The organism is Pseudoclavibacter sp. JAI123, assembly GCF_013409665.1.
Lineage (GTDB): Bacteria > Actinomycetota > Actinomycetes > Actinomycetales > Microbacteriaceae > Pseudoclavibacter.
On sequence record NZ_JACCCM010000003.1, the window covers coordinates 226,130 to 451,575 of the forward strand.

General features: G+C 68.9%; 208 protein-coding genes, 6 tRNA genes, 1 other RNA gene and 1 riboswitch (2 of these 216 running past the window's edge). Of the genes, 123 read left to right on the plus strand and 92 right to left on the minus strand.

Going from position 1 to position 225,446, the window contains the following annotated elements:
- The 3 genes from HDC34_RS16165 to HDC34_RS16175 all read right to left on the minus strand — a co-directional run.
- Positions 1 to 409: the beginning of a restriction endonuclease subunit R gene (locus HDC34_RS16165; protein WP_179557790.1), read on the minus strand. Its footprint begins 608 nt before the window's first position; 409 of the gene's 1,017 nt are visible here — the first part of the coding sequence; it begins with the start codon at positions 407 to 409; its stop codon lies beyond the left edge, outside the window.
- Complete coding sequence (locus HDC34_RS16170) at positions 406 to 876, minus strand: hypothetical protein (protein WP_257023360.1); 471 nt, start codon at positions 874 to 876, stop codon at positions 406 to 408. Before HDC34_RS16170 ends, HDC34_RS16165 begins: the two co-directional genes overlap by 4 nt.
- Before the next feature lie 92 nt (positions 877 to 968).
- Positions 969 to 2,246 (minus strand): ROK family protein, encoded by a 1,278-nt coding sequence (locus HDC34_RS16175; protein ID WP_179557791.1) that lies wholly within the window; start codon positions 2,244 to 2,246, stop codon positions 969 to 971.
- A gap of 111 nt (positions 2,247 to 2,357) precedes the next feature.
- Between HDC34_RS16175 and HDC34_RS16180 the strand changes: the two genes are divergently transcribed.
- From HDC34_RS16180 to nhaA, 6 genes are all read left to right on the plus strand, one after another.
- Positions 2,358 to 3,395, plus strand: a complete 1,038-nt coding sequence (locus HDC34_RS16180) for a Gfo/Idh/MocA family protein (protein ID WP_179557792.1) — start codon at positions 2,358 to 2,360, stop codon at positions 3,393 to 3,395.
- Positions 3,392 to 4,342, plus strand: a complete 951-nt coding sequence (locus HDC34_RS16185; RefSeq protein WP_179557793.1) for a hypothetical protein — start codon at positions 3,392 to 3,394, stop codon at positions 4,340 to 4,342. The genes HDC34_RS16180 and HDC34_RS16185 overlap by 4 nt, the downstream gene beginning before the upstream one ends.
- A 128-nt stretch (positions 4,343 to 4,470) precedes the next feature.
- Positions 4,471 to 5,976, plus strand: coding sequence for an MFS transporter (locus tag HDC34_RS16190; RefSeq protein ID WP_179557794.1), 1,506 nt, complete (start codon positions 4,471 to 4,473; stop codon positions 5,974 to 5,976).
- Positions 5,977 to 6,023: 47 nt separating this feature from the next.
- Positions 6,024 to 7,604: a GMC oxidoreductase gene (locus HDC34_RS16195; protein WP_179557795.1), complete on the plus strand. Its 1,581-nt coding sequence runs from the start codon at positions 6,024 to 6,026 to the stop codon at positions 7,602 to 7,604.
- A gap of 382 nt (positions 7,605 to 7,986) precedes the next feature.
- Complete coding sequence (locus tag HDC34_RS16200) at positions 7,987 to 11,016, plus strand: aminotransferase (RefSeq protein ID WP_179557796.1); 3,030 nt, start codon at positions 7,987 to 7,989, stop codon at positions 11,014 to 11,016.
- A 285-nt stretch (positions 11,017 to 11,301) separates the two neighbouring features.
- Positions 11,302 to 12,753 (plus strand): Na+/H+ antiporter NhaA, encoded by a 1,452-nt coding sequence (gene nhaA, locus HDC34_RS16205; RefSeq protein ID WP_179557797.1) that lies wholly within the window; start codon positions 11,302 to 11,304, stop codon positions 12,751 to 12,753.
- A gap of 560 nt (positions 12,754 to 13,313) precedes the next feature.
- On the opposite strand, the gene HDC34_RS16210 is transcribed toward nhaA, so the two are convergent.
- Genes HDC34_RS16210 through HDC34_RS16220 form a run of 3 tightly spaced genes read right to left on the minus strand, consistent with a single transcriptional unit; the run spans position 13,314 to position 17,136 of the window.
- Complete coding sequence (locus tag HDC34_RS16210) at positions 13,314 to 15,350, minus strand: fructose-specific PTS transporter subunit EIIC (RefSeq protein ID WP_179557798.1); 2,037 nt, start codon at positions 15,348 to 15,350, stop codon at positions 13,314 to 13,316.
- A complete protein-coding gene (locus HDC34_RS16215) occupies positions 15,347 to 16,354 on the minus strand; it encodes a 1-phosphofructokinase family hexose kinase (protein ID WP_179557799.1) in 1,008 nt (335 codons plus the stop codon). The genes HDC34_RS16210 and HDC34_RS16215 overlap by 4 nt, the downstream gene beginning before the upstream one ends.
- A complete protein-coding gene (locus tag HDC34_RS16220) occupies positions 16,351 to 17,136 on the minus strand; it encodes a DeoR/GlpR family DNA-binding transcription regulator (protein WP_179557800.1) in 786 nt (261 codons plus the stop codon). The genes HDC34_RS16215 and HDC34_RS16220 overlap by 4 nt, the downstream gene beginning before the upstream one ends.
- 187 nt (positions 17,137 to 17,323) lie before the next feature.
- Here HDC34_RS16220 and HDC34_RS16225 point away from each other — a divergent pair, with 187 nt between their 5' ends.
- The 4 genes from HDC34_RS16225 to HDC34_RS16240 all read left to right on the plus strand — a co-directional run bounded on the left by HDC34_RS16225 (position 17,324) and on the right by HDC34_RS16240 (position 19,892).
- Positions 17,324 to 18,133 carry an inositol monophosphatase family protein gene (locus HDC34_RS16225; RefSeq protein WP_257023392.1) on the plus strand — a complete coding sequence of 270 codons (810 nt, stop codon included), beginning with the start codon at positions 17,324 to 17,326 and terminating at the stop codon, positions 18,131 to 18,133.
- Positions 18,134 to 18,361: 228 nt separating this feature from the next.
- Complete coding sequence (locus tag HDC34_RS16230) at positions 18,362 to 19,615, plus strand: M23 family metallopeptidase (protein WP_146080845.1); 1,254 nt, start codon at positions 18,362 to 18,364, stop codon at positions 19,613 to 19,615.
- 96 nt (positions 19,616 to 19,711) lie between these two features.
- A tRNA-Thr gene (locus HDC34_RS16235) sits at positions 19,712 to 19,786 on the plus strand.
- Between the two features lie 32 nt (positions 19,787 to 19,818).
- Positions 19,819 to 19,892 (plus strand) — tRNA-Met (locus tag HDC34_RS16240).
- Positions 19,893 to 20,103: 211 nt separating this feature from the next.
- On the opposite strand, the gene HDC34_RS16245 is transcribed toward HDC34_RS16240, so the two are convergent.
- Positions 20,104 to 20,376 (minus strand): GlsB/YeaQ/YmgE family stress response membrane protein, encoded by a 273-nt coding sequence (locus tag HDC34_RS16245; protein ID WP_104312971.1) that lies wholly within the window; start codon positions 20,374 to 20,376, stop codon positions 20,104 to 20,106.
- A 283-nt stretch (positions 20,377 to 20,659) separates the two neighbouring features.
- Positions 20,660 to 21,349, minus strand: coding sequence for a fasciclin domain-containing protein (locus HDC34_RS16250; protein WP_104252061.1), 690 nt, complete (start codon positions 21,347 to 21,349; stop codon positions 20,660 to 20,662).
- A gap of 286 nt (positions 21,350 to 21,635) precedes the next feature.
- Between HDC34_RS16250 and HDC34_RS16255 the strand changes: the two genes are divergently transcribed.
- From HDC34_RS16255 to HDC34_RS16275, 5 genes are all read left to right on the plus strand, one after another.
- Positions 21,636 to 23,432, plus strand: a complete 1,797-nt coding sequence (locus tag HDC34_RS16255) for a cytochrome c biogenesis protein CcdA (protein WP_179557802.1) — start codon at positions 21,636 to 21,638, stop codon at positions 23,430 to 23,432.
- A gap of 100 nt (positions 23,433 to 23,532) precedes the next feature.
- The gene (gene sigK / locus HDC34_RS16260) at positions 23,533 to 24,090 is read left to right on the plus strand and encodes an ECF RNA polymerase sigma factor SigK (protein WP_308807384.1); all 558 of its coding nucleotides are present in this window, start codon (positions 23,533 to 23,535) and stop codon (positions 24,088 to 24,090) included.
- On the plus strand, positions 24,087 to 25,088 hold the full coding sequence (locus HDC34_RS16265; RefSeq protein WP_179557803.1) for an anti-sigma factor: 1,002 nt from the start codon (positions 24,087 to 24,089) through the stop codon (positions 25,086 to 25,088). Before sigK ends, HDC34_RS16265 begins: the two co-directional genes overlap by 4 nt.
- Before the next feature lie 135 nt (positions 25,089 to 25,223).
- Positions 25,224 to 26,903 carry an SDR family oxidoreductase gene (locus HDC34_RS16270; RefSeq protein ID WP_179557804.1) on the plus strand — a complete coding sequence of 560 codons (1,680 nt, stop codon included), beginning with the start codon at positions 25,224 to 25,226 and terminating at the stop codon, positions 26,901 to 26,903.
- A gap of 288 nt (positions 26,904 to 27,191) precedes the next feature.
- Positions 27,192 to 27,977 carry an SDR family NAD(P)-dependent oxidoreductase gene (locus HDC34_RS16275; RefSeq protein ID WP_104287516.1) on the plus strand — a complete coding sequence of 262 codons (786 nt, stop codon included), beginning with the start codon at positions 27,192 to 27,194 and terminating at the stop codon, positions 27,975 to 27,977.
- A gap of 450 nt (positions 27,978 to 28,427) precedes the next feature.
- On the opposite strand, the gene HDC34_RS16280 is transcribed toward HDC34_RS16275, so the two are convergent.
- Together HDC34_RS16280 and HDC34_RS16285 are read right to left on the minus strand one after the other, a co-directional pair.
- Complete coding sequence (locus HDC34_RS16280; protein ID WP_179557805.1) at positions 28,428 to 29,282, minus strand: hypothetical protein; 855 nt, start codon at positions 29,280 to 29,282, stop codon at positions 28,428 to 28,430.
- Positions 29,283 to 29,791: 509 nt separating this feature from the next.
- Entirely contained in the window at positions 29,792 to 30,355 is a 564-nt protein-coding gene (locus HDC34_RS16285; RefSeq protein WP_104312965.1) for a DJ-1/PfpI family protein, read from the minus strand.
- Positions 30,356 to 30,676: 321 nt separating this feature from the next.
- On the opposite strand from HDC34_RS16285, the gene HDC34_RS16290 reads away from it, so the two are divergent.
- The 3 genes from HDC34_RS16290 to HDC34_RS16300 are packed head-to-tail and all read left to right on the plus strand — an operon-like array spanning position 30,677 to position 33,801.
- Positions 30,677 to 31,288, plus strand: coding sequence for a hypothetical protein (locus tag HDC34_RS16290; RefSeq protein WP_179557806.1), 612 nt, complete (start codon positions 30,677 to 30,679; stop codon positions 31,286 to 31,288).
- Positions 31,285 to 32,886, plus strand: coding sequence for a GMC family oxidoreductase (locus HDC34_RS16295; RefSeq protein ID WP_104312964.1), 1,602 nt, complete (start codon positions 31,285 to 31,287; stop codon positions 32,884 to 32,886). Before HDC34_RS16290 ends, HDC34_RS16295 begins: the two co-directional genes overlap by 4 nt.
- Positions 32,887 to 32,895: 9 nt before the next feature.
- Positions 32,896 to 33,801: an IclR family transcriptional regulator gene (locus HDC34_RS16300; RefSeq protein ID WP_179557807.1), complete on the plus strand. Its 906-nt coding sequence runs from the start codon at positions 32,896 to 32,898 to the stop codon at positions 33,799 to 33,801.
- 17 nt (positions 33,802 to 33,818) lie between these two features.
- On the opposite strand, the gene HDC34_RS16305 is transcribed toward HDC34_RS16300, so the two are convergent.
- Positions 33,819 to 34,322: a hypothetical protein gene (locus HDC34_RS16305; RefSeq protein WP_179557808.1), complete on the minus strand. Its 504-nt coding sequence runs from the start codon at positions 34,320 to 34,322 to the stop codon at positions 33,819 to 33,821.
- 3 nt (positions 34,323 to 34,325) lie between these two features.
- On the minus strand, positions 34,326 to 34,556 hold the full coding sequence (locus tag HDC34_RS16310) for a hypothetical protein (protein ID WP_151424219.1): 231 nt from the start codon (positions 34,554 to 34,556) through the stop codon (positions 34,326 to 34,328).
- A gap of 202 nt (positions 34,557 to 34,758) precedes the next feature.
- On the opposite strand from HDC34_RS16310, the gene HDC34_RS16315 reads away from it, so the two are divergent.
- From HDC34_RS16315 to HDC34_RS16335, 5 genes are all read left to right on the plus strand, one after another.
- Complete coding sequence (locus tag HDC34_RS16315) at positions 34,759 to 35,736, plus strand: DNA topoisomerase IB (RefSeq protein ID WP_179557809.1); 978 nt, start codon at positions 34,759 to 34,761, stop codon at positions 35,734 to 35,736.
- A 136-nt stretch (positions 35,737 to 35,872) separates the two neighbouring features.
- Entirely contained in the window at positions 35,873 to 36,421 is a 549-nt protein-coding gene (locus tag HDC34_RS16320; RefSeq protein WP_179557810.1) for a type 1 glutamine amidotransferase domain-containing protein, read from the plus strand.
- Positions 36,422 to 36,620: 199 nt separating this feature from the next.
- A complete protein-coding gene (locus tag HDC34_RS16325; protein ID WP_179557811.1) occupies positions 36,621 to 37,007 on the plus strand; it encodes a hypothetical protein in 387 nt (128 codons plus the stop codon).
- 147 nt (positions 37,008 to 37,154) lie between these two features.
- Positions 37,155 to 38,432 carry a phosphotransferase family protein gene (locus tag HDC34_RS16330; protein WP_104312957.1) on the plus strand — a complete coding sequence of 426 codons (1,278 nt, stop codon included), beginning with the start codon at positions 37,155 to 37,157 and terminating at the stop codon, positions 38,430 to 38,432.
- Positions 38,429 to 38,794: a hypothetical protein gene (locus HDC34_RS16335; protein ID WP_179557812.1), complete on the plus strand. Its 366-nt coding sequence runs from the start codon at positions 38,429 to 38,431 to the stop codon at positions 38,792 to 38,794. Before HDC34_RS16330 ends, HDC34_RS16335 begins: the two co-directional genes overlap by 4 nt.
- 42 nt (positions 38,795 to 38,836) lie before the next feature.
- Here HDC34_RS16335 and HDC34_RS16340 read toward each other — a convergent pair whose 3' ends face one another.
- Positions 38,837 to 39,493, minus strand: a complete 657-nt coding sequence (locus HDC34_RS16340) for a response regulator transcription factor (protein ID WP_179557813.1) — start codon at positions 39,491 to 39,493, stop codon at positions 38,837 to 38,839.
- On the minus strand, positions 39,490 to 41,067 hold the full coding sequence (locus tag HDC34_RS16345; protein WP_179557814.1) for a cell wall metabolism sensor histidine kinase WalK: 1,578 nt from the start codon (positions 41,065 to 41,067) through the stop codon (positions 39,490 to 39,492). Before HDC34_RS16345 ends, HDC34_RS16340 begins: the two co-directional genes overlap by 4 nt.
- A gap of 159 nt (positions 41,068 to 41,226) precedes the next feature.
- Here HDC34_RS16345 and HDC34_RS16350 point away from each other — a divergent pair, with 159 nt between their 5' ends.
- Positions 41,227 to 41,559, plus strand: coding sequence for a tryptophan synthase subunit alpha (locus tag HDC34_RS16350; RefSeq protein ID WP_244296265.1), 333 nt, complete (start codon positions 41,227 to 41,229; stop codon positions 41,557 to 41,559).
- Positions 41,560 to 41,630: 71 nt separating this feature from the next.
- The gene (locus HDC34_RS16355; protein ID WP_179557815.1) at positions 41,631 to 42,311 is read left to right on the plus strand and encodes a metal-dependent transcriptional regulator; all 681 of its coding nucleotides are present in this window, start codon (positions 41,631 to 41,633) and stop codon (positions 42,309 to 42,311) included.
- 11 nt (positions 42,312 to 42,322) lie between these two features.
- Here HDC34_RS16355 and HDC34_RS16360 read toward each other — a convergent pair whose 3' ends face one another.
- From HDC34_RS16360 to HDC34_RS16370, 3 genes are all read right to left on the minus strand, one after another.
- On the minus strand, positions 42,323 to 43,186 hold the full coding sequence (locus HDC34_RS16360; protein ID WP_179557816.1) for a metal ABC transporter permease: 864 nt from the start codon (positions 43,184 to 43,186) through the stop codon (positions 42,323 to 42,325).
- A gap of 148 nt (positions 43,187 to 43,334) precedes the next feature.
- A complete protein-coding gene (locus HDC34_RS16365) occupies positions 43,335 to 44,111 on the minus strand; it encodes a metal ABC transporter ATP-binding protein (RefSeq protein WP_179557817.1) in 777 nt (258 codons plus the stop codon).
- Positions 44,108 to 45,058, minus strand: coding sequence for a metal ABC transporter substrate-binding protein (locus HDC34_RS16370; RefSeq protein ID WP_179557818.1), 951 nt, complete (start codon positions 45,056 to 45,058; stop codon positions 44,108 to 44,110). Before HDC34_RS16370 ends, HDC34_RS16365 begins: the two co-directional genes overlap by 4 nt.
- A 156-nt stretch (positions 45,059 to 45,214) precedes the next feature.
- Between HDC34_RS16370 and HDC34_RS16375 the strand changes: the two genes are divergently transcribed.
- Both HDC34_RS16375 and HDC34_RS16380 read left to right on the plus strand, forming a co-directional pair.
- A complete protein-coding gene (locus HDC34_RS16375; protein WP_257023364.1) occupies positions 45,215 to 46,186 on the plus strand; it encodes a pentapeptide repeat-containing protein in 972 nt (323 codons plus the stop codon).
- Between the two features lie 95 nt (positions 46,187 to 46,281).
- On the plus strand, positions 46,282 to 46,656 hold the full coding sequence (locus tag HDC34_RS16380) for a VOC family protein (protein ID WP_104312950.1): 375 nt from the start codon (positions 46,282 to 46,284) through the stop codon (positions 46,654 to 46,656).
- 143 nt (positions 46,657 to 46,799) lie between these two features.
- Here the strand turns inward: HDC34_RS16380 and HDC34_RS16385 are convergent, their stop codons facing one another.
- Positions 46,800 to 47,645 (minus strand): PhzF family phenazine biosynthesis protein, encoded by an 846-nt coding sequence (locus tag HDC34_RS16385; RefSeq protein ID WP_308807385.1) that lies wholly within the window; start codon positions 47,643 to 47,645, stop codon positions 46,800 to 46,802.
- 181 nt (positions 47,646 to 47,826) lie between these two features.
- Between HDC34_RS16385 and HDC34_RS16390 the strand changes: the two genes are divergently transcribed.
- Complete coding sequence (locus tag HDC34_RS16390) at positions 47,827 to 48,309, plus strand: hypothetical protein (RefSeq protein WP_179557820.1); 483 nt, start codon at positions 47,827 to 47,829, stop codon at positions 48,307 to 48,309.
- A gap of 164 nt (positions 48,310 to 48,473) precedes the next feature.
- On the opposite strand, the gene HDC34_RS16395 is transcribed toward HDC34_RS16390, so the two are convergent.
- Positions 48,474 to 50,120: an HNH endonuclease signature motif containing protein gene (locus HDC34_RS16395; protein WP_179557821.1), complete on the minus strand. Its 1,647-nt coding sequence runs from the start codon at positions 50,118 to 50,120 to the stop codon at positions 48,474 to 48,476.
- 160 nt (positions 50,121 to 50,280) lie between these two features.
- Here HDC34_RS16395 and HDC34_RS16400 point away from each other — a divergent pair, with 160 nt between their 5' ends.
- From HDC34_RS16400 to HDC34_RS16410, 3 genes are all read left to right on the plus strand, one after another.
- A complete protein-coding gene (locus HDC34_RS16400; protein WP_179557822.1) occupies positions 50,281 to 50,865 on the plus strand; it encodes a TetR/AcrR family transcriptional regulator in 585 nt (194 codons plus the stop codon).
- Positions 50,866 to 50,961: 96 nt separating this feature from the next.
- A complete protein-coding gene (locus HDC34_RS16405) occupies positions 50,962 to 51,807 on the plus strand; it encodes a sugar phosphate isomerase/epimerase (protein ID WP_179557823.1) in 846 nt (281 codons plus the stop codon).
- Positions 51,804 to 52,985 carry a Gfo/Idh/MocA family protein gene (locus tag HDC34_RS16410; RefSeq protein ID WP_179557824.1) on the plus strand — a complete coding sequence of 394 codons (1,182 nt, stop codon included), beginning with the start codon at positions 51,804 to 51,806 and terminating at the stop codon, positions 52,983 to 52,985. The genes HDC34_RS16405 and HDC34_RS16410 overlap by 4 nt, the downstream gene beginning before the upstream one ends.
- 18 nt (positions 52,986 to 53,003) lie before the next feature.
- Here the strand turns inward: HDC34_RS16410 and HDC34_RS16415 are convergent, their stop codons facing one another.
- Together HDC34_RS16415 and ppk2 are read right to left on the minus strand one after the other, a co-directional pair.
- A complete protein-coding gene (locus HDC34_RS16415; RefSeq protein WP_179557825.1) occupies positions 53,004 to 53,786 on the minus strand; it encodes a maleylpyruvate isomerase family mycothiol-dependent enzyme in 783 nt (260 codons plus the stop codon).
- Between the two features lie 28 nt (positions 53,787 to 53,814).
- Entirely contained in the window at positions 53,815 to 54,720 is a 906-nt protein-coding gene (gene ppk2, locus HDC34_RS16420) for a polyphosphate kinase 2 (RefSeq protein ID WP_151424202.1), read from the minus strand.
- A 181-nt stretch (positions 54,721 to 54,901) separates the two neighbouring features.
- Here ppk2 and HDC34_RS16425 point away from each other — a divergent pair, with 181 nt between their 5' ends.
- Both HDC34_RS16425 and HDC34_RS17975 read left to right on the plus strand, forming a co-directional pair.
- Positions 54,902 to 55,462 carry a recombinase family protein gene (locus tag HDC34_RS16425; protein ID WP_179557826.1) on the plus strand — a complete coding sequence of 187 codons (561 nt, stop codon included), beginning with the start codon at positions 54,902 to 54,904 and terminating at the stop codon, positions 55,460 to 55,462.
- Positions 55,463 to 55,571: 109 nt separating this feature from the next.
- Complete coding sequence (locus HDC34_RS17975) at positions 55,572 to 55,694, plus strand: hypothetical protein (RefSeq protein WP_257023366.1); 123 nt, start codon at positions 55,572 to 55,574, stop codon at positions 55,692 to 55,694.
- A gap of 10 nt (positions 55,695 to 55,704) precedes the next feature.
- Here the strand turns inward: HDC34_RS17975 and HDC34_RS16430 are convergent, their stop codons facing one another.
- Complete coding sequence (locus tag HDC34_RS16430) at positions 55,705 to 58,083, minus strand: glycoside hydrolase family 65 protein (protein ID WP_179557827.1); 2,379 nt, start codon at positions 58,081 to 58,083, stop codon at positions 55,705 to 55,707.
- A 131-nt stretch (positions 58,084 to 58,214) separates the two neighbouring features.
- Here HDC34_RS16430 and HDC34_RS16435 point away from each other — a divergent pair, with 131 nt between their 5' ends.
- Positions 58,215 to 58,556 (plus strand): ATP-dependent DNA ligase, encoded by a 342-nt coding sequence (locus tag HDC34_RS16435; RefSeq protein ID WP_179557828.1) that lies wholly within the window; start codon positions 58,215 to 58,217, stop codon positions 58,554 to 58,556.
- Between the two features lie 22 nt (positions 58,557 to 58,578).
- Here HDC34_RS16435 and HDC34_RS16440 read toward each other — a convergent pair whose 3' ends face one another.
- From HDC34_RS16440 to HDC34_RS16450, 3 genes are all read right to left on the minus strand, one after another.
- Positions 58,579 to 58,839 carry a hypothetical protein gene (locus HDC34_RS16440; protein ID WP_179557829.1) on the minus strand — a complete coding sequence of 87 codons (261 nt, stop codon included), beginning with the start codon at positions 58,837 to 58,839 and terminating at the stop codon, positions 58,579 to 58,581.
- A gap of 182 nt (positions 58,840 to 59,021) precedes the next feature.
- Entirely contained in the window at positions 59,022 to 59,735 is a 714-nt protein-coding gene (locus tag HDC34_RS16445; RefSeq protein ID WP_218855318.1) for a GAF and ANTAR domain-containing protein, read from the minus strand.
- The gene (locus HDC34_RS16450; protein WP_179557830.1) at positions 59,732 to 60,439 is read right to left on the minus strand and encodes a GAF and ANTAR domain-containing protein; all 708 of its coding nucleotides are present in this window, start codon (positions 60,437 to 60,439) and stop codon (positions 59,732 to 59,734) included. The genes HDC34_RS16445 and HDC34_RS16450 overlap by 4 nt, the downstream gene beginning before the upstream one ends.
- A gap of 169 nt (positions 60,440 to 60,608) precedes the next feature.
- Here HDC34_RS16450 and HDC34_RS16455 point away from each other — a divergent pair, with 169 nt between their 5' ends.
- A complete protein-coding gene (locus tag HDC34_RS16455) occupies positions 60,609 to 60,866 on the plus strand; it encodes a hypothetical protein (RefSeq protein WP_179557831.1) in 258 nt (85 codons plus the stop codon).
- On the opposite strand, the gene HDC34_RS16460 is transcribed toward HDC34_RS16455, so the two are convergent.
- The gene (locus HDC34_RS16460) at positions 60,848 to 61,240 is read right to left on the minus strand and encodes a hypothetical protein (RefSeq protein ID WP_179557832.1); all 393 of its coding nucleotides are present in this window, start codon (positions 61,238 to 61,240) and stop codon (positions 60,848 to 60,850) included. The two genes, HDC34_RS16455 and HDC34_RS16460, sit on opposite strands and share 19 nt — an antisense overlap.
- Positions 61,241 to 61,416: 176 nt before the next feature.
- Here HDC34_RS16460 and HDC34_RS16465 point away from each other — a divergent pair, with 176 nt between their 5' ends.
- From HDC34_RS16465 to HDC34_RS16490, 6 genes are all read left to right on the plus strand, one after another.
- Positions 61,417 to 62,679, plus strand: coding sequence for a glycosyltransferase (locus HDC34_RS16465; protein ID WP_179557833.1), 1,263 nt, complete (start codon positions 61,417 to 61,419; stop codon positions 62,677 to 62,679).
- The gene (locus HDC34_RS16470; RefSeq protein WP_179557834.1) at positions 62,672 to 63,451 is read left to right on the plus strand and encodes a PIG-L deacetylase family protein; all 780 of its coding nucleotides are present in this window, start codon (positions 62,672 to 62,674) and stop codon (positions 63,449 to 63,451) included. The genes HDC34_RS16465 and HDC34_RS16470 overlap by 8 nt, the downstream gene beginning before the upstream one ends.
- A gap of 87 nt (positions 63,452 to 63,538) precedes the next feature.
- Positions 63,539 to 63,663: riboswitch (FMN riboswitch) on the plus strand.
- A gap of 109 nt (positions 63,664 to 63,772) precedes the next feature.
- A complete protein-coding gene (gene ribD, locus HDC34_RS16475) occupies positions 63,773 to 64,879 on the plus strand; it encodes a bifunctional diaminohydroxyphosphoribosylaminopyrimidine deaminase/5-amino-6-(5-phosphoribosylamino)uracil reductase RibD (RefSeq protein WP_179557835.1) in 1,107 nt (368 codons plus the stop codon).
- Positions 64,876 to 65,574 carry a 3,4-dihydroxy-2-butanone-4-phosphate synthase gene (gene ribB, locus HDC34_RS16480; RefSeq protein ID WP_179557836.1) on the plus strand — a complete coding sequence of 233 codons (699 nt, stop codon included), beginning with the start codon at positions 64,876 to 64,878 and terminating at the stop codon, positions 65,572 to 65,574. The genes ribD and ribB overlap by 4 nt, the downstream gene beginning before the upstream one ends.
- Positions 65,571 to 66,065: a 6,7-dimethyl-8-ribityllumazine synthase gene (gene ribH / locus HDC34_RS16485; protein WP_179557837.1), complete on the plus strand. Its 495-nt coding sequence runs from the start codon at positions 65,571 to 65,573 to the stop codon at positions 66,063 to 66,065. The genes ribB and ribH overlap by 4 nt, the downstream gene beginning before the upstream one ends.
- A 1-nt stretch (position 66,066) precedes the next feature.
- Complete coding sequence (locus HDC34_RS16490) at positions 66,067 to 66,738, plus strand: riboflavin synthase (RefSeq protein WP_179557838.1); 672 nt, start codon at positions 66,067 to 66,069, stop codon at positions 66,736 to 66,738.
- 28 nt (positions 66,739 to 66,766) lie between these two features.
- Here the strand turns inward: HDC34_RS16490 and HDC34_RS16495 are convergent, their stop codons facing one another.
- Positions 66,767 to 67,180 (minus strand): low molecular weight phosphatase family protein, encoded by a 414-nt coding sequence (locus HDC34_RS16495; protein WP_179557839.1) that lies wholly within the window; start codon positions 67,178 to 67,180, stop codon positions 66,767 to 66,769.
- 43 nt (positions 67,181 to 67,223) lie between these two features.
- Positions 67,224 to 67,730 carry a hypothetical protein gene (locus HDC34_RS16500; RefSeq protein WP_179557840.1) on the minus strand — a complete coding sequence of 169 codons (507 nt, stop codon included), beginning with the start codon at positions 67,728 to 67,730 and terminating at the stop codon, positions 67,224 to 67,226.
- A gap of 71 nt (positions 67,731 to 67,801) precedes the next feature.
- On the opposite strand from HDC34_RS16500, the gene HDC34_RS16505 reads away from it, so the two are divergent.
- The 3 genes from HDC34_RS16505 to HDC34_RS16515 all read left to right on the plus strand — a co-directional run bounded on the left by HDC34_RS16505 (position 67,802) and on the right by HDC34_RS16515 (position 71,988).
- Positions 67,802 to 68,704, plus strand: a complete 903-nt coding sequence (locus HDC34_RS16505) for an aminotransferase class IV (RefSeq protein ID WP_179557841.1) — start codon at positions 67,802 to 67,804, stop codon at positions 68,702 to 68,704.
- Positions 68,701 to 70,863 carry a chorismate-binding protein gene (locus HDC34_RS16510; protein ID WP_179557842.1) on the plus strand — a complete coding sequence of 721 codons (2,163 nt, stop codon included), beginning with the start codon at positions 68,701 to 68,703 and terminating at the stop codon, positions 70,861 to 70,863. The genes HDC34_RS16505 and HDC34_RS16510 overlap by 4 nt, the downstream gene beginning before the upstream one ends.
- A 234-nt stretch (positions 70,864 to 71,097) precedes the next feature.
- Positions 71,098 to 71,988 (plus strand): class II glutamine amidotransferase, encoded by an 891-nt coding sequence (locus HDC34_RS16515; RefSeq protein WP_179557843.1) that lies wholly within the window; start codon positions 71,098 to 71,100, stop codon positions 71,986 to 71,988.
- A gap of 148 nt (positions 71,989 to 72,136) precedes the next feature.
- Here the strand turns inward: HDC34_RS16515 and HDC34_RS16520 are convergent, their stop codons facing one another.
- The 5 genes from HDC34_RS16520 to HDC34_RS16540 form a co-directional block, all read right to left on the minus strand.
- Positions 72,137 to 73,681 (minus strand): SLC13 family permease, encoded by a 1,545-nt coding sequence (locus tag HDC34_RS16520; protein ID WP_179557844.1) that lies wholly within the window; start codon positions 73,679 to 73,681, stop codon positions 72,137 to 72,139.
- Positions 73,678 to 74,898: a glycerate kinase gene (locus HDC34_RS16525; RefSeq protein ID WP_104312919.1), complete on the minus strand. Its 1,221-nt coding sequence runs from the start codon at positions 74,896 to 74,898 to the stop codon at positions 73,678 to 73,680. Before HDC34_RS16525 ends, HDC34_RS16520 begins: the two co-directional genes overlap by 4 nt.
- 168 nt (positions 74,899 to 75,066) lie before the next feature.
- Entirely contained in the window at positions 75,067 to 75,672 is a 606-nt protein-coding gene (locus HDC34_RS16530) for a hypothetical protein (protein WP_179557845.1), read from the minus strand.
- Positions 75,673 to 75,681: 9 nt separating this feature from the next.
- The gene (locus HDC34_RS16535; RefSeq protein ID WP_179557846.1) at positions 75,682 to 76,254 is read right to left on the minus strand and encodes an OmpA family protein; all 573 of its coding nucleotides are present in this window, start codon (positions 76,252 to 76,254) and stop codon (positions 75,682 to 75,684) included.
- Entirely contained in the window at positions 76,251 to 76,832 is a 582-nt protein-coding gene (locus tag HDC34_RS16540; RefSeq protein ID WP_179557847.1) for a hypothetical protein, read from the minus strand. The genes HDC34_RS16535 and HDC34_RS16540 overlap by 4 nt, the downstream gene beginning before the upstream one ends.
- A 218-nt stretch (positions 76,833 to 77,050) precedes the next feature.
- Here HDC34_RS16540 and HDC34_RS16545 point away from each other — a divergent pair, with 218 nt between their 5' ends.
- Genes HDC34_RS16545 through HDC34_RS16555 form a run of 3 tightly spaced genes read left to right on the plus strand, consistent with a single transcriptional unit; the run spans position 77,051 to position 79,051 of the window.
- Positions 77,051 to 77,503, plus strand: coding sequence for a MaoC family dehydratase N-terminal domain-containing protein (locus HDC34_RS16545; protein WP_374100763.1), 453 nt, complete (start codon positions 77,051 to 77,053; stop codon positions 77,501 to 77,503).
- A 4-nt stretch (positions 77,504 to 77,507) separates the two neighbouring features.
- Positions 77,508 to 77,999 carry a MaoC family dehydratase gene (locus tag HDC34_RS16550; RefSeq protein WP_104312913.1) on the plus strand — a complete coding sequence of 164 codons (492 nt, stop codon included), beginning with the start codon at positions 77,508 to 77,510 and terminating at the stop codon, positions 77,997 to 77,999.
- On the plus strand, positions 77,996 to 79,051 hold the full coding sequence (locus tag HDC34_RS16555) for a UDP-N-acetylmuramate dehydrogenase (protein WP_179557848.1): 1,056 nt from the start codon (positions 77,996 to 77,998) through the stop codon (positions 79,049 to 79,051). The genes HDC34_RS16550 and HDC34_RS16555 overlap by 4 nt, the downstream gene beginning before the upstream one ends.
- A gap of 95 nt (positions 79,052 to 79,146) precedes the next feature.
- On the opposite strand, the gene HDC34_RS16560 is transcribed toward HDC34_RS16555, so the two are convergent.
- The 6 genes from HDC34_RS16560 to HDC34_RS16585 all read right to left on the minus strand — a co-directional run bounded on the left by HDC34_RS16560 (position 79,147) and on the right by HDC34_RS16585 (position 84,073).
- The gene (locus HDC34_RS16560; RefSeq protein ID WP_179557849.1) at positions 79,147 to 79,398 is read right to left on the minus strand and encodes a hypothetical protein; all 252 of its coding nucleotides are present in this window, start codon (positions 79,396 to 79,398) and stop codon (positions 79,147 to 79,149) included.
- Positions 79,399 to 79,790: 392 nt separating this feature from the next.
- Positions 79,791 to 80,234: a hypothetical protein gene (locus HDC34_RS16565; protein ID WP_179557850.1), complete on the minus strand. Its 444-nt coding sequence runs from the start codon at positions 80,232 to 80,234 to the stop codon at positions 79,791 to 79,793.
- A 10-nt stretch (positions 80,235 to 80,244) separates the two neighbouring features.
- Complete coding sequence (locus HDC34_RS16570; RefSeq protein WP_179557851.1) at positions 80,245 to 80,958, minus strand: response regulator transcription factor; 714 nt, start codon at positions 80,956 to 80,958, stop codon at positions 80,245 to 80,247.
- On the minus strand, positions 80,955 to 82,190 hold the full coding sequence (locus tag HDC34_RS16575) for a sensor histidine kinase (protein ID WP_257023398.1): 1,236 nt from the start codon (positions 82,188 to 82,190) through the stop codon (positions 80,955 to 80,957). The genes HDC34_RS16570 and HDC34_RS16575 overlap by 4 nt, the downstream gene beginning before the upstream one ends.
- 54 nt (positions 82,191 to 82,244) lie before the next feature.
- Positions 82,245 to 83,144, minus strand: coding sequence for an ABC transporter permease (locus HDC34_RS16580; protein WP_179557853.1), 900 nt, complete (start codon positions 83,142 to 83,144; stop codon positions 82,245 to 82,247).
- Positions 83,141 to 84,073: an ABC transporter ATP-binding protein gene (locus HDC34_RS16585; RefSeq protein WP_179557854.1), complete on the minus strand. Its 933-nt coding sequence runs from the start codon at positions 84,071 to 84,073 to the stop codon at positions 83,141 to 83,143. The genes HDC34_RS16580 and HDC34_RS16585 overlap by 4 nt, the downstream gene beginning before the upstream one ends.
- A 133-nt stretch (positions 84,074 to 84,206) precedes the next feature.
- Between HDC34_RS16585 and HDC34_RS16590 the strand changes: the two genes are divergently transcribed.
- The 4 genes from HDC34_RS16590 to HDC34_RS16605 all read left to right on the plus strand — a co-directional run bounded on the left by HDC34_RS16590 (position 84,207) and on the right by HDC34_RS16605 (position 88,228).
- The gene (locus HDC34_RS16590; protein ID WP_179557855.1) at positions 84,207 to 84,701 is read left to right on the plus strand and encodes a helix-turn-helix domain-containing protein; all 495 of its coding nucleotides are present in this window, start codon (positions 84,207 to 84,209) and stop codon (positions 84,699 to 84,701) included.
- A 10-nt stretch (positions 84,702 to 84,711) separates the two neighbouring features.
- Positions 84,712 to 85,116: a VOC family protein gene (locus tag HDC34_RS16595; protein ID WP_179557856.1), complete on the plus strand. Its 405-nt coding sequence runs from the start codon at positions 84,712 to 84,714 to the stop codon at positions 85,114 to 85,116.
- A gap of 81 nt (positions 85,117 to 85,197) precedes the next feature.
- Positions 85,198 to 86,931 carry a ubiquinone-dependent pyruvate dehydrogenase gene (poxB, locus tag HDC34_RS16600; protein ID WP_104312903.1) on the plus strand — a complete coding sequence of 578 codons (1,734 nt, stop codon included), beginning with the start codon at positions 85,198 to 85,200 and terminating at the stop codon, positions 86,929 to 86,931.
- 70 nt (positions 86,932 to 87,001) lie between these two features.
- Positions 87,002 to 88,228 (plus strand): hypothetical protein, encoded by a 1,227-nt coding sequence (locus tag HDC34_RS16605; protein WP_179557857.1) that lies wholly within the window; start codon positions 87,002 to 87,004, stop codon positions 88,226 to 88,228.
- Between the two features lie 174 nt (positions 88,229 to 88,402).
- On the opposite strand, the gene HDC34_RS16610 is transcribed toward HDC34_RS16605, so the two are convergent.
- The gene (locus HDC34_RS16610; protein WP_179557858.1) at positions 88,403 to 89,614 is read right to left on the minus strand and encodes a pyridoxal phosphate-dependent aminotransferase; all 1,212 of its coding nucleotides are present in this window, start codon (positions 89,612 to 89,614) and stop codon (positions 88,403 to 88,405) included.
- Positions 89,615 to 89,806: 192 nt separating this feature from the next.
- Between HDC34_RS16610 and HDC34_RS16615 the strand changes: the two genes are divergently transcribed.
- From HDC34_RS16615 to rplA, 5 genes are all read left to right on the plus strand, one after another.
- Positions 89,807 to 89,879, plus strand: a tRNA-Trp gene (locus tag HDC34_RS16615).
- A 70-nt stretch (positions 89,880 to 89,949) separates the two neighbouring features.
- Positions 89,950 to 90,261 carry a preprotein translocase subunit SecE gene (secE, locus tag HDC34_RS17985; protein ID WP_104252138.1) on the plus strand — a complete coding sequence of 104 codons (312 nt, stop codon included), beginning with the start codon at positions 89,950 to 89,952 and terminating at the stop codon, positions 90,259 to 90,261.
- Between the two features lie 75 nt (positions 90,262 to 90,336).
- Positions 90,337 to 91,266, plus strand: a complete 930-nt coding sequence (gene nusG, locus HDC34_RS16625) for a transcription termination/antitermination protein NusG (protein WP_104312899.1) — start codon at positions 90,337 to 90,339, stop codon at positions 91,264 to 91,266.
- Between the two features lie 110 nt (positions 91,267 to 91,376).
- Positions 91,377 to 91,808 (plus strand): 50S ribosomal protein L11, encoded by a 432-nt coding sequence (gene rplK / locus HDC34_RS16630; RefSeq protein WP_104252140.1) that lies wholly within the window; start codon positions 91,377 to 91,379, stop codon positions 91,806 to 91,808.
- 103 nt (positions 91,809 to 91,911) lie between these two features.
- Positions 91,912 to 92,598 (plus strand): 50S ribosomal protein L1, encoded by a 687-nt coding sequence (rplA, locus tag HDC34_RS16635; RefSeq protein WP_068482355.1) that lies wholly within the window; start codon positions 91,912 to 91,914, stop codon positions 92,596 to 92,598.
- Between the two features lie 121 nt (positions 92,599 to 92,719).
- Here rplA and HDC34_RS16640 read toward each other — a convergent pair whose 3' ends face one another.
- On the minus strand, positions 92,720 to 94,420 hold the full coding sequence (locus tag HDC34_RS16640; protein ID WP_306455537.1) for a 2-isopropylmalate synthase: 1,701 nt from the start codon (positions 94,418 to 94,420) through the stop codon (positions 92,720 to 92,722).
- 276 nt (positions 94,421 to 94,696) lie between these two features.
- On the opposite strand from HDC34_RS16640, the gene HDC34_RS16645 reads away from it, so the two are divergent.
- Complete coding sequence (locus HDC34_RS16645; protein WP_179557860.1) at positions 94,697 to 95,365, plus strand: FadR/GntR family transcriptional regulator; 669 nt, start codon at positions 94,697 to 94,699, stop codon at positions 95,363 to 95,365.
- A 21-nt stretch (positions 95,366 to 95,386) separates the two neighbouring features.
- Here the strand turns inward: HDC34_RS16645 and HDC34_RS16650 are convergent, their stop codons facing one another.
- The 4 genes from HDC34_RS16650 to HDC34_RS16665 form a co-directional block, all read right to left on the minus strand.
- Positions 95,387 to 96,388 carry an NADP-dependent oxidoreductase gene (locus tag HDC34_RS16650; RefSeq protein WP_179557861.1) on the minus strand — a complete coding sequence of 334 codons (1,002 nt, stop codon included), beginning with the start codon at positions 96,386 to 96,388 and terminating at the stop codon, positions 95,387 to 95,389.
- A 69-nt stretch (positions 96,389 to 96,457) separates the two neighbouring features.
- A complete protein-coding gene (locus HDC34_RS16655) occupies positions 96,458 to 97,456 on the minus strand; it encodes a YqaJ viral recombinase family protein (RefSeq protein ID WP_249312263.1) in 999 nt (332 codons plus the stop codon).
- 70 nt (positions 97,457 to 97,526) lie between these two features.
- Entirely contained in the window at positions 97,527 to 98,783 is a 1,257-nt protein-coding gene (locus HDC34_RS16660; protein WP_257023367.1) for an allantoate amidohydrolase, read from the minus strand.
- Positions 98,784 to 98,797: 14 nt separating this feature from the next.
- Positions 98,798 to 99,949 carry an FAD-dependent oxidoreductase gene (locus HDC34_RS16665; protein WP_179557862.1) on the minus strand — a complete coding sequence of 384 codons (1,152 nt, stop codon included), beginning with the start codon at positions 99,947 to 99,949 and terminating at the stop codon, positions 98,798 to 98,800.
- A gap of 113 nt (positions 99,950 to 100,062) precedes the next feature.
- On the opposite strand from HDC34_RS16665, the gene HDC34_RS16670 reads away from it, so the two are divergent.
- From HDC34_RS16670 to HDC34_RS16690, 5 genes are all read left to right on the plus strand, one after another.
- Positions 100,063 to 100,935 (plus strand): LysR substrate-binding domain-containing protein, encoded by an 873-nt coding sequence (locus HDC34_RS16670; RefSeq protein WP_179557863.1) that lies wholly within the window; start codon positions 100,063 to 100,065, stop codon positions 100,933 to 100,935.
- Positions 100,936 to 101,213: 278 nt separating this feature from the next.
- The gene (gene rplJ, locus HDC34_RS16675) at positions 101,214 to 101,729 is read left to right on the plus strand and encodes a 50S ribosomal protein L10 (protein ID WP_104252145.1); all 516 of its coding nucleotides are present in this window, start codon (positions 101,214 to 101,216) and stop codon (positions 101,727 to 101,729) included.
- Positions 101,730 to 101,774: 45 nt separating this feature from the next.
- Complete coding sequence (gene rplL, locus HDC34_RS16680; protein ID WP_104252146.1) at positions 101,775 to 102,158, plus strand: 50S ribosomal protein L7/L12; 384 nt, start codon at positions 101,775 to 101,777, stop codon at positions 102,156 to 102,158.
- A gap of 249 nt (positions 102,159 to 102,407) precedes the next feature.
- Entirely contained in the window at positions 102,408 to 103,763 is a 1,356-nt protein-coding gene (locus HDC34_RS16685) for a hypothetical protein (protein ID WP_179557864.1), read from the plus strand.
- 266 nt (positions 103,764 to 104,029) lie between these two features.
- The gene (locus HDC34_RS16690; RefSeq protein ID WP_104312895.1) at positions 104,030 to 105,169 is read left to right on the plus strand and encodes a hypothetical protein; all 1,140 of its coding nucleotides are present in this window, start codon (positions 104,030 to 104,032) and stop codon (positions 105,167 to 105,169) included.
- Between the two features lie 224 nt (positions 105,170 to 105,393).
- On the opposite strand, the gene HDC34_RS16695 is transcribed toward HDC34_RS16690, so the two are convergent.
- From HDC34_RS16695 to ffs, 3 genes are all read right to left on the minus strand, one after another.
- A tRNA-Ser gene (locus HDC34_RS16695) sits at positions 105,394 to 105,481 on the minus strand.
- Between the two features lie 105 nt (positions 105,482 to 105,586).
- On the minus strand, positions 105,587 to 106,240 hold the full coding sequence (locus HDC34_RS16700) for an SDR family oxidoreductase (RefSeq protein WP_104312894.1): 654 nt from the start codon (positions 106,238 to 106,240) through the stop codon (positions 105,587 to 105,589).
- A 94-nt stretch (positions 106,241 to 106,334) separates the two neighbouring features.
- Positions 106,335 to 106,431, minus strand: an RNA gene (ffs, locus tag HDC34_RS16705) — signal recognition particle sRNA small type.
- A gap of 102 nt (positions 106,432 to 106,533) precedes the next feature.
- Between ffs and pta the strand changes: the two genes are divergently transcribed.
- From pta to HDC34_RS16740, 7 genes are all read left to right on the plus strand, one after another.
- Complete coding sequence (gene pta / locus HDC34_RS16710) at positions 106,534 to 108,648, plus strand: phosphate acetyltransferase (protein WP_179557865.1); 2,115 nt, start codon at positions 106,534 to 106,536, stop codon at positions 108,646 to 108,648.
- Positions 108,649 to 108,702: 54 nt separating this feature from the next.
- Complete coding sequence (locus HDC34_RS16715; protein ID WP_179557866.1) at positions 108,703 to 109,890, plus strand: acetate/propionate family kinase; 1,188 nt, start codon at positions 108,703 to 108,705, stop codon at positions 109,888 to 109,890.
- 231 nt (positions 109,891 to 110,121) lie between these two features.
- Positions 110,122 to 113,070: a DNA polymerase III subunit gamma and tau gene (locus HDC34_RS16720; protein WP_179557867.1), complete on the plus strand. Its 2,949-nt coding sequence runs from the start codon at positions 110,122 to 110,124 to the stop codon at positions 113,068 to 113,070.
- Between the two features lie 42 nt (positions 113,071 to 113,112).
- Complete coding sequence (recR, locus tag HDC34_RS16725; protein WP_068476612.1) at positions 113,113 to 113,709, plus strand: recombination mediator RecR; 597 nt, start codon at positions 113,113 to 113,115, stop codon at positions 113,707 to 113,709.
- Between the two features lie 183 nt (positions 113,710 to 113,892).
- Positions 113,893 to 115,164, plus strand: a complete 1,272-nt coding sequence (locus HDC34_RS16730; RefSeq protein WP_104312891.1) for an aspartate kinase — start codon at positions 113,893 to 113,895, stop codon at positions 115,162 to 115,164.
- A 25-nt stretch (positions 115,165 to 115,189) separates the two neighbouring features.
- Positions 115,190 to 116,242, plus strand: coding sequence for an aspartate-semialdehyde dehydrogenase (locus HDC34_RS16735; RefSeq protein WP_104312890.1), 1,053 nt, complete (start codon positions 115,190 to 115,192; stop codon positions 116,240 to 116,242).
- A gap of 191 nt (positions 116,243 to 116,433) precedes the next feature.
- Entirely contained in the window at positions 116,434 to 117,924 is a 1,491-nt protein-coding gene (locus HDC34_RS16740; protein ID WP_179557868.1) for a malate:quinone oxidoreductase, read from the plus strand.
- Positions 117,925 to 118,273: 349 nt separating this feature from the next.
- Here the strand turns inward: HDC34_RS16740 and HDC34_RS16745 are convergent, their stop codons facing one another.
- On the minus strand, positions 118,274 to 119,512 hold the full coding sequence (locus HDC34_RS16745; protein ID WP_179557869.1) for an APC family permease: 1,239 nt from the start codon (positions 119,510 to 119,512) through the stop codon (positions 118,274 to 118,276).
- A gap of 88 nt (positions 119,513 to 119,600) precedes the next feature.
- Here HDC34_RS16745 and HDC34_RS16750 point away from each other — a divergent pair, with 88 nt between their 5' ends.
- Together HDC34_RS16750 and HDC34_RS16755 are read left to right on the plus strand one after the other, a co-directional pair.
- Positions 119,601 to 120,110, plus strand: a complete 510-nt coding sequence (locus tag HDC34_RS16750; protein ID WP_104312887.1) for a GNAT family N-acetyltransferase — start codon at positions 119,601 to 119,603, stop codon at positions 120,108 to 120,110.
- Between the two features lie 91 nt (positions 120,111 to 120,201).
- A complete protein-coding gene (locus HDC34_RS16755) occupies positions 120,202 to 120,804 on the plus strand; it encodes a thymidine kinase (protein WP_104252157.1) in 603 nt (200 codons plus the stop codon).
- Between the two features lie 52 nt (positions 120,805 to 120,856).
- Here HDC34_RS16755 and HDC34_RS16760 read toward each other — a convergent pair whose 3' ends face one another.
- Complete coding sequence (locus tag HDC34_RS16760) at positions 120,857 to 121,891, minus strand: methionine synthase (RefSeq protein WP_179557870.1); 1,035 nt, start codon at positions 121,889 to 121,891, stop codon at positions 120,857 to 120,859.
- Between the two features lie 20 nt (positions 121,892 to 121,911).
- Complete coding sequence (locus HDC34_RS16765) at positions 121,912 to 122,904, minus strand: DUF1852 domain-containing protein (protein WP_104312886.1); 993 nt, start codon at positions 122,902 to 122,904, stop codon at positions 121,912 to 121,914.
- A gap of 121 nt (positions 122,905 to 123,025) precedes the next feature.
- Between HDC34_RS16765 and HDC34_RS16770 the strand changes: the two genes are divergently transcribed.
- From HDC34_RS16770 to HDC34_RS16785, 5 genes are all read left to right on the plus strand, one after another.
- Entirely contained in the window at positions 123,026 to 123,967 is a 942-nt protein-coding gene (locus HDC34_RS16770; RefSeq protein ID WP_179557871.1) for a LysR family transcriptional regulator, read from the plus strand.
- A gap of 56 nt (positions 123,968 to 124,023) precedes the next feature.
- Positions 124,024 to 124,443: a DUF1016 N-terminal domain-containing protein gene (locus HDC34_RS18080; RefSeq protein ID WP_306455531.1), complete on the plus strand. Its 420-nt coding sequence runs from the start codon at positions 124,024 to 124,026 to the stop codon at positions 124,441 to 124,443.
- A gap of 180 nt (positions 124,444 to 124,623) precedes the next feature.
- A complete protein-coding gene (locus tag HDC34_RS18085) occupies positions 124,624 to 125,088 on the plus strand; it encodes a PDDEXK nuclease domain-containing protein (RefSeq protein ID WP_308807389.1) in 465 nt (154 codons plus the stop codon).
- 196 nt (positions 125,089 to 125,284) lie between these two features.
- Positions 125,285 to 125,548 carry a type II toxin-antitoxin system Phd/YefM family antitoxin gene (locus HDC34_RS16780; protein ID WP_104252159.1) on the plus strand — a complete coding sequence of 88 codons (264 nt, stop codon included), beginning with the start codon at positions 125,285 to 125,287 and terminating at the stop codon, positions 125,546 to 125,548.
- Positions 125,545 to 125,802, plus strand: coding sequence for a type II toxin-antitoxin system RelE/ParE family toxin (locus tag HDC34_RS16785; RefSeq protein ID WP_104252160.1), 258 nt, complete (start codon positions 125,545 to 125,547; stop codon positions 125,800 to 125,802). The genes HDC34_RS16780 and HDC34_RS16785 overlap by 4 nt, the downstream gene beginning before the upstream one ends.
- 109 nt (positions 125,803 to 125,911) lie before the next feature.
- Here HDC34_RS16785 and HDC34_RS16790 read toward each other — a convergent pair whose 3' ends face one another.
- Together HDC34_RS16790 and HDC34_RS16795 are read right to left on the minus strand one after the other, a co-directional pair.
- Positions 125,912 to 127,549, minus strand: a complete 1,638-nt coding sequence (locus HDC34_RS16790) for an amidohydrolase (RefSeq protein ID WP_179557872.1) — start codon at positions 127,547 to 127,549, stop codon at positions 125,912 to 125,914.
- Positions 127,546 to 128,808: an MFS transporter gene (locus tag HDC34_RS16795; RefSeq protein WP_179557873.1), complete on the minus strand. Its 1,263-nt coding sequence runs from the start codon at positions 128,806 to 128,808 to the stop codon at positions 127,546 to 127,548. Before HDC34_RS16795 ends, HDC34_RS16790 begins: the two co-directional genes overlap by 4 nt.
- A 215-nt stretch (positions 128,809 to 129,023) precedes the next feature.
- Here HDC34_RS16795 and HDC34_RS16800 point away from each other — a divergent pair, with 215 nt between their 5' ends.
- The 3 genes from HDC34_RS16800 to HDC34_RS16810 all read left to right on the plus strand — a co-directional run bounded on the left by HDC34_RS16800 (position 129,024) and on the right by HDC34_RS16810 (position 132,107).
- Positions 129,024 to 129,638 (plus strand): TetR/AcrR family transcriptional regulator, encoded by a 615-nt coding sequence (locus HDC34_RS16800; RefSeq protein ID WP_179557874.1) that lies wholly within the window; start codon positions 129,024 to 129,026, stop codon positions 129,636 to 129,638.
- Between the two features lie 151 nt (positions 129,639 to 129,789).
- On the plus strand, positions 129,790 to 130,452 hold the full coding sequence (locus tag HDC34_RS16805; RefSeq protein ID WP_179557875.1) for a hypothetical protein: 663 nt from the start codon (positions 129,790 to 129,792) through the stop codon (positions 130,450 to 130,452).
- Entirely contained in the window at positions 130,449 to 132,107 is a 1,659-nt protein-coding gene (locus HDC34_RS16810; RefSeq protein ID WP_179557876.1) for a polysaccharide deacetylase family protein, read from the plus strand. The genes HDC34_RS16805 and HDC34_RS16810 overlap by 4 nt, the downstream gene beginning before the upstream one ends.
- 43 nt (positions 132,108 to 132,150) lie before the next feature.
- Here HDC34_RS16810 and HDC34_RS16815 read toward each other — a convergent pair whose 3' ends face one another.
- A complete protein-coding gene (locus HDC34_RS16815; RefSeq protein ID WP_179557877.1) occupies positions 132,151 to 132,543 on the minus strand; it encodes a DUF1801 domain-containing protein in 393 nt (130 codons plus the stop codon).
- A gap of 68 nt (positions 132,544 to 132,611) precedes the next feature.
- On the minus strand, positions 132,612 to 133,394 hold the full coding sequence (locus tag HDC34_RS16820; protein ID WP_179557878.1) for a glucose 1-dehydrogenase: 783 nt from the start codon (positions 133,392 to 133,394) through the stop codon (positions 132,612 to 132,614).
- A gap of 153 nt (positions 133,395 to 133,547) precedes the next feature.
- Between HDC34_RS16820 and HDC34_RS16825 the strand changes: the two genes are divergently transcribed.
- Together HDC34_RS16825 and HDC34_RS16830 are read left to right on the plus strand one after the other, a co-directional pair.
- Positions 133,548 to 134,651 carry a glutathione S-transferase family protein gene (locus tag HDC34_RS16825; RefSeq protein ID WP_179557879.1) on the plus strand — a complete coding sequence of 368 codons (1,104 nt, stop codon included), beginning with the start codon at positions 133,548 to 133,550 and terminating at the stop codon, positions 134,649 to 134,651.
- Positions 134,648 to 135,160 (plus strand): DinB family protein, encoded by a 513-nt coding sequence (locus HDC34_RS16830; protein WP_179557880.1) that lies wholly within the window; start codon positions 134,648 to 134,650, stop codon positions 135,158 to 135,160. The genes HDC34_RS16825 and HDC34_RS16830 overlap by 4 nt, the downstream gene beginning before the upstream one ends.
- A gap of 96 nt (positions 135,161 to 135,256) precedes the next feature.
- On the opposite strand, the gene HDC34_RS16835 is transcribed toward HDC34_RS16830, so the two are convergent.
- The 5 genes from HDC34_RS16835 to HDC34_RS16855 all read right to left on the minus strand — a co-directional run bounded on the left by HDC34_RS16835 (position 135,257) and on the right by HDC34_RS16855 (position 140,474).
- The gene (locus HDC34_RS16835; RefSeq protein ID WP_218855321.1) at positions 135,257 to 136,633 is read right to left on the minus strand and encodes a sodium/glutamate symporter; all 1,377 of its coding nucleotides are present in this window, start codon (positions 136,631 to 136,633) and stop codon (positions 135,257 to 135,259) included.
- 64 nt (positions 136,634 to 136,697) lie between these two features.
- Positions 136,698 to 137,600: a LysR family transcriptional regulator gene (locus HDC34_RS16840; RefSeq protein WP_104312874.1), complete on the minus strand. Its 903-nt coding sequence runs from the start codon at positions 137,598 to 137,600 to the stop codon at positions 136,698 to 136,700.
- On the minus strand, positions 137,597 to 138,718 hold the full coding sequence (gene solA, locus HDC34_RS16845; protein WP_179557881.1) for an N-methyl-L-tryptophan oxidase: 1,122 nt from the start codon (positions 138,716 to 138,718) through the stop codon (positions 137,597 to 137,599). The genes HDC34_RS16840 and solA overlap by 4 nt, the downstream gene beginning before the upstream one ends.
- 117 nt (positions 138,719 to 138,835) lie before the next feature.
- Positions 138,836 to 139,732 (minus strand): aminoglycoside phosphotransferase family protein, encoded by an 897-nt coding sequence (locus HDC34_RS16850; RefSeq protein ID WP_179557882.1) that lies wholly within the window; start codon positions 139,730 to 139,732, stop codon positions 138,836 to 138,838.
- Positions 139,733 to 139,817: 85 nt separating this feature from the next.
- Positions 139,818 to 140,474 (minus strand): TetR/AcrR family transcriptional regulator, encoded by a 657-nt coding sequence (locus HDC34_RS16855; protein ID WP_179557883.1) that lies wholly within the window; start codon positions 140,472 to 140,474, stop codon positions 139,818 to 139,820.
- Between the two features lie 57 nt (positions 140,475 to 140,531).
- Between HDC34_RS16855 and HDC34_RS16860 the strand changes: the two genes are divergently transcribed.
- A complete protein-coding gene (locus HDC34_RS16860) occupies positions 140,532 to 141,083 on the plus strand; it encodes a hypothetical protein (RefSeq protein WP_179557884.1) in 552 nt (183 codons plus the stop codon).
- Between the two features lie 103 nt (positions 141,084 to 141,186).
- On the opposite strand, the gene HDC34_RS16865 is transcribed toward HDC34_RS16860, so the two are convergent.
- The 4 genes from HDC34_RS16865 to HDC34_RS16880 form a co-directional block, all read right to left on the minus strand.
- A tRNA-Pro gene (locus HDC34_RS16865) sits at positions 141,187 to 141,260 on the minus strand.
- A gap of 85 nt (positions 141,261 to 141,345) precedes the next feature.
- Entirely contained in the window at positions 141,346 to 143,874 is a 2,529-nt protein-coding gene (locus tag HDC34_RS16870) for a transglycosylase domain-containing protein (protein WP_104312871.1), read from the minus strand.
- Between the two features lie 4 nt (positions 143,875 to 143,878).
- Positions 143,879 to 144,862 carry a metallophosphoesterase gene (locus HDC34_RS16875; RefSeq protein WP_146080837.1) on the minus strand — a complete coding sequence of 328 codons (984 nt, stop codon included), beginning with the start codon at positions 144,860 to 144,862 and terminating at the stop codon, positions 143,879 to 143,881.
- Positions 144,863 to 144,895: 33 nt separating this feature from the next.
- Complete coding sequence (locus HDC34_RS16880) at positions 144,896 to 147,418, minus strand: transglycosylase domain-containing protein (RefSeq protein WP_104312869.1); 2,523 nt, start codon at positions 147,416 to 147,418, stop codon at positions 144,896 to 144,898.
- Between the two features lie 97 nt (positions 147,419 to 147,515).
- Here HDC34_RS16880 and HDC34_RS16885 point away from each other — a divergent pair, with 97 nt between their 5' ends.
- Positions 147,516 to 147,680, plus strand: coding sequence for a hypothetical protein (locus HDC34_RS16885; protein ID WP_167516566.1), 165 nt, complete (start codon positions 147,516 to 147,518; stop codon positions 147,678 to 147,680).
- Positions 147,677 to 148,138, plus strand: coding sequence for a RidA family protein (locus HDC34_RS16890; RefSeq protein WP_104312868.1), 462 nt, complete (start codon positions 147,677 to 147,679; stop codon positions 148,136 to 148,138). Before HDC34_RS16885 ends, HDC34_RS16890 begins: the two co-directional genes overlap by 4 nt.
- Positions 148,139 to 148,225: 87 nt before the next feature.
- Here HDC34_RS16890 and acs read toward each other — a convergent pair whose 3' ends face one another.
- Positions 148,226 to 150,193 (minus strand): acetate--CoA ligase, encoded by a 1,968-nt coding sequence (gene acs, locus HDC34_RS16895; protein ID WP_179557885.1) that lies wholly within the window; start codon positions 150,191 to 150,193, stop codon positions 148,226 to 148,228.
- Between the two features lie 571 nt (positions 150,194 to 150,764).
- Here acs and HDC34_RS16900 point away from each other — a divergent pair.
- The 14 genes from HDC34_RS16900 (at position 150,765) to HDC34_RS16965 (ending at position 164,658) form a co-directional block, all read left to right on the plus strand.
- A complete protein-coding gene (locus tag HDC34_RS16900) occupies positions 150,765 to 151,958 on the plus strand; it encodes a TadA family conjugal transfer-associated ATPase (protein ID WP_179557886.1) in 1,194 nt (397 codons plus the stop codon).
- A complete protein-coding gene (locus HDC34_RS16905) occupies positions 151,955 to 152,995 on the plus strand; it encodes a type II secretion system F family protein (RefSeq protein WP_257023369.1) in 1,041 nt (346 codons plus the stop codon). Before HDC34_RS16900 ends, HDC34_RS16905 begins: the two co-directional genes overlap by 4 nt.
- Before the next feature lie 60 nt (positions 152,996 to 153,055).
- Positions 153,056 to 153,274, plus strand: a complete 219-nt coding sequence (locus HDC34_RS16910; protein WP_179557887.1) for a DUF4244 domain-containing protein — start codon at positions 153,056 to 153,058, stop codon at positions 153,272 to 153,274.
- A gap of 8 nt (positions 153,275 to 153,282) precedes the next feature.
- The gene (locus HDC34_RS16915; RefSeq protein WP_307852788.1) at positions 153,283 to 153,639 is read left to right on the plus strand and encodes a TadE family type IV pilus minor pilin; all 357 of its coding nucleotides are present in this window, start codon (positions 153,283 to 153,285) and stop codon (positions 153,637 to 153,639) included.
- On the plus strand, positions 153,636 to 154,004 hold the full coding sequence (locus HDC34_RS16920) for an Rv3654c family TadE-like protein (RefSeq protein ID WP_104312865.1): 369 nt from the start codon (positions 153,636 to 153,638) through the stop codon (positions 154,002 to 154,004). Before HDC34_RS16915 ends, HDC34_RS16920 begins: the two co-directional genes overlap by 4 nt.
- A 168-nt stretch (positions 154,005 to 154,172) precedes the next feature.
- Positions 154,173 to 157,070 (plus strand): type I DNA topoisomerase, encoded by a 2,898-nt coding sequence (gene topA, locus HDC34_RS16925; protein ID WP_104312864.1) that lies wholly within the window; start codon positions 154,173 to 154,175, stop codon positions 157,068 to 157,070.
- On the plus strand, positions 157,067 to 157,705 hold the full coding sequence (tmk, locus tag HDC34_RS16930) for a dTMP kinase (RefSeq protein WP_179557888.1): 639 nt from the start codon (positions 157,067 to 157,069) through the stop codon (positions 157,703 to 157,705). Before topA ends, tmk begins: the two co-directional genes overlap by 4 nt.
- A 2-nt stretch (positions 157,706 to 157,707) precedes the next feature.
- On the plus strand, positions 157,708 to 158,877 hold the full coding sequence (locus tag HDC34_RS16935) for a DNA polymerase III subunit delta' (protein ID WP_179557889.1): 1,170 nt from the start codon (positions 157,708 to 157,710) through the stop codon (positions 158,875 to 158,877).
- Positions 158,874 to 160,466, plus strand: a complete 1,593-nt coding sequence (locus HDC34_RS16940; RefSeq protein WP_179557890.1) for an alpha/beta hydrolase — start codon at positions 158,874 to 158,876, stop codon at positions 160,464 to 160,466. Before HDC34_RS16935 ends, HDC34_RS16940 begins: the two co-directional genes overlap by 4 nt.
- Before the next feature lie 87 nt (positions 160,467 to 160,553).
- Positions 160,554 to 160,629, plus strand: a tRNA-Thr gene (locus HDC34_RS16945).
- A gap of 71 nt (positions 160,630 to 160,700) precedes the next feature.
- A complete protein-coding gene (folP, locus tag HDC34_RS16950; protein ID WP_179557891.1) occupies positions 160,701 to 161,627 on the plus strand; it encodes a dihydropteroate synthase in 927 nt (308 codons plus the stop codon).
- A gap of 62 nt (positions 161,628 to 161,689) precedes the next feature.
- Positions 161,690 to 162,472 carry a dihydrofolate reductase family protein gene (locus HDC34_RS16955; protein ID WP_179557892.1) on the plus strand — a complete coding sequence of 261 codons (783 nt, stop codon included), beginning with the start codon at positions 161,690 to 161,692 and terminating at the stop codon, positions 162,470 to 162,472.
- 143 nt (positions 162,473 to 162,615) lie between these two features.
- On the plus strand, positions 162,616 to 164,028 hold the full coding sequence (gene dacB / locus HDC34_RS16960) for a D-alanyl-D-alanine carboxypeptidase/D-alanyl-D-alanine-endopeptidase (protein WP_179557893.1): 1,413 nt from the start codon (positions 162,616 to 162,618) through the stop codon (positions 164,026 to 164,028).
- Positions 164,029 to 164,091: 63 nt separating this feature from the next.
- Positions 164,092 to 164,658: an isochorismatase family protein gene (locus HDC34_RS16965; RefSeq protein WP_104312857.1), complete on the plus strand. Its 567-nt coding sequence runs from the start codon at positions 164,092 to 164,094 to the stop codon at positions 164,656 to 164,658.
- Positions 164,659 to 165,147: 489 nt separating this feature from the next.
- On the opposite strand, the gene HDC34_RS16970 is transcribed toward HDC34_RS16965, so the two are convergent.
- The 7 genes from HDC34_RS16970 to HDC34_RS17000 all read right to left on the minus strand — a co-directional run bounded on the left by HDC34_RS16970 (position 165,148) and on the right by HDC34_RS17000 (position 173,542).
- Positions 165,148 to 167,154 carry an ABC transporter ATP-binding protein gene (locus HDC34_RS16970; protein WP_179557894.1) on the minus strand — a complete coding sequence of 669 codons (2,007 nt, stop codon included), beginning with the start codon at positions 167,152 to 167,154 and terminating at the stop codon, positions 165,148 to 165,150.
- 202 nt (positions 167,155 to 167,356) lie between these two features.
- Entirely contained in the window at positions 167,357 to 168,769 is a 1,413-nt protein-coding gene (locus tag HDC34_RS16975; RefSeq protein ID WP_104312855.1) for an MFS transporter, read from the minus strand.
- A 238-nt stretch (positions 168,770 to 169,007) separates the two neighbouring features.
- Entirely contained in the window at positions 169,008 to 169,640 is a 633-nt protein-coding gene (gene ribA / locus HDC34_RS16980) for a GTP cyclohydrolase II (protein WP_179557895.1), read from the minus strand.
- 15 nt (positions 169,641 to 169,655) lie between these two features.
- Positions 169,656 to 170,393 (minus strand): polyprenol monophosphomannose synthase, encoded by a 738-nt coding sequence (locus HDC34_RS16985; RefSeq protein ID WP_104252191.1) that lies wholly within the window; start codon positions 170,391 to 170,393, stop codon positions 169,656 to 169,658.
- A gap of 92 nt (positions 170,394 to 170,485) precedes the next feature.
- Positions 170,486 to 171,493 carry a tryptophan--tRNA ligase gene (trpS, locus tag HDC34_RS16990; RefSeq protein ID WP_179557896.1) on the minus strand — a complete coding sequence of 336 codons (1,008 nt, stop codon included), beginning with the start codon at positions 171,491 to 171,493 and terminating at the stop codon, positions 170,486 to 170,488.
- A 49-nt stretch (positions 171,494 to 171,542) separates the two neighbouring features.
- Positions 171,543 to 172,391, minus strand: a complete 849-nt coding sequence (locus HDC34_RS16995) for an exodeoxyribonuclease III (RefSeq protein WP_104312851.1) — start codon at positions 172,389 to 172,391, stop codon at positions 171,543 to 171,545.
- A 62-nt stretch (positions 172,392 to 172,453) separates the two neighbouring features.
- Positions 172,454 to 173,542 carry a YihY/virulence factor BrkB family protein gene (locus tag HDC34_RS17000; RefSeq protein ID WP_104312850.1) on the minus strand — a complete coding sequence of 363 codons (1,089 nt, stop codon included), beginning with the start codon at positions 173,540 to 173,542 and terminating at the stop codon, positions 172,454 to 172,456.
- Positions 173,543 to 173,696: 154 nt separating this feature from the next.
- Here HDC34_RS17000 and ptsP point away from each other — a divergent pair, with 154 nt between their 5' ends.
- The 4 genes from ptsP (at position 173,697) to HDC34_RS17020 (ending at position 177,842) form a co-directional block, all read left to right on the plus strand.
- Positions 173,697 to 175,388, plus strand: coding sequence for a phosphoenolpyruvate--protein phosphotransferase (gene ptsP / locus HDC34_RS17005; protein ID WP_179557898.1), 1,692 nt, complete (start codon positions 173,697 to 173,699; stop codon positions 175,386 to 175,388).
- A 162-nt stretch (positions 175,389 to 175,550) separates the two neighbouring features.
- Positions 175,551 to 176,291 (plus strand): ATP-binding cassette domain-containing protein, encoded by a 741-nt coding sequence (locus HDC34_RS17010; RefSeq protein WP_179557899.1) that lies wholly within the window; start codon positions 175,551 to 175,553, stop codon positions 176,289 to 176,291.
- Between the two features lie 20 nt (positions 176,292 to 176,311).
- Positions 176,312 to 176,971, plus strand: coding sequence for a methionine ABC transporter permease (locus HDC34_RS17015; protein ID WP_258068302.1), 660 nt, complete (start codon positions 176,312 to 176,314; stop codon positions 176,969 to 176,971).
- 55 nt (positions 176,972 to 177,026) lie between these two features.
- Positions 177,027 to 177,842 carry a MetQ/NlpA family ABC transporter substrate-binding protein gene (locus HDC34_RS17020; protein WP_179557900.1) on the plus strand — a complete coding sequence of 272 codons (816 nt, stop codon included), beginning with the start codon at positions 177,027 to 177,029 and terminating at the stop codon, positions 177,840 to 177,842.
- A gap of 290 nt (positions 177,843 to 178,132) precedes the next feature.
- Here HDC34_RS17020 and HDC34_RS17025 read toward each other — a convergent pair whose 3' ends face one another.
- The 8 genes from HDC34_RS17025 to HDC34_RS17060 all read right to left on the minus strand — a co-directional run bounded on the left by HDC34_RS17025 (position 178,133) and on the right by HDC34_RS17060 (position 187,115).
- On the minus strand, positions 178,133 to 179,377 hold the full coding sequence (locus tag HDC34_RS17025) for a beta-ketoacyl synthase (RefSeq protein ID WP_179557901.1): 1,245 nt from the start codon (positions 179,375 to 179,377) through the stop codon (positions 178,133 to 178,135).
- Positions 179,374 to 180,912 (minus strand): class I adenylate-forming enzyme family protein, encoded by a 1,539-nt coding sequence (locus HDC34_RS17030; RefSeq protein WP_179557902.1) that lies wholly within the window; start codon positions 180,910 to 180,912, stop codon positions 179,374 to 179,376. Before HDC34_RS17030 ends, HDC34_RS17025 begins: the two co-directional genes overlap by 4 nt.
- Positions 180,913 to 181,046: 134 nt before the next feature.
- A complete protein-coding gene (locus tag HDC34_RS17035; RefSeq protein ID WP_104312844.1) occupies positions 181,047 to 182,114 on the minus strand; it encodes a YihY/virulence factor BrkB family protein in 1,068 nt (355 codons plus the stop codon).
- A 140-nt stretch (positions 182,115 to 182,254) separates the two neighbouring features.
- A complete protein-coding gene (locus HDC34_RS17040) occupies positions 182,255 to 183,016 on the minus strand; it encodes a succinate dehydrogenase iron-sulfur subunit (RefSeq protein WP_104243064.1) in 762 nt (253 codons plus the stop codon).
- Between the two features lie 15 nt (positions 183,017 to 183,031).
- Positions 183,032 to 184,834 carry a succinate dehydrogenase flavoprotein subunit gene (sdhA, locus tag HDC34_RS17045; protein WP_104252203.1) on the minus strand — a complete coding sequence of 601 codons (1,803 nt, stop codon included), beginning with the start codon at positions 184,832 to 184,834 and terminating at the stop codon, positions 183,032 to 183,034.
- Positions 184,835 to 184,889: 55 nt separating this feature from the next.
- Entirely contained in the window at positions 184,890 to 185,333 is a 444-nt protein-coding gene (sdhD, locus tag HDC34_RS17050) for a succinate dehydrogenase, hydrophobic membrane anchor protein (protein ID WP_179557903.1), read from the minus strand.
- 12 nt (positions 185,334 to 185,345) lie between these two features.
- On the minus strand, positions 185,346 to 185,678 hold the full coding sequence (gene sdhC, locus HDC34_RS17055) for a succinate dehydrogenase, cytochrome b556 subunit (protein WP_104252310.1): 333 nt from the start codon (positions 185,676 to 185,678) through the stop codon (positions 185,346 to 185,348).
- A 291-nt stretch (positions 185,679 to 185,969) separates the two neighbouring features.
- A complete protein-coding gene (locus tag HDC34_RS17060) occupies positions 185,970 to 187,115 on the minus strand; it encodes a glycosyltransferase family 1 protein (protein WP_179557904.1) in 1,146 nt (381 codons plus the stop codon).
- Between the two features lie 124 nt (positions 187,116 to 187,239).
- Here HDC34_RS17060 and HDC34_RS17065 point away from each other — a divergent pair, with 124 nt between their 5' ends.
- The 12 genes from HDC34_RS17065 to HDC34_RS17120 all read left to right on the plus strand — a co-directional run bounded on the left by HDC34_RS17065 (position 187,240) and on the right by HDC34_RS17120 (position 201,088).
- On the plus strand, positions 187,240 to 188,352 hold the full coding sequence (locus tag HDC34_RS17065) for a mannose-1-phosphate guanylyltransferase (RefSeq protein ID WP_104313027.1): 1,113 nt from the start codon (positions 187,240 to 187,242) through the stop codon (positions 188,350 to 188,352).
- Between the two features lie 91 nt (positions 188,353 to 188,443).
- Positions 188,444 to 189,529: a BMP family protein gene (locus tag HDC34_RS17070; RefSeq protein WP_179557905.1), complete on the plus strand. Its 1,086-nt coding sequence runs from the start codon at positions 188,444 to 188,446 to the stop codon at positions 189,527 to 189,529.
- A 238-nt stretch (positions 189,530 to 189,767) separates the two neighbouring features.
- Complete coding sequence (locus tag HDC34_RS17075) at positions 189,768 to 190,853, plus strand: BMP family ABC transporter substrate-binding protein (RefSeq protein ID WP_308807386.1); 1,086 nt, start codon at positions 189,768 to 189,770, stop codon at positions 190,851 to 190,853.
- 184 nt (positions 190,854 to 191,037) lie between these two features.
- Positions 191,038 to 192,537, plus strand: a complete 1,500-nt coding sequence (locus tag HDC34_RS17080) for an ABC transporter ATP-binding protein (RefSeq protein ID WP_104252208.1) — start codon at positions 191,038 to 191,040, stop codon at positions 192,535 to 192,537.
- A complete protein-coding gene (locus tag HDC34_RS17085) occupies positions 192,534 to 193,859 on the plus strand; it encodes an ABC transporter permease (protein WP_179557906.1) in 1,326 nt (441 codons plus the stop codon). Before HDC34_RS17080 ends, HDC34_RS17085 begins: the two co-directional genes overlap by 4 nt.
- A complete protein-coding gene (locus HDC34_RS17090; protein WP_104312839.1) occupies positions 193,856 to 195,166 on the plus strand; it encodes an ABC transporter permease in 1,311 nt (436 codons plus the stop codon). The genes HDC34_RS17085 and HDC34_RS17090 overlap by 4 nt, the downstream gene beginning before the upstream one ends.
- 8 nt (positions 195,167 to 195,174) lie before the next feature.
- Positions 195,175 to 195,594 carry a cytidine deaminase gene (locus HDC34_RS17095; RefSeq protein ID WP_179557907.1) on the plus strand — a complete coding sequence of 140 codons (420 nt, stop codon included), beginning with the start codon at positions 195,175 to 195,177 and terminating at the stop codon, positions 195,592 to 195,594.
- Entirely contained in the window at positions 195,591 to 196,913 is a 1,323-nt protein-coding gene (locus HDC34_RS17100; protein ID WP_104312837.1) for a thymidine phosphorylase, read from the plus strand. Before HDC34_RS17095 ends, HDC34_RS17100 begins: the two co-directional genes overlap by 4 nt.
- Positions 196,914 to 197,051: 138 nt before the next feature.
- Entirely contained in the window at positions 197,052 to 198,194 is a 1,143-nt protein-coding gene (locus HDC34_RS17105) for an adenosine deaminase (protein WP_307852786.1), read from the plus strand.
- Complete coding sequence (locus tag HDC34_RS17110; RefSeq protein ID WP_104312836.1) at positions 198,191 to 198,676, plus strand: PTS sugar transporter subunit IIA; 486 nt, start codon at positions 198,191 to 198,193, stop codon at positions 198,674 to 198,676. Before HDC34_RS17105 ends, HDC34_RS17110 begins: the two co-directional genes overlap by 4 nt.
- A 130-nt stretch (positions 198,677 to 198,806) precedes the next feature.
- Complete coding sequence (locus HDC34_RS17115; RefSeq protein WP_179557908.1) at positions 198,807 to 200,507, plus strand: DNA-3-methyladenine glycosylase 2 family protein; 1,701 nt, start codon at positions 198,807 to 198,809, stop codon at positions 200,505 to 200,507.
- On the plus strand, positions 200,504 to 201,088 hold the full coding sequence (locus tag HDC34_RS17120) for a methylated-DNA--[protein]-cysteine S-methyltransferase (protein ID WP_179557909.1): 585 nt from the start codon (positions 200,504 to 200,506) through the stop codon (positions 201,086 to 201,088). The genes HDC34_RS17115 and HDC34_RS17120 overlap by 4 nt, the downstream gene beginning before the upstream one ends.
- Positions 201,089 to 201,692: 604 nt before the next feature.
- Here the strand turns inward: HDC34_RS17120 and HDC34_RS17125 are convergent.
- Positions 201,693 to 203,414 (minus strand): phospho-sugar mutase, encoded by a 1,722-nt coding sequence (locus tag HDC34_RS17125; RefSeq protein ID WP_179557910.1) that lies wholly within the window; start codon positions 203,412 to 203,414, stop codon positions 201,693 to 201,695.
- Positions 203,414 to 204,244: a purine-nucleoside phosphorylase gene (locus HDC34_RS17130; protein WP_104313025.1), complete on the minus strand. Its 831-nt coding sequence runs from the start codon at positions 204,242 to 204,244 to the stop codon at positions 203,414 to 203,416. Before HDC34_RS17130 ends, HDC34_RS17125 begins: the two co-directional genes overlap by 1 nt.
- Before the next feature lie 128 nt (positions 204,245 to 204,372).
- Here HDC34_RS17130 and HDC34_RS17135 point away from each other — a divergent pair, with 128 nt between their 5' ends.
- Positions 204,373 to 205,821, plus strand: coding sequence for an NAD(P)H-quinone dehydrogenase (locus tag HDC34_RS17135; RefSeq protein WP_179557911.1), 1,449 nt, complete (start codon positions 204,373 to 204,375; stop codon positions 205,819 to 205,821).
- 178 nt (positions 205,822 to 205,999) lie between these two features.
- Entirely contained in the window at positions 206,000 to 206,548 is a 549-nt protein-coding gene (locus HDC34_RS17140) for a YceI family protein (RefSeq protein ID WP_179557912.1), read from the plus strand.
- Between the two features lie 58 nt (positions 206,549 to 206,606).
- On the opposite strand, the gene HDC34_RS17145 is transcribed toward HDC34_RS17140, so the two are convergent.
- Both HDC34_RS17145 and HDC34_RS17150 read right to left on the minus strand, forming a co-directional pair.
- Positions 206,607 to 207,371, minus strand: a complete 765-nt coding sequence (locus HDC34_RS17145) for a TSUP family transporter (RefSeq protein WP_179557998.1) — start codon at positions 207,369 to 207,371, stop codon at positions 206,607 to 206,609.
- 129 nt (positions 207,372 to 207,500) lie between these two features.
- Positions 207,501 to 209,285 carry a biotin carboxylase N-terminal domain-containing protein gene (locus HDC34_RS17150; protein ID WP_179557913.1) on the minus strand — a complete coding sequence of 595 codons (1,785 nt, stop codon included), beginning with the start codon at positions 209,283 to 209,285 and terminating at the stop codon, positions 207,501 to 207,503.
- A 363-nt stretch (positions 209,286 to 209,648) separates the two neighbouring features.
- Between HDC34_RS17150 and HDC34_RS17155 the strand changes: the two genes are divergently transcribed.
- Together HDC34_RS17155 and HDC34_RS17160 are read left to right on the plus strand one after the other, a co-directional pair.
- Positions 209,649 to 211,382, plus strand: a complete 1,734-nt coding sequence (locus HDC34_RS17155) for an ABC transporter ATP-binding protein (protein ID WP_104312830.1) — start codon at positions 209,649 to 209,651, stop codon at positions 211,380 to 211,382.
- Entirely contained in the window at positions 211,379 to 213,451 is a 2,073-nt protein-coding gene (locus tag HDC34_RS17160) for an ABC transporter ATP-binding protein (RefSeq protein WP_179557914.1), read from the plus strand. The genes HDC34_RS17155 and HDC34_RS17160 overlap by 4 nt, the downstream gene beginning before the upstream one ends.
- 277 nt (positions 213,452 to 213,728) lie before the next feature.
- On the opposite strand, the gene HDC34_RS17165 is transcribed toward HDC34_RS17160, so the two are convergent.
- On the minus strand, positions 213,729 to 214,790 hold the full coding sequence (locus HDC34_RS17165) for an SDR family NAD(P)-dependent oxidoreductase (RefSeq protein ID WP_104312828.1): 1,062 nt from the start codon (positions 214,788 to 214,790) through the stop codon (positions 213,729 to 213,731).
- A 116-nt stretch (positions 214,791 to 214,906) separates the two neighbouring features.
- On the opposite strand from HDC34_RS17165, the gene HDC34_RS17170 reads away from it, so the two are divergent.
- On the plus strand, positions 214,907 to 215,461 hold the full coding sequence (locus HDC34_RS17170; RefSeq protein WP_271984463.1) for a TetR/AcrR family transcriptional regulator: 555 nt from the start codon (positions 214,907 to 214,909) through the stop codon (positions 215,459 to 215,461).
- 6 nt (positions 215,462 to 215,467) lie between these two features.
- Here the strand turns inward: HDC34_RS17170 and HDC34_RS17175 are convergent, their stop codons facing one another.
- The gene (locus tag HDC34_RS17175; RefSeq protein ID WP_179557915.1) at positions 215,468 to 215,956 is read right to left on the minus strand and encodes a MarR family winged helix-turn-helix transcriptional regulator; all 489 of its coding nucleotides are present in this window, start codon (positions 215,954 to 215,956) and stop codon (positions 215,468 to 215,470) included.
- A 108-nt stretch (positions 215,957 to 216,064) separates the two neighbouring features.
- Here HDC34_RS17175 and HDC34_RS17180 point away from each other — a divergent pair, with 108 nt between their 5' ends.
- Positions 216,065 to 216,625, plus strand: a complete 561-nt coding sequence (locus HDC34_RS17180) for a hypothetical protein (RefSeq protein WP_179557916.1) — start codon at positions 216,065 to 216,067, stop codon at positions 216,623 to 216,625.
- A 42-nt stretch (positions 216,626 to 216,667) separates the two neighbouring features.
- Positions 216,668 to 217,666: a hypothetical protein gene (locus tag HDC34_RS17185; protein ID WP_104312823.1), complete on the plus strand. Its 999-nt coding sequence runs from the start codon at positions 216,668 to 216,670 to the stop codon at positions 217,664 to 217,666.
- 36 nt (positions 217,667 to 217,702) lie between these two features.
- On the opposite strand, the gene HDC34_RS17190 is transcribed toward HDC34_RS17185, so the two are convergent.
- The gene (locus HDC34_RS17190) at positions 217,703 to 219,763 is read right to left on the minus strand and encodes a glucose PTS transporter subunit IIA (protein ID WP_179557917.1); all 2,061 of its coding nucleotides are present in this window, start codon (positions 219,761 to 219,763) and stop codon (positions 217,703 to 217,705) included.
- A 165-nt stretch (positions 219,764 to 219,928) separates the two neighbouring features.
- Positions 219,929 to 220,579, minus strand: a complete 651-nt coding sequence (locus tag HDC34_RS17195) for a nucleoside triphosphate pyrophosphatase (RefSeq protein WP_104312821.1) — start codon at positions 220,577 to 220,579, stop codon at positions 219,929 to 219,931.
- Between the two features lie 155 nt (positions 220,580 to 220,734).
- Between HDC34_RS17195 and HDC34_RS17200 the strand changes: the two genes are divergently transcribed.
- Positions 220,735 to 221,778: a zinc-binding dehydrogenase gene (locus HDC34_RS17200; RefSeq protein WP_179557918.1), complete on the plus strand. Its 1,044-nt coding sequence runs from the start codon at positions 220,735 to 220,737 to the stop codon at positions 221,776 to 221,778.
- A gap of 52 nt (positions 221,779 to 221,830) precedes the next feature.
- Here HDC34_RS17200 and HDC34_RS17205 read toward each other — a convergent pair whose 3' ends face one another.
- Positions 221,831 to 222,559 (minus strand): IclR family transcriptional regulator, encoded by a 729-nt coding sequence (locus HDC34_RS17205; protein ID WP_179557919.1) that lies wholly within the window; start codon positions 222,557 to 222,559, stop codon positions 221,831 to 221,833.
- Positions 222,543 to 223,307 carry an IclR family transcriptional regulator gene (locus HDC34_RS17210; protein ID WP_179557920.1) on the minus strand — a complete coding sequence of 255 codons (765 nt, stop codon included), beginning with the start codon at positions 223,305 to 223,307 and terminating at the stop codon, positions 222,543 to 222,545. Before HDC34_RS17210 ends, HDC34_RS17205 begins: the two co-directional genes overlap by 17 nt.
- A gap of 154 nt (positions 223,308 to 223,461) precedes the next feature.
- Here HDC34_RS17210 and HDC34_RS17215 point away from each other — a divergent pair, with 154 nt between their 5' ends.
- A complete protein-coding gene (locus tag HDC34_RS17215) occupies positions 223,462 to 224,223 on the plus strand; it encodes an SDR family NAD(P)-dependent oxidoreductase (protein ID WP_218855323.1) in 762 nt (253 codons plus the stop codon).
- Here HDC34_RS17215 and HDC34_RS18305 read toward each other — a convergent pair.
- Positions 224,159 to 224,542, minus strand: a complete 384-nt coding sequence (locus HDC34_RS18305) for an antibiotic biosynthesis monooxygenase (RefSeq protein ID WP_374757250.1) — start codon at positions 224,540 to 224,542, stop codon at positions 224,159 to 224,161. The two genes, HDC34_RS17215 and HDC34_RS18305, sit on opposite strands and share 65 nt — an antisense overlap.
- Positions 224,506 to 225,446: the 3' portion of a mandelate racemase/muconate lactonizing enzyme family protein gene (locus tag HDC34_RS17225; protein ID WP_179557922.1), read on the minus strand. It continues 196 nt past the right edge of the window; only the last 941 of its 1,137 coding nucleotides appear in the window; its start codon lies off the right edge, out of view — the gene reads right to left on this strand; the stop codon is at positions 224,506 to 224,508. Before HDC34_RS17225 ends, HDC34_RS18305 begins: the two co-directional genes overlap by 37 nt.

The window sequence follows — 225,446 nt, forward strand, 5'->3', positions numbered from 1 at the left end:
CGGGGAGGAGCCGTTCGAGGAGCGCGGGTCCGGCCTGGCCGATCGGCAGGCGGATCCCTTCTGCGCCCAGTCGTTGTGCGCCGCGCAGCTGGGGGAGGAGGAACTCGTAGCGCTCGTCCTCCGAGCGACGTGCTGTCGCCGTCAGCCAGTCGTCGAGGCTCGCGCCGACGATGCTCACCGAGGTGCCCGTGGCGTCGAGGGTCTCGCGGATGCTCGCCGTTTCGGCGTCCATCGCGCTCGGGAACGTGCGCCAGGTCTGCGCTGCCTCCACCTCGATGACGTTTGCGACGCCAGCTGCGCCGATCGACGCCGCGATCTCTGGCGAGGTGCGGTCGGCGACCATGAGCTCGGGCGACCAGTTGAAGGCGGATGCGGCGAGCGTCCATCCCTCGGGCAGCTGCGCGCTCACGCTGGGCTCCCGACGGCCTCGAGCGGCACGTCGCGGGATGCGCGCGGGGCCTCGAGCGGTGCATCCAGTTCCAGCCGGCGGGCGGCCGCGAACGGCAGGATCAGCGGCTGGCCCGGGCCCGCACCCATGTTGGGGATGAGCAGCTTGAAGGCGACGAGCACCTCGTGCGTGCCTGCCTCGAGGCTCACGTCGGAGCTCACGACGATCCTGTCCTGCACGAACCACCACGTCGGACTGGGTGCGAGCTCGGGCAGCGGCACGTCGTCTCCGTCGATCGTCACACGGAGGTCGTGGAGGCTCGCGAGCGGCAGAGAGCGGATCCAGGGCAGTGAGACGCGGAGGGAGAAGCCTGCGCCGTCGCTGCGCAGTGCGTCGTCGAGCAGGATCGCGAGGCTCACGAGCGCGCTCCCCGGGGTGCGCGGATGCGCGTGGCGTTGCTGGGCATGACACTCCTTTGTGACGGCCATCTTCGGCTTTAGAAGTGAATCTACCTGCTTATGTCTAAAATCGGAAGAAGTAGGGTGCCCTGCAGAAGTGCCACCGAGCGCGGTCCCCGCGATCAGCGCCCGAGCGCGAGCCCCGAGATCGTGGGACGCCCATCCGCGAACCAGCGCGTGAACGTCTCCTCGAAGAGCTGCTCGCGCACCATCGCCGCACCGCCGCGCAGGGGTTCTCGCACGTCGTTGGCGGAGACGACGATGTTGAGGTCGCGCGTCGCGAGGGGGAGCGAGTGCTCGTAGACGCGCTGCCTGACCTCGGCGAGGAAGATCTCGCCGGCGGAGGCCAGGGCGCCGCCGACCACGATGACCTTCGGGTTGAACATGTTGACGAGGGCGGAGATCGATTCGCCGATGATCTTCGCGGAGCGCTGCGCGAGTTGGATGGCGAGCGCGTCGCCGTCCTCCGCGCACATCGCGATGAGCTCGGGGTTGAGTTCCTCCCCTGCACGGGCGCGCCGCGCGAGGAGTCCGTCGTCCCCCGCGTCGATTGCGAGCTGGGCGTCGCGGACAAGCGCCCAGCCGCCTGCCTCCGCTTCGAGGCAGCCGATCTTGCCGCACCGGCACTGCGAGGTCGAGCCGAACACCTTCACGTGGCCGATGTCTCCCGCCGCGCCGTTCGCGCCGCGGTGGATGCGCCCGCGCGAGACGAGGCCCGCGCCGATTCCGGAGCCGACCTTGACGTAGATGAGGTCGACCGAGGGCACCTGGCGATTCGTGCGCTCGTTGAGCGCGAGGAGGTTCGCGTCGTTGTCGACCCAGACGGGCGCATCGAAACGCTGCTCGAAACGGCGGCGGATATCGAAGCCGTTCCAGCCGGGCATGATGGGCGGGGCCACGGGGCGGCCGGAGTCGAAGTCGACGGGGCCCGGGACGCCGACGGCAATGCCCCAGACGGGCAGCTCGCTGCCGCGCGTCTTCGTGTCGGCGGCGAGGAGCTCTTCTACGAGACCGAGGGCGGCATCCAGGGTCTCAGCGGGGCCGCGCGAGATCTCCCAGTCGAGGTGCGCCTGCGCGATCACGTCGCCCTCGAGCTGCGCCAGGCCGACGTGGATGTGCAGCGCGCCCAGGGCGCAGACCACGATGAGGCCGCTCTCGCCACGGAAGCGCAACGTGCGTGGGGCGCGGCCGCCAGACGAGGGGCCGACGTCGCCCTCTTCGAGGAAGCCCATGCTGATCGCCTGCTCGACTCGCTGGGTGACGACCCCTCGGCCGAGGCCCGTGACGGTGCCGATCTGCGGGCGGGTCTGGGCTTCGCCCATCCGCACGAGGTTGACGACGCGGAGAAGGCTCGTGACCTCATCGGTCTGAGCGCCGAAGCGGAGCGTTGACTCTCTCATGGGCGAACTGTACCCAATATGTCGACCTTGCGCCGCAGGAAGCACCCAGATACGTTCGTCCAAAACGATCTTTCGCATGAAACATACAAAAGCGCACGAGGAAGTGGTCGCATGTGGTCAGTCGGTGTCATCGGGGCCGGGCCGGGCGTCTCCGCGCTCCACCTCCCCACCCTGGCTCGCTTCCCTGAGCTGTTCCGGGTTGTTCACATCGCCGACTCGGGGAGTGGCCGCGCGGCCGAACTCGCCGATCGTGTGGGTGCGAGCAGCAGCTCGGGTGTCGACGAGCTGTTCCAGGACAAGCGCGTGCAGGTCGCGCTGATCTGCTCACCGCCCGCCGAGCACGCGGCGCACGTGCAGGCCGCCCTCGACGCCGGGGTGGCTGGCATCCTCTGCGAGAAACCCCTCGCCACGACCGTCGCGGAGGCGGAAGCGCTGGTTGCCGCGTGTCGCGAGCGGGGAGTCGCGCTGCTCATCGGCACCAACCATCTCTATGACCCCGGGTGGGTGCAGGCTCGGCGCGCGATCGGGGAGTTGCGCGCGCCGGTCGACAGCGTGCGGGTCACGCTGTCGTTGCCGCCGAACGACCGCTACCACCGGCTGGTCACCGAGGTTCCTGCGGGCGAGGTCTCTTCCGTGCGGCGTCCACCGCCCGGGCTCCCCGCCCATGTGCAGGCGGGCATCGTGCGGCAGCTTGTGTCGGGCCTCGCGATCCACGACCTGCCCGCCGTGCGCGACCTGCTTCCCGGGATCGATGGCATCGACTTCGCGCGCTTCGTCGCTCCGGTCGGGTTCGTTCTCGGCTACCGCTCGGGTGGCGCCCACGTGCAGATCGCGGCCGTCATGCGGGAGGACGGGGCGGATGCGTGCTGGCGGCTGACGGTGGCGGCGGGAGAAGCACGCGTCGATGTCCACTTCCCGCCCGCGTTTGTGCACGACGGTGCCGCTCACGTCACGGTTCGACAGGCTGACGGGACGGTCAGCTCACCGCCGAGGTCGCCGCGTGACGGCTACGAGGCCGAATGGCTGGCCCTCGCGGAACTCCTCGACGGCGGTGCCCCATTGGAGTACGACGAGCAGCTGGCGGACACGTGCTACGCCCTCGAGCTCGCCGCGGCCGCCGCGGCGCACATCCAGGCGAGCGCCTCGTGAGCGCGCGCGTGCCCGTCTTCGTGCCGCCGTTCGAATGTGACGCGGTCGGCCCTCGTGACGACGTCCTGGCTGCCTATCGCGCGGCGATCGAAGCGCTGCCGTTGAGTGCGGAGGCTGCGGGAGGTGCAGAGGGGGCGGTGGTTGTCGTGGACGGCCGTGTCACGGGTGGCTGGGCTGCCGGGCTCGACGCCGCCCTGGCCGCGGGCGCGCTCGGTGTCGTCGTCGACGAGGTGGTCCTGTTGGGTGCGGATGCGGTGGCGGATGCGAGTGCGGGAGTGGGAGCGAACTCGGGCACACATGTGCGCGCGGGCGCCGGTGCAGGTGCGCCGATGAGCGCAGGCGTGGCATCGGCGGCGGGTTGCGTACCCGTGCTGGTCGCGCGGCGGTTCCTCCCGAGGGGTCTCGCTGATGGGGTGGGTGCGCTCGTGGAGCCTCTGACAGATGGGGCTCGACTGGTCACTGTCGAGGTCGGGGGCGCCGCCTCGAGCGGCGTCCTGCGCGACGCGCTCGGCTGGGCTCGGGTGCTCACCGGGTCGCAGCTGACGCTGACGGCTGTGCGAGGGGAGCCCAGGGGCGCGACCGCCCTGGCCGAGTCTGAGCCCGGCACGCCGGTAACGCTGTCCTGGCGGCGGAGCTCCGGCCCTCCGTGGCTGCGGGTCTCCGCGCTCGGTGCGTCAGAGGTCGAGGTCGTCGTCGACGCCGGGACCGGTCATGCGAGCGGTGTGGTGCGTTCCGCGCACGGCGAGCAGCTGGTCGGGTCGGGCTACGAAGATCGGGTGCGCGGAGAGCTGCGTCGCGCGATCAAGGCGGTACGTGTCTCCGAACTGCGTGGCGACATCAGTGCGGAGTTGTCCGGCGTGCTCGCCGACCTCGAGCTCCAGCGGCAGATCGAGGCTGGGCTGCCGCCTCAGCGAGGCGGAGATGAGCGACTTGCTGGCCATCTTTAGTTGTTTTTCAACATAAGTCTCGGTAGAGTAAGTCCGACGCAGGGGTTCCACGAACCCGTCACCGGCCGCGACGCAGCGGCCGAGGGCACACCATGTCGCGTAGATCGTCCGATCGTTCGGGCCCTTTTATGCCACTCTCACCGTTGAGACTCCGTCTCCTTGTCGCATCCCTCCTCACCGTCTCCTTCCTCGGCGCCCTCGACCACACGGTCGTGTCGACCTCACTCGCGACCATCGCGGGCGACCTCGGCGCGCTCGAGCAGATGGGCTGGGTCGTCGTCAGCTACACGCTCGCGAGCACCGTCCTCCTGCCCGTGCTCGGGAAGCTCGGCGACATCGTCGGGCCCCGCGCCGTGTTCCTGTCGTCGCTCGTCCTGTTCCTCATCGCCTCCCTCGCGTGCGGCTTCGCCCCGAACATGGGCCTGCTCATCGTCGCCCGCGTCTTCCAGGGCATGAGCTCAGCTGGCCTGCAGCTCATGTCGCAGACGATCATCGCCCAGGTCACGAGCCCGCGTGCCCGCCCCAAGTACATGGCCATCATCGGAGCGGCGTTCCCCGTCGCCATCCTCATCGGACCGCTGCTCGGCGGCATCATCGCCGACAACTGGGGCTGGCAGTGGGTGTTCTGGGTGAACCTCCCCGTCGGCGTGGCCGCCCTGATCTTCGCGCTCGTCGCGATCCCGAGCATCCCCCGCGCCGCGGCTCCCGGATTCGACGTCCTCGGCTCGGTCGCCTTCACTGCGGCACTCGTCGCCCTCGTGCTCGGCGTGAGCTGGGTCTCCGACCCCGAGCTGCTCACCTCCGCGCTGTCGGCCTTCGGCATCGCGCTCGCCGCGTTCGCGCTGTTCTTCTGGGCAGAGGTGCGCGCCACCAACCCGGTTGTGCCACTCCATATCTTCAAGAACCGCACCGTCGCCGCGGGCACGGCGCTCTCCGCGATCATCGGCGTCGGCCTCTTCTCCATCACCGCCTACCTCCCCACCTACGTGCAGATGGCGTACAGCACCACCGCGACCGTCTCGGGGCTCGTGCCCATCGCCACCGTCATGGGGATGCTCGTGAGCAACCTGCTCACGGGCTTCCTCGCCAGCCGCTCGGGTCGCTACCGCGTCTACCCGATCGTCGGCACGGCACTCGGCGCCGTCGGGCTCATCATCATGTCGATGCTGCCCGTCGGCCTCGCGCTCTGGGTGCCCATGGTCGTCATGTTCGCCGTCGGGCTCGGCACCGGCTCGTTCATGAGCCTCATCGTCGCGGTCGTGCAGAGCGCCGCCCCCAAGAACGCCACGGGGGCGGTCACGGCGAGCGTCAACATCGTCCGCCAGGTCGGGTCGACCGTCACGACCGCAATCATCGGTGGGGTGATCGGGGCCGGCGTCGCGGCGATGCTCCCCATCGGTTTCGACGCCGCGAGCCTCACCCCGCAGCTCGTGCGCGGCAGCGATGCGGCCTTCCAGGCGACCGTCGCACAGATCTACCGCGACGTGTTCGCGCCCATCTTCATCGGCCTCTCCGCCGCGTACACCGTCGGCTTCGTCGCGGCGCTGCTGCTCCCGCCAGGGCGCCTCTCCAACGAGACGGGGAGCATCCCCGTCGTCGTCGAACCCCAGAACGAGCCGGCGTCGCGCGCCTGAGCGCGGCAGCCGCATCCACTCACCCCTCACTTCCAAGGAGGAAGCACATGACCAAGAACCCAGTCGTCGCGATCGTCGGCAGCGGACCCATCGGGGCCGCCTACGCGCGGATCCTCCTCGAGACGAACCCCGACGTGCACGTCACGATGTTCGAGGCGGGCCCGCAGCTCACCGACGTTCCCGGTGAGAGCGTGCGCAACATCGCCGACCCGGCGGAGAAGGAGCTGGCCCGCGAGCGCTCGCAGGGGCCGCAGGCCGGCGATTTCCGCGAGTCGCTCGGCATCCCCAAGGCGGCCGTCGTCGAGGGCATGTTCACGGCCCGGCAGGGGACGCACCTCCTCGACTTCGGCGGCGAGGGGTCGGCGCACACCGAGACGTTCCCGGCCGCGGCCGCCTCCACCAACGTGGGCGGCATGGGCGCGCACTGGACCTGCGCGACCCCGGCCCCCGAGTTCAGCGAGCGCGTCGACTTCATCGAGAGCGCCGAGTGGGATGAGCTCATCGTGAGCGCCGAGCGGCTGCTGCACGTGCAGTCGGCGGCCTTCGCCGACTCCGGCGTGGGAGCCGCCATCCGCTCGCTGCTCTCAGAGGAGTTCTCCGCTGAACTGCCGGAAGGCTTCGGGCCGAGCACGCTCCCCGTCGCGGGCGACGCGCAACCGGACGGCACCGTCCGCTGGGCAGGGGCCGACGTCGTCTTCGGCCCGCTCGTCGAGGCCGGCAACCCCCTCGCGGAGCGCTTCGAACTGCGCGACCTCACCCTCGTGCGGCGCGTCGAGCGCGAGGGCCCGGGTGTCGACGCTCGGGTCACGGGCATCACCGTCGAAGACCTTCGCACGGGCGAGACGAGCTTCGTCGCCGCCGACGCCGTGGTCGTCGCCGCCGACGCCTTCCGCTCGCCGCAGCTCCTCTGGGCGTCCGGCATCCGCCCGGCCGCCCTCGGCCGCTACCTCACCGAGCACCCCGTCGTCATCTCGACCGTCGCCCTCGACCCAGAGGGCATGGCGCGCTTCGCCACCGACGCCGACCTCGAGGAGGAGCTCGCCCGCCGCGCCCTCAACCCGGCCGACCCCGTCGGCGCCGTCAACCGCATCCCCTTCTCCGAGCCCGACCATCCCTTCTCCCTGCAGGTCATGTACGCCGAGAACCCGCCGTTCCCGCTCGACCCCGCCCATCCGCACGCCGGCAACCGCTGGGGCTACGTCAACATGGGATACGGGATGCGCAAGCACCCGCGCGTCGAGGACGGCATCACGTTCCACGACGACGAGCTCGACTATCGCGGCTTCCCCAACATGACCGTCGACTACGCGCTCACGGACGTCGAGAAAGCGGAGATCGCCGACGGAGAGGCGCACCTTCGCCGCGCCGGTGAGAAGCTCGGCACCTTCATCGCCGAACCTCGCCTCCTGCCGAACGGCTCGAGCCTCCACTACCAGGGCACGATGCGCGCCGGCGCGAATGACGACGGCACCACCGTCGCCGACCCCTACTCGCGGGTCTGGGGCATCGACAACCTCTACGTCGGCGGCAACGGACTCATCCCCACCGCCACCACGATGAACCCCACGCTCATGAGCGTCGCCATCGCGGTGCGCGGCGCCCGCAAGCTCGCGGAGGAGCTCGCGTAGGGCACGCCCGCTTCCGGGCGTCGTCCAGCGTCGTCGGGCTGCCCTCGTCGAGCGTGCTTCGTCGTCGGGGTCTCGGGATGGGTTCCTCGCTTCGGGATGGGTTGCTCCCCATCCCGAAGTGCGAACCCATCCCCAGCCGCGCACGCTGGGCGTGGTTCGAGCATCGGCGTCCCCCCCACGCTGATGGCTGCAACGGCAGGACCAGCCTTCTCGGGCTGGAAGATTCGCTTCGTTCGTGGAAAGTTCCCACAACGAAGTGAGGTTTCCAACTCGAAACTCCTGGCGCTGGCGGGTGCTCGCCCTCGATCGCGATGTCGGCGGCCGCCGCTAGCATTGCCTCGGTTCGACCGCGCACCGGTCGGCGACTCGAGGGGGAGCAGTCATGGCCGCATTCGCAGAGGGCATTCCGTCGTTCGCAGAGGGTCTGCCGCGCCCGAACATCACGATCGACGAGGTGCGTCGCCTCGCGGCCGAGCTGTACGGCGTCGCTGGTGAGGTTCGCGAGCTCGGCAGCCAGCAGGACCGCAACTTCCTGTTCACCGAGCCGGGTTCACCCCCGCAGGCGCCGAGCCGCCGCGTCCTCTTCAAGGTCAGCAACCGGGCCGTGCGCCGCGACGAGATCGAGGCGCAGAACGAGGCCATGCGGCGGATGCTCGGGGCGGGCCACCCGTCGCCCGCCCCGCTGCCCAGCGTCAACGGCCATGACATCGAGACGGCCGACGTCGATGGGTCGCCGCACAGCATCCGCCTGCTGACCTTCGTCGAGGGCACGCCCCTCATCGACTTCGAGCACTTCTCCGCCGACACGATCGCGGCCATGGGCACGCTCGTCGGGCAGGTCGTCGCGACGCTCGCCGGCTTCGAGCATCCCGGTCTCGACCGCGAGCTGCAGTGGGATCTGCGAGTCGGCGAGCAGCTCGTCGAGGAGCTCATCGGCTACGTCACCGAGCCCGAACGCCAGGCCTTCGTGCTCGGCGCGCTCGAGGACGTCACGGCCGCGCTGGCTCCCCTCAAGCACGAACTGCCGCTGCAGGCCATCCACGGCGACCTCACCGACGACAACCTCGTCGCGACGGCCGGCGCGCTCGGCCGCCCCGAGCTCTCCGGCATCATCGACTTCGGCGACGTGGGAACGGGGTGGCGCATCGCCGAGCTGGCGGTCGCCTGCACGGCCGTGTTCCACCACGACCCCGCTCGCCCCCTCGCCGTGCTGCCGCTCATCCGCGCCTTCGACGCGGTCGTGCCGCTCACCGACGCCGAGATCGACGCGCTCTGGCCGCTCATCGTGCTCCGGGGCGCGACCCTCGTCGTCAGCGGCCTGCAGCAGGTCGCCATCGACGAGGGCAACGACTATGCCGAGGAGGCCCTCGAGCGCGAGTGGACCATCTTCGCCGTCCCGGCCGCCCTCGACTCGCGCGTCGCGACGGCCGCGATCCGACGAGCACTCGGACGCACGGTCGCGCCAGGGCCAGCCACGGTACCCAGCGGCGCGACGCTCCTCGACCCCGAACTCGCCCGCCGCACCCGCGTCGTCACCCTCGACCACACGAGCACCGCACTGCGCGACGGCTCCTGGCTCGGTGACGAAGGGGCCGAAGCCGAGGCACAGCTGCTGCTGCTCGCCGCCCGCACGGGCGGGGTCGCCGCGACTCGCTTCGGCGAGCCGAGACTCACCCGCTCGGTGGGCGTCTCCCGCGACGCCCCCGCCAACGTCGCCACCGGCGTCGAGCTGTACAGCACAGGCGACCTCGCACTGACGGCACCGTTCTCGGGCCTCGTGTCCTCGGCCGAGGGACACGTCACGCTGACGGACGGCACGCGCACACTCGTGATCGCCGGTGCCCGCGGGCTCGTCGAGGGCCGCTCGCTCGAAGGAGAGAGCGCAGCTGTCCCCACTCGCGTCGACGAGGGTGACCCATTCGCCGAGATCGCCGGCTGGGCGCAGGTCTCCCTGCAACTCGGCGAGGTGTCGGCGGTGGACGCCGCTGCCGCGCCGGTGCCGCGCTTCGTGACCGCCGAGGAGTTCCCGGCCTGGCTCGCCGTCATCGGCGACCCGAGCGAGCTCATCGGGCTCGCTCCGAGCGGGGGCAGAGCTGGAGCCGGAACAGGAGCCGACGAGACCCTCCGCGCGCGACTCGACACCTACGCGCCCCTGCAAGGCCACTACTACGCGCATCCGCCGCAGTTCGAGCGCGGCTGGCGCGAGATGCTCATCGACACGGCTGGCCGCCACTACCTCGACATGGTCAACAACGTCACGGCCCTCGGCCACGGGCATCCCGTGCTTGCAGATGCGGTCGCGCAGCAGTGGCGCATGCTCAACACCAACTCACGGTTCAACTACGCGTCGGTCGCAGAGCTCTCCCGGCGGCTTCTCGAGACTCTGCCTGACAGCTTCGACACCGTGCTGCTCGTCAACAGCGGCACCGAGGCCGTCGATCTCGCCCTCCGGCTCACGAAGGCGTTCACGGGGCGCGACGACGTCGCCTGCGTCGAGGAGTCGTACCACGGTTGGTCGTACGCGGCCGATGCCGTCTCGACGTCGACCTCCGACAACCCGCTCGCCGCCGAGCTGCGCGCGCCCTGGGTGCACGCGCTCGACGCGCCCAACGCCTACCGGGGCACGCATCGTTTTGACGACGCGGGTCAGCGGTACGCGGCGGATGCGCTCACCGAGCTCGAGCGCCTCGCCGCCGCGGGAGCCCCAGTCGGCACGTTCATCGCGGAGCCGCGGAACGGCAACGCGGGTGCCATCGAGGTGCCCCCGGGCTACCTCGCTGCCGTCTACGACGCGGTCCGCGCCGGCGGGGGAGTGGTCATCTCCGACGAGGTCCAGGTCGGCTACGGGCGGCAGGGTGACGTGTTCTGGGGCTTCGAACAGCACGCCGGCCCTGACGGCGAGCCCATCGTGCCGGACGTGGTGACCGTTGCGAAGGCCATGGGCAACGGGCATCCGCTCGGCGCCGTCATCACGCGCTCCGAGATCGCCGAGGCTCTCGCTGACCAGGGCACCTTCTTCTCCTCCGCTGGCGGCTCCACGCTCAGCGCGAGGCTCGGCGTCACCGTGCTCGACATCATGCGCGACGACCGGCTGCAGGAGAACGCGCGCGAAATCGGCGGCTACCTGCGCGAGCAGCTGCTGGACCTCGCCGAACGGCAGCCGCTCATCGGCGCCATCCACGGGCGCGGGCTGTACCAGGGCATCGAGCTGGTGCGCGACCGCGAGACCCTCGAGCCGGCCACGGCCGAGACGCTCGCCCTCTGCGACCGGATGCTCGCCATCGGCATCGTCGTGCAGCCCACCGGCGACCGCGGCAACGTCCTGAAGGTGAAGCCGCCGCTGTGCTTCACGAAAGCGAGCGCCGACACCTTCGTCGCAGCCCTCGACGAGGTCCTCACCCGCGGCCTCTGACCGCGCCCACACCCGGCCCACACCCGGCCCGCACTCGCGCCCGCCCGCGCGCACCGAGCTGAACGCTGAGTGCGCGCCACCCGCCGACGCGCATCCCCCGACACCATCGCTGCCAGCCAAGTGGCCGTTCCCAGCGGTTCAGAGCGGCACTCTGACTGGCGGCGGTTCGGAGATCGTGCCCGCGCGCGGGTCCCTCCGACCGAGTAGAATCGCCTCCGGTGTGCCGGGAAGTCTGGTCGGCGGCCCGGTCGGGATACGACGGGTCCGAACTCTGAGGAGACCCCTGTGAACGCACCAGAAGAACCGACCTCACCGGCCCAGCCCAGCCCGGAGCAGCACTCCAACCAAAGCGACCGCGCCGGTCAGAGCGACCAGCCCGCCCAGCACGACCGGGCTAGCCAGGCCGGTCAGCCCGCCCAGGACAACCGGTCGGGCCGGGACGACCGGACCGCTCCGGCCGAGCATCCCGCCGCCCGCAAGCCCCTCGCGGCGCCCGTCTCGGTCGGCGGTCCCCTCACGAGGCTCAGCGAGTGGGTGTCGCGCGAGACGACGGGCGGCATTCTGCTGCTGCTCGCGGCCGCCTTCGCACTCGCCTGGGCGAACTCCCCGTGGCGCGACGGCTACGCATCCCTGTCCGGGGTGGTGATCGGGCCCGCATCCCTGCACCTCGATCTGTCGCTGTCGACGTGGGCGGCCGACGGCCTCCTCGCGATCTTCTTCTTCGTGGTCGGCGTCGAGCTCAAGCAGGAGTTCGTGACCGGCAGCCTGCGTAACCCGCGCGAGGCGGCGGTCCCCGTGCTCGCCGCCGTCGGGGGCATGGCTGCGCCGGCGCTGCTGTTCGTGCTCCTGGTGACGCTGCTCGGCGACCCCGCCGCGGTCGGCGGCTGGGCTATCCCGACCGCCACCGACATCGCCTTCGCGGTCGGCGTGCTCGCCATCTTCGGCAAGGGCCTCCCGCGCGGACTGCGCACGTTCCTCTTGACGCTCGCCGTCGTCGACGACCTCCTCGCGATCATCATCATCGCCGTCTTCTACACGGCCGGGGTCAACCTGCTGGCCCTTGGCGCCTCGCTCGCCGTCATCGCGCTCTTCGCCGTGGTCGTGCGCTCGAAGCGGCCCGTCTGGTGGCTGCTGGTACCGCTCGCGATCGTCGCGTGGGCGCTCATGCACGAGTCCGGCGTGCACGCGACGATCGCTGGCGTGCTGCTCGGCTTCACGGTGCCGGCGAAGCTCGTGCACGGCGAGGCCTCGGCGCGCACGCACCGGTTCGCGGAGCGCATCGGGCCGCTGTCCGCCGGATTCGCGCTCCCGGTCTTCGCGTTCTTCGCGGCCGGCGTAAACGTCGTCGACGGTGACGGGATCGGCGAGGTTGTCGCCCAGCCGGTGTTCATCGCGATCGCGGGGGCGCTCGTCGTCGGCAAGCTGGTCGGCGTGCTCGGCATGACGGCCCTCGTCACGAAGCTCACGCCGCTGCGGCTCCCGGATGCGATCGGTCTCCGCGACCTGCTCCCCGTCGGGCTCCTCACGGGCATCGGCTTCACGGTGTCGCTGCTCATCACGGAGCTCTCGTTCCCCGACAGCGAGCACCTGGCGGCGGCCAAGCTCGCGGTGCTCGCGGGAACGCTCATCGCGGCGACGCTCGCGGCCGTCACCCTTCGACTCGACGCTCGCCGGGCGCGCAACGCCGACATGAACGAGGACGGCGTCCCCGACGTCGACACGACCCCCATCCGCTGATCGAAAGGTGCCGGCGGGCGTCCGACGTCGAGTCCGCCTAGCGTTTCGCACCCCGACCTCCGGGGTGAGGCCCCTGAGGCCTCGGAGTTCGCAGAACCTGAACGGCACGGCGAACGGATCGACTCGCACGGTCGCGCAGACACTCAAGGTGACGTCGCCCGCGGAGTCAGGCCGTGCGCGTCGGAGTCGCAGCCCACGTCACCTTGAGCGTCAGCGCGACCGCTCGAACCGGTGGTCTCGTGAGCCCCATTGCTCCGGGGTGTAGCCGCACTGCTCAGGCGGGTTGGCTCTGCGTCCGCACGCCTTGCCACTCACGGTGACGTCACGCGCAGGTTTGGGTCGCGTGCGCCGAAGACGCGGCCCACGTCACCGTGAGTATCTGCCCGAACCGGTGGGTCCGTGAGCATCTGGGCTGAGGGAAGTCGCCGGCGGCCGGCGCAGACGGACACTCCCACGTACCGTCAACGAGTCTCGGGATGGCTATCTCACTTCGGGATGGGAAATTATCCATCCGGAAGTGAGAAAGCCATCCCGAGACTTGGTTGTGAGACGCGAGCGACCTAGTGCGCGAGCTCGCCCTGCAGCGAGGCGGCGACTGGCACGTCGGCGTCGACCGGTGCCTTGCGCACCCACTTCTTGAGGGCGATGACGGTGAGGCCGGAGATGACGGTTCCGATGAGGATCGCGAGCACGAACCAGAGCAGGTTGCCGATGGCGAAGAACACGAAGATTCCGCCGTGGGGTGCCTGCGAGGTGACGCCCGTGGCCATGGTGATGGCACCGGTGGCGGCGCCGCCGAGGATGCTCGCGGGGATCACACGCAGCGGGTCGGCTGCGGCGAACGGGATGGCGCCTTCGGAGATGAAGGCTGCACCGAGGAGCCAGGCCGCGCGGCCGTTCTCCTTCTCCACGGGGGAGAAGAGGCGCGGTGCGATGGTGGTGGCGAGTGCCATGGCGAGCGGCGGGACCATGCCGGCTGCCATGACGGTGGCCATGATCATCCAGGGTGCCTGGTTGTCGAAGGATCCGGCGCCGAGGCCGGCGACTGCGAACGCGTAGGCGACCTTGTTGACGGGGCCTCCGAGGTCGAAGCACATCATGGTGCCGAGGATGATGCCGAGGAGCACGGCGCTGGCGCCGGTGAGGCCGGTGAGCCAGGTGTTGAGGCCGTTGGTGAGGGCCGCGATGGGGCCGCCGAGGAGGATGACCATGAGGCCGGAGGCGATGATGGAGCCGACGAGCGGGATGATGACGACCGGCATGAGGCCGCGCATCCAGCGGGGCACGTTCCACGAGCCGATCCAGTAGGCCGCGCCACCTGCGATGAGGCCACCGACGATGCCGCCGATGAAGCCGGCGCCCATGATGCCTGCGACGGCACCGGCGACGAAGCCGGGCGCGATGCCTGGGCGGTCGGCGATGGCGTAGGCGATGTAGCCGGCGAGGGCTGGCACGAGGAAGCCCATGGAGGCTTGCCCGATGGCGGATGCGACTGCGCCGAGGTAGACGAGGAGTCCCGAGCGGGTTGCTTCGTCTGGCGGCAGGTTGAAGAGCGAGTTCTGCAGGATGATGTCGGTGTTGCGGCCGTCGCTGACGATGTCGTAGCCGCCGAGGAGGAAGCCGAGGGCGATGAGGAGGCCGCCACCTGCGACGAACGGGATCATGTAGCTGACGCCGGTGAGCAGCCAGCGCTTGATGCGGGCGCCGACGCTCTCGTTGGCGTTGTTCTCGGAGGCTTCGCTGGAGTCGGCGGCCGGGACGCGCTTGGCGTTCGGGTCCTTGGCTGCGGCGACGGCCTCGCCCAGCAGCTCGTCCGGGTGGTCGATGCCGCGCTTCACGGGCGACTGCACGACGGGCTTGCCGGCGAAGCGGCCGCGGTCGCGCACGTCGACGTCGTTGGCGAAGATGACGGCGTCTGCACGCTTGATGATGGCGGGGTCGAGGGGCGTGACCTTCGAGGAGCCCTGCGGCTCGACGTAGAACTCGATGCCCATCTCCTTGGCCTTCGCGGTGAGCGCATCCGCTGACATGAAGGTGTGGGCGATGCCGGTGGCGCAGGACGTGACGGCGACGATGACGGGGCCGGTGGATGCTCCGCTCGCGGCGGGAGCCGCGGGTGCGGCAGCAGCTGCCGGCTTGGCTTCCTCGGGCTCGAGGGCCTTCTCGACGATCGCGACGATCTCTTCCGGGGTGGTCGCGGCGCGGAGCGAGTCGTTGAACTCGGGGACCATGAGGGAGCGGGCGAGCTTGGAGAGCATCTGGAGGTGCTCGTCGTGGGCGCCGTCGGGGGCGGCGATGAAGAAGACGAGGTCGCTGGGCCCGTCGTGGGCGCCGAAGTCGACGCCCGGGTTGAGGCGCGACATGGCGAGCGTGGCCTCGGTGACGGCGCCGGAGCGGCAGTGCGGGATGGCGATGCCGCCGGGCACGCCGGTTGCTCCCTGTTCTTCGCGGGCGAGGGCGTCGGCGGCGAGCCCTGCGGCGTCGGTCGCGCGGCCCTGCGAGACGACGCGTTCGGCGAGGTTGCGGATGACATCGGTCTTGTCCGCACCCAGGTCGACGTCGAGGGCGACGAGCCCTGGCGTGATGTAGGTGGTCATGATGCGTTCTCCTTGGTGCTGGTTGCGATGCTGTTGCTGTGTTCGCCGGTGGTGGCGAGGTGGTCGATGCGGACGAGGTCCGGCTGTGTCTGCTCGGGGGATGGGACTCCGCTGCCGGGGAGGGAAGCTGCGGCGCTTCCGTGGGCGACGGCTTGGGCGAGGGCGCGTTCGGGGGTGGCCCCGGTGACGCTCGCGAGCAGGTAGCCGGCGAGCGACGAGTCGCCTGCTCCGACGGTGCTGCGCACGCGAGTGGGTGGCGGGGTGGCGAAGAGGCTGGTGGTGGCGTCTCGGTAGATGGCGCCTGCTCCTCCGAGGGTGGCGAGCACGGCGTCGGCTCCCCGTTCGAGGGCTCTCCCCGCAGCGTCGGCGGCGAGCTGCGGGTCGGCTTCGAGGGTGTCTCCGTCGGAGATGCCGCTCAGGTCGGCGAGCTCGAAGGCGTTCGGCTTGATGAGCTGCACGCGGGTTCCGGATGCGAGGAGCGCTTCGAGCGGGGCGTCTGAGCTGTCGACGGCGACGCGCGGTGATGCGTCGCCGAGCTCGGCGCGAACGGCCTCGATGAGCGTTGCGTAGAAGGAGGAGTCCACTCCGAGCGGCAGGGAGCCCGCGAGGACAAGCCAGTCGGCGTCGTGGGATGCGGCGACGACGGCGGCGACGAGGGCGTCTGCTTCTTCGGCGCTGAGGTGCGGGCCGGGCTCGTTGAGCTTGGTGGTGGTGCCGTCGGTCTCGGTGACGGCGAAGTTGGTGCGCACCTTGCCTTCGATGCGGACGGGGAGCATCCGGAGCCCCTCGGCTTCGACGAGGTGCGTGAAGTCGTCGTCTGCGGATGCGGGGAAGATGGCGAGGTTGTCGAGCTTGGAGGCGCGGAGGGCGCGGGAGACGTTGATGCCCTTGCCGCCCGCCTGCGACTCGCTGCCGGTGAGTCGCTGGACTTCACCTCGAGCGAGCGGGTGGGGGAGGGCGAGGGTCTTGTCGATTGCTGGGTTGGCGGTGACGGTGACGATCATGCGAGCACTGCTTCCACGTCGTTCTCGGTGAGCGCGGCGGCGAGTGCCGCACGCGGGGGCTGGTCGGTGACCAGGGCATCGACGCTGGAGAGCGGCGCGATGTGGGTGAGGGCGTCTTGGTCGAACTTGGAGGCGTCGACGGCGACGACCACGCGGCGGGCGCCTCGGCACATGGCCGACTTGACTGCCGCCTCGTCGGGGTCTGGGGTGCTGAGCCCGAATTCGGCGCTGATGCCGTTGGTGCCGACGAAGGCGAGGTCGGGGCGAAGCGCGGCGAGCTGGGTGAGGGCGCTCGGGCCGACGGCGGCGCTCGTGAGGCCTCGCACTCGCCCGCCGATGGCGATCGTCGTGAGCTCGCTGTGCGCCGCGAGGAGCGCGAGGATGGGCAGGGAGTTGCTGATGACCTGCAGCTTCGCGAGCTCGTCTGAGGGTCGTCGCACGAGGGCCGCGGCGATCTCGGCGGTGGTCGTCCCGGCGTCGATGAGGATGGACCCGGTGAAGCCGCGGGGGATGAGGCGCTCGGCGGCTTCGCCGATGCTCACCTTGGCGTCGTGGTTGAGCGGCTGCCGTTCGGCGACGGCGGTCTCGGCGAGGCTGCCGAGGGAGTTGCTGACGGCTCCGCCGTGGACTCGTCTGACGAGGTTCTCGAGCTCGAGCTGGTCGAGGTCGCGGCGGATGGTCTCTGGTGTGACGTCGAGGTCGCCCGCGAGTTCCCGCACGGCGACTTTCCCGTGCTGGGTGATGCGTTCGAGGATGAGCGCGTGCCGCTCCGTTGCGTACATGGATGCTCCTGTGCGATCCGGGTGTTGGTTCTGGTGGAGAGCGTACGCCCGAAGCGGGCGTAAAACAAGAGAAACAAACACAAACACAGAATCAGCCCGCGAAGGGCGCGCTTGCTACGCTCCAGCGGTGACCCAACGCGACGCTTCCTCACCTGCACCAGACGCCGATCAGTTCGCTCCCGAGCAGCTGCGGGAGCTCCTCGACATCGCGGTGACGCTCGCGACGGAGGCCGGCGAGCTCGTGGCTGCGCGCCGGAAGGAAGGCGTGGCGGTCGCCGACACGAAGTCGTCGTCGGTGGACATCGTCACCGCATCTGACCGGGAATCAGAGGCCCATATCCGCCGCCGTCTCGAGGAGCTCCGCCCTGGCGATGGCTTCTTCGGTGAGGAATCAGACGCCACGGCAAGCGAGACGGGACTGACCTGGGTGGTCGACCCCATCGATGGCACCGTCAACTACCTCTACGGCTACCCGAACTACGCGGTGAGCGTCGCGGTCGTTCTCGGCGATCCAGGTTCTGAGCCCTCGAGCTTCACCGCGCTCGCCTCAGCCGTCGTCAACCCGGAAGGTCGCGAGTCCTTCACCGCCATGCGTGGGCAGGGGTCCTGGTGCAACGGCGAGCGGCTGCACGTGGACGCGGCCCCGCCTCTCGAGCTCGCTCTCGTCGGCACGGGCTTCAGCTACTCGGCCGAGCGTCGTGTGCAGCAGGCGGAGCAGTGGACGACGCTTGCCGGCCGCGTGCGCGACCTGCGCCGCGTGGGCGCCGCATCCCTTGATCTCTGCAACATCGCGATCAATCGGCTGGATGCGTACTACGAGTCGGGGCTGAACCCGTGGGATCACGCAGGGGCGGCGCTGGTCGCCCGCGAGGCCGGCGCGGTCGTCATGGGCGAGGCGATGGGGCGCGAAGGGCGCCGCCTGATCATCGCGGCCAAGCCGGGGCTCGAGGTCCAGCTGGCCGATCTGGTCACGATGCTTCCTGGGGTTGGCCTCTGAATCCGTGACGGTGGCACGCCCGGGGTGCGCTCGACAGCAAGAATTACGCCCGACTTGGAACGTCGTCGACTCCCGCGCCCTCCCGCGTGATTACTGGCCACGCGGCCGATGGGCCGACCCTCGCGACGGGCCACACAGAGCCTCGATTCTCCGGAGACCTTGAAGTTTCCGTGACCTGCGCGTTACTATTTACCAGTTCGTTATAAACCGCGGTAAGGATATGAATCGTTGACTTCCCTTCTCACATCGGGCCAGGAGCAGGCTCAGCCGGCGCCCATGACCCGTCGAGAACTCCGCGAAGCAGAGCGTCTCGCATCGCTCGCGGCTAGCGCGCCAGAGGCAACGCCGGAGGCATTCACCTCCCGCCGTGCCCGCCGCGAGGCGGAGCGCACCTCGACTCCAGTGCAGACGGCCCCCGTCATCACCGCGGCCCTCGCGCCGCAGGTCGTGTCGATCGCCGAGGCGGCGCCCGTCGTCTCCGCACCTGCACCGGCCCCCGCGTCCATCGTCACGCCGAGCATCGCCGAAGTCGCGCAGATCCGCTCCGACGAGACCGAGTCGACCGCTCGCATCGAGCGCGCTTCGGTCGCGGTCCTCGAAGTGCCGCTGAGCTTCGCACGCAACGAAGAGGCTCTTCGCCCCGAGGTCGACAGCAAGACCGGCCGCCGCGGCCTCGTCCGCGTCAAGAACTCGGAGTCGTCGCACAAGAAGCGCGGCGCCCTCCTCCGCGGCGCGGCAGGCGTCACGGCACTCGGCTTCGCGGCGACCATCGCCGTCGTCTCGACGATGCCCGCCAACGCGACCTCCACCCAGGAAGACCAGGTCGCAGGCGACAGTGCAGCAGCGCTCGCCGACGCCGTCTCCTCGGTTCCCGGCCAGACCCTCACGGTCTCCGGTGGCGAAGGCACGACGGTCGAGCGCGAAGACGCGTACGCCGTCACCACGATGGGGTCGGCAACCGCCGCCAACCTCATGAGCCTCGTCGACCGTGGCACCTACAAGAACGACCTCTCCTCGACGGTCCAGTGGCCGTTCCCGGTCGGCGTCGCGATCACCGACGACTTCGGTCCTCGCGTCTCGCCCGGTGGTATCGGCAGCACGAACCACATGGGCATCGACTTCGCACCCGCTCAGGGAACGCCGATCGGCTCGATCGCCGGCGGCACCGTCAAGAGCGTCACCCCGACCGACAACGGCGGCCTCGGCGTGCACGTCATCGTCGAGCACGTCATCAACGGGCAGAGCTACGAGAGCGTCTACGGCCACATGCTGACCGGCTCCATCGCGGTCAAGGTCGGCGACGTCGTCAAGGTCGGCGACGAGCTCGGCAAGGTCGGCAACACGGGCGCATCCACTGGCCCCCACCTGCACCTCGAGGTGCACACGGCGGACGGCAACAAGATCGACCCGATCGCCTTCCTCACGCAGTTCAACGTGGTTTCCACGGTCGTCACGATGCCAGGCGAAAGCGCTGGCGCGTAACACGCGGTCCACGACGAGGGTCGTGTTCTCACGGGGTTCCGTGAGGTGCTATCCTCATCTGGTGCCATTCCGAGCCACAAGCTCGATTGGCATCTCGCCCCGATAGCTCAGTGGTAGAGCACTTCCATGGTAAGGAAGGGGTCGTCGGTTCAAACCCGACTCGGGGCTCCATTCTGGAGCAGGTGTCTGTTGCAGAAACCCTTGGCTGGGTAGCTCAGTTGGTGAGAGCGCACGACTCATAATCGTGAGGTCGAGAGTTCGAATCTCTCTCCAGCTACAGATGAAGACCCGGTTGCCGTTCTGGCAGCCGGGTCTTTTGTCGTGCCGAGCGTTGCGGGTTGTGCATCGCATCGCATCGTGCCTGTGCCTGTGCCTGTGCCTGTGCCCGCGCCCGCGTGCCCGAGTGTTGAGCTCTTCGTGACAGCTCAACGCAGAACAGCGGGCCCCGGCGATTGCCGGGACCCGCTGTTCTGGTCGTGCGAGGCGTCTTACGCCTTGTTCTTGCTGCCGCGGCTTGTGATGAAGCCCCAGATGACGAGCACGATGAGCGACCCGCCGATGGCGAGCAGCCAGCTGCTCAGCGAGAAGAACGAGTCGACGTCAGCGCCAAAGAGCGCCGTGCCGATCCATCCACCCAGCAGTGCGCCGATGACGCCGAGGATGAGGGTTGCGATCCATCCGCCGCCCTGCTTGCCGGGCAGGATGAGCTTCGCGATGGCCCCGGCGATGAGTCCGAGAAGGAGGAATGCGAGGAATCCCATGAGAGCTCCAAAGTTCGATGTTGACTGTAGTCGCCGGTGTCGGACGCTGGCCGCCCCTTGTGGCGCTTGTGGCGCTCAGCGGTGCAGCCAGGCTCTTCACCGGACAGTCCATTGTGGACCCCGGATATCGGTATATGGAAATCCTGTGCGCAAACACTCGGAAAGCCGTGCTCTTCCTGTGATAGTCGCGGTCATATCCGCCAGATGCGCGAAAAGAATCAGAGAAAGGCCCCGGATGCAAGATCCGGGGCCTTATCTGTTATTTGTGTTAGTAGGTACTGCCTTACATCTTCGACGGCGGCATGAGCACCGAGTCGATCAGGTAGACAGTCGCGTTGGCCGTCTGGACTCCACCGCAGATGACCTTGGCGCCACCGGCACCGACGGTCAGGTCGTCGCCCGAGCCCTCAACGGTGACGGTCTCGCCCTGGACGGTCGTGTGCTCGCCAGCGATCTCGTCAGGCAGGATCTGTCCCTCGACGACGTGGTAGGTCAGGATGCCCGAGAGCAGGTCCGCGTCGGTCTTGAGCGTCTCGATCGTGCCGGCATCGATCTTGCCGAAGGCCTCATCCACCGGTGCGAACACCGTGAACTCGCCACCGTTCAGCGTCGAGACGAGGTCGACATCAGGGTTGAGCTGTCCGGAGACCGCTGCGGTGAGCTGCGTGAGCAGCGGGTTGTTGGAGGCCGCGACCGCAACCGGGTCCTGGGACATGCCCTGAACCGAGCCAGCGCCGTCCGGCACCTGTGCCGCGTAGTCCGCGCAGCCGGGGCCAACAAGGTTGGCGGCTGGGTCCATCGTCTCCATGGAGGTCTCCATGGGCGACTCCATGGTCGTCTCCATGGGGGACGCTTCCATCGAGGCGTCAGGCTCAGCCGTGGGGGCCGAGTTCGAGCAGGCTGCCAGGCCGAAGGTCGAGATGGCCGCCAGCGAGAGGAGGGCGAGTGAGCCCTTCCTGGTGATAGTGCGCATAACTTCACTCCTCATTTCTCGGCCGGTGGGCCGGAGCCGCATCCGTTGCGGTTCACTGAGACATTCGGAGGCCCTCCCGGGACGGATTGGAAAAGTTCGGAATAAATTCTGGGGCGTCGCAATCGCGGGTTTCGAGTCCTTACATATGGGTGCCCCTCCGAGGCCCGGGATGTGACCTCCTCCAGCAACAGAAGAGGTGGTGAGACCAAACCGAAACGGACACCGCTCCGAACTCCGTTCACAGGCATCACTGACCGCCTGACAGCCACGCTGCAGGGAGCGCAACATGATCTCGCTAGGACTCATCGGCTTCCTCGGAGGCCTCATCACGGGAATATCGCCGTGCATCCTCCCGGTGCTGCCCGTCATCTTCTTCTCGGGCGGCGTGCAGGGTGCGCGCAGCGACGAGGAGATGCAAGCCGAGGCCCAGGATCCCGGGGCCGATGGGCCCGACGAGGGCACGCTCAAGACGAGAGTCAAGAGCGAGCAGAAGACGAAGCGGCGCGCATCCGCCCGTCCGTACCTCGTCATCCTGGGCCTCGTTACAAGCTTCAGCGTCTTCACGCTGCTCGGCTCGCTGCTCCTCAGCCTCCTGGGCCTCCCCCAGGATGTGCTCCGCTGGGCAGGCATCATCGTGCTGGTGCTCATCGGAGTCGGCCTCATCGTGCCGAAGTTCGAGCACCTCCTCGAGAAGCCGTTCTCGTGGATCCCGCAGAAGCAGGTCAACACCGACCGCGGCGGCTTCCTCCTCGGCATCGCCCTCGGCGCCGTCTACGTGCCGTGCGCCGGCCCCGTGCTCGCCGCCATCACGGTTGCAGGCTCGACCGGCCAGATCGGCATCGAGACGGTCATCCTCACGGTGACCTTCGGCATCGGTGCGGCGATCCCGCTCCTCATCTTCGCCCTCGCCGGTCGCCGGGTGGGCGAGCGCGTCAAGTCGTTCCGCAAGCACCAGCGCGGCATCCGCATCACGGCCGGCGTCGTCATGATCGCCCTCGCGATCGGCCTCGTCTTCAACCTCCCACAGCTGCTCCAGCGCCTCGTCCCCGACTACACGGCGGGCCTGCAGGAGCAGTTCAACTCGAACGAGCAGGTCGAAGAGGCCCTCGCATTCGGCGGCCTCGTCAACGACCAGAACGAGCAGCTCACCAACTGCACGCCCGGCGATCCTGAGCTCGGCGACTGCGGTCCCGCGCCCGAGATCCTCGACATCCAGGAGTGGATGAACACTCCCGACGGCGAAGAGGTGCAGCTCGCTGCGCAGGCAGCCGAGGGCAAGGTCGTGCTCATTGACTTCTGGGCCTACTCCTGCATCAACTGCATCCGCTCGATCCCTCACGTCACCGCCTGGGACCAGGCCTACAAGGACGCCGGCCTGCAGGTCATCGGCATCCACTCGCCCGAGTACGCCTTCGAGAAGGAAGCATCCAACGTCTCGAACGCGATCGACGAGTTCGGCATCGAGTACCCCGTCGCACTCGACAACAACCTCGGCACGTGGACGAACTACCGCAACCGCTACTGGCCAGCCCACTACCTGATCGACGCGAGCGGCACCGTCCGCGCCATCCACTTCGGTGAAGGCGGATACGCGGAGACCGAGGCGCAGATCCGCGACCTCCTCAAGGAAGCCAACCCCGACGTGCAGCTGCCGGGTGAGACCGACACCTCGGACACGACGCCCGAGCTCGGAAGCACGACCCCCGAGACCTACCTGATGCCGACGAAGGTCGTCAACTACGCAGGTGAGGGCGAGTACGGCCAGGGCGACCGCAGCTTCACGTTCCCCGCCGAGCAGCAGCAGGACACGTTCTCCCTCGAAGGCGACTTCAACCTCGACTCGCAGGGCATCAGAAGCGACGACGAGGGCAAGATCAAGCTCTCGTACACGGCCTCGACCATCCGGATGGTGCTCGGCGGATCGGGCACGGTGACCGTCGACGACGGCACGGGCCCCCGCGAGATCCAGGTCGAAGGCAACCCAGGCTCGTACCTCCTCTTCGAAGGGGACCAGAGCAAGCAGGGAGAGCTGACCGTGACGCTGGGGGGTGGCGTGGATGCTTACTCATTCACCTTCGGTTGAGGCCAGGCCGAACGCCCCAGCCCCCACCAGAGCTCCCGCCGATTCACAGGTTGAAGTCAACCGAATTCGCGAAAGCTTCGAGAGATGGCAAGCTGAACTGGTGAGCGAAACCATCGGAGAGATAGAGGAACTTCTCGTGCGTACCGCCACAGGAAGCAAGGAAGCCTTCTCCACCCTCTACGACCTCATGGCCCCGCGAGTTCTGGGGCTGATCCGGCGAGTGCTTGTCGACCAGGCGCAATCCGAGGAGGTCGCACAGGAAGTGCTGCTGGAGATCTGGCAGACCGCCGCGTCGTACTCGCCGAGCAAGGGCAAGGCGACCACCTGGATGCTGACTGTCGCGCACCGCAGAGCCATCGACCGGGTGCGTGCATCCCAGGCGTCGAAGGACCGTGACCTGAAGATCGGGGTGCGGGACTTCGAAGGGGAACGCGACGACGTCGCCGAATCCGCGGAGATCAGCATCGAGCACAAGCGCGCACAGCAGGCGCTCGCGAAGCTCAGCGATCAACAACGTGAAGCCGTCACCCTTGCCTACTACGGGGGTCTCACGCAGAGTGAGATCGCGGAACGGCTCGAGGTGCCGCTCGGCACGGTGAAGACGAGAATCAGAGACGGAATGAATCGGCTGCGACGAGAGCTGGGGGTGGAGTCATGAGCAACGAACAGGATCGCGAACGCGAAGAGCTCGAGCAGCTGCTTGCTGCAGAGGCGCTCTCCGCCAACGACTTCGACGATGCCGCCGACCGGGCGCTGCTCAACAAGCTCCTGGAAGACGGCGAGCTCTCCGAGGAGTTCGAGAGCTACCAGGAGGCCGCAGCCCAGCTCGCGCTGGCCACGGACCCCATCCGACCGCCCCTCTCCATGAAGGACTCGCTGTTCGCGAAGCTCGACAGCTTCCCGCAGCAGAACCCGATCGGCGACGAGCGGGATGCGACGTCCTCCGCCGACGCCTCGGACGCGACTGGAGTGCCTTCGCGAGCCGACGTGGCGAACGAAGACACCGACGGCGAGGGACGGCGCAAGCTATCCCTCGTCCCGGAGCCGCAGACCGACGAGGACGACGATCGTGATCTTCACGACGATCGTCGCGTCGCCTCGGCTGGCGGGGGCGCATCCAGCACCGGCCACGGCGAGGACGACTTCGGTCCCGTCGAGACGCGTGCCCGTGGACGTTGGTTCCGCAGCAGCGCACAGGCGATGTTCGCGGCAACCGCGGCCGTCGTGCTGGCCGTCGGCCTGTTCCTCGGCGGAGGCTTCGCCTTCGGCGGGTTTGGGCAGGATGGGCAGGAGCCGCCGACCGCCGACGGTGACGTCGCGCTGATCCTCGCCGCCCCCGACGTCGACAGCGCCCGCACCGAGGTCGCCGGCGGCGGGACCGTCACCGTCTACTGGTCCGAGGAACTCGGCCAGTCGGCGGTCGTCGCCCACGGCATGGCCCAGCTGCCAGCTGAGAACGACTACGAGCTCTGGTACATCGACGGCGAGGGGCCGGCACCTGCCGGCATCCTGACGATGGCCGACGGATCCCCGGCAGTGCGCGTGCTCGACGGCACATTCGCGCCCGGCATGGCCGTCGGTGTCACCGTCGAGTCGAAGGGCGGCTCGGAGACGGGCCTCCCCACCACCGACCCGGTCGCGGTCGTGCAGAGCTAGACGCCGAGCAGAGCACAGCCGGAAAGACCCCCGAGCGGCTCGGCCGCTCGGGGGTCTTCCCCGTCCCGGACGGCCCGAACTTCGCGATGTCAACCCATCATCTTTCGGTCAGTCTGAAGTCATAGCCTCGCAAGCATGGCATCCCCAGGCACGCCCCCATCCGGCCCCGCAGGCAACGACTTCACGACCGGCGACGCCCCGGCCAACAACACCACTCCCGCGACCCCCGCACCGACCGGCACCGAGCCCGCGCTCAAGGCCAAGCCGCGCCCCGACGGGTCCGCTCCCCGCGTTCTCGTCTTCGGCTCCACCGGCTACCTCGGGGGGCGCCTCGTGCCGCGCCTCCTCACCGCCGGCTACCGCGTGCGCGTGCTCGCCCGCAACGCAGGCCGCGTCGCCGCCTACGACTGGGGCGACCAGGTCGACGTCGTCGTGGGTGACGCCGACGACCCTAAGGCCGTTGGCGAAGCGATGCAGGACATCGACGTCGTCTACTACCTCGTGCACGCCATGGGCTCAGGCTCCGACTTCGAGCGCACCGACCTGAAGCTCGCCGAGAACGTCGCCGAGCAGGCCGCGCAAGCGAACGTCTCCCGCATCGTGTACCTCGGCGGCCTGCATCCCGACGACGCGAAGCTCTCGAAGCACCTGCGCTCCCGCAAGGAGGTCGGCGAGGTCTTCCTCAACTCGCCCGTGCCGACGATCGTGCTGCAGGCCGGCATCGTCATCGGTTCAGGATCGGCGTCGTTCGAGATGGTCCGCCACCTCACCGACGTGCTTCCCTACATGCCGGCCCCGCAGTGGGTGCGCAACCACATCCAGCCCATCGCCGTGCGTGACGTGCTCCACTACCTCCTAGGTGCCGCCCGAGTGGAAGCGGATGTGAACCGTCCGCTCGACATCGGCGGGCCAGACGTGCTCAGGTACGGGCAGATGATGAACGGGTACGCGGTGAAAGCTGGCCTTCCGCAGCGTGCCATCGCCTCGCTCCCCGTCTTCACGCCCGGCCTCGCATCGAGGTGGGTGAACCTCGTCACGCCCATCCCGAAATCGATCGCCCGCCCGCTCGTCGAGTCGCTCCAGAACGAGTGCGTCGTCAAGAACCGAGACGTGGACGCGCTCATCCCGCCGCCCGAGGAAGGCCTCACGACGTACCTGCGAGCCGTCGAGCTGGCGCTCGGCCGCGAGAAGCTGCGCGCGACCGAGACCAGCTGGCGAGACGCGAACGTGCACAACTCGCCGAGCGACCCGCTGCCCGCCGACCCCGACTGGGCAGGGCAGACGGTGTTCACCGACGAGCAGTCGAAGGAGAGCACGGTGCCGCCCGAGCAGCTGTTCCGCGTCATCGAGGGCATCGGCGGCGACAACGGCTGGTACTCGTCGAAGCTGCTCTGGGGAGCCAGAGGCGTCATGGACAAGCTCGTCGGCGGTGTCGGCCTGCGGCGCGGACGCACGAACCCGGACCGTCTCGCCGAAGGTGACGCCCTCGACTTCTGGCGCGTCGAGACGATCGAACGTGGCGGTGAGCACGGGTCGCTGCTCCGCCTTCGCGCCGAGATGCGCGTCCCTGGGCTCGCCTGGCTCGAGATGCGGGCCGTGCCCGTCGGCGACGGCGAGGGCGAGACGAACGCGCAGGGCGACGGCGAGAAGGATGGGGAACGCATCCGCTCGCGCTACGAGCAGCGCGCCGTCTACTTCCCGCAGGGGCTGCTCGGCCGCCTCTACTGGGCGGCCGTCTTCCCCTTCCACGGCTTCATCTTCGCGACGATGGCCTCCCGCATCGTCGCGACGGCAGCCGCGAACGCGGACGACTGAGGACTCCCACTCACATCCCTCCGGCCGGTCCCTCCGGCTGGTCCCTCCGGGCGACCTTCTGGGGCCCCGCATCCACACGGAAAGTGCCGGTTCGTTGCTCGACGAACCGGCGCTTTCCGTGTGTCTGCGTGCGGGGTGACGGATGAAGGGTGGCGGGCGTGGATGCGGGTGCGGATGCGCGTTCTCGCTCAGCGAGAGGGATGCTTTCGTCGGGCGGTGCGTCCTCCATAGCCTCGCAGCGAGCGCCGCGCACCGGAGCGCAGGCGCCGCTCGAGTCAAGGAGGATTCATGAGCACCGAACAGCGCGTCGCCATCGTCACGGGAGCAGCACGGGGCATCGGCAAGGGAATCGCAGAGCGTCTCGGCCGGGACGGACTGCACGTCATCGTCGCCGACCTGGAGGGCGCCCAGGCCGGCGTCGAGGAGACGGTCACCGCCATCGAGCACGCGGGAGGCCGCGCGACGGGAGCTGTCGTCGACGTCACGGATGAGGCATCCGTCGACGCCCTCGTCGAGTTCACGGCCGAGAAGGCCGGGAAGCTGGATGTGTTCATCGCCAACGCCGGCATCGCGCAGGTCGAGTCGCTGCTCGACTACTCGAGCGCCGACTTCCAGCGCGTGCTCGACGTGAACGTCACCGGCGTCTTCTACCAGTACCGCTCGGCGGCCAGGCAGTTCATCAAGCAGGGCGGCGGTGGCAAGATCATCGGTGCGGCGTCGATCGTCGCGTTCCGCCCGTTCGCGCTCCTCGGCCCGTACTCGGCGTCGAAGTGGGCCGTGCGCGGCCTCACGCAGGCAGCCGCGATGGAGTGGGCGGAGCACAAGATCACGGTCAACGCGTACGGTCCCGGCATCGTGGGCACCGCCATGTGGGACCTCATCGACGAGAAGCTCGGCGCGAAGCAGGGCCTCGCGAAGGGTGAGGCGCTCGCGGAGAACGCGAAGTCCATCCTCCTCGGCCGAGTCTCCGTGCCGAACGACGTCGCTCAGCTCGTCTCCTACCTGTCGTCCGAGGACTCCGACTACGTCACCGGCCAGACGATCCTCGTCGACGGCGGCATCCAGTTCAGCTAGCCCCCCGCCCCTCTCCCGCCCCGCCGCGCGGCCGGCCGGCCCTCAGCCCCTTGCAACACCCGTCGGGGTTCCGCCCCCGCCCCGCCCCGCCGCAGACCTGGGCCTTGCGCATCCTGTCTCTGAAGCGTGGATGCGCTTGCCCAAGGTCTGCGGCGTCACCGGCGGAAACCTTGGGGTTGCGCACGGCCTGCGCGAAGGGTGGATGCGGAAGCCCCAGGTCTCCGCGCAGGATTGGCTGAGGGGTGGCGGATCCGCGCGTTGTGTACCGCCCGCCCGCCCGGGCTAGGGGCCGGTCCCGGGCAGCACTGTTGAAGCAGCCCTTCGGCAGACCTAGGTCTTGCGCATTCGCTTTCTGCGGTGTGGGTGCACCGGGCCAAGGTTTGTGGCGTCGCCCGCGGAGACCTTGGGATGCGCGCGCGCATTGCGTCAGATTTCACCGCACGCAGGGAGTCACATCTCGCCGAGGAGACGCAATCGCCGCTCACGGAGACCGTGCGCGTGCCTGATGAACTCACTGGGGTCCGGCCAGAGGTCCGAGTGCGTGAGGCGTTCACCGTGCCAGCCCAGGTTGGTGACAAGCCGCGCTCGCTTCACGTCCCGTCGCCACTGGCTTGGGCTCACCAAGTGACCGAGGCCCTCGAAGTCGTAGGCGATCTTGGCTTTGAGGTCGGCGCAGTCGGGCCGAGCCAGCTCCACGCCGCCAAGTTGCAGTGAGTGCTGCACCGCGAGCTCCGGGTACCCGGAATCGTGGAGCGCGAAGCGCATGAGGCTCTCATACGGCGACTCCACCTCTTCGCGAATCTGCGGGGTCATCTCGCGGAGCACGGAGGAGCCGTAACCGGGTGACCACTCGGCGACTGCGCTCGCGAGGGCCGCGCGAGTCGTGAGGTTGCCGTTCCAGACACGGTTCGGGTAGTTCCGTGCGACCGTCACGAGCGCGTCGCCGAGACTGAGCAGGTCCGTCCGCGCGGCGGAGGCATTCGACCGCAGCAGATCACGGCTCATCAGGCAGTACAGCAGTGTCGGGTGCGGCAGGAGGACTCCCTCGAACGCAAACGTGCGCCAGAGTCGCAGCGGCACGATTCGTGTGACCACGCCGGGTCGCCGCGGGAGGTTCCTGCCTTCCGGCACGATGAGATGCACGCGTGTGTCGTTGAGCAGCGGCCACGGCAGCGGGAGACCGAGCACGCGAGCCGCCGAGATCGCCCCGTATGCCTGCGACTCTTTCAAGAGCGGTGCGTACTGCAGGTCGTGGGCTCGCAACCTGCGGCGGATGGAAGCGGCCTTAGCCTCATGCTCAATCATCGGCTCGAGTGCGAGGGCGTCGACGCGCACTCCGTGAAAGGGGCGCTCAAGGCCGCGGTTCTGCAGTCGGCCCCTGCCCACCCCGAGCGCTTGCGCATCCGCGACCGTGAAGCTCTGCCCCCGGAGCTCAGCCGGGAGCTCTGTCCGAAATCGCGGGGGTCTCTGGCCCGAAGTCATAGGCCGAAGCTAGACGCGGGCCAGCATCCACGGTCTTGGGGAACTACTGCCTGTGGAGAGACCACGGGCTGCACTCCTGTGACAACGCAGTCAACCCCGGCGCTGGCGGCGTCACGCGTGGCGAGACGTGGGGGTTGCGCATGCTGCGGGGGTGGTGTGGATGCGTTGGCCCGAGGTGTGCGCTGGCGCGGTGGGCGGCGCAGGTGAGACCTGGGGCTTGCGCACGCCGGTGGAGTATGGCGGATGCACAAGCCCCAGGTCTACGCCGGGACGGGGACGAGGACGGGAGCGAGCGGGGCAGGGGCGGGGCGCGGGGAGCGCGCCTGCGGGCGCTACGCGGAGAGGGGGGCCTTCTCGCGAAGGAGCGCGATGAACTTGCCGAACCAGGGGCCGTTGTCGTTCCAGGCGCGGGCGCTCACGAGGTTGCCGTCGACGAGGGCCTCCGAGCTCTCGTAGGTGCCGCCGCCGGCCTCGATGTCGGCCGCGATCTCGGGGAAGCCTGACGTGGTACGACCCTCGAGCACGCCCGCCTTCGCGAGGATGATCGGCCCGTGGCAGGTGACGGCGACGGGGGAGTCCTCGCCGAAGAAGTGCCTCACGATGCGCTTCACGTCCTCGTTGTTGCGCAGGTACTCGGGGGCGCGCCCACCGGGAACGACGAGGGCGACGTAGTCGGAGGGGTTCACGTCGGCGAGGGCGATGTCGGCGTTCCAGCCGTGCCCGAGCTTCTCCGTGAACGTGTCGTAGCCCTCGAAGTCGTGCACCACGAACTGCAGGCGCTTCTTGGTCGGGGCCGCGATGACGGGCTCGTAGCCCTCCTCGCGGAGCCGCTCGTACGGGTAGAACACCTCGAGGGTCTCGGAAAAGTCACCGGCGAGGATAAGGACCTTGGACATCGTTGTCTCCTGTTCTCAGTTGCTGCAGGCGCGAAGGGTGCTGCCTGCGGGATGCGCGGGGCCGTTCTCATCCGCCCCGACACGTCACAGACTCCCGTCGCTGCGACCACCCAGGCAACGCCGTTTCTTGCATGTCGAGAATGCGAGTGGTGAGGAGAGGATCGTGCGGGGCACCGTATGAGCACCGCATCCACCGCCGCGTCGCCGATGACGCGAGGCGGATGCTGGCCCCCACCGGCACCGGACGGTTCGAGTCTGGCCTCGACGGGCCTATCGGGACCACCGCATACCAAGACCTCAATGGAGAGGAGAGCGACACCCATGGCATATCCGGCCAAGTACCCCCAGCTCAACGAGACAGAGCTCACCGAGCACGCTCGAGATCTGCTCGTGCGCGTCATCCGGGTGGCATTCCCGCACCCGTCCTTCCCCGATTCGCCGTACGAGCGGACCGCGCAGATCATCCTCGAGGAGTCGAAGTCGTCGACGTGGCTTCGGGTGACGCTCACGCAGGGGCTCCTCACGCTCGACTCCCTGTCGGCGGGCGACTTCACCGCCCTCGACGAGGACCAGGCGACGGCCGTGCTGCGCAGCATCGAGCACACCGACTTCTTCGGCTTCATCCGCCGCACGACGGTGCTGAACCTCTACGACGACCCGGAGGTGTGGAAGGCGGTCGGCTACGAGGGCTCCTCGTTCGAGCTCGGCGGGTACGTGAACCGGGGCTTCAACGACCTCGACTGGGTGCCTGAGCCACTCATCGAGGAGCCGGCGGATGTGCCGTTCTCGCCGCTGCCCGGACTGAAGCGTCCGCAGACGGGTGCCGTGCGCATCCCGGCGGCATCCGCAGCCGAGGCGGCCGGCGACGGCAACCCCATCTCCACCAACCAGCCAGGCGATCTCGCCGCGAGCCACGAAGGAGTCGAGCGATGACCGAGGACACGGGCGCACGCCCCACGCAGTTCGGGAAGCCCATCTCGCAGGACGACGAGGTCGTCGTCGTCGTCGGCTCCGGGGCGGGAGGCGGCACGATCGCGCACGAGCTGACCGCGAAGGGCATCCCGGTGGTTGTCCTCGAGGCTGGCCCGTACCTGCAGAACGAGGACTACGAGAACAACGAGTGGCAGGCCTTCAACCAGATGGCGTGGCTGGATGCGCGCACCACGAGCGGGTCGTGGCGCATCGCGAAGGACTTCCCGAACCTTCCCGCGTGGATCGTGAAGGCGGTCGGTGGCACGACGACGCACTGGTCCGGCGCGACGCCGCGCTTCTACGAGCACGAGTTCAAGGCGCGCAGCACGTACGGTCGCGTCGACGGGGCGAACCTCCTCGACTGGCCGATCACGCTCGACGAGCTCGCGCCCTGGTATGTGAAGGCCGAGGACGCGATCGGCTCGACGCACACGGGCGGGCGGGCGCCGCTGCCGGCCAACAACAACTACAAGGTGCTCGCCGAGGGTGCGAAGCGGGCCGGGTACACGCACTATTCGACGGGGCCGTATGGGACGAACGCGGAGCCGTACGACGGGCGGCCCGCATCCATTCAGGACGGCTTCAACTTCCAGGGAGACAAGAACAAGTCGAAGTGGAGCACGATGGTGCGCGAGATCCCGCGTGCCCTCGCGACGGGGCTCCTCGACCTTCGCACGGAGAGCCACGCCGTGCAGATCACGCATGACGTCGACGGGCGAGCGGATGGGGTGCTCTACCTCGACCGGGATGGCAACCTGCAGCGTCAGCGGGCGAGGGTCGTCGTCGTGGCGGGCAACTCGATCGAGACGCCACGCCTCCTGCTGCTGAGTGCGAGCTCGCTGTTCCCCGATGGCCTCGCGAACTCATCCGGCCAGGTCGGGCGCAACTACATGCGCCACACGACCGGTTCGCTGTACGCCCGCTTCGACAAGCCGGTGCGCATGTACCGCGGCGAGACGATGGCCGGCGTGATCCGCGATGAGTCCGGCCACAACCCGAGCCGCGGCTTCGTGGGCGGCTACTTCATGGAGACCCTCTCGCTCGGGCCCGCGTTCCTGGCGAGCTTCGCCGACCCCGGCGCGTGGGGCAAATCGTTCACCTCGGTGCTCGACGCCTACGAGAACACGGCCGGCATGTGGATCGTCGGTGAGGATCTGCCGCAGGAGTCGAACCGCATCACCCTGAACCGCTCGGTGACGGATGCGAACGGGCTGCCCGTCCCGAACGTGCACTACGACGACCACCCCAACGACGTGGCCATGCGCGAGCACGGCTACGACCGCGGCACGCTGCTCTACGAGGCGGTCGGTGCGGAGCACGTGCACCGCACCCCGCCGTATCCGTCGACCCACAACCTCGGGACGGCGCGCATGAGCGAGCGACCAGAGGACGGGGTCGTCGACCGGTGGGGTGCATCCCACGACGTGCCGAACCTGTTCGTGGGCGACGGATCCGTGTTCACGACGAGCGCCGCGGCCAACCCGACGCTCACGATCGTGGCGCTCGCCATGCGCCAGGCCGACTACCTGGCGACGCAGCTGCGCGCCGGCGAGCTGTAGGGAGACGTCATGAGCCACGCGACACTCACCGCGGGTCCAGTCTTCACTGCGCATACTGCTGCGGTGAGTGTCGACGTGGATGCCCCCGAAAGCAGATCCGCCCCCTCGATCGCCGCCGTGCCTCCCCTCGAGGGCGACGCGGGCCCGGGTGCGGCGTCGGCCGCGCCTTCCTCGAGCACGCTCAAGGCGCTGTCGCTGCTGGAGCTCGTCGCCCAGAACGGCGGCGCGACCGCGACTGAGATCAAGGAGACGCTCGGGTTCTCGCTGCCAACCGTCTACCGGCTCGCCCAGCTGCTGGTGGATGCGGACTACCTCGTGCACCTGCGCGAGGAGCGCCGGTTCGAGCTGGGCTACAAGGTGCACGAGCTCGGCCGGGCGCTGCACCAGCAGCTCGGGGTCTCTCCACCCATGCGGGCGGTCGTGCAGGCGCTGCACGAGGCCGGCGACGTGGCGGCGTACTTCGCGGTCTACCGGGGCACGGATGTGGTCGTGGCGCACGTCGCCGACTCGGCGCGTGCACAGCGCATCCGCCCCCTCGAGTTCGGCTTCCACGAGGCGACACACGCGACGGCGTTCGGCAAGATCATCCTCGCCGGCATGAGCGTGGAGGAGCGTGACTCATTCCTCGACGCGAACGGCATGCCCTCGTTCACGGATGCGACGATCACGTCGCGCGACGAGCTCGAGCGACACCTCGAACGGGTCCGGCTGCGGGGCGTGGCCTGGGAGCGTGAGGAGTTCGTGCCAGGTCACACGTGCGCGGCCGTCGGCGTGCGCAGCGCCTCGGGTGAGGTGATCGGAGCGGTCGCACTCTCGCTCGAGTCGCCGCGTCTCGGTCATCGCTCGGACGAGCTCGAGCGGCTCCTGCGCGGGGCGGGCGCGAGGGCCAGCCACCTCGTGCGCCGCGGACGGTAGGCTCGCGCGGCCCGGGGTCAGTCGGCGGATGCGCCCAGGAACTCGACGTCGGTACTGGCCGTGAGCGGCTGGTCCGTGACATCCGTGACGGTCACCGTGATCGTGTAGGTCCCCGGCGTGCCGAGCTCGAAGGAGATGTCGCCGCAGACGGTGTCGTAGTTGCTGGCGAGGGCCTTGGCGGTGCGCGTGATCGTGTCGACGCCCTCGGCGCTCGCGGTGTACTCGCAGGTGCCGGATCGAGTGACGCCCGAGACGCGGGCCTCGGCCGTGATCCACGAATGCCGGTCGTCGGCGGTGGCGGCGAAGATCAGGTCGCCGGCGGCCTCCGTGGCGCCGCCCGGCTGGTCAGGGGGAGCCGACGAGGCGGGGGGAGCCGGCGCGAACGTGCCGGTGGCTGATTCCGAACTCGCTCCCGATCCGGCCGCAGTGCATCCGGTCAGCGCGAAGGCCGCCGTGAGGGTGGCCACGACTCCAAGGCCCGCTGTCTTCCAGCGGGCCGGGGAGCTGCGGCGTGAGGTCATGGGTCAGGCTCGGTCTTGGAGCTCCTTGACCGCGCGCGCGAAGTCGCGGGTCTGCAGCACCTCGAGGGCGGCCCCGGCGTCGGATCCGGCCGAGACGACGCAGAGTTCGTCGATCTTGTTGATGAAACCCAGGATGCGGCCGTCCTTGACGACGCGATACGTGTGCTCGGAGAGGCGGTCGACTCGGCCCTCGGCGGGCATCGTCGCGGTGAGAGGTGGAACGGGGAATGGCATGAGGCTCCTGCCGTCATTGGCGACCGTCTCGAACGGATAGTCGCATCCTCGCGCATCGACATGTGCGCGGAGCCACTTCCACGGGATCTGTGGAGGGTTCTCACCACATCTGTGGGAAGGCGATACCTCCTAGAAATACGCTACCCAGCCGATGGCCGTTCAGCTCTTGCCTCGCGGGGCGCGCAGGTGCTAGCCAAGACAGATGGTTCGACTGCGAAGGTGGACGCCGACTCAATCCGCGTGGACGCGGCAGGCAGCCGGGAGCGGTTTCAGCTACCGGGACGAGCGCGGTGAGCGCATCGTCGACCCCGTGGTGCGCGCTCGACTCGCATCGCTCGCCATCCCGCCGGCGTGGCGAGACGTGCGCATCGCGCCGCACGACAACGCGCACGTGCTGGCGGTGGGCGTGGATGCGCTTGGCCGCACCCAGTACATCTACCATCCCGACTGGACCGCGAAGCGCCAGATCGTGACCTTCGACCGGGCCCTCGAGCTCTCGCGCGTGCTGCCGTCGGCGCGCCGCGCGGCGACCCGCGCGCTTCGCACGGTGAATGACGGACGTGAGGCATCGCTCGCGGCGAGCTTCAAGCTCCTCGACACGGCGTTCCTGCGCGTCGGGAGTGAGCGGTCCGCGAAGCAGTTCGGGCACCGCGGACTGACGACGCTCCTGAACCGGCACATCTCGCTGCAGGATGAGCAGGTGCTGCTCGAGTTCAAGGGCAAGAGCGGGGTGCCGTGGAGCGCCCTCATCGAGGATCTCGAACTCGTCACGTTCCTCGGAGAGCGCAGGGAGAGCGGGTCGCCGGGGCGGCGCATCCTCTCGTGGAAGGACGGGCGAGCGTGGCGTCGCCTCTCGGCTCGCGAAGTCAACGACGACATCAGGGCGCGCACGAGGGGCGAGTTCACGGCGAAGGACTTCCGTACGCTGCACGGCACGGTCTTCGCCGCGAGTCGACTGGCCGAGCTGGGAGTCGGGGGAACGGTGCGCGAGCGCACGTCACTTGTGGCGCAGGCGGTGCGGGACACCGCCGAGCTGCTCGGGAACACGCCCGCGGTCGCGCGGTCGAGCTACATCGATCCGAGGGTCATCGAGGCCTACGCCCAGGGTCGAGTCGTCGAGCCGGGGCGCGGGTCTGGGGAAGCGGCGCTGCGGAAGCTCCTCCTGGGCTCGTCCAGCTGACGGCCAGGTCGCGCACACGGGCCGTCCACGTTTCGGGGAGGTCCGTGCGAGACGGTGGATGCCTGCTCGTCGCGGGAGCACATCCCGGTTGCGACTGAGCAGCACACTCTTTCCCCCGACGAAAGGACGATCAGCAATGACGACTCTCGACACCAAGCGCGTGGCCTTCCTCCTCACGAACGACTTCGAGGACAGCGAGCTCACGAGCCCATGGGGCGCCGTGACCGAAGCCGGAGGCGATGCGTCACTCGTCTCACCCGAGTCCGGCAGCGTGACGGGCAAGAACGGGCATGAGCAGGCCGTCGACGTCGCCTCGGGCGACGCCAGAGCGACTGACTTCGACGCGCTTGTCCTGCCCGGCGGAGTCGGCAACGCGGACCTGCTCCGCCTCGACGAGGCGTCGGTCAGCTTCGTGCGCGACTTCTTCGAGGCGCACAAGCCGGTCGCAGTGATCTGCCACGGCGCGTGGATCCTCACCGACGCGAAAGTGCTCGACGGGCGCACGCTCACGAGCTTCCCGAGCCTCAAGACCGACCTCATCAACGCTGGCGCGACGTGGGTCGACGAAGAGGTCCACGTCGACCAGGGCCTCGTCTCGAGCCGAACGCCAGACGACCTCCCCGCCTTCAACGCGAAGCTCGTCGAGGAAGTCGCGGAGGGCAAGCACCGGGGCCAGACCGCCTGATCGGCTCCAGCTCTTGATGTGAGGGGCGGGTGGATGCACGCATCCACCCGCCCCTCACGCGTCCGCGCCTGCGCGGCGGCGCCCGCGCGAAGATGAGGCCGCTCTCATCTTCAGGCCACTGTGCGTCTCATGAACACTCACGAGACTTGGGGCTACCGGGGCGAAGTCACGCCTCGGCAGTCAACAGGAGGCAGCAGCCATGAACAAGAAGAAGAACACCTGGATCATCGTCGGTTCGGCCAGCGCCCTCGGTCTCGGCATCCTGACCGTCGGCGGGGCGGGCGTCGCCAACGCCCTCGAGGTGCGCGACGTGCCCGGCGAGCAGCTCACCCTCTCGACGCCGTCCGCGACGAGCAGCCCAGTCGCATCCACCACGCCGTCGGCCTCCCCATCGACGGGCACCAGCGCCTCACCGACCGCGACGCCCGTCTTCAGCTCCCCGAGCCCCGTCTCGGCGCAGACCCCGCAGAGCGTGCCGACAGTCCAGAGCCCCGTGTCCGCGCAGAGCCCCGTGAGCGCCCAGAGCCCCGTGTCCGCGCAGAGCCCGGTGAGCGCGCAGACGCCGCCGTCCGTCCCGAGCGCGTAGTCGGCGTTCTCCACAGCTGAGCACGTTCCCGGGCTGTCGCGCTGCGACCCGGGTAGGTTCGAGGCAGAGCCGCGGGACGCTGCGGCCGAGAACTCGGTTCGACACTCAGCACGACAGCAGCTCAGCGCAGCGCCGCAGGAGGAGCACATGTTCGCAGCAGCCAGGCAGGTGATCGAGGCCGTCGCCACGGGCACCGGCCGCGAGGTGGCGTCGGTCACGCTCGCCTGCGCTGAGCCGAGCGGCGACGGCGTGCTTGCCGGTTACGACGTCGAGCTCGCGTCGCTGCAGGGACCGGACGAGCGCATCCGTCTGTTCATCGACACGGCGACGAACCCCGCGGCCGCTTCGGTCGCCGGCGAATCGCAGCAGTGGACCACCGTGCAGAACCCCGCGACCCGCGAGCAGGTGCGCGTGTGGCGCTACCCGCACGACCCCGCCCTTCCCGCCCTACCCGCGACCGCGTTCCCCGACTCCGCGCGCGAGACCGCGGCGCGCTTCGGCGCCGTCGGCGAGGGGCAGCTCGAGATGCTCGCGTACCGGCCAGGGCGCCGGGCGGTGCTGCGTCTCGCCGGCCCCGAGGGGACCCTCTTCTTCAAGGTCGTCCGACCGGGGCACGCGGAACCGCTGCATCGCATCCACGAGGAACTCGCCGGTGCCGGCGTGGCAGTGCCGCGAAGCCGAGGCTGGAGTGAGGCGGGCCTCGTCGCCCTCGAGCGCATGCCGGGCGTTCCCGCCGACTCACACGTGCCACGAACACCGGACGCGCGGCTCGCGTTCCTGCGGGAGCTGCAGTCACTGGTCGCGTCCATCGGCGCCGCCAGGGTCTCCCGCGGGGCCCGCGCGAGCCTGACGGCGGGACTCGACTGGTACCTGCTGCGCCTCTACGACCTCCTCCCCGCGCGCAGGGCCGACATCGATGGGGTGGCCGCGTGCATCCGCGCGGAGGTCGCCCGTGCGCGCCCGGGGCCAGCGCGCACCGTGCACGGCGACCTCCACCTCGGCCAGATCTTCGTCGAGCCGCACGCCCAGACCGACGGCCGCGCCACGATCACGGGCGTCGTCGACATCGACACGGCGGGCGTCGGCGACCTCGCCGATGACCTCGGCGGACTCTATGCACACGCGATCGTGACCGCCCTCACGCACGACCTCTGCGGAAGGGCCGAGCTCCGGACCTCGACGTTCGAGCTCGCCGAACTCGTGCGCCTCGCGTGGGGCGACTTCGCGCACACCTGGAACAGCCCAGGACAGGCCGGAACGCTCACCGACGACCCCGACCTGAGCATCCGCGCCAACGCGGTCGCCCTCACCCACCTGCTCTCGCACGCCTTCGGCGCGGCGGTCCGCGGCGGGGCCGGGCTCGACGCGCTGCCGGACCGCATCCTCGACTTCGCCGTCGCACTCTCGAAGGAGCCGAGACGATGACCAGCCAGAAGCCCCGCCCGCGTTGGCTGATGCTTGCCCTCGCGAGCGCCGGCGCGCTCGCGATCGCGCTCGCCGGGGTCACGTTCGCTCAGGCCATGTCGCTGCGCTCGTCACCGGGCGAGTCCCTCGACGTCGGGCCCATCGTCGGTGCGCAGACTCCCGTGACGACCATCAGCGTGACCCCGTCGCCGACTGCCCCGGCCGGCACCGGCTCGCCGTCGCCCAGCAGCGTGCCGGACCCGGTGCAGCCCTCGCTGCCGACGGGGAGCATCCAGGCGCCCGTACCGGTCGACCCCGTCGGGCCGTCGCAGATCGACGACGACGACGATGATGACGACGACGATGGGGACGACGAGGACTGACCTGCGGCGCGGACGCATCCCGTCGGGGCGTCCGAGTTCGCCTCAGCGCAGGCGGTAGCCCATGCCGCGCACCGTCTCGATGCGGTCCGCACCGATCTTGCCGCGCAGATAGCGCACGTACACGTCGACGACGTTCGAGCCAGGATCGAAGTCGAACCCCCACACTCGGCTCAGCAGCTGCTCGCGGCTGAGCACCTGACCGGGGTTCCCGAAGAACTGCTCGGCGAGGCCGAACTCGCGCGCCGAGAGGTCGATGTCGACGCCGTTCACCCGCACGCGGCGCGTTCGGAGGTCGAGCAGCAGGTCGTCATGCGTGAGCTCGGTGGCCGCCACCTGGCCCGCGTCCCGAAGCCGCAGGCGGATGCGGGCGAGCAGCTCGTCGAACTTGAACGGCTTCGCGAGGTAGTCGTTGGCCCCACCGTCGAGGCCCCGCACTGTCGCCTCGACCGAGGTCCGGGCCGTGAGCATGATGACGGGCACGGCGTTGCCTTCGGTGCGCAGCCGGTCGAGGACCTCGAAGCCGTCGAGCCCTGGGAGTCCGACGTCGAGGAGCACCAGATCGAAGTCACCGCCGCGGGCGAGCTCGAAGCCGTCGGTGCCGTTGGCCGCGACCGTCACGGCGTAACCGCTCGACTTCAGGCCCTTCTCGACGAACGAGGCGATGCGCGCCTCGTCTTCGACGACCAGGATGCTGCTCATGCGGGGTCCTCTCGCTGGGGTTCGGAAGTCGTGTCGGTCGGCTTCGAGGCGAGTCCGGCGTCGGCACCGGGCAGCACGATGCTGAACATCGATCCGACGCCCGGTTCGCTCTCGAGTTCGACCCGCCCGCCGTGGCCGCGCGCGATGGACTGCACGATCGACAGTCCGAGCCCGGATCCGGTCTGGCTGCGCCCCGTCTCGGCCCGCCCGAAGCGGTCGAAGACGCGCTCCTGGGCTGACGCGGGGATGCCGACGCCCTCGTCGCGCACCCACAGGCGCAGCTCACCGCGCGCATCCACGAGACTCCCGAGGCCGACCCGGGAGCCCGCTGGCGAGTACTTCGCCGCGTTGTCGGCGAGCTGGAGCCAAGCCTGCGTGATGCGCCGCGCGTCGACCTCGACGACAACGGGGGCCGTCTGCTCGAGCACCCATCTGTGCGCCGAGAGGGCGCTCGCCTTCGCATGCACCTGCTCGGTCAGCTCGAGCACGTCGCACGGCGCCAGGCTCAGCAGCCCCTGCTGCTCGCTGACGGCGAGAGCCTCGATGTCGTCGATGAGCTCGCTCATCCGGTCGAGCTCATCGAGGGCCAGGGCAACCGTCTCTCGGGTCTCTGCGGGATCCGTCGGGTCGAGGATCTCGAAGTGTCCGCGCACGATCGTGATTGGGGTCTTCAGCTCGTGGCGCACGTCGTCGAGCAGCTGCCGTTGGGCGGTGAGGGAGCCGTCGAGGCGGTCGAGCATGCCGTTGATCGTCGCGGTGAGCGCCGACACGTCGTCGCGGCCGACGACAGGGATGCGCGCGGATCGGTTGCTGCCCGTGATGGAGGCCGCCGTCTCCCGCAGCTCGCGCAGGGGCCTGAGGAGGCGGCCCGCGACGAACCAGCCGACAAGCCCGACCACGATGAGGGCGGCGACGGCGACCAGAGAGTAGGTCTGGAAGGTGCTGTTGGTGTCGGCGAGCTCGGCACGCAGGTCGTAGGCCGCGAGGTAGAGGGCCGTGCTCGAGCCGTCGCCCACCGTGAACGGCACGGCCACATACCGGAGCGCGTGGGTGGCGTCGACGAAGGTGCCCATACGCACCGAGCCGTCGGCGGTCTCGCTCACGGCTCGTTCGACGAGCGCGGGCAGGTCGACGAGCGAGAACGGAGTCGCGGTGGACGGGATGAACGCGGGCGCCCCGTCGATGAGCCCGAGGGCTCCCTCGTTGCGTTCCGGGATGAGGCGCTGCATGACGAGCTCGAGCGCCTCGGTGGAGTTCGCGAACGTCCGAGCGGCGTCTGGTGCGGTCGCTGACGGGCTGGCCGTAGATGACGGGCTGGCCGAAGCAGGCGGACTGGCCGAGTCAGGTGTCGTCGGCGCCGCGAGCTCCTGCCCGCTCACGAGCCCGCGTACGCTCTCGGCCACGGTGACGAGTCGTTCGTCGACGCCCGTGAGCACGCGCTCGCGGGCGGCGACGTAGCTCGTGGCGCCCGCGACGACCATGCCGAGCATCGTGACGAGCAGGATCGACGCGAGGATGCGCACCCGCACCGAAGAGCGCGGCCGCACCTCCAGCCTCGCTTCGCCCGCCGTCATCACCCGCATCCATCGATTATCTGGGGCGCAGGAGTCCAGAGCCTGGCAGGTGAGAAGACTCTCACGCGGGGGCACCCCGGGCGGGCCGCTGTCCACAGGCACACCTGGCCCATTCCACAAGTCCCAGCGGGATGGCGAGGTGGCGCGTAGGCTCGTCGCGTGGAAACCGAGCGCTATGAACTGACCAGGCGAGCCAGCCTGGAGGTCCTGCGCGCCGAAGCGCAGGACGAGCGCGAGACGATGATCTACGCACGTGCCCGCAACGGGGAGGACCCGTGGCGCTTCATGCAGGAGCTGCCGACCGTCGACGAGCTGGTCGTGCTGCTCATGCGCGCCGAAGCGCTCGAGCGGGGTGGCGACGAGGCGCCGGAGAGCGGCGCTCACGACGCGCAGCTCATGCGCCGCATCGCGACCGAGTACCCGCCGCTCAGCACCACGGTGTGGACGATGCTCGCGGGCGAGAGCCGCTTCGGCGACCGCTGGAGCGCCTGACCCTCGGCCGTCGCGACGGTCGCGTTCCGGGCATCCGCGCGCCGCGCACCCTGCCCCGTAGGCTTGTCCGCATGTCGGTGTCAGAACTCTCGGTGAGCGCGCAGAACTACCTCAAGGTGGTCTGGAGTCTCCAGGAGTGGTCGGATGCGCCCGTCACGGCGACGATCGTCGCCGAGCGCCTGCAGCTCCGGCTCTCGACCGTGTCCGAGGGCATCCGAAAACTCGCCGACCAGGGCCTCCTCGAGCATGCCCGCTACGGCAGCATCTCGCTCACGGCTGAGGGTCGCGCGCACGCGCTCGCCATGATTCGCAGGCACCGGCTGCTCGAGACGTTCCTCGTCGAGGTGCTGCACTACGGGTGGGACGAGGTGCACGACGAGGCCGAGAACCTCGAGCACTCGGTGTCCGACCTCATGGTCGAGCGGATCGACGCTCTGCTCGGGCACCCGGAGCGCGACCCGCACGGCGACCCGATCCCGTCCGCAGCCGGAGAGGTGAGCATCCCGCAGGCTGTTCTGCTCAGCAGCCTCGACGTGGGCGCGCGCGTTGTCGTGGAGCGCATCTCCGACTCCGACCCCGAGCTGCTCAAGTACTTCGCCGCGAAGGGGGTCACCGTCGGGGCGCGACTCGAGATCGGCGAAAGCGACCCGTACTCCGAGTCGCTGGTGCTGAGCGTCGTGGATGCGGCCCCCGCGGCCCTGTTCGCGCTCGGCCCCGTCGCCGCCCGCGCGGTCTGGGTGACGTCGGCCTGACAGCGTGATCGCTACGCGGCCTTCGCGCGGCGACGCGCGACGACGCGCGACGTGACGAGCCCCTGCGTTGGCGAGAGCAGGTAGGCGAGCAGGAACGCGACGCCCTGCGCGAGCACGATCATGCCGCCCGACGCCGCGTCGAGGTAGTAGCTGGCGTAGAGGCCGATGGCCGAGCAGACGACCGACACGATCGGGGCGATGACGAGCATCCGCGCGAAGCTGCGCGTGAGCACGGTCGCGGTGGCTCCCGGGATGATGAGCATCGCGACGACGAGGATGACGCCGACGGTCTGCAGCGCGACGACGGCCGTCAGCGCGAGGAGCCCGAGGAGCGCGCCGCGCAGGAGGCGCGGGTTGAGGCCGATCGCGTGGGCGTGCGTCGCGTCGAAGGCGACGAGTGTGAAGTCGCGCCGCTTCACGAGCAGCACGACCGCGACGATCGCGGCGAGGATGCCGATCTGCACGAGGTCCGTGTTGCTCACGCCGAGGAGGTTGCCGAAGAGGATGTGGCTGAGGTCGGTCTGGCTCGGGGTGACCGAGATGAGGACGAGGCCGAACGCGAACAGGGTCGTGAAGACGATGCCGATCGCCGCGTCCTCTTTCACCCGGCTCGTGTCGCGGATGACGCCGATGAGGCCGACGGCGACGAGCCCGAACACGAGGGCCCCGAGCGCGAACGGCGCGCCCACGATGTAGGCGAGCACGACCCCGGGAAGGACCGCGTGCGAGACGGCGTCACCCATGAGGGACCATCCGATGAGCACGAGCCAGCAGCTGAGGAGGGCGCAGACGATGGCCGTGATGATCGTCGTGATGAGGGCCCGCACCATGAACTCGTAGCCGAGCGGCTCGAGGATAAGGTCGACGAGATTCATGCGCGGTCTCCATGTCGGGGTTCGCGGTGCTCGCGGCGTTCGCCGTGCGCGCCGCACGCGCCTCGCCCGTCGCGGAGAGTTGTGGATGGTTGCTGTCGCGGCGGCGGGAAGGTGCACTTCGTCACAACTCTGGCGGTGGATGCCGGGCTCATGCGGCTGCCCCCTTGCCGGTGTCGATGCCGAAGGCGAGGGCCAGGTTCTCCGGTCGGATGATCTCCTCCGGGCTCGCGTGCAGGAGGACGCGCCGGTTGAAGAGCACGGCCTCGTCGGCGAGTTCGGGCAGGGAGCCGAGGTCGTGGGTGGCGATGAGGATGCAGACGCCCTGCGCCGCGAGCTCGCGAAGGAGGCGCGTCATGGTCGCCTGGGAGCGCGTATCCACGCCGGCGAAGGGCTCGTCGAGCAGCAGCACCTGGGCCTCCTGGGCGATGCCGCGGGCGACGAAAGCGCGCTTGCGCTGCCCGCCGGAGAGCTGCCCGATCTGGCGCCCCGCGAGGTCACTCAGCTCGACGCGCTCGAGCGCCGCATCGACGGCGGCGTGGTCGCGCGCCTTCGGTCGCCTGGTGACGCCGAGGTGCCCGTAGCGGCCCGTCATGACCACATCGCGCACCGAGAGCGGGAAGTCCCAGTCGACCTGCTCGCTCTGCGGGACGTAGCTGACGCTGCCCCGCTTGCGCGCATCCGCCGATGTGCCGCCGAGGATGCGGACGGTGCCCGCATCGGGGCGGACGACGCCCATGATGGACTTGAAGAGCGTCGACTTGCCGGAGCCGTTCATGCCGATGAGGCCGCACACCCGCCCCGGCGAGATGGCGAGGGTGGCGCCGTCGAGCGCGAGCACCTCGCCGTAGTGCACGGTGAGGGCGTCGACCTCGATGGCGGGCGATGTTGTGGTGCCGGCAGGTGCGCCGTTGGATCGTGGGCTCACGAGGTGCCTCCCTGCTCGCCGGTGAGGCCGGCCACGATCGTGTCGACGTCGTGCCGGATGAGGTCGAGGTAGCTGGGCACTGGGCCGTCCTCCTCGCTCAGCGAGTCGACGTAGAGCGTGCCGCCGAACTCGGCGTCCGTGGCGTCGACGACCTGACGCATGGGGGCATCCGAGACGGTCGACTCGCAGAACACGGCGGGCACGCCGTTGTCGCGCACATGGTCGATGACGCCCGCGATCTGCTGCGGCGTGGCCTGCTGCTCGGCGTTGACGGGCCAGATGTAGACCTCCTCGAGTCCTGCATCGCGGGCGAGGTAGGAGAAGGCTCCCTCGCACGTGACGAGCGCGCGCTGCGAGGTGGGGAGCGGTTCGATCGCGGCGACGAGCTCGTCGTGCACGGCCTGCAGTTCGGCCTTGTAGGCGGCGGCGTTCTCCTCGAAGATGCTCGCGCTTGCTGGCGCGAGGTCGGCGAACGCGGTGGCCATGTTGTCGACGTAGAGCTGCACGTTGAGGGGCGACATCCAGGCATGCGGGTTGGGGAGGCCCGCGTAGGCGTCGCCCGCGATCGGCACCTCCTCGACGCCGTCGCTGACGACGACGTGCGGCACATCCATGCTCGCGACGAACTGCTCGAACCAGGCCTCGAGGTTCATGCCGTTGTCGAGGATCAGGTCGGCCTCGGAGGCCTTCGCGATGTCGAGAGGGGTCGGTTCGTACCCGTGGATCTCCGCGCCGACCTTGGTGATCGACTCGACCCGGAGCTCGTCGCCGGCGACTTGCCTGGCGATGTCGGCGAGCACCGTGAAGGTGGTGAGGACGACGGGGCGGTCGTCGTCCTCGGCAGTGGGGGCGCAGGCGGTGAGGGATGCGAGCGTGACGAGTGCGAGGCCGGCCGCGACGATGCGGGTGGCCTTCCGTCTGGCTGCATGCAGCACGGGGGTCAGCATGCCCAGAGCATAGCGCTACGGTGAGGGGAAGAACAATGTTCGGTGCGCCGAACATTGACTGCGCGGGCTAGTGCGCCATGTGCCCGCTCAGAGTGATCCACAGGGTGAAAGGCGCTCAGCCCGGGCATGCGGATGCGAACGTAGGCTGTGGCCACGATGTCACCAGGCGACCCCGGCGAGCAGCTGCGGCACCGGCCGAGCGTGCCGATGCCGCTCACCGTCGACCCTGTTTCGAGTCGAGCGGCCGAGCCTCGGTCCGGAGGATCCACCGGGGGCGTTTCCGGCGCAGGGCGCGGCCCGGATGCAGACGACACGCGCTTCCAGAGCGACTGCGCGCGCTGTGTGGCGCTCTGCTGCTCGGCCCTCGCCTTCTCTCGGGGCGACGATTTCGCCCACGAGAAGCCAGCAGGCAAACCCTGCCGCAACCTCGACGAGAACCTCGGCTGCAGCATCCACGCGGTGCTCCTCGAACGCGGGTACCGGGGCTGCACCGTCTTCGAATGCCACGGCGCCGGCCAGCGGGTCACCCGGGAGACCTTCGGCGGCGGCGACTGGCGCGACGGTGAGGGGCTGCGCGACGCGATGTTCGCCGTGTTCCCACTCGTGCGTCAACTGCACGAGGTGCTGTGGCTGCTGACCGAGGCGAGGCGGCGCACCGCCGACCGGCCGCTGCTGCGCCGAATCGACGCCCTGTTCGATCGTGTGGATGCGCAGGCCGCGTCACCCGATGTCGCGGTGCTACGAGCAGCGGTCGAGTCGAGCAGGCCCGCCGCGGGCGACCTGCTGGGAGCCGTGAGCCGTGAGGTGCGACGGATGCACGCGCCCCGACGCCGCGCATCCGGGGCCTGGTCGCGAGTCGAGCCGCGCGGCGTCTACCTCGGCACCGATTTCTCCGGAGGCGACCTGCGCGCCGTCGAGCTGCGCGGGGCGCTGCTCATCGCGGCGAAGCTGCGCGGCTCGGACCTGCGATGGGCCGACCTCCTCGGCGCCGACCTGCGGGACGCCGAGCTGCACGGTGCCGACCTGCGCCACGTGCTGCACCTCACGCAACCGCAACTGGCGGCGGCGTTCGGTGACGCAACGACCCAGCTTCCGGACTCGCTCACGCGGCCCCGCCACTGGAAGTGAGGCCGAGGCTGAGCGTGCGCGTCGTCTGGCAGATGCCGGTCAGCGTTCTTCCGTAGCGTGAGCGTGTTCTGCAGGCTGACACCCACGGAGGGGCCATGAGGATTCGCCGCACGATCGTCGTGTTCGACGCCGCTGACATCGAGGCCGAGAGTGCCTTCTGGGCGTCCCTGCTCGAGGGCACGGTCGAGAAGGAGGACGACTGGCACAGTGTCTACGCCGACGGCGAGTGGAGGCTCGGCATCCAGCTCGCTCCCGACCACGTGGCACCGAGGTGGCCTGACGGTCAACCCCCGCAGCAGATCCATCTGGACCTCTACATCGACGACCTCGACGAGGGGCACCGGAGAGTGCTCGAGCTCGGAGGCCGTCTCCTCAAGGCAAGCGACAAACCCGGCAGCCCCGACGAATTCGTGGTCTACGCCGACCCCGCGGGCCACCCGTTCTGCCTCTGCAAGGCACCCCAGGGCTGAGCCGGGGCGCTGCGCCGCGCTGACTCCCCGGGCCGGGCCGGGCCGGGCTGCCATCGGGGGCGGACTTGTGGTCGCTGAAGCGCAGGTTTGACGACCACAAGTCCGCTCTGGGCCGTGGCAGCCGCGAGGCGCAGCGGCAGCGGTTACGCGAGCGCGGTTCCCGTGAAGAGGGTGGTCGTGGCGCCGCCAACCCAGACGACGCCGGAGTCGTCGACGGTCACGGTGATGTCGCCGGCGCGGCCAAGGCGCGCGCCCTGGGATACCCGCCAGCTCGAGCCCGGCGCGGCGCCCGTGCGGTGCATCCACTGGGCCGTCGAGGCGTTCATGCTGCCGCAGACCGGATCCTCGTCGACGCCGATGCGCGGCGCGAAGCTGCGCAGCTCGAACGCGTGCGCCGCCCCGGCCGGATACGCGCCGACGGCGCCGACCATGTCGTCGGGCAGCAGCGAGAAGTCGGGGTCGAGATCGAGCACCTCGTGCGCGGATGCGAGCTGCACGACCGCCCACCCGGGCCCGTTGTCGATCCACTGGTGGGCGACGACCTGTTCCTTGGTGATGCCATACGCCTCGACGATGCGCGCGAGGAGCTCCGGCTCGAGCGGACCGCTGCGGAGGGTCGGCGGGGCCGCGAACGACACGCGCCCCGCATCGACGCGCACCTCCACGAGTCCGGCGCCGCACTCCTGGATGATGCGCCCGCCCTTCTTCGGGGTACCGCCGTTCTCGAGCCAGGCGTGCGCCGAGCCGAGCGTCGGGTGCCCGGCGAACGGCAGCTCGCCGCCCGGGGTGAAGATGCGCAGTCGGTAGTCGGCCGCGTCGTCGGTGGTGGGCAGCACGAACGTCGTCTCGGAGAGGTTCGTCCATCGTGCGATGCGCTGCATGTCGTCGCCCGTGAGCCCGTCGCCGTCGAGGATGACCGCGACGGGGTTGCCGAGGTAGGGGGTCTCGGAGAAGACGTCGATTTGGGCGAAGGGGCGCGAGGTGGTCACGGGGTGTCCTTTCGGAGGGGATGCGGCGCGAACGAAGCGCGTGCGGCAACCGTAGGGGTGTGGTGGCGGGAAGCGCTCGTGCCAATCGCTCGCAGTTGGACTTGAGGTCCAATCCGGAGGTGTGGACCTGTCCCGCGCGGGGGTCCACGGATCGCTCAGGCTCGGCCGCAACAATCGCACCATGAGCGACGAGAACACGCGAGCGCCCGGGGCCGACGACGATCAGCGGGAGCGCCGAAGCGCCGAGCATCTGCCGCCGGAAGGCGTCGACGAGGCGACCGTCGCTGCCGTGGGGAAGCTCACCGAGGCACTTGAGATGGTCGACCAGGCGCGCGGGCTGCTCTACAGCTTCCACCGGTTGACGGGGGCTGCCGACCTGGCGTTGGGTGAGGCATCCGATGCACTGCGGGACGCGGGGCACGATGAGCTCGCCGACCGGCTCGACTCGGAGCTGGTCGGCCGCAACGTGATCGAAGGGCGGTGGACGTTCCAGATCGTCGAGGATTACGACGACACCTACTGGGAGCCGTTCCGGGCGGCAGAACGCGACGTCAGGGAGCAGCTCGTCGCCGGCCGGCGTCACCTCGCCGAGGCTGCGATGAAAGAGGACCGGCGCACGCACGGCGCCCGCCATCACGAGGCTCGCCCCGTCGACGAGATCTAGAGAGCCGCTGAACCGGCACGGGCAACGGCACCGGACCCGCACCGGAAGTGCCCGCTGTGCTGCCACCCCCACCGGAAGGGTCCGTGGCATGTTGTGCGTACGTGTGCGGCGCGTGCGGCGCGTTCGGCTCAGCGGTGAGCGTGGCAAGTACCTCGTTGTGTCTCTCAGAACGGTGGTGGGTCGCCGGGAACATCGTTGGGTTCTGGGGCTCGGGTGCGCTCGGTCTCCGCAACAGAGTCTTGGGGCGGTGCCGCAGGTGTCTCGTATTCGTCGTTGCGTGTGAAGTAGACGTCGTGGTGTTCGGGTCTGTCTGTGAGGATCTTGCCGCTGGGGGTGCGCAGTTGCATGACGCCGCCGTCTAGTTGGGTGGCGGTCCAGGCGGTGGCGTGTTTCATGACGTGGTGGTGTTTACAGAAGCCGCACAGGTTCTCGAGGGTGGTTTTGCCGCCGTGCTCCCAGGCGTGGGTGTGGTCGAGGTCGCATCGGGTCGCGGGCTGTCGGCAACCGGGCCAGCGGCAGTGAATGTCGCGGGCAGCGAGGAAGGCGCGCATGGCTGCGCTGGGTCGGTAGGTGTCGACGGCCGTGACGGTGCCGGTGATGGGGTGGGTGAGGATGCGCACGAACGAGGTTGCGGTGCCGGCGAGGCGGATCGCTTCCTCGAAGGGCACCGGGATCATGCCATCGAGCAGGGCCGGAGCCGGGGTGAGACGGGCCGCGCCAGCAACACAGCTCGCCGCACCACCACCACGAACGCGTGAGCCTGGGCCTGGGCCTGGGCCTGGGCCTGGGCCTGGGCCTGGGCCTCGGCCGCTGCCTGGTCCGCTGCCTGTGCTGCTGACAGCACCGTTCCCGCCCAGCTTGGTGAGGGCGGTGAGGATCGGGATCGTGAACTGCACGTTCGCCTGGATACCTGCCGCCGCCGCGCAGGACATCGGGTCGGAGGTCAGGAGCATGTCCGTGAACAGGTCGGCCTTGACCTCGTCCATGGTGCGCTCATCCGGCGCGTCTGAAACATTCGGCCCATCTGTAAAGTCCGGCACGCCCGAAGCCTCTTGTGCGTCCGGAGCGTCTGAAGCCTCTGGCGCTCGCCGTGCCTGGGCGGGCTTCGGTCGTGCCCTGATGAGCGCCTTGCCCTGCTTCCGCAGCCGGTCCGCGATGGCTTTGCCCTCGATCAGCGGGAGCCGGGCACGCAGCATGCACATGCCGTTCTCCGTCGCCGTCACCGACACGTACCGCGTCTTCCGCGCCCGTTCGTGCCGCTCGGAGACGGACTCCTCCGTCAGCGACTCCGCGACGCGGGCCGCGGCCATCCGCAATGCCTTCGGCGGCAACACCCGAGAATCCAGCTCGGCGAGCATCACCCGCACGAACTCACCCCGTCGCGCGGACTGCTCACCCGCGTCCGCATGCGACACCGACAAGCCAGCACCCGTGAGGACCCGAAGCTGCTCCTCGCTGAGCTTGCCTTCCCCGAGCGCGTCCACGAAGCCAGGGAACTCGCGCACCGCGATCCCAGCATCCGACAAAGCCCCCTCAGCCGCCGCTTGCCCGATTTGCTCGATCAACGCGATCTCCGCCGCGAGCGACTGCACGTGCATGGCATGCTCCTCGGTGCCATCAAGCTCATCCAGAACCGACGCCATCTCCGCCAACTTCGCACGCACCCGCGCCTGATCCGCGGCCACAGCGGCCGCCATGACCGCCAGATCCGCATCCCAATCCAGCAAGAACTTCCGCCACGCCAACACCGACACCGGGTCGTGAGGATCAAGCCCCAAGACCTTCAGCGGTTCACCGTCGTACGAGTTCATACCCGAATCTTGGACCGCACCACCGACATTTCGGCTCGCCGAGCCCTCAGTGGCTGAGAAAACCCCGATCAGGCAGCAGGTCTTATCGGTCTGGACCATGGGGTCAGTGCGTCCGGCTTGTTCCCGCCAGCCCTGCCACCTCCCGGCTACGATGCTGGGCGTGGCAGCAGACGGAGTTCGGGGTCGGTACGCGAAGGGTGTCGAGCGCAAGCGCGAGATCTTGGCGGTGGCGTACGAGAGGCTTCGCGAGACGGGCGCGAGCGGGGCCTCGCTGCGCGCGATCGGCGAGTCCATCGGGGTCTCTCACGGCATGCTGACGCACTACTTCGGCTCCCGAGAGGGGCTGCTCGTCGAGGTCATCCGCGAGCACGACCGCGTCAACGACGAGCGCATGCCGGATTCCGTCTCGCTCGTGGAGCGGATGCGCCTGAGCGCCGAGTTCAACGTGCGGTTCCCCGGCATGGTCTCGCTGTTCACGGAGATGCTCGCGAAGTCGGTCGAGGCTGGGGATGGTCCTGCTCGTTCGTTCTTCACGGCTCGGTTCGCCCGGGCGAGGGTCGAGCTGGCGGCCGAGGTCGGCGGCCAGCTCGCGGCGCTGCCCGAGGAGCGCCGCGCGGACGCGGCCATGCTCGTCGACCTGATCATGGCCGCATCCGACGGGCTGCAGGTTCGCTGGCTCCTGGACCCGAGCGTCGACGTCGCGGGCACGCTGGGGTTGCTCGAGAGGCTCGGCCGAACCGGCTGAGCCGAAAATGAAAGTTGCCAACTGGCAATTTTCTAGTAGCGTCTCTCCTGAGAGCGAACCGCGACGCGGCGGGCGCCCACCGACACAGGAGTCAACGTGCCCACCACCCGACCAGCAGCACCCGGCACCCCACAGGAATCGCAGCGCCCGGCGACGTCGCTGCAGCTCTACAGCATCAACTCGCACCTCGAGGCCGACCTCGACGGCACCCTCGCGAGACTCGCCGAGATCGGGGTGCGCCACGTCGAGGCGTTCGCGTTCGTGGATCGCGCCGACGAGCTCGCCGCGGCCTTCGAGCGGCACGGCATCGCAGCTCCCACGGGACACGCGATGCTCGTCGCGAAGGAGGTCACCCGCGAGGGCGTGACGACGCCGGTGCCGAGCCACGCGACCACATTCGAGGCGGCGAAGAAGCTCGGCATGCGGTACGTCATCGATCCCGCCGTCTTCGACTGGTCGACTCGCGAGGCGGTGGAGGCGACGGCCGCGGCGCTCAACGAGGCCTCGAAGGCGGCCGCCGAGCATGGCCTCCGCGTCGGATATCACAACCATGCGTGGGAGCTCAGCAACCGCATCGACAGCGTCCCGGCCCTCGAGTACTTCGCTGGGCTCCTCGACGACGAGGTGGTGCTCGAGATCGACGTCTACTGGGCGCACATCGGCGGCGTGGAGGCTCCCGCTCTGCTCGCTCGCCTCGGCGACCGCGTCAAGGCGCTCCACATCAAGGACGGCCCCCAGGTCGAGAACCCGTTCCGGACGGATGCCCCCTTCGACCCGTCCGGTCTCGGCCAGGTTCCGGCCGGCCAGGGCGTCATCCCGCTCGGTGCGGCCCTCGACGCCGCCCCGTCGGCGGAGTTCGCCGTCATCGAGTTCGACCACTTCGACGGCGACATCTTCGCCGCGATCGCCGCCAGCTTCGACTACCTGGAGAACCGCGCATGAGCCTCCCGCAGGCAGCAGCCGCTGCAGCATTCACATCAGCGCCGGGTGCCAAGCGCGGCCCCGTGGGCATCGGCATCATCGGCACTGGCATGATCAGCGACGCGTATCTTGTCAATCTCGTGCGCTTCCCCGACGTGCGAGTCGTCGCGCTCGGTGATCTGAACGAGGCGCTCGCCGCCGAGAAGGCGCAGACCTACGGCGTTCCCTTCTCGGGCTCGCCGGCGTCGGTCCTCGCGAACGAGGAGGTCGAGATCGTCATCAACCTCACCATCCCCGCGGTGCACGTGCCTGTCGCCCTCGACGCGATCGCGGCGGGCAAGCACGTGTGGATCGAGAAGCCCATCGGCATCAACCGGGAGGAGGCGAAGGCCCTCCTCGTGGCCGCCGACGCGGCCGGTCTGCGCGTGGGAGTGGCGCCTGACACGGTGCTGAACCCTGGCATCCAGACCGCCCTGCGGCACCTGGCGGCGGGCGCCATCGGCACCCCGCTCACGGCGCGCACCATGATGCGCTACTCGGGCCCAGACCTCTTCCACCCGAACCCGGCCTTCCTGTTCGCCCAAGGAGGCGGCCCCCTGCTCGACATGGGGCCGTACTACGTGACGACGCTCGTGAGCGCCTTCGGTCCTGTCCGCAAGGTCTACGCGACGGGATCGACGGCCAAGGAGACGCGCACCGTCAAGCTCGGCCCGCTCACCGGGCAGTCGTTCCCCGTCTCGGTGCTGACGCACGTGGACGCGCTGGTGACGTTCGAGAGCGGGGCGAGCGCGCAGCTCACCTTCAGCAACGACTCCCCGCTCGCCGAGATGGGCACGGTCGAGATCATCGGGGCGGGCGGGATGCTCCTGACCCCGGACCCGAACCACGCCGACGGGGGCACGAGGGTCGCCAGGCACCCGCAGGAGTACGCGGAGGTGCTCGAACCGACCTGGGAGGACTACCCGGAGGAGGGCACGGTCACGGGCCGCGGCTACGGTGCGCTCGACATGGCGCGGGGCATCCGGGAGGGGCTCCCGCACGTCGCGACCGGGGACCTGGCGCTGCACGTGCTCGACATCATGCTCGCCATCGAGGAGTCGGCGGCCGCCGGGGAGGTCGTGGTCATCGAGAGCACGGTCGATCCGGTCCCGCTCGTCGACCACACGCGAGACCCGTTCGCGGCGACGCTCAGCGTCTAGGGGATTGCTCTCCTGCGCTCAGGGGGCCAACGGATTCCCGAGCACACGCTCGAGCACTTCGCGGGAGCCGGTGACCCGTGCATCCACCGCCGCGAGGTCGCGCCGCTTCCAGAGGAGGAGCAGCGCGGCCTCGGCCGTGAGCTCGAGCGTCGCGTCGGCCGGTCTCGCTCCACCGAGGGTGTTCGCGGTGCCCGCCGGTGTCTCGTCGACGGGGCCGAGCCGGACGCGCAGGCCGAAGCTGCCGCCGTCGCCTGGGCGTTCGAGCCGGTCCAGCATCCGCAGGTCGACGCGCTCCTCGAGCGACGGCATCCGTCCGAGCGCGACCTGCCGCGGGTACATGTCCTCGGCGACCTCCGCGACACCGGCGGCGGCGAGGTCTGGGCGGATCGGCACCGCGATGCCGAGGCTGTCGCTCGCGTCCCAGAGGTGCAGGGCAGTCTCGAGCGCCTGTCGTCTCGCCCACGTCGAGGCACGCGCAGGAGGGTAGAGGGCCCAGCATGGCGCGTCCTCCGGCAGCTCGCGCAGCGTCGCCACGAGGTCCGCGGCGCCCTCGCGGAACCACGCGACGAGCGCGTCCCGGTCGGCGAGCGGCGCATCCGGCGTCTGACGGTCGAGCTGCTGCCCACCGCCGAGCAGCTGCGCGCGCGCCCACCGGTGCACGCCGCCGAGGTGGGCCGCCAGCTCGACGAGCGACCAGCCGGGGCACGAGGAGACGGGGGTGGTGTGGTCCGCAGACTCGAGGAGGAGCGCGAACCCGTTCGCGGCGTCCTCGGTCGTGTCGATGAAGTCTGCGTGGCGCATGGTCAGAGCCTAGGGCGTGAGGCCACGCCTACTCGTCGGCGGTCTCCTGCTTGCCGCGCATCACGAGCAGCGGGTCCGGCTTCGTGACGACGTCGTGATCCTTTCCCTCGTACTCGAACTGCCCGAGCCAGAAGCGCATCGCGTTGAGGCGGGCGCGCTTCTTGTCGTTGGAGCGGATGATCGTCCACGGCGCGTGCTTCTTGTCGGTGAGGCGGAACGTCTCCTCCTTCGCCGCCGTGTAGTCCTCCCAGCGGTCGAGCGAGGCGAGGTCCATGGGGGAGAGCTTCCAGCGGCGAACCGGGTCGAGCTGGCGGATCGCGAAGCGCGTGCGCTGCTCGGTGCGCGACACCGAGAACCAGAACTTCGTGACGTGGATGCCCGAGTCGACGAGCATCTTCTCGAAGGCGGGGGCTTGCTGCATGAACTGCGTGTACTCGTCGTCGGTGCAGAAACCCATGACGCGTTCCACGCCGGAACGGTTGTACCAGGAGCGGTCGAACATGACGAGCTCCCCGTCGGTGGGGAGGTGCTGGATGTAGCGCTGGAAGAACCACTGGCCGCGCTCTCGGTCGCTCGGCTTCGCGAGCGCCACGACGCGCGCCTTGCGAGGGTTGAGGTGCTCCGTGAAGCGCTTGATGGTGCCGCCCTTGCCTGCAGCGTCTCGCCCCTCGAAGAGGATCACGGCGCGCTGGTCGTTGTCCTCCATCCAGTACTGGCACTTCAGCAGCTCCACCTGGAGGCGGTACTTCTCGCTCTCGTACTCGTCGCGGCTCAGGCGCTCCTCGTAGGGGTACCCCTCCTGCCACGTGTAGACGGGGTTGCCCTGCGGGTCGATGAGGTCCGGGTCGTTCGTGTGGCCGTCGCGCACCGAGTAGCCGAGCGTGCGCAGGTGCTCGATGTACTCGCGCAGGTCCTGGGGTTGTTCGATGGCCATGCGTTCCTCCGAGGTTCAGGTGCCGCGCATCCGCGCGTTCGCCGCGCGAGTGCGGTCGGGGGATGCGGCGCCCATCGTGGCGGAGGAAAGCGAACGGGATGTGTACGGACCGCCACTCAGAGACCGGTCGGTCCGGTTGGTAGAGTCGCGGTTTCGACATTGGATGCGCGACGGGAGAACCGTGCCCAAACTCATCGGCTACGCCAGGGTCTCGACCCGGCAGCAGGGCGCCGACCGGCAGGAAGCTGACCTTCGCGCCGCTGGTGTGTCCGCTGAGCTGCTTTTCGTCGACCGGGCAGAGGGCGCACACGCATCCCTCCCCGCCCTCGACGCGGCGCTTCAGGCGTTGGAAGGGGGAGACACGCTGGTCGTGCCTGCTCTCGACCGGCTGGGGCGCTCCACGGGTGACCTGCTTACGCTGGCCGCGGAGCTGCGCGCAGAAGGCGTCGGGCTTCGCGTGCTCGACCTCGACGGAGCCGATGTCGACACCTCGACGCCCTCTGGATCGATGGTGTTCACGGTGCTGTCCGCGCTCGCGCAGACCGAGTCAGCGCTCAAACGCGAGCGGGTGCTGGATGCGCTGGGCAAGCGGCGGGCGTCGGTAGCCGACCCGCGCGGCGGGCGCTCGCGCAAGGCCTCCGACGGCAGAGCGCGGACCAGCGGGCAGGAGCTGCCCGAGGTGGCCGGGGGTACGCATCCGCCCGCTCTGCACGGCCTCACGATGCCGATCAAACGACTCTGACCGAGCTGCGCAGCATCGGACTGCCCGTCCTGAGCCTCGGCTCGTCGCCACCCGGCCCGCTTGCCGTGCGGCAGCGTCCGGCGGATGCGCTTGACGACAGGCCACCCTCATGCAGGACGGCACGTCGTTGCGCGAGCAGATGAGCTTCCGCGACTACCTCCTGGCACGGACAGAGCACGGCATCGGCTTCCGCGAGCACCTGCGCGGACTCGGCGGCGCAATCGAGGAGTGACGGGAAGCTGTCACTCCTCCCGCATGGCCACAGCGAAGGGTCTCGGGGCCCGGTGCTTTGGTTGGCTCGGAGCCGGGCCCGGGTCCGCGAGCGGGGGAGTGGATGCCGTCAGCGCGTTCCCCGCCGTCAGCTCCAGCTCCTCATCGAAGTGGCGGATGAGGAGGGGCTCGCCCGAGCTCAGCTGGTAGACGGTCGACTCGGGCCGGATCTCGACGTGCAGCCGTCGCCCCTGCACGAGCATCCCGAAGCGGATGCGCGTCAGCTGGTCCGGGAGGCGCGGCGCGAACCGGAGGCCCCCGTCGCTTTCGCGCAGGCCGCCGAGACCAGCCGTGACGGCCGTCCAGATGCCGGCGAGCGACGCCATGTGCAGCCCCTGCGAGGTGTTGTCGCGGAGGTCGTCGAGGTCCAGCGTCGCAGCCTCGGCCAGGTAGTCGGCGGCGAGCTGCAGGTGCCCGACCTCGGCCGCGAGGACCGACTGCACGGAGGCGGACAGCGACGAGTCGCGCACCGTCAGCGCCTCCGAGTACTCGAAGGCGCGCTTCTTCTCCTCGAAGGTGAATGCCTCGTGCGCGAAGTAGAGGGCGAGCACCAGGTCGGCCTGCTTGATCACCTGCTTGCGGTACAGGTGGAAGTACGGGAAGTGCTCCTGCAGGGGGTACTGGGATGCGGAGGTGGCGGCGAAGTCCCATTGTGCGAGGTCCGTCGACCCGGCCGCGTGCGCGTGGACGCCGCGGCGCTCGTCGAACGGCACCACGATGGCGTCGGCGGCACGCATCCACCGTCTGATCTCGTCGTCATCGACGCCCAGTGCGCCCGCCTCGGCGTGGTGTCGCTCCGCGACGGACACCGCGGCGCGCAGGTTCAGGCGCGCCATGAGGTTCGTGTAGGTGTTGTCGTCGACAAGCGCCGAGTACTCGTCCGGACCGGTCACCCCGTCGAAGTGCAGTGCCCCGTCCGGGTCCCATCGACCGAGCGAGCACCAGAGCCGGGCGGTCTCGACGATCACGTCGACGGCGACCTCCCGCTCGAAGCGCTCGTCACCGGTCGTGCGGATGTGGTGAACCATGGCCGCGGCGATGTCCGCGTTGACGTGGAACGCGGCCGTGCTCGCAGGCCAGTACCCGGAGCTCTCCCGGCCGTCGATCGTGCGCCACGCGAACGCGGCCCCCTCGAGCTTGAGGAGCTTCGCGCGCTCGCGGGCGTACTCGAGGGTGGAGTGCCGCCAGCGCAGCGCCTGCTCGGCGGCAGCCGGCACCGTCGCCGAGAGGAGCGGCAGCACGTAGCTCTCGAAGTCCCAGAACGTGTGACCAAGGTAGCCGGCGCCGGTGAGGCCCTTGCCCGGCACCGAACGCGCCTCGAGCCGGGCTGCCGACTGGTAGACGTGGAAGAGCGCGAAGCGGGTCGCCTGCTGCAGTCGCGGCGATCCGTCGATCTCCACGTCCGCGCACGCCCAGAACTCGTCGAGGTCCGCGCGCTGGTCCGCGAGCACCCGCTCCCAGCCGTCCCGTCTCGCGTCGTCGACGGCGCCCTCCGCCCGGTCGCGCAACGCCTCCGGGGAGAGCGTCGACGAGAACTCGTGGCCGACGTACTTCGTGATCTCGAGGGTCTCTCCTGCCGCCAGCTGCGCGCTCACGGTCGTCCGGGCCAGGTCTCGGGACGTCTCGGTCTCGATGCTCGGAGGCGCCGCGCACGTGCCAGCGACCACGTTGTCCATGGCGACGGCGATGCTGATGCCGCTCCTCAGGGTGCGGTGCACGAGCGTGGCCGCGCTGCCCAGGGAATAGTGGCCGAGGCCCTCGAACGGCTCGTCGAGCTGGTCGTTGACCCGCTGGTCGGGATGCACTTCCGGCATGTCCTCGTTGGCGACGACCTCGGACTGCACGCTCACGTGCACGCCGTCGCCGAGCGCCTCGACCTCGTAGTGCACGGCCGCAAGCGAGCGATGGGTGAGCGAGACGAGGCGGATGCTGGTGACCCGCACCGTGCGCCCTGCGGGAGACGTCCATTCGAGATCGCGCCGCAGCGTGCCTGCGCGGAAGTCGAGGCGCTGCTCGTGGCGTACGACCGTGCCCCGGCGGAGATCCAGCGGCTCATCGCCGACGAGCAGGCGGAGCACCTGCCCGTTCTGCACGTTCACGACGCTCTGCCCCGTGTCCGGATACCCGTAGCCGTCCTCGGCGTAGGGCATCGGGTGGTCCTCGAAGACGCCGTTCAGGTAGGTGCCGAGCACCTCGTGCGGGTCGCCCTCGTCGAAGTTCGCTCTCCAGCCGATATGGCCGTTGGAGAGGGCGAACACCGACTCGAGATGCGCGAGCTGGGGTGCGTCGAGGTCGAGCCCGGTGAAGCCGAGGCTCCACGGTGCGACATCGAAGGGGATCGCGCCGGTCACGCGAGCGTCTCGCGGTCGGGAGTGTCCGGGGTGCCTCTCATCATGAGGAGAGGGTACCGACGAGCATCCTGGGCGTTCACCGTTGAGGTCCGTATCCTTGCCCCATTCCCTCAGGCTGACAGGAGCACACCATGGGCACGCTCGTCTACGACGGTACGTCGATCCACTTCGAGGACCGGCTCCTCACGCATCTGCAGATCGTGATCGTGCAGAAGCTGACCCGCAACGAATCGTTCCTGATGTCCTGGAAGGACTCGCCCTCCGTCGGCGATGGGCGCTCCGCGATCTGGCTGACCCCGAACACGACCATGCAGTTCAAGTTCCTCGGTGGGAAGGTTCCGGAGATCAACCGAGACTGGTTGAAGCGGCTCGGCGAATCCGCCGAGAGCAGCACCGGGCTCCTGGTGACGGACGAGGAGGGCAAGCTGGCTCTCGTCGGCACTGACGCGCCCTACCCTGGCACGCTGCGGTAGGCGGCCGGACCAATCGGGCGACTCAGTATTCGTCGAAGTCGACGAAGGCCACTTCGTCGCGGTCGTCGCTCTTGCCCTCGTCCGGGGCTTCGAGCGGCAGGATATCGATGCGCACGTTCGTCGACGGTGTGATGAGCATCTCGGGGCCGTCGGCGGTGTCGCCGATCACGAGCATCCGGCCACCCGAACGGGCCGCCTCCTCGATCTCCGCGCGTACCCGCGTGATCGCCTCCGGGTCGCGCAACACGAACTGCTCACGGTTGACGGTGACAAGTATGGACATAGCTGACCTCGGTTCAGCCTCCCGGCGGAGGCCTCTCATATCTCGACGCCAAGGTCCGAGTTCAGCGGATGGCGGCGACCTCGCTGCCCTGCTGCGTGCGCGGGGCTCATCGGCGAGGTCCTGGCCAACACTGAGAGCGTACGCTCCCACGGTGAGTACGGGGTCGGTCAGATGCTGAGCGTTCAGATGCTGAGCGTGCGCGCCACCAGCTGAGCGGCGACCTGCGAGAGCGACAGCCGATTCGACCTCGCGTAGCCGCGAATCACATCGAACGCCTCCTCGGGCGTGATGGAGCGGCGGTAGGCGACAACACCCTTGGCCTGCTCGATGATGACGCGGCTCTTGAGCGCATTCTGCAGCTGCTCGCGCACGGTGTCAGCATGACGGATCGTGCGCTCCTGGATGATGCCGATGGTCGCGACATCCGCGAGGGCGCGTGCGGCGACGGTCTCCCGCTCGGGGAACTCTCCGGGCGTCGCACGCAGCAGGTTGAGCGTGCCGATCGTGGTGTCGCGCAGCTTCAACGGCACGGCCTGCACGGCCAGGTAGCCATGCTCGAGCGCGCTCTCCTTGAACAGGAGCCACGAGTCCGGGGCCTCGCGGATGTCTTCGACGGCAACGATATGGCCCGTCGTGTAGCTCTCGATGCAGGGGCCGGCGTCCGCCGAGATCTGCATGGTCTCGACGACACTCGCCGCTTCGCTCGTCGACACCACCAGCTCGAGATCGCCGTGCTCGTCGGCCAGCAGGATGCCGGCTGCCGTCACCTCCAGCAGTGACTGACAGCGGTCGACGAGTGTCTGCAGCAGGTCGACGACGTCGTAGCCCGCGACGAGCGTGTCCGCGAGGATCGCGAAGGTCTCGAGGAGCTTCGTGTCCCGTCCATCCTGGATCATCGTCGCTCCTCGATCCCGGACGGCCCCGAGTGGAATGCGAGTCTGCCCGCGAGGACCTCCTCGGCGACGCTCATCATCGACTGGCCGGTCGCGAAGGCGTGTCCCTGCATGACCAGGACCGCCTCTTCGGCGGTCGTCTCAAGCTGTGCGAGCACCATGCCGGTGGCCTGGTGGACGCGGCGGCGAGAGTGCTTGCTCTCGGGCTGCGCCTCCTCGGTGGACGAGGCGAGTGCGAGTCGGAGCACGTTGCGGCCGACAAGCGTGGCGATTCGAGCCGCCTGCCTCGTCTGCAACGGCGCGAACGTCGTCGGAGCAGCAGCGTACAGGTCGATGGCGCCGATCTGGAGGGGCCCCACCAGCATGGGAAATGCGAAGAGCGCCCCCACCTGGTCGCGGGGAATCGCGGGGGCGAAGACCGGCCAGCGGGTCTCGGGCAGCTCACGCAGGTTCGGCGCGAGCACGGGGCGGCCGGTGGTGAGGCTGTCCCAGCACGGTCCCTCGCCGAGGTCGAACTGAAGCTCATCCAGCCGTGCCGCTACCTCGTTCGACGCCGACAGCGTCTGGTTGCCGAGCAACTCGCCGAGCGTCGAGACCGTGGCCCCGGAGACCGGGAAGAGGTCGATGAGGGAATCGGCCACCCCCTCCACGGAGTCGAGCGGCGCCTGCAGCGTCTGCACTGCAGCGTCGAATGCGTCCCGTGCCATGTTGATCCCGTTCTCGGTCCTCTGATCCCTTCCCGTCATCCTATGGGGCGTCGCACACCTCTCCGCGGTTGCCCGCGATAACACATGCGGTGTGGATGGTCCAGGCCCTGATTCTGGGCACATTGAGGCGTTCACTGGACGGTGAGTTCTTTTCCCGGTGGAGGTGGACATGCCATTCCTGGTAACGGTTGATGACCGTGCGCACTACGTCGACGACGAGGCGATGCCGACGTTGCAGCACATGATCGTGGATGCGGTCCGGCAGGGCGGAGACCTGGTGCGCTTCCCCATGCGTGGCCCGCTGGAGCAGTGGGAGCTCATCACCACCTCGTCGTCCGTGAGCGTGCGCGAGATGCCTGTTGCGGCCGACGATGGAGACGAGGGCGCACCATTCGCGGACGTCTCGTTCTATGACTTCGAGAGCTGACGCGGGTGCGCCCACTGGGGCGCTGACGCGTTCTGGCGCGGCGCCGACTCGTGGGGGACAGCAGTCTCGCTGGGGTGCGCGCACTCGGGCACCATGTGGAGTCCGGCGGCGGAATCGTTCGTCGCGATGATCGCTCGAACCCAGTGCTCGTTGAGGTTCGGCGCGCGACTCCCGCGGAAGCGGAAGCGCAGGTCGGTCTGCGGTGTGATCCAGATCGACTCGCGCCCGCCGCCCAGCTCCTTCGAGCGGGGGCAGGTGAAGGCGACGCTGTGCCCGGCCCGAAGCAGGCTCAGGATGGCCACGCGCAGGTGCGCGAGCTGCCGGTCCTCGATCTCGATCGCGTGGGCGTCCGCCCCGTAGTACAGGTATCCCATCGCGGTCCCCCAATCTTCGTGGCCTCCTTGAAGCGTTCCGACCGACGACAGAAAATGCGAGGGGTAGAGATCACCGTTGGTTTCTGCTAACGCTTTGGGGCTGCTGGGCTGCTGGGCCGCGTAACGCGGGGCATCCCGAATGGCGAAGCGGGCCCGCGACGCCTACGGTCGGAGGCATGCCTGATGTCCTCCCCGACGAGCGCCCCCTCCGCATCGCGTTTGTCGTGCTCCACACCTCCCCCCTCGACGAGCCGGGCACCAAGGACGCGGGCGGCATGAACGTCGTGGTGCTGGCGCAGGCGGAGGCGCTCGCGGACCGCGGCCACCAGGTAGAGCTCATCACGAGGCGCAGCGACCCCGGCTCCGCTCCCACCGTGCAGCTCGGCGACAACCTCCGGCTCCACAACCTGGAGGCCGGCCCCGCTCGACTCATCTCGAAAGGCGAGCACGAGCACGTCATCGACGAGTTCCGGGATGCGCTCGCCGTGCTCCTCGACGAGCTGTCCGTCGACGTGCTCCACGCCCAGCACTGGTTCTCCGGCGTCGCCGCCCTCCCCGTCGCGCGCGACCTGGGCATCCCGATCGTGCAGAGCTTCCACTCCATCGCCGCCGGCAGCTCGACGCCGCTCGCCGACGGGGAGCGCGCGGAGTCGCCAGGCCGTCTCGCCGGCGAGGCGATGCTCGCGAAGTCGGTCGACGCAATCGTCGTCGTGAGCAGGGCGGAGAGGGACACCGTCCTCTCGAGGCTCGGCGGCGCCTCGGCGATCACCCACATCGTGCCGCCCGGCGTCGACGCTGACCTCTTCTTCCCGGCCTGGGATGCGCGGGCCGAGCCAGCCGCCCGGGAATCGCGACCCAATCGCGCCCTGTCAGCTGGGCGCCTGCATCCGCTCAAGGGCTTCGACCTGGCGCTCGACGCGATCGCCGAGATCGACGACGACGTGCGCCCCGACTACGTGCTCGTGGGGGCCGCCCCTCCGGACGAGGATGGGCGCGCCTACGAAGCGAAGCTGCACGAGGCGGTGGCGCGGCACGGGCTCGCCGAGCACGTGCAGTACATCGGTTCGCTCAGCAGGCAGGCGCTCGCCGCCCAGCTGCGGCTCGTCGACGTCGTGCTGATCCCGTCGCACTCCGAGACGTACGGTCTGGTCGCCCTCGAAGCCGCAGCCTCGGGAGTGCCGGTTGTGGCCTCCGCCGCGGGCGGGTTGCGCGAGGCAGTTGTCGACGGCGTCACCGGCACGCTGCTCGAGACCCGCGACCCCGCGGACTGGGCAGCCGCCATCGCGAGCATCCTGCGTGACCCGGCACTTGCCGAGCGCCTGAGCGTCGCAGCTCGCGAGCACGCGCTCGCCCACTCCTGGGATCTCAGTGCCGAGGGCCTCCTGGCCGTGTTCCGTCAGCTGGTCGTTCAGTCGGGGCAGGGGTCGTCGCGTGCCTGAGGGCAGCGAGAGCCTGCTCGACTCCGTGCGCCACGCATTGGTCGTGCACGCGCATCCCGACGACGAAGCTCTCGCGGGCGGAGCGCTGCTGCGCGAACTGCATGAGCGCGGCGCCAAGGTGACGCTGGTGACCTGCACGCGGGGTGAACTCGGTGAGATCGTCGCGGGCGTCCTTCCCGCCGACACGTCGGTCGCGGACCTCGCGGACGTGCGCGAGCGTGAGCTGCGCGGGTCCCTCTATGCGCTCGGCATCGACGAGCACCGGTGGCTCGGGACACCGCCCGCACGCGCAGCGGGCCTCGAGGCGCGCGAGTACCACGACTCCGGGATGCGCTGGCTGCGGCCAGGTCTCGCGGGTCCCGCCGATGACACCGACCTGCGGGCGTTCAGCGTGGCCCCGATCGAGGAGGTGACGGCCGACCTCGCCGCCGTCATCGCGCACGACGAACCGGATCTCGTCGTCAGCTACGACGCGACGGGCGGCTACGGGCACCCCGACCACGTTCGAGCTCGGGAAGCGAGCCTCGCCGCCGCGCAGGGTGCCGGCGTCCGGTTCGCCGAGCTCGTCGAGCAGAGCGAACGTGATCTCGCGGCCGAGATCGGCGACCTCGAATGGTTCGACCTCGAGCAGCACCGCGACGCCGTCGTCGCGGCCCTGCGCAGCCACCGCACGCAGCTCACCGTCGACGATGACGGCTCCGCGCTCGTGCACTCCGGCGGTCAGCGCCAGGACGTGCACCTCGCGATCGGCCTGCGCGAAGTGGTCGCGTAGGCCGCGTTCCTGGAATCTGGCAACGAAGTCGGTTTCGGGGCGTCACACGCTGTCTTCCGATGGTTGGCTCGTCTAGGCTCGCCGTGCAACATGCTCCGGGGTCGGTGAAAGTCCGAACCGGCGGTGAGAGTCCGCGACCCGCTCGTCCGCGAGCGGTTGACTCAGTGAAATTCTGGGACCGACGGTTAAAGTCCGGATGGTAGGTGCATGGGAGGCGCTCGTTTCGGCGAGGGCCTTCGTTGGCGTCGGCTGCCGGAATCTCCGGCTGCGCCGGCACCGGGATATGGCCCCGTGGCACGCGAAATGCGGAGGTCACCGGCGATGCCGATCCAAGAATCCAACCGCGTCGAGTCTGTCGACGCCGCCATGCAACTGGCGCTCTCCCTCGCGGCCCGCGGGCCGATCAGAGACCCGAACCCCAGGGTCGGTTGCGTGCTCCTCGCACCGCCGTCTCCGGGCGGCGGCCCGCGCCGCATCCTGGGACGCGGCTTCCACCGAGGGGCGGGCACCCCGCACGCGGAGGCCGCCGCGCTCGACGACGCCCGGTCTGCCGGGGCGGAAGTGCGGGGTGCGACCGCCGTCGTGACGCTCGAACCGTGCTCCCACACCGGACGGACGGCATCGTGCGCGGACGCCCTGCTCGAGGCTGGCGTCGCGGAGGTCGTGTTCGCGGTCGCCGACCCGAACCCGGTTGCCTCCGGGGGAGCTGCGCGGCTGCGGTCGAACGGGGTGCGCGTGCTCGAGCGGCTCCGGGTTGCCGAAGGCGAGGCGCTCCTGCGCGCCTGGCTCACCGGCGTCACCGAAGGCCGGCCCTTCGTGACGCTCAAGCTCGCCTCCACGCTCGACGGGCGGGTCGCCGCCGCAGACGGGTCGAGCCGGTGGATCACCTCGGAAGCCGCGCGGCTGCACGCGCACCAGCGGCGGGCCGAAGCCTGCGCGATCCTCGTGGGCACGGGCACGCAGCGCTCCGATGACCCGACGCTCTCCGTCCGCGGGCCCGCGGCCGTTCATGCGCCCCAGCCTCTGCGCGTCGTCATGGGCATGCGGGATGTGGCCGCCGATGCCGCCGTTCGCGCCGACCCCGAGCTGTTCGTCCACCTGAGGACCCACGACCCAGTCACCGCGCTCGAGGAGCTGCACCTGCTCGGCGCCCGCCACGTGATCGTCGAGGGCGGTCCGACCATCTCGGCGGCGTTCCTGCGAGCTGGTCTCGTCGACGAGATCGACGCCTACCTCGCGCCGATCCTCCTGGGCGACGGCGCGAGTTCCGTCGCGTCGCTCGACGTCGGGCGTCTGCGCGACGCGAACCGGTGGACCACTGAGTCCGTGCATCCGCTTGGCGTCGACACGCTCATCCACCTCGTTCGGGACACGCGCGCGCACCCCCAGCACGTCGGCGCCGTCGCGGCCGAGGGGGTCGCAGCATGAGTGGCCAGCTCGCCCGCGCGCTCGACGCGCTGCAGGCCGGACGCCCGGTGCTCGTCGCCGACGACTCCTCGCGCGAGAACGAGGTCGACGCGATCCTCGCCGCCAGCACTGCGACGCCCGAATGGGTGGGGTGGATCATCCGCCACTCGTCGGGACTGCTGTGCGCGCCGCTGCCCGGCCACCTCGCCGACCGGCTCGAGCTGCCGCTCATGGTCGAACGCAGCGAGGACGCCCGCGGCACCGCCTACACGGTCACCGTCGATGCGGCCGCTGGCGTGACGACCGGCATCTCCGCGAGCGACCGGGCCACGACCGTGCGAGCGCTCGCGGCCGCCGGCTCGACGCCGCGCGACCTCATCCGCCCCGGCCACGTGCTGCCGCTGCGAGCCGTCGACGGTGGCGTGCTCGAGCGGCCCGGCCACACGGAAGCGGCCGTCGACCTCGTGCGCCTGGCTGGTGCAGGCGAGGTCGGCGTCATCGCCGAGCTCGTGCGCGACGATGGCGAGATGCTCTCGTACACCGAGGCGGGCGCGCTCGCATCGGCATACGACCTCGTGCTGCTGCACGTCGACGACATCGTCGACTACCGGAGGCGGCACCCGGGCTTCCCGGCTCTGACCGGCACGGAGAGCCACCACCACCACGAAACGAGCACGCGCGCCGCGGAGGCGCTGACGAGAGGAGCACGGCGATGAGCGGACAGGGAGCACCAGCGGTGCAGGCAGACGGCACCGGGATGAGGGTCGTGATCGTCGCGGCTCGATGGCACGACACGGCGATGGCGGCGCTTCTCGACGGGGCGCACCGGGCGCTCGAGACGTCCGGCGTCACCGACGTGCGGATCGTGCGGGTGCCCGGCTCCTTCGAGCTGCCCGTCGCCGCGAGCCGAGTCGCCGCCAGCGGGCCCGATGCGATCGTCGCCCTCGGCGTCGTCATCCGCGGCGGAACCCCGCACTTCGAGTACGTGTGCTCTGCCGCGACCAACGGCCTCACCGATGTCGCCGTGCGCACGGGCATCCCGGTCGGGTTCGGCGTGCTGACCTGCGACGACGAGGAGCAGGTGCAGGCACGCATCGGCCTGCCAGGCAGCTTCGAGGACAAGGGGGCGGACGCGGCGCTCGCCGCGGTCGCGACGGCCGCCGCCCTTCGCGACTTCCCGGCAGCAGCTGGAACGGCGGGTCAGTAGCGTGTTCACTGGGATCATCGAGGAGCTCGGCCAGATCACGAGCATCATCAGGCACGACACGGATGCGCGCCTCACGGTGCGCGGCCCGCTCAGCGTGAGCGACGCCAAGGTGGGAGACTCCATCTCCGTCGAGGGCGCGTGCCTCACCGTCGCCGAGCTGCACGCCGATGCCTTCACGGCCGACGTCATGGGGGAGACCCTGCGCGCATCCACCCTCGGGGGCAGAGCGGAGGGTGACGCCGTGAACCTCGAACGGGCCATGCGGCTCGGCGACCGTCTCGGCGGCCACATCGTGCAGGGGCACATCGACACGACGAGCGAGGTGCTGGAGGTCGAGCACTTCGACGCGTGGCGGCGCATCCGCTTCGCCATCGACCCGGTGCACGCCGGGTTGCTCGTCGACAAGGGGTCGGTGGCGGTGTCCGGGGTGTCGCTCACGGTTAGCGCGGTCGGGGCCGTCAGCGCCGAGGGAGCTGCGGGCCCGAGCGGCGCGCCCGGGGACGGTCACTGGTTCGAGGTGTCGCTCATCCCCGAGACGCTCAGCGCGACGACGCTCGGCACGCTCGATGTGGGCCACCGCGTCAACGTCGAGACGGACGTCCTCGCGCGACACGTGGCTCGGCTCGTGAGCTTCGCGACCTCCGCGAGTGATGGAGCTGCGCGGACTCAGTGACCTGAGGGTGGAACGGGCGGCGGTCCGCTCAGGCGTCGCGGAGCCGCGTGTGCAGCTCCGCGACGCGCGCGCGGATGTCGTCGCGCACGAGCCGCATCCGCTCCATGCCGGTGATGCCGCGCTCGGAGGGCTCGTCGGTGATCCAGCGCTCGACGGGAGCCGTCACGCCGTCCGGCAGCTGCGCTTCGTCGCCGAGGACCACGACGAGGTCGGTGTCGTCGAGCATCTCCGAGGTGAGCGGCTTGGGATGCTCCTCGCCGACGTCGATGCCCAGCTCGGCGAGCGATTCCACCGACTCGGCGTTGAGGGAGCCGCCCGGCGCGGTGCCGGCGGAGGCGACGCTGATCGACTCGTCGCCGAGCGCGCGCAGGAGGGCGGCCGCCAGCTGCGACTTGCCGCCGTTCTTCTTGCAGACGAAGACGACGCTCGTTGGGGTGCTCATGCTGGTCCGATCGTGGGGGTGGTGCCGGTACGGGGGTCTGTGCTCATGGTCGGGGACGCGGTTGAACGGCGGCGGAAGGCCACGGTCGCACCGTCTCGTCCACGAGCGTGAAGCACCAGCCGGCGTGGTCTTCGTCCCCGTCCTTCGGATAGGCCAGGGGATGTCCATAGGAGCCGAACACGTCGGCTGGCGGCGGCTGCTTGAGAAGGGCGGTGCGCTCCCGCTCCCGTTGCGGACTTCGCGTCTCGCGTGTGCTCTCGAGTGGTTCCAAGCGTGCACTGCCGGGAACGTGCATCCACTCTTGTCGCGGAAGCCGAACCTGGGCGAGGGCCACGTAGACCGCCGAAAGCGACTCGACGGTGCCCGAGATCAGCCAGGGCTGCGAGACGCGGGCCTCCGCATACTGATCGAAGTGCCACCGGATGCGGTCGAGCTCGGTGCCGAAGAAGCCGCGGGAAGCGAACTCGGCCTGGCGCTCGACACGGTCGCCGACCGTCACGACTTCGCCGTCCTCCTCGAGCTCACTGACGGAGCACAGCACGCGGATCATGCGAGCAAGGCTCTCACGCCGACCGCCACGGGGCCGGAGTATCCGGCCGGCACCTGGGGCAGAATGGGGCGATGCAGGGTCATGGTGCAGCCGAAGCCAGCGAAGGCGCCGCGCGCGACGACAGCGACGCCGCTGGCCGGAAGGCCGCGGCTGTCAGCGTCCTCGAGTCGTGGCGCGTCGACTCGGGCCGCGTCATCGCCCACGCCGCCCACCGCGAGCGCTTCGAGCGATCCGTCGGCGAGCTGTTCGGGGAGGCGGCGACCGCCCACCCGCTGCTCTGGTCGGGAAGCCCCGCAGGCACCAACACCGTCGACGCCGACTGGCGACGAATCTGGGCCGACGTGTTCGAGAGCGTGCCCCTCGCCGACTCATGGTTCCCGCGACTGTCGGCACGCCTCGACGGCGAGGGTGACACCGACGGCGACCGCGTGCTCATCGAGCTCGCCCTGCGGCCGGCCCCGGAGGCACGGCCGCTCACGAAGCTCGCGACGCGCCTCGACGAACGCCGCTGGCCGACCGTCAAGGGCCCGGACTTCCCGTCCCTGTCGCAGCTCCGTGCGAGCGCTGCCGAGCAAGGCGCCGCGGACGCGCTGCTCGTCGACGATCGCGGCGTCATCACCGAGGCGGCCTATGGCACCGTCGTCGGCTGGCGCGGCGAGACCCTCGTGATCCCCGCCGCGAATCGGCGCGTTCCGGGAACCACGTTGGGCGTGCTCGAGAAGCTGCTCGCCACGGCGGGCATCCCGCGCGTGGAAGGCGAGCTGCTCGCCGACCCGCTCGCCGCATCCGCCGACCGGGGGTGGGATGAGCTCTGGTACCTCAACACGCTCCACGGCATCAGCCCCGTCTCGATGCTCGACGGCACCCGCCTCGGCCTCGACGTCGCCCGCGTGCGACGCTGGCGGCCCCGCCTCGAGGAGACGAGCGCCGTGCCGCTCCTCGACGGCCGCCCGCCTGACGGGCGCGGCGCGTGATCGTCGTCGTCGACAACCGCGACTCCTACACCTACAACCTCGTGCAGCTGCTGTTCGAGCTCAGCGACCGCGAGGTCCGGGTCATCGACGCCGGTGACCCCGCTGACATCCGCGTGTGCGTCGGCTGGGTCGCCGATGGCCTCGTCTCGGGGATCGTCATCTCGCCCGGGCCAGGGCATCCGGCCACCGCCGCCGACTTCGACGGGTCGGCCGCGGTGCTGGATGCTGCCCTCGCGCCAGGGGTGGACCTGCCCGTCTTCGGGGTGTGCCTCGGGCACCAGGGCATCGCCCTCCACTTCGGCGGCGAGGTCGTCGCCGCCCCCGAGGCGAGACACGGCTGGCGCTCGCCACTCGAGCACGACGGCACAGGCCCCTTCACCGGGATCCCTCAGCGCACGCTGGTCACCCGCTACCACTCGCTCGCCGTCCGCGAGCCGCTACCAACAGGTTTGCGGGTGACCGCTCGCAGCGAGGACGGCGTCGTGCAGGGCCTCGAGATCGAGGGCAGACCCGTCTGGGGTGTGCAGTTCCATCCGGAGTCGATCGCGAGCGAGCACGGACGACAGATGCTCGCGAACTTCGTGGCGGCAGTGGATGCGGCTCGCCGGGTCGCACCTCCCCGGGGGGAGCCAGCCGGACGCGAGCTGGGACGGGGCGGTGCGCCCGCCCACGGCTCCGACGCGGTCGCTCCGCCGGCGCGCGACCTCTTCGTCGCGAGCCGCGTCGTGCGCGGGCCGCAGGGCGACGGGCGTGCGGCCGCCGAGGCCGCCGCCACGCAGATCTACCGTGACGTGCTGCGGCAGGGATCCGCGAGCGTGTGGGTCGATGTGCCGGACGAAGCGGGCAGGCAGGCGCAGTGGAGCATCCTCGCGGACGACGCCGCCATCTCGGACGGAGGCGCGGCGAGCGAACCGGCCCGAGTGCTGCGGCTGTTCGGCGATGGCAGCTTCGAGACCGTGCAGGAGACGCTCGAGCGGAGGCTCCCCGTCGGCGGCGAGGGCCTCGCGTTCCGCGGCGGACTGCTCGGCTACTTCGGCTACGAACTCGGCGTCCGGATGCTCGGTGCGCTGCCCCCACGGGGTGACGCCGCCGAGCCCGACCTCCCGGACGCGTGGTGGCTCGACCCGCGCCGCGCCGTCATCGTCGACCGCGCGACCGGCGCGGTCACGGTCGTCGCGACGGCCTCGACCCTCGCGCTCGCGGAACCAGCGGCAGACAGCTTCGCGGAAGTCGTTCGCGACGCGCTCGATGCCGAGCCTCGAACGACGCTCGTCGACGCGCCCAGCTCGCCCCGCGCATCCGCCAGCCCTGGCCGCCCGGACACCCTCGTCGCCGGAACCTGGCACACGTCCAGAGCCCAGTACGCCGCCGACATCGCCCGGTGCCGCGAGCGCCTCCTCGCCGGGGACTCCTACGAGCTGTGCCTCACCAACGAGTTCAGGCCGGACGCCGACCCGGACCCGCTCGATCTGTTCCTCGAGCTCCGCGCCTCCGACCCGGCCCCCTACGCCGCGCTGCTCGAGTTCGACGGCGGCGCGATCGTGAGCGCCTCGCCAGAGCGGTTCCTGCGCGGCACCCCAGACGGCGACTACGAGACGAAGCCCATCAAGGGCACCACCGCCCGCGCATCCGACCCGCTGCTCGACGCGGCAGCCGCCCGCGAGCTCGCGAACGACCCGAAGGTCTTCGCCGAGAACCTCATGATCGTCGACCTGCTGCGCAACGACCTCGGCCGCGTCTGCGCGCCCGGCACCGTCCACGTGCCGAGCCTCATGGCCGTCGAGTCGTACGCGACCGTGCACCAGCTCGTGACCACGGTTCGCGGCTCGGCGCCTGGTGTCCCCCCGCTCGACGTCGTGCGGGCGCTCTTTCCCGGCGGGTCCATGACGGGTGCCCCAAAGCTGCGCAGCGTCGAGCTGCTGCGCGACATCGAGGGCCGCGACCGCGGCGTCTACTCGGGCGCACTCGGCGTGCTCGGCGCCGACGGCTCGACCGAGCTGAGCATCGTCATCCGCACGGCCGTTCGTGATGCCCGAGGCTGGTCGATCGGGGCAGGCGGCGCGATCGTGCTCGCGAGCGACCCGGAGGCCGAGACGCTCGAAGTGGAGCTGAAGGCGAGTGCCCTGCGTCGTGCCTTCGCGAGGTCGTCGCGGAGCTGAGGCGGGTTTCGTCAAGCCGCGGCGTCCGTGCGGACCCGATTTGGCCGCACATCGCACTCATGGTGGACAGGCACCGCGGGTACGAACCGCGTAGGCCGCCGCAATCGTCCGTCATACAGCGTCGCGAAGGTGGACCCGGCGACACGTCTGTCACAGGATTGTCAGATGCTCGTGAGCCGCTCGGCTCCGAACAACACCCGACAGCAAGCTCGACAACTGGGAAGGAGTTCGCACATGTGCCGTCTGCTCGCTTACGCAGCCCCACGTGACACCACCGTCACGAAGGTGATCGGAGACATGAACAGCGACGCCTTCCAGCGCATGACCAGCGTGCACAACGACGGCTGGGGCACCGCCTGGCTCGCCGCCGGGTTCGGCGAGACCGAGCGCGAGATCGAATCGCTGCGCGTCTCGACGCCGGGTCAGAACGACCCGCTGCTGTCGACGCTGCTCGCGGACGCGCCCTCCAACGCCCGCATCGTGCACCTGCGCCTCGCGACCGACGACTTCAAGCGCACCAAGGTCAACACGCACCCGTTCGTGTCGGATGGCCTCGCCTTCGCGCACAACGGCTCGATCGTTCCCACGTGGCGCTTCGACGACCTGCTTCGCCCGGAGATCCGCGCGACCATCGCTGGCGACACCGACAGCGAGCTGTACTTCGGTCTCGTGCGCCAGGGCGTCCGCGACGGGCTCTCGCTCGAGGACGCGGCCGCTGCCGCCGTGCGCGTGCTGCGCGCCGAGTTCCCCGAATCGAGCCTCAACGCGACCATCCTCTCCGCGGACGAGCTCGTCGTCGTCCACGCCTCGAGCACCGCTCACGTCACCGAGGAGACGTTCGCGCGCTACGGCATCGACGCATCCACGCTGCCCAACGGGCACACCGACGAGTACTACCGGCTCAGCATGCTCCGCGCGGCCGACGGCACCACCGTCTTCTCGTCGACGGGTATCGACACGGCCGGCTGGACCTCGGTTCCCGAGGACACGATCTCGCGCGTCGACCTCGACTCGCTCGACTTCACGCAGCGCGCGCTCTTCTCGAGCGCAGCCGAGGCGCGCGCGTCGGTGTCCGGGGCAGCCGTGGCCACGGCATCCGCTCAGCCGCGTCTCGTCGCCGTCTGAGTCGCGAGCCTCGCCTCGGTCTGCCCTGCTTCGCCGGCCCCGCCCGCAGGGTTTCGGGATGGAAACCTCGCTTCGTTGCGGGAAGTTCTCCAGCACGAAGCGAGGTTTCCATCCCGAGAGCGTCCCCGCACCGAGCTGAAACGCGGGCCTACAAGGCCAGGCCCGTGTGCTTCCACCAGAGCTCGTACGTGACGACCATGAGCGCGATGTAGGCGGGGAGTACCACAAGCGAGAGCCGGAGCAAGTCGCGCGGGTCGAGCCCCTGGCCGTCACCGTCGGCATCCGTGAAAACGAGCAGGGCCTTCGAGCTGACCGGCAGCGTGAGGCAGTAGTCGAGGCCGATGCTCACGATGAACACCACCGCGACGGGGGAGAGGTCGACCGTCGCAGCGAGCGCGAGGAACGGTGGGATGAGCGCGATCGCGCGCACGGTGTGCGATGTGACGTAGAAGTGCGCGGTCACTGAGAGCGCCGCGATGATGACCACGAGTGCCAGGGCAGAGGTGAGCCCCTCGATGCCGCTCACCGCGAAGAGGCTGGAGACGATCCAGTCGCCTGCCCCCGTCTCCACAAGCGCTCCGCCGAGCGCGAGCGCCCCGGCGACGAACAGCACAAGCGGCCAGGACACCGCGGCCACGCCTTCCTTCCACTTCATCACACCGATGCCCGGGGCGCAGAGCACAACGGCGGCGATGATCGTGACGGCCGCGATGCCGAGCCCGTGCAGCGGCTCCGTCAGCCAGCCGACAAGCGCAAGGCCGACGACCGCAGCCACGATGCGCTCGGCGCGCGTGAGCGGCGACCGCCCTGACGGCTGCAGGGACACCTGGTGCGCGATTGGCCGGCGACGCTCGTCTCGGCGAAGGAAGAGGGCCTGCACGGCGACGCACACCACGACGCTCGCGGCGATACCGAACGGCGCGCCCCAGAGCGCCCACTGCAGGTAGGAGATGGTGTCGCCGGTCGTCTGCTGCAGGAGGTCGACGGCGACGAGGTGCGACGTCGCGCCCACGAGTGTCGCCGTCGTCGAGACGAGCACGACCGTGGGCATCAGCAGTGCGAGGGCCTTCGCGATCCGCGCGTCGCCCAGCCGCTCCGTCAGCGAGCGGTAGACGGGAAGCAGCACGGCGGCGCGACCCGAGGTGGATGGCACGAGGAACGACAGCGGGACGACGGCCGCGGTGACCATCCACATCAGTCCGCGCACCGTCCGTGCCCGCCCGACGATCGCGCTCGTCAGGCGAGCGGCGAGCCCGGAGCCCGCCGTGGCCCCGCCGATGATGAACGCCCCGATGATGAGCCACACGACGTCGTTGCCGAGTGCGGAGAAGAACTGCTCCTGGCGCCCCGTCGGGATGCACGCCAGCAGGCCAGCGCCGAGCGCGACGTAGCCGGGCTCGAGGTCGGTCAGCGTCCACAGCACCGTGGCCGAGCCGAAGGCGAACAGCGCCAACCGCACCTCCGCCGGGAGCTCGCCGGGTAGGCAGACCACTGCCCCGATGACCGCGATGAGGGCCATGGCCCAGCGCGTGCGGATGGGCAGGCGAGTCCAAGCGGCGAGGAGCGCGCGGAAGGGGATCGGTGAGCGCTTGCGGTGCTGGGTGCTCTGCTCTGCCCCAAGCTCCTGCCGCGGCTCGCGCTCCTGATCCCGGTCGTGTGCCTGCTCCTGGTCGGCCGTAGCCCGCGCGCTCACGACACGCTCCGCAGCAGCGGCACCGGCTCGGAACGCTCGACCTGCCCGAGCTGGCAGCCGATCATCATGAGCCGCATGGAGCGTTCGGCCGCGTCGGTGAGCAGCTGCGGCGAGCGGGCGATCGACTCCTCCAGGGTCAGAGGAAGCGGCACGATCGACACGATCGCGTCGATGCCGATGTCGTGCACGTCTCGCGCGTGCCGGCCGATGGTGCCGGCGAGCGCGAACACGGGCTTCCCCTGCTCCTTGGCACGTCGCGCGACCTCGGCGGGCACCTTGCCGTGAGGTGTCTGCTCGTCGATGGACCCTTCGGCCGTGATGACGAGGTCCGCCTGCCGCACGAGGGCATCCAGGTCGATGTGGTCGAGCATGACCTCGAACCGCGGCATGAGGCGCGCTCCGATGCCGCCGGCCAGGCCAGCCCCGAGACCACCGGATGCGCCGGTGCAGCTGCCCGTGGCGAGGTCGTACGACTTCGGCTGCACGCCGTCGCGGCTCAGCACGCCGGCCCAGCGCTCGAGCGCCGCGTCGAGGGTGTCGACCTGCTGGGGCGTCGCCCCCTTCTGCGGGCCGAAGACGCGGGCCACGCCGCGGGGGCCGGTGAGCACGTTGTGCGGGTTGCAGGCGACGAAGACATCGACGCTCGAGAGACGACCGTCGAGTCCGGAGAGGTCGAGAGCCGCCACGTCCGCGAGGGAGTTGCCTCCCGGACCGATCTCGGCGCCGGCCGTATCCGTGATGCTCGCGCCGAGCGCCTGCAGCGCGCCGGCCCCTCCATCGCAGGTGCCGGAGTCGCCGCAGCCGACGAGGATGCGCTTGGCGCCCTCGTCGAGGGCGGCGCGGATGAGCTCACCGACACCATAGGTCGTCGTGGCGCCCGGGTCCCGCAGGTCCTGCGGCACGAGGCGGAGCCCCGCGGCCTCGGCCATCTCGACGACCGCGGTACCTTTCGCGTCACCCCCGAGGAGGGCGAGGACGGCGGACACCGGGTGCCCGACCGGGCCCGTGACCGTGCGCTCGACGAGTCGACCTCCCGTGGCGGCCGCGAGCGTCCGCGCCGACCCCTCGCCGCCGTCGACAACCGGTACGCGGTCGATCACCGCACCGGGGAGCACCCGGCGCACACCGGACGCGATGGCGTCCGCGACCTGCTCTGCCGAGAGGCTTTCCTTGAACCCGCTGGGGGCAACCAGAATGCGTCCTGGAACCTGTGTCATCTTCGCCGACCTCCTCGAGGCCACAGCGCCAATCGCTGCGGCGTGAGTACGACACTGGTCGCCGTTCATAAACCGTTCATGACCCGTTCATGAGGAAGATCTCACGGCACGAGCTGCAGCGATCCAGCGCGTCCTCGGGCGAGCAGCACTGCCCGGCGGGCGGGGCCGCTATTCGACGGGGATGTTCTCGAAGCGCGGGTAGCTCTCGCCGATGACCACGTCGAAGCTCGTCGTGCCGTCCTGCGGCGCCGCGAACACGGCCCAGACCGGCATCGGGATGCCGTCAGTGCCGATCGCCGTTACGTAGTCGGTGGTCCAGAAATCCAGACCGGTGCTCTCAAGGGGTGAATACTGCTTGAGGTTCCCCTGGTCAATGAGGACAGGTTCCCACCTGCGCTCGCCGTTGAAGTCATACAGCCTGAAGTCCGTGTACGTCGGCGAACTCGGATCCGCATTCGCCAGGTGCGGCGTGATGAACGCCGTCATGATCTGCGTCTTGCCCTCGACTCTGAGCGGGTAGATCTCGACCGTCGCGGTGCCGAGGCCGTTCGGCATCGTCACCTCCTGCGTCGCGACGACCTTCGACTCGTCGTAGGCGACGACCCCAGGCTCTCCAGAGGCCTGACCCTGCGAGCCGTCTGTGTGGGAGGTGCTGTCGGTGCCGTCGGTCTGCTGCGAGGCGCCGTCCCCTCCGCCGAGCAGCGAGCATCCGCTCAGCGCGAGCGTGCCGACGAGGAAGATGCTGGCCAGGGCTGTGCTGCGTGTTCTGCTCATGGTGGTGCTCTAGGCCTTCGCGTACGTGATCTCGACGCGGCGGTTCTGCGCGCGTCCTTCTGGGTTGTCTTCGCCGCCGGCGGTGTTCTCGGCGACCGGCTGCGTGTCGCCGTAGCCGGTCGCCGTGATCTGCAGGTCGGGGCGTTCGGCGCGGATGACCGCGGCCACGGCATCGGCGCGTTGCTGGGAGAGTGTCAGGTTCGACGCCGGGTCGCCGACGCCGTCGGTGTGGCCACCGATCGTGACGGCGGCCCCCTGAGGGGCGTCCTTGACTGCCTCGGCGATCGCGACGCCAGCGGTGTCAGGCACGGCTGCGCTGTTGAAGTCGAACAGGATGTCGCTCTTCAGCGTCACCACGGTGTTCGGCCCCTCATCGACTTCCTTGGAGAGCTCGTCGACGCTGCCGTCGAGCGACCACTGCGTGACCGAGCCCTCCGGGTTCCACCGGGTGACGGACGCGTCGAGCATCTCCTGCGTCGGCTCCGGCAGGTCGTCTGGCGAGTCGACGGTCAGCGGATGCGCGCCGCCGAAGGCGAGCACCGTCGCGAGAGTCAGCGCGCCGATCGCGCCGACGGCGCTCACGAGATCACCGGGATGTCGGTGAAGCGCGGGTAGGCGTCGGAGATCGTCACGTCGAAGCTCGTCGCGCCGTCCTCCGGCGCCGCGAGGACCGCCCACGCCTTGAACGTCTCGCCGTCACCAGCCTCCGTGGCCAGCGGGTCGCTCGCCCACTCCGCGCCACCCTTCTCGAGCGTCCTGTACTCCTTCAGGTTGGCCTTGTCGACGAGCCGAGGCCGGAAGTTGTGGAGGTCGAGGAAGTGGAAGAGGTCCAGCTTGTCGGCGTTGCCGCTCGTGTCGGTGAGATGCGGGGTGACGAACATCGTGAGCGTCTGTACCTGGCCGTCGACGCGCAGCGCCTCGATCTCGACCGTCGCCGTTCCGCGGTCGCCCGGCAGCGTCACCTCCTGCGTGGCGACGATGTCGCCCTTCTCCATCGACTCGACGCCGGGCGTCCCGGTCGCGCCTGGCCCGCTGCCGCCCTGCGTGGCCTGGGCCTGCCCCGAGCCCCCGTGAGTCCCACCCTCGGAGCCTCCTGGCGCGGTGCATCCGGCGAGGGTGAGTGCCGACGTGAGCGTGGCCGCGACGACGAAGCCACGCATCGCAACTCTCGGCTTCCTCGTGCCGCTCGGCCGTATCTGTATGCGTGACAAGACGGAACCCCCATGAACTTGGTGCAGCGGCGTCCTTCCCCCGAACGCCGTCATCGGCACCCTAGAACGAGCCACCGACACTGGAAAGGGCAGAACTCCCCGGCGGTCTGCGCGCAGGCGGCCTCATGCCAGTGTCGGTGCCGCCCCGTAGACTGGCGGCCGTGTCTGTGAACCCTGAACTTGCCGGCCGCCGGTACGAGCTCCCCGAGCCGTACCTCGTGGGCCGAGAGCACATCCGCTCGTTCGCGAAGGCCGTGCTGGCCTCGCACCCGACGCACTTCGACGTGGCCGCCGCGCAGGCCGCTGGCTACGCCGACCTCGTCGCGCCCGCCACGTTCCCCGCCGTGCTGCAGGACGCGGGGCTGCAGCTGCTGCTCTCCGACCCTGAAGCCCAGATCGAGCTCTCGCACATCGTGCACGGCGACGAGCGCTTCACGTACGCGCGCCCCATCGTCGCCGGCGACGAGCTGCGCGCCGCCCTCGAGGTGAAGAGCGTCAAGTCGCTCGGCGGCAACTCGATGATCACCGCCGAGACGGTGCTGACGGACGCCGCGGGCGAGACGGTCGTCACGGCTTCCGCCACGCTCGTCGTCCGCGCCACCCCCAACGAGAGCGAGTAGCCGCATGACTGATTCGACTGCCATCGCGAAGCTCCCTCGCCCCGATTTCACGGAGTTCGAGGTGGGCACGGTCATCGCGGAGCGCACGGTGACGCTCACGCGGGACAACCTCGTCCGCTACGCCGGCGCATCCGGCGACTTCAACCCCATCCACTACCGCGACGACATCGCCGAAGAAGTCGGTCTCCCCGGGGTGCTCGCGCACGGGATGCTCACCATGGGCGTCGCGCTGCAGCCGGTCGTCGACGCGCTCGGCGACCCTGGCCGCGTCGTCGACTACCAGGTGCGGTTCACGCGCCCCGTCGTCGTCGACCCGCAGGACGGCGCCGAGGTGTCCATCGTCGCGAAAATCGGTCAGCTCGCAGGTGAAGACGGCATCGGCCGCATCGATCTCGTCGTCTCCTTCGGCGGACAGACGGTGCTCGCCAAGTCGCAGGTGCGCGCCAACCTCCAGGGTGAGGTGCCCGCGGGGCTCCCTGAGGAGATCGTCGCGTGACGAGGCTCTCCGAGCTGACGACCACGCAAGTGGGCGGTGAGGCGACGAACCTCGTCGCCGCCGCGACCCGTGACGAGCTGGTCGACGCTGCCGGGAAGCTCTTCGCGAACTACGAGCAGCCGCTTGTCCTGGGCGGCGGGTCCAACACGATCGCGACCGATGACCGCATCGACGAACCTGTCCTCCACGTCGTCACGCGGGGCATCCACCAGCTCGACGGTCCCGTCGACAAGGTCGGTCAGGCGCGCATACGTGTCGATGCGGGGGAGTCGTGGACGGCGCTCGTCGACTACGCCGTCGCCCGCAACTGGAGTGGCATCGAGGCCCTCGCCGGCATCCCCGGCTCGGTTGGCGCGACGCCCGTGCAGAACATCGGGGCGTACGGCCAGGAGCTCTCCGACGTGCTCGCGCGCGTCGAGTTCTACGACGCCGACCTCGACACCGTGCGCTGGATCAACGCCGCCGACCTGAGCCTCGGCTACCGCACGTCCGCCATCAAACGCGGTGAGCTGCGGGGCGTGGTCACCCGCGTCGAGCTCGACCTCGTCGAGATGCCGGAAGGCCAGAGCGAACCCGTGCGCTACGACCAGCTCGCCCGCGCCCTGGGTGTGCCCCTCGGTGAGCGGATGCCCGTGCACGTCGTGCGCGATGCCGTCGTCCGACTGCGGGCGTCGAAGGGCATGGTGCTGGATGCGCACGACCAGGACTCCGTCTCGTCTGGCTCGTTCTTCATGAACCCCATCGTGCGTTCGTCGTTCGCGAGTGAGCTGCCGGAGATGCCGAAGTTCGACGCGGGCAAGGACGAGGACGGCGCGCCGCTCGTGAAGCTCAGCGCCGCCTGGCTCATCGACCACGCAGGCGTGAAGAAGGGGTTCTCGCTGCCGGGCTCGAACGCGGCGATCTCGTCGAAGCACACCCTTGCGATCACCAACCGAGGGGGAGCGACGGCGGAGCAGATCGTGGAGCTCGCACGCTACGTGCGCGCCCGCGTCGAAGCCGAGTACGGCGTGCGGCTCGTCAACGAGCCCGTCCTCGTCGGCCTCGAGCTCTAGAGCCCGCAAGACCCCGTGAGGCGGAAGCCCCGAAGCGCTGTCAGCGCTTCGGGGCTTTTCCTAGTGGTGCCGAAATCGTTCCCCTCGGACGCGATTCAGTGGTGCATGCACTGTGCGCACCAGGCGCGGAGCGCAACCTGCTCGCGTTGGGCCCGCGCCGCGTTGTTGCGACGGCGGCGATGCTGCTCAGCGTGGTTCAGCTCGGGGTCCTGACGTCGCGCGGTGCGCAGGAGCAGCCACAGAGCGACTCGCAGCTCCAGGCGCTGGAGCAGCGAGGACGTCGTCGTGGTGGTGGGTGCGAAGGTGACGAGCACGGTGCTCGGCGTTGGGGTCTGGACGGTGGTCATGACGTGGTGCATGAGAGGCGTTTCTCTTGAAGAAGACGTGCGAAGAAGGGGCTCGCGAAGGAGCGGCGCTGCGCGGGCATGGCACGGCGATGGTGCTTGCCGGGGCGGCATGGGGAGGCTTCGGCTCCTGTGCCGAGGCGCATCCGGGCTGAGCGGGGACAGAGTCCACCCGCGACGCGGAGCTTAGGAGATGTGGGCGCCCAGCAGACGGGTCACCGGCGGCTGCTTGCTGAACGTGATCATGCGCATCATCGGGACTCCTCTCTGGCTAGGCGTGTTCTGCGACCCTACCGATACCGCGGTTGCCCGTCAATCGTGTCTCGGGTGAGGGACCCAACCCGAATGAGAGGTGGACCTCAGCACGACCGAAACGGGTCCCCTTCGTGTCGGGCTCAGTCGAGCATGACGGAGGCGCGCGGCTCCTCGCCGTCGAAGCTGACCGAGACGGTCAGCGGCGCGCCCGTGATCTCTGCCGGCAGGTCGATCTCGCTCGTGTGCGGCGCATAATCCGCCGTGCACACCTGGTCGGCGTAGGCGGTGGTGTCCGCGTACTGCAGGTCGAGCGTCCGCGCGTCCACCACGTTGACTTCGGTGAGGATCGCAGGGCACCCCGAGCTTCCCCACGTGGTCACAGAGATCGAGCTGCCCTCGTCGAGCCACAGCACGAGCGGCCCCTCCATGTCTCCGGCGCCCACGTCGCCGCTGTGCTCGGGAGGCAGGCCGCCGTAGCTGTCGGTCGCGACGCTCGTCGGCATGGACGCGTCCGCGCATCCACTCAGGGCGAGCGCCGCCGCAATCACGGGGACGGTGAGCAGGGCCCGACGCGCAGACTTCATGACCCCGACTCTAGGACTGGCGCCTGGCATGCTCCGGCGTCTCACCTCGCCGGAGCAAGCCGAGGTCGAGGCCGCGCGTCACGGCGCGCACTCGCGAGTTGACGTTCAGCTTGACGAAGACCTTGCCGAGATGGGTCTTCACGGTCGCCTCCCCGATGTGGAGGCGAACCGCGATCTCGGGGTTCGAGAGTCCGTCGGCGACGAGCTGCAGCACCTGCAGTTCACGCTCGCTCAGCGCGGGCGCGGCGTCGGCCGAACCGGCGGGCGGATGCGCGGTACCAGGACCGCCGGACGCTGCGACAGCAGCCGCCCGGGTCTGCGCGGCCAGCTTCGCGGTCACGGAGGGCGCCAGGGCCAGCTCGCCGGCAGCAACGCGACGCACGGCTTCGACGAGTTCCGCCCCGCTCGCGGTCTTGAGGAGGTAGCCGCTTGCGCCGGCCTCGATGGCGCCGATGATCGCATCATCGCTGTCGTACGTCGTGACGACGAGCACACGAGTGCTCGGGAGGGCCGCCAGGATCTGTCGTGTCGCCGAGACGCCGTCCGTGACCGGCATCCGGAGGTCCATGACGACGACCGCCGGTGTCGTCGCGAGCGCCCGGGTCACCGCCGCGGCGCCGTCTGCCGCCTCGGCCACGACCTCGATGTCGGCTTCGTCCTCGAAGATGCCGACCAGGCCCGCGCGGACGATGGGGTGGTCATCGGCGACCAGGATGCGGATCACGCGCGGTCACCTGCCCTCGCCGGGATCGTCACGGTCACGATCGTGCCACGGCCCGGTTCGCTGGAGATTGACACGAGGCCGCCAATGGCCGCTGCGCGGTCGCGGAGGCTGGCGAGACCGAAGCCGGCGGGCTCGGCGTCGAGCGCGAATCCGCGGCCGTCGTCCTCGATCTGCAGGCGGACGCTGGTGCCCAGCGGGGTCACGGACAGGTGCACGTTCGAGGCGTGCGCGTGCCGTCTCGAATTCGAGAGCGCTTCCTGGGCGCACCGGAGGAGGACCACCTCGCTCTCGCGGTCGAGAGCGCCGGGTGAGACCTCGATCTGCGCCTCAGCCAGCACCCCCGTCTCCCGCCGGAACCGCTCGACGAGGCGCGCGACAGCATCAGGAAAGGTGGCGACGGCGGCGTCGGCCGACCGCACCGGCGCGTTCTCGGCGATGAGCACTCGGGCCTCTGCCAGGGCATCGCGGGCAAGCGACGCGATGAGGTCGGCGCGCTCCTCCTGGGCGAGGAGCGCCGCCTGCGCCGCCTCACCGGCAGCCCCCTCATCGTCGCGCAGGCGGGAGATGTCCTTCGCGCTCCTGTCGGCGAGCATGGCGAGCCCCGCGAGGGTCTGAGCGAGCGTGTCGTGCAGGTCGCGGGAGATGCGCTCGCGCTCAACGGATGCGCCACTCTGCCGCGACAGCTCCTGAACGTGACCCTGAGCGGCGGTGAGCTGCTCGAGCAGTTCCCGCCGCTCGTCCGCCACCCGCCAGGCGTAGCTGATCGAGAGTCCGATACCGCAGGTCGCCGCGACGCTGAAGAGCTGGCCGGGGAGGATGTCCGGGATCTCCTCGACACCGTTGTAGAGCGCCGACGCGGCGCCGATGCCGAACGCGATGGCGATCGAGACGAGGATGCTGCGCCGCGCGCTCACGCACACGAGCCAGACAAGCGGGTAGATGAGGGTCTGCACGAACCCGGTCCAGGGCACGAGCACCATCGCCACCGTCACGAGGAGCGTCATGAGCACGATGAGCGCCGCGCCCCGGCGTCGGTCCCCGAAGGACTTCACTCCGAAGACCAGCCACACCACGGGGATGAGGAGCAGTGCCCCCGTTGCGATGAGGCCTTCCGCGCGCTCGGCGGCAGTCCGGGCCGTGACCGCGACGAAGCCGGCGACCACCGCGTTCGCGAGCGCCGTGCCCACGATCAGCAGGTGCCACCAGCGGCCGTTGCGAACCAGGAAATCCATCACGTGCTCATCCTCTCGCGACCCACCGACAACGACGCCCACCTGCGCTCGCACCTAGTTGCGGCCGCGGCTCCACCGGAACGTCAGCAGGCTCGCGACGAGACCGATGACCGTCCAGACGCCGAGTGTGATCGCCGCGTTGCCGAGGCCCCACGTGCCGCCGACCTCCGCCGCCGCGAATGCGTCAGGAAGGAACACGCTGCGCATGCCCCGAACGAGACCGGCGAGGGGGAAGAGGTTCGAGACCTGCTGCATCCACTCGGGCAGGACCGAGAACTGCACGTAGATGCCCGAGAGGAACTGAGGAACGAGCACCAGTGGCAGCACGATCGCTGATGCCGACCTGGCAGACCGCGGGACCGCGGAGATCGCGATGCCCAGGGCGGCGAAGCAGAAGATGCCCAGGATCGACAGCCACGCGAACCGCATCCACAGCTCGCCCGAGTCCGGCAGCGTGATGTCGAACGCGATGACCGCCAGGGCCATGAGCAGGGCGAGCTGCACCGTGCAGGTGAGGAGGACGAGCCCGATCTTCCCGATGAAGAACGAGACGGGGCTGAGCGGGGTCGCGCCGAGGCGCGCGAGTCCGCCCTCATGCTTCTCGGTGGCGATGTCGATGCCGAGGAACTGCATGCCCGAGAGGAGGATCGCCATCGCGAGCATGCCCGTCAGGTAGTACTGCGACATCGTCACGTCGGCGAACCTCGGGTCGTCGACGACCGTCTCACCGCTGAAGATCGATGCGAATAGCGCGAACATGACCAGAGGGAACAGGAAGACGAAGAACACCTGATCGGTCTGGCGGAAGTACCCCCGCAGCTCGAAGGAGATGCGCCGCAGCCCGTTGCCGATCGTCGTCTTGGGCTTGGACGGGCGGCCTGCCGCGCGCAGCCCGGACGTCGGGGCGTCCTGCGTGCTGTCGCCAGCGGTGCCGAGTGCTGAGATCTGAGTCATTTCGTGCCTCCGAGGAGTGCGGGAGTGAGTGCTGCGGGGGTGTCGGCTGCCGGTTGCGCCGGATGCGCCGGGCTGGCGGCCGGATGCTCGCCGATGATCTCGAGGTAGACGTCCTCGAGCGAGGGCCGGGTGACGGTGAGGCCGGCGGGCTCCGGGCCGAGCCTGTCCGCGAGCGCGGCTACGAGCTGGGCGGGCGCATCCGTCTTCTGCTCTCGCCATCGGCCGTCGGCTTCCTGCCAGCGCACCCGCGGAGTGCGGGACGCAGGCCCACCGATCGTCGTGATGTCGCCGATCTCCACGAGCTTCCCCGCCGCGATGATCCCGGCTCGGTCGCTGAGGTGCTCCGCTTCGTCGAGGTAGTGCGTCGTGAGCACCATCGTCATGCCCTCGCCCTTCAGCTGCTGGATGAGCCCCCAGAACTCGCGGCGGGCGTTGGGGTCGAAGCCCGTGGTCGGCTCATCGAGGAACAGCACCTCCGGATTGCCGATGATGCCGAGCGCGACATCGACACGGCGCTTCTGGCCGCCGGAGAGGCGACCGACGCGCTGCGTCGCGAACGGCGCGATCCCGCAGCGCTCGATGGTCTCGGCGACATCGCGAGGCTGTCGGTAGAGGCTCGCGAAGTGACGCAGCACCTCACGCGCCGAGTAGCGCTCGATGTCGGCGCTCGACTGGCTGACGACGCCTATGCGGCCGCGCCATCCAGCGTCCCCGTCTGCCGGGTCATGGCCGAGCACACGCGCACTGCCGGACGTCGCCGTGCGGAAGCCCTCGAGGATCTCGATGGTGGTGCTCTTGCCGGCCCCGTTCGGACCGAGCAGGGCGAAGGTCTCGCCGTGGCGGACCTCGAAGGAGAGGCCGTCGACGACGTCGCGGTCTCCGTAGCGCTTGACGAGGTCGGTGACCTCTATGGCTGGCTGTGTGCTCATGCTCCTATCCAACGGTGAGCCTGCCCGCAGCGGCAGGGCCCGACCGGCTGATTCGCCTCCACCGATCGGTGGAGGCGCGGGCCCGCCAACTTCGGTGACCGAACCCACGACGGCGCCCGCGCATACTGGAGGTATGGCCTCGACCGACCTCGACGAGCTTCGCCGCCTCCGACGCGCGCGCGACTTCATCGACCGCGAGTACGCGCGGCCGCTCGACGTTCCGGCCATGGCGAAGGCGGCGCACATGTCGACGGCCCACTTCAGCCGCCGTTTCCGGGAGGCCTACGGCGAGACCCCGTATGCGCACCTCATGACGAGGCGCATCGAGCGGGCGAAGGCGCTGCTGCGCCGAGGCGATGTGAGCGTGACGGATGCGTGCACTGCAGTCGGCGCGACGAGCCTCGGTTCGTTCAGCAGTCGCTTCACGGAGATCGTGGGGGAGTCACCGAGCGCCTACCGGGCGCGCGATCACCGCGAGAGCGTCGTCATCCCGAGCTGCACCTCGCAGATCTGGGGTCGGCCGAGGCGCGTCCATGAGCGCGCCGAGAAGGGCGGGAGACTGGCTGCCGTACCGGTCGTCGAGGCTTCGAGCAGTTTCCGAGAAGTGAATGTCGGTGGCCGGTCCTAGCATCGGGACCATGACACTCTCACTCAGCCATGTGCACGTGTTCGCCGATGACCCGGATGCGGCGCTCGCGTTCTATCGAGACGCCCTCGGCCTCGAGGTGCGCAGCGAGGTTCCGAACGAGGGCTTCCGCTGGATCACCCTGTCGACGCAGGAGCAGCCCGAGCTCGAGATCGTGCTCTCCCATCCCAAGGCGGGTCGCTCCGAGCAAGACGGCGAGATGCTCTCCGCGATGCTCGCGAAGGGCGAGCTGCCCGGACTCCTCTTCCGCACGAGTGACCTCGACGCGCTCTTCGAGAAGGTGCAGGCGGCGGGCGGGGTCGAGGTGCTGCAGGAGCCGACCGACCAGTTCTGGGGCGTGCGCGACGCCGCATTCCGCGACCCCTCGGGCAACCTCGTGCGGGTCAGCCAGGCCTAGCGGGAACGCCTAGCACGGTCTCGCGGTGACAGGCTGTCGATTGCTCGGCTGTCTCCCCGGTTCGAGGCAGAAGATCGCGCCATGACTACAGTCGCTGACACGATCGTCGATATCCTCCACGATGCCGGAGTCGAGCGGGTCTACGGGCTTCCCGGTGACTCGCTCAACGGATTCACCGACGCCATCCGCCGGAACGGGCGCGTCGCCTGGTCGCATGTGCGGCACGAGGAAGCCGCGGCCTTCGCGGCTTCGGCAGACGCCGCGCTGACCGGGGACCTGGCCGTCTGCGCTGGCAGCTGCGGGCCGGGCAACCTGCATCTCATCAACGGCCTCTACGACGCGAACCGCAGCCGCGTGCCCGTGCTCGCGATCGCCGCCCACATCCCTTCCGCCGAGATCGGCAGCGGCTACTTCCAGGAGACGCACCCGCAGGAGCTCTTCCGCGAGAGCAGCGTCTACTGCGAGATGGTCAGCGTGCCCGAGCAGCTGCCACGGGTGCTCGAGATCGCCATGCGCGCCGCTGTCGAGAAGCAGGGCGTGGCCGTGGTCGTGATCCCGGGGGAGATCTTCCTGAAGGAGAGCGCCGGGCGGCGCAAGTCCGCACCGATCCTCCCCACCAGGTCAGTGGTGCGCCCGACGGACGAGGACCTCGCGAGGGCCGCGGACATCCTCAACTCGGCAAGGAAGGTCACCATTCTCGGCGGCGCCGGCACGCAGGGATCGCACGCGCAGCTGCTGGCAGCGGCCGAGGCGCTGCAAGCCCCGATCGTCCACGCGCTCCGCGGCAAGGAGTTCATCGAGTACGACAACCCCTATGACGTCGGCATGACGGGGCTCCTCGGCTTCTCGTCCGGCTACCGCGCCATCGAGGACTGCGACGCGCTCCTCATGCTCGGCACCGACTTCCCCTACCAGCAGTTCTTCCCATCGAAGGCGAAGATCATCCAGGTCGACATCCGCGGCGAGCAGCTCGGCAAGCGCACGCCGCTCGACCTGGGACTGGTCGGCGACGTCGGGGACACCCTCGACGCGCTGCTCCCGCTCCTCGCGGGAAACAAGAGCAGCAAGCACCTCGAGTCGTCCGTCAAGCACTACCGCAAGGCGCGCAAGGAACTCGACTCGCTCGCCGACAACGACCACGGGCGCACGCCCATCCACCCGCAGTACGTGGCCCGACTCGTCAGCGAGCTCGCGACGCAAGACGCCGTGTTCATCCCGGATGTTGGCTCACCCGTCGTCTGGGCCGCCCGCTACCTCGAGATGAACGGGCAGCGGAGGCTCATCGGCTCGTTCAGCCACGGCACGATGGCCAACGCCGTGCCGCAGGCCATCGGTGCGCAGTCGGCGTTCCCCGATCGCCAGGTGGTGGCGCTCGCGGGTGACGGCGGACTCGCGATGCTCCTCGGTGAGCTGCTCACGCTCAGGCAGAGCAAGCTCCCCGTGAAGATCGTCGTCTTCAACAACTCCTCCCTCAATTTCGTCGAGGTCGAGATGAAGGCCGCCGGCTTCGTCAACTACGGCACCGACCTCGAGAACCCGAACTTCGCAGACGTCGCGAAGGCGGTCGGCATCCACGGGCAGCGGGTCGAGAACCCGAACGACCTCGAGGGTGCCCTCCGGGAGGCGTTCGCGCACGACGGACCGGCGCTCATCGATGTGGTGACGGCGAGGCAGGAGCTGTCGATTCCCCCGACCATCTCAGCGGAGCAGGTCAAGGGATTCACGCTGTACGCCCTGCGCACCGTCCTGTCCGGGCGCGGTGACGAGCTCGTCGACCTCGCAGACACGAACCTGCTTCGCCGCATTTTCGACTGAGCCGCAGCTCTCTCGGTGAGTACCGCCCGCGCCAAGGCGACTGCCTGACGCGGGCGGTACTCTCGCAGGCATGACGCAACCGCCCATCACACCACCGCCGGGCCAGAACGGCGGTCAGGACCGACGCCGGGATCGGCCGCGCGGAGGTGGACCCGTGCCACCCGCGCAGGGTGCCGGTCAGCAGACCCCGTGGGGCGTGCCGTCGGCTGGCGTGCCGCAGGGGCACCCTCGAGTGCCTGGACAGTTCTCCGCACCACCGCGCGCTGCCGGACCGGGGCAAGGGCAGTTCCCCGCGCCGGGCCAGGCGCCCCCGCCGGGCCAGGCGCCCGCGCCGGGCCAGTACCCCGCGCCGGGCCAGTACCCCGCGAACGGGCAGCACCCCGCGAACGCCTCCTTCCCTGGGCCGGGCAATCTCCCGTCGCAGGCTCCGATGTCACGTCCTGTGCAGGGCCCGGGGCAGCCGGGTGCCGGTTTCCCAGGGCAGCCCCCGTTCGTGCAGGGTCCTCCCGCGAATCTTCCCGCCGGTGTCCCGCCGCCCCGGTTCGCGCCGCAGCAGCAGACTGCCGCGCAGCCGAGGCGCCGCGAGCTGGGGGAGGACCCGGAACTGCAGAAGCAGCGCAAGCGTCCGGTCGGTCTCCTCGTCGGCATCGGCATCAGCGGTGTCGCGATCGTCGCCCTCGTGGTCGGCCTCTTCATGGCGTTCACCTCGCCGAACGACCCCACCATCCCCGTCGGGGGCGCTGACCCGCAGGCTCCGACGTCAACGCCCGTCCCGACGAGCACGCTCATGCCCGCCGCGCCCCAGGACGCGGTCGCCGGGTACATCCCGATCACGACGGACGTCGTGTTCCCGAACGGCATCACGGTCGTGAACCCACCTGTCGGCGGCTGGGAGCAGGACGTCTCCGAGCGCCAGCCCAACCTGTACATCCTGAGCGACCCGCAGTCCGGCGCGTACTTCTCGGTGGCGCAGGAGAACCTGCACAAGAGCGAGTACCGCGACGAGGACATGACGCGGTCGGAGTTGAACTCGGCCTCGCTGCAGTTCACGGCGAAGCCCGAGCCGATCGGTGATCCCGTGCCGCTGGTGCTCAAGGGGCAGGGCGGGTACGAGCTGGAGCTGCTCGCGCAGCGCCTGCGCTGGTCGGACGGGTCCGAGGGGATGATGGCGACCCGCTACATGCCGTCGACCGGCACGAAGATCACCATCTTGGCGAATGCGTGGGGCGGCGAGCTCGACGACCCCAACTCGCGTATCTCGCAGAAGGTCGCCGAGATCAGCTTCACGACGCCGTAGTCGCGCCTGCTCGCGGGCCCTGCGCGCCCGCGGACCGAGAACCGAGAACCGCGAGAAGAGGCCAGTTCCGCCCCGTCCTGAGCGTCAGGATGAGGTGAAACTGGCCTCTTCAGCGAAGCGTATGCGCGGCGAGCGGATGCGTGCCGAGCCAGCCCGTGCCGAGCCGCCGCGTGCCTAGAGCTCGACGCCGGCGAAGAGCTTCTGCAGGCGCTGCACGCCTTCCAGCAGCGCGTCGTCGCCGAGCGCGTAGCTGAGCCGCAGGTAGCCGGACGGCCCGAACGCCTCACCAGGCACGACGGCGACCTCGGCGACGTCGAGGATGAGGTCGGCGAGGTCCAGCGACGAGGTGATCTGTCGCCCCTCGATCTCCGTGCCGATGAGCTGCTGCACGTCGGCGTAGACGTAGAAGGCGCCCTCGGGCGTCGGGACGCGGAAGCCGTTGACCTTGCTGAGCTCTTCGACCATCGTCTTGCGGCGGCGGTCGAAGGCGAGGCGCATCTCCTCGACGGGCTCGGTCGGCCCCGTCAGGGCTGCGATGGCCGCGCGCTGGGCGATGTTGTTGACGTTGCTCGACAGGTGCGACTGCAGGTTGCCCGCGCCCTTGATGGCGTCGGCGGGGCCGACCATCCAACCGACGCGCCAGCCGGTCATCGCGAACGACTTGGCGACGCCGTTGACGAGGATGGTGCGGTCGGCGACAGCAGGGGCCGCTTCGACGATGGAGACGGCTCGGACGCCGTCGTAGGTGAGGTTCTGGTAGATCTCGTCGGCGATGACCCAGATGCTGTGCTCGGCAGCCCATTCGCCGATGGCCCGCGTCTCCTCTTCGGAGTAGACGGCACCGGTCGGGTTGGACGGCGAGACGAACAGCATCGCCTTCGTGGCGGGCGTGCGCGCGGCCTCGAGCTGGTCGACGGTGACCTTGTACTCCTGGTCGGCTCCGGCGAAGACGGGAACGGTCGTGCCGCCAGCGAGCTGGATGACCTCGGGGTAGGTGGTCCAGTAGGGGGCGGGGAGGAGGACCTCGTCGCCGGCGCCGACGACCGTGTTGATGGCCTGGTAGACGGCCTGCTTGCCACCGTTCGTGACGATGACCTGCGAGGCGGGGACATCCCAGCCGGAGTCGCGCTTGGTCTTCTCGGCGATGGCCTCGCGGAGCTCCGGCAGGCCGGCTGCGGGCGTGTAGCGGTGGTTCTTGGGGTCGCTGACGGCGACGAGCGCAGCCTCGACGACGTGCTGCGGCGTGGGGAAGTCGGGCTCGCCCGCTGCATAGCTGATGACGGGTCGGCCGGCGGCCTTGAGGCCCTTGGCCTTCGCGTCGACCTTGAGGGTGGCGGATTCGGCGATCGCGGCGATGCGAGGAGAGAGACGTGAGTCGGAAACCATGGCCTTGAGTCTAGGTCCGGAGGCACGTCGCCGTCCGCGAGTTGCACCCGCGTTGGACTTCCGGCGCGCACCTGTCGTATGCTTTCCTGGTTGCCGAAAGCGACATACTGAACCGCGCCTGAAACCGTTCCCTATGGAGCGGCTGCGGACGGTATCAGGGTGAACGGATGCACGCATCCGGTGTTCACGCAAAGGGCGGTGGCTCAATTGGTAGAGCAGCGGTCTCCAAAACCGCAGGTTGCAGGTTCGAGTCCTGTCCGCCCTGCATTTCGGTGCTGAACGCACCCACTACGGGGCCCACCATCGAAGGTCTCAACCATCGAAAGGGAGAGCGCGTGAGTCCAAGCAAGTCCGACGAAGCGACCGACGTCGCCGAGTCAAAGCGAGGCTCCGAGCCCAAGCGCGGCCTTGTCGGCCGCATCGCTCTCTTCTTCCGCCAGGTCATGGGCGAGCTCAAGAAGGTCGTCACACCGACCCGCGCCGAGCTCTTCAAGTTCACGGGTGTCGTGCTCGTCTTCGTCATCTTCATGATGTTGCTCGTCACGGTGCTCGACCTGCTCTTCGGGTGGGGCGCATCGTGGGTGTTCGGTCAGGGCAGCTCGCTCTTCCCGAGTGAGCCGGCGGCGACGCCCGTTCCGACGGAATAGTCGCACCGCTCCGGCTCCCGAGCCTCCACCGAAAAGGGCGAGCAGCCCCGCACCACACAATCGAGATGAGGAATCGTGTCAGACCCGAACGTCGCCGACCCGAACGGTCTTTACGAGACCGCGCTGGAGCAGGACTCCGAAGTCGCAGAGGCCCAGGAGGGTGACCGCGACATCGACGCAGAGTTCGAAGAGGCCCACGAGATCGAAGAGTCCGACGAAGTCGTGACCGAGGAAGACCTCGACGACGGAGAAGGCGCCGATGTCGTCGACCCAGAGGTCGACGCGATCGTCAACGATGTCCTCGAGATCGACACGAGCGAGGAAGAGGCGGCTGCGGCCGCCGCGACCGAAGATGAAGAGGTCGAGGCTCGCGAGGAAGACCCTGACGTCGACCCGTACGAGACCTTCAAGCGCGAACTGCGCCTCAAGCCAGGCAAGTGGTACGTCATCCACACCTACGCCGGCTTCGAGCGTCGCGTCAAGCAGAACCTGCACCAGCGCACCGAGTCCATGAACATGAGCGACTTCATCTACCAGGTGGAAGTTCCCATGGAAGACGTGGTCGAGATCAAGAACGGCCAGCGCAAGATGGTCACGCGCGTCCGCATCCCCGGCTACGTGCTCGTGCGCCTCATGCTAAACGAGGACAGCTGGTCCGTCGTGCGCCACACCCCGGGTGTCACCGGCTTCGTGGGCAACGCCCACAACCCGACCCCGTTGCGCTTCAACGAGGCATTTGAGATGCTGAAGAGTCTTGTCGAGATCGCAGAAGCACCCGCGAAGGCGAACGCTTCAGGTCAGGGTGGCGTGCAGAAGCGCCAGCCGATCGCAGAGATCGACTTCGAGATCGGCGAGACAATCACGATCAAGGAGGGCTCCTTCGAGGGGCTCACCGGCTCGATCAGCGAGATCAAGCCGGAGAGCGGCAAGCTCACCGTGCTCGTGTCGCTCTTCGAGCGCGAGACCCCCGTCGAGCTCAGCTTCGACCAGGTCACCAAGCTCTAGCACTCGCTCCACCAAGCGACTGCCCCTAAACCACCGGAGTCCGGAACCGCCGGGCCACCGGGAGAGCACCGCGCGTCTGCGCGGAGTTCGAATCGAAAGAAGGAAAAGACATGGCACCCAAGAAGAAGGTCTCGGGTCTGATCAAGCTTCAGATCCAGGCTGGCGCCGCTAACCCGGCTCCTCCTATCGGCCCCGCGCTCGGTCAGCACGGCGTCAACATCATGGAGTTCTGCAAGGCCTACAACGCGGCTACCGAGTCGCAGCGTGGCAACGTGATCCCCGTTGAGATCACCGTGTACGAAGACCGTTCGTTCACCTTCATCCTGAAGACCCCTCCTGCTGCCGAGCTGATCAAGAAGGCTGCCGGCGTCAAGAAGGGCTCCCCGACGCCTCACACGGCCAAGGTCGGCAAGCTCACCGCCGCCCAGGTCCGCGAGATCGCGGAGGCGAAGCAGTCCGACCTGAACGCGAACGACCTCGACATGGCGTCGCGCATCATCGCCGGCACGGCTCGCTCCATGGGAATCACGGTCGAGGGCTAAGGCCTTCCCGCTCCCAACACCACACGTCGCGCCTCGGGCGCGGCATTGAACATCGCGGGAGAGCCGGCCAGGCTCGCAACCGCAACTCTTGAAGGAGAACAACATGGCTAAGTCCAAGGCATACCGTGCCGCGGCAGAGAAGATCGGCGAGGACAAGTTCTACGGTCTCGCCGAGGCCGTCGAGCTCGCACGCGAGACCGGCTCGTCCAAGTTCAACAGCACCGTCGAGGTCGCTCTTCGCCTGGGTGTAGACCCGCGCAAGGCTGACCAGATGGTTCGTGGCACCGTCAGCCTGCCCAACGGCACCGGCAAGACGGCCAAGGTCATCGTCTTCGCGACGGGTGACAAGGCTGAGGCGGCTATCGCTGCTGGCGCCGACGAGGTCGGCGGCGACGAGCTCATCGCTCGCGTTGCAGACGGCTGGACCGACTTCGACTCCGCAGTCGCCACCCCTGACCTCATGGGCAAGGTCGGACGCCTCGGAAAGGTCCTCGGACCCCGTGGCCTCATGCCGAACCCGAAGACCGGAACGGTCACGACCGACCCGGCGAAGGCTGTCACCGAGATCAAGGGCGGAAAGATCGAGTTCCGCGTCGACAAGCACTCCAACGTGCACTTCATCGTCGGCAAGTCGGCGTTCACGTCGGAGCAGCTCGGAGAGAACCTCCGCGCAGCCCTCGACGAGGTCGTCCGCCTCAAGCCGTCGAGCTCGAAGGGTCGCTACATCCAGAAGGCTGTCGTCTCGACGACCTTCGGCCCCGGCATCCCGCTGGACGTCAACGCGATCTAGTCTGTCGCGAGCTGCAGAGCTCAGGCGGATGCGCGCATCCGCCAGCACGAACGGCCCAGTCCTCGGACTGGGCCGTTCGTGCGTTCCCGGCGAGCGCATCCGCCGGGCCTCGCCGCCCCGACTACGCGGGTGTGTGCACGCGCGTCGAGACGCTGTCGCGTGCTGCGCTGAGGATCGCGGTGACGGTTGCCGACAGCACCGACCGGTCTCGGCCGGCGACCCAATGCGTGCCCGAGGGGTCCCGGTACTCGAGGAGCGTCAGCGCTTCACTGCTGCTGCCCAACCCGAGTGCTGTCTGGTGGAGCGAGAGGATGTCGACGGTGACACCCGCGCTTGCGAGCAGCTTCGTGACGGCCTCTGCTGGACCGATGCCGTCGAAGGTTCTGCTGTGCTCGGTGCCGTCGATGCCAACGTGGATGCTCGTGCGTGAGGTCTCCGCGCGGGTCTCGACGCTGAGCTGGAGCAGTTCGACGTCCGGAGACGAGCCGCGCAGGTAGCTGCGCTCGAAGAGCTCGAGCAGCTGTGCGGCCCCCACTTCTTGCCCGTTCGCGTCGGTGTGCTCCTGAACGCGTCGAGCGAAGTCGATCTGGAGGCGCCGGGGGAGTTCGATGCCGTAGTCGGTTTCGAGCAGGTAGGCGATACCGCCCTTGCCCGACTGCGAGTTGACGCGGATGACGGCGTCGTAGCTGCGGCCGATGTCCGCCGGGTCGATGGGCAGGTAGGGGACCCGCCACTCGACATCACGTTCCGGGCGCCCCTCGTGCGCGGCGCGGGAGCGCTGCTCGGCGAACCCCTTCCTGATGGCGTCCTGATGCGTGCCGCTGAAGGCGGTGTGGACGAGGTCTCCCACGTAGGGGTGCCTCGCGTGGATCTCGAGGCGGTTGCTGTCTTCGACGGTGCGGCGTATCTCGTCGATGTCGGAGAAGTCGATCATGGGGTCGATGCCCTGCGCGTGCAGGTTCAGGGCGAGGACTGCGATGTCGACGTTGCCCGTGCGCTCGCCGTTGCCGAAGATGCACCCTTCCACGCGCTGCGCGCCCGCGAGCACCGCCAGTTCTGCGCAGGCGACTCCCGTCCCTCGATCGTTGTGGGGATGCACGGAGAGGATCACGGAGTCGCGTCGCGCCAGGTGCTTGTGCATGTATTCGATCTGGTCCGCGTAGATGTTCGGGGTCGCGATCTCGACGGTGGCGGGGAGGTTCAGGATGACCGGCCGCTCGGGGGTCGCCATCCAGAGTTCCGTGACGGCGTTGCAGATGTCGAGGACGTACTCGGGTTCAGTGAGGTTGAACACCTCCGGTGAGAACTCGAATCGCACGTTCGGCAGGTGGCCGGCGAGCTCGAGGACGTCGCTCGCACCAGCGAGGATCAGCTCCCTGAGCTGCTGCTTGCTCTTCCCGAGGACCACGTCGCGCCAGGCGGGAGCTGTCGCCGTGTAGAGGTGGATGACAACCGGGTTCCTGATCCCCTGGATGGCGGCGACTGTTCGTTCGATCAGGTCACGGCGCGCGGGCGTGAACACGACGATCGTGACGTCCTCTGGTGCGAGTTCGGTGGTCGCGATGAGGCGCACGAAGTCGTAGTCGGTCTGGGAGGCGGAGGGGTAGCCGACTTCGATCTCCTTGTATCCCATGCGGATCATGAGCTCGAAGAACCGGCGCTTTCGGTCGGGATCCATGGGCTCCGAGAGCGCTTGGTTTCCGTCTCGCAGGTCGACGGGAACCCAGAGGGGCGCGGTCGTGAGTCGATTCGCGGGCCAGTCCCGTTCGGTGAGCGGCACGTCCACTCGGGAGTGCACGTCGAGGTAGCGGTGGGAGGGCATCTGCGAGTGCCGCTGGCGGTTCCAGTGCGGTGCCTGGTCTGGAACGGGGCCGGCGGGTGTGGAGATTCTGGATTCGGTGCTGTGCATGTTCTTGTCCTTGGTGGTCGCGTGGGGGGTGACGACCGGCGCGCGCTTCGGCTCCACGACGGGGAGCCGGTCAGGCTAGGACCCGTCGTGGCGGCGAAGGAGAAGGAGTGATGCGGGGAGCATGTGCCAGAACCTATCACAACTCCTCAGACAAGTAGAGGAGTCTGCAATGTGGGGGATGATGGGTGCATGAGCGCACTTCGCCGTGAACCACTTGCCGAGCAGGCTGCCCAGCTGCTCCTCGAGCGAATCCGCGGTGGCGAATGGGAACTGGGGCAGAAGCTGCCGGGCGAGACGACCCTCGCGCCCCAACTCGGGGTCGGTCGGTCGACGATCCGCGAGGCCATCCGCCAGCTTGCGGGGAGCGGCGTGCTGGCCACCAGGCAGGGTGCTGGGGTGTTCGTCACCGCTCTCGACGCGGCTGAGCCCCTGGATTCGATCGTGATGCGCGCGGACATCGAGAGGGTGATCGAGGCCCGCATCGCAATCGAAGTGGAAGCCTCAGGGCTCGCGGCCGAACGGCGCACGGCCGCGGAGCTTCAGGCGATGGGCCGCGCCGCCAAGGTCCGTATCGCGCAGCGCACGAGTATTGAAGCGCATGTCGACGCGGACATCGCGCTGCACCGCAGCATCGTCATCGCGGCTCACAACGAGATCCTCACGGAGCTCTTCGACGGCTTCGCGCCCCGCAGCAGGGAGGCGATGATCGGCATGCTGCGCCTTCGCGGCGAGTTCGGCAGCGATGCCGACCACGACGTCCACCTCCGCATCCTGGATGCGATCGAGGCGCAGGACGCTCCGACGGCCGCCGCCCTCACTCGGGACCACCTGCTCGAGCTCAAAACGAGGACGGGCTAGCCGCGTCGGGGATGCCGCGGACTACGCGTCGATGTCGAGGACGACCTTGCCGCGCACGTGGCCGTCGGCGATGAGCTCCTGCGCGGCGCCGGCCTCGGCGAGGGGGAAGACACGGTCGACGTGCGTCTGCAGGGCCCCTTGTTCGAAGAGCTGCGTGATGGTCTGCAGGATGCGCCCCTCGGGCGAGAGCTTGAGCGTGGAGGCGACGATGCCCCGGTTCTCGGCGGCGGCCTCGTCGAAGAGGTCCGGGTAGCTGCCGGTCGGCACGTTGATGAGCGTGCCGCCGTCGCGGAGGACGCGAAGGGACCGACTGCCGGTCTGGTCTTTGACGTTGCCGATGAGGTCGATGACGACGTCGACGGGCTCGCTGATGACCTCCTCGAAGCGCTCGTTGCGGTAGTCGATGACCTGGTCGGCTCCGAGCTCGCGCAGCCACTCGTGGTTGCGCTCGGAGGCCGTGGTGATGACGTGCGCGCCGTAGTACTTCGCGAGCTGCACGGCGAAATGGCCGACCCCGCCGGCGCCAGCGTGGATGAGGACGCGCTGTCCCGTGTAGACGCCGCCTGCTTCGACGACGGCGGCCCAGGCGGTGAGCACGGCGAGCGGAACGCCGCCGGCCTCGATGAAGGACAGGTTCTTGGGCTTCTTCGCGAGGCTCATGAAGGGGACCGAGACGTATTCGGCGTACGCGCCCGAGTATCGGGGGAAGAGGAGCATCCCGTACACCTCGTCGCCGGGCTGGAAGGGGGCGAGCTCGTAGGAAGCTCGCACCACGACGCCCGAGAACTCACCGCCGAGGGTCGACGGGAAGCTGGTGATCGCCTTCGCCGCGCCGGCACCCGAGCGGGTCTTGCCGTCGATGGGGTTCACCCCCGCCGCCTTGACGCGCACGAGCGTGTCCGAGTTGAGGGTGAGCGGCACGGCGGTCTCGCCGAGCTGCATCATCTCTGGCCCGCCGATGCCCGTGAGGAGGGCGGCGCGCATGGTGTCGGAGGTCGGCTGGAGATCTGCGGCGTCAGTCATAGCTGCCATTCTCGCGCGGACGAGATGAGACTCGCGTGGAACAGATGGGCGTGGCCGGGAGGATGCTCGCTACGCGTAGGTCTCGGCGTCGTAGAACGACTGCGTGTAGTCGCTGCTGCTGTGCGTGTTTCCGTATCCCTGGAAAGGCTGAGCGTTGCCGGTCGAGTACTGGGCGAACTCGCCCCGGTACTTCTCGACGTCTTTGAGCACCTCGTTGGCGAGGGTCACGAGCTTGGCGATCTCTTCCTCGTCGCGGTCGATCCACACGAACTTCGGTTCGCGGTCGACGACGATGAAGTCCTGGTGTCGCTCCCACACCATGAGCGTGCGCTCGGCGCCGAGCACGTACTGCTGCCACCAGATCTGGCGCATGTAGGACCGGGGGATGCGCTTCCACACCTTGTTCGTGGTCTTGATCTCGGCGAGGAGGATGCGGCCCTCTTCGTCGCAGTGCAGGCCGTCGGGGGTCGCGAGGTGGCTCTTGGACGCTTCGGCGTGGAACAGGAGGCCGCTTGCCGGGATGCCGTGGCGCTCGAGGACCCACCTGGCGATCTCCGGCTCGCGCTGACGTCCGAAGTCGGTGTAGGCGTTTCCGTTGAACGAGTTGCCCATGACCTTGTCTTTGACGACCTGCTTGACCGATGACGGTGTTGCGAGGCGTGCCGCATCGGTGGCCGTGACGCCGTCGGCGCGGGCCTTGAGCCAGGCTGCGCGGTCGTTGGAGTCGGCGAGGACGCGCAGGAGGTGCGCGCTCATGGCCTCGACCTCCGGGGTCGCGGGAAGCTCGATGGCGGATGTCTCGGCAGAGGCCGGGCCGCGGGCGCGCCACACGCCGACCTCGCTCGCTGAGAGCGGCGTCGTCGCCGGCGCGGTCCTGGTCTCCGAGGTGTAGAAGCGCGGCAGGGACTCCACTCTGGGTGCCGATGTCGGCGCGGGTGCCGACGCGTAGTCCATCAGTGCGGCCGGGCCGTAGAGCTCGCGGTCACGGCGGCGCGACTTCGGTGCCTCCTGGGGTTCGCCGAACCAGGACGTCTCGTCGACGTCGTGGCTCGGGCGGAACATGACCATCCGTCTATTGTTTCCCACACCACCGACAGTCGCGGTACCAAGCGCCGATCTCGCCGAAATCTGGTCGGGCTCAGACCTCCGCCGCACCTGTCGCCATGATCGCCGTGGCGAGCGCGCGCGCACCGTGGTCCGCGTCCACGTCTTCGACGTACTCCTCCGGCGAGTGGGAGATGCCGCTCGGGTTGCGGATGAACAGCATCGCGGTCGGCAGGTGCGCGGCGAGCACGCCGGCATCGTGGCCGGCGCCGGTGTCGAGCACCGGCGCGTCCGGGAGTGCGCGCTGGAGCGTGTCTCGGAGGCTGGCGTCGAAGGACACGGTGGGGGAGAGCGACTCCTCGACGAGTGTCGCCTCGCATCCCTGCTCAGCGGCCACCTCCGTCGCTCGGGCGCGGATGCGCTCCACGAGGGCGGCGGTCACCTCGTCGTCGGGGTGCCTGACATCGAGCCACGTGTCGACGCGGGAGGCGATGACGTTCGTTCCGCCTGGCACCGGCTCGAGCCGCCCGACAGTCGCTCGGGCTCCTGGCACAGATCGGGCGATCTCCTCGATACCCACGATGAGGCGCGCCGCGGCCACCATGGGGTCGCGGCGGTCGGCCATGAGCGTGGTGCCGGCGTGGTTGCCCTGGCCGGTGAAGCTCACGCGCCAGCGGCCGTGGCCCAGGATGGAGGATCCGATCGCGACGGGGCCCGCGAGGTCGATGAGGCCGCGGCCCTGCTCCACGTGCAGCTCGATGAACGCGCTGAACTGCGCGACCCGAGCGGGGTCGGGACCGAGGTGTGCTGGGTCGAAGCCGGCCTCGGCGGAGGCCTCGGCGAAGGTCGTGCCGTCCGCATCCCGAAGCGAGCGCGCGCGGTCCGGGTCGATGGCGCCCGTGAGGAGCCTTGACCCGAGGCAGGCGACGCCGAAGCGTGACCCTTCCTCCTCGGGGAAGACGGCGATCGCGACGGCGACGCTCGGCGCGCGCCCTTCGCTGCGCAGCAGGTCGATCGCGGCGAGGGCCGCCGTCACGCCGAGGGGCCCGTCGAACGCACCGCCGCCCGGGACGGAATCGAGGTGGCTCCCCGTGATGAGCGCGCCGGAGCGGTCGCCGTCTGGTCGGTCCCACCAGGCCCAGATGATGCCGTTGGCGTCGACCTCGATGTCGAGGCCTCGAGCCTGGGCTGCGGCGAGGAACCATTCGCGCAGCTCGAGTTCTGGATGCGAGTAGACGGGCCTGCTGTAGCCGCCGCGCGTTCGATCGCGGCCCAGGTGCTCGATCTCGCGCATGAGCGATGAGACGCTCGTCGGCTGCTGGGCCCTGCTGGTCGCTTCCATGCTCTCCATGATGCTCTCCCCGTTCATGCGCGTGCACCGGCCTGGGCCGCGACGCGGAATTCGGCTGGCACGCTTCCGGCTCCCGTGAGCACGTCGGCTGCCAGCTCCCCGAGCAGTGGGGCGAACTTCCCGCCGTGCCCGGAGCAGGCGGAGACGACCACGAGGTTGTCGACTCGGTCGATCACGAAGTCCTCTGTCGGCGTCGTCGTGAAGAGGCAGGTGGTCTCCGCGTAGGGTTCCGGCTCCACGCCTGGCAGGAACGCCTCGGCGTAGGCGACGAGCGCGCGCCGATTGGCCGCATCCACGACCCCGTCCTGCCCGAGCGCGGAGTCGATGACCTTGCCGCCGTTGAACTGCGCGACCTTCTGCCCCCGCCAGTCCGCGTCCCGGCCACCGGGGAGTCCGTAGGTCTGCAGCTCGCGCGACTTGAAGATGAAGGTGGGCCAGGGGTCGGCGTCAGCCCCGGCGTCCCCCGCCTCGCGGTAGGGGAAGTGGTACGCCTGCTCCTGCCGCACCTCGAGCGCTGGGAACTGGTCGAGGAATGCGCTCGGCAGTGAGAGCTCCCCGAGGAGTGCGGGGAGCCAGCCGCCGGCAGCGACCACGATCGCGTCCGCCTCGGCAATCTCGCCGGCCGCCGAGTGCACGCGGTAGCCCGCGCCTCGGCGCTCGACTTGAGCGACTGGCCACGAGGTCCGCACCTCGAGCCTCCCGGTCGCGGACGCGGCGGCCAGCATCGCGTCGACAGTGCCGCCCGCGTCGAGCACGCCGGCCCCAGGGTGCCAGAGCACGTCGGTCTCGAAGCGGAACTGCGGCCAGCGCGCACGCGCCTCACCTGCGCTGAGGAGCTCGTGCTCGACGCCAGCTGCCTCCAGCACGGTCGCGAGGCCGGTGGGGTTGCGGATGTCGCCGTGGTCGAGCGCACCCGTCGGCCGGATGAGCTGGGTTCCGGTCGTGCGCTGCAGCTGGTCCCACCCTGCCTTCGAGCGCACGACGAGGTCGGTGTACGTCTGCTCGGGATACGCGTAGCGGAAGATGCGCGCGGACCCGTGAGAGCTGCCGTGCTCGTTGGCGGGCGTCGTGCGCTCGAGCACGGTCACGTGGTGCCCGCGCTCGGCGAGCTGCCAGGCCGCTGCTGCGCCCGCGAGTCCCGCGCCGATGACGATGGTGTCGGTCATGTCCGCTCCTCGAGAGGTTGTCCGGATGCTGCTGTGCTTCGATTACCCCACTCACTGCGCGCCGCGTCCAATATCATTGAGGGACACTTTGATAGCTCTCTCGAATGGATCTCATGGAGCTCCGTCAGCTCAGGTACTTCGTCGCCGTCGCCGATGAACTGCACTTCGGTCGTGCCGCCGCGAGCCTGCACATGACCCAGCCGCCCCTGACAGTCGCCGTGCGCAGGCTGGAAGACGAACTCGGCGTGCAGCTCTTCGAGCGCACGACTCGGAGCGTCTCGCTGACGGCGGCCGGTCGCACGTTCCGTCAGCGAGTCGGCGTGGTCCTCGAAGACCTTGACGCCGCGGTGGCCGACCTCGGCGACGTCGCGGCCGGGACCGCGGGCAGGCTGCGCGTGGGATTCGTGAGCTCCGCGAGCTACAGCGTGCTGCCAAGGGGCTTGCAGGCGTTCCAGGAACTCAGGCCGCGCATCCGCCTCGAGCCTCGGTCGCTCACGAGCGCTGAGCAGATCACGCTCCTGCTCGAGGGGGAGCTCGACGTGGGGATCCTGCGCGACCCTCTTGCGGTGCCCGGGCTGCGTACGACCCTCCTTGAAGGCGAGGACTTGGTCGCGGTGCTTCCGGCGGGGGACCCGCTCGCCGCAGAGTCGACCGTGGCACCCGCGAGCTTTCACGAGAAAGAGGTTGTGCTCTTTCCCTTCGAGCTCATGCCCGGCTTCGTGTCCGCCGTCATGTCCTGGCTCGGGGAAGCGCAGGCCGTGCCGCGCATCGTGCAGAGCGTCATCCACCAGGAGACGGTGCTCGGTCTCGTCGCAGCTGGCGTCGGCGCATCGATCCTGCCCGCGTCGGTCGCGCGCTTCCACATGCCAGGAGTGATCACGCGCCCCCTGCTGGGGTCGCCTCGAACCGAGCTCCACGCGGTGGAAGCTCAGCGCTCCCACCCGAGCGCGCACCTGCTCGTCGACAGCCTCCGCGGACCGCGGTGACGGAGTGCGCGACCCGCGTTGACGAGATGCCCACGAGGATGTACTCTTACCGAAGCCCAAGACCGCAGGTCTTCGTTGTGCGTGAGAACGTACACGAACGAAGAGTTCGCAAGAACGTCCCGCGCAGGTGTACGAAGCAAAGTTGTCGTGCGAGCAATCGCATCCTCTCCGCTCCGGCCATCTGCGGCCGGAGCGTTTTTTGTGTGTTGTGCATCGAAGATGCGCCTGCGGTGCGTGAATGACAAACGTGATTCACGTGCAAGAGAGAGAGGAGTGCCATGGCGACCAAGGAAGCAACTGTTGCCGAGCTTCAGGACTTGTTCCAGAACTCGACCGCCGTCCTGCTGACTGAGTACCGCGGTCTCACTGTTGCGCAGCTCAAGACGCTGCGTCGCACGATCGGTGAGCACGCAAGCTACGCCGTGGTGAAGAACACGCTGACGAAGATTGCGGCGAACAACGCCGGAATCACCGCGTTCGACGACGAGCTGGCCGGACCGAGCGCAATCGCGTTCGTGCACGGCGACCCCGTCGCAGTCGCGAAGAGTCTTCGTACCTTCGCCAAGGACAACCCTCAGCTGGTTCTGAAGGGCGGTTTCTTCGACGGAAACGCTCTCAGCGCAGAAGAGGTCAACAAGCTCGCCGACCTCGAGTCCCGCGAAGTTCTGCTCGGCAAGCTTGCCGGCGCCTTCAAGGCCTCGCTGTTCGGTGCCGCATACCTGTTCACCGCGCCTGCAGCCAAGGCTGTTCGCACGGTCGAGGCATTGCGCGAAAAGCAGGAGTCCGCGAACTAGTCCTCCGGGATCTCGCGGCTAGAACAACACACAAGGAGAAAACACATGGCAAAGCTCACGACTGACGAGCTCATCGCAGCATTCAAGGAGCTCACGCTCATCGAGCTCTCCGAGTTCGTCAAGGCGTTCGAGGAGACCTTCGAGGTCACCGCTGCTGCTCCCGTTGCAGTTGCAGGCGTTGCTGCTGCAGCAGCTGACGCACCCGAAGAGGAGGAGAAGACGGAGTTCGACGTCATCCTCGAGGGTGCTGGCGACAAGAAGATCCAGGTCATCAAGGAGGTGCGCGCCCTCACGAGCCTCGGTCTCGGTGAGGCGAAGGCACTCGTTGACGGCGCTCCGAAGCCCGTTCTCGAAGGCGTCAACAAGGAAGCTGCTGACAAGGCAAAGGACGCCCTCGAGGCTGCCGGCGCTTCGGTGACCGTCAAGTAGTCATCCCGTAGCTGTTCTTCGCGGCGTGTTCCGACACGCCGAAGGAACTTTTTTCACGAGGCATCGCATCCGGTTTCCGGATGCGGTGCCTCGTTCCGTTTCCCCGGGAAATCCCTGTTGAAGATGCGATTTCTGAGGTCAGTGTGACGAATGTGACTGGTGTGTCGACGGAGAATCGCGACTTTCCGCGTGTCGCTTGACCCGTTTTCGGCCTCGACGGACAATAATCCGCCGTGTTAGCGTCCCTTCATGCTTTCCGACACCTTCAAGAGCGCTCGCGCTCGCACCACGGCCCTCGTCATCGCCTTCGGCGTCGTTGCCGGTGGAGTCGCCGTCACGGCAGCGCCCTCGTTCGCCGCGAACGGCGACCAGGTAGACGCGAGCGTCGATGGTGAGACCAGCACTGCATCCGCATCGGTCTCTGCGGACTCGATCTCCGCTGATGCCCCCGGCCTCACGGTCACCGGCTCGGGATTCACGCCGGGCAACCTCGTGTACGTGCGAGTCGTCGGACCAGAGGGTCAGACGAACTGGTCCTGGGGCACCGAGTCACACGAAGTCGACGCGTCGGGCGCCGTCAGCGCCGAACTGACCAGCGACGAGGACTGGAGCGAGGGCGACTACTCGGTTGTGCTCTTCGAGTCGGACGACGTGCAGGCCTCCACGGCCTTCTCGGCAGCGGCTCCTACCGAGACCTCGACGCCTGAGCCCACGGAGACCGAGACGGCCACACCTGAGCCCACGGAAACCGAGACGGCCACACCTGAGCCCACGGAGACCGAGACGGCCACACCTGAGCCGACGGAGACCTCCACGGAGACGCCAGAGCCTACGCTCACCGAAGAGCCGACGCTCGAGCCGACCGAGACGGCGAGCGTCCCACCCACAGCCACCGAGACGGTGACTCCGGAGCCGACGGAGACCGAAGCGCCCGTCGCTGCGCCGGCCGTCGCCACCGAGCAGGCCAGCTACACGCAGGAAGAGGCGGCCGAGGGCATCACCTACGTCGCTACCGGCTTCACTCCCGGTGTTGAGCTCGGCCTCACGTTGCTGCTTCCAGACAAGACGACTGCGGAGTTCGAGTCGGCCGAGCCGATCGTTCCGGATGCGGATGGCAACTACGCAGGAATCATCACCTACGACGGTGCCTGGGTTGCCGGCGACTACGGCATCACCCTGACGAGCATCAGCCCTGCCGCTGGCGAGGAGACCGACGCTCCGGCGGCCGACTCTGCGCGAGGCGTGCCGCTGATTGTCCAGGAGGAGTCCGACCTGACTGCCCCGGCGGAGTCGTCTGCGGCGGTCGAGCTCGAGGCTGATGAGCCGGCAGAGGAGCAGACGGCAACGACGTCCTTCGCCGTCACCGGTGAGACGCCCGCGACTTCCGAGACTTCCCCGAGCTCGACTGCCGCGCCGGCTGGCAATGGCGGTGCCGGCAACGCGAGCGGGACCGCGGACACCAAGGGCAAGGCCCAGAGCAAGTCCCTCGCCACGACGGGCGCTGAGGATGCGTTCGGTGCCGCTGGCATCGGCCTCCTGGTCCTTGGGCTCGGCGCGGCGGCCGTCACGGGAGCGCGCTTCCTGAGCCGCCGTCGCGAGAGCTGACGACCGCACGACCTGGACTGACGCTGAGCGGGGCTGGCACCATACGGTGCCAGCCCCGCTGCTGCTTTCAGGCCGGGGTGATCTTTCATGATTTTTCAACCAGTCGGGAAGAAGTCCCCACAACTGAAACCGGTCCATGTTTGGCCGCAGAAAGCAGCGCTTATCTGGGCTTTCTCCCACATGCGGCAGTCCTGATCCGGGCGCAGCCCACCGAAATCGTGTGGAGCCTTCTGGACATCACCTGTGAGTCAGGCCAGTCTTGGGTTATGGCTTCCTCATTCTCTTCGTCGCGCAAGCGCGCTTCTGCCCTCACGATCGCCTTCGGTGTGCTCGCCAGCGGCGCCGTGCTGACCGCTGCTCCCGCATTCGCAGCGACCACCACGCCGCCAGCAACGCCCGCCGAGACGCCGGCCGCCACCGAGTCGGCGACGCCGACCGAGACGACGACTCCCACCGAGTCGGCCCCGGCCACGACGACCCCGACCGAGGAGTCGACGCCGACGTCGACCCCGGACGAGTCGGCGCCGGCCGAGCCCACCGAGACGGCAGAGGCTCCGGCCGCTGCGGGCGCGGCGACGAAGCCGAGCTTCACGCCGGACGAGGGCATCACCTACGTCCTCACGGGCCTGGCGCCCGAGGCTCCGCTTTCGAGCATCACGCTCACGTTCCCCGACGGAACCGCACAGGCGGTGCCCGCGGGCGCAGGCAACAGCTGGGACGTCGGAGAAGACGGCTCCTACGCCGGCGAGATCACCAACACGGCGCTCTTCGACGAGGGCGACTACTCGGTGACCGTCACCCAGGACTACGTCGACGCTGCTGGCGCTCCCGCACAGAACGTCGTCACGTTCGGCTTCAACGTCGCGGCGGTGTCCACGGGAACGCCCACGCCGACCGCTGAGCCGACCCCGACGGTCGAAGCCCCTGTCGCCTACGCGAACGCGGACAGCTTCCTCCCCACGGACAACATCACGTACACGGCGCAGAACTTCACGCCCGGCCTCGCGCTCGACATCACCGTCGTCTACCCTGACGGCTCCTCGGTCACGGTCGACCCGACCGACGATTCCGTCGTCGCAGAGGACGGCACCTACCCGGGCGTCCTCATCAACCAGTCGGGCGCTGCGCTGCCACTTGGTGAGTACACCGTCACCCTCTCGCAGTCGAGCGGCCTGTCTGCAACGTTCACGTTCCTGATCGCCGAGGCGACGCCTGGCACCACGACGGCGCCCACGTCGACCGCAGCTCCCGCGGGTAACGGCGGCACCAACGCCGGCCACACGACGCCTGAGCTCGCCACCACGGGTGCTGAGGACGTCTTCGGCGCGGCAGGCATCGGCCTCCTCGCGCTCGCGACCGGCGCCGGCGTGCTCGTCGCTCGCCGCATGGCAGCCAAGAAGGCCTAGCAGCTCATCGAGCACTTCGCTGAGAGGGCGTCACCTCCGGGTGGCGCCCTCTTTCGCGCGCTCGCCCCGCATCCGCTCGCCCTGCATTCGCCGGCTCACCACAGACATGCGGGAAGTGCAGCTTCCTCGAGCAGTGAGCATGTCTTGCCCAGATGTATGCGCCGGACGGCGGGCACATGACGAAAGCCCCGACCGGGGATCCCGGGTCGGGGCTCACGTGCACATGGCGGAGGATAGGGGATTCGAACCCCTGAGGGCTTTCACCCAACACGCTTTCCAAGCGTGCGCCATAGGCCACTAGGCGAATCCTCCACGGGAGCGCCAGGCGCTCACCTCGAAAGAGCATACCGGTTCCCGCGACTGTTCGTGAACGCGAGCGCCGAATTGCCCCAAGAGGGAGGCCCGGCGGGCCCTCCGCTAGAGCTTCTTGACTGCTGAGCCGATCTCTTCTTCGCCGGAGACGACCTCGAACTGCTTGTGGATGCCGGCGTGGCGGTCGAGGAGGGCCGCGATCACCGCTGCCACGTCGGCGCGGGGGATGGACCCGCGTTCGACCTGCTCGCCGACCTTGACGCTGCCCGTGGCGTCGTCGTCGGTGAGCCCTCCCGGGCGGACGATGGTCCAGTCGAGCTTCGCGCTGCGGCCGCGGATGTTGGCGTCGGCTTCGCTCTTCGCGCGGAGGTACACCTGGTAGACGTCGTCCGAGTCCCGGTCGAAGGTGTCGGTGCCGATTGCGGAGACGACGACGAACCTGCGGATGTTCGCGAGCTCGGCCGCATCCGCCGACAGGATCGCCCCGTCGCGGTCGAGCGTGAGCTTGCGCTCCGCCGTGCTGCCGGGGCCCGCACCTGCCGCGAAGACGACCGCGTCCACATGCCCCAGCTGCTTCGCGAGGTCCGTTGGCGTGCTCTGCTCGAGGTCGGCGATCACGGGATCCGCGCCGAGCTCCTTGAGGGAGTCGACGTGCTCCGGATTCCGGACGACGCTCGTGACGCGGTGCCCGCGCTGCAGGAGCTGGGTCGTAAGAAGGCGTGCGATCTGACCGTTTCCACCGATGACTGCGATTCTCATGCCAGCCAGTCAAGCTGGTGAGTCTGAGTTCGAGGCCAGCGTTCGCGGCGGGCGATCTGCCAGGGGCACCGAGCTGCCGAGTTCGCCGGAGAAAAGAAAAGACCCCCCGCGCACCCGCCAGAGCCCGGTTACCCTTGCTGCGTTTCCGCCCTGGGGGAGTTGGCCTGGATGGCGCCACGCGAGGAGCCGTCGACCATCATAGCGCGATGGGCGCGAGACGCGAATCCGGTGCATCCGCAATTGGCAGGATCGCGACAGCCCGCTGACTCATCACCCGACTAGCATTGCGAGGCGTGGGGACAAGCATCTACATCACGTCATCAGAGGGTCACTCTGGCAAGTCAGCCGTCGCGCTCGGGGTGGTGAACGCCCTGAGCCGCTCGATCGGGCGCGTGGGTGTGTTCAGGCCCATCGTGCAGAGCGCCGAGGTGCGCGACGACATCCTCGAGCTGCTCCTCTCGCAGCTCGACCCTCAGAACCGCGGTCCGGAGTACGAGTCCGGTTTCGGCGTCACCTACGACGACGTGCACGCCGACCCCGATGAGGCGCTCTCCCGCATCGTCACCCGGTACCGTGCGCTCGAGCGCCGCTGCGACACCGTCGTCATCGTGGGCAGCGACTTCACCGACGTCGGCAACCCGGCCGAGCTGGGCTTCAACGCACGGGTTGCCGCGAACCTCGGCGCGCCGGTCCTGCTCGTCCTGACCGGCCTCGACGCCGACAAGGGCCAGCCGCGCACCCCGGAGCAGCTCGCGCAGGCGCTCGAGGTGACCCTGCCCGAACTTGACGCCGCGCACGCCACGCTGCTCGCGATCACCATCAACCGCGCCGACGAGAACGCCACGGAAGAGGTGCGTCGAGCTGTCGCCGAGCGGGCTCTGCGCGAGCTCGGCCACAAGGTTCCCGTGTGGGCGATCCCCGAGACGCCGTTGCTCATGGCCCCCTCGCTCTCGCAGCTGCTGGACGCGGTGGGCGGCGAGCTCGTCTACGGCGACCGCGAGCTGCTCGGCCGCGAGGTGCTCGGCATCGTCCTCGCGGGCATGTCGATGCAGAACGTCCTCGAACGCCTCAAGGAGGGCGCGGTGGTCGTCATCGCGGCCGACCGTACCGAGGTGCTGCTCGCCGTGCTCCTCGCGCAGCGCGCCGAGACCTTCCCGTCCCTCACGGGCATCGTCGTGAACGGCCCGTTCGAGTTCCCGCCGGCCATCGAGCGGCTCATCAACGGCCTCAATGTCGAGGTGCCGATCATCCGCACCAACTTCGGAACCTACGACACGGCGCAGCGCATCATGCAGACGCGCGGCCGACTCGCGGCGGCGGGAATCTCGCGCCGCAAGATCGACCTCGCCCTCGCGAAGTTCGAGCAGCACATCCCGGCCATCGAGGTCGTGGCGCTCCTCAACGTGAAGCAGTCGCTGGTCGTCACGCCGCTCATGTTCGAGAACACGCTCCTCGACCGCGCACGCTCGGACCGCAAGCACATCGTGCTCCCTGAGGGCAGCGACGACCGCATCCTCGTCGCCGCCGGCTCTCTGCTGGCCCGCGAGGTCGCCGAGATCACCATCCTGGGTGAGGAGTCGGAGGTGCGTGGCCGTGCGTCCGCGCTCGGCGTCGACATCTCCGCCGCCCACGTGCTCAGCACGAGCAACCCCGACTACGTCGCGCGCTTCGCCGAGGAGTACGCGAGACTGCGCTCGCACAAGGGCGTCACCATCGAGGCCGCGACCGAGCGCGTGCGCGACGTCAGCTACTTCGGCACCCTCATGGTGCACCTCGGCCTCGCAGACGGGATGGTCTCGGGCGCGGCCCACACGACCGCGCACACCATCCGCCCCGGCTTCGAGATCGTCAAGACCAAGGCTGGCGTCTCCGTCGTCTCGAGCGTGTTCCTCATGGCCCTCGCCGACCGCGTCCTCGTGTACGGCGACTGCGCCGTGAACCCGGACCCGACGGCGGAGCAGCTCGCCGACATCGCGATCTCCTCGGCCGAGACGGCGAGCCAGTTCGACATCGCGCCTCGCGTCGCCATGCTCTCCTACTCGACGGGCGAGTCTGGCTCCGGAGCCGACGTCGACAAGGTGCGCACGGCGACCGGCATCGTGCGCGAGCGCATGCCAGAGCTGCTCGTCGAGGGTCCGATCCAATACGACGCGGCGACGGATGCCGCGGTCGCGAGCAAGAAGATGCCGGGCAGCCAGGTGGCCGGCCGCGCGACGGTCTTCATCTTCCCCGACCTCAACACGGGCAACAACACGTACAAGGCGGTGCAGCGCTCTGCGGGCGCCGTGGCGATCGGCCCAATCCTGCAGGGCCTCAACAAGCCCATCAACGACCTCTCCCGCGGTGCGCTCGTCTCCGACATCATCAACACGGTCGCCATCACCGCGATCCAGGCGCAGGGCTCGTAGGGGCCTCCGCCGCACGTTCTGCCCGCTTCCCGCGGGTCTCGAGAAAGGGTGCCCATGAGCATCGTCCTGGTCGTCAACTCCGGCTCGTCGTCCTTCAAGTACCAGCTGATCGACATGGACCGCGAGGAGACGCTCGCGTCCGGCCTCGTGGAGCGCATCGGCGAGGGCGTCGCGAGCGTCACCCATAAGACCGGGGGAGCGACCTTCACCCGTGAGGCGGACATCCCTGACCACACTCGTGGCTTCGAGGCGATGCTCGGGGGGTTCCAGGAGCACGGGCCGAGCCTCACCGAGTTCCCGCCGGTGGTCGTGGGGCACCGAGTCGTGCACGGCGGGCGACGCTTCTTCGACGCGGCGGTCATCGACGGCAAGGTGCTGCAGGACATCGAGGACCTCATCCCGCTCGCCCCGCTGCACAACCCCGCGAACCTCGAGGGCATCGTGGGCGCGCGCGACGTGTTCGCCCAGACGCCCCACGTCGCGGTCTTCGACACCGCGTTCCACACGACCATGAGCGAAGCCTCGTCGCTGTACGCACTGGATGCGGAGGTCGCGAAGGAGCACCGGGTGCGCAAGTACGGCGCGCACGGCACGAGCCACAAGTTCGTCTCCGAGGAGACCGCCCGCTTCCTGGGGCGCGACCTCGCCGAGCTCAAGACGATCGTGCTGCACATCGGCAACGGCGCGAGCATGTGCGCGGTCGACGGCGGCCGCTCGATCGAGACGAGCATGGGCATGACGCCGCTCGAGGGGCTCGTCATGGGCACCCGCACGGGCGACCTCGACCCCGCCGTCCTCGTGCACCTGTCGCGTCGAGGCGGCTACACGATCGACCAGCTCGACGACCTCCTCAACCGCAAGTCGGGGCTCCTCGGCCTCACGGGCTCCGGTGACATGCGCGACGTGCGGCAGAAGGCCAACGCGGGCGACGAGCGCGCGCAGCTCGGCCTCGCGGTCTACGCGCACCGCATCCGCCACTACCTGGGCGCCTACATGCTGCTGCTCGGCGGCGCCGACGCGATTGTCTTCACGGCGGGCATCGGCGAGAACGACGCCAAGCTGCGCGCCGAGGTGCTCGAGGGCCTCGAATGGCTGGGTGTGAAGCTGTCACCCGAGCGCAACGAGTCGGCGTCACGGGACGCGCACCGCATCTCGGCCGACGACTCGCGCATCGAGGTACTGGTCGTCCCCACCAACGAGGAGCTCGAGATCGCGCGCCAGAGTCTGGCCGCCATCGCCTGAGCCCGGCTGGCGCGTCGCCCATGCTCGTCCCAACGGAGCGATCGCTGCCAGCGAAGTGGCCTTTCTGGGTCCCCTGAAGGGCCACTTGGCTGGCGGCGATGTCGGTTGGGGTCGCGCAAAGGGCCACTTCGCTGGCAGTGATGGGGTCTGCGGGCAGTGCGATCTCGGCGACGCCAACAGGTGGTGACGGGGCAACGCGGGATGTCGGTGGTGCCGTCTACGATGGAGCGCATGGCCACAGCCCTGTACCGCCGCTATCGGCCTGAGAACTTCGCCGAGATGATCGGGCAGTCGCAGGTCACCGAGCCCCTCATGACCGCGCTCCGAACCGGTCGCGTCAACCACGCCTACCTCTTCTCCGGCCCACGCGGGTGCGGCAAGACGAGCTCGGCACGCATCCTCGCCCGCTGCCTGAACTGCGCCGAGGGGCCGACCGACACCCCGTGCGGCGTCTGCCAGAGCTGCGTCGAACTGGCGCGCGATGGCGGAGGCTCGCTCGACGTCTTCGAGATCGACGCCGCGAGTCACGGTGGCGTCGAGGATGCGCGAGAGCTGCGCGAGCGCGCCATCCTCGCGCCGAGCCGCGATCGCTACAAGATCTTCATCATCGACGAGGCCCACATGGTGACCTCGGCCGGCTTCAACGCCCTGCTCAAGGTCGTCGAGGAGCCGCCGGAGCACGTGCGCTTCGTGTTCGCGACGACTGAGCCCGAGAAGGTCATCGGCACGATCCGCTCGCGCACGCATCACTACCCGTTCCGGCTCATCCCGCCGGCCCTCATGCTCGAGTACGTGGAAGAGCTCTGCACGAGCGAGGGCGTCACGGCTGAGCCCGGCGTGCTCCCGCTTGTCGTGCGCGCGGGCGGTGGCTCGGCGCGAGACACGCTCTCGCTGCTCGACCAGATCATCGCCGGTTCCGAGACGGGCCTCCTCGGCTACCAGCGCGCCGCCGCGCTGCTTGGGTTCACGGGCCAGGAGCTGCTCGACGAGTCGATCGACGCCTTCGCCGATGCTGACCCGGCAGCGGCCTACACGGCCGTCGACCGCGTCATCCAGTCTGGCCAAGACCCGCGCCGCTACGTCGAGGACCTGCTCGAGCGTCTGCGCGACCTCATCGTCGCCAAGGCCACAGGGCCAGGAGCCGGAGCGGTCCTGCGCGGCCTCGGGGCGGACGAGGTCGAGGCCCTGCGCGTGCAGGCCGGCCGGTTCTCGCCCGCCGCACTCACCGGCATCGCCGACCTCGTCAACGAGACGCTCACCGAGATGAGCGGCGTCACGTCGCCGAAGCTCCACCTCGAGCTGCTCGTCGCGCGCATCCTCGTCGCGTCGCGTGCTGACTTCATCGACAGCGGCACGCTGCTCGCGGTGGCGGATGCGCCAGGCACGTCGCCGATGCGACTCGCGGCTGCGGCGTCCGCTTCCGCTTCCGCGCCCGCGTCCGAGGTTGCCGCGCCCGTCCAGGAGCCCGCGCCCGCGTCGGCTCCGCAGCCCTCCTCGGAGCGACAGCCCGAGACCCCGCGCGCGCCGCGTGTCGGGCAGGCTGCCGACTCGGTACCGAGTGAGCGCCAAGCGCCTCCCGCCGCTCCGGCGGCTCCTTCGGTCCCTTCTGCCGCGGAGCCGGACACCGCCTCCGCCGCGCGCCTGGCCGCCGCATCGTGGGCCGCGGCGACTCCCGGCTCCGGAGTTGCACCGGCAACGCCTGCACCGGCCCCGACCGTGTCTGCCTCGGCCGTGTCTGCCCCGGCCGTGTCTGCGCCGGAACCGGTTGTCCTCGCTCCGGGCAGCAGCGAAGCGCCGACCGACGCCGACGCTCCGGCCGAGGACGAACCCCTCGCCCCGCCCGTCGCGGACTCTGTCTCGGACTCTGCCTCGGACGGCGCGCCTGCGTCGGACGTCGAGGCGCCATCCGGAACCGCATCGGCGCCGGAAGTCGAAGCTGCCGAACTCGAGTCAGCGCGAGACCTCTCGTCAGCAGCGGGATCCGCCCCGGATCCTGAAGTCGCGTCAGCACCGGAACCTGTGTCTGCTCCGGAGGTCGCATCGGCGCCCGAAACGGCACCTGCGTCAGAAGCCGCGTCAGCGACGGAACCCGAGCCTGCGCCAGAGGCAGGTCCCGGCCGAGTGTCCGTCTCTGCTCCGGTCCCGCACGCCACGGCGGCACGCGCATCCGCCGAGCCACCCGTCTTCGCGCAGCTGCGCGACGCCTGGCCCACCCTGCTCGAGCGCATGCGCGACCTCGGCGGCACCCACGCGTGGAGCGTCGCGCAGTCCGTGCACCCGCGGGATCTCGTCGGCGATCTGCTCGTCTTCGAGGTGCCGTCCCGCGCCGTGCTCGACCAGTTCCGCGGCGAGCGAGGCGCAACCGACTCCCCGAGCGCCGTGCTCCGCACCGCGATCAACGAGATGTTCGGCATCACCGTGAAGTTCCAGCCGCAGCGTCCTGGCGGGGCAGCGACCAGTGGGGCGGGCGGCGCTCAGGCGCCCAACCGCACCGACGAGCCCGCGCCAGCCCACGCGGAGCCCGACCCGGCGCGAGGCCAACAGCCCGACGCGGCCCGCGCGCAGGGAGCGTCCGGGGACGCGACGGCGCCTCGGCCGCAGACCGGGCAGACCGGGCAGACCGGGCAGACCGCGCAGCGTGAGCGCCATGCAGTGACCCCGGCGACGAACGCGAAGACACCCGCCTCGCAGGCTGGGCAGGCCACTGCGGCTCCCTCGGCCCCCGGCTCCTCGAGCGGCCTGAACTGGACCGTCGCGAAGATCCCCGGCCAGGAAGCCCTCCCCGACGACGGGCCGGGCTCCGGATGGGCGACCGCCGCGATCCCGGGGTCGGGGACCGCGCAGGGCGTGGCCTCCGCGACGCGGACCCCCACAGCGTCCGCGCCAGCTGCAGCCGCCGTGGCCTCGGCCCCCGCAGGAGCACCAGCCGAGACGCACACCACAGCGGCCGACGAAGCGCAGGCCCCCGCCGCGGCGCCGCCCGCCCCGAAGCGCACCCAGCGCGTCGCGAGCGCGCCCGTCATTCCCGGCGTCGAGCGCTACGGTGAGGCGATCGTGCGCGAGCGACTCGGTGCCCGCTTCATCGGCGAAGACATCATCGTGCCCGAGCCCGAAGCGGTCGAGCTGCCACCCGAAGACGACTTCTCCGCACCACCACCACCTGAAGACGGCGGTTACTGAGCCGTGTCTGCAGCATCATCCGAAGGCCGGGGACTCTGACCCATGTATGAAGGCATCATCCAGGACCTCATCGACGAACTCGGTCGGCTGCCAGGCGTCGGCCCCAAGTCCGCCCAGCGCATCGCGTTCCACATCGTGCAGACGCAGTCGTTCGATGTGTCGCGGCTCGCGCAGATCCTCGCGACCGTCCGCGAGCGGGTGCAGTTCTGCACCGTCTGCGGCAACGTCAGCGAGGGCCCGGAGTGCAACGTGTGCCGCGACCCGCGCCGCGACCGCACCGTCATCTGCGTCGTCGAGGAGCCGAAGGACGTGGCCGCCATCGAGCGCACCCGCGAGTTCAGCGGGCTCTTCCACGTCCTCGGCGGCGCCATCAACCCCATGGAGGGCATCGGGCCCGACGACCTGAACATCCGCACCCTCCTCGCCCGGCTCGAGTCCGGTGAGGTGAAGGAGGTCATCGTCGCGACCGACCCGAACCTCGAAGGCGACGCCACAGCCTCCTACCTGAGCAGGCTCCTCACGAGCATCGGCGTCCCCGTGTCGAGGCTCGCCTCCGGCCTCCCCGTCGGGGGCGACCTCGAGTATGCGGACGAGATCACCCTCGGCCGCGCCTTCTCCGGACGCCGCGCCATCGACTGACCGGCTCACGACACCCGCCGCCCTCACCGACCACCGGGATGTCGCCACTCGGCCACGGGCCTGCAATCAACGGAAACGAACGCGGCCCGCGCTAGGAACGGCATGCCCCCGCCGGATAGGATGGGAGCTTGTGGCGCGCGGGCACAGCTCGACGCGCATCCTGAACCGGAGGAGACAAGACACGTGAGTCTGATCGTCCAGAAGTACGGCGGATCATCGGTCGCGGATGCTGAGAGCATCAAGCGAGTGGCCCGCCGAGTAGTCGAGACCCGCAACGCGGGCAACGACGTCGTCGTGGCGGTCTCCGCGATGGGTGACACCACCGACGACCTCATCGACCTGGCACACCAGATCGCGACGATTCCGGATGCACGCGAGTTCGACATGCTCGTCACGACCGGCGAGCGCGTCTCGATGGCCCTCCTCGCGATGGCCATCAAGGACCTCGGCATGGACGCCAGGAGCTACACGGGCAGCCAGGCCGGCATGATCACCGACTCCACGCACGGCGACGCGCGCATCGTCGACGTCACCCCCGTGCGTGTGCGCGAGGCGCTCGACGAAGGCGCCATCGCGATCGTCGCCGGCTTCCAGGGCTTCAACCGCGACTCGAAAGACATCACCACGCTCGGCCGCGGCGGCTCCGACACGACCGCCGTCGCACTCGCGGCCGCCCTCGGTGCGGATGTCTGCGAGATCTACACCGACGTCGACGGCGTCTTCTCCGCCGACCCGCGCATCGTGCCGAAAGCCCACAAGCTGAACTACATCTCCAGCGAGGAGATGCTCGAGCTCGCCGCCTCCGGCGCGAAGGTCCTGCACATCCGCGCCGTCGAGTACGCACGCCGACAGGGAGTCACGCTCCACGTCCGCTCGTCGTTCTCGGACCACGAGGGCACCATCGTCTACAACCCAGATCGGGCAGAGGAGTACGAAGTGGAAGCAGCAATGATCGCGGGTGTCGCCCACGACCTGAGCCAGGCCAAGATCACCATCGCGGGCGTCCCTGACGTGCCAGGCAAGGCGGCTGCGATCTTCACGATCGTCGCCGAGCAGGGCGCGAACATCGACATGATCGTGCAGAACGTGTCCGAGCAGGACACGAAGGTCACCGACATCTCGTTCACGCTGCCGAAGGCGGACGCGCAGCGCGTGCTCGACGCCATCGCCTCGGAGGGCGAGCAGATCGGCTACGCGTCGCTGCGCCTCACGGAGGACATCGGGAAGATCTCGCTCGTCGGCTCCGGCATGCGCACGAACATCGGCGTCACCGCGAAGCTCTTCACGGCGCTGAAAGATGCCGGCATCAACATCGACATGATCTCCACCTCCGAGATCCGCATCTCGATCATCACGCAGGCCGACCTCGTCACCGAGGCCACCCGCGTCATCCACACCGCGTTCGACCTCGACGGCGACGCCGAGGCAGTCGTCTACGCAGGCACCGGCCGCTGACGCGGCTGAGCAGAAAAGAGCACTCATGAGCACCAAGTTGAACGTCGCCGTCGTCGGCGCGACGGGCCAGGTCGGCGCCGTCATGCGCACCCTCCTCGAGGAGCGCGACTTCCCAGTCGAGAGCATCCGCTTCTTCGCGTCGGCCCGCTCGGCTGGCACGACCCTCCCGTTCCGCGGTGAGGACATCACGGTCGAAGACGTCGCCGTCGCCGATGTCAGCGGCATCGACATCGCCCTCTTCTCCGCTGGAGCCACCACGTCGCGGGCGCAGGCCGAGCGCTTCGCCGCCGCCGGCGCGCTCGTCATCGACAACTCGAGCGCCTGGCGCCGCGACCCCGAGGTGCCGCTTGTGGTCTCCGAGGTCAACCCGGAAGAGATCGTCGCGCCCCCCAAGGGCATCATCGCGAACCCCAACTGCACGACCATGGCCGCCATGCCGGTCCTGAAGGTGCTGCACGAGGCCGCCGGCCTCGAGCGCCTGATCGTGTCGACCTACCAGGCCACGTCCGGCTCCGGGCTCGCAGGCGCCCGCGAGCTCTCCGGCCAGGCCGTCGCGGCCGTCGGTCAGGGCGAGGATGCGCTCCTCGGGCTCGTGCACAACGGCTCGGCCGTCGAGTTCCCGGCCCCCGACAAGTACGTCGCGCCCATCGCATTCAACGTCATCCCGCTCGCCGGCTCGGTTGTCGACGACGGCACGGAAGAGACCGACGAAGAGCAGAAGCTGCGCAACGAGAGCCGCAAGATCCTCGGCCTCCCCGAGCTGCGCGTGAGCGGGACGTGCGTGCGCGTGCCCGTCTTCACCGGCCACTCCCTGTCGATCAACGCCGAGTTCGCCGAGGCGCTCACGCCCGACCGCGCCCGTGAGCTCCTCGCACAGGCACCCGGCGTCGCCCTCGTCGACGTGCCCACGCCTCAGCAGGCAGCCGGGGCCGACCCGAGCCTCGTCGGCCGCATCCGCCAGGACCAGTCGGTCGACGGCAACCGGGGCCTCGCGCTGTTCATCTCGAACGACAACCTCCGCAAGGGCGCCGCGCTCAACGCGGTGCAGATCGCGGAGCTCGTCGCCGCGAAGGCGTAACCGCCGAGCTCGCACGCACAAGAACGGACGCCCCTCGCGGGCGTCCGTTTTTGCGTTCGCGGTCGTGGTCGGGGTGGACCGTCCCCTGTTTCGGGCGTAGGGCATTCGAAAACAGCAAAAACGGGCGAATGTGCAGGCCGCACCACCCACGTGAAGCGGATGCGCATCCGCCCCCGTCGTAGACTGATTCGGTGACTGATTCACAGAAGATCTACGACGTCGTTCTGATCGGCGGGGGCATCATGAGTGCCACCCTCGGCTCGCTGCTCTCGAAGCTCGAGCCCGAGTGGAGCATCAAGATCATCGAGCGACTCGACGGGCTCGCTCAGGAGAGCTCGAGCCCGTGGAACAACGCAGGCACGGGCCACGCCGCCCTCTGCGAGCTCAACTACACGCCTGAGAAGGACGGCGTCATCGACGCGTCCAAGGCGATCCAGATCAACGAGCAGTTCCAGGTGTCGCGCCAGTTCTGGGCCACGCTGGTCGAGGCCGGCGAGCTGCCCGAGCCGTCTGGCTTCATCAACTCCGTGCCGCACATGACGTTCGTGCGTGGGGCCGAGAACGTCGACTTCCTGCGCCGCCGCTTCGAGCTGCTCAAGACCGAGCCCCTCTTCACGACGATGGAGTTCTCGGACGACCCGGAGGTCATCAAGGCCTGGGCTCCGACGCTCGTCGAAGGCCGACCGGCAGGCGAGAAGATCGCGGCGACGCGCGTTGCCGCGGGCACCGACGTCGACTTCGGCTCGCTCACCCACAAGCTCGTGCAGGGCCTCGTCGACCGCGGCGCCGTGCTGCGCCTCAACACGGAGGTCATCGCGCTCCGCCAGCAGCGCGACGGCATCTGGCAGATCGCGACGCAGCAGCTCGCTGGCGAGCAGAAGGGCCGCAAGAACGTCACCCGCGCGCGCTTCGTGTTCGTCGGAGCTGGCGGCGGGGCGCTCCCGCTCCTCCAGAAGTCGGGCATCGAGGAGATCAAGGGCTACGGTGGCTTCCCGATCTCCGGACAGTTCCTGCGCACCGACAACCCCGCGGTGGTTGAGAAGCACCTCGCGAAGGTCTACGGCAAGGCATCGGTCGGTGCCCCGCCCATGTCGGTGCCGCACCTCGACACCCGCGTCGTCGACGGCAAGCCCGCCCTCATGTTCGGGCCGTACGCGGGCTTCAGCCCCAAGTACCTCAAGACGGGCAGCTACCTCGACCTCATCAAGTCGCTGCGCCCGCACAACCTCATCCCGATGCTCGCCGTCGCGAAGGACAACTTCGACCTCGTCACCTACCTCGTCGGTCAGGTGCTCGCGAGCAAGGACAAGAAGTTCGAGCAGCTCAAGGAGTTCTTCCCCGAGGCGAACTCCGCCGACTGGCGCCTCATCACGGCCGGTCAGCGCGTGCAGGTCATGAAGAAGGACCCGAAGCGCGGTGGAATCCTGCAGATGGGCACCGAGGTCGTCGCGAAGAAGGACGGTTCGATCGCGGGCCTCCTCGGCGCCTCGCCCGGCGCATCCGTCGCCGTCCCGGTCATGATCGACCTGCTCGGCCGCTGCTACCCCGACAAGAAGGCGGAGTGGGCGCCGAAGCTGGAGGCACTCGTTCCGAGCCTCGGCAGCGACGTCAACGCGTCGGCGGAGCTCGCAGACTCGACGCAGTCAGCCAGCGCCAAGGCGCTCGAGCTGAACGCGCACTAGGGGCCTCGGCCGGGGCAACACCCCGGCCCGTCACCGCACGCCACCGAGGCCGTCCCGCACAAGCGGGGCGGCCTCGCTGGCGTGCGGAGCGCTGGGGCCTTCGAGCTCTCACCGCGCCAGGGGGTCATGGTGATGTGGGTCTGCGTCGTTGTCGACACTTCATGTGCCAGTCAAGGTGACGTCAGGTCGAAAATGCTGCTTCAGCGGGCGATGTTCGTCGCCTCGTCACCGTGACTGTCCGCGTCGAGCCCGTTCGTGCCGCGAGCCGCTGTGGCGCGGACGCGTTGCCGCGGCCACGCGCCACGCGGGCGCAACCGCGGCCACGCGCCACGTGGCTGCGAGCGCTTGGTCAGCCGCGTCTCGCCCGAAGCGCGAGGCGCGCGAGGACGCCGACGAGGAAGACCGCCAGGGCAGACACCAGGGCGAGCGGTGGCAGGGTGACGACAAGGGCGACGCAGCCGAAGGCGCCGAAGAGCGACACGGCGCGGGGCGCGCTCCGGTGCTCCCGCGCCTGCGTGAGGGCGCTGAGGTTGGCGACCAGGTAGTAGACGAGCACGCCGGCGCTCGAGAAGCCGATGACCTCGCGGATGTCGCCGACGCAGATGAGCAGGGCGGCGCCGACCGCGACGGCCAGCACCGCGGCTCTCGGCACCGCGGCCGACGGATGCTGCTGCGCCAGCGCACCGGGGAGGTCACCACGACGCCCCATCGCCATGGCGGTGCGGGAGCTGCCTGCGAGGACGGCCGAGAGCGCGCCGATCGACGAGACGGCGGCGAGGACGCGGACCGCGGCGACTGCGACGGGCTGGGTTTCGACGAGCGCCGCGATCGGGGCCGGGGTGAGCGCGAGTCTGCCTGGACCGAGCGTGGTGAGGAGGACCCAGCCGAGTGCGGCCAGCAGGGCGCTCACGATCACGAACGACAGGAGCATCGCCCGCGGGACGGTGCGCCTTGGATGGCGCACCTCCTCGGAGAGCGTCGCGACGCGGGCGTAACCGGCGAAGGCGAAGAACAGGATGCCGGCCCCCTGCAGCACCCCGTGCGCCGAGAACAGGGCATCGTCGCCGCTCGCTGACCCGAACATCGGCGGAGAGACCTGCGCGACGATCATGACGCAGATCAGCCCAGCGATCACCACGCTGCCGATGACCGTCGCGACGGTTGCGGTGCGCGTGATGCCGAGCATCCCGGCCGCCGTGACGGCGAGCAGCACGGCGAGCGCGACCGGCCGGGCGAAGGGCTCGGGCACGAGGTAGGCGGCGGCGGTGATGGCCATGGCGGCGACCGACGCCGTCTTGCCGATCACGAACCCCCAGCCGGCGAGGAACCCCGGCCACTCGCCGAGCTGCTCGCGACCGTAGAGGTACACGCCGCCTGCTCCCGGATGCTGGCGCGCGAGCTGCGCGGTCGAGGCGGCGTTGCTCGCGGCCACGGCGAGCGCGATCGCGAGGCTCAGGAGGAGCCAGCCGCCCGCCGCCTGGGCCGCCGGGGCGAAGGCGGAGAAGACTCCGGCGCCGAGCATCGCGGAGACGCCGATGGCCGTCGCGCCGAGAGTGCCGATCTTCCTCGGCCCCGCACCTGTCGTCATCCGCTGCCCCACCTCGTCCGTGCCACCGTGCTGTCGAGGTGACGATAGAGGCGGCAGGTGAACGCCGCGCGGCGAGTACGCTCGTGCGATGACCGAAGCTCAGTTCACGATTCGTGCGACGACGCCAGACGACTGGCGGGCGGTGCGGGCGATCAGGATCGAGATGCTCAAGGACACCCCGATCGCGTACACGGAAACCCTCGCGGAGGCGTTCGGCCATGATGAGCGGGAGTGGCGCAGGCGTGGCGCGCGGGGCGCGGCCGCCGACGGCATCTCGCTCGTCGCCGAGCTCGAAGACGGCAGCTGGGTCGGCACGATGGGCTGCGTCTCCTTCAGGGACGAGCCGTGGCCCATGCTCGTGAGCGTCTACGTGGCGGAGGGCTACCGGGGCCCGGCGGCGGGGGTGACGGATGCGCTGCTCGGCGAGGTCGAGGCGTGGGCGTCGTCGCGCGCATCCGGTCTCATGCTGCACGTGCACGAGGACAACGACCGGGCTCGGGCTGCGTACGAGCGGCGCGGGTTCGTCGCGACGGGTTCCACGATTCCGTACCCGCTGAACCGGCGGAAGCGGGAGCTGGAGATGGTCAAGCGGCTCTGACGTCGCACGTCGGCGTCGGCGCCGCGGGGTGGGCGCATGCCGTTGCGTGCGGGTACGATCGACCGGGCTCAGCCCTGAAACGAGGAGGACCATGGCCAAGCTGTACTTCCGCTACGGGGCGATGAACTCGGGCAAGTCGACGGCCCTGCTGCAGGCGGCGTTCAACTACGAGGAGCGCGGGCACCGGGTTGTGCTCGCGAAGCCCGCGGTGGACACGAAGGCTGAGGGCGAGATCGCCTCTCGCCTCGGCATGACGAGGCGCGTCGAGATCCTGGTGGGTGCCGAGGACAGTCCCCGAGAGCAGCTCGCGGCGCTGGTCGCCGACGGGCAGCCCATCTCATGCCTGCTCGTCGACGAGGCGCAGTTCCTGACGACCTGGCAGGTCGACGAGCTGCTGCGCATCGCGGTGCTCGACGGCATCCCCGTGCTCGCGTACGGCATCCGCACCGACTTCCAGACGATCGCATTCCCCGGCAGCCAGCGGCTGCTCGAGATCGCGCACTCGCTGGAGGAGCTCAAGACGATCTGCCGCTGCGGGCGGAAAGCGATCTTCAACGGCCGCCGCGTCGCGGGCGAATTCGTGTTCGACGGTGGCCAGGTCGCGATCGACCAGGGCGAGGTCAGCTACGAGTCGATGTGCGGCAACTGCTACCTCGAAGCGTCGCACGGACGCCTTGGGGCCGGGCGCGTCTAGGTCGCATCTGACCGCCGCATCCGACCCCGTCGCGTTCATCCCGGGCTAGCGGTTAGGCCTGCTCGCCCAACTCCGCGCGGAGGATGGCAGCTCCCGCAGACAGCGCGCTCAGCTTGCCGTAGGCGACGTCGCGCGGCAGGGGAGCCATGCCGCAGTTCGTGCTCGCGATGAGCTTGTCTGCATCCACGAACTGGAGGGCCTTGCGGAGCGTGTCGGCGACCTCCTCCGGCGTCTCGATCTGCTCGCTTGCCACGTCGATGGCGCCGAGCATGACCTTCTTGCCGCGGATGAGCTCGACGAGGTCCGTCGGCACATGGGAGTGGTGGCTCTCGAGCGACACGATGTCGATGGAGGACTTCTGGATGAGCGGGAACGTCCGCTCGTACTGGCGCCACTCGGCCCCGAGGGTCGCCTTCCAGTCGTTGTTGGCCTTGATGCCGTAGCCGTAGCAGATGTGCACGACCGTCTCGGCGCGCAGGCCCTCTGCCGCGCGCTCGAGGGCTGCGACTCCCCAGTCCGCCACGTCGTCGAAGAAGACGTTGAAGGCGGGCTCGTCGAACTGGATGATGTCGACGCCGGCCGCTTCGAGCTCCTTGGCTTCCTGGTTGAGGATGGTCGCGAACTCCCACGCCAGCTTCTCGCGGCTCTTGTAGTGCCGGTCGGAGAGGGTGTCGATCATCGTCATCGGCCCTGGGAGCGCCCACTTGATGGGCTGGTCGGTCTGTGCGCGCAGGAACTTCGCGTCGTCGAGGAAGACGGGCTGCTTGCGGCTGACGGCGCCGACGACCGTGGGGACGCTCGCGTCGTAGCGGTCGCGGATGCGGACCGTCTCGCGGTTCTCGAAGTCGACGCCCTCGAGGTGCTCGATGAACGTCGTCACGAAGTGCTGACGGGTCTGCTCGCCGTCGCTGATGATGTCGACGCCGCGTCGGCGCTGTTCCTGCACGGCGATGCGCAGCGCATCCTGCTTGCCTTCGACGAGCGTTGCGCCCTCGAGCTCCCAGGGAGACCAGAGGACCTCGGGCTTCGCGAGCCACGACGGCTTGGGCAGGCTGCCAACGCTGGCAACGGGGAGGAGGGTGTTCATGATCGTCGATCCTTCGTCGGTCATCGGGCGGAGACGGAGTAGTTGGCGGCCCACGCATCCAGCACGTCGCCGTGCGGCTTCACGAAGTGCTCGGCCGTGTACGCGCCCTGTGTCTTCGCGAGCTGGCTGCGCTCTTCGCGGTCGTAGCCGATCTCGGTGCGGGAGAAGTCGTGCTGGTCGAGCGTGGGGCTGTAGACGTTCGCGGCGGCTGAGTTGGCGTTGTAGATCTCGGGGCGGTAGATCTTCTGGAACGCTTCCATGGTGCTGATCGTGCCGGTGAGCTCGAGGAGCGAGTAGTCGCTCAGCAGGTCGCCGCGGAAGTAGAAGGCGAGGGGCGCGACGCTGCCTGGCGGCATGAAGTAGCGGACCTGCAGGCCCATCTTGCCGAAGTACTGGTCGGTCAGCGAGTAGTCGTCCTGTCGGTACTCGACGCCGAGGACCGGGTGGTGGTTGTCGGTGCGCGTGTAGGTCTTGCTCGTGGAGACGCTGATGCAGATGACGGGGGCCTTGTGGAACCGCTCCTGGTAGGCGGGGGAGTCGAGGAAATGCTGGAAGAGCTTGCCGTGCAGCTCGCCGAAGCCGTCCGGCAGGGTGAACCCGGTGCCGCCCGCGTTCGCGGCTGGCAGCAGAACGCTGAAGTCGTAGTCGCGCAGGTAGGAGGAGAAGTTGTTGCCCACGATGCCCTGGTGGCGCTTGCCGGTCTGCTGGTCGACGATGCCGATGTCGAGGACCTCGAGGAGTGGGAACTCCCGGTCGTCGCCGTCGTCGTCGAACTGCAGCGAGGCGGAGATGATGTCGAGCTCGAGCGTGTAGCGGTCGCCGGTGGGGTTGTCCCAGCGGGCGAGGTCGTTGAAGCGCCGGTCGATCATCGTGAGCGCGTTGCGGAGGTTCTGCTGACGGTGCTCGCCGCGTGCCAGGTTGGCGAAGTTCGTGGTGATGCGGGAGCTGTCCGACGGCGCGTAGTGCTCGTCGAAGCGCGTGGTGGTGATGTTGAACGTGATGTCGTTCGCCATGTGAGGCCAATCCGGGAGTCGTGAGGCCGGCAGGCCTGTGGGCGTGGATGCATTTATTGTGCAGGCGGGCGCCGGCTATCGGGTAATCCGTCGCAACTATTCGTCACTATAGTTTTGGGCTATGAGTCGGCGATCGAACGGCGTGACCTTGCAGCAGCTCCACTACTTCGTGGAGGTCGCCGCGGAGCGCTCGATCAGCGCCGCCGCCGACGTCCTCTTCGTCGCCCAGCCGACGATGTCGGCGGCGATGAAGGACCTCGAGTCGCGCGTGGGCCGCGCCCTCCTCGTCCGGTCGGCGCGCGGCGTCTCGCTCACCACCGACGGCACCGAGTTCCTCCGGTATGCGAAGCAGGTGGTCGAGCAGATGGCGCTCCTCGAGCAGCGGTATCTGGGCCGTCCGCCGTCGCGGCGCCTGCTCGGGGTGTCGGCGCAGCATTACTCGTTCGCGGTGGATGCGTTTGTGCGGATGGTGAAGGCGACCGGGGCGGCGGAGTACGAGTTCTCGCTTCGCGAGACCCGCACGTGGGAGATCATCGAGGACGTGCGGACGCTCCGCAGCGAGCTCGGTCTCCTCTACCGAAACGACTTCAACGGCAACGTCATCGACAAGCTGCTGCGCGACTCCGGCCTGGTGTTCCATCCGCTGTTCCTCGCGCAGCCGCACATCTTCGTGTCGCGGCGGAACCCGCTCGCGTCCCGGAAGCGCGCGACGCTCGACGACTTGGCGGACCTGCCCAGGCTCACGTTCGACCAGGGCGCGAACAACTCGTTCTACTTCGCGGAGGAGATCCTCTCGACCCTGTCGAGCAGACGGGAGATCCGCGTCTCCGACCGGGCGACGATCTTCAACCTCATGATCGGCCTCGACGGCTACACCATCTCGACCGGCATCATCAGCGACGACCTCGACCCTGGCATCGTCGCCGTGCCCCTGGAGGTGGACGAACGCATCGAGATCGGCTGGATCGGCCACTCCGCGATCCCCCTCACCGAGCAGGCGCAGCGGTACCTCGACGAGGTGCGGGCGGTTGTCGCGGAGGCCGGGGTGGAGTTGCTCGGGTAGGGGGAGTGTCAGGGGTGCTCCGGAATTCGCCAACAGGCTGTTGGCGGATCGCGCCGATGAGGCGTGGTTTTGTCGGTGGTGTGGAGGACGCTGGGGGAGTGACTGAGATACTCCCGTCCGGGTACGCACAGACGCTGGCCCTTGTAGTCCGGCGCGCGCACGAAGCACGCTTCGTCGTGCAGCGAAAGGCGAACACCGAAGTCATCGCATTGTGGTGGTTCATTGGGCACACCATCATCGAACGGCAGCGCACCGAGTCGTGGGGCAGCGGTGTGCTGGCCCGGTTCGCGGCGGATCTTCGCGCCGAGTTCCCCACGATGAAGGGCTTCTCGAAGTCGAACCTGAAGTATGCGCGTCGGCTCGCGGAAGCCTGGTCGAGCGAGGATCGAATTCGCCAACAGCCTGCTGGCCAATTGCCTTGGAGCCACACCATCCAGCTCCTGGACAAGCTCGACGACCAACGCCTTCGCGACTGATACGCCGCCCAGGATGCCCACCATGGGTGGAGTCGGGCGGTTCTGCAACACCAAATCGCGGCCCGTCTGCACGAGCGGGCTGGAGCCGCGCCATCCAACTTCGGGTCAGCGCTGAAACGCGCCGACTCTGAGCTTGCCCAGCAGCTCACCAAAGACCCGTATGCCCTCGACTTCCTTGCGATCGACTCGGACGCGAGCGAGCGCGAACTTGAGGAGCGGCTCACGCTTCGTGTCGTAGAGACGCTCCGTGAACTCGGCTCGGGGTTCTCCTTCGTCGGCAGGCAAGTGCACTTCGAAGTGGACGGCGACGACTTCTACGTGGACCTGCTGTTCTTCAACTGGCAGCAAGTGCGATTCGTGGTCGTCGAGTTGAAGACAACGAAATTCGACCCGCGTGACGCCGGACAACTCGGCTTCTACGTTGCGCTCGTGGACGAGCAGATGCGGATCCCCGAGTTACATGCCTCCACTGTCGGCATTCTGCTCGTGGCGGACAAGAACGAAACGGTCGTCAAGTACTCACTGGCCGGTTCGAAGCAACCGGTCGCTGTCAGTCGATACGAGCTGTCGCCCGCCGACCAGGCGGCGCTGCCAGCTGAGGAGGCTCTGACGAGGATTGCGATCGACGTAGCCGAGAACGACTAGATTCAGGCACTCAACTCCGCGATCCCCCTCACCGAGCAGGCGCAGCGGTACCTCGACGAGGTGCGGGCGGTTGTCGCGGAGGCGGGTGTGGAACTGCTCGGGTAGGGGCAATCTCAGATCGCTTCCCAGGTCTCGAACTTTCAGTGCATTATCGCGCACTATGTACGTTTTCTTCGATTCGACGTACGCTGTCCCCATGAGTCAGATCGCTATCACCGATGCCCGTGCTCGCCTGGCCTCGATCATCGACGACGCGCGCCTCGAGCCCGTGTACCTGACTCGGCGGAACCGGCCCGTCGCGGCCGTGATCGACGCCGCCCAGTTGCAGCAGCTCCTCGAGGACGCAGAGGAACTCGCGGACATTCGAGCAGTGGACGCTGCGTGGGAAGAGACCGAGGCGCTGGGGGAGGAGCCGATTCCGTGGGATGCCGTCAAGCGTGACCTCGGCCTCGCTCTGTGAGCTACCAGATCCTGGTCCTCCCGGCGGCGGCCAGAGCCATCAAGAAGCTCCCGCCGGAAGCGAAGCGTCGCATCCAGGCCGCGGTCGAGCTGCTCGCGGAGGATCCACGACCACCTGCCGCGAAGAAGCTCACCGGACGCCCTGAGTGGCGCGTTCGGACCGGTGATTACCGCGTGCTGTATCGCATTCAGGACGACGTCTTGACCGTGGTGATCGTTCACGCTGGCCACCGGCGTGAGGTCTACGACAAGTAGGCGGGGCGAGTACTCGCTCCTGTGCGCACACTTGGGGCGGCCAGCGCTGCTTCCCGTGTGGTCCTGACCCCGTTTCTGCGCGATCACCTGTCCTCGGTTAGGCGCGACCTCACGCCTCGAACGTCACCCGCCCGCCGACAACCGTCAGCACCGTCCGCGCCGTGAGCAGGCTCGCGGCGGGCTCGCTCAGCACGTCTGTGTCGACGACGAAGAAGTCGGCAGCGAAGCCCTCGCGGATCTTGCCCCGCCAGCTCGCGTCACCAACCGAGGCTGCCGCATCCCGCGTCGCGTGCACGATCGCGCGCTCGATCGGCACCGTGCGCCCAAGTACCTGCGCGGCGGGGAAACTCGGGTCGAGCGCCGACTCGCGGGTCGCCGCAACGTAGAGGTTCGCGAGCGGACCGTAGGGAGCGGTGGGAGCATCCGTCGAGAACGCCAGCGTCGTCTCCGCGTCCTCGTACTCGTGCCACGCGAAGCCGCGCTCCACACGGTCGTCGTCGAGCTGCGCGATCCAGTTGCCGAGGATCGCGGGGTCGGCGTGCACGGGCTGCATGGATGCGGTTATGCCGAGCGCCGCCATGCGCTCCGCCGTGCCGGGTGCGGCGTACTCGAGGTGCTCGATGCGGTGCCGACGCACGATGTCGCCGTTCGCCTCGAACGCTGCCTCGAGCGCATCCAGCGCCATCGTGCTCGCGGCGTCTCCGATGGCGTGCATCGCGATCTGCAGGCCAGCCGCATCAGCGGCCGCGACCACGGGGAGCAGACGTTCCGCCGGCCAGATGGCGTCGGCGTTCGACCCGTCCGAGTACGGCTGGCTCATCGCCGCCGTGCAGGCGTCGATCGTGCCGTCGAGGATGAGCTTGATGCCGACAACCCGCAGCCACGGCGACGCGTACTTGGTCGCGAGCCCCCTGGCGCGCTCGACCTGCTCGAGGTTCGCCGCATCGTCGTCGGCATTGGACACGAGCCAGTGCGCGGCGACCCGCAGCGGAAGCTGGCCGTCACGGCGGTCGGCGGCGCGCTGCAGCGCATCGAGTGCGACCTCGTTGAGCGCCATGTCGACGACTCCCGTCACCCCGGCCTGGCTGTAGGCGGCGAGCACGCGTTCAACGGCGGCGTCGCGGTCGGTGTCGGTCATCGCGAGGTCGCGCTGCACCCACGCGTACTCGACCGCGGCGGTCTCGTAGAGCATGCCGTTCGGCTCCCCGTCGGCGTCGCGCTCGATGCGTCCGCCGCTCGGGTCCGGCGTCTCACGAGTGATGCCGAGCTCGCGCAGCGCCGCGCTGTTCACCCAGCACGAGTGGTAGTCGTTGGCGTCGAGGTACACGGGCACATCGGCCACGACCTCGTCGATCATCGCCGCTGTCGGGGCGCCGCCGGGGATCGAATCGAAAAGCCAACCCCGACCCCGAAGGACCCTCGCATCCGGGTCAGCGGCCCGAGCCTCCGCGAGCAGGCGCTGAACCTCGGCGAGATCGCGCGCGTCCGTGAGCCCGACCTGCCCAAGCGCCTCGCCCATCATGACGAGGTGCGTGTGCGCATCCGTGATGCCGGGGAGCACCAGCTGCCCGCCGAGGTCGACGGTCACGTCTGGCTCCGCAGCGAAGGCACGCGCATCCGCCTCGCCGCCGACGAACGCGAACGCGCCGTCACGCACGACAAACGCGCTCGCGTCCACGTCATCCATGGGATCAGCGGATGCGGTGCCCTGGAAGACGCGGCCGTTCAGGTAGAGGGTGGTGGTCATACGAGTGCCTCCGCGGTGTTCGGGATGGATCGTTCGGTGCGAGTGGAGATGGCGGCGATGATGCCGGTCGGTACGGCGAGGACGAAGCTCGTGATGCCGAGCGCCAGCGTGAAGCCCTGCGCGCCGAGGAGCTCGCTCAGGCTGGCGCCGATGAGGGGCGTGAGGGCTGAGCCGACGAGGTACACCGACAGCAGCGGACCCGACCAGCGGCCGCGAGCATCCAGCGCCGCCGCCGTCGACAGGAAGTACATGAACGCGACGGCGTAGATCGAGTTCCAGGCGACGAACGCCACGATGAGCGCCGTCTCGTTGGTGAGCGTGCCCTGCACGATCTTGAGGATGCCGCCCAGCACCAGCAGGACAACAAGCGGGACGGCACGGCCGAGGCGGTTGCCGACCGCCATGAGCGCGAGCGAACCGAGGAGCCCGCCGGCGGTAGCGCCGGAGAGGGCGATGCCCAGCCCCTCCGGCGTCAGGCGGCTGGTCTCAGCGCCGATTATGCCGATCATGGCCCAGAGTGAGTCCTCGCTGACCGCCCAGAGCGCGAAGACGATGAGGAGCCCGAAGCCGCTGATCGTGAGGAGCCGCGAGGGCGCCGCGCTCTGCGTGCGAATCGTGCCGGTCGGCGGGATCTCGATGGGCATGGCCTCACCCGTGGCGGCCCCTGCTGTTCCGAGGCTGGCGCCGGGGTCGAGGATGGGCGCGCGGGGGAGCCACTTCGTCATCACCAGTCCGATGGCTGAGAAGAGGGCGAGCGCCCCGAAGACGTTGAGGGGCGCGAGTCCGAGGATGGGGAGGACTGCGAGGACGATCGTGATGACGCCTCGGTTCGCGAAGCCGTTCCAGCCCGCAACGCGGTCTGGGTTCCGGAACGACGCCATCGCCGCCCCCGCCGAGGCCACGGCGCCGCCCGCTCCGATGCCGCCGATCAGCAGGCCGGGAATGGTGAGCGCCGGGACGAGGGCCGCAGCGAGGAAGCCGAGCGTCGCGATGCCGAGCCCGATGCGGGCGACCTGGTGGCGGCGAGCCCCGGCGCAGAGGCCCGCGGCGGCAAGGCCTGCGAGGGCGGTCAGGAGGAGCGTGCCCGTGACGAGCCAGCTCGCGGCGAGGACGTCGAGGCCAACCGCATCCTGCGCCGCGCTGATCATGTAGGGCGACAGGTTCACGGCGAGGTACCCCGCGATCGCGATGGCGAACGTCGCGGAGGCCGGCGCGAAGCGCAGGGGCACCCGGGTGCTGAGTTCGGCTGCAGTTGTCATGGGGCTCCAGTGGGGTCTGGGCTCGGCCGGGGCCGGGTCGCTACGTGCAGAGTCGTGACGCGTCGTGGAGACGGACGTTTGGCGAACACCATTCGCCAGCGAATGGTGTTCGCTAGTATGCACGGAGACGGGCTCGAGCGGTAGTCATCCCGAACATTTTCCTCGAATGCCCGAACCGGGATGCACAACGTCGCGGCGCGCGAAGGAGCGAGTGGATGGACCGACGTAGGATCGTGGGCCTCACGCCGACCCTCATCGCGGACGCCGGCCTCGAGCTGGTCGAGGGAGCCGAGCCGTTCGGCGTCAACGCCATCGCCCGCAAGCTGGGCGTGCGGCCGTCATCGCTGTACAAGCACGTCTCCGGGCTCGACGACATCGTCGAGCTCATGCGTGGCCGCCTCGTCGAGCGGTATCGCACGCTGCCCGCCGATCAACCGTGGGACGCGTTCGTGGAGGATGTCGTGCGCCGACAGCGGCGCATGTACGCCGACCATCCGGCGCTCCTCCCCTTCCTCATCGGGAAGACCATCACGAGCCCGACGGTGATCGACGCCTACGACGACCTCGCCGTGGCGCTGCAGTCCGGCGGATTCCCCGACGACGAGATCCTCACCCTCGTCGGCATGATCGACGCGTTCGCGCTGGGTTTCGGCCTCGAGCTGGCCTCGCCGGAACAGGTCTGGCAGCCGGAGGCGCCCACCCAGCTCTTCGGGAAGCTCCTCGCCGGCTCCCAATCGGGGCCAGAACGCGTCGAGCGCTCATTCGAGCTGGCCCTCGATGTCCTCCTCGTCGCGCTCCGAGACCGCCTCCCCTCGCGAGACCAGGAGTGAGTTGTGGTCGCGCCCGCGCCGGTGAGGCGACCACAGGTCCGCCCCCGGCGCAGCGAGGGGCACGAACTTTCGCGTGAGAGCCGATCGGAAGCGCGCTCGAGTCAGTAGCCTGGGTGCATCCGTCCGCGCCCCCGACAGTCCGGAGCCTCCGATGACGACCCCGCATCACGCAGCCCCCGAGCGCACGCGCAGCAGCCCCTGGCTGTACGTCGCGCTCGGCGTCGTGCTGGTCGCTGCGCTCGCCGTGCTCGGGTTCTTCTTCGGCGGCTCGCTGCTCACGCAGATGACGAGCCGAGCGGCGGAAGCCGACGAGACGGTCGCCGTGGGCGGCGAGGAGACGGGAGTCTCGGTCGTCGCGCCAACCGGGTGGGTCATCGTGCCCCACTACTTCGGAACAGACGTCGTCACGCTTCGCAGCCCGGATGCGCGCCTCGAGATCACCCTGCGGGTGCCGGCGCAGCCGCTGTCCACGGTGGATGCCTCCGACGCCGCAGCCGTGGAGGCCGCCGAGTCGCTCGTGCGCGACGGCCAGGTGCCGGAGGGGGCCCTGACCTCCGGGCTCGGCAGCCTGTTCTGGATCGACGAGGCCCCGAAGGACGGGCTCTCGGTTCGCCACGGCAGCTACGAGTACGGGCAGCCCGCCGCCGAGGGGCAGGGCGCACCCGGTGTGATGGTCGGGGCCGCGGCCGTGTCGAGCCCGGGCGCCGTCTCGCCGAACGCGTCGGTGCAGTTCAGCGCCAGCGCCGACGACCTCGACCGCTACCGTCCGGCGATCGCCCAGATCCTCGAGAGCATCGGCGGGCCAGTCGCATGACGGATGCGACCCGACAGTGCTCCAAGCGCCGCCCCGTCCGCCGCCTTCTCGGCGTCGCGATGCTCGGCGTTGCCACCTTCGCGCTCGCGGCCTGCACGCCAGCACCCGATCTCGCCTGGCAGCCGCCCGTGCGCGCCACCGTCACGAGCTTCGATGAGACCACCGGCGACGTCGCGGGTGCAGAGGCTGGCGCGACCCCGCTCGATCACTACCGCATCCGCGACTCGGCGCCGGCGGTGGACGCGAGGTGGACGGAGGTGCCGGGTCAGACAGACCTGAACACGCGCGTCCGCTCGCTCGTGGTCGACACCGTCGGCGCGTTCGCATCACGTCTCGGCACGGTCTACGAGCCGGAGGCGGCCGCGGCCGGTGCCGGGCTCGGCAGCCGGGGCTGCGAAGCAGGTTCGAGCAGTATCCCCGCGGCGGAAGTGCTCGCGCAGGGAGGCGCCACCGAGGGGGAGGCGCTGGTCATCACCTGCGAGATCGTGGTGGCGAGTGGCAGCGAGTTCGGCGAGCGCGTGCGCGTCGTCGAGGGCACCGTCGGCGCGACGCCGGCCGTGACCCGCGACGAGAGCTTCGTGTTCTTCGCCGACACGGCCACGGCGCAGCAAGCGGGCGGGGCCGACGTCATCACGGCAGACGCGGCGCTCTCGATCTGGAACGAGCTCGTGCTCGCCGCGCGCCGCGAGCTCGGAGCGCTCTGGGACACGCAGGTCGCGCCGCCGAGCGAGGCCAACGCCGCCGTGCTCGCGCAGGGCTTCGCCGACGTCACGCCGACGCCAGACGGCGGGCTGCGCATCGGCATCCCCGCCGGGCTGCTCACCCCCGAGATGGATGTGTCCGGCGGCACGAACGCGGCCCCGCCGATCTCCCCGGACGGTGAGACGACGCTGGTGGTCGGCGAGCCGATCTCGCACCGCTTCCCGAGCATCCACATCGCAGCCGACGCGGCGGCCCCCATGCTCACCGACCTCGGCCGCGAGCTCGTCGCGGCCTCCGCGACGCCGCAGCCGCTGCTCGCTGGCGAACGGCCGCTGGCGGGCGAGCGCGACGTGAACTGCGAGCTGTTCGCGTGCGTCGCCCTCACCTTCGACGACGGCCCAGCCCCGATCACGGAGACCCTGCTCGGGCAGCTCCGCGAGCAGGACGCGACCGCCACCTTCTTCCTCGTCGGCCCGAACGTGCAGCGCTATCCGGAGATCGCACGGCAGATCGACGACGACGGGCACCAGCTCGGCAACCACTCGTGGTCGCATCCGCAGTTCACGACCCTCGACGACAAGAAGATCGAGGAAGAGGTCAAGAAGACGAACGACGCCATCCTCGCCGCGACCGGCGAGCGGCCGAGCGTCTTCCGGCCCCCGTACGGCGACGTCGACGCGCGTGTGCTCACGAAGGTCGGCATGCCCTCGATTCTCTGGGATATCGACACCCTCGACTGGGAGGGGCCGCCGCACGAGACGATCGTCGATCGCGGAGCGAACGAGGCCGAGGCGGGCTCGATCATCCTCATGCACGACATCCACGACTCGACGGTGGATGCGGTGCCCGAGATCCTCACGGGCCTGCACGACCGAGGGTTCGTGCTCGTCACCATCGACCAGATCTTCGGCGGCGTCCCGGCCGCGGGGAACAGCTACACCTCGGCGCGCTGAGCGGCGCCGCTCTTTGATCGCACGTTGCAGGGTCCGCGGTCGGTCAGGCCTCGACCTGGTCGGCCCAGGACCGCACGATGCCGGCCAGCGCCTCGCGGGCGTCCTCGAACTCGGCGAGGCTCGAGAACGACGCGATGGCCCGGTTCCGGCCGGGCCACGTGAGCAGCTTCGGGGGAGCGGAGACCACGATCTCCGGATGCTCGGGCTTCACCTTCGCGCCTGTGTGGAGCACGAGCTGCACGGCTGTCGGTCGCCGCAGGTTGAGGGTGGCGAAGTCGTCGGCGACCTCGTAGTTCGGTGCCTTCCACTTGATGCTCTCGACGACGGCGGGGTGCGCGTCGAGAAGCAACTCGCGCAGGCCAACCGCGACGTCCTTCAGCGGATGCTCGAGCTCGGCGAAGTAGGCGTCGACATCTGGGGACGGGGCGGCGGTCATGCCGTCAGCGTAGACCAGTGGCCTGCTGACGGTCGGGCCCGCCGCCCCGTTCCGAGATCGGCGCCCGGCTAGTACTTCGCGGACTGCCCGCCGTCGATCGGCACAACTGCCGCGTTGATGTAGCTCGCGTCGTCCGAGAGGAGGAACGCGACGACGGCCGCGATCTCCTCCGGCTGTCCGTACCGCTTCGTCGGGTTGATCTGGATGAACTGCTCTGCCGCCTTCTTGGGGTTCTCGGCGTCGAGCTGACGCATGGAGTTCTCGACCATCGGGGTCCAGATCGCGCCGGGCGCGATGGCGTTGATGCGCACGCCGAACTGGCCGTACTCGACGGCCGAGTTGCGGGTCAGGCCGACGACTCCGTGCTTCGCGGCGGCGTAGCCGGACTGGTTGCCGACGCCGCGGATGCCGCCGACGGAAGCCGTGTTCACGACGTAGCCGGAGCCCTGCTCGCGCATGACCTTGAGCACCTTCTCGAGACCGAGGAAGACGCCGCGGAGGTTGATGGAGACGACCCGCTCGAACTCCTCGGCGCCGAAGTCCTCGGTGAGGTTCTGGCGGCCCTCGATGCCGGCGTTGTTGAAGAAGCCGTCGATACGGCCGAAGCGCTCCACGGTGGCCGCGACGTACGCCTCGGTCTCGGCTTCGCTCGAGACGTCCGCGGTCGTCGTGAAGACCTCGGCGTCCGGCGCAGCTTCGAGGATGGCGGCCTTGCTCGCCTCGAGACCCTGCTCGGAGATGTCGACGAGCGCGAGCTTCCCACCTTCGCTCGCGACGCGGACGGCGGTCGCGCGGCCGAGGCCGGACCCTCCGCCAGTGATCAGAACGACCTTGTTGGTGAACCGGGACATGCTGCTCCTTCGTTGAATCGCATCGCCCGGCAGTCGCAGGACGACACTTTAGTTATGTCTTGGGCCAGTGAAATTATTCCCGCAGCCTGACGCCCTCCCACCCCGCACCTCCGCCCCCAGGGAGCATCCACATCCGCTTCCTAGGATTGCGACATGACTCAGGCGACGCAGGATGCACGGCCAGACGGCGAAGAAGCCCGCGACGAAGCGGATGAGCAGGGCGTGTACTCGAAAGCGGGTCAGCCCTTCGACCGCGACACGAACTACATCGGCGACCGCATCACGAAGGATGCCCGCCCGGTGGGCGACGGCATCCAGACCTGGCCCGTCGAAGCCGGCCGCTACCGACTCGTCGTGGCCCGCGCCTGCCCCTGGGCGAACCGCGCCATCATCGTCCGCCGTCTCCTCGGTCTCGAGGACGCGATCTCGATGGGCGTCTGCGGACCCGTGCACGACAAGCGCTCCTGGACGTTCGACAAGGACCCGGACGGTCTCGACCCCGTGCTCCGCATCCCGCGCATCCAGGACGCCTACCTCACTCGCTTCCCCGACTACCCGCGCGGCATCACGGTGCCCGCGATCGTGGATGTGCCGAGCGGCGGAGTCGTCACCAACGACTACCCGTGGATCACGCTCGACTTCTCGACCGAGTGGACCGAGTTCCACCGCGACGGGGCGCCCGACCTCTACCCTGAGCCGCTGCGCGACGAGATGGACGCCGTCATGAAGCACATCTACACGGAGATCAACAACGGCGTCTACCGGTGCGGCTTCGCGGGCTCGCAGGAGGCCTATGACGAGGCCTACGACCGGCTCTTCTCTGCGCTCGACATCGTCTCCGAACGGCTCGAGACCCGCCGCTACCTCATGGGCGACACCATCACCGAAGCCGACGTGCGACTCTTCACGACGCTCGCCCGCTTCGACGCCGTCTACCACGGCCACTTCAAGTGCAACCGGCAGAAGCTCAGCGAGATGCCGGTGCTGTGGGCCTACGCGCGGGACCTCTTCCAGACCCCCGGCTTCGGCGACACCACCGACTTCGTCGACATCAAGCGCCACTACTACGAGGTGCACCGCGACATCAATCCGAGCGGCATCGTGCCAGCGGGCCCAGAGCTGCACAACTGGAACCTGCCGCACTTCCGCGAGCAGCTCGGCGGCTCCCCGTTCGGCGACGGCACCCCTCCGGGACCCAACCTCGAGCCCATCGAAGCGGGCCACGACCTCGTGAACCTCGGGCGGTCCCGCGCATGAGCGCGTCCGCGGTCGACGTGCTCGACGACTTCGCCGGGCGCCCCCTCGAAGCCGCCGAGCGCCTCGCCACCGAGCTGAGCCCCGACGCGCTCAACGCGCACCCAGGCGGGCACGACAACTCGATCGCCTGGCTGCTCTGGCACACGGGACGCGAGATCGACGCGCAGGTCGCCGGGCTCACCGAGGGTGAGGAAGTCTGGTCCTCGCAAGGATTCGACACCCGCTTCGGGCTCGACGAGCTGGGCGATTCAGTCGGATACGGGCACACGCCCGCCGAGGCGCGGGCCGTGGTCGTCGACGACGCGGCGCTGCTGCTCGACTACCTGCGTGCCGCGACGGATGCGCTGCGCGCGCACATCCGCTCGCTCAGCGCAGACGCCCTCGGCGAGGTCATCGACGAGGACTGGGACCCGCCCGTCACGCGAGCCGCCCGCCTCGTCAGCATCATCGACGACGCGGCCCAGCACATCGGTCAGGCCGCCTACGCGGCAGGGATCCTGCGCGGCTGAGGATTCGCTCGGCGCATCCTCTCCGGATGGGTCGTTCTCACCCCGTCTCGACGCCCGAAACGGGGCGAGAACAACCCATCTGCGGGCGGCGTGCCCTCAGAACGTGGTCACCACCTCGTTCGCATCAGACCCAGCTCTGCCGCTCCCCTTGCGGCCCGTGAAGATCACGATCGCGCCTCCGATGGCCGCGACCAGCGCGATCGCACCCCAGATGCCGACCGCGACCCACGCGGCGCCGCCGATGACGAGCAGTGGGACGAACGTGATGGCGGCAACCTCGACGGGGACCACAGGCAGGTAGGCGATCGAGAAGTCCTCGAGTGTGCGCGACTTCATGCGGGGGTCGACGATGCGCAGCAGCGCGATGCCCGTCGCGACGGCGCCGGTCGCCCAGCCCCACGTGAAGAGCTGACGCTCGAACCAGCCGTCCTGCATGAGTCGCGGCGCCGCGAAGAACCCCAGGAACAGGCAGAAGGCGAGCCCGACGAGGAACAGGATGAGCAGCGCCAGCCAGTTGTCGGCGACGATGCTCGGCACGATCGACACCATGCCGCACACGACGAGGACGTCGGTCGCCGCGCCCGAGACCGAACGGAGCGAGTCGGGGTCGATGTACTTGCGGGTCTTGGTGACCGCCATGAGGCCCCGGAGCACGAGGCCGACGATGAACGCGATGGAGAAGAGCGGGAACGCGACCGCAGGGATGAGCTCGCCGAGCACCAGGTTGATGCCATAGGCGCCCGCGGCGACGGCCGCGACGATCGCCGCCTGGAATGCGAGCGACTCGATCGTGCCGCCTGAGAAGGTGTGCGTGCCGATCACGGGGCGCGCCTTGACCTGGTCGAGCACGCCCGTGCGCAGATCATCCGGCATGCCCTTCATGCCCGCGAACTCCTTCGCGTGGCCGCGCATCGCGCCGATCTTCGCCTGGATGATGCCGCCGACCACGCCGACGAGCATGCCGACGGTCGCCGCCGTGAACGCGATCGACTGCACCTCCGGCTGCCCTGCATCCGCGAACACCGCCCCGATCGCAGCCGCAGAGCCGAAGCCGCCAGCCCAGCCGGCGAAGAGCATCAGGCCGATGCTGTCTGGCGCCCCGAGCAGCGGGCCGAGCAGGAGCAGCACGAGCACGAGGCCGATGACCACCTGCAGCGAGTACATGAGCACTCCGTAGGCGGCGAAGCCGGCCACGTTGCGGCCGATCTTGAAGATGTTGAAGTCATCGGTGAGCGCGAGGCACGCGAACACGATGACGATGAGCAGAGAGCCGTACGTGCCGAGCTGGTCGGAGAAGGGCAGCAGCCCGAACCCGTTCGGGCCGAGGAGCAGGCCGAGCGCACCCGCGATGACGGAAGCCGGGATCATCATGGTCTGCAGGGGCTTGATCGTGGCTCTCGCGAGCGTACCGATGATGAGCAGCATGCCGATGAGGCCTGCGTCGACGAGGAGAGCTTGAGGCGTGTACTCCACGGGGACTCTTTTCTGTGGTGGGGATCTTCGGCCCGGTCGACGGTGACCGGCTGGGGTGGTGTGGTCAGCGGATGAGGGCGTGCGCGGACGCCCAGGAACGGAGGGACGTGGCCAGCGGTTCGAGGAGGCCAAGCGGGTCGCCGGCGGTGACCCGAACGGCCAGGGGGTAGCTGTGCTCCGCATCCTGCAGCTCGCGGAACGCCACCCCGGGCCACGGATGCACCGCGAGGGACTGCGGGACGAGAGCGACCCCGAGCCCACAGCTCACGAGTCCGAGCATCGCCTGCTCGCTGGTCACCCGGGAGGCGATGCGCAACGGGTTGCCCGACCGGAGGAAGGCACCCACCGTCAGATCGAACGCGAGCGGAGCGCGGCCCCGGTCGAAGAGCACCAGGGGATGGTCGCGCAGCTCGTCGGTGGAGATCGCCTCCCGGCCTGCGAGCTCGTGTCCCTCGGCGACCGCGACGCAGAGGCGCTCGCGGAAGGCGACCACGTGCCGGTCGCTGTCGGGGGACAGGTCCCGGAGCAGGGCGACATCGAGGTCGCCGTCGTCGACAGACGCCGTCAGGTCCGCGTTGCTCCCGTCTGACACGTCGACGGCGAAGGGTGCAAGCGCTTCCGAGCGGATGAGCGCGGGCAGCGCGCTGGCGAACAGCGAGCTGACCGAGCCGATACGCAGCACCCGTGTCGCGGGCTGCTCGCTGGCTGCCGACGCGAGGCGCTGGAGACCCTCGGCGCGGCGGCGGATCTCGACGGCCTCCGGGTACAGGGCCTCGGCGGCTGGCGTCGGCGTGACATCGCGGCCGCCACGTTCGAAGAGCGTCACGCCGAGCTGGCTCTCGAGTGCGGCCACGGCCTGGCTCACGGGCGATTGGGCCAGGCCGAGTCGTTTGGCTGCGCGTGTGAAGCTGCGCTCCGTGTAGACGGCGACGAAGCAGCGCAGCTGCTTGAGGCTGATCTCGCTCATGCGGCGAACCGGTGCGGGGACAGGCGGGAGATGTCGAACTCGGGCGTGCGGCCGAGCGCGATGTCCGCGAGGAGGTCGCCGAAGGCGGGGGTGAACTTGAACCCGTGCCCCGAGTATCCAGTGCCGACCGTGACCCGGTCGCTGATCCTCCCGATGACTGGGGTCTTGTCGGCGGTGAAGATGTCGGCATGCACGGAGTGCTTCGCGATCCCGTCCGGAAGTCCGGGGAGGAGGGTGTGGATGTCTCGCGAGATCTTCGCGCGTTCCGCGGCGCTCAACCGGCGTTCGAGGTGGTCAGGGGCATCGATGTCTCCCCACTTCGCGTCGTAGCCGGCTTTCACGAGCGAGCCGTCGAGCGTCGGGACGCCGAAGATGTGCACCGCGCCGTGGTCGCGGATGAATGCGGGGAAGACGGAGGGGGCGAAGTCGCTGGGGTTCTGCGGGGCGAACCAGGTGAGGGCAATGGGCTTGATCGTGAGGTGTCGGTCGAGGGTCGGCAGGAGCTTCGGGGTCCAGATGCCAGCCGAGACGATGACCTGCTTGGCCGTGAGCGTGCCCTCGGGGGTCACGACGCGGACAGCGTCACCGGTCTCCTCGATCGAGAGCACCGGCGAGTTGCCGCGGAGCTCGGCGCCGGCCGCGGTCGCGCGCCGTTGGATCTCGGTGACCGCCGATTCCGGTCGAAGCGCGCCGCCCAGCTCGTCGAGCACAGCGATCTCGTCGCTCAGCTCCTGGTGCTGCGGGTAGCGTGCCGCGAGTTCTGCGGTCGTGAACGTGGTGTGCGGGATGTCGGCCGCGGCGAGCGAACGACGGACCTGCTCCATGCGGGGGTCTGCCGGTGACCCGATCGAGAGCACCCCGGTCGGGTGGAAGATCGGAGCGAGGCTCTCGTCGGCGAGTTCCAGCCATGCTCGACGGGACGCGAGGAGCAGCGGCACGTAGTGGGCGCCCTCGTGGTACGCCGCGCGGAACAGACGGCTCTCGCCCGCGTAGGCCCCGTCGTCGTGGATGAGCGACTGCGCCTCGAGGCCGAGCACGCTCGCGCCGTTGCAGGCGAGGTTCCAGGACGCGTACGAACCGGCGGCCCCGAGGCCGATGACAATGACGTCTGCATCCATGCTGACGATCCTGCGACGATCTCGCCCGCGACACAAGACGTAAACCAGATGCGAGTCGAGAGTTTACAAACGAGAAACAGCTGACCGCCTCTCGGGTATCCGGCCCCGTGCGCGCACTCAGAGGTCCGACAGCGCCTTCGCGATGGCCAGGTGCATGGTCACGAGCGTCGGCCATCCCTCCTCGGCGACCTGGTGGGCGTTCAGCACGGCGTGCGCGATGCACCACTCTCTTGCGTCGTCGAGGTCGATGCCGGCCTCGCCGCAGATGAGCTCGACTCGGCTTCGCACCTCGGCGTGCATGAGCGACCCGCCGCGGTAGTCCTCCACGCGGGTGCGCAGCGCTGGGTACACCTCGAAGCCGGCCGGACCCGCCACGGGCTTCGGGTCGATCGCCAGCCACGGCTCCCGACCCGCCGCGAGCACGTTGCCGAAGTGCAGATCCAGATGCAGCAGCCTCGGCTCGTAGGGTCTGGCGTCGAACGTGTCGAGCGCCCGGTCCACCCAGCGGCGGGGCACCGACGGCGGATGCGCACGCAGCGGCTCGATCCACCCGCGCGCCTCCGCGCGGAAGTCGGGAACCGAGCGCGGGGGAGCGACGTTCAGCCGACGCAGCAGGCCGCCGATCACGAGGCACGCGTCATCGGTCTCGATCGCGTGCAGGTCTCGACCGGAGTCGAGGGGCTCGAGAAGCAGCGCGAAGTCCGCGGGGTGGGCGGCCGCCAGCCGCACGATGCCTCCACCGTTCCAATGCCGCAGGCCGAGGTGCTCGGACGCCGCCTCCCGGTGCGGCCAGCTGAGCTTCAGCATCTGCGGCTCACCGCGCCGGGTGACCGGGATGACGATCGCGTTGTGCCCATGGCGGGCATCACCAGCCACCAAGAGATCCCAGGCGTCGAGCCGCTCGTCGATGAGCGAGGGCAGTCGGCGCAGCCAGGCGTCGCCGTCATCGCCGATGTCCGCGGGCCGCCCCGAGAGGCGCCGCACGAGGTCGTCCGGGATCAGCACTTCGCCCACGCGTTCGACATGCGCCGAAGCTACACCATGGCCGCCGAGGGGCTCTGGCGAGCGCATCCGGAGGCCATCGCGGGTCAGGCGAGGGTCATCCTGCCGAACCGGTCCCGCGTCGGTCGGTCAGGCTGTCCAACAGCGTCTGGGTCAGCCAGTTGCGGTACTGCTCGTCCGTGAGTCCGTTCTCGCGGACCTGGAGGAGGTAGACCTCGGGCGAGTTGAGCACCCAGACCAGATCGAGCACGCTCTGCTCGTCCAGGCCGGGGCGAGCGAACCCCGCTCCGACGAAGTGCTTGGCCATCATCGTCGTCCCGAAGCGCCGCTCCCTGGCGCCCGTCCTGGCTAGCTCGTCCAGGTCCGGTTCGACCGCGCGGGCTCCGTGGACGAGCTCCAGGAGCGGGCGCAGTCTGGCGTTGATGTCGGTTGCGAGCTCGGCGTACTCAGCCAGCAGGGTGCGAGCGTCGCCCGCGTGCTGCAGTCGTGTGGTCGCTGGCCGCTCGGCTTGGGGGATGGGGGCGTCGTCGCCAGCAAGAGCGGTGTCGTAGACCGCTTTCAGGATGGCCGCCTTGCCGCCGATCCGTGAGTAGACGGTCTGCTCTGACACCCCGGCTGCGGCGGCGATCGCCTTGACCGTGGTCCGCGAGTACCCCTCGGCGAGGAACGAGGCCCGTGCTGCCTCGAGCACTCGGTGACGCGTCTCCCTGGCTGCCGCATCGCGCACCTGGCTGTCGTATCGACGTGGACTCACAGCATCCTCTCGCGTATTCGCCTGAGGTGTCTCAATTCAATTGAGTACACTCAAGTCATGTCAAAGACGACCCCCATCCTGCCCGCTGCGTCCATCCAGCGCACCCGACTCGCCGACGGACTCCTGACCGCAACGGCCACGCTCACCTTCGCTGTGACCGGCATCGGCCTCTTCGAGGGTCATGTCACCTACCCCTCCTGGTACAACCTGATCGCCATCGACGACTTCGCGGCGTACCACGCAGACTTCGGCAAGCGGCTGATCCCATGGCTGCCCGTGCCGTTGCTGGCCGCTACCGCGCTCAACGGCCTCCTCATCCGCTGGTGCCCGACCCGTGTCCCGCGCGGTCTGGTGGTCGCCACCTTCGCGGCCCAGCTCGCGATCTGCGGAGTCACCGCGGCCATGGCACTCCCGCTCCAGGCGCAGCTGGACGCACCCGGCCACAGCCCAGACGAGATCGCGGAGCTCTTGGACCGACTGTCTCGCGTGAGCGTCCTCCGCGACGTGCCTGGGATCGGCGTCGCCGCCGCCTTCGTCTGGATGCTGCAACGCCAGCTCGCCGCCGGATCCGATCGTGTCGAACGGAACCGGACGCTCCGCCGGAGGTGACCTGATTCGCGCTGGCGAACTGCCAGGACGCGGACCGCCAAGGCATACGCTGACGCGCGCACAAAAAAGGTCCGAGTTCGCACTGCGAACTCGGACCAATCTGTCGGGGTAGCGGGATTTGAACCCACGACCTCTTCGTCCCGAACGAAGCGCGCTACCAAACTGCGCCACACCCCGATCGCTCACCGCCGAGCGGCGAACTCCCCAAGAGTACCCGAAGCTGGCTCGCGCCGCCAACCGAGGGCGCGAGCCACGGAAACTTCTAGGGGCCAGACGAGACGAACAGGCGAAGCTGCCCGGTCGGCTCGATCGGCGTACCCGTTGCAGGATCCGTGCGAATCACCTGGCCGCTCGGAACGGTGGCGCTCGCCTCGGAGATGACGGTCACTGTTCCGGTGAACCCTGCACCGGCCAGAAGCGAGGTCGCCTCGTCCTGCGTCTTCCCGGTCACGTCCGGAGCCAGCAGGCCGGTCGTCGAATCATCGGGGAGCGCGGAGGGGTGGATGGTGACGGTCGTCCCCTTGTCGACACGCGTGTTCGCGGTCGGCAGGGTGTTCGCGACGCTTCCAGGCGACTGGTCCGAGTCGACCGAAGGGCCGATCGAGACGCCGAAGCCGAGGCTCTCGAGCACCTGGCGCGCCTCTTCCGTGGAGCGTCCCGTCAGGTCTGGGATCGTGGCGAGAACCAGGGCGTCCTCATCCTCGACGTACTCGGGGAAGTCTCCACCCCCGTAGGTGCTCATCGCGTGCCCGATGATGTCGTTGAAGAGCACGTGACGTGTCTGGCTTCCCGCCGCGAGCGGCAGGTCGACGTCGTACATCGGCAGGAGGCCGTTGGCGTTGCCGACCCAGACAGCGAGGCCGACCTTCGTCGTCGCCCCGACCATCCACGTCTGCAGGCCGTTGTCGGTGGTGCCCGTCTTGCCGATGAGCGGCACGATACCCGGGTTCGACCGGGAGCCGGTGCCCCCGTTGACGACGCCAGCAAGGGCTTCGTCGACGCCGGCCGCGACCTGCGGGGAGACGGCCTGGATGCAGCGTGACTTGGGCCCGGTGACCTCGGTGCCGTCGGGCAGCGTCACGCGGTCGATGCCCGTGGGGGAGCAGGAGACGCCATTGTTCGCGAGGCCGGACATGACGGTCGCCATGGACAGCGGCGCCATCTCGTTGGCGGCGCCCAGGATGGCGGCGGGAACGGACTGGTTGATGGCCCCGTCAGCGCGGTGGCCGCCGAGTGCCATCGCGGTGTCGCGGATGCGGCACTGGTCGAGCCGCTCGGCCATCGTCACGTAGGCGGTGTTGATCGACGACGCCGTCGCCGACTTCACGGAGACGGTGCCGACGCGCTGGCCGCTGTCGTTGGTCGGTGCCCACGGGCCGTCGGATTCGGCCTCGCAGGTGTTGGAGAAGTTCTCCAGGTAGAAGGTGCGGTTCTGGCCGGGCACCGAGGAGTAGAGCGACTTGCCCGACGCGATCCACTCGGCGAGCGTGAAGATCTTGTACGTCGATCCGGTCTGGAAGCCGGTCGAGCCGCCGTACTCGTAGTCCGCGTTGTAGTTCACGGAGGTCACGCCGGGCTGCTCCTGGTTCTCTGCGACCTCGCTGAACTGGGTGTTCTGCACCATCGCGAGGATGCGTCCCGTACCGTTCTCGACCATGGAGGCGGCAGCGCCGAGATCGGTTCCCGGGTAGGTCGACGGCACGGCGTTCTGCATGGACTGCGTGGCCACGCTCTGCATGTCGAGGTCGAGGGACGTGTAGATCTTGTAGCCCTTGCCTGCGAGGTTGAAGTTGCGCTCAGCTTCGGTGGCGCCGAACGCCTCGTCTTGGAGCACGGACAGCTGCACGAACTTGCAGAAGTACTTGGCGTTGCCCTCCGCGAACTCGCAGCCGTGGTTCGGGTCCTTGACGTTCGGCTCGACGGGCAGCGCGATGGTGGCTTCGTAGGTCGCCTGATCGATGGCGCCTTCCTCCATCATGCGCATGAGGATGTAGTCGCGGCGCTCCTTGTTGCCCTCGATGTTCTCTTCGCGGTCGAGGCGGTAGGCGTTCGGCTCCTGCACGATGGCGATCAGGCTTGCGGCCTCCTGCAGGTTCAGGTCGATCGCCGGCTTCCCGAAGTAGCGCTGGGCGGCCGACTCGATGCCGTACGTGGTGCCGCCGAAGAGGGCGATGTTGAGGTAGCCCTGGAGGATCTCGTCCTTCGAGTACTGCTGCTCGACACCGATGGCGAGGCGCATCTCCTGCAGCTTTCGCCCCGTGTTCGGGTCGGTCGCCTCGATGTAGGCTTTCTCGCTCTCGGCGGGGTCGAGGATGGCCTCGGCCTCCTGCACGCGCACGTTGCGGACCCACTGCATGGTGATGGTGGAGGCGCCTGCGGAGGCGTCGCCGATGACGGACGTGACGAGCGCGCGGGCCGCGGAGATGACGTCGACGCCGTCGTGTTCACGGAAGCGCGGGTCCTCCACCGAGATCGCCGCGAGCGGAACCCATGGCGAGATCTTGTCGAGCGGCACCTCGACGCGGTTCTGGTTGTAGAACTGGGCGAACTTCACGTCCTGCCCGCCCTGCTTCGCGTAGAGCTCGGTGACCTGCTGGAGCTCGTTGATCTCCAGGTAGTCGGGGAGGCTCTCGAAGAGGTTGATCGAGCTGTTCTCCGCGATGTTGGCGACGGAGACGAGCGGAGTCACGAGCGCGGTGATCAGGACGGCGGCGAGGCCGCTCACCCCGACCAGGCCGAGGACGCGCGTCAACGGACCGCGCTTCCAGCTTCCACGTTTCTTTGTTGCCATGGCGTCACGATACCCGGGGTAGGAAGGTCAGGAGGGTCGCTTCCGGCGGGCACGCGAAACGCACGGGAGCGTAGATCGACGTGCCGAGGCCGGCGGAGACGTGGAGTGCGGCCGTGCGGCCGCGCGAGGTCCAGGCGCTCAGGCCCTTGACCTGCTCGCGTGGGATGTCGCAGTTGGTGACGAGTGCGCCGTAGCCGGGCACGCAGACCTGGCCGCCGTGGGTGTGACCGGCGAAGATCGCATCCGCGCCGAGGTCGACGAGGCCGCTGAGCACCCGCTGGTACGGGGCGTGCGCGAGCCCGATGGTGAGGTCCCAGTCCTGGCCCTCCGACGCTTCCCGCAGTGCTTTGCCCGCCGCCGCGAAGTCGTCGGCCTCGATATGCGGGTCGTTGACGCCGAAGAAGCGGATGCGCCTGCCGGCGACCTCGAGCACGGCCGCCATGTTGTTGAGCGGCGTCCAGCCGAGGCGGTTGAAGTGCCCCGTGAGGGTCTTCGTGTCGAGGTGCGGGGCCTTCTTCGCGACGTGCGCGGAGCGACCGAAATAGGTGAACGGGTTCTTGAGCACGGGGCCCAGGTAGTCGTTCGAGCCGTAGACATGCACCGAGGGGATGCCCTCGAACGGCTCCAGCATGTGCGCGACCGTGGGGATGGCGTCGACGTGACCCAGGTTGTCGCCGGTGCCGACGACGAGGTCGGGCTTCAGCGCGGCGAGGCCTCGCACGAAGTCCTGCTTCTTGCGTTGCCACGGCGCGACATGGAAGTCGCTGAGGTGCAGTACACGCAAGGGGGCCGAGCCTGGCGGCAGGATGCGCGACTCGACGCGGCGCAGGCGGAAGGCCCGGCGCTCGATCATCGTGCCGTAGACGGCGGTCGCCGCCCCCACCCCGAGAAGGGTGAGGGCGACGGCGCTTGCGGCTCCGAGAGATGAAGAGCCTGGTCCGAGTCGGGAAGGTCTCCCGGAGCTCGAGGTGGCGACAGGATTCGCCATGGTGGAACTCGTTTCAGTCAGTGCGATGACCCGTTAGGGGCCGGAAGAGACGTAGACCTGGATGGACCCGGTGCGCTCGAGCTCCGCGCCGGGGGCCGGGTCGGTGCGGATGACCTGCCCGCTCGGAACGGTCGCGCTCTTCTCGGTCAGGATCGCCATCGTGCCGTTGAACCCCAGTTGGGAGAGGGTCGACTGCGCCTGTTCCTGGGTCTGGCCCGCGAGGTCGGGGGCGGCGAGGGCGTCCGACGTCGGCGCGGTGTCCGGTCCGCGCGACGGGTTGATCGTGATCGTCGTGCCCTGCGTGACGCGCGTGTTGGCGCTCGGCAGCGTGCTCGCGACAGTCCCCTCGGGCTGCTCGGACTCGACGGGGTTGCCGACCGAGACGCTGAAGCCGAGCCCCTCGAGTGACGTCTTCGCCTCTGCCGTCGACTTGCCGGCGAGGTCTGGGACCGTCACCTGCTCGTTCTGGACGGCGCTGCCGGTGGGCTCGGGGAACGAGTCGCCCCCGTAGACGCGCATCGCCTGCGCGATGACGTCGTTGAAGATGACGTGACGGGTCTGGCTGCCGACGGCGCGGGGCAGGTCAACGCCGTACATGGGCACCTGGCCGCTCGCGTTGCCGACCCAGACGGCGAGGCCGACCTTCGAGGTCGCGCCGACCATCCACGTCTGCAGGCCGCTGTCCGTCGTGCCGGTCTTGCCCATCAGCGGTGCGATGCCGGGGTTGGACGCGCTGCCGGTACCGCCGTTTGCAACGCCCTGGAGCGCCGAGGTGACTCCCGCGGCGACCTCGGGGGTGACCGCCTGGTTGCATGTCGACTTCGGTGCCTCGAGGGCGGAGCCGTCACGCAGCGTGATGCTGTCGATGGCGATGGGCGAGCAGGTGACGCCGCCGTTCGCGAAACCGGCTACCGCGGTCGCCATGGAGAGCGGCGCGATGGTGTTCGTGCCGAGCACGGCTGCCGGGTTCGACTCGTTGACCGCGCCGTCGGCACGGTGCGCGCCCATGGCCATGGCCGTGTCGCGGATGCGGCACTGGTCGAGCTGCTCAGCCATCGCCACGTAGGCCGTGTTGATGGACTGCGAGGTGGCCTGGCGGACGGAGACGTTGCCGACCTTCGCGCCACCGTCGTTCGTCGGCGACCAGGAGCCGCCGTCGGCGCCGAGGCACGAGTTCTGGAAGTTGATGAGGTTGAAAGCGCGGTCCTTGCCGTTGACCGACGAGTTGAGCGACTTGCCCGATGCGAGCCATTCGGCGAGCGTGAACATCTTGTACGTCGACCCGACCTGGAAGCCGGTGGAGCCGCCGTACTCGTAGTCGGTGTTGTAGTTGACCGAGGTGTAGCCGGGTTGGGCAGCAAGCTCCTCGGTGTCGCCGAAGGCGGTGTTCTGCACCATCATGAGCACGCGGCCCGTGCCCTCCTCGACCATCGAGGCAGCTGATCCCATGTCCATGCCCTCGACGTACGCGGGAACCGCGGAGGCCATCGAGGCCTGGCCCTGCGCCTGCATGTCGAGGTCGAGGGTCGTCTTGATCTGGTAGCCCTTGGTCTGGAAGTTGAACTGCCGCTCTTCGTAGGTCTCGCCGAAGGCCGGGTCCTGCACCATGATGAGCCGGACGTAGTCGCAGAAGTACTGCGCGTTGCCCTCGGCCGCGCCGCAGCCGTGCCTCGGCTCGGTCGGGCGGGGCTCGACGGGCGTCGCGATGGTCGCCTCGTAGGTCGCCTGGTCGATCGCGCCTTCCTCCATCATGCGCATGAGGATGTAGTCGCGGCGGATCTTGTTCGCCTCGATGTTCTCTGGCACGTCGAGCCGGTAGGCGTTGGGCTCCTGCACGATGGCGATGAGGCTCGCCGACTCCTGCAGGTTCAGGTCGAGCGCCGACTTGCCGAAGTAGCGCTGCGCCGCCGACTCGATGCCGTACGTCGTTCCGCCGAAGAGGGCGATGTTGAGGTAGCCCTGCAGGATCTCGTCCTTCGAGAACTGCTTCTCGACGCCGATCGCGAGGCGCATCTCCTGGAGCTTGCGGCCCGTGGTGGTCTCGGTCGCCTCGAGGTAGGCCTTGTCGCGCTCCTCCTGGTTGGGGATCGCCTCGGCCGTCTGCACGCGCACGTTGCGCACGTACTGCATGGTGATCGTGGATGCACCCGCCGCGCCGTCGCCGATGACGGACTGCGCGAGAGCTCGTGCCGCGGAGATGACGTCGACGCCGCCGTGCTCACGGAAGCGCGGGTCTTCCACCGAGATGGCCGCTGCTGCGACGTACGGGGAGATCTGGTCGAGCGAGACCTCCTCGCGGTTCTGGTTGTAGAACTCGGCGAACTTCTGTCCGTTGGAGGCATACAGCTCGGTCTTCTGCTGCAGCGAGCCGATCTCGAGGTACGTCGGGAGGTTCTCGAACAGCGAGATGGTGCTGTTCGCGGCCACACCGGTGACGGCGATGAGCGGCGTGATCATGGCCGTGACGAGCACGCCCGCGACTCCGCTCATACCGAGCAGCCCTAGGAGGCCGCCCAGAATGTTGCGTTTGGGCGCCCCTGGATTCGTGACAGACATAGGATCAAGGGTAAGTCACACCCGCTCTCGGCGTCTTCAGGAGTGTTCAATGAGAACCCCATGAAGCGCCTGAGCGCTCACGCACAGGAGGACGTCCATGCAGAAGTGGGAATATTTCATCACCCCGCTCCCGTTGCACACCCCCACTGTCATCCTCAACAACTGGGGTGCTCAGGGCTGGGAACTGGTCCAGGTTTCCACCAATGCTGAGGGCGGCTCCGTCGCCTACATGAAGCGTCCGATCGCGGGGGAGCAGTCATGAGCCAGGTCGAAGAGCGTCTCGGCGCGATGGGGATGGCGGTGCCGCCCGTCGCAGCTCCCGTCGCCGACTACGTCCCGGCCGTCGAGCACGGCGGTCTCGTCTACACGTCCGGCCAGCTGCCGTTCATCGAGGGCGCGATCCCCGAGAAGGGCAAGGTCGGCGCCGAGGTCCCGCGCGACGATGCGATCGAGTTCGCCGCCTTCGCCGGCCTCAACGCGCTCGCCGCCATCAAGTCCGTCATCGGCGACCTCGACCGCGTCACGCGCGTCGTGAAGGTGACGGTCTACGTCGCCTCCGCTCCGGACTTCACCGAGCAGCCCCTGGTCGCCAACGGCGTCTCCGAGATGCTCGGCCTCGCGTTCGGCGACGCCGGCAAGCATGTCCGCGCCGCGGTCGGCGTCGCGGTGCTGCCGCTCGACTCGCCCGTGGAGGTCGACCTCATCGTCGCCTACGAGTAGCGAGCTCGTTCGCGAGCATCCGCACACCACGAAGCCCTGCATCCCTCTCCCGAGAGGTGCAGGGCTTCGCTCGTCTCGCCGTGCGGATCAGTCGTCGTCGGCGGTCCCGGATGCGACACCCGCGGAGATCGCGGACATCACGGACGCATCCGTGAGGGTCGTCGTGTCGCCCACGGCCTTGCCATCCGCCACGTCTCGAAGCAGGCGGCGCATGATCTTGCCGGAACGCGTCTTCGGCAGCTCGGCGACCACATACACCTGGCGCGGCCTGGCGATCGCGCCGATCTTCGTCGAGACGTGCGAGCGCAGCACCTGGGGTGCGTCCGACGCCTCGATCTCGGCCTTCTTGCTCTCCTTGAGCACGACGAACGCGACGACCGCCTGGCCTGTCGTCTCGTCGCTCGCTCCGACGACCGCCGACTCGGCGACGAACGGGTGGTCGACGAGCGCCGACTCGATCTCCGTGGTCGAAAGTCGGTGCCCGGAGACATTCATGACGTCGTCGACGCGACCGAGCAGCCACAGGTGGCCGTCCTTGTCGACGCCCGCGCCATCGCCCGCGAAGTAGCGCCCGGGGAACTGCGACCAGTACGTCTCGATGAACCGCTCGCGGTCGCCGTAGATGCCGCGCGCCATTGAAGGCCACGGCTCGGTGATCGTGAGCAGCCCCATCTCGCCCGGGTTGACCCGCTCGCCCTGATCGTCGACGACCTCGACGACAACACCGGGCACCGGCACCTGGGCGGCACCGGGCTTGAGCGCCACCTGGCTGGGGATCGCGGAGATCATGATGGCCCCCGTCTCCGTCTGCCACCACGTGTCGACGACCGGCACCCGGTTGCCGCCGATGACCTCCCGGTACCAGGCCCACGCCTCAGGGTTGATCGGCTCGCCCACCGAGCCGAGCAGGCGGATCGACGAGAGGTCGTACTTGGCGGGGATCTGCCTGCCCGACTTCATGTAGCCGCGGATCGCCGTCGGCGCCGTGTAGAAGATCGTGACGCCGTAGCGCTGGATGATGTCGAACCAGCGGCCGAGGTCGGGGGTGTCGTGCGTGCCCTCGTACATGACCTGCGTCGCGCCGTTGGCCAGGGGCCCGTAGACGAAGTAGCTGTGCCCCGTCACCCAGCCGACGTCGGCCGAGCACCAGTACACGTCCTGCTCCGGCTTGAGGTCGAAGATCGTGCGGTGCGTGAACGAGGTCTGCGTGAGGTAGCCGCCCGTCGTGTGCAGGAGGCCCTTCGGCTTCCCCGTGGTGCCCGAGGTGTAGAGGATGAACAGCGGATGCTCGGCGGGGAACGGCTTCGCCACGTGCTCGTCGCCGACCTGCGCGATCTCCTCGTCCCACCACAGGTCCCGGCCCGGCGTGAGTGAGACCTCGTTGTCGGCACGACGCACGACGAGCACGTGCTCGACGGTGTGTCCCTCAGCCTCGAGCGCCGCATCCACGGTCTCCTTGAGCGGGAAGATGCGGCCCTTGCGGATGCTGCCGTCGCTCGTGATGACGAGCTTGGCGTTCGCGTCCTCGACGCGGCTGCGGATGGAGTCGGCGCTGAACCCGCCGAAGATGACCGAGTGCACGGCGCCGATGCGCGCGCAGGCGAGCATCGCGACGACGGTCTCGGGGATCATCGGCATGTAGATCGCGACGACGTCCCCCGCCGTGACACCGAGGCTCTCCAGGAGGTTCGCGGCGCGCTTGACCTCGCCGAGGAGGTCCGAGTACGTGATGGTGCGCTTGTCGCCGGGCTCACCCTCCCAATAGATCGCGACCCGGTCGCCGTTGCCGGCGAGCACGTGGCGGTCGACGCAGTTGAAGCTGGCGTTGAGCGTGCCGTCGCCGAACCACTTCGCGAACGGGGCGTCGCTCCAGTCGAGGACTTCCGTGAAGGGGGTCGACCAGTGCAGCTCCCTGGCCTGGTCGGCCCAGAAGTCGAGCCTGTCCTCCTCGGCCCGCGCCGCGAGGTCCGCTGGCACAGGGGAGGAGGCCGTGAACTCGTCGCTTGGCGGGAAGGTCTCGAGGTCTTCCAGGAGGTGTTCGATCTTGTCAGCCACCACAGGTCCTTTCGCGTCATTGCGATCCGGCACCGCCTCAATGCGGCGCAGCGTGCCAGAAGTCTACGGAGCCAGCATGTGCCGCGACTCCCGCCTTTCGGGGGGAATGTCCGCGGGCTTCCCGGGGCCACCTCGCTTCGGGGAGCACGTGAGTCCGAACGTGTGCCAGCCGTGGCGCAGTCCATGCCACGCGCAGACGTGAGCGCGCGGCGTGTCGGGGGTGAAAAATGTGGCGTAAACCGTGATCTCGCGCGGAAGTGCGGGCTGTAGCCGAACATTTTTCGATAGACAGCCGACCGGCTAGTTTTCCGGACGAAATATGCACTACCATGGACCTCGATGGTTTCGCTCTCTGTCGCAACTATCGTCGCTCTGCAGCAATCAACCCCCCCTGAACGCTGCATGAGCTGAGGCGCTCGGATATCCCCCTGTCCGGGCGCCTCTCCAATTCTCCCGCGGCCCCGGTTCGGTCCGGCGCGACTCCGTCGTCGTGTGCCCTGTGCACAGTGGCCCATGCACAGGCGCGACGGCCATCGGACTCGTGGGCCTCCGGCGTTCGTACGCTTCGTGCATGGCACACGGCTCAGCTCTCGAATCGACATCAGGCCAGCGCTTCGTCGCTCGTCCGGCCTCGCAGCGTGCGGCCTCGCTGCCGTTGCCGCCGCGCACCGCGGAGAGCACGCCGCGATCCGTTCGGACATTGACTCGAGGTCAGGCGGACGCGTTCGGTCCCCTGGCGATGTACGTCGCCGATGGCGAGGTCACGGACCTCTTCGTCAACGGCACCGACGGCCTCTTCGTCGATCGAGGCGGCGGCGCGGAGCGGGAAGACTCCTGGGTGGCGCCGAGCGAGCGGGCGCTGCGCGAACTGGCCGTCCGTATCGTCGCTGCCGGCGGCAGGCACCTCGACGAATCCGCGCCGTGCGTCGACGTGCGCATCGCTGACGGCATCCGCGTGCACGCTGTGCTGCCTCCGGTGTCGATCTCCGGCACGCTCCTGTCCATTCGGGCACCGCGGGTCCGCCAGCTCACCATCGAGCAGCTCGACCGGCAGGCTTTCTTCTCTCCTGGCGCGGAGGAGCTCGTCCGGGAAGCGGTGCGAGCTCGTGCCAATGTGCTCATCACGGGTGCCGGCGGAAGCGGGAAGACGACGTTCCTGTCCGCGCTCCTCTCGGAGTCAGACCCCCGCGACCGCATCGTCGTGATCGAGGACGTCGCCGAGCTGCGCATCGCACATCCCCACAGCGTCTCGCTCGAGGCGAGACAGGCGAACATCGAGGGGGCCGGGAGCGTGCCGCTCGAGCGTCTCGTCCGCGAGTCGCTGCGGATGCGCCCGGACAGGCTCGTGCTCGGCGAATGTCGCGGGGCCGAACTCCGGGAGCTCCTGGCCGCACTCAACACGGGGCACGACGGCGGCGCGGGCACGCTCCACGCGAACTCCCTCGCCGATGTGCCCTCGCGCCTCGAGGCCCTCGGCGCGCTTGCCGGCATGACGCAGGATGCGGTCGCCAGGCAGACCGTGAGCGCCATCGACCTCGTCATGCACGTCGAGCGCACGTCCGTCGGGCATCGGCGGCTCGCGGACATCGGGGAGTTCTGCCTCGATGAGGCCGGGCGCCTGGCCATCGCGTCAGTCCTGCGTCGAGAATCTGGCCAGGCGGAGAACGTCACGGCCCTCGCGTCTGCCACCGCCGGTGAGGCTGATGTCCGTCGCGGAGATGACCGCCGACACGATCCGGGTCACCGAGGTCTCGGCCGGCGATGACCCAGCACGATGTCCACGCTGCCGAGCGCGCCGCGGCGGTCGTCGAGCGACTCGCAGCCCTGCTCGCAGGCGGCACCACAGCGGATTCCGCGTGGCAGCACGTGGCGAGCTTCGCCGCCTCCGAAGAATCACCGAGGTCCGGACGAATCGCCTGGAGGCGGCTCGCATCCTGGGTGGAGGGCAGGCTCCGCCTGAGGATTCCTCGCCCCGCGCGGTGGCGCGCCGCCACCAGCGATCCCGTCGAGCTCACCATCGCGAGAGGCGTGCGCGCTGGCAAGCGAGTCGGTGCGATGCTCCGGGAGCACGATGAGCCGAGCTGGCGAGCCCTCGGCTGCGCCTGGTCCCTCGCCGAGACCACGGGGGCCCCGCTTGCCCGGGGCCTCGGCGAACTGGCCCAGACGTTCCGCGACTTCGGCGCCTTCGAGCGGGAGGTGCAACTCGCGCTCGCGGGCCCGAGCAGCGCCGCGCGGCTGGTCATGGCGTTGCCCGCCGTCGGAGTCCTCCTCGGGCTCGCACTCGGCTTCGACAGCCTCGGGATGCTCTTCGGCACGCCGATCGGCCTCGCCTGTCTCGGCGGAGGGGTCGCCCTCATGGTCTCCGCGCACCTCTGGAACAGGGCACTCATCGCAGCGGCTTCCCGACGAGAGCAGCTGCCAGGCCTCGCCCTGGACCTGACGGCGCTCGGGATGCTTGGAGGCACATCCGTCGCCGCGGTCCGCCCGCTTGTGCAACGCGCGCTCGACGACGCGGCGCTCGGAACCGACGGGCGTTCGGCGGCTCGAACCGGCCTGGGCGGCGGGCGCGTCGACCGAGTCCTGGAGCTCGCCCGCGACGCTGGGGTGCCCGCCGCATCCCTCTTGCGCAGCGAAGCCGCGCTCGAGCGACGCGACGCGCGCGCCGCGTCGAGCAGGAAAGCGGCCGAACTCGGCGTGCGCCTCATGCTGCCGCTCGGCCTGTGCGTGCTCCCGGCCTTTCTCCTGCTCGGCGTCGCTCCGCTCATCCTCGCCGTCGTGACCCAGACCATCTCGCGGCTCTGAGCCGCCCGATACGCCCGTGCCGCATTCCAACCGTCAATACGTAATAAGAGAGGTACACCCATGTTCCAGATCACGACCTTCGGCGACGCATCCCGAGGCCTGTTGAGCAGACTCCGGCAGCGGATGCGCGATGACGAGGGGGCCGCGACGGCCGAGTACGCGATCGCGACGATGGCAGCCGTCGCGTTCGCGGGGCTCCTCGTCGTCATCATGCAGAGCGACGAGGTCAGGGGCTTGCTCGAGAACATAATCCGCACCGCCCTCACGCTGGACGAATGATGCGTCGGGTGCCCCGATGGCTCCTGCCCGCGAGCTCCCAGCGTGGCTCGGCGACGGCGGAGTTCGCCATCGTGGCACCCGCCGTCGTCCTCCTGCTCGCCTTCTGTCTCACGGGACTGCAGGGCGTCGTCGTGCAGGTCCGATTGCAGGACGCCGTCGCCGACGCCGTCAGGCTCGTCGCACGTGGGGACGACGAGGCCATCGCTCGCGAGCACGTGCATTCGCTCGTACCCGACGCGCACCTCGAGATCAGTCGCGCGGACGGCCTCGTCTGTGCGAGGGCGTCCACGCCACTCATCCTCGGGGAGCGCGTGCTCCCCGTGGATGTCGGCGCCCGCGCGTGCGCTCTCGGCGGCGGACGATGAGCGCCGAAGCGTCGGCACCTCTCCGCTGCCTGGGCGGAGACCGGGGCGCTGGCGGGGTTGTCGTGCTGGCGGTCTCGCTCCTCCTTCTTGCACTCACCGTCGGAGCCGTCAGCGTGCTCGCCGCCTTCCCAGCAAGACAGGCCGCGCACGCCGCAGCCGACGCGGGCGCGCTGGCCGCGGCCGACGTCGCATCCGGGCTGAAGCCGGGGGACCCGTGCGCCGAAGCCACCCGCATCGTCGCCGCGAACGGTGCCTCGCTCGAAGCCTGCACGGTCAGCGGCCGTGAGGCCGTTGTGCGAGTTCGTGTAGAGTCCGGCCCGTTCGTCTTTTCGGAACCGTCGAGGGCAGGACCGCCACCTCACTGAGAAGCCGTGAAGCGGAGCCGCCGGCAGTCGGAGGCTTCCGCCCAGCCACCCCGTCCATGTACCAGCCCATCCATATAATGGGCGCCGACGGGTGGCAACAGCCCCCACATAACTCCGGCCAGCCGGAATCGTCGTGCGAGAGCACGCAGACCCATCCAAGGAACGCTTGTGTCAGGCAGCAACACACTGGTCATCGTCGAGTCGCCGACCAAAGTGAAGAGCATCTCGCAGTATCTCGGTGATGACTACACCGTGCTCGCCAGCGTCGGACACATCCGCGACCTCATCGAGCCCAAGAACCTCCCGCCAGAGCTCAAGAAGGGTTCCCTCGGGAAGTTCAGCGTCGACGTCGACAACGGGTTCGAGCCGTACTACGTGGTCTCCGACCAGAAGAAGAAGACCGTCGCCGAGCTCAAGCGGGCGCTCAAGGACGCCGACGAGCTCATCCTCGCAACTGATGAGGACCGCGAAGGAGAGGCCATCGCCTGGCACCTCCTGCAGGTGCTCCAGCCGAAGGTCCCCGTCAAGCGCATGGTGTTCCACGAGATCACCCGCGAGGCGATCGAAGCCGCGAAGGACCGCACGCGCGACATCGACGTGCACCTCGTCGACGCGCAGGAGACCAGGCGCATCCTCGACCGCCTCTACGGCTACGAGGTGTCGCCCGTGCTGTGGCGCAAGGTCGGCCCCGGACTCTCCGCCGGCCGCGTGCAGTCAGCGGCGACACGCCTCATCGTCGACCGCGAGCGCGAGCGGCTCGCGTTCGTGAAGGCCAGCTACTGGGGAGTCGAAGCCCGCTTCGCGCCCGAGCAGGGGAAGGAAGGGTCGGCCTTCGTCGCCCGTCTGACGAAGCTCGACGGCGAGCGCGTCGCCACCGGACGCGACTTCGACGACCACGGTGTGCTCAAGAACTCGTCCGTGATCCTCGGTGAAGCCGAGGCGACCACGTTGACCGTGCAGCTCACGGCCGGCACGGTTCCCGTCACGGTGTCCTCCGTCGAGTCCAAGCCGTACACTCGACGCCCCGCCGCGCCGTTCACGACCTCGACCCTGCAGCAGGAGGCCGCCCGCAAGCTGCGCTTCACCGCACGCCAGACGATGAGCGTCGCGCAGTCGCTGTACGAGAACGGGTACATCACGTACATGCGTACCGACTCCTCGTCACTGTCATCGCAGGCGCTCAACGCTGCACGCACGCAGGCCGCCAAGCTCTACGGGGCCGAGACGGTTCCATCGGCTCCCCGCCTCTACGGCTCGAAGTCGAAGAACGCGCAGGAAGCGCACGAGGCCGTGAGGCCGGCCGGCTCCACGTTCGCGCTGCCAAGCGAGCTTCGGCCCAAGCTGAGCCCCAACGACTTCAAGCTGTACGACCTCATCTGGAAGCGCACCATCGCCTCGCAGATGGCCGACGCCAAGGGGCAGACGGCGACCGTCACGATCGACGCCTCGCCCATCGACGTCTCCGATGCGCAGGGCACCGTCACGAGCCGCGTCGCCGAGTTCCAGGCGTCCGGCACCGTCATCACCTTCCGCGGCTTCCTCGCCGCCTACGAGGAGGGGAAAGACGAGGCGCGCGACGACTCGACCACCGCAGAAGCGAAGCTGCCGCCGCTCACCAAGGGGCAGAAGCTCGATCCGGAGACGGCAGACGCCAAGAGCCACGAGACCAGCCCGCCCCCGCGCTACACGGAGGCGAGCCTCGTCAAGACGCTCGACGAGCTCGGCATCGGCCGCCCGTCGACGTACGCATCCATCATCTCCACCATCATCGACCGCGGGTACGTCGCGCCGCGCGGCAGCGCGCTCGTCCCCAGCTGGACGGCATTCTCCGTCGTGCGTCTCCTCGAAGAGCACTTCCACGACCTCGTCGAGTACAACTTCACGGCGCAGATGGAAGGCGACCTCGACCGCATCGCCGCCGGCACCGAGCAGCGCAACGACTGGCTGCGCGGGTTCTACTTCGGAACCGACGACCACAAGGGGCTCCGCGGCGTCATCGACAACCTCGGCGAGATCGATGCCCGCGAGATCAACTCGACCCCGCTCGCCGACGGCATCGTCCTGCGCATCGGCCGCTACGGCCCCTACCTCGAGGTCGCTCCGGAGACGGAAGGCGAGACCCCGAGGCGCGTCAACGTCCCAGAAGACCTGGCCCCCGACGAGCTGACCGCAGAGAAAGCGATCGAGCTCGTCGAGGCGCCTATCCAGACGGATCGCGTCCTGGGCGTCGTCCCCGAAACCGGCAAGCGCATCGTCGTGAAGGACGGCCGTTTCGGCCCGTACGTGACCGAGGCTCCGTCGGAGGCCGAGGAGGCCGCCGCAGAGGCTGAGGCCAAGGCCAAGGCACTCGCCGAAGAGGCCGAGGCGAAAGCCGCCGCTGCCGAGGGGCGTCCAGTCAAGAAGCCGCGCGCCAAGAAGGCCGCCGCTGCCGAGAAGCCACGCACGGCGTCGCTCTTCAAGTCGATGATCCCAGAGCAGGTCACCTACGAGCAGGCGATCGGGCTGCTCGAGCTGCCCAGAGTGGTCGGCGTCGACGCCGAGACGGGTGCCGAGATCACGGCCCAGAACGGCCGGTACGGGCCGTACCTGAAGAAGGGCACCGACACACGGTCGCTCACGAGCGAGGACGAGATCTTCACCGTCACGCTCGAGGCCGCGCACGAGCTCTTCGCGCAGCCCAAGTACGGGGCACGCACCACGAAGGCGGCCATCAAGGAGTTCGAGGCCGACCCCGTGAGCGGCAAGCCGATCAAGATCAAGGACGGTCGCTTCGGTCCGTACGTCACCGACGGCGAGACCAACGTGACCGTGTCGCGCGGCGCCAACCCGGAGGACGTCACGTTCGAGGAAGCCGTGCAGATGCTCGCCGACAAGCGTGCCAAGGGTCCCGTCAAGCGCAAGACCACGGCAGCGAAGAAGCCGGCAGCGAAGAAGCCCGCCGCCAAGAAGCCAGCCGCCTCCAAGGCGGCGGCGACCAAGACGACCGCAGCGAAGAAGCCTGCCGCGAAGCGCGCGCCCGCCAAGAAGCCTGCGGCCAAGGCCAGCGGGGCAGCAAGCAGCGAATGACGGGCCTCTTCATCACGCTCGAGGGCGGCGACGGCGCAGGCAAGTCGACGCACTCGGCCCTGCTCGAGGAATGGCTGGCGGCCCTCGGGCAGACGGTCGTGCGCACGCGCGAACCGGGCGGCACCGACCTCGGCGCCGACATCCGGGAACTCGTGCTGCACCGCAAGGGTCACATGGATGCCAGGGCCGAGGCGCTCCTGTACGCCGCCGACCGTGCACACCACATCGCTACCATCGTCCGGCCCGCGCTCGAGCGCGGCGACGTCGTCGTGCAGGACCGCTACCTCGACTCCTCGATCGCCTACCAAGGCACGGGGCGCGAGCTCGGCGCCGACGAGGTCAGGGACCTCTCCCTGTGGGCCGCGCGCGGCCTGCTCCCCGACCTCACCGTGCTCTTCGACCTCGATCCGGACGAAGGGCGCCGACGTATCGGCGCGACCCGCGGCACGTACGACCGGCTCGAAGCCGAATCGAAGCATTTCCACGACGCCGTCCGCTCCGCCTTCCTCGGCCTTGCCGCCGCCGACCCGGACAGGTTCCTCGTGATCGACGCGACCCAGCCACGAGAGCACGTGGCCGAGCGCATCCGCACCCGCGTCGCCGAGCTCCTCGAGCGGCGCCCGGTCGGCGAGTAGCCATGACCGTCTGGGACGACCTCTCCGGTCAGGACGACGCGATCGCCCTGTTCTCGAACGCGGCGAAGGCCTCCAAACGCGGTGCAGTGGACACGAGCGGCATGACGAACTCGTGGCTCATCACCGGCCCGCCCGGTTCGGGTCGAAGCAACATGGGCTACGCCTTCGCGGCGGCACTGCTGTGCCCGAACGACGGATGCGGCGTGTGCCCGTCCTGCGTTCAGGTGCGCGCCCGCTCGCACCCCGACCTCACGGCCGTCGTCACGGAGACCGTGCAGCTCGACATCAAGACGGCACGCGAACTCGTGGAGCGCGCATCCATGTCGCCGATGACCGGGCGCTACCGGGTCATCCTCGTCGAAGACGCCGACCGCATGGTCGCACGCACCTCGAACACGCTGCTCAAGGCCATCGAAGAGCCACCGGAGTCGACCGTGTGGGTGCTCTGCGCGCCGAGCGAGGCCGACCTGCTGCCGACCATCCGCTCACGCGTGCGCAGCGTGCGGCTTCGGGTGCCGGAGGTTCGAGACGTCGCCGGGCTGCTCGTGCGTCGCGACGGCATCGAGCCGGAAGTCGCCCTGCGAGCCGCCCGCGAGGCGCAGAGCCACGTCGGCATGGCCAAACGACTCGCCACGAGCGAAGACGCGTGGGGTCGCCGTGACGCGTCCCTCGACGGCCTGCTCGACATCCGCACGACCGGCGACGCCGTCCGGAAGGCCGCACAGCTCGTCGCGATCGCCGACGAGGACGCCACCGCCAACGCGGCAGACCGCGACGACAAGGAGCGGGCAGCCGCATTCCGGTCTCTCGGCCTCACGCCGGGCCAGGCAGTGCCGAGGCAGCTGCGCGGACAGATCCGTGAACTCGAAGAGCATCAGAAGCGCAGAGCGAAGCGCGGTCAGGTCGATGCAATCGATCGCATCCTGACCGACTCGGTCTCCCTGCTGCGAGACCTGCTCATGCTGCAGCTGGCACTCCCTGTCGAGCTCGTCAACGAGCACCGGCGGCACGAACTGGAATCTGCAACGAGCTCGCGCAGCTCCGACGACGTGCTCACGAGCATCGACGCGGCGAGCAAAGCCAGAGCACGACTCGCCGCAAACGTTCCTGTGGCGCTCGTCCTCGAGGCATTCTTGATCAGCTGGACGCCATCGCAGCAGGGAGCATCATGACCAGACCGACCACCCGTCGCGCGGCGACGCGCAGCATCGGCGCCTCGCTCCTGACCGGTGCAGTCGTCTTCCTGCTCAGCGGATGCACGCTCGTGACGACGCTCGCCGGCGGAGGCTCCGGGGGCGGCATGCAGACGGAGGACGTCGACGTCATCCCGACCGGCCTCGACCCCAGCATCCAGACGTTCTACGAGCAGGACCTCGGCTGGGACGCGTGCGGCGGCGGTCTCGAGTGCGCAACCGCGGAAGCTCCGATGGACTGGGCAGACGGGACCTCGGAGCAGATCGAGCTCGCCATGGTGAAGGTACCCGCATCGAGCGGCAACCCGATCGGGACGATCTTCACCAACCCTGGCGGTCCCGGAGCATCCGGAGTCTCGTTCGTGCGCGACAGCGCCCAGTTCGTCTTCACGCCGGAGCTCATGGAGGATTTCGACATCGTGGGCTGGGACCCGCGCGGTGTCGGTGAGTCGAGCGCGGTCGAGTGCCGTGACGATGCCGGCATGGACGAGTGGTTCTATGGCGTCAACGAAGATCTCGATCCGGACACCGCGAGCGATGAGCAGATCATCGCGGAGGTCACCGCGAACTCGAAGGAGTTCGCCGACGACTGCCTCGAGAACACGGGACCGCTCCTCGAGTTCGTCGACACGAAGAGCACCGTGCAGGACCTCGACCTGCTGCGCGCGCTCGTCGGCGACCCGAAGGTCAACTACTTCGGGTTCTCGTACGGCACCGACATCGGCGCCCAGTACATCGACATGTTCCCGGAGACGGTCGGCCGCGTCGTGCTCGACGGCGCCACGGACCCGACCCTGTCGACGTTCCAGGTGGTGCTCGCCCAGCAGGGCGCCTTCGGTGAAGCCACCCGCACCTACCTCGAAGACTGCCTGACCACGACGAGCTGCCCATTCACCGGCACAGTGGACGAGGCGATAGCGAAGATCAACACCCTCATGGCCGAGGCCGATGACACCCTCCCCGTGAACGCAGACGGCCGGAAGCTCACGAGCGGCGTCATCGACACGGCCATCAGCTCGGCGCTCTACAACAACCAGAGCTGGCCGTACCTGAGCGACGCGTTCGCCACCTATGAGACAGCGGGCGACCCTGCAGGGTTCTTCGCGCTCAGCGACTTTTACTACGGTCGCGGGCCAGACGGCACCTACGCCGACAACATGTTCGAGGCCTTCACCGCCATCAACTGCCTCGACTACCCGGTCGAGACCGACCCCGCCAAGATCGCCGACTTCAACCGGCAGATCGCAGAGTCGACCCCGATCGGCATTCCAGGACCCGAAGCGCTCGGAGACACGACCTGCCAGCAGTGGGCGTTCCCGTCCACCAACGAGCTCGCACCCGTCACCGGTGCGGGAGCCGACCCGGTCCTCGTCATCGGCACGACCGGCGACCCGGCCACGCCGTACGCGTGGGCGGAGGCCGTGACCGAGCAGCTCGAATCGGCCACGCTGCTCACCTTCGAGGGCGAGGGACACCTCGCCTACACGCAGGGCGACAGCTGCGTCACCGGTGCCGTCGACGCCTACTTCATCGACGGCACCGTGCCCGCCGAGGGGCTGGTCTGCTGACCGCGACACCCCGATGTGCACTTGAGCAAAGTGTGCGTTATGCTTTGGTGTCGAGTTCAGCACCCCAGGGAGTTGAGCTGCAGGCAGGCCGCCTTAGCTCAGTCGGCAGAGCGATTCACTCGTAATGAATAGGTCGCGAGTTCGATTCTCGCAGGCGGCCCCATCGCCCCTCCGCACTTCGGTGCGGAGGGGCTCTTGTCTTCTCGGGCGCCCCGCCTCCCGTACGCTGAGCAGATGCTCGAGCGCAGGCACCACGACCCCGATCAGCACCCGCCTCTCGCGTTCCCGCCGCTGCGGAGCCCCGTGCACCAGCTGGGAACTGTGGAGCCGTTCGACTTCTCGCGCCGGGTCGCGGTCATGGCGATCGTGAATCGCACTCCAGACTCGTTCTACGACGACGGGGCGACGTTCGGTCTCCAGAGCGCCGTGGACGCGGTGCTCGCCGCCGAACGCGCAGGTGCCGACATCGTCGACATCGGCGGGCAGCCGTTCGCGCCAGGTGAGGAGCTCTCGGAAGCGGATGAGATCGCCCGCGTCGTGCCGGTGATCCGTGCTGTCCGAGAGCGCACCGGCGTGCCGATCTCCGCAGAAACGTACCGTGCGCGCGTAGCGGAGGCCTGCATCGAGGCGGGCGCGGGCATCATCAACGACACAAGCGGCCTCCGGGACGAGAACCTCGCGAGAGTCGTGGCGGGCTCCGGCGTGCAGCTCGTCATCACGCACAGCGTCGCAGCGCCGAGGGCGGAGCTCGCGCGCCCGCACTACGACGACGTCGTCGGCGAGGTGCGGGCGTTCCTGGCAGCACGCGCCGAACGTGCCATCGAACTCGGCGTCGGGGAAGAGCAGCTCATCATCGACCCGGGGCATGACCTCAACAAGAACACCCTGCACACGCTCGAGCTGACCAGGCGCTTCGACGAGATCTCATCGATCGGCTTCCCCGTGCTCGCCGCCGTCTCCAACAAGGACTTCATCGGGGAGACCCTTGATCGGGAGAAGCGGGACCGCGTCTCGGGCTCGCTTGCATCCGCCGTCGCGTGCATCCTGCTCGGCGCTCGCATCGTCCGCATGCACAACGTCCCAGAAGCGGTGGACGCGACGAGGATGACCGAAGCGATCCTCGGACTGCGCGCGCCCGCGTACACGCGCCACAACCTGTAGCGCCCACCCCGCTCGCATCCAACTCACCACTGCCGCGCACGTCGCCGTGGCATGCTCTCACCATGAACGCTCCATCAGCGGCGATCCGCTCGTTGCTCGGCCCAGAAGGCGAGCACGGGTGGCTCGACGACGAGCAGCTGCTCGCCCACTACGCCTACCCCGCGAACGGCGCGTTCCGCTTGAACTTCATCGCGAGCGTCGACGGTGCCGCCATGGGCGGTGACGGCCGGTCGGGGAGCCTCGGCACGGCAGCCGACCACCGGGTCTTCGAGCTGCTGCGCCGCCTCGCCGACCTCGTGCTCGTCGGGGCAGGCACGCTCAGAGACGAGGGCTACGTCGGCCTTCGCGTCTCCGAGGCCTCCGTCGCGTGGCGGGAGGCGCGGGGACGGCCCGCGCACCCGACGCTCGGCATCGTCTCGAGTCGGCTCGCCCTCGACCCCAAGCATGAGATGTTCGCCGACGCACCCGTTCCGCCGATCGTCGTGACTCCGGTCTCCGACCCGGAACGGCTCGCGCCCTTCCGAGAGGTTGCGACCGTGCTGACCGTGCCAGAGCATCCCGACCGCCCCGGAACCCTCGACGTCACCGAGTTGCGCGCCATGCTGCGCGAGCTCGGCCACAGCGAGGTGCTCTGCGAGGGCGGGCCAACGCTCTTCGGCGAGATCAACGCCCAGGGCGCGTTCGACGAGCTCTGCCTCACCGTGTCGCCCGCGCTCGTGGGCGGCCAGGAAGGGCGCATCGCGCACTCGGAGACGCTCGCGCAGCATCCGCTCGCCCTCGCCGGGGTCCTCGAATGCGATCACACGCTGCTGCTCCACTACCGGCGCTCGGCCGGGCTCAGCTGACCCGATCTCGAGATCGCACTGTGCGACCGATGGCCTGGGTCGCATGCCCGACGTCAGACGGCACGCACTCGAGCGCTGGCTAGACTGGCACCTTGGCGCGGCGTCACGAGACGCGGGGCGCCCAGGTTCCATTCGGAGGTGACATGGCCGGCTCAGGCAGCGCGCGCACGCGGCGCCCAGGTGCTGGCCGCCTGATCGGCTTCACCCTCGCGGGCGTCCTCGCGCTCGGCGCAGGGTTCGCCGCGGGAGGAGGCGGCTTCGCCGTCGCGGCCCCTGCCTTCGCGGGCGAGGCCCAGGAGCTCGCCCCGAAGACGCTCGGTGCCGTCCGGGAGACCCCCGTCGAGGCCGCCGCGGCAGAGCCCGTGCGCACGTGCTCAATCGAAGACGTCGCCAGTGCCGCTGGGGCCCTCGACTTCCACGGTGTCGTCGTCGACACCCAGAGCGGCGAGACGGTCTACGAGCGGAAGGCGACGGATGCGGTCCCGACGGCCTCCGTCATGAAGCTCCTCACGACGACTGCCGCGATCGAGGTGCTCGGCCCCGACTTCCGCATCCCGACCCGCGTCTACGCCGGCAGCGAGCCCGGAACGGTCGTCATCGTCGGCGGGGGAGACGTGACGCTCGCCTCCACCGACAGCGGCGCCGGCAGCTACTACTCCGGAGCGACCGGCACCCTCGCGGACCTCGCAGCGCAGACCCGGACGGCATGGGCGAACGACCCGAGCCTGTCCGGCACGGCGCCCACCCAGGTCCTCGTCGACGAATCCGCCTTCAGCGGCGCCGAATGGCAGCCTTCCTGGTCCCAGGCCGACCGCACGGACGGCTACATCAGCCCCATCTCCGCGCTCATGGTCGACGGCGGACGCCAGGACCCGGCGAGCCTCGTCTCGCCCCGCACAGAGGACCCGAGCGGGGCCGCGGCCGCCGCGTTCGCCACGAGGCTCGGTGCCGCGACCACGGGAGCGAGCGGGTCTGCGCCGGACGGCGCCAAGCTCCTCGCCGAAGTCTGGTCGCAACCCGTCTCCGAACTCGTGCACTACGCGCTCATCGACAGCGACAACAACGTCGCCGAGATGCTCGCGCGCCTCGTGGCGATCGAACAGGGCATCGGAACGGACTTCGACGCAATCCAGGACTCGACGAGCCAGGCGCTCACGACGCTGGGCCTCGACACGAGCGGACTCGTGCTCGCTGACGGATCCGGCCTCTCCGCTGACAACCGGGTGCCGCCCGAGCTGGTCGCAGAGCTCCTCCAGACCATCTCTCAGCCCGACATCGCCGCCTCCCAGCTGCTCGACGACCTCCCCGCATCAGGCCAGACGGGCACCCTGCAGTCGCGCCTCACGCCGCTCGGAGTGCCCCCGGGGGCGATCACCGCGAAGACCGGCTGGATCAACGAGGTCTACGGCCTGGCCGGCTACCTGACCGCCGCGGACGGCAGCAGGCTCACGTTCGCGTTCTTCGTCGTCGGCGCCGTCACGCCCGCGAACCGCGACGCCCTCGACACCATCGCCGCGCGCACCTACTCGTGCGGAGCGTCCCTCGCCAACTGGTGACGCACGCCGTGCGCGGTCCACGTGCGCCTGGCCCATCCAGGTGGCCTGCGGCAGACTGGTGACATGAGCCGTGCACTGCTGATCGTCGACGTCCAGAACGACTTCACCGAGGGCGGCGCCCTCGAGACCGACGGCGGTGCGGCCGTCGCCGCCGGCATCACCGAGCACCTCGCCAGCAGCCGCGAGCAGTACGACGTCGTCGCCGCGTCCCGAGACTGGCACGACGCGGACAGCGACAACGGCGGGCACTTCCACGCGCAGCCCGACTTCGTCGACAGCTGGCCGGAGCACTGCGTCGCGGGGACAGCAGGTGCCGACTACCACCCCGCCCTCGACACGAAGCTCGTCGACCTGCACATCTTCAAGGGCCAGGGAACGCCCTCCTACTCCGCGTTCGACGGTGCAACGGCTGACGGCGAGACGTTAGCCGACGCGCTGCGCGCACGCGGCGTCGACGAGCTCGACGTCGTCGGCATCGCGACCGACCACTGCGTGCGCGCATCCGCGCTCGACGGCCAACGGGCCGGGTTCGCGGTGCGCGTCATCGACGGACTCACCTCCGCCGTCAGCCCCCAGACGCGTGCGGCTGCCCTCGAAGAGCTCCGCGCCGCCGGCATCACCGTCGAGTAGCGGCCCGGCCCTTCGTCGCACTGACCGGGTCCCGACCTCCGGGTTCTCGGGATGGAAAAGTCGCTTCGTGTTGGAGAGTTTCCCCGAGCGACGTCACTATCCCATCCCGAGACGGCGTATGGCGGTCGGATCGGAACGGATCGCGTCGGATCGCGTCCGCGTCCGCGTCCGCGTCCGCGTCCGCGTCTGCGTCTGCGTCCGCGGCGTGGACAGACACCTGATTTCGGGATGGCTTGCACGCTTCGGGATGGCTTGTACCCCATCCCGAAGCGCGCAACCCATCCCGACACTGGCATGCCGAGCGTCGCTCGCGCCCCGTGCGCCGCCGCCCCGGGCGCTCTGATCGGGTCTCGACCTCAGGGATTCGGGATGGAAAGTCGCTTCGTGCTGGAAAGTTTCCCGGCACGGAGCGACTTTTCCATCCCGTCCCATCCCGGAACCGTGGGCGTGGGCGTGGCCGAGGGGGCGAAGGCGCGGGCCGCCGCGGAGTCAGCGGGGGAGCAGCAGCTGGTGCTGCGCGAGCTCGCGGTAGAGCGGCACGGTGTCGACGAGCTCGAGGTGCTTGCCGCGGCCGAGCACCTGGCCGTGCTCGAGGACGACGATCTCGTCGCTGTCGACGACGGTCGAGAGGCGGTGGGCGATGACGATGACGCTTCGTCCTTCGGACACCTTGTCGAGCGCGTCGCGCATGAGTCGCTCGTTGGCCCCATCGAGGGCGGATGTCGACTCGTCGAGCAGCAGGATGGGCGGGGCTGAGAGCAGCGCGCGCGCGATGGCGAGGCGCTGCCGCTCGCCCCCGGAGAGCATGACGCCTGATTCGCCGACCTGGGTGTCGAGGCGGTCGTCGCTGCGGTCGAGCACGTCGCCGAGGTTCACCTCGCGCAGCACCTGCTCGCAGGCGACGTCGTCGGCGTCCGGCCGCCCGAGGAGCAGGTTCTCTCGCAGGGAGCCGGCGAGGACCGGCGCATCCTGCTGCACGTAGCCGAGCTGCGCGCGCAGCTGCTGCCGGTCGATGGACCTCAGATCGACGCCGCCGAGGCGGATGTTTCCGCCCGTCGGGTCGTAGAAGCGCTCCAGCAGTGCGAGGGCTGTGGACTTGCCGGAGCCTGAGGGGCCGACGAGGGCGAGACGCTCACCGCGACGCAGCGCGAAGCTGACGCCGTCGAGCACGAGGGGCGCCTCGACTCGTGCCTGCGCGCCGTCCTCGGCGAAGAGCCGGGCGTCGGGATCGGATGCGGCGCCCGTCATGGCCGCTGCCATGCCGCCGCGTGAGGACTCGCGGCGGATCGTCTCGAGTCTCGCGGCGGCACGCTCGCGGGCGGCGCGGGCGCGCACGACGTCCTCTGGGTAGTGGAAGGAGACCGCGTCGAACTCGACGGCGGGCGCATCCGGAGCCCCGTGCTCGTTCGCCGGCCCTTCGAGGACAACAAGCGGGGCCTCGGTTCGGTCGTCTGACCCCTCTTCAGGAATGGCGATGATCTCCTCGATGCGGCCCAGGGCGCCGAGCGCTGTATTGACGGCCGTGAGGGCACCGAAGAACAGGCCGAGGGGCATGATCATCATGAACAGGAACATGATGAAGGCGATGAGGTTGGCGATGCTGAGGTCGCCGGCGGCGACGCGGAGCCCGCCGACGCCGAGCACCGCGATGAGCGCGCCCTGCATGGCGAAGCCCGCGACGGGCACGATGAACGCCGAGATGCGGGCCACGTCGAGGCCGCGCTGGTACGCCCCGACGGCGTCGGCGTCGACGAGGCGCTCCTCGCGCTCGGTCGCCCCGAACGCCCGCACGGTGCGGACGGAAGAGATGGCCCGCTCGACGGATGCGGTCAGGTCGCCGACCTTCTGCTGTGCTGCGGCGCTGGCCTCGCGGATGCGCATCGACATGCCGACGACGAGCAGGAGCGCGACGACGACGACGGCGAAGGTGATGAGGAAGAGCACGCCGTCGAGCACGATCATGGCGATGACGGCACCGATGAAGGTGAGCGCACCGCCGATGGCCTCGACGAGACCCTGCGTGAGGACAGCCCGCAGCATGGTGGTGTCGCTGCCGACGCGCGACACGAGGTCACCCGTTCGGCGGGCGTCGAACTCCGCGACGGGCAGTCGCAGCAGCTTCGCGACGAGACGACGGCGGGTGTTGAGGACGATCGACTCGCCAGTGCGCTGCAGGAGGAAGTGCTGGACGCCGTTCGCGATCGCGCCGAGGACAACAGCGCCGACAAGCACCCAGACGACCCAGGCGGCGATCGTGCCGACCTCGACCTGCCCGATGAGCACGTTGACGAGCAGCGGCTGCGCGAGGCTCAACGCCGAGCTGAAGATGCTGATCGCGATGATGCCGGCGAGGAGCGGCTTGTTCACGAGCAGGTGGGGGAGGAGCTGCTTGAACGTGGCCCTCGGCGCACCGGATGCGTCGCGAGGCGGACGCCCGAGGAAGCCACCCCGCTTCTTCTGCGTCGTGTCCTCGCCGCCGACCGATGCTGAACTCACTGGCTTGTCGCCCAAACTCCTGGCCTTTCGCCCGCAGCGCGCTGAAGTGCGCGCACGCCGATGGCGCGCAGTCGTGTGCGCGCACCCGCCAAGGGTACCCGGCGCGACCTGGAACGGCTCGCCTGGCCGAGGGCGGGCGAGCGACGAGGACGGGGCCGTGCATCCGCAATGGATGCGCGGCCCCGTCGGCGAGGTGCGAGAGCTACTTCGTGTTGGTCACGTAGGCGATGTCGCGGGTCTCCTTGGAGAGCAGGAGCGCACCGAACGTCAGCACGGCCGCACCGGCGAGGTACACGCCGACCCAGAAGGGACTACCGTCGCCGAACGCCCAGAGGGCGATGAAGACGGTGGGCGCGAAGCCGGCACCGAACACGCTCGACAGGTTGTAGGCGATCGCGCTGCCCGTGTAGCGCACGTTGGCGGGGAACAGCTCGGGGAGGACAGCGCTCATGGGGCCGAAGGTGAGGCCCATGAGGGTCATGCCGATGATGAGCATCGCCTGCGGGCCGAAGAACTCGTGCAGGCCGATGAGCGGCGTCATCGCGAAGCCGAAGACGAAAATCGCGCCGGTTGTCCAGAGCAGCATCTTGCGGCGCCCGTACTTCTCGGCCAACGGGCCGGAGACGAGCGTGAAGATGCCGAAGAACACGACGGACACGATGAGCATGATGAGGAACGTCTCGCGCTGGTACCCGAGCCCCGGCACCCACGTGCTCGGGTCGAAGGGCTCCCCGGCTTCGGCCGCCTTCGCGGCAGCCTGCTCGCGCGTTGCCTTGGTGCCGAACGACAGCGTGAACGCCGTCATCATGTAGAAGAGCACGTAGGTGGCGAGCATGATGAACGTGCCGAGGATGATCTGGCGCCAGCTGCTCTTGAACGCGGCGAAGAGCGGGACCTTGGAGACCTCGCCGGCCTGAACGACCTTCTCGAACGCGGGCGTCTCCATGAGGCTGATGCGCACCCAGAGGCCCACGATGACGAGGATCGCGCTGAGGAGGAACGGCACGCGCCAGCCCCACGCGAAGAACGTCTCGTCGCTCATGAAGTGCGAGAGCAGCACGAAGAGCAGGTTGCCGAGGATGAAGCCGATCGGGGCGCCGAGCTGCGGGAACGTACCGTAGATGGCGCGCTTGCCCGCCGGTGCGTTCTCGGTGGCGAGGAGGGCGGCGCCACTCCACTCGCCGCCGAGCCCGAGGCCCTGGCAGAAGCGCATGATGACGAGCAGCGTCGGCGCGAGGATCTCCCAGCCCGGCGTGAGCGCCGTTGGGAGGAGGCCGATCGCGAAGGTCGCGATACCCATGGTGAGGAGCGTCGCCACGAGGGTGCCCTTGCGGCCGATGCGGTCACCGAAGTGGCCGAAGAGGATGGAGCCGATGGGGCGCGCGATGAACGCGACACCGAAGACGGCGAACGAGGCGAGCAGCGCCGTCGTCTCGTTGTCGTTCGGGAAGAAGAGAGCGGGGAAGACGAGGCTCGCCGCGGTCGCGTAGATGTAGAAGTCGTAGAACTCGATGGAAGTTCCGACGAGGCTCGCGGTGAGGACCTTCCCGCGGGAGTTCTTGACCTCGAACTCCTCGGCCGATGCACCTGGCGTGGTCTTGCTGGGGGATGACACGTTGCTCCTGAGACAGCTGGCTCGCTGGTGAGACGCGGTTTCGGTGCGGGTTGCGCGGTGCAGGAACTCAGAGCAGCGGTGGATGGAACGCGCCCGGCCCGGTTGATTGCAGGTCTGCTGACGCGAGTTCGACCGGATGCTTGTGGCTTCCGGCCGAGAAGAGGTTACACCGCATTCGTCGCGTTCGCTGGCCCTCTACCCAGCGCGCGGCGGCCTGGCCGCGACGGCGTGGCGCAGGTCAGCTCGCGTCGTCGTCGCCCGGAAGCTGTGGGAGCTCGCTCATGATGTGCCCCATGCGCTGGACCTTGGTCGTGAGGTACGCCAGATTCGCATCCTCGCGGCCGACCTCGAGGGGCACGCGCTCCTCGACGGTGATGCCGTGGGCCTCGAGCGCCTCAGCCTTCGCTGGGTTGTTCGTGAGCAGGCGGATGCGGGAGATCTCGAGGTCGTCGAGCATCTGCGCGGCGGCCGTGTAGGCGCGACTGTCGGCGGGCAGGCCCAGCGCGAGGTTCGCATCCACGGTGTCGAGCCCCTGCTCCTGGAGGGCGTAGGCGCGGAGCTTGTTGAGGAGGCCGATGCCTCGACCCTCGTGGCCGCGCAGGTACAGCACGATGCCACCGTCTCTGCCGATGGCCTCGAGGGATGCGTCGAGCTGTGGCCCGCACTCGCACTTCAGCGAGCCGAAGGCCTCCCCGGTGAGGCACTCGGAATGCACTCGGACGATGGCGCCGTTCTCCGGCTCGCCGGAGATGATCGCGAGGTGCAGCTGGCCGTTGGCGTCATCGGTGTAGGCGCGGAAGCGCAGCACGCCGTGCCTGGTGGGGATCGAGGTCTCCGCCTCGAAGGTGATGGACGCTGGGGAATCGCTCATGGGGTCGCTTTCGTTCTACCGAGCGGCTAGACGCGAGAATGCGCCGAGTCGGTAGCCGAGGCCCCACGCGAAGACGCGCCAGACTGCCTCGACGATGATGTCGCTCGACATCTTGGAGGCGCCTTCCTGGCGTTCGACGAACGTGATCGGCACCTCGCTCACGCGGATGCCGGATCGTTCGAAGAGCCAGGCCATCTCGATCTGGAAGCAGTAGCCCGCGCTCTTGATGCGGGTGAGGTCGAAGCCCTGGAGGAGGGCGACGCGGTAGCCGCGGTAGCCGGCCGTGATGTCGCGGATCTTGCTCTGCAGCAGCACGCGCGCGTAGATCGACGCTCCCCGGGAGAGGATCTGGCGCTGCAGTGGCCAGTTCTCGGTGCGTCCGCCCGGCATCCACCTGGTGCCGATGACGAGGCCAGCGCCGGCGTCGAGGGCGTCGATCATCTCGGGCAGCCGCTCCGGCGGGTGCGATCCGTCGGCGTCGAACTCGAACACGTAGGTGTACCCGCGCTCCGCTGCGATGGCGAAGCCCTCGAGGTAGGCGGTGCCCAGCCCGAGCTTGCCTGCGCGATGCAGCACGCTGACGCGTTCATCCGCCGCGGCCATCTCGTCGGCCATCTCGCCGGTGCCGTCCGGGCTGTTGTCGTCGACGACCAGCACATGGATGCGCGAGTCGGCACCAAGAACGCGGTCCACGATGGAGCGGACGTTCTCGCGTTCGTTGTAGGTGGGGATGATGACGAGCGTTTCGGGCATTGCGTCATCCTAGCGCGGGGAGGAGCCGGAAATGATGCGATCTCGTGAGCTGTGCAGAGCGCCCTGATGCAACGACCTGGCGGTGCGGAGACTCAGCGGATCGGCTTCGGGAACCCGACCCGCTCGTAGACCTGATCGAGCGTGCTGAGCGCGAGTTCGTTGGCGCGCTCAGCGCCTCGGGCGAGGATGCGGTCGAGCTCGGCCGGGTCGGCGAGGAGCTCGACGGTGCGCTCGCGGATGGGCGCGAAGGTCGACTCGACCAGCGCCGCGAGGCCCTTCTTCAGGTCGCCGTACCCACCACCCGCGTATTGGGCGGCGACGTCGTCGATCGTCGATCCGGAGAGGACGGAGGCGATCGTGAGGAGGTTGGAGACGCCGGGCTTGGCCTCGCGGTCGAAGCGGATCTCGCCGTCGGCGTCGGTCACGGCGCGCATGATCTTCTTGCGGGTGACCTTCTCGTCGTCGAGGAGCCGCAGGAGTCCGGCGTCGGACTCGGCCGACTTGGACATCTTCGCGGTCGGGTTCTGCAGGTCGTAGACCTTCGCGGTTTCCTTCATGATGTGCGGTTCCGGCACGACGAAGGTCTCTCCGAAACGAGAGTTGAAGCGCTCGGCGAGGTTGCGCGTCAGCTCGATGTGCTGGCGCTGGTCTTCACCGACCGGCACGGAGGCGGCCTGGTAGAGCAGGATGTCGGCAGCCATGAGGACGGGGTAGGTGAAGAGGCCGACGGTGGTCGTGTCTGTGCCGTAGCGCTGCGACTTGTCCTTGAACTGCGTCATGCGGCTGGCCTCGCCGAAGCCGGTGATCGTGGAGAGCACCCACTGCAGCTGCGCGTGCGCGGGAACGGCCGACTGCACGAAGAGGATCGAGCGCTCGGGGTCGATCCCGGCCGCGATGTACTGCGCCGCCGTCACCCGGGTGCGCTCGAGCAGAGACGCCGGCTCGAACGGCACCGTGATGGCGTGCTGGTCGACGACGCAGTAGATGGCCGTGTAGTCCTCCTGCATGGGCACCCAGTTGCTGAGCGCGCCCACGAAGTTACCGAGGTGGAGCGAGTCGGCTGAGGGCTGCATGCCGGAGAAGAGCACGGGCTTGGTCATCTGTTGTTCCTCGGGGTCGTGCGGTTGGTGACGCGAGTGGGAAGGTGCTTCAGAACGTGTAGTCGACGACGACAGGCGCGTGGTCCGACCAGCGAGTGTCGTAGCTCGCCGCACGGTCGACGGCGTAGCTGGCGGCCCGCTGCGCGAGGTCAGGGGTGGCGACGTGGTAGTCGATGCGCCAGCCCGTGTCGTTGTCGAAGGCCTGGCCGCGCTGCGACCACCAGGTGTACGGGCCCTCGACCTCGCCGGAGAGGCGGCGGCCCACATCCACGAAGCCGAGCCCGGTGCCGGTGGAGCCGTCCGCACCCTCGACGCTGGCACCGCTCTCCCCGAAGATGCGGTCGAAGTAGGCGCGCTCGCGCGGCAGGAAGCCTGCGCGCTTCACGTTGCCCTTCCAGTTCTTGATGTCGAGCTTCGTGTGCCCGACATTGAGGTCGCCGACGACGAGCGAGTGCGCGCTGTGCGCCTGCAGCTCGGGGAGTCTCGCGCTCATGGCGTCGAGGAACTTCCACTTCTCGTCCTGCTTCGGCGTGTCTGCCTCACCCGAGTTCACGTAGCAGCTCACGACGGTCAGCGGAGTGCCGTCGATGTCGAAGTCGGCCTCGAGCCAGCGGCCGGCCGAGTCGAAGTCTTCCGCCCCGAGGTCGGTGCGGACCTCGCGGATCGGGATGCGCGACGCGATCGCGACACCTGCTCGCCCCTTCGCGGTGGCCAGGTGGTCGTGCAGCTCCCAGTCGGCCGTGTCGATGAGCTTGTGCAGCTCCTCGGTGGGTGCACGCACCTCCTGCAGCGCGAGGATGTCGACGTCGCGCTCAGCGAGCCACTCGCCCATGCCCTTCTTGTAGGCGGCACGGACTCCGTTGACGTTCACTGACGCGATGCGAATGGTCTTTGGCATGGGCTCGAGTCTAGACGCGACCACCGACACGGGGCCCCGGGGCGCCCTCGCTCCAACCGACGCTAGACCCGTCCGCCCTCGAAGCGGCGACGCTGGGCCTCGGCCTCGACGCGACGCTGCTCGCGCAGCAGGGAGCGGTACTCGGCCATCGCCTTCCAGCGGAAGAAGCGTGGCGCCGAGTTGAGGCGCTCCCTCGCCTCGATGACCTCGGTCGCGATCTTCTGACGCTCGGCGCGCAGGATGGTGTCGGTCGACTCCTCCCTGGCTTCCTTCGCGGTGAGGAGCCTCGGAGACGCTCCGATGTCATCCATCGTCACCTTGACCCACGAGGCGGTGAGCAGCAGCACCGTGCAGAGCAGGTTGAGGAAGATCATGAGGCCCAGGAGGACGGCGAAGGAGGCGACAAGCGGGTTGCTCGTCGCGCCGCCGATGAGCGCTGTCGAGATCTGCTTCAGGATGCCGATGATGATCGCCCCGAGGAATGCGGCGAAGAACAGGGAACGGGTCGGGATGCGCAGGCCTGCGAGGATGCGCAGGATGCCGGCGAGAACGACGGTGTCGAACGCGAGCAGGATCAGCACCGTGACGATGCGGATGACGACCAGGGCGAAGCCGCTCGACTCGTCGATGCCAACGGTCTCGAGCAGCGACGACAGGAACGTGGAGGAGAGCACGGTGAGCGCCGCCGAGATGGCGAGGGCGATCGCGAACGCGAGAAGGAAGCCCAGGTCGACGAGCTTCTGCACGACGAAGTTGCGCTTCGTGGCGACGGGGACGTCGAAGATCGTGCGGATGCCCGTGCGCGCCTGCGCGAGCCAGCCGAGCGCGGTGCCGAGGGTACCGACCAGCGCGATGGCGCTCGCCCAGCCGAATGCGCCGGTGTTCTCGAGCAGGCTCGGGTCGATGGCGCCGTCTTCCCCGATCAGGCCCGGAAGCGAGGAATTGAGCACTCCGATGAGCCCGTCGCGCAGCTCCGGACTGGTCGCGAGGAAGATGCCCGCGACAGAGAAGAGGAGCCAGATACCCGCGAAGATGGAGAAGATAGCGGAATACGCCATGCCGCCGGCGAGTACCGAGGCGCTTCTTGCCCCGAAATGAGCGAAGACTCGGGCAGGGCGAGTAGCTTGAGCCCAGGCGATCAGTGCTTTCATGCGCTCGCCGAACGGCGCCTCCGGGGGGAACTTCGGAAACGGCGGCGCGAACGTGGAACTGCGCGAACTCTTGCCTGAGTTTTGCTCGATCACGGTCGAAGCCTACGTTGCTGTGCCGATACGCTGTCTGAGTTACCAGCACGAAGGAGTTGCTATGAAATACACGGGGTTTGGCGTCGGGACCGGCGTCGCTTTCGGTGAAGTCCTGCGCATGCCTGATCCGCTCCCCGAGCCGGCCGACGAGCGCGCCACTGGCGACGCCGCGACCGAGTACGAGCGAGCGATCGCGGCACTCCGTGAAACCGGCGAGGCCCTCACCGCTCGCGCGGCGACGGTCGACGGCGCCGCGAAGAACGTGCTCGAGTCGCAGGCCATGATGGCTGCGGACCCGTCGCTTGCAGACAGCATCAAGTCGGCCACCGAAGCCGGCAAGACCGCCGAGCGCGCTGTCTTCGAGTCCTTCTCCTCCTTCGCCGAGATGCTGAAGAGCCTCGGTGGCTACCTCGCTGAGCGCGCCACCGACCTCGGCGACGTCTCGCAGCGCGTCATCGCGCTGCTCCGCGGCGTCCCCGCCCCCGAGGTCCCCTCGAGCGACACCCCGTTCATCCTCGTCGCGCACGACCTCGCGCCGGCCGACACGGCGAAGCTCGACCTGTCGAAGGTGCTCGCACTCGTCACGCGCGACGGCAGCCCGAAGGCGCACACGGGCATCCTCGCCGCCGAGAAGGGCCTCCCCGCCGTCGTCGCCGTCAAGGAAGCCGACAGCCTGCTCGACGGCATGACGATCGTCGTCGACGCCGCCAAGGGGCAGGTCATCACCGAGCCCAGCGCGGAGCGCATCGCTGAGGCGCAGGCCGAGATCGACCGCGTCGCGGCGATGAAGGCGGCCCCAGTCGAGCCCGGCGAGCTCGCAGACGGCACTCCCGTGCAGATCCTCGCCAACATCGGCAAGCCGGCCGACGCGGAGCGTGCAGCTGCACTCGGCGCAGAGGGCGTCGGCCTCTTCCGCACCGAGTTCCTCTTCCTCGACAGCGACACCGCCCCGACGGTCGAGAAGCAGACGGCCGACTACACGGCCGCACTTGCCCACTTCCCGGGCAAGAAGGTCGTCGTGCGCGTCCTCGACGCCGGGGCGGACAAGCCCCTCGCGTTCCTCACCGAGGCCGACGAGCCGAACCCGGCTCTCGGGCTCCGCGGCATCCGCGTGCTCATGAAGAAGGAGCAAATCCTCCGCGACCAGCTCCAGGCGCTCGCCAACGCGCAGGCCGCGACCGAGGCGAAGGTCTGGGTCATGGCCCCGATGGTCTCCGACGCGCACGAGAGCGAGCACTTCACGTCGCTCGCCCGCGAGTACGGCCTCATGACCGCGGGAAGCATGATCGAGGTTCCCTCGGCAGCGCTCCTCGCCGAGCAGATCCTCGAGACCAGCGACTTCGTCTCCGTCGGCACCAACGACCTGACGCAGTACACGCTGGCCGCGGACCGCCTGCTGGGCAGCGTCGCGGCGTTCCAGGACCCGTGGCACCCGGCCGTGCTGCGACTCATCGAGCGCATCGGTGACGCTGGCGAGCACCACCAGAAGAATGTCGGCGTGTGCGGGGAGGCCGCGGCCGACCCGAACCTCGCGATCGTGCTCGTCGGGCTCGGCGTTCGCTCCCTCTCGATGGCGCCGCCCGCGTTCGTCGAGGTCCGCGCGGCACTCAAGCGCGTCACGCTCGAGCAGGCGAAGGAGATCGCGCACCTCGCGATCTTCGCGAAGTCGGCAGAGGGCGCGAAGGGCCGCGTCGTCGACGCGCTCGCGACGCGCGGCGTCATCACGACGGCCGTGCCGGTCGTCGAGGTCTAGCCACTCGATCCGAGGCCGAGCGCGTCGCCGCGCGGCCGCGCAGATCCCGAGCGGGGTGCATCCGGAGTCTTCCGGATGCACCCCGCTTCGCTCTGCGCTCGGCCGTCAATGCGGGCGTCTAGCGCGTATAGTTGTACAGAATCCAGAAACGATGGAGTGTGCATGTCAGACCCCGGCCCCGTGGCTGCTCTCGAACGCGTCACGGTGCGATACGGAGCGGGTGAGCCAGCGCTCGACAGCATCGACCTCGAGATCCGCCGCGGCGAGATCATCGGCATCGTGGGAGAGTCGGGCGCGGGAAAGTCGACACTGCTGCGGCTGCTCGACGCCGACGAGACGCCAAGCGAGGGCCGGGTGCTCATCGAGGGCGCCGACCCGTCTGCGATGCGCGAACGAGAGCGTCGGGCTCTGCGCCGCCGCATCGGCATGGTCTTCCAGAGCTTCAACCTGCTCGCGAATCGCACGGCTCGGCAGAATGTGGAGCTTCCGCTTCGGCTGCAGCATCGCCGCGATCCGGCCTTCGTCGACGAGCTGCTCGACTACGTGGGGCTCGGCGACCGTGGCGGGGATTACCCGGCGCAGCTCTCAGGCGGACAGAAGCAGCGCGTCGCCATCGCGCGCGCCCTCGTGACGAGACCCCCGCTGCTGCTCTGCGATGAACCCACCTCCGCGCTCGACGAGCGCACGACAAGCGACATCCTGCGACTGCTCGCCTCGACCAGGGACGACTTCGGTACGACCATCGCGCTCGTCACGCACGAGCTCGCCGCGGTGAAAGCGATCTGCGACCGGGCCGCGATCCTCGACAGGGGCCACTTGCAGGGGATCGTGGCGGTCGAGCACAGCGCTCGGGACGACCGCGGCTCGTACGTCGAGCACGCCAAGCGGGTGCTCGGATCGTGATGGAGCTCGTCGACAGCATCGTGACCTCTCTCACAGCCAACGCGGACGCCATCTGGCAGGCGCTCGGCGAGACGGGGTACATGCTCGTCTTCTCCCTGGCCGCCGCGATCGTGCTCGGGCTGCCGCTCGGCGTGGTCATCTTCCTGACGCGCCCCGGCGGAGTGCGCGAGAACCGCGTCATCTGGCGGGCAGCGAACCTCTACGTGACCGTCGTGCGCTCGTTCCCGTTCCTGCTCTTCGTCGTCTTCCTCATCCCACTCACGCGCCTCGTGTTCGGCACGACGTTCGGTACGCAGGCGGCCACGTTCCCGTTGTGCTTCGTCGGTGTCGCGATCTACGCGCGGCTCGTCGAGCAGATCCTGCTCGAGGTGCCGTCCGGCGTCCTGCACGCGGCAAGGTCGATGGGGGCCGACACCGGGCAGATCGTCACCCGGTTCCTCTTCGTCGAAGCGCGCAGCGGGCTCGTCTACGCGCTCACCTCCGCAGCGATCAGCCTGCTCTCGTACTCGACGGTGCTCGGCGTCGTCGGCGGCGGCGGCCTCGGCGACTTCGCTCTGCGCTACGGCTACCAGGAGTACGACTACCCGCTCATGTACACGACGATCGTGATCGTCATCGTGTGCGTTCAGCTGCTGCAGACCGGTGGCCACCGGCTCTCGGTGGCGCTCGACCGCCGCTGAGCGCATCCCTCCCCTGCATCCACCCCGCGAACGCACCGAAAAGGAACCACCAGCCATGACACTTCGACTCCGCACGATCGGGGCGGCGCTCGCCGTCGGATCCCTCGCCCTCCTCACCGCGGGATGCGCGCCGGCCGTCGATGGGGCGAGCGGCGGTGGCGATGTCGTCACCATCAAGGTCGCCGCCACCGTGACCCCCATGACGGATGTCGTCGAAGCGGCGGCCGAGGCCATCGAGGACGGCTACGAGATCGAACTCGTTCCCGTCTCCGACTACGTGCAGCCGAACGTGCTCGTCGAGAACGGTGAGATCGACGCGAACTTCGTGCAGTTCGTGCCGTTCATGGAGGAGTTCAACACCAAGAACGACGCGTCGCTTGCCGGCGTCACGCCGATCTACTCGACGGTCGTCGCGTTCTACTCCAAGACGTTGGGCTCGCTCGACGAGCTGCCGCAGGGTGGCAGCGTCGTGATCCCCAACGACAGCGCGAACGCGGGACGCGCGCTGCAGCTGCTTGCCGATGGCGGCATCATCACCCTCGATGAGGGGGTCGAACGATTCACGGCCAAGGTGGCGGACATCACCGAGAACCCGCGCGAGCTGGCCATCACGCAGGTTGATCTGCTGCAGCTCAACACGGCCTACGAGGAGGCAGACGCGGTCTTCAACCTGCCGTCGTTCGCGCGACAGCTCGGGCTGACGCCGGTCGACAATGGCCTCGCGGTCGAGCAGGATGAGCAGTTCGCGGTGACGCTCGTGACGCGCGAGGACAAGCTCGGCACTCCGGAGATCACCGCACTCGAGAAGGCGTTCACGAGCGACAAGGTTCGGGAGACGCTCGAGTCGCTGGACGTGCCGCCGGCCTTCTAGCGAGCAGGTTCACCGCCGCGGATCGCTGCCAGGCGAATGTCCCAGACGGCCTTCGCTGAGGCGATCACCGCCAGTCGATGTGCCCTTCTCGGGGCGTCATTCGCGCCAGTCGGCTGGCAGCGTTCGAGGGCGAGCGGGCGAGCGGGCGAGCGGGCGAGAGGGCGAGAGGGCGAGCGGGCGAGCGGGCGAGCGGGCGAGAGGGCGAGCGGGCGAGCGGGCGGGCGGACGAGAGGGCGTGCGGGCGGGCGTCGCGGTCGGCGGGGAGTTGAGCCGTGGGCTTGGCGCGGCGGTCAGGCGCTGAACTCGCGCAGCAGCAGTGACGCGTTGTGCCCGCCGAAGCCGAACGAGTTCGACAGCACGGTGCGGATGCGCGCTGGGCGGGCCTCGTGCGCGACGACGTCCAGGTCCGGGAACTCCGGGTCATCGAGGTTGAGGGTCGGCGGGATCACGGAGTCGCGCATCGTGAGCAGCGAGATGACCGCCTCGAGGGCCCCCGCGGCGCCGAGCAGGTGGCCCGTGGCGGACTTGTTCGCGGTCACGGGAACCTCGCCAAGACGTGAGCCGAGGAGCTCGCGCAGCGCGGACGTCTCCATGGCGTCGTTGAGCGGCGTGCTCGTGCCGTGCGCGTTGACGTGGTCGAGCCCGCTCGCGTCGAGGCTTGCGTCGTCCAGAGCCGCGCGCATCGCCGCGAGGGCGCCGCTGCCGTCCGGGCGGGGCGCCGTCGGGTGGTATGCGTCTGACGTGGCACCGTAGCCGGCGACCTCGCCGAGGATCTCGGCGCCCCGCGCGATCGCGCTCTCCTCCGATTCGACGAGCAGCGCTGCAGCACCCGCTGACATGACGAACCCGTGGCGCGCGCGGTCGAAGGGTCGGCTCGCGGTGTGCGGCGCATCCTCGTGCCCGATCGCGAGGGCGCCGAGGGTTGCGTTGACAGCGAGATTGACGCGGTTCAGGCAGTCGTCGGCCGCGACGACGAGCACGGCGTCGGCGTACCCGTGCCTGATGGTGCGCATGGCCTCTCCGAGGGCGACGGTGCCGCTCGCGCAGGTCGCGGAGAGCCCGGCGGTGGCGCCGCGCGCGCCGTAGCGCTCGCTGAGGTAGGCGGCGGCTGCGTCCGGGCCGCCGTACACGACGACGCCTGGTGGCACGCGGCGAGGCCCGGAGCTGTCGAGGATGCGCGCGGCGTCCTGAGTGAGCGAGACGGGACCGGAGCCGGTCGCGATGGTCACAGCGAACCTGGTCGAGTCGAACGGCAGCGAGCCTGGCGTGATGCCCGTCGAGCGCATGGCTTCGTCGGCGGCGGCCACAGCGTAGTGCGCGTGCCGATCGAGGCGGGCGACATCCCGCTTGGGGAGGTGGTCGGCTGCGATGAAGCCGTGGACCTCGCCCGCGACGCGCACGGTGAGGTCGGCGACGTCGATGCTCTCGATCCGTCGGATGCCGCTGCGCCCCGCGAGCAGCGACGCCCAGGTGCTGGCGGCGTCGAGCCCGTTCGGGGTGACCGCGCCGACGGCGGTGACGACCGCGCGCCTCACAGGCGGTCCGCCTCACCGGAGGTGACGAGCTCGAGAGCCGCCGCGCGGCGGATCTTCCCGCCGGCGGTGCGCGGCAGGAGCTGCACGCGGTACAGGCGGTGCGGCACGAACTGGGGCGCGAGCCGTGCCCTCAGGTGGCCGAGCATCTGCGCCTTGGCGGGGAGCGCATCCGGATCACCCTCGATCACCACCGCCACGAGCGATCCGAGGGTGTCGTCCGGCAGCGGGACGGCGCAGCACTGCTCGCAGCCGGGCAGCGAGGCTAGCGCGCGCTCGACCTGGGGGAGCGACACCTTGTGCCCGCCGGAGACGGCCACGTCACCGGCGCGGCCGAGCAGCTGGATGCGCCCGTCCTCGAACGACGCGAGGTCGTTGACGCTCGCCCACCCCTCGGCGTCCGTGATGCGGTCTGCGCTTGTCGCCGCGAGGTATCGCTCGACGGCTGACCCCACGCGGATATGCAGCGTGCCGGTCTCGCCAGCCGGCACCTCGCCCCCGGCTTCATCGCGGACGCTCACCTCGACGCCAGCGAAGGGGGCGAGGTTCGTGCCGTCGCCCTCGTCGCTGTACCCGATGAACCCGATCTCCGAGGCTCCGTAGTAGCTGCGCAGGTGGGCGGTCGGGACGGCCTCCTCGAAGCCGCTGCGGATGTGCTCCGGCTGGTTGGCTCCGCCCGTGATGACCTCGACGAGCGAAGCGAGCGACTGCTCGCTCCGGCGTGCTGCTTGGAGGAGGGCGAGCAGCATGGCGGGTACACCGACGAAACGCTCGATGCGCTCCTCCGCGATGGTGCGCGAAGCCGCTCGCGCATCGAATCCGCTCTGCAGGTGGAGCGAACCACCCGTCCCGAGCACCTCGACGAGCGCGTACAGCGTGAGGCTGTAGGAGAGTGGGCCGGGCGCGATCGTCGAGCGGCCGTCGGCGGTGCCGAGGTACTGTCGGCTGATGCCGACGTTGTGGTCCCAGCTGCCGCGCGTGCGCAGGAACCCCTTGGGGAGGTCGGTGGTGCCCGATGTGAAGAGCAGCAGGAAGGGCTCGTCACGCGGCCTGACCTCGGGGCCAGGTGCCGCATCGCCTCGTCTGGCGAGCGCTTCCGCGGCGGCCAGGTCGAACGACGCCAGCGACGTCACCGTCGCACCCCAGGCTGCGGCGTCCAGCTGCTCGGCGAACTCCGGGTCGTCGGTGATGACGAGCGCCGGTTCGACGCGGCGCAGGATCTCGAGTCGGTGCTCGAGTGGCCAGAGCGGGTCGAGCACGGCGGCGACGGCGCGGAAGCTGATGACTCCCGTCAGAAGGCGCGCGGCGTCGAAGGCGCGCGACAGGGAGAGCGCGACGATCGGCACGCCGGCGGTCTCGGCGGCGGATGCGCCGCTCGCGATGGGCTCCGACGAGCCGAGCAGCGTCTCGACGCCTGCCCGGACCTGGGCGCAGGAGCGGGACAGCTCGCCGTAGCTGAGGCGCTCGCCGTCGCCGGCAAGCGCAGTGCGGCTCGGCCAGCGGGCCGCGGTGTCGATGAGCGTGCGAGTGATGGGCACCACACGATTCTAGGTCGCGGACCTCTGTGCGGCTGAGGCGTGCGCGGGGTGCCGTGTCGGGCGTCTCCCAGCGGGTTCCCTCCGCCGCGCGCGCACCGCGTCACCCCGGGGTGGGCATCCCGGCGCGGAGACGCTCAGTCGAGCCCGACACCGTTTCGCAGCTCGCGACCCTTCGCGATGTCCCTGTCGATCTGCTCGAGCCTCTTCGCGCTCGCCTTCGTGTCGCGCGGCGGCAGCTGGATGCTCTGCTCAGCCTCGATGCCCCCGCGCAGCTCCCGCACCCGCTCGATCTCAGCGTCGCACTGCGCGCCGAAGAGCAGAGCGAGGTTGACGATCCACAGCCAGAGCAGCGCGATGATGACTCCGGCGACGCCGCCGTACAGCCGCTCGTAGCTGCTGAAGTTCGCGACGTAGAAGAAGAACCCGCCGCTTGCGACGACCGTCACGAAGAGGGCGATGAACGCGCCGAGCGTCATCCACTTGAACTTCGGCAGCCTCACGTTGGGCGTTCCGTAGAAGAGCACCGCGATCATCACGATCACGACAGCGAGGACGATGGGCCAGCGGGCGAAGCTCCAGACCGCGAGCGATGCGTCGCCGAGGCCGATGAGGCCGCCGACCGCCGCGGCTACGGGGCCGGACAGCGCCAGGATCCCGAAGATCAGCAGCATGAGCACGAGGAGGACGATCGTCCAGATCATCATGATCGGGCGGAGCTTCCAGAACGGGCGACCCTCGTCGATCTCGTAGACCGTGTTCATGGCGTGCGAGAAGCAGTTCACGTACCCGGACGCCGACCAGAGGGCACCGAGCAGACCGACCACGAACGCAGTGCCCGCGCCGCTGGACTCGCCGAGCTGCTCGACCGTGTTCCGCAGCGTCTCCGCGAAGGTCGGATCGGTCAGGTAGGTCGACATCTCATCGATGAACGACACCGCCTCCTCCGTCAGCCCGAAGAGGCCGATGACCGACATGAGCGCCAACAGCGCGGGGAAGACCCCCAGCAGCATGTAGAACGTGAGCGCGGCGGCGAGCACCGTGCTCTTGTCGCGGAGGAACTCGCGGATGGCGCGCGTCAGGATGTACCGCCAGGCTGGGCCGAGAACCGGTTTGAGTCCCTCCGGCTTGCGAGGGTCCCGCGCATCCGGGGCCGTCTGCGCCTTGACGACGCTGGTCTCGTGGGGTGAGCCGGGTGTGGTCATAGGAGCAGGCTAGGTGGGGCGGTGGGTCGAGGGTGGAGGGCGCGCGCTCGGGAGCGAGAGTCACGTCGACGTGAGGGGCCGACACGCGAAGAGGGGCAGCCGAACTCGGCTGCCCCTCTTCGCGTGTGGATGCTCGTCGGTTAGACGCGGCCCTTGAGCATGGCCTGCTTGACCTCGGCGATGGCCTTCGTCACCTGGATGCCGCGGGGGCAGGCCTCGGTGCAGTTGAAGGTCGTGCGGCAGCGCCAGACGCCCTCGCGGTCGTTGAGGATGTCGAGGCGGACCTTCGCGTCCTCGTCACGGGAGTCGAAGATGAAGCGGTGCGCGTTGACGATCGCGGCGGGGCCGAAGTACTGGCCGTCGGTCCAGAACACGGGGCACGACGTGGTGCACGCGGCGCACAGGATGCACTTGGTGGTGTCGTCGAAGCGCTCGCGGTCGGCGATCGACTGGAAGCGCTCCTTGCCCTTCTCGGGCTCAGCCTGTGCCTTCAGGAAGGGCTGCACCTCGCGGTACGCCTCGAAGAACGGCTCCATGTCGACGATGAGGTCCTTCTCGAGGGGGAGCCCCTTGATGGCCTCGACGTAGATGGGCTTCGAGATGTCGAGGTCCTTGACCAGCGTCTTGCAGGCGAGGCGGTTGCGGCCGTTGATGCGCATGGCATCGGACCCGCAGATGCCGTGCGCGCAGGAGCGACGGAACGCGAGCGAGCCGTCCTGGTCCCACTTGATGCGGTGCAGCGCGTCGAGGATGCGGTCGGTCGGGTACATCTCGACGTCGAACGCCTCCCAGTACGGCTCGGTGTCCGTCTCGGGGCTGTAGCGGCGGACGTTGAGCGTCACCGTGAACGGCTTGGGAGCCTCGATGGGCGCCTCGGGTGCTTCAGTTGTTGCAGCAGTCATTCTGTGAAGCCCTTCCTAGTACTTGCGCTCGGTCGGCTCGTAGCGCGTCACGCGCACGGGCTTCTTGTCGAGTCGGATGTGGTCGGCGGGGTCGGGGGACTTCCGGTCGCCGGTGAGGTACGCCATGGTGTGGTGCATCCAGTTGACGTCGTCGCGCTTCGGGAAGTCGTCGCGCATGTGGCCGCCACGGCTTTCCTCGCGGTTGAGGGCGCAGTAGACGAGCACCTCGGCGAGGTCGAGCAGGAAGCCGAGCTCGATGCCTTCGAGGAGCTCCGTGTTGTAGCGCTTGCCCTTGTCGAAGACGGCGATCTGCGTGTAGCGCTCGCGCAGCGAGTGGATGACCTTGGTCGCCTCGGTCAGCGTCTCCGAGGTGCGGAACACCTGGGCGTTCTTGTCCATCGTCTCCTGCAGCTCGCGACGCAGGCCGGCGACTGACTCGGTGCCGGTGGATGCCTGGAGGTCGTCGACCATGCTCTTCACGAACGCGGCGGCGTCGTCGGGCAGGGGAGCGAACTCGGCGGTCTTCACGTACTCGACGGCGTTGCGGCCGCTTCGCTTGCCGAAGACATTGATGTCGAGCAGCGAGTTGGTGCCGAGGCGGTTCGAGCCGTGCACCGAGACGCAGGCGCACTCGCCGGCTGCGTAGAGGCCGGGGATGACGGTCTCGTTGTCGGAGAGCACCTCGCCGGCGTTGTTCGTGGGGATGCCGCCCATCGCGTAGTGCGCGGTCGGGTACACGGGCACGGGCTCGGTGACGGGGTCGACGCCGAGGTACGTGCGAGCGAACTCGGTGATGTCGGGGAGCTTCGTCTCGAGGACCTCGGCACCGAGGTGGGTGCAGTCGAGGTAGACGTAGTCCTTGTGCGGGCCGGCGCCGCGACCGTCGAGGACTTCCTGCACCATGGAGCGGGCGACGATGTCGCGGGGTGCGAGGTCCTTGATGGTGGGCGCGTAGCGCTCCATGAAGCGCTCACCGGATGCGTTGCGCAGGATCGCGCCCTCGCCGCGTGCGCCCTCGGTGAGGAGGATGCCGAGGCCAGCGAGACCGGTGGGGTGGAACTGGTAGAACTCCATGTCCTCGAGCGGGAGGCCACGGCGCCAGACGATGCCCATGCCGTCACCCGTGAGCGTGTGCGCGTTGGACGTGGTCTTGAAGACCTTGCCGAAGCCGCCCGTCGCGAAGATGAAGGCCTTGCCCTGGAAGACGTGCAGCTCGCCCGTCTTGAGCTCTAGCGCCACGATGGCCGCGGGGACCTCCTGGCCGTCGACCTCGGTCATGACGATGTCGAGCGCGTAGAACTCGTTGAAGAACTTCACGTTGTGCTTGACGCAGTTCTGGTAGAGCGTCTGGAGGATCATGTGACCGGTGCGGTCGGCCGCGTAGCAGGCCCGGCGGACGGGCGCCTTGCCGTGGTCGCGCGTGTGGCCACCGAAGCGGCGCTGGTCGATCTTGCCCTCTGGCGTGCGGTTGAAGGGGAGGCCCATGTTCTCGAGGTCGATGACCGCCTCGATGGCTTCCTTCGCGAGGATCTCGGCAGAGTCCTGGTCGACGATGTAGTCGCCGCCCTTGACGGTGTCGTAGGTGTGCCACTCCCAGTTGTCGTCCTCGACGTTCGCGAGGGCCGCAGCCATGCCGCCCTGGGCCGCACCGGTGTGCGAGCGCGTCGGGTAGAGCTTCGTGACGACAGCCGTGTCTGCGCCCTGGGCGGCCTCGATGGCCGCGCGCATCCCTGCACCACCGGCGCCGACGATGACGATCTCGTGCTGGTGGTAGTGGACGCCGTCGACGGTGCGCGTCGGAGCGAGCTTCTCTGCCATATGTCTGTGGCTCTTCTTTCTCAGGTGGTGGAAGTCGTGTGGCCGAGCGCCGCGGCTAGGCCGGGCAGAAGCTCGGCAGGTTCTCGGCGGCGCCGTTGGCGGGGCACGGGTCGAACGTGTAGATCACCAGGAGGCCGAGGACGATGAGCACCGTCGTGACGATGAACAGTGTGACCTGCAGCGCGCGGCGCGTGCTGGCCTTCGACACGTAGTCGTTGATGATCGTGCGCATGCCGTTGGCGCCGTGGATGAACGCGAGGACGAGCATGAGCGTGTCCCAGACGACCCAGAACGGGTCGGCCATCTTGCCGGCGACGAAGGCGAAGTCGATCGCTGCGACGCCCTGCCCGACCATGAGGTTCGTGAACAGGTGGCCGAAGATCAGGATGACGAGCAGCACGCCGGAGACGCGCATGAACGCCCATCCGATGCGCTCCCAGTTCGTGCTGTTCTTGGCGGCAGCTGCCGAGCGCGGGTACTCGATGGTTTCGATAGTCATGGCAGCTCCCTCCTAGTGGCTGAACACGTTGATCAGGTGGCGGGGCGTGAAGCCGATCATCGTGACGACGCAGAGGCCGATGACGATCCAGAACATGAGCTTCTGGTACTTCGCGCCGCCCGGCAGGAAGTCGATGAGGATGATGCGGATGCCGTTGAACGCGTGGTAGCAGATGGCTGCCACGAGTCCGACCTCGCCGATGCCCATGATGGGCGTCTGGTAGGTGTGGATGGCCGCGTTGTAAGCCTCAGGGCTGACGCGCACGAGCGACGTGTCGAGCACGTGCACGATCAGGAAGAAGAAGATGGAGACGCCGGTGATGCGGTGGAGAACCCAGGACCACATGCCCTCGTTCCCCCGGTACAGCGTGCCGCCGCGATGCGGCTTCTTCGCTGACTTCTTCGGGGCTGTCGAGCCCGCCGGAGCTGGTGTCTGTACGGCTGACACGGGATTGCCCTTCTGTCGCGTTGCGTTCTCCGCTCAGGACTCTTGCGCCGAGGAGGTGAAGATGAGCGGCAGGCCCCAACTACACTGCGTTGGGCATGTTGATACCCGCCTAGACTACGCCTTCCGCGCTTTTCAGCTGGGAAGGTATACCTTCCTTCGTGCGAAGCCGCGTCGGCGGGACCTGGCCCTTCAGACGTGGGGCAGAACGCTCGGCTGCCGCACATCCGTCATGACGGAAGCGTAGTGCGCGAGGAGCTCGTCGCAGACGCTCGTCCACGAACGGGAGAGCACGCGCCGCCGGCCCGCCTCGCCCATGCGAGCTCGAAGACCCGGGGAATCGACGAGCTGCTCGAGCATGCCCCTGAGGTCGAGGTCGCCCGCTCGGTCCGGATCGAAGTGGAAGCCATCGACGCCGTGCTCGACGAGGTCGATCGGCCCACCGGCGTACGGCGCCACGACGGGGAGGCCGCTCGCGTGCGCCTCCTGGATGGTCTGGCCGAACGTCTCCTCAGTTCCCGTGTGCACGAAGACGTCGAAGCTGGCGTAGGCCAGAGCCAGGTCGCGGCCACCGAGCCTGCCGGCGAAGTGCACGGGCACGCCCTTGAGCGCCTTGCGGATGCTCGGTTCGGAAGGCCCATCGCCCACGACGACGAGCTGCACCCCGTCGAGGCCGCGCAGGGAGGCGAGGCGCTCGACCTGCTTCTCCGGCGCGAGTCGGCCGACGTAGCCGATGATCGTGCGCGACTCGGCGCCAAGCCGTCGGCGGCTGTTCTGGACGGCCTGTTCGTGCTTGTTCCGCGGGTGATAGGTCTCGAGATCAACCCCTCGACCCCAGCGGGTGGCGTTGGTGATCTTCGCGCGACGCAGATCACCGAGCGCCGCGCTCGACGGCGCGAGCGTCAGGTCGGCGTTGTTGTGCAGCCAGCGGATGAACCACCAGGCGAAGCCCTCCATGGCGCTCAGGCGGTTGCGCTTCGTGTACCCGGCGACGTCGGTCTGGAAGACGGCGACGCTCGGGATGCCTCGTCGCTTCGCGGCGGCGATCGCCTGCGATCCCAGAAAGAGGGGGCTCGCCGCGTGCACGATGTCAGGCGCGAACTCGGCGAGCAGTCGGTCCACCCTTGGGGAGGGGAGGCCGACCGGGAACTGGCGGTAGTCGAGGGCTGGCACCTCGACGACCCGAAAGCCGCGATACTCGCTGGGCGAGCCGGCGGCCGGGGTGATGACCATCGCCTCATGACCGCGCAGTGCGAGGTGGTCGAGCACCTTGCACACGCTGTTCGTCACGCCGTTGACAGTGGGGAGGAAGCTCTCGGTGACGACCGCGATGCGCATGACGCGAACGTAGGCGGCCAGCGTGGCGTCGAGGTGAACTCCGGGCGACGTGTTCCCGACGACATATCCACAGCATCGTCACGCCGAAACCAGCAGGAGACAGTGTTCCCCTATGGTGTTGCGCATGGCAGATGCGATCGATCGGTTCTATGGCGTGATCCCAGCGGGAGGCGTCGGTTCCCGACTCTGGCCCCTCTCGCGGGCCGAAGCCCCGAAGTTCCTCCACGACGTCGTCGGAAACGGCTCGACCCTGCTGAGGGCGACCTGGGACCGGCTCGCGCCGCTGTGCGCTGAAGACCGGCTGCTCGTCGTGACGGGTGAGGCGCACGCGAAGGAGGTGCGCGCGCAGCTTCCCGAGCTCATCGAGGAGAACATCGTGCTCGAGAGCGAGGGGCGGGAATCGACGGCGGCGATCGGCCTCGCCGCCGCGATCCTGCAGCGCCGTGTGCCAGACGCCATCATCGGCTCCTTCGCCGCTGACCACCTCATCGGCGCAACCGACCGCTTCGCCGCCGCAGTGCGCGAGGCCGTCGAGGCTGCCGACGCCGGCGTCATCGTGACGATCGGCATCCAGCCCATCGAGCCGTCGACCGCATTCGGCTACATCCGAGCGGGCAAGCCGCTCAAGATCCCAGCCGCACCGAGCGCCCGCAAGGTCGACGCGTTCGTCGAGAAGCCCAAGGAGGCGACCGCGCGCCGCTACCTGGCGTCTGGCGAGTACCTGTGGAACGCCGGCATGTTCTTCGCGCGCGTCGACCGCCTCATGGAGGCGCTCGCCGAGTCGAACCCGGTCCTGGCCGCGGGCATCAACGAGATCGCCGATGCCTGGGGCACCGAGCAGCAGGCCGAGGTCACGGCGCGCGTCTGGCCCGGCCTCGAGAAGATCGCCATCGACTACACGGTGGCCGAGCCGGCCGCCGCGCGCGGTGAGCTCGCCGTCATCCCCGGCTACTTCCAGTGGGACGACGTGGGTGACTTCGCAGCGGTGAGCCGACTCCGCAAGAGCACCAACGGCAACGGCGTGACGGTGCACGGCGACGAGAGCAACGTCGTCGTCGTCGACGGCTCCGGGCTCATCGTCAACCACACAGACCGAGTCGTCGCCATCGCCGGCATCAAGGACATCGTCGTCGTCGATACGCCGGATGCGCTGCTCGTCACGACCGCGGCCAACGCGCAGAAGGTGAAGCAGCTGGTCGCCGAGATCAAGGAGTCGAGGCGCCCGGAAGTCCTGTAGTCCGCCTCCCTCTCCTCTGCGCGCGTGCACGGTCACAACGATCCGTGCACGCGCGTAGCGGTCTGGGCGCGGCTCCCACTACTCTTCCGGCATGTCTCGCTCTCGCATCCCAGGCGCCTTCGGTGCCCTCGCCGTCGCCACCCTCGCCCTGACTGCCTGCCAGGCTCCGCCGGAGGCCCCGGGCTCGACGGATGCGGCGGGCGCTGGCAGCGACTACCTCGCGTGCATGGTCGCGAACAGCGGCAACATTCAGGACCGCTCCTTCAATCAGGCCGTCTTCGAGTCGCTCGAGGCGGCGCAGGACGAGTACGGCGTGGAGATGCGCGAGACCGTCTCGCAGTCGCAGGCCGACTACGAGACGAACCTCGAGACCATGGTCGGCGAGGGCTGCGACTACATCGTGACGGTCGGGTGGGAGCTCGCCGACGCGACCAGGGCGTCCGCCGAGGCGAACCCGGACATCACGTACTCGACCGTCGACGAGGTCGTCGAAGGGCCGAACGTGGCCTCGATCGTGCACGACACCGCGCAGGCCGCGTTCCTCGCCGGGTACCTCGCCGCGGGCGTCAGCCAGACGGGCGTCGTCGGCACCTTCGGCGGCGGCAACCAGCCACCCGTGACCGTGTTCATGGACGGCTTCGCGGCGGGCGTCGAGCAGTACAACACCGCCAAGGGCGCGTCGGTGCGTGTCGTCGGCTGGGATCCCAAGACGCAGCAGGGCTCGTTCACGGACGACTTCACCAACACGAACGCGGCGCAGACGACGGCGCAGGGGCTCATCTCGCAGGGGGCAGACATCATCATGCCCGTCGCAGCCCAGGCCGGTGAAGGCGCCGCTGCGGCAGCGCTCGCGGCCGGCGACGTCGGCATCATCTGGGTCGACTCCGACGGCTACGAGCTCCTCGGCGAGGAGTACCGCCCCCTGCTCGTGACGACGGTCGAGAAGCGGATGGAGCCGGCGATCCTCGGTGTCATCGGCTCAGACATCGATGGCACCTTCGAGCCGGGCAACAGCGTCGGCACGCTCGGGAACGACGGAGTCGGGCTCTCCTCCTTCCACGACTGGGACTCGAAGATCCCCGCCGAGCTGAAGGCCGAGGTCGAGGATCTGAAGGCGAAGATCGTGGCCGGCGAGATCGTCGTCGAGTCGCCGTCGTCGCCGACGGGCGCCAACTGAGCGGATCTGCGACCCGATCGAGCACCCTCACCGACCGATCGGCCCGGAAGATTCCGGCCCCGTGAGAATCGGCGCCCGACGCGCCGAGAAACACACTCGTAACTGTGCAACGGTCGGGTTTCGATTCCGATCTGGGCCGTATTGTGACGCCGGGCTACGGCTATGCTCGGGCAATCACCAGCTTCGTCGGCATCCGCGTTCTGCGGCGCGACGGACATCCAACTCAGGAGGATCGAGAGTGGCTATCTCTTCGAAGCAGCGCTTCGCTGCAATTGGCACCATGGGCGTCGCAGCCCTCGTGCTCGCCGGTTGTGCCCCAGCTCCGGACGCGGGCGACGCGCCAGCTGAAGGTGCATCCGACTTCACCGCGTGCATGGTGTCTGACGAGGGCGGGTTCGACGACCGCTCCTTCAACCAGCTCGCACACACCGGTCTCGAGAACGCGGAGTCCGAGCTCGGAGTCAGCGTGCTCGAGGCAGAGTCGGCGACACCGGACGACTACGCGGCCAACCTGACGACCATGGTCGACCAGGGCTGCAACATCATCGTTCCCGTCGGCTTCAAGCTGGCCGATGCGACGGCTGCCGCCGCCGAGGCGAACCCAGAGGTCGACTTCGCGATCGTCGACGTCGAAGGCCTCGGCATCCCGAACGTGCTCGAGCTCAACTACGACACGGCGCAGGCCGCGTTCCTCGCGGGCTACGCAGCAGCTGCGTACTCGAAGACGGGTACGGTCGCCACCTACGGCGGCGCCGCCATCCCGACCGTCACGATCTTCATGGACGGCTTCGCCAACGGCGTCAAGCACTTCAACGAGGCCAAGGGCAAGGACGTCAAGGTCATCGGCTGGGACGTCGACTCGCAGCAGGGCTCGTTCGTCGATGACTTCACGAACGTCTCCCGTGCCAAGGAGATCTCCACCGGCTTCCTGAGCCAGGGCGCAGACGTCATCCTCCCCGTCGGCGGCCCCCTCTACCAGGGCGCAGCAGAAGCGATCCGCGAAGGCGGCCAGGACGCTGTCATCCTCGGCGTCGACTCCGACCTCGCCATCGCTGACGAGCAGTACGCGGACATCATCCTCGTCTCGATCATGAAGGGACTCGACGTCACCGTTCTCGACGCCATCTCCCAGAGCGTCGACGGCACCTTCGAGGGCGGCACGACCTACACGGGCGTCCTCGAGAACGAGGGTGTCAGCCTCTCGGGCTTCGGCACCTTCGAGTCTGAGCTGCCCGAAGGCACGCTCGACGAGATCGACGCCCTGAAGCAGGAAGTCATCGACGGCAAGTACCCGGACCTGTCGCCTTCCTCACCAAAGGTCTGACCCTCCGGCGTCTGGACTGACGTCCAGGCACAACATGGATGCGGGGCCGTCGCGCAACTCGCGGCGGCCCCGTAGCATGCCTACGCATGCAATCCGAGTCGGTGGCGGCCACCCGCCGCCCGGCTCCAGCACGACCGGCCCACCAGGCCGTATCCCGCACTACCGCACAGCGAAGTGGACCGCTATGAAACTCGAGCTTCGAGGCATCACCAAGCGATTTGGTGCCTTCACGGCCAACGACAACATCAACCTCACCATCGAGGAGGGCGAGATCCATGCGCTCCTCGGCGAGAACGGTGCTGGCAAGTCGACCCTGATGAACGTGCTCTACGGCCTGTACCAGGCCGACGAGGGCGAGATCCTGCTGGACGACGCAGTCCAGCACTTCTCCGGGCCGGGTGACGCCATGGCCTCCGGCATCGGCATGGTCCACCAGCACTTCATGCTCATCCCCGTCTTCACGGTCGCCGAGAACCTCATGCTCGGCCACGAGCCGGCCAACGGCGCCGGCGTCCTCGACATCGACAGCGCCCGCCAGAAGGTTCGCGACCTCTCAGCGCAGTTCGGCTTCAACATCGATCCGGATGCGCTGGTCGAGCACCTGCCCGTCGGCGCGCAGCAGCGCGTCGAGATCATCAAGGCGCTCTCGCGAGACGCGAAGATCCTCGTCCTGGATGAGCCCACCGCCGTGCTCACACCCCAGGAGACCGACGAGCTGATCGTCATCATGGACCAGCTGCGCAAGGCGGGCACGTCCATCGTCTTCATCACGCACAAGCTGCGCGAGGTCCGCAAGGTCGCAGACCGCATCACCGTCATCCGCCGCGGCAAGGTCGTCGGCACGGCACTCCCGAGCGAGTCGAACGAGGAGCTCGCGGCGAAGATGGTCGGCCGCGCCGTCGACCTCGACGTCGACAAGGAAGCTCCGAAGCTGGGCGAGACGACGTTCGTCGTCTCCGAGCTGACGGTCTTCGACGAGGTCGGCGCCAAGCAGGTCGACGACCTCAGCTTCGAGGTCCGCGAGGGCGAGATCCTCGTGATCGCCGGCGTGCAGGGAAACGGGCAGACCGAGCTGACGGAGGCCATCCTCGGCCTCCACAAGAAGGCGCTCGGCTCGATCAGCCTCGACGGCAACGAGCTCATCGGGCAGACGGTCAAGAAGACGCTGGATGCCGGGCTCGGCTTCGTGCCGGAAGACCGCACGGAAGATGGCATCGTCGGCGACTTCACGATCGCCGAGAACCTCGTGCTCGACCGCGCCGACCGCGCACCGTTCTCAAACGGGATCGCGCTGAACCTGCGGGAGATCACGGCCTTCGCCGAGAAGAACGTCAAGGACTTCGACGTCAGGGCGCCCTCCATCGAGACGGCCGTCGGCCGACTCTCCGGCGGCAACCAGCAGAAGGTCGTGCTCGCGCGCGAGCTCGGCCGGGACCTGCGGATGTTCATCGCCTCGCAGCCGACGCGCGGTCTCGACGTCGGATCGATCGAGTTCGTGCACGAGCAGATCGTGCGCGTCCGCGACTCGGGCATCCCGGTCATCATCGTGTCGACCGAGCTCGACGAGGTTGTGCAATTGGCGGATCGGATCATGGTCATGTACCAGGGCAAGAGCATGGGAATCGTTGGACCGGAGACGTCTCGCGACGTGCTCGGCCAGATGATGGCGGGGGTCGAAGTATGAGCCAGCTCCAGAACGTGACGGCCGAGACGCCGCCACCACCCGGCACGCAGGTGCCGGTCACCGCGAGCGAGCAGTCGCCGTGGCACGGCCTCTGGCGCGACATCCTCGGGGGTGGGCCGCTGCGCTCCATCCTCGCGATCGTCCTCGCGCTGCTCATCGGCTCGCTCCTCGTCGTCTTCACGAGCGACGACGTGCTCGAGACGACCGGGTACTTCTTCTCCCGGCCGATGGACCTCTTCGCCGCCGCGGGCGGTGTCATCGGCGGTGCGTTCCGCGCGCTGTGGGAGGGTGCGGTCTACTCGCCCCGCAACGGATTCGTTCCGCTGACGAACACGCTCATGTGGGCGACGCCGCTCATCACGGCCGGCCTCGGGGTCGCGTTCGCGTTCCGCGCTGGCCTGTTCAACATCGGTGGTCAGGGCCAGATCCTCATCGCCGCGCTCTTCACCGGCTTCGTGGGCGCGAGCCTGCAGCTTCCCTTCGTCGTGCACGTGCTCGTCGCAGCGTTCGCCGGCATCGTCGGCGGCTCGATCTGGGCCGGCATCGCCGGCTGGCTGAAGGCGCAGACCGGAGCGCACGAGGTGATCGTCACGATCATGCTCAACTGGATCGCGTTCTGGGGCCTCACGTACCTGCTCAAGACCCCCGTCTTCCAGGCGGAAGGCGCCGGCGGAAACGCGAAGGCCAAGCCCATCGTCGAGTCGGCGCAGCTGCCCGATCTCGTGGGCGCCGCCGACTGGGGCTTCATCCTCGCGATCATCGCCGCCTTCGTCTACTGGTGGATCATGGAGCGCACGACGATCGGCTTCAAGGTGCGGGCCGTCGGCCTCAACCCGAGCGCCGCTCGCACTGCAGGCATCAACGTCGCCTTCATCACGTTCCTCACGATGGCCATCGCCGGTGCGTTCATCGGCCTCGCGGGCGCCACGCAGGTGCTCGGCCGCGCCACCGCCGGCTACGACCCCGGCGTCCACGCGGGCATAGGCTTCGATGCCATCACGGTCGCGCTCCTCGGTGCGGGCCACCCCGTCGGCATCATCCTCGCCGGTCTCCTCTTCGGCGCGCTCAAGGCCGGCTCCTTCCCGATGCAGGTCGTCGAGGGCATCCCGATCGACATCGTCGCCGTCATCCAGGGCCTCATCGTGCTCTTCATCGCGGCACCTCCGCTCATCCGTGCGATCTTCCGCCTGCCGAAGCCCTCCGGCATCCGCCTGCTCGACCGCATCCGCGCGTCGAGGGAAGGGAAGGATGACGGGCCGTCGAGCACGAAGGACGGCACAGGCAAGGGCAGCAACGGCACGAAGAACGAGGTGAACGCATGACCGCAGTGACGCCGAGCACCGAGGAGCAGATCCCGGTGGGCGCGAGCACCAAGGCTGAGGTCCGCACGACGCGCAGCTGGAAGGCCCCCATCGCGTACGCCTTCTTCAGTGCACTCGTGCTCGTGGTCTTCGGGCTTCTCGCACCTGCCGGTGCCTCGAGCACGATCGACCTGAACTCGGACGGCGTGCCCATCAAGTTCGACCCGCTGGTCCTCCCGACCATGGTCACGAACCTCGTGATCGGCGTGATCCTCGCCGGCATCACCGTCGTCGCCTTCCTCCGCACGGCCGCAGGGGCGAAGCTGCCCATGTGGGTCATGGTCGTCTTCGGCATCCTCTGGGTGTGGGCGCTCATCGTCTTCATCGGCGCGAACGCCAACGTGCCGCTCACCTGGCTGCTCACGGGAACGCTCGCGATCTCGACCCCGCTCATCTTCGGCTCGATGGCGGGCCTCGTCTCCGAGCGCGTCGGCGTCGTGAACATCGCCATCGAAGGCCAGCTCCTCGCCGGCGCCTTCACCTCAGCGCTGATCGGCTCGATGACGGGTAACCCGTTCCTCGGCCTCCTCGGCGCGATCCTCGCCGGCATGCTCGTCTCGCTCATCCTCGCCGTCTTCTCGATCCGCTACCTGGTCGAGCAGGTCGTCGTCGGTGTCGTCATCAACATGCTCGTGATCGGACTGACGAACTTCCTCTACTCGGGCGTCATGACGCGCGACAGCGGGTTCCTCAACACCATCGCGCAGAACGAGAAGTACCCGCGCTTCGCGATCCCGCTGCTGAGCGACATCCCCGTGATCGGGCCGCTGCTGTTCGACAACACGTTCATCGTGTACCTGATGTTCATCACGGTGCCCGTCCTCACCTTCGCGCTCTTCAAGACCCGCTGGGGGCTGCGCCTCCGCGCCGTCGGCGAACACCCGAAGGCGGCCGACACGGTAGGCATCAAGGTCAACAAGACGCGTTTCTGGAACGTCCTGCTCTCCGGTGCCATCGCCGGCGCGGGCGGCAGCTTCTTCACGCTCGGCAGCGTCGGCTCGTTCAGCCAGGAGATGACGAGCGGCCAGGGCTACATCGCCCTCGCCGCCCTCATCTTCGGCCGCTGGCACCCGGTCTACGCGACCCTCGCCGCGCTGCTGTTCGGCTTCGCCTCGAACCTCAAGACCCTCGTGAGCCAGGTCGGGGCGAACATCCCGCCCGAGTTCATGGCGATGATCCCGTACATCGTGACGATCCTCGCCGTGGCCGGTTTCGTCGGCCAGTCCCGAGGCCCCGCCGCGGCGGGCAAACCCTACGTGAAGGCATAGGTGCAGCCATGACGGCAACAGGAACCGAAACGCTCGAGCCCGACTGGGCGACCCTCCGCGAGGCTGCGCGCAACATCATGACGAAGGCGTACGCGCCCTACTCGAACTACTCCGTCGGCGCGGCCGCGCTCGTCGACGACGGTCGCATCGTCGTCGGCTGCAACGTCGAGAACGCGAGCTACGGGGTCGGCCTCTGCGCTGAGTGCGGACTCGTCTCGGCACTCCAGGCGAGCGGCGGCGGCAAGCTCGTCGCCTTCACATGCTGCAACGGCGACGGCGACGTCATCATGCCGTGCGGCCGCTGCCGCCAGCTGCTGTACGAGTTCTCGGCACCGGGGATGCTCCTCGACACCGTCTCGGGCATCCGCACCATCGACCAGGTACTGCCGGACGCGTTCGGCCCCAGAGATCTCGAAGGGATCAAATGAGCTCCACCCCCGCCCAGTCCGCAGTCGAGGCGTTCGACGCCGTCGACCTCATCAAGGCGAAGCGCGACGGTCGTCTGCTGTCGACGCCCGAGATCGACTGGCTCATCTCGCGCTACGCCAACGGCTACGTGGGTGACGAGCAGATGGCGGCGATGGCGATGGCCATCTTCCTCAACGGCATGGAGCGCACCGAGATCCGCGACATGACGCTCGCCATGATCGCGTCGGGTGAGCGGATGAACTTCGACGGGCTCGGCAAGGTCACGGTCGACAAGCACTCCACGGGGGGTGTCGGCGACAAGATCACGCTCCCGCTCATGCCGCTCGTCGCCTCCTTCGGCGTCGCCGTGCCGCAGCTCTCGGGCCGCGGACTCGGCCACACGGGTGGCACCCTCGACAAGCTCGAGGCCATCCCCGGCTGGCGTGCCGAGCTCTCCAACGAGGAGATGTTCACCCTCCTGCAGGAGATCGGCGGCGTCATCTGCGCAGCCGGTGCAGGCCTAGCTCCAGCCGACAAGAAGCTCTACGCGCTCCGCGACATCACGGGAACCGTCGAGTGCATCCCGCTCATCGCCTCGAGCATCATGTCGAAGAAGATCGCCGAGGGCACCGATTCGCTGGTGCTCGACGTGAAGTTCGGCTCCGGCTCCTTCATGGGCGACATCGAGCGTTCGCGTGCGCTCGCCGAGACGATGGTCGCGCTCGGCGAGGATGCCGGTGTGCGCACCTCGGCGCTGCTCACGAACATGAACGTCCCGCTCGGGCTCGCGATCGGCAACGCCAACGAGGTGCGCGAATCGGTCGAGGTGCTCGCCGGCGGCGGCCCCGCCGACGTCGTCGAGCTCACGGTCGAGCTGGCTCGCGAGATGCTCCGCCTCGCGGGGCAGCCGGACGCCGACGTCGAAGGTGCGCTGAAGAACGGCGCGGCGATGGATGTGTGGCGCCGGTGGGTCTCGGCGCAGGACGGCGACCCGGATGGGGCGCTGCCCGTCGCGCGCGAGACGCACGACGTCCGCGCCGACCGCGACGGTGTGCTCGTCCGCCAGGAAGCGCTGCCGTTCGGCATCGCGGCCTGGCGCCTGGGAGCCGGACGCGCGCGCAAGCAGGACCCGGTCATCCACTCGGCAGGCATCGACCTCGCCGCGAAGCCGGGCGATGCCGTGAAGAAGGGGGACGTGCTCTTCACGCTCTCGGCCGAGGATGCCGCCCGCTTCCCGCGTGCCCTCGAGGCGCTCGAGGGGGCGTACGAGATCGGCGACGCCGGCTCGGAGATCCTCACCGGCGGTCCGCTCATCGCTGGCCGCGTCGGCGCGGAGTAGTCGGGCTCGCGGTGTGGAGAAGGGAAACCTTCTCCACACCGCCACGCCAGGTCGCGCGCCGGTTGCCTCCGCCAGATAGAATCATGGCTCTGGACGGCCGCATTTTCTGGATCGCGGCCACATTCGAAGGGGAACACCGTGTCTGTGCAGAGCTCCGCGCCATACGACGAGGGCGATTTCACGCTGCGAGACGGCACCAACATCCGTACGCTGCCCAAGGTGTCGCTGCATGACCACCTCGACGGCGGCCTGCGTGCTCAGACGATCATCGAGCTGGCCGACGAGATCGGCCTCGAGCTCCCCGCAACAAACGCACCGGAGCTCTCGAACTGGTTCGCCGACCAGTCCGACTCCGGCTCGCTCGTCGAATACCTGAAGACCTTCGACGTGACCACGGCCGTCATGCAGACCGCGCACGGCCTTCGCCGCGTCGCCCGCGACTTCGTCAACGACCTCGGCGCCGACGGCGTCGTCTACGGTGAAGTCCGCTGGGCTCCCGAACAGCATCTCAAGCGTGGCCTGAGCTTGGACGACGCGGTCAACGCGGTGCAGGCAGGCATCAACGAGGGCATCGACGACGTGCGCTCGCACGGCAAGCGCATCCGCATCGGCCAGCTGGTCAGCGCGATGCGCCACGCGGGCAACGGCCTCGAAATCGCAAAGCTCGCCGTCCGCCACCGCGAGCAGGGTGTCGTCGGCTTCGACATCGCCGGCCCTGAAGACGGCTTCCCGCCCACGAACCTGCAGGAGGCCTTCGACTACCTCATGTCGGAGCGCTTCCCCGCGACGGTGCACGCCGGCGAGGCCGCCGGACTCGACTCCATCGAGAGCGCCATCTTCGACGCGCACGCCCTGCGTCTCGGCCACGGTGTGCGCATCGCGGAAGACATCGACCTCGAAGGTGAAGACGAGGACGGCACGTACGTGTCGCTCGGGCGACTCGCGCAGTGGGTGCGCGACCGCCGCATCCCCCTCGAGCTCAGCCCATCCTCGAACCTGCAGACCGGTGCCATCGCCGCGTGGGGTGAGAGCATCGAAGACCACCCATTCGACCTGCTCTACCAGCTCGGGTTCACGGTGACCGTCAACACCGACAACCGCCTCATGAGCGCGACGAGCATCTCTCGAGAGCTGACGCTGCTCGCGGACACCTTCGACTACGACCTCGCAGATCTGGAGACCTTCCAGCTGAACGCCGCAGAAGGCGCCTTCTTGCCGATCGAAGACCGCGAAGAGCTGGCGGAGATCGTGAGCGAAGGGTTCGACGAGGCAGGAGCATGAGCGCGCAGGAGACGCCTGAGCTGCAGTTCGACCCCACCAGTGTGCGGCTCGCAGCACACGCCCTCGACTGGCGCCAGGCCGTCGGCCAGATGGGCGAGCTGCTTGCCGAGCGTGGATTCGCGAAGCGCGGGTACACGAGCAACATGGTGCGTGTCATCGAGCGCTTCGGTCCGTACGTCGTCGTCGGCCCAGGGGTCGCGCTCGTGCACGCGCGACCCGGCGAGGAGACCATCCAGAACGGTCTCGCCGTCATCACCTACCCAGAAGGCGTCGGTTTCGGACATGCGCGCTACGACCCGGTGAGGGTCGTCGTCGGCATGACCGCGACGAGCGCATCCGAGCACCTGCAGCTCATCGCCGCGCTCGCGAAGGTCTTCGACAACGAGGTCGTCCTCGGCGAGCTCGTCGCCGCCGCGTCGCCAGAGTCGCTTGTCGAGCTGCTCAAGCCGCGCCTCGTGGCTGCCGGGCTCGCCATCGCCTGACACCTGCGCTGCGGGCGCCCGCCGTCCGCTGCGAGGTCCCCGACGTGGACCGTGCCCGGTCGCCACCGATCGCCACCGTCGTGTCCGATTCCCGCGAGTGGATGCGGTCTGAACCTGCCAGACTCATCGCATGGCAAGCACCAACCTGACCGGAGACGACCGGTACCGAGCGATCCTCGCCAAGGACCGCCGCTTCGACGGCCAGTTCATCACGGCCGTCGGCTCGACCGGCATCTACTGCCGACCGAGCTGCCCCGCGCGCACGCCGCACCGGGAGAACGTCACGTTCTACGCGACCAGCGCCGCGGCACACGAGGCCGGCTACCGGGCGTGCAAGCGCTGCCTGCCGGATGCGGCTCCCGGCGACCCCGCCTGGAACCTGCGTGGCGATGTCGCAGCTCGCGCGATGCGCCTCATCGCCGACGGCGTCGTCGAGCGCGAGGGCGTCCCCGGCCTGGCTGCGCGGCTCGGCTACTCCGCTCGCCACCTGGGTCGTGTGCTCGCAGCCGAGCTCGGCGCGGGGCCCTTGTCCCTCGCCCGCGCACAGCGGGCGAGGACCGCGGCGACCCTGCTCGGCGCCACCGACCTCCCCCTCGCCGACGTGGCCTTCGCGGCGGGGTTCGCGAGCGTCCGGCAGCTCAACGAGACCGTGCAGGAGGTCTTCCAGCTGACGCCCACGCAGGTGCGGGACGCCTCACGGGGCCGATCAGCGAGGATGCGAGCAGGCAGCGGCCGTGTCGAGGAGGGCGGCCCGGTTCTCGGTGCCGGTGGGGTCCCGCTGACCCTTGCGCTCGCCTACCGCGAACCGTACGACGCCGCCGGTGTCTTCACCTGGCTGGGGGAGCGCGCCATCGACGGCGTGGAGATCGCGACGGGGCACAGCTACGAGCGCAGTCTCCTGCTGCCAGGCGGACCAGCATGGTTCAGTGTGGATGCGGGGGGCTCGCAGCCCTCGTCGCTCCGCCTCCGGGCTCAGCTGACCGACCTCAGCGACCTGCAGACGCTTGTCACCCGCGTGCGCCGTCTCTTCGACCTGGACGCTGACCCGGCCGCGATCGACGCGGCCCTCTCCGTGCATCCCGGCATCGCGGAGCGCGTGCGCCTCCGCCCCGGCAGGCGTCTTCCCGGAGCGGTGGACCCCGACGAGATGCTGTTCCGCGCGATCATCGGACAGCAGATCACCGTCTCCGCGGCCCGCACAGCGCTCAGCCGCCTGACGGCGCGAGCGGGCGCGGCGCTGGTGCCGGATGGCGACGATCGCCGACCGGACGAGATGGACGCGGCGGGTAGCGCTACCGCCGCCGCCGCGACCGGGCAGGTCCCGGGTCGCCGCGTGACTCGGCTCTTCCCGAGCGCATCCGCCATCGCAGAGCTCGGTGAGGAGTCGTTCGCCGGCCCCCGCGCGCGCTCAGCGACGATCACAAACGTCGCCGAGGCGATCGCCAGCGGACAGCTGCGTCTCTCGCACGGCGACGACGTCGCAGAACAGCACTCCGCGCTGACCGCGTTTCGAGGCATCGGCGACTGGACCGCCGGATACGTGAGCATGCGCGTGCTCGGAAACCCTGACGTGCTGCTCACCGGTGACGTCGCCCTGCGCAGCGGAGCAAGAGCCCTCGGCCTCCCATCGGAACCGAAAGACCTCACCTCGATAGCAGAGCAGTTCAGGCCGTGGCGCAGCTACCTCTCGCTCCACCTCTGGGGAGCGGCACCGCCCAGAGCGCGGGCCGTCGCCAAGAAGACCAACAGGACTGAGACCGCCGAGCAACCGCCCGCGGCTTCCGCCGCCGCACCCCAGACCGCACCTCACAGCACGGAGCAACCAGCATGAGCACACACGAGAACCCACAAGCGACGGCGGCAGGCCGCGCACACGCCAGCGACGTCGCGCCGGCATCCAATGCTGAGCAGCAGGCCGTCATCGAGACGTTCGGCACGCCGGACGGCCCATTCACGATCGTCACCCGCGAGAGCGACGGCGCCGTCCTCTCGTCCGGGTGGAGCGATGACGAACAGCTCGTCGTGGCCCGCATCACGCCGAAGGCCAGGCCGACGGTCCTCACCCGCGGATGCAGTGCCGCAGCCGACGCCGTCCGGGCGTACTACGAGGGGCAGCTCGACGCCATCGATGACGTTCCCGTCGCCCAGTTCGGCGCGGAGTTCCGGATGCAGGGCTGGCGCGGCCTGCGGGACATCATGGCCGGGCATCCGCTCACCTACACGGAGTTCGCGACAGCCCTCGGTCGTCCGACGGCCGTGCGGGCGGCAGCGAGCATCTGCGCCAGCAACGCGCCGGCGCTGTTCGTGCCGTGTCACCGTGTCCTGCGCTCAGACGGCACCCTCGGCGGCTTCGCATGGGGTGTCGACGTGAAGCGCTCGCTGCTGCAGCGCGAACTCGCCCACGCCTCCTGACACGCCGCATCCGTTCGCCTCTCCGGACTCGGGATGGCTTTCGCGCACGCGGATGGGTTGCAACCCATCTGCGCGCGTCAAACCCATCCCGAAACGATGCCATCGGGTCAGGAAGGTCGACTCGGGCCTCGACCGGAGTTTCGGGATGGCAATGTCGCTTCGTTGCGGGAAGTTTCCCTCAAGACTGCGAGGTTCCCATCCCGAAGTCTGGGGTTGGTGCTGCGAGTGTGGATGTGCGTGACCGGACTCTGCTCGGTGCGTATTCGGGATGGGTTTCGCGCACGCGGATGGGTTGCAACCCACCTTGAAGCGTGGAAGCCATCCCGAAACGACGCTGTCGGGCGGGCAGGTAGCGCCGGGCCGGGAAGGTCGCCTCGGGCTGGAAGCTCGCGTCGGGCCACGCCCGCGGTTTCGGGATGGCAAAGTCGCTTCGTTGCGGGAAGTTTCCCGCAAGACTGCGAGGTTCCCATCCCGAAGTGGATGCGAGGCGCGGGATGCGGCCGGAAGGTTCGAGGGTGAGGCACAGCGGCGCAAGAGCGACGGGAGCCCCTCGGGATGGAAGGATCTCCATCCCGAGGGGCTCCCGATACGTGCGCTGCGGTGTCTACGCGGTGGTGAGGGTGATTCGCAGGGCTTCCCCGGCGCGAGCGGCCTTCGATTCGGCGTCGGCCGCTCGTTCCGCGGGCGAGCCTTCCTCGCTCGACGCGTCGACGTAGACCTTGATCTTGGGTTCGGTGCCCGACGGGCGCACCATGACGCGGGTGCCGTCGGCGAGCTGGTAGCGGAGCAGGTCGATGGGCACCTCGTCGCCGGACAGGTCGCCGGTCTCGAGCACCTCGACACCGCCGACCTCGCTCGGGGTGTGGCTGCGCAGCACGGCCATGACGCGTGGGATCTCGGTGATGTCGTCGAAGCGCACCGACACCTGTGTCGACACGAACGTGCCGAACCGCTCGGCGAACGCGTCGTCGTGGTCGATGAGCGAGCGTCCCTCGGCCTGCAGGCCGATGATGAGCTCGAGGATCGCGACGGACGCGGAGATGCCGTCCTTGTCGTGCACCGTCTCGGGGTTGACGAGGTAGCCGAGGGCCTCCTCGTAGCCGTAGAGGATGTTCGGGGCGCGCGAGATCCACTTGAACCCGGTGGGCGTCTCGGCGTAGTCGAGCCCGTACTCGTGCGCGATGCGCCCGAGCGCCGGGGCGGAGACGACGGAGGTCGCGAGCGTGCCGTGCACGCCGTCCGCCTTCGCCTGCTCGGCGGCGCGCCAGCCGAGGATCTTGCCGATGTCGTTGCCGCCGAATCGGCGCCACCCGGCTGCGTCCTTCACTGCGACCGCAAGACGGTCGGCGTCGGGGTCGTGGGCGATGACGAGGTCGATGCCGGCCGCATCCGCCGTCTCGTAGGCGAGGTCGAGGGCGCCGGGCTCTTCGGGGTTCGGGAAGTCGAGGGTTGGGAAGGCTCCGTCCGGCTCGACCTGCTGCGCGACGACCACCGGTTCGGCGATGCCGAGCTCGGCGATGACGGCGCGGAAGGTCTCCCATCCGACGCCGTGCAGGGGCGTGTAGACGAAGGGGACGTCGCTTGGCGTGCCTCGCAGCAGCGCAGCGGTCGCCGACACGTACTCGCTGACGATGGACTCGTCTGCCGTGGCGTAGTCGGTCGAGCGCGGGATCTCGGGCACGGTTGTGCCGGCCGCGACGGCGCCGATGGCCGCGGCGATCTCGGCGTCGACGGGTGCGACGATCTGCGAACCGTCATCGGCGCCGCCGAGGTAGACCTTGTAGCCGTTGTCCCACTTCGGGTTGTGCGAGGCGGTGACCATGACGCCAGCGGATGCGGCGAGGCGGCGGACCGCGAAGGCCAGCACGGGCGTCGGCAGCTGCCTCGGCAGGATCGTCGCGGCCACGCCTGCGGCCTGCATGATCTCGGCGGTGTCCTCGGCGAACCGCTTCGAGTTGTTGCGGGCGTCGTAGCCGATCACGATGGATGGCGACTCCTCGCGCGCGAGCAGGAAGTCGGCGAAGCCACGCGCGGCCTGGGCGACGAGCACCCGGTTCATGCGGTTGGGTCCGGCTCCGAGCCTGCCGCGGAGACCTGCGGTCCCGAAGGCCAGACGTGCCGAGAACCGGTCGTGCAGGTCACGCCAGGCGATCGCTCGCTCGCTCGTGTCGGTGTCTTCGATGGCGGTGAGCTCGGGCGAGACGTCGCCTGCGGCGTCGAGGAGCTGCTGCAGCTCGGCGCGCGTGACCTCGTCGGGGTCCTGGTCGCGCCACGCGATCGCGTTGTGTCGCAGGGCGACCTGGAGTTGGCGTGCGAGGCCGCTCATCAGAGCTTCACCACGATCTGCGACAGCAGCTCGGCGAGGTCGGCTTCTGCCGCCTTGCCCGCCTCGAGCACCTCGGTGTGGCTGAGCGGGTTCGGCGAGACGCCGGCGGCGGGGTTCGTGATGAGCGACATGCCGAGGACCTCCATACCCGCCTCGCGTGCGGCGATCGCCTCGAGCGCGGTCGACATGCCGACGATGTCGCCGCCGATCGTGCGCGCCATCTTCACTTCGGCGGGTGTCTCGTAGTGCGGGCCGCGGAACTGCACGTAGACGCCCTCGTCGAGTTCGCGCACCGTGAGCGCCAGCTCGCGGAGGCGTGCGGAGTACAGGTCGGTGAGGTCGATGAAGGTCGCGCCCTCGAGGGGGGAGTCGGCCGTGAGGTTGATGTGGTCCGAGATCAGCACCGGCGTGCCGGGGCCCCACTCGGGCCGCACCCCGCCTGCGCCGTTCGTGAGGATCATGACGGAGGCGCCGGTGGCGGCGGCGGTGCGCACGGAGTGCACGACCCGGCGCACACCCTTGCCTTCGTAGTAGTGGGTGCGCGCGGCGATGACCAGCGCGTGCTTGCCATTCGCGAGGCGGATGGAGCGGAGGGTCCCGGAGTGACCGGGGATGTCGGACTTCGCGAACCCGGGCACCTCGTCGGCCGGGATGGTCGCGATCGTCTCACCGAGCAGGTCGGCGGTCTGGCCCCATCCGCTGCCGAGCGTGAGCGCGATGTCGTGGCGTTCGACACCCGTCTTCTCGGCGATGACCGCGGCAGCTGCCTGCGCGAACTCGAAGGGTGAGGTGGCTGGGTCGTCGATCGAGGCTGCTTCGTGCGTAGACATGATCACCAGCGTAGCGACCGTGGCGCGGCGAACGGGGAGCAAGGGCTGATGAACTCCGCGCGTGCCCGGAAACGGCTTGGATACCGGCCCGGTTTGGCGGGTTCATGCGGGAGGAGCAGAATGGGCTCATGGCCACGCCTTTTGATCGCAAGCATCGCATCGTCGTCGTCGGCGGGGGGCCAGGCGGGTACGAAGCCGCATTGTCGGCCGCCCGCCTCGGCGCGGAAGTCACTCTCGTCGAGCGCGTCGGCGTCGGCGGCTCCGCAGTCCTCACCGACGTCGTTCCGTCGAAGACCCTCATCGCGAGTGCGGAGGCTGCGACGGCGATCCGCGAGTCCGGCGAGCTGGGTGTGCAGTTCTTCGCGAAGGGTGACAGCGGCAAGCCGCTGAAGCCGGAGGTGGCGGTGAACCTCTCGAAGCTCAACAAGCGTCTGGTGCGTCTCGCTCAGAACCAGTCGGATGACATGCAGCGCACCCTCGAGGCTGCGGGCGTCAACGTCATCCAGGGCGAGGGCAAGCTCGACGGCAACTCGGCGGTCACGGTGGGCACGGGCTCCGGTGGGCAGGACTTCGATCGCATCGAGTTCGACTCCGCCGTCATCTCGGTGGGTGCTCGCCCGCGCACCCTCGACTCGTGCAAGCCGGACGGCGAGCGCATCCTCACCTGGACCCAGCTGTACAACCTCAAGGAGATGCCGAGCCATCTCATCGTCGTCGGATCCGGCGTCACGGGGGCCGAGTTCGCCTCTGCCTACTCGGCGTTGGGCGCGAAGGTCACGCTCGTCTCGAGCCGCGACCGCGTGCTTCCCAACGAGGACGCGGATGCGGCTGACGTGATCGAGGACGTCTTCAAGCGGGGCGGCATGACGGTTCTGTCCAAGTCCCGCGCGGCGACCGTCGTCCGCGACGGCGACGAGGTCGTGGCGACGCTCGACGACGGGCGAGAGGTGCGCGGCTCGCACTGCCTCATCGCGGTCGGTTCCATCCCGAACACTTCGGGTATCGGCCTGGAAGGCGCCGGCGTCGAGGTCACGCCCTCCGGCCACATCCGCGTCAACCGCGTCGCCCGCACCTCTGTGCCGAACATCTACGCGGCGGGCGACTGCACGGAGTTCTTCCCGCTCGCGTCCGTCGCGTCCACGCAGGGGCGCACGGCGGTCTTCCACGCGCTGGGTGACGAGGTGCGTCCCATCAACCTCCGCAACGTGGCGTCGAACATCTTCACGTACCCGGAGATCGCGACCGTCGGCTGGCAGCAGCGCTCGATCGAGGACGGCACCCGGGAGGGGCGCGTCTACAAGCTGCCGCTGAGCGAGAACCCGCGTGCCAAGATGCAGGGTGTCCGCGACGGCTTCGTGAAGCTCATCGCGGGCAACGATCTCGGCACGGTCATCGGCGGCGTCATCGTCGCGCCGCGCGCCTCAGAGCTCGTGCTGCCATTGTCGATCGCGATCGAGCAGCGCCTCACGGTCGACCAGGTTGCGCGCGCGTGGGCCGTCTACCCGTCGCTCGCGAGCAGCATCTCGGATGCGGCGCACGCCATGCACGTGCCCTACTCGGAGCAGACGAAGAGCTAGGCGGCCTCTGCGGGCGCTCGCTGCTAATCCGCATTCTCCTTTTCGCCCGCCGCCAGCGTTTTGGCGGGGAGTCCCGTCAAGCGCAGGTATCGTGCCGATTGGCTGCGCGTTGTGCGTGGTTCCGCGTCTTCCTGCTTCTGGCGGGTGCGTGGCTGGGGGAATCCACGATTGGGGAGCGATGATCGATGTGGAGCAAGTGAATGGAGTCTGGGCGTTCGACCCGGAGCACACCCGTATTGGGTTCTCGGCGCGTCACGCCATGATCACCACGGTGCGAGGGGCGTTCAATGACGTCGAGGGCGAGCTTCTGGTCGACGCCGACGACCCTTCAAGGTCTGAGGCCACGCTGACGGTGAGAGCGTCGAGCGTCGATACCCGGAACGCGAAGCGTGACGAGCATCTGCGCAGCGCGGACTTCTTCGACGTGGATCGCTGGCCGGACATCACGTTCGTCAGCAGGAAGATCGAGGAGATCGACGAGGGCTCGTACGCCGTGACCGGAGATCTCACGATCCGCGACGTCACCCAGGAGGTCATGGTGCCGATCTCGTTGGTCGGGGTCGAGACGGATGCGTTCGGTGTGCTCCGAGCGGGCTTCGAGGGGAGCCGCCGATTGCGGCGGCGCGACTTCGGACTCGAATGGAACATGCCGCTGGACTCCGGCGGGGTGCTCGTGTCGGAGCGCATCACGTTGGAGTTCGAGATATCGGTCATCAAGACCGAGTAGTCGGGCCCGCACGGAGGCCGACGATCCGCAGCATCCCCCTCTGCGGATCGCGGTGCGCTCAGCCGCCGAAGTACTCGTTCCAGATGTCGATGGCGAGCTTGATGAAGAGCACGCTCACGACGATGAGGAAGACCCAGCGGATGAGCTTGCTGCCGCCGCGGATGGCGGTGCGCGCGCCGATGTAGCCGCCGGCGACGTTCGAGACTGCCAGGATGGCGCCGAGGCCCCACAGCACGTACCCCTGTGGCGCGAAGAAGAGCAGCGCGCCGAGGTTGGTGCCGAGGTTCACGATCTTCGCCTTTGCGCTGGCCTGCAGGAACGAGTAGCCGAGCAGCGACACGAGGGCGATGACGAGGAACGAGCCGGTGCCCGGCCCGAGCACGCCGTCGTAGACGCCGATCGCGAAGCCGATGAGGCCCGCGACGACGTGGTGCTTGCGACCCTCGTACTTGAGCTTGTCGAGCTGCCCGACGCTCGGCTTGAAGGCCGTGAAGATGCCGATGCCGAGGATCGCGACGGCGATGATCGGCTTGAACGCGGCGGCCGGGATGCTGGACGCGAGGATCGCGCCGCCGTACGCGCCGAAGAGCGCGATCGCCGCCATGGGCAGCGCCGTGCGGAGGTCGGGCTTCACGCGCCGGAAGTACGTGATGGAGCTGGTCGTGGTGCCGGCGATGCTGCCGAGCTTGTTCGTCGCGAGCGCCTGCACGGGCGTGACGCCGGGCAGGGTGAGGAGCATCGTGAGCTGGATGAGCCCGCCGCCCCCGACCACCGCATCCACCCAGCCGGCCGCGAAGCCGCCGGCGATGACGAGCGCCAGCAGCCACCCGTTGAACCCCTCGAGCCCCGTGAACGACTCGAGCCAGCTCGGGTCGGACGCGGCGAGCGTCGCGTCGAGCGGAGGCGAGAGCAGAGCGGAGGTCAGCAGGAAGGCGTCGGGCACCTGTCGAGGCTACTCGGCGTCGGCGAGCTCGAGCAGCTTCGTGCCGCTCGAGACGGTCTCACCCGCCGAGCCGGTGATGGCCGCGACGACGCCGTCGCGCGGAGCCTGGATGGGCTGTTCCATCTTCATGGCCTCGAGCACGACCAGCAGGTCGCCCTTGACGACCTTCTGGCCCTCTGCCACGGCGAACTTCACGATCGTCGCCTGCATGGGGGCGGTGATGTCTCCGCTCGAATGCGTCTCGACGTTGGTGTGCGTGCGACGCTTCGGGGCGTGGCCCGCCATGGTGCGGCCTGCGCCGCCGTGGCCGGCGCCCGTCACTGCAAGCAGGCGCTCGGGGAGGGACACCTCGAGGCGCTTGTCGTTGACCTCGACGACGACGTTGCGCCGAGCGATGGGCTCGTTGACGTCACCGGCCTCGCCGCCCCACGGCTCGAGGGTGTTGCTGTACTCGGTCTCGATCCAGCTCGTGTACACGCCGAACTCGCCGTTCTCGGCCGTGAACGCGGGGTCGCGCACCACGGAGCGGTGGAACGGGAGCACCGTCGGCATGCCGTTGAGCTCGAAGTCCTCGAGGGCGCGGCGTGAGCGCTCGAGCGCTTCCTCGCGGGTGGCGCCCGTGACGATGAGCTTCGCGAGCAGCGAGTCGAAGGCGCCGGACACGATGTCGCCCTCGCGGACACCCGAGTCCACGCGAACGCCGGGGCCGCCAGGCACACGGAAGGTCGTGATGGTTCCGGGAGCGGGGAAGAAGCCGCGGCCCGGGTCCTCGCCGTTGATGCGGAACTCGAAGGAGTGGCCGCTCACCTGGGGGTCGTCGTAGCCGAGGGCCTCGCCCTGCGCGATGCGGAACTGCTCGCGCACGAGGTCGATGCCCGTGACCTCTTCGGAGACGGGGTGCTCGACCTGGAGGCGCGTGTTGACTTCGAGGAACGCGACGGTGCCGTCGGCGGCGAGGAGGAACTCGCAGGTGCCCGCGCCGACGTAGCCGACCTCCTTGAGGATGGCTTTCGAGGCGCGACGCATCTCAGCTTCCTGCTCGGCCGTGATGAAGGGGGCGGGGGCCTCTTCGACGAGCTTCTGGTGGCGGCGCTGCAGCGAGCAGTCACGGGTCGAGACGACGACCACGTTGCCGTGCGCGTCGGCGAGGCACTGCGTCTCGACGTGGCGCGGCTTGTCGAGGTACTTCTCGACGAAGCACTCGCCGCGGCCGAAGGCCGTGATGGCCTCGCGGGTGGCCGATTCGAAGAGCTCGGCGACCTCCTCGCGCTCACGGGCGACCTTGAGTCCGCGTCCGCCGCCGCCGAACGCGGCCTTGATGGCGACGGGCAGACCGTGCGTGTCGATGAAGGCGAGCACCTCGTCCGGACCCTCGACGGGGTTGAGCGTCCCTGGTGCGAGCGGTGCGCCGACCTTCTCGGCGACGTGGCGGGCGGTGACCTTGTCGCCGAGCGCCTCGATGGCCTCCGGGGAGGGGCCGATCCAGGTGAGGCCCTGGCCGATGACGGCGCGAGCGAAGTCGGCGTTCTCGGCCAGGAAGCCGTAGCCGGGGTGCACGGCGTCAGCACCGGAGCGGCGCGCGATGGAGAGGAGCTTGTCGATCACGAGGTACGTCTCGGCGCTGGTCGTGCCGCGCAGCGCGTAGGCCTCGTCGGCAAGGCGAACGTGCGGTGCGTCGCGGTCCTGGTCTGCGTACACGGCGACGGAGGCGATACCCGCGTCTCGAGCAGCTCGTGCGATGCGTACGGCGATTTCGCCACGGTTGGCGATGAGGAGCTTCGAGATTCGCGACATGGTTCCTAAGCCTATTGAGGTCGGGGCGGCCGGATTTGGCTCGATTCGACAAACTTATCCGGAGAAGGTTGTCAGATGCGCGCGGTTGGAGGTTCTCACCACGCCGAGGTGCTGTCAGTTGGGCGACATTGGCGTCGCCGCACATTCCCATGGGGTGGGAAGCCGATTGCAGGTGATGTCACCTCGTGCTTAGCTACAGGGCTGCGGTTTTTTGCCCAGCCAGGCACCTAGCCAGCAATGGTCATTCGTGCCAGGTCCGCTCCGGGCCCGCCCACATTGCCGTCCACTCCGCGTCTTCGGTGACGCGCATCCACCACGTTAGTGGATGCGCCGTCGAAGAGGCCTCGTCGTTCCGGAGAATCGATGCTCGGTAAGCTCCTCGCCCGTTATCTACGGAAGTACTGGCCGCTCCTCGCGGGTGTGCTGGTCTTCCAGTTCCTTCAAGCGCTCGCGTCGCTGTACCTGCCGCGACTCAACGCCGACATCATCGACAAGGGCGTTGCCAACGCCGACACCGACTACATCTGGTCGACCGGCGCCGTCATGCTCGCCATCTCGCTCGGCCAGATCACCTGCTCGATCATCGCGACGGTCTTCGCCGCCCGCGCCGCCATGGCGCTCGGCCGCGACATCCGCGCCGACGTCTTCGCCCGGGTCAGCAGCTTCTCCGAGCGCGAGGTCTCGCGCTTCGGCGCGGGCTCGCTCATCACGCGCAACACGAACGACGTGCAGCAGGTGCAGATGCTCGCCATGATGGGCTCCACCATGCTGGTCTCAGCCCCGATGCTCGCGATCGGCGGCATCATCATGGCCTTGCAGCAGGACGTGGGCCTGTCCTGGATCATCGGCGTCGCGGCACCCGTGCTGCTCCTGCTGGTCGGCATCATCATCAGCCGCATGGTGCCGCTGTTCCGCCAGTTCCAGGTGAAGCTCGACAACATCAACCGCATCCTGCGCGAGCAGCTCACCGGCGTGCGCGTCGTGCGCGCGTTCGTGCGCGAGCCCATCGAGGAGAAGCGCTTCGAGGTCGCGAACAACGACCTCTTCCTGCTCGGCAAGCGCGTCGGCGACCTCTTCGTCACGCTCTTCCCGCTCGCCATGCTCGTCCTGAACATCACCGTGGTCGGCGTCATCTGGTTCGGCGGCATCCAGGTCGACCAGGGCACGGTCGAGATCGGCACGCTGTTCGCGTTCATGGCCTACGTCATGCAGATCCTCATGGGCGTGCTCATGGCCAGCTTCATGACGATCATGATCCCGCGCGCCGCGGTGAGCGCCGACCGCATCTCCGAGGTGCTCGCCACCGAGTCGACGCTCATCATGCCGGCGCACCCTGTGACCGACTTCCCGGAGCCCGGCGTCATCGAGTTCGACGACGTCGAGTTCACGTACCCGGGCGCCGACGAGCCTGTCCTCACCGGCATCTCGTTCCGCGCCGCCCCCGGAGAGACGGTCGCCGTCGTCGGATCGACGGGTGCGGGCAAGACGACGCTCGTGTCGCTCATCCCGCGCCTGTTCGATGCGACGGGTGGCACCGTCAAGGTCAACGGGGTCGACGTGCGCCAGGCGGATGCGGAGCTCCTGTGGGACGGCATCGGCCTGGTCCCGCAGCGCCCGTTCCTCTTCACCGGCACGATCGCCTCCAACCTCCGGTACGGCCGCGAGGCCGCGACGGACGACGACCTCTGGAAGGCGCTCGAGATCGCGCAGGCCACGGCGTTCGTCCAGGAGAAGGACAAGCAGCTCGAGTCGCGCATCGCCCAGGGCGGCACGAACGTCTCCGGCGGGCAGCGCCAGCGACTCGCCATCGCTCGAGCGATCGTGCACGAGCCGCAGGTGTTCGTCTTCGATGACTCCTTCTCGGCGCTCGACCTCACGACCGACGCCAGGTTGCGCCGCGCCCTCTGGGAGCAGCTGCCGGGCGTCACCAAGATCGTGGTCGCCCAGCGCATCTCGACCATCGTCGACGCCGACCGCATCGTGGTCCTCGACGACGGTCACATGGTCGGTCTCGGAACACACGACGAGCTGCTCGAGAGCTGCACGACGTACAAGGAGATCGTGGATTCCCAGCTTGCAGTGGAGGCACAGTCATGAGCCGTGACGCAGAGAACCAGAAGCAGGATGCGAAGGCATCGCGCGGCCGCGGTCGCAAGGCCAAGGAGGTCGTCGAGAAGGTCCTGACGGAGGAGGAGCAGCTCGAACTCGAGCTCGCCGAACAGGCTCGCCAGTCGTCCGGCGACTGGGACAGCGTGGCTCCCGGCAAGGCGAAGAACTTCGGGCAGAGCTTCGGCAGGCTGCTCGGCAGGCTCCGCCCCTACCGCGCGGCACTCATCATCGTGTCGTTCCTCGGCGCGGTCGGCGTCGTGCTCTCGGTCATCGCCCCGCGCGTGCTGGGTGAGGCGACGAACCTCATCTTCGAGGGCGTCGTCTCCAGCCAGCTGCCTTCGGGAGCCTCCAAGGAGCAGGTCGTCGCGGGGCTCCGCGACTCCGGCCAGACGCAGTTCGCCGACATGGTCGCGGCCATGGACATCACCCCGGGCGAGGGTGTGAACTTCGAGCGACTCGGCATGGTGCTGCTCTCCGTGCTCGCGCTGTACGTCTTCTCGGCGCTGCTCATGTGGCTGCAGGGCTACGTCATCAACATCATCATGATGAAGGCGATGTACAAGCTGCGCGAGGACGTCGAGCGCAAGATCAACGCGCTGCCGCTCAGCTACTTCGACCGCGTGCAGCGCGGCGAGCTGCTGAGCCGCGTCACGAACGACATCGACAACATCACCCAGACCATGCAGCAGTCGCTGTCGCAGGTCGTCACGAGCGTGCTCACCGTGGTCGGCGTGCTCGTCATGATGTTCTCCATCTCCTGGCAGCTCGCGCTCGTCGCGCTCGTCACGCTGCCCCTCATGGGGGTCATCTTCGGTGTTATCGGGCCGAAGTCGCAGAGGAACTTCGCCGAGCAGTGGAAGAAGACGGGGCGCCTCAACGCCCGCGTCGAGGAGTCCTTCTCGGGTCACGCACTCGTCCGCGTCTTCGGACGTGAGCAGGATGCGCGTGAGCAGTTCCAGGTCGACAACGAGCAGCTCTTCCAGGCGGCCTTCAAGGCGCAGTTCTGGGCGGGCGTGATGATGCCGGCGATGATGTTCATCGGCAACCTGTCCTACGTGGGCATCGCGGTGCTCGGTGGCCTCATGGTCGCGGGCGGCAACCTCCGCCTCGGCGACGTGCAGGCGTTCATCCAGTACTCGCAGCAGTTCACGCAGCCCCTCGCGGAGCTCGGCGGCATGGCCGCCGTGCTGCAGTCGGGCACGGCCTCGGCCGAGCGCGTGTTCGAGCTCCTCGACGAGGACGAGCAGGAGCCCGACTCGAAGGATGCTCCCAAGCCGGCGAACGGCGCGGGGGAGATCGTCTTCGACGACGTCACCTTCTCGTACACCCCCGAGCAGAAGCTCATCCAGAACCTCAACTTCTCGGTCGAGCCTGGCCAGACGGTCGCGATCGTCGGGCCGACGGGTGCTGGCAAGTCGACGCTCGTGAACCTCATCATGCGGTTCTACGAACTCGACGGCGGGCGCATCCTGCTGGATGGGCAGGACATCGCCGAGCTGCGGCGAGATGACGTCCGCAGCCGCACCGGCATGGTGCTGCAGGACCCGTGGCTGTTCGCCGGGTCGATCCGCGAGAACATCCGCTACGGGCGCCAGGACGCGACCGACGAGGAAGTGCTCGCGGCTGCGACCGCCTGCTACGTCGACCGCTTCGTGCATTCCCTCCCGGAGGGGTACGACACCGTGCTCGACGAGGACGCGTCCAACGTCTCCGCGGGGGAGCGCCAGCTCATCACCATCGCGCGCGCGTTCGTCTCCGACCCGCAGGTCCTCATCCTCGATGAGGCGACGAGCTCGGTCGACACCCGCACGGAGCTTCTCCTGCAGCAGGCGATGGCGGCACTCCGCCAGGGGCGCACGAGCTTCGTCATCGCGCACCGTCTCTCCACGATCCGCGACGCCGACCTGATCCTCGTCATGGAGCACGGCTCCATCGTCGAGCAGGGGACGCACGACGAGCTCGTGAAGCAGGGCGGCGCGTACGCGAGGCTCTACAACTCGCAGTTCGAGCAGGCCGTCAGCGACCTGGACGTGGAGGAGCGCACGCTCACCTCGTAGTCCACCACCGTTTCGGGATGGGTTCCGCGCTTCCGGATGGGTTCTTTCCCATCTCGAAGTGCGAAACCCATCCCGAAACTGCGTTCAGGGGTGTCGGGGCGACGGATGCGGCTAGACGAGCATCTCGTAGACGCCGGAGCCGATGAAGACCAGCGCGATCACGACGAGGCCGATCCAGAAGAACTTGCGCGTGCGCGTGACGGGTTTGCTCATGGGGGAAGCCTACGTGCGGGGGGAGTGCCCACCGTGCGTGCGGCGGGCACTCCCTGCGGCGGGCCTACGCGGCCGACCAGCCGCCGTCCGAGGGGAGGATGACGCCGTTCACGTTGACGCCGTCGTCGCTCAGCAGGAAGGTGATGGATGCGGCGAGGGCGGTTCCCGTCGTCGGCGTCGGCATGATCGCCATGCCCTGCTGCACGCGCTTCGCGCCGAGCTCGGAGTCGAAGCGCGCTTCGATGTTGGTGGCGACGCCGCCGGGTGCGACGGCGTTGATGCGGAGTCCGCTCGGGCCGTACATGAAGGCGCTCGACTTGGTGAGGCCGGCCACGGCGTGCTTCGACGCCGTGTAGGCGGCGCCAGCAGCCGACCCGCGGAGGGCGGCCTCGGAGGCCACGTTGACGATCGCGCCCTTGCCGACGGCGAGCATCGCCGGGATCACGGCGCGCATGAGCTTCATCGTGCCGGTCACGTTCACGGCGAAGACGCGGTTCCAGATCTCGTCGCTGACCTCGCCGACGGGCGTCATGTTGTCCATGATGCCGGCGATGTTCGCGAGGCCGTCAACCTGCGCACCGGCGGCCTCGACGATCTGGGCGACGCCCGCGTCGTCGGTGATGTCGGCCGTGAGCGTGACGATGTCGGCGCCCTCGTGCTCGGTGACGAGGGTGGCGAGGCGTTCGGCGGAGACGTCGACGGCGATGACCCTCCCGCCTTCGCGGGCGATGCGCGACGCGGTGGCCTTGCCGATGCCGGACCCTGCGCCCGTGACGATGATGGTCTTGTCGGCGAATCGTCCGCCGGTCACCGCCTCGACCCAGGCGGCGGCGCGGGGCGCGCGCGGCGCGTCGAGGTCGGCGACCGGGCCGAAGTCGCCGGGGGAGGCGGGGGTGACCTCGCCGCTGTTGACGCGCGCGATCATCGCATCCACCATCTCCTGCGGGAACTTGCCCTGGCTGAGCTCGACGAGTTGCGAGAGGGGCACGCCCGCGACGGGCGCGAGGGAGGAGGCATCCTGCCCGCCCTGAGCGAGGATCTCGCGGATCACCACGCCGCCGGTCGGATCGGTGAGCCATTCGCCGATGGTGTTGTCGGCGGTCAGGGGGTTCGCGCTCGAGGTCATCTGGGTGCCAGCTTTCTGCTCGGTCCGCCGCTCGCCGCTCGCCGGAGCCTCGAGTCAGGCGGTGACAGCGCCGGCTCGAACGAACCGGACAACACTGTCCGGATTATGCTATCCCGGTGTCGACTCCAGCGAAAGCCAATCGAGGACCAAGCGCGGGGCCCGAGAATCGCCGCGCGCTAATCGAGGCCGCGCGAGTCGTCTTCGCCGAGGGGGGAGTGGATGCGCCGCTCAGCGCCGTCGCCAGGCTGGCCGGCGTCGGCCAGGGCAGCCTCTACCGGCACTTCCCCACGCGGGGCGCACTGGCGCTCGCGGTGTTCGGCGATGCCATCGTCGAGCTGGAGGAGCTCATGCAGTCGCCGAGCGCTGGCCTCGCGGACCTCCTCGACCTCATCGTCCAGCAGATGCTCGTGTCGGTCGGGCTCATCCAGCTCACCCTGACGGACGTCGGTGACGCGCACGGCTCGACAGTGCGCGACCGCATGCTCGCGGTGCTCGACATCGCCCTCCCACGGGAGCGCTCGGCCGGCCGGGTCGGGAGCGACATCAGTGCGGAGGACGTGCTCCTGCTGCTCTCGATGCTCGCCGGGGTGCTACCTCGTACGCCGCGCGGGGAGCGTGAGGCTCTGGCTCGCCGATCCCTCGAGCTGTTCTGGCGGTCGCTCGCGCCCTGAGTGAGGTCAGGCGCCGACCGCGCCGGCGCCGTCCGTCGCGTCTGCTCCGTCTGACAGCTGGCGGAGCACGCGGCGGATGCCCTCGAACCCGAGCACGAGGCCCCGCAGCTCCTCGTCGCTCAGGTGAGCGGCGAACTCGTCGGTGTCGGTCCGGAGCCCGAGGAAGCGCTCGTGCAGCCGAATGGCCTTGCGAGTGGGGGTGAGGTGGCGGATGCGCCGGTCGGGCTTGCCTTCGGTGCGGGTCAGGAGGCCGAGCTCGACGAGCTTGTCGATGCTCGCGGAGGCGGTGGGGACGGCGACCCCGAGGTGCTCGGCGGCCTGTGAGATCGTCGTGACGGTGCCGGTCGTGACGAGGAAGACGGTCTTCAGCTGCTGTGCGGTGATGTCGAGCTCGAGGAATGGCGCCATGTGTCTGGCGGAAAGGCCACGGGTGAGTTCGGCTCGGACGTCGTTCAGCTGTGTGAGCAGCTCGTCGCGTGAAGCGTCTGCTTCCATGGGAACCTCCTGAGATTGCCAAGCTTCACTCTAATAGTGAGGATGCACCTAAGTATAGTTCGGGATGCAGGCGCCCGAGCGAGCGCGCCGCGGAGAACGGAGTCGATCATGACCAACGAGACCTGGTGCATCGCCGGCGGCGAGAACGGGGCCGACCGGCGCCTCGCCGACGCCCTCCTGCGCGGCGGCAGCACCGTTGCCATCGTGGGGCGCGACGTCGCGCCCTTCGCGCTGCTCGTCGACGACTATGCCGACGCGATCATGCCCGTCGAACTCACCGCGACCACGCCGCAGGCGCTCGCGGAGCTGCGCGAGAGCATCGAGCTGAACCTCGGGGAGGTCACGCACTTCGGCGTGCTGCTCGGTGAGCTCGGCGAGGGGACCGCCGAGCAGGTCGCGGAGCGTCTCCTCGGCAAGCTCCAGGGGGCTGGCTCCCACGGCGCAGCGCGCGTCGCCGAACGAGCGCACCGCTGGCCGGCCGACGCGCAGCTCATCCTCGTCCGCGAGGCCGCGGCCGAGTCAGTCGCCGCCGACCACCTCGCCGAGAACGCCGACATCGAGGAGCGCATCCGCGTCGCCGCTGAACAGTCGGGACTCCCGGTTCCGGCTGTCTGCGTCCGCACCCTGGAGGAACTCATCCGAGGCGCAGCCGTCGTCGCGCCGCGATGACCCGAGATGGGGTCGACGCCGTCTGACGGTTAAGCTGACCCGGTGTCCCCCCGAGCCGAGAACCTCCTTCGAACCCTGCTGTCCCGCGCCAAGCGTGTCGTCGGAGCGCCCGCGGACGAGCCCTCGCTGACGTGGGCCATCAAGGTGCCGGCTCCAGATTCCCCTGAGGGTGACGTCTGGGGGGACGTGTTCTACGCGGACGACCTCGCGGCCGCCCTGCGCCGCCTCGGGCAGACCGTGTACGTCGACCGCTGGGAGACGCGCAACCGGCCCGACCCGAGCGTGCAGGACGATGTTGCCGTGCACCTGCGTGGGTTCCACCGCCCCGAGCTCGTCGACGGAGCCGTCAACATCCTCTGGATCATCAGCCACCCGGACTGGGTGAGCGAGGAAGAGCTCGACCTGCCCTTCGACCTGCGTCTCGCCGCGAGCGTGCCATGGGCTGCCGTCATGTCGCGCCCGGACCGCGAGATCCGCCCCCTGCTGCAGGCCACGAACGCCGACCGGTTCACGCCTGAGCCTCAGCCGGACGACCTCGAGTCCGGAGTGCTGTTCGTCGGGCGCTCGCGCAACGTCTTCCGGCCCATCGTGCGCGACTCCATCGCCGCTGGCGCCGACCTCGAGGTGTACGGCGACCTCTGGGACCAGTTCATCGACGCACGCCACATCACGTCCGAGTACCTCGACAACGCCGCCGCTCCCGGCGCCTACCGGGGTGCACGCATCGTGCTCAACGACCACTGGGACGACATGGCGCAGCACGGTTTCGTCTCCAACCGACTGTTCGACGCCGTCGCCGCCGGTGCCGCCGTCGTCTCCGACCAGATCACCGGTGGGTTCCCCGTCGAGTTCGGTGGCTCCGTGCGCACCTACTCCTCCGTCGATGAGCTGCGTGGTCTTCTCGCGGAAGGGGCGGCCGGATGGCCGACTCCGGAGGAGCGACTGGCGACTGCGCGCAAGGTCGCCGAGTTCCACTCGTTCGACGCACGCGCCCTGACGCTGCTCGTCTCAGCGAGGGAGATCCGCGCCGCGCGGGGCTGACGCGCGCCGTCCCCTGGTCGAGACGAGCGGCGCCAGCTACACGTCGCTGGAGGCGGTCACCTTCGTCACCGCCTCGAGGATCGGGGTGCCGACCTTCCCGTCCCCGAGGCCGACCGCCTCGACCGACGCGAACGCGGCCGCGTTCAGCACGATGACCGGCGTGATGAGTGAGAAGCCGGCTGCCTCCACGACGTCGCGGTCGAACTCGACGAGCACGGTTTCCGGCGTCACCGTGTCACCAGCCTTGACCTTGACGTCGAACCCCTTCCCGTCGAGTTCGACCGTGTCGATGCCGACGTGGATGAGCACCTCCAGCCCGTTGTCGAGCTGCAGGCCGAACGCGTGCCCGGTTGCCTGCGCGACGGCGACCGTTCCGGTTCCGGGCGCGTAGACGACGTTCCCGCTCGGCTTGATGGCGGCGCCGGGGCCCATGATGCCCTGGCTGAAGACGGCGTCCGGGACCTCGGCGAGCGCCACGATCTCGCCGTCGAGCGGGGAGAGGACTTCGATGGTGTGCGGCTGCGTCTCTGTCTCGCGGGCGCCGGCCGCCGCGATGACATCGTCCGTGCTCTCGCCCTTCTTCGCGGTCTCGAGATCGGCCACAGGCACGCGGGCCGCCTCGAAGGCCGCCTGCTGCTCGGGGCTGCGGTACCCGGAGAAGATGACAAGGAACATCGCCACGAAGAACGCCGCGCCGACCGCGGTGGCGTACAGCGGGATGTTGTCGAAGGCCGGGATCGTGAGGAGCGAGGTGAAGACGAAGGCGCTCGTCTTGACGCCGCCGCCGATGCCGATGATGACGCCGCCCACGAGGCAGCCGACGAGCATCCGCCCGTAGATGCGCTTGAATCGCAGATGGATGCCGTACAGCGACGGCTCCGAGATGCCGCCGAGGAGGCCAGCTGCGAGGGCGCCCGTGGAGGTCTGCCGCATCTGCGCATCCTTCTCGCGGATCGACAGGTACAGCACACCCGCCGTGGCGCCGAAGCAGGCGAAGTTCCAAGCACCCATCGGGCCTTGGATGTAGTCGTAGCCGAGTGTCTGGATGTTGAGGAGCATGATCGCGTTGATGGGCCAGTGCAGGCCGAGCGGCACCATGAACGGGTAGGCGAGCGGGATGACGATGGCGAAGATGAGCGGAGAGAAGTCGTTGATCGCCCGCAGCAGGTTCGCGAGGCCGGCACCCGTGTACACGCCGATGGGCCCGATGAGGAATGCAGTGAGCGGGATCATGATCAGCATGCTCAGGAACGGCACGAAGATGAGGTGGAGGTCTTCGGGGATGAGCTTCTTCAATCCCTTGTACAGGGGTCCGAGCAGCGCGGCCATGAGCAGGGGCGGGAACACCTGCGAGCTGTAGTCGAAGACGGTCAGCGGCAGTCCGAAGATCGGCACGACCGACACCTCGGAGCCGAAGACCTCGATCGGGTCGATGCCGTCCGCGAGTCCCGTGAATCCGGGCAGCATGACGACGCCCATGATGGCGAAGCCGATCCACGGGTCGGCCCCGACTCGCTTCGACGCGTTGTAGGCGATGTAGAGGGGGAGGAAGACGAACACCGCCTGCCAGCACAGGTTGAGGAAGCGCCACGACGGTGGCAGGTCGGTGCGCGGGTCGGCCCAGTTGGGGATGACGCCGAGGGTGCTCATGAGCGCCATGAACGTGATGAACAGGGATGCGCCGAGCAGCGCGCCGAGGATGGGCCGGAACGAGTCGGACAAGAACTCGAAGACACTGTCGAGCCAGGCGAACTTGCCGCGAGGCCCCTTTGCCCTCGCGGCCGCCTTGATGGACGCCGCGTTCTCCGGATCAGCGGGCGCCCCGCCTCCCGACATGGAGGGGAGCGCCTGGATGTCGTTGTAGACGTTCTGCACGCCGCCACCGATGACAACCTGGTAGCGGTCACCCGACTGGGGTACGACTCCCATGACGCCGGGGATGGCCTCGACGGCCGCCTGGTCGATGCCGGAGGCGTCGCGCAACTGGAAGCGCAGTCGGGTGGCGCAGTGCGTGAGATTGTCGATGTTCCCGGCTCCACCGAGCTGATCGACGATCTCCTGGGCTGGCCCAGAAGCTCCTGATGAGTGTGCGGACATGGCAGGACCCCTCCCTGAGAGACGTCACCGTTGGCGCCTCGAGCGCGACGTTACGCCCGGCCTCCGACATCCGCTAGACGTGAGGAGCGTCTGTGCTCATTTTGTGTCCGAATACGCGAGATCGCTTGTTCGGGGGGATGCCGCGAGCCCGTGGGTCGCGGAGGGTCAGGCCCGGTTCCAGAGCTCCGGCCACTCGACGCCGAACCCGCGCACGAGCCGTCGGAGCGCGGGCAGCGAGAGTCCGACAACCGTGGACGGGTCGCCCTCGATGCGGTCGATGAACGGCGCCCCGAGCGAGTCGATCGTGAAGGCGCCGGCCACGTGCAACGGCTCGCCCGAGGCGACGTAGGCGTCGATCTCGGCGTCGTCGAGGTCGCCAGCGAACGTCACGCTCGCGCTCGCGGTGCTCCCGACCCCGTCCCCGGAAGCGCTCGAGCCGCCACGGCGGTCGACGAGCCAGTGCCCTGACCACAGCGTGCCCGTCTGGCCACGCTGCGCGAGCCAGCGCTCGCGGGCCACCTGCGGCTCGTAGGGCTTGCCGAGCATCCGGCCACCGATCTCGAACATCGAGTCGCCGCCGAGCACCAGCCCGTCGAGCGGTGCTCCCGTCGACGGGTCTGGCGCATCCGCGACCGCGAGCGCCTTGGCTCGGGCGAGCAGCTGCACGTAGTCGCTCGGATCGAGAGGACCCTCAGCGAGGCGGGCCTCGATCACGGCGTCTTCGTCCACACTCGACGGGATGACGACTGGCTCGATGCCCGCCTGGCGGAGCAGCATGAGACGGGCGGGCGACGTCGAGGCGAGGTACAAGCGCATGAGGCGAGGGTACCGGGGTGTCGAGCGAGGTCGCCGGACCCGCGAGCTAATTCCCACCTAGTGGTGCGCATGTTTGTTGTGTAGAAATAAGTCGCGCGGATGTCCTGCATCGCTTCACTATGTCGCGAGTTCATCCGGTCTCGAAGGAGTGCTCGATGAACACAGTTGCAGTTGTTGCCCATGGCCCCGGAGACCTCCGGATAGAGGAGCGATCGACCCCCAGCGTGCCCCGTGAGGGGGTTGTCGTGCGTATCGCGTTCGGAGGGATCTGCGGATCAGATCTCCACTATGCGCGATCCGGCGCGAACGGCGATTACCGACTGCAGGAGCCCCTTGTTCTTGGACATGAACTCGTCGGGTACGTGCACGCCGTCGGAGGCGGTGCCAGGAACGCGCTTCCCATTGGCACTCCCGTCGCAATCCATCCAGCAAGTCCGTGTCGCGTCCCCGGCGAATCGCAGGGTGCCGACATCCACCTCACTCCCGGCCTGACCTATCTCGGCAGCGCTGCTACGAGCCCTCATACGCAAGGGGGGTTCTGTGGCGCGATGGTCGTCAGGCCGGAGCAGCTGCATGTGATCCCAGCGGAACTCGATCTGCGCCGCGCGGTACTCGCCGAGCCGCTCGCCATCGCCCTCCACGGCATCGACCGTGCGCGCGATCGCATCACCGGCGCGCGAGTGCTTGTCTCCGGGGCTGGGCCCATCGGGGCTCTCGTCGTGGCTGCGCTGCAGGAGCGGGGCGCGCGGCACGTCACTGCTGCCGACATCCATGATCTGCCGTTAGTCATCGCCCGGAAGATCGGTGCGGACGCGACGTTGCTGCTCACGGACGCCGAAGTTCCCTCCGGGGCGTTCGACATCGTCGTGGAATGCTCCGGCGTCGCCGCATCATTCACCGCGGCTCTCGATGCGGTCCGTCCGGGCGGAGTCGTCATCCAGCTGGGGATTCTTCCGGCGACGGAGGTGGCGACGGAGATCTGGAGGGTGCAGAGCAACGAGATCACGATCCTCGGCTCGCAACGCTTCGACGGGGAGATGCCGGAGGCGCTCGAGTTGCTTGCGAGGAGAACGGACCTCGCAGCGATCGTCACGGACATCATTCCGGCGATACAGGCGCGAGATGCCTTCCGGCTCGCTGCCGACTCGTCCCGAAGCGGAAAGGTCGTGCTGGAGTGGGGTGCGTTTCTTCGGGAGTGAAGCTGCTCGTCGTGCACCTCGCCGCGCCGGTCAAGGCAACAAGGGCTCCCAGCTACTGCGGCTTCGACGCCTTCAGGAGGTAGGTGGCTATCTCCTCGGCACGAGGCGCGAGATCCTGCGCCAGGCCGGACACGGAGATGCAGCCCAGCAGTCCCTTTCCCTCCGAGTGCACCGGAATTCCGACTGCTGAGATGCCGGGCGTCACGTCCTCGTCCGAGAGGATCCACCCGTGCTCGCGCACGAGCGAGGCGTCGGTGATCAACTCCTCGCGGGTCGCGATCGACTTCTCAGTCGGACCGGGAAAAGAGCAGTGCGCAAGGTGCTGGTCTCGGGTGTCCTCCGGGCTCAGCGCGAAGAGCAGTCTCCCGGCAGCTCCGACGTTGAATGGCAGTCGACGGCCTGGTCGAAGTGAGAGGACGATCAGGTTGCTCGCCGGTGACCAGGCAATGCACGCAGCATCGCTGGCTGTCGGGATCGACAGGAAGCTGGTGTAGCCCGTGTCCGCGGTGATCACATCGAGTCGATCGATGTGTGCTTGCCATTCCGAGAAGCTCTTCTGGGCGACGTGTCCGAGGTGCAGCCACCTCTCGGACAATCTGACCTGACCCGACGGTGCCAAGCGCACCAATCCAGCCGCTGCAAGGCCTTCGAGGAGGCGATAGACGCTGGAGCGTGGAACACCGATCTCCGAGGCGATGACCGTGCTGCTTGCCGACCCGATCTCGCTGAGGAGCGTGATGATCTGATCCGCGTTGTCGAGCAGCTTAATGGGCTTGGCCATCTGTTCCCTTCCATCCCAGGAGTTCGCTCCCGTAGCGGGAGGTCTCGATGATCAGATCGGCCAGGCGCGCGTTGCCGATCACGCTGTCGCGAAGACCTCCTGCGCTTACCGATCCGGCGACACGCCCCTCATGGTCGAAGATCGGGGCCCCAAACGAGGCGACACCGCGGGTTGCGTCACCATCCGAGACGATGTAACCCCGCTCGTGGTAGCCGGCGAGCCGCTGTTTGAGGGTGGTGCGCTGGTCACCGCGGACGCCGAGCTGGTCCATGATCTCGTCCGCATCCTGCGGTGGCATCGCCGCCAGCATCGCGGCTGGACCGCTGCCGCTGGACATGGGCATCGAGCCGCCCACGGTGAGTGCGAGCAGTCGAACGCCGTGGCCGGCGTGGCGTTCGATGCAGACTCCGTGTGTCCCGGATGGGAGGCACAGGTAGGAGGTCAGGAGGGTCGTGTCTCGGATGTGCAAAAGGAGGGGCGAGAGGAGCTCGCGCACATCGAGTGTGTCCACGAATGCCGAACCGGCGGCCATGGCCTGCAGGCCGACTCGGTAGAGTCCCCGCGCGCTCCCATGCGAGATCCAATCCAGGGAGAGCAGCGTCCGGATCAAGCGGTACGTGGTGCTGATCGGTTCGTTGATCTGTTCCGAGACTTCATTGGCCGAGCGCTCTCCGTGTTCAAGTGCGGTCAGGATCGCATTCGCTTTGTCCAGCACCTCAAGGTGCTGCAAATCCGCGTCGGGAGCCATACCAAATCTTTGCATGGACCGGGCGTGCCTCGATCCGAGTCGGGTGCGAGCAGGTGCCCGACCCGCGATTCTGGGCTGGAGACCACTCTCGTGATTTACTGTCAGTTGGGCATAGTGTCTGCTATGTGCGAATACTCAACGAAGAGGAGCGAACATGACCGAAGCACCCATCATCGTCATCTCTGGAGGTGCTAGCGGCATCGGCCTCGCGACGGCGGGTCTGCTTGCAGAGCAAGGATCCCGGCTTGTGCTCCTCGATCTGCATGAGGAGAATCTGCAGAATGCAGTGAACGGCCTGCCTGGGGAAGGCCATCACGGAGTACGCGTGGACGTGACCTCCGAGGCTTCCGTCAATGAGGCATTTGCGACCGTCGGAGAGAGATTCGGACGAGTCGACGGGGTCGTGGCTGCTGCGGGGATCGTGGATCCTGGACCATCGGCCGAAGTCTCTGATGCGAGTCTGCTGCGCCTCATCGACATTCATCTCATGGGGAGTATCAGGATGAGCAGGGCGGCGTATCCGCTCCTCAAGCGTTCCGAGCGGGCGGCCATCGTCTACCTGTCCTCGATGGGCGCCCGCTTGGGGGTTGCGCAGCGGCTGGGCTACAACGCGGCGAAGGCTGGCATCGAGGGGGTTGCCCGAACGCTGGCCGTCGAGTGGGTCCGTGATGGCATACGGGCCAATGCCGTCGCGCCTGCCTGGGTGCGGACGCCCGCGATCGCGAGTCTCATCGATTCCGGATTTCTGGATCCGGCCCCCGTGGAAGCGCGGACTCCGATGGGGCGCTTCGCCGAGCCACGTGAGATCGCGGAGGTCATAGCCTTCCTGCTGTCACCTGCTTCCTCGTACATCACAGGGCAGTCGATCGCAGCTGATGGTGGGATGACGATCCACTTCCCGCAGGCGCAGGACTAGCAAGCTCCTCGCAGATCTCGACGGAGCGGTTGCGGACACGTCGCGCGATCGTCCCGAGGATGATCTCCGTGAAGTGCGGTGCAGTGCGGTGGGCCGCCAGGTCCTCCGCACTGCGCCATCCCTCGATCAGGAAGATGTGATCCGGAGCTTCACGAGGCAGCAGCAGGTGGAAGTAGAGGCAGCCTTCTTCCTGGATCGTCGCCGCTCGCGCGGGCTCGAGAAGTGCCAGTACTGTCTCTCTGTCGCCCGGTTCGCACTCGTACCTGGCCAGGGTGCTGACGGTCATGCTGCGCGCCGCGTCGTCGACCGGTCGGCCCATTGCTCGATGCGATCCAGGTCGAGGGTGAAAGCCAGTCCCGGTTCTGCAGGGCGGTGCAGGAGCCCGTCCTGGATGTGCGGGTAGACCGATCCTGTCGTCAGTCGGTACGAGGGCTCGAACGGGCGGTCATCGGGAAACACCTCGATGTGGTGCATGGCTTCGCTGGCGAAGCTCAAGTGCTGGTGAACGTAGGAATGCGCGTGGCCCGACGTGGGGATGCCTGCTTGGCGCGCCGCTCCCAGCACGTCGAGCGTGTCCTGCATGCCGCCGAGAGTGGTTGCGTCGACGCGCAGCACGTCGACGGCGCGGCTCGTCACGAGGTCGATGAGGATCTGCGGGTCGGTGATGTCGTCTCCCGATCCAATCGGCACTGCGGAGTTCTCGGTGAGTGGTCGCAGGAGTTCGAAGCGGTGGTGAGGGAAGGGGTCTTCCAGCCAGGCCAGGTCGAATTCTTCGAGGTCGCGGAGCATCCGCTGGGCATGTCGCAGGGTCGGCCATGATCCGTTCACGTCGACGACGAGTGCGAGCTCGGTCGCATCTCGTGCTTCGCGGACGAGGTGCAGTCGGTCGAGCAGCTGCCGCGGGTTCTCATACCCGGCGGCTTCCACCTTGATCGAACGGTAGCCCTCGTCGACGCGCGCGAGGAGTCGCGCCGCGAAATCAGCGTCTGACTCGCCAGGAAGCTCGTATCCCTCGACGAGGGATACCGGCGCGGTCTCTCTTCCTCCGCCGAGGAGACGCCAGAGCGGTGCTCCGAAGTGCTTCCCGCGAATGTCCCAGAGTGCCAGATCCACGAGAGACCTCGCCTGAGCCAGCATCCCCGTCTGGTCGACGAATGCGTGCCTGCTCCGAGCGCGGTGCTGGAATCCGTCGGCATCGAGTGCATCGTGATCGAGGACGGACG

Bases quoted from the DNA above. Each gene is read 5' to 3' on its own strand.
- HDC34_RS16170 (WP_257023360.1), bottom strand. From the start codon at position 876: ATGGCCGTCACAAAGGAGTGTCATGCCCAGCAACGCCACGCGCATCCG.
- HDC34_RS16175 (WP_179557791.1), bottom strand. From the start codon at position 2,246: ATGAGAGAGTCAACGCTCCGCTTCGGCGCTCAGACCGATGAGGTCACG.
- HDC34_RS16180 (WP_179557792.1), top strand. From the start codon at position 2,358: ATGTGGTCAGTCGGTGTCATCGGGGCCGGGCCGGGCGTCTCCGCGCTC.
- HDC34_RS16190 (WP_179557794.1), top strand. From the start codon at position 4,471: ATGCCACTCTCACCGTTGAGACTCCGTCTCCTTGTCGCATCCCTCCTC.
- HDC34_RS16195 (WP_179557795.1), top strand. From the start codon at position 6,024: ATGACCAAGAACCCAGTCGTCGCGATCGTCGGCAGCGGACCCATCGGG.
- HDC34_RS16200 (WP_179557796.1), top strand. From the start codon at position 7,987: ATGGCCGCATTCGCAGAGGGCATTCCGTCGTTCGCAGAGGGTCTGCCG.
- HDC34_RS16210 (WP_179557798.1), bottom strand. From the start codon at position 15,350: ATGACCACCTACATCACGCCAGGGCTCGTCGCCCTCGACGTCGACCTG.
- HDC34_RS16215 (WP_179557799.1), bottom strand. From the start codon at position 16,354: ATGATCGTCACCGTCACCGCCAACCCAGCAATCGACAAGACCCTCGCC.
- HDC34_RS16220 (WP_179557800.1), bottom strand. From the start codon at position 17,136: ATGTACGCAACGGAGCGGCACGCGCTCATCCTCGAACGCATCACCCAG.
- HDC34_RS16245 (WP_104312971.1), bottom strand. From the start codon at position 20,376: ATGGGATTCCTCGCATTCCTCCTTCTCGGACTCATCGCCGGGGCCATC.
- HDC34_RS16250 (WP_104252061.1), bottom strand. From the start codon at position 21,349: ATGCGCACTATCACCAGGAAGGGCTCACTCGCCCTCCTCTCGCTGGCG.
- HDC34_RS16255 (WP_179557802.1), top strand. From the start codon at position 21,636: ATGATCTCGCTAGGACTCATCGGCTTCCTCGGAGGCCTCATCACGGGA.
- HDC34_RS16265 (WP_179557803.1), top strand. From the start codon at position 24,087: ATGAGCAACGAACAGGATCGCGAACGCGAAGAGCTCGAGCAGCTGCTT.
- HDC34_RS16270 (WP_179557804.1), top strand. From the start codon at position 25,224: ATGGCATCCCCAGGCACGCCCCCATCCGGCCCCGCAGGCAACGACTTC.
- HDC34_RS16275 (WP_104287516.1), top strand. From the start codon at position 27,192: ATGAGCACCGAACAGCGCGTCGCCATCGTCACGGGAGCAGCACGGGGC.
- HDC34_RS16280 (WP_179557805.1), bottom strand. From the start codon at position 29,282: ATGATTGAGCATGAGGCTAAGGCCGCTTCCATCCGCCGCAGGTTGCGA.
- HDC34_RS16285 (WP_104312965.1), bottom strand. From the start codon at position 30,355: ATGTCCAAGGTCCTTATCCTCGCCGGTGACTTTTCCGAGACCCTCGAG.
- HDC34_RS16290 (WP_179557806.1), top strand. From the start codon at position 30,677: ATGGCATATCCGGCCAAGTACCCCCAGCTCAACGAGACAGAGCTCACC.
- HDC34_RS16295 (WP_104312964.1), top strand. From the start codon at position 31,285: ATGACCGAGGACACGGGCGCACGCCCCACGCAGTTCGGGAAGCCCATC.
- HDC34_RS16300 (WP_179557807.1), top strand. From the start codon at position 32,896: ATGAGCCACGCGACACTCACCGCGGGTCCAGTCTTCACTGCGCATACT.
- HDC34_RS16305 (WP_179557808.1), bottom strand. From the start codon at position 34,322: ATGACCTCACGCCGCAGCTCCCCGGCCCGCTGGAAGACAGCGGGCCTT.
- HDC34_RS16310 (WP_151424219.1), bottom strand. From the start codon at position 34,556: ATGCCATTCCCCGTTCCACCTCTCACCGCGACGATGCCCGCCGAGGGC.
- HDC34_RS16315 (WP_179557809.1), top strand. From the start codon at position 34,759: ATGGTTCGACTGCGAAGGTGGACGCCGACTCAATCCGCGTGGACGCGG.
- HDC34_RS16320 (WP_179557810.1), top strand. From the start codon at position 35,873: ATGACGACTCTCGACACCAAGCGCGTGGCCTTCCTCCTCACGAACGAC.
- HDC34_RS16325 (WP_179557811.1), top strand. From the start codon at position 36,621: ATGAACAAGAAGAAGAACACCTGGATCATCGTCGGTTCGGCCAGCGCC.
- HDC34_RS16330 (WP_104312957.1), top strand. From the start codon at position 37,155: ATGTTCGCAGCAGCCAGGCAGGTGATCGAGGCCGTCGCCACGGGCACC.
- HDC34_RS16335 (WP_179557812.1), top strand. From the start codon at position 38,429: ATGACCAGCCAGAAGCCCCGCCCGCGTTGGCTGATGCTTGCCCTCGCG.
- HDC34_RS16340 (WP_179557813.1), bottom strand. From the start codon at position 39,493: ATGAGCAGCATCCTGGTCGTCGAAGACGAGGCGCGCATCGCCTCGTTC.
- HDC34_RS16345 (WP_179557814.1), bottom strand. From the start codon at position 41,067: ATGACGGCGGGCGAAGCGAGGCTGGAGGTGCGGCCGCGCTCTTCGGTG.
- HDC34_RS16355 (WP_179557815.1), top strand. From the start codon at position 41,631: ATGTCGGTGTCAGAACTCTCGGTGAGCGCGCAGAACTACCTCAAGGTG.
- HDC34_RS16360 (WP_179557816.1), bottom strand. From the start codon at position 43,186: ATGAATCTCGTCGACCTTATCCTCGAGCCGCTCGGCTACGAGTTCATG.
- HDC34_RS16370 (WP_179557818.1), bottom strand. From the start codon at position 45,058: ATGCTGACCCCCGTGCTGCATGCAGCCAGACGGAAGGCCACCCGCATC.
- HDC34_RS16375 (WP_257023364.1), top strand. From the start codon at position 45,215: ATGTCACCAGGCGACCCCGGCGAGCAGCTGCGGCACCGGCCGAGCGTG.
- HDC34_RS16380 (WP_104312950.1), top strand. From the start codon at position 46,282: ATGAGGATTCGCCGCACGATCGTCGTGTTCGACGCCGCTGACATCGAG.
- HDC34_RS16390 (WP_179557820.1), top strand. From the start codon at position 47,827: ATGAGCGACGAGAACACGCGAGCGCCCGGGGCCGACGACGATCAGCGG.
- HDC34_RS16395 (WP_179557821.1), bottom strand. From the start codon at position 50,120: ATGAACTCGTACGACGGTGAACCGCTGAAGGTCTTGGGGCTTGATCCT.
- HDC34_RS16410 (WP_179557824.1), top strand. From the start codon at position 51,804: ATGAGCCTCCCGCAGGCAGCAGCCGCTGCAGCATTCACATCAGCGCCG.
- HDC34_RS16415 (WP_179557825.1), bottom strand. From the start codon at position 53,786: ATGCGCCACGCAGACTTCATCGACACGACCGAGGACGCCGCGAACGGG.
- ppk2 (WP_151424202.1), bottom strand. From the start codon at position 54,720: ATGGCCATCGAACAACCCCAGGACCTGCGCGAGTACATCGAGCACCTG.
- HDC34_RS17975 (WP_257023366.1), top strand. From the start codon at position 55,572: ATGCAGGACGGCACGTCGTTGCGCGAGCAGATGAGCTTCCGCGACTAC.
- HDC34_RS16435 (WP_179557828.1), top strand. From the start codon at position 58,215: ATGGGCACGCTCGTCTACGACGGTACGTCGATCCACTTCGAGGACCGG.
- HDC34_RS16440 (WP_179557829.1), bottom strand. From the start codon at position 58,839: ATGTCCATACTTGTCACCGTCAACCGTGAGCAGTTCGTGTTGCGCGAC.
- HDC34_RS16445 (WP_218855318.1), bottom strand. From the start codon at position 59,735: ATGATCCAGGATGGACGGGACACGAAGCTCCTCGAGACCTTCGCGATC.
- HDC34_RS16450 (WP_179557830.1), bottom strand. From the start codon at position 60,439: ATGGCACGGGACGCATTCGACGCTGCAGTGCAGACGCTGCAGGCGCCG.
- HDC34_RS16455 (WP_179557831.1), top strand. From the start codon at position 60,609: ATGCCATTCCTGGTAACGGTTGATGACCGTGCGCACTACGTCGACGAC.
- HDC34_RS16460 (WP_179557832.1), bottom strand. From the start codon at position 61,240: ATGGGATACCTGTACTACGGGGCGGACGCCCACGCGATCGAGATCGAG.
- HDC34_RS16465 (WP_179557833.1), top strand. From the start codon at position 61,417: ATGCCTGATGTCCTCCCCGACGAGCGCCCCCTCCGCATCGCGTTTGTC.
- ribD (WP_179557835.1), top strand. From the start codon at position 63,773: ATGCCGATCCAAGAATCCAACCGCGTCGAGTCTGTCGACGCCGCCATG.
- ribB (WP_179557836.1), top strand. From the start codon at position 64,876: ATGAGTGGCCAGCTCGCCCGCGCGCTCGACGCGCTGCAGGCCGGACGC.
- ribH (WP_179557837.1), top strand. From the start codon at position 65,571: ATGAGCGGACAGGGAGCACCAGCGGTGCAGGCAGACGGCACCGGGATG.
- HDC34_RS16495 (WP_179557839.1), bottom strand. From the start codon at position 67,180: ATGAGCACCCCAACGAGCGTCGTCTTCGTCTGCAAGAAGAACGGCGGC.
- HDC34_RS16500 (WP_179557840.1), bottom strand. From the start codon at position 67,730: ATGATCCGCGTGCTGTGCTCCGTCAGTGAGCTCGAGGAGGACGGCGAA.
- HDC34_RS16505 (WP_179557841.1), top strand. From the start codon at position 67,802: ATGCAGGGTCATGGTGCAGCCGAAGCCAGCGAAGGCGCCGCGCGCGAC.
- HDC34_RS16515 (WP_179557843.1), top strand. From the start codon at position 71,098: ATGTGCCGTCTGCTCGCTTACGCAGCCCCACGTGACACCACCGTCACG.
- HDC34_RS16525 (WP_104312919.1), bottom strand. From the start codon at position 74,898: ATGACACAGGTTCCAGGACGCATTCTGGTTGCCCCCAGCGGGTTCAAG.
- HDC34_RS16530 (WP_179557845.1), bottom strand. From the start codon at position 75,672: ATGAGCAGAACACGCAGCACAGCCCTGGCCAGCATCTTCCTCGTCGGC.
- HDC34_RS16540 (WP_179557847.1), bottom strand. From the start codon at position 76,832: ATGCGTGGCTTCGTCGTCGCGGCCACGCTCACGTCGGCACTCACCCTC.
- HDC34_RS16550 (WP_104312913.1), top strand. From the start codon at position 77,508: ATGACTGATTCGACTGCCATCGCGAAGCTCCCTCGCCCCGATTTCACG.
- HDC34_RS16560 (WP_179557849.1), bottom strand. From the start codon at position 79,398: ATGACCACCGTCCAGACCCCAACGCCGAGCACCGTGCTCGTCACCTTC.
- HDC34_RS16565 (WP_179557850.1), bottom strand. From the start codon at position 80,234: ATGAAGTCTGCGCGTCGGGCCCTGCTCACCGTCCCCGTGATTGCGGCG.
- HDC34_RS16575 (WP_257023398.1), bottom strand. From the start codon at position 82,190: ATGGATTTCCTGGTTCGCAACGGCCGCTGGTGGCACCTGCTGATCGTG.
- HDC34_RS16580 (WP_179557853.1), bottom strand. From the start codon at position 83,144: ATGACTCAGATCTCAGCACTCGGCACCGCTGGCGACAGCACGCAGGAC.
- HDC34_RS16585 (WP_179557854.1), bottom strand. From the start codon at position 84,073: ATGAGCACACAGCCAGCCATAGAGGTCACCGACCTCGTCAAGCGCTAC.
- HDC34_RS16590 (WP_179557855.1), top strand. From the start codon at position 84,207: ATGGCCTCGACCGACCTCGACGAGCTTCGCCGCCTCCGACGCGCGCGC.
- HDC34_RS16595 (WP_179557856.1), top strand. From the start codon at position 84,712: ATGACACTCTCACTCAGCCATGTGCACGTGTTCGCCGATGACCCGGAT.
- poxB (WP_104312903.1), top strand. From the start codon at position 85,198: ATGACTACAGTCGCTGACACGATCGTCGATATCCTCCACGATGCCGGA.
- HDC34_RS16605 (WP_179557857.1), top strand. From the start codon at position 87,002: ATGACGCAACCGCCCATCACACCACCGCCGGGCCAGAACGGCGGTCAG.
- HDC34_RS16610 (WP_179557858.1), bottom strand. From the start codon at position 89,614: ATGGTTTCCGACTCACGTCTCTCTCCTCGCATCGCCGCGATCGCCGAA.
- rplK (WP_104252140.1), top strand. From the start codon at position 91,377: ATGGCACCCAAGAAGAAGGTCTCGGGTCTGATCAAGCTTCAGATCCAG.
- rplA (WP_068482355.1), top strand. From the start codon at position 91,912: ATGGCTAAGTCCAAGGCATACCGTGCCGCGGCAGAGAAGATCGGCGAG.
- HDC34_RS16640 (WP_306455537.1), bottom strand. From the start codon at position 94,420: ATGCCCTCCCACCGCTACCTCGACGTGCACTCCCGAGTGGACGTGCCG.
- HDC34_RS16645 (WP_179557860.1), top strand. From the start codon at position 94,697: ATGAGCGCACTTCGCCGTGAACCACTTGCCGAGCAGGCTGCCCAGCTG.
- HDC34_RS16650 (WP_179557861.1), bottom strand. From the start codon at position 96,388: ATGACTGACGCCGCAGATCTCCAGCCGACCTCCGACACCATGCGCGCC.
- HDC34_RS16655 (WP_249312263.1), bottom strand. From the start codon at position 97,456: ATGGTCATGTTCCGCCCGAGCCACGACGTCGACGAGACGTCCTGGTTC.
- HDC34_RS16660 (WP_257023367.1), bottom strand. From the start codon at position 98,783: ATGGAGAGCATGGAAGCGACCAGCAGGGCCCAGCAGCCGACGAGCGTC.
- HDC34_RS16665 (WP_179557862.1), bottom strand. From the start codon at position 99,949: ATGACCGACACCATCGTCATCGGCGCGGGACTCGCGGGCGCAGCAGCG.
- HDC34_RS16670 (WP_179557863.1), top strand. From the start codon at position 100,063: ATGGAGCTCCGTCAGCTCAGGTACTTCGTCGCCGTCGCCGATGAACTG.
- rplJ (WP_104252145.1), top strand. From the start codon at position 101,214: ATGGCGACCAAGGAAGCAACTGTTGCCGAGCTTCAGGACTTGTTCCAG.
- rplL (WP_104252146.1), top strand. From the start codon at position 101,775: ATGGCAAAGCTCACGACTGACGAGCTCATCGCAGCATTCAAGGAGCTC.
- HDC34_RS16685 (WP_179557864.1), top strand. From the start codon at position 102,408: ATGCTTTCCGACACCTTCAAGAGCGCTCGCGCTCGCACCACGGCCCTC.
- HDC34_RS16690 (WP_104312895.1), top strand. From the start codon at position 104,030: ATGGCTTCCTCATTCTCTTCGTCGCGCAAGCGCGCTTCTGCCCTCACG.
- HDC34_RS16700 (WP_104312894.1), bottom strand. From the start codon at position 106,240: ATGAGAATCGCAGTCATCGGTGGAAACGGTCAGATCGCACGCCTTCTT.
- HDC34_RS16715 (WP_179557866.1), top strand. From the start codon at position 108,703: ATGAGCATCGTCCTGGTCGTCAACTCCGGCTCGTCGTCCTTCAAGTAC.
- HDC34_RS16720 (WP_179557867.1), top strand. From the start codon at position 110,122: ATGGCCACAGCCCTGTACCGCCGCTATCGGCCTGAGAACTTCGCCGAG.
- recR (WP_068476612.1), top strand. From the start codon at position 113,113: ATGTATGAAGGCATCATCCAGGACCTCATCGACGAACTCGGTCGGCTG.
- HDC34_RS16735 (WP_104312890.1), top strand. From the start codon at position 115,190: ATGAGCACCAAGTTGAACGTCGCCGTCGTCGGCGCGACGGGCCAGGTC.
- HDC34_RS16745 (WP_179557869.1), bottom strand. From the start codon at position 119,512: ATGACGACAGGTGCGGGGCCGAGGAAGATCGGCACTCTCGGCGCGACG.
- HDC34_RS16750 (WP_104312887.1), top strand. From the start codon at position 119,601: ATGACCGAAGCTCAGTTCACGATTCGTGCGACGACGCCAGACGACTGG.
- HDC34_RS16755 (WP_104252157.1), top strand. From the start codon at position 120,202: ATGGCCAAGCTGTACTTCCGCTACGGGGCGATGAACTCGGGCAAGTCG.
- HDC34_RS16760 (WP_179557870.1), bottom strand. From the start codon at position 121,891: ATGAACACCCTCCTCCCCGTTGCCAGCGTTGGCAGCCTGCCCAAGCCG.
- HDC34_RS16765 (WP_104312886.1), bottom strand. From the start codon at position 122,904: ATGGCGAACGACATCACGTTCAACATCACCACCACGCGCTTCGACGAG.
- HDC34_RS16770 (WP_179557871.1), top strand. From the start codon at position 123,026: ATGAGTCGGCGATCGAACGGCGTGACCTTGCAGCAGCTCCACTACTTC.
- HDC34_RS18080 (WP_306455531.1), top strand. From the start codon at position 124,024: ATGAGGCGTGGTTTTGTCGGTGGTGTGGAGGACGCTGGGGGAGTGACT.
- HDC34_RS16780 (WP_104252159.1), top strand. From the start codon at position 125,285: ATGAGTCAGATCGCTATCACCGATGCCCGTGCTCGCCTGGCCTCGATC.
- HDC34_RS16790 (WP_179557872.1), bottom strand. From the start codon at position 127,549: ATGACCACCACCCTCTACCTGAACGGCCGCGTCTTCCAGGGCACCGCA.
- HDC34_RS16795 (WP_179557873.1), bottom strand. From the start codon at position 128,808: ATGACAACTGCAGCCGAACTCAGCACCCGGGTGCCCCTGCGCTTCGCG.
- HDC34_RS16800 (WP_179557874.1), top strand. From the start codon at position 129,024: ATGGACCGACGTAGGATCGTGGGCCTCACGCCGACCCTCATCGCGGAC.
- HDC34_RS16805 (WP_179557875.1), top strand. From the start codon at position 129,790: ATGACGACCCCGCATCACGCAGCCCCCGAGCGCACGCGCAGCAGCCCC.
- HDC34_RS16810 (WP_179557876.1), top strand. From the start codon at position 130,449: ATGACGGATGCGACCCGACAGTGCTCCAAGCGCCGCCCCGTCCGCCGC.
- HDC34_RS16815 (WP_179557877.1), bottom strand. From the start codon at position 132,543: ATGACCGCCGCCCCGTCCCCAGATGTCGACGCCTACTTCGCCGAGCTC.
- HDC34_RS16820 (WP_179557878.1), bottom strand. From the start codon at position 133,394: ATGTCCCGGTTCACCAACAAGGTCGTTCTGATCACTGGCGGAGGGTCC.
- HDC34_RS16825 (WP_179557879.1), top strand. From the start codon at position 133,548: ATGACTCAGGCGACGCAGGATGCACGGCCAGACGGCGAAGAAGCCCGC.
- HDC34_RS16830 (WP_179557880.1), top strand. From the start codon at position 134,648: ATGAGCGCGTCCGCGGTCGACGTGCTCGACGACTTCGCCGGGCGCCCC.
- HDC34_RS16840 (WP_104312874.1), bottom strand. From the start codon at position 137,600: ATGAGCGAGATCAGCCTCAAGCAGCTGCGCTGCTTCGTCGCCGTCTAC.
- solA (WP_179557881.1), bottom strand. From the start codon at position 138,718: ATGGATGCAGACGTCATTGTCATCGGCCTCGGGGCCGCCGGTTCGTAC.
- HDC34_RS16860 (WP_179557884.1), top strand. From the start codon at position 140,532: ATGTCAAAGACGACCCCCATCCTGCCCGCTGCGTCCATCCAGCGCACC.
- HDC34_RS16870 (WP_104312871.1), bottom strand. From the start codon at position 143,874: ATGGCAACAAAGAAACGTGGAAGCTGGAAGCGCGGTCCGTTGACGCGC.
- HDC34_RS16875 (WP_146080837.1), bottom strand. From the start codon at position 144,862: ATGGCGAATCCTGTCGCCACCTCGAGCTCCGGGAGACCTTCCCGACTC.
- HDC34_RS16880 (WP_104312869.1), bottom strand. From the start codon at position 147,418: ATGTCTGTCACGAATCCAGGGGCGCCCAAACGCAACATTCTGGGCGGC.
- HDC34_RS16885 (WP_167516566.1), top strand. From the start codon at position 147,516: ATGCAGAAGTGGGAATATTTCATCACCCCGCTCCCGTTGCACACCCCC.
- HDC34_RS16890 (WP_104312868.1), top strand. From the start codon at position 147,677: ATGAGCCAGGTCGAAGAGCGTCTCGGCGCGATGGGGATGGCGGTGCCG.
- HDC34_RS16900 (WP_179557886.1), top strand. From the start codon at position 150,765: ATGGCACACGGCTCAGCTCTCGAATCGACATCAGGCCAGCGCTTCGTC.
- HDC34_RS16905 (WP_257023369.1), top strand. From the start codon at position 151,955: ATGACCCAGCACGATGTCCACGCTGCCGAGCGCGCCGCGGCGGTCGTC.
- HDC34_RS16910 (WP_179557887.1), top strand. From the start codon at position 153,056: ATGTTCCAGATCACGACCTTCGGCGACGCATCCCGAGGCCTGTTGAGC.
- HDC34_RS16920 (WP_104312865.1), top strand. From the start codon at position 153,636: ATGAGCGCCGAAGCGTCGGCACCTCTCCGCTGCCTGGGCGGAGACCGG.
- tmk (WP_179557888.1), top strand. From the start codon at position 157,067: ATGACGGGCCTCTTCATCACGCTCGAGGGCGGCGACGGCGCAGGCAAG.
- HDC34_RS16935 (WP_179557889.1), top strand. From the start codon at position 157,708: ATGACCGTCTGGGACGACCTCTCCGGTCAGGACGACGCGATCGCCCTG.
- HDC34_RS16940 (WP_179557890.1), top strand. From the start codon at position 158,874: ATGACCAGACCGACCACCCGTCGCGCGGCGACGCGCAGCATCGGCGCC.
- folP (WP_179557891.1), top strand. From the start codon at position 160,701: ATGCTCGAGCGCAGGCACCACGACCCCGATCAGCACCCGCCTCTCGCG.
- HDC34_RS16955 (WP_179557892.1), top strand. From the start codon at position 161,690: ATGAACGCTCCATCAGCGGCGATCCGCTCGTTGCTCGGCCCAGAAGGC.
- dacB (WP_179557893.1), top strand. From the start codon at position 162,616: ATGGCCGGCTCAGGCAGCGCGCGCACGCGGCGCCCAGGTGCTGGCCGC.
- HDC34_RS16965 (WP_104312857.1), top strand. From the start codon at position 164,092: ATGAGCCGTGCACTGCTGATCGTCGACGTCCAGAACGACTTCACCGAG.
- ribA (WP_179557895.1), bottom strand. From the start codon at position 169,640: ATGAGCGATTCCCCAGCGTCCATCACCTTCGAGGCGGAGACCTCGATC.
- HDC34_RS16985 (WP_104252191.1), bottom strand. From the start codon at position 170,393: ATGCCCGAAACGCTCGTCATCATCCCCACCTACAACGAACGCGAGAAC.
- trpS (WP_179557896.1), bottom strand. From the start codon at position 171,493: ATGACCAAGCCCGTGCTCTTCTCCGGCATGCAGCCCTCAGCCGACTCG.
- HDC34_RS16995 (WP_104312851.1), bottom strand. From the start codon at position 172,391: ATGCCAAAGACCATTCGCATCGCGTCAGTGAACGTCAACGGAGTCCGT.
- HDC34_RS17000 (WP_104312850.1), bottom strand. From the start codon at position 173,542: ATGAAAGCACTGATCGCCTGGGCTCAAGCTACTCGCCCTGCCCGAGTC.
- ptsP (WP_179557898.1), top strand. From the start codon at position 173,697: ATGAAATACACGGGGTTTGGCGTCGGGACCGGCGTCGCTTTCGGTGAA.
- HDC34_RS17010 (WP_179557899.1), top strand. From the start codon at position 175,551: ATGTCAGACCCCGGCCCCGTGGCTGCTCTCGAACGCGTCACGGTGCGA.
- HDC34_RS17020 (WP_179557900.1), top strand. From the start codon at position 177,027: ATGACACTTCGACTCCGCACGATCGGGGCGGCGCTCGCCGTCGGATCC.
- HDC34_RS17035 (WP_104312844.1), bottom strand. From the start codon at position 182,114: ATGACCACACCCGGCTCACCCCACGAGACCAGCGTCGTCAAGGCGCAG.
- HDC34_RS17040 (WP_104243064.1), bottom strand. From the start codon at position 183,016: ATGACTGCTGCAACAACTGAAGCACCCGAGGCGCCCATCGAGGCTCCC.
- sdhA (WP_104252203.1), bottom strand. From the start codon at position 184,834: ATGGCAGAGAAGCTCGCTCCGACGCGCACCGTCGACGGCGTCCACTAC.
- sdhD (WP_179557903.1), bottom strand. From the start codon at position 185,333: ATGACTATCGAAACCATCGAGTACCCGCGCTCGGCAGCTGCCGCCAAG.
- sdhC (WP_104252310.1), bottom strand. From the start codon at position 185,678: ATGTGGTCCTGGGTTCTCCACCGCATCACCGGCGTCTCCATCTTCTTC.
- HDC34_RS17060 (WP_179557904.1), bottom strand. From the start codon at position 187,115: ATGCGCATCGCGGTCGTCACCGAGAGCTTCCTCCCCACTGTCAACGGC.
- HDC34_RS17065 (WP_104313027.1), top strand. From the start codon at position 187,240: ATGGCAGATGCGATCGATCGGTTCTATGGCGTGATCCCAGCGGGAGGC.
- HDC34_RS17070 (WP_179557905.1), top strand. From the start codon at position 188,444: ATGTCTCGCTCTCGCATCCCAGGCGCCTTCGGTGCCCTCGCCGTCGCC.
- HDC34_RS17080 (WP_104252208.1), top strand. From the start codon at position 191,038: ATGAAACTCGAGCTTCGAGGCATCACCAAGCGATTTGGTGCCTTCACG.
- HDC34_RS17085 (WP_179557906.1), top strand. From the start codon at position 192,534: ATGAGCCAGCTCCAGAACGTGACGGCCGAGACGCCGCCACCACCCGGC.
- HDC34_RS17090 (WP_104312839.1), top strand. From the start codon at position 193,856: ATGACCGCAGTGACGCCGAGCACCGAGGAGCAGATCCCGGTGGGCGCG.
- HDC34_RS17095 (WP_179557907.1), top strand. From the start codon at position 195,175: ATGACGGCAACAGGAACCGAAACGCTCGAGCCCGACTGGGCGACCCTC.
- HDC34_RS17100 (WP_104312837.1), top strand. From the start codon at position 195,591: ATGAGCTCCACCCCCGCCCAGTCCGCAGTCGAGGCGTTCGACGCCGTC.
- HDC34_RS17110 (WP_104312836.1), top strand. From the start codon at position 198,191: ATGAGCGCGCAGGAGACGCCTGAGCTGCAGTTCGACCCCACCAGTGTG.
- HDC34_RS17115 (WP_179557908.1), top strand. From the start codon at position 198,807: ATGGCAAGCACCAACCTGACCGGAGACGACCGGTACCGAGCGATCCTC.
- HDC34_RS17120 (WP_179557909.1), top strand. From the start codon at position 200,504: ATGAGCACACACGAGAACCCACAAGCGACGGCGGCAGGCCGCGCACAC.
- HDC34_RS17125 (WP_179557910.1), bottom strand. From the start codon at position 203,414: ATGAGCGGCCTCGCACGCCAACTCCAGGTCGCCCTGCGACACAACGCG.
- HDC34_RS17130 (WP_104313025.1), bottom strand. From the start codon at position 204,244: ATGTCTACGCACGAAGCAGCCTCGATCGACGACCCAGCCACCTCACCC.
- HDC34_RS17135 (WP_179557911.1), top strand. From the start codon at position 204,373: ATGGCCACGCCTTTTGATCGCAAGCATCGCATCGTCGTCGTCGGCGGG.
- HDC34_RS17140 (WP_179557912.1), top strand. From the start codon at position 206,000: ATGATCGATGTGGAGCAAGTGAATGGAGTCTGGGCGTTCGACCCGGAG.
- HDC34_RS17150 (WP_179557913.1), bottom strand. From the start codon at position 209,285: ATGTCGCGAATCTCGAAGCTCCTCATCGCCAACCGTGGCGAAATCGCC.
- HDC34_RS17155 (WP_104312830.1), top strand. From the start codon at position 209,649: ATGCTCGGTAAGCTCCTCGCCCGTTATCTACGGAAGTACTGGCCGCTC.
- HDC34_RS17160 (WP_179557914.1), top strand. From the start codon at position 211,379: ATGAGCCGTGACGCAGAGAACCAGAAGCAGGATGCGAAGGCATCGCGC.
- HDC34_RS17165 (WP_104312828.1), bottom strand. From the start codon at position 214,790: ATGACCTCGAGCGCGAACCCCCTGACCGCCGACAACACCATCGGCGAA.
- HDC34_RS17175 (WP_179557915.1), bottom strand. From the start codon at position 215,956: ATGGAAGCAGACGCTTCACGCGACGAGCTGCTCACACAGCTGAACGAC.
- HDC34_RS17180 (WP_179557916.1), top strand. From the start codon at position 216,065: ATGACCAACGAGACCTGGTGCATCGCCGGCGGCGAGAACGGGGCCGAC.
- HDC34_RS17190 (WP_179557917.1), bottom strand. From the start codon at position 219,763: ATGTCCGCACACTCATCAGGAGCTTCTGGGCCAGCCCAGGAGATCGTC.
- HDC34_RS17195 (WP_104312821.1), bottom strand. From the start codon at position 220,579: ATGCGCTTGTACCTCGCCTCGACGTCGCCCGCCCGTCTCATGCTGCTC.
- HDC34_RS17200 (WP_179557918.1), top strand. From the start codon at position 220,735: ATGAACACAGTTGCAGTTGTTGCCCATGGCCCCGGAGACCTCCGGATA.
- HDC34_RS17205 (WP_179557919.1), bottom strand. From the start codon at position 222,559: ATGGCCAAGCCCATTAAGCTGCTCGACAACGCGGATCAGATCATCACG.
- HDC34_RS17210 (WP_179557920.1), bottom strand. From the start codon at position 223,307: ATGGCTCCCGACGCGGATTTGCAGCACCTTGAGGTGCTGGACAAAGCG.
- HDC34_RS17215 (WP_218855323.1), top strand. From the start codon at position 223,462: ATGACCGAAGCACCCATCATCGTCATCTCTGGAGGTGCTAGCGGCATC.
- HDC34_RS18305 (WP_374757250.1), bottom strand. From the start codon at position 224,542: ATGGGCCGACCGGTCGACGACGCGGCGCGCAGCATGACCGTCAGCACC.